Annotated in this window: 176 protein-coding genes, 3 tRNA genes and 1 pseudogene (1 of these 180 only partly in view); 110 read left to right on the top strand and 70 right to left on the bottom strand. The window is 36.5% G+C overall.

All coding sequences use genetic code 11. From position 1 onward, the window contains the following. Window positions 1-286: 286 nt before the first annotated feature. Both pruA and QM491_RS06360 read right to left on the bottom strand, forming a co-directional pair. Window positions 287-1,915, bottom strand: coding sequence for an L-glutamate gamma-semialdehyde dehydrogenase (gene pruA / locus QM491_RS06365; RefSeq protein ID WP_283326469.1), 1,629 nt, complete (start codon window positions 1,913-1,915; stop codon window positions 287-289). 93 nt (window positions 1,916-2,008) lie between these two features. Then, window positions 2,009-2,938 (bottom strand): ComEA family DNA-binding protein, encoded by a 930-nt coding sequence (locus QM491_RS06360; protein WP_283326468.1) that lies wholly within the window; start codon window positions 2,936-2,938, stop codon window positions 2,009-2,011. A 219-nt stretch (window positions 2,939-3,157) separates the two neighbouring features. Between QM491_RS06360 and thrC the strand changes: the two genes are divergently transcribed. Beyond that, on the top strand, window positions 3,158-4,465 hold the full coding sequence (thrC, locus tag QM491_RS06355) for a threonine synthase (protein ID WP_283326467.1): 1,308 nt from the start codon (window positions 3,158-3,160) through the stop codon (window positions 4,463-4,465). Window positions 4,466-4,497: 32 nt separating this feature from the next. On the opposite strand, the gene QM491_RS06350 is transcribed toward thrC, so the two are convergent. The 7 genes from QM491_RS06350 to ybeY all read right to left on the bottom strand — a co-directional run bounded on the left by QM491_RS06350 (window position 4,498) and on the right by ybeY (window position 15,530). Beyond that, a complete protein-coding gene (locus QM491_RS06350) occupies window positions 4,498-6,270 on the bottom strand; it encodes an AMP-dependent synthetase/ligase (RefSeq protein ID WP_283326465.1) in 1,773 nt (590 codons plus the stop codon). 218 nt (window positions 6,271-6,488) lie between these two features. Next, a complete protein-coding gene (locus QM491_RS06345; protein WP_283326464.1) occupies window positions 6,489-7,589 on the bottom strand; it encodes a M48 family metalloprotease in 1,101 nt (366 codons plus the stop codon). Between the two features lie 90 nt (window positions 7,590-7,679). Then, window positions 7,680-9,446 carry a tetratricopeptide repeat protein gene (locus tag QM491_RS06340; protein WP_283326462.1) on the bottom strand — a complete coding sequence of 589 codons (1,767 nt, stop codon included), beginning with the start codon at window positions 9,444-9,446 and terminating at the stop codon, window positions 7,680-7,682. Between the two features lie 555 nt (window positions 9,447-10,001). Beyond that, window positions 10,002-11,651 carry an Ig-like domain-containing domain gene (locus tag QM491_RS06335; protein WP_283326461.1) on the bottom strand — a complete coding sequence of 550 codons (1,650 nt, stop codon included), beginning with the start codon at window positions 11,649-11,651 and terminating at the stop codon, window positions 10,002-10,004. A 207-nt stretch (window positions 11,652-11,858) separates the two neighbouring features. After that, entirely contained in the window at window positions 11,859-12,749 is an 891-nt protein-coding gene (locus QM491_RS06330) for a methyltransferase domain-containing protein (protein WP_283326459.1), read from the bottom strand. Window positions 12,750-13,050: 301 nt separating this feature from the next. Then, window positions 13,051-14,913 carry a tRNA uridine-5-carboxymethylaminomethyl(34) synthesis enzyme MnmG gene (mnmG, locus tag QM491_RS06325; protein WP_283326458.1) on the bottom strand — a complete coding sequence of 621 codons (1,863 nt, stop codon included), beginning with the start codon at window positions 14,911-14,913 and terminating at the stop codon, window positions 13,051-13,053. A gap of 185 nt (window positions 14,914-15,098) precedes the next feature. Beyond that, the gene (gene ybeY, locus QM491_RS06320; protein ID WP_283326456.1) at window positions 15,099-15,530 is read right to left on the bottom strand and encodes an rRNA maturation RNase YbeY; all 432 of its coding nucleotides are present in this window, start codon (window positions 15,528-15,530) and stop codon (window positions 15,099-15,101) included. A gap of 190 nt (window positions 15,531-15,720) precedes the next feature. Between ybeY and QM491_RS06315 the strand changes: the two genes are divergently transcribed. Continuing rightward, the gene (locus QM491_RS06315; RefSeq protein WP_283326455.1) at window positions 15,721-16,971 is read left to right on the top strand and encodes an OmpA family protein; all 1,251 of its coding nucleotides are present in this window, start codon (window positions 15,721-15,723) and stop codon (window positions 16,969-16,971) included. A gap of 28 nt (window positions 16,972-16,999) precedes the next feature. Here QM491_RS06315 and QM491_RS06310 read toward each other — a convergent pair whose 3' ends face one another. From QM491_RS06310 to QM491_RS06295, 4 genes are all read right to left on the bottom strand, one after another. Continuing rightward, complete coding sequence (locus tag QM491_RS06310; RefSeq protein ID WP_283326454.1) at window positions 17,000-20,344, bottom strand: coiled-coil domain-containing protein; 3,345 nt, start codon at window positions 20,342-20,344, stop codon at window positions 17,000-17,002. Between the two features lie 133 nt (window positions 20,345-20,477). Continuing rightward, window positions 20,478-21,239, bottom strand: a complete 762-nt coding sequence (locus QM491_RS06305; protein WP_283326453.1) for an exodeoxyribonuclease III — start codon at window positions 21,237-21,239, stop codon at window positions 20,478-20,480. A gap of 458 nt (window positions 21,240-21,697) precedes the next feature. Next, window positions 21,698-22,054 (bottom strand): hypothetical protein, encoded by a 357-nt coding sequence (locus QM491_RS06300; protein ID WP_283326452.1) that lies wholly within the window; start codon window positions 22,052-22,054, stop codon window positions 21,698-21,700. A 47-nt stretch (window positions 22,055-22,101) separates the two neighbouring features. Then, window positions 22,102-22,446: a carboxymuconolactone decarboxylase family protein gene (locus tag QM491_RS06295; RefSeq protein ID WP_283326450.1), complete on the bottom strand. Its 345-nt coding sequence runs from the start codon at window positions 22,444-22,446 to the stop codon at window positions 22,102-22,104. A 114-nt stretch (window positions 22,447-22,560) separates the two neighbouring features. On the opposite strand from QM491_RS06295, the gene QM491_RS06290 reads away from it, so the two are divergent. Then, entirely contained in the window at window positions 22,561-23,244 is a 684-nt protein-coding gene (locus tag QM491_RS06290) for a ComF family protein (protein WP_283326449.1), read from the top strand. A gap of 50 nt (window positions 23,245-23,294) precedes the next feature. Here QM491_RS06290 and gldJ read toward each other — a convergent pair whose 3' ends face one another. From gldJ to QM491_RS06265, 5 genes are all read right to left on the bottom strand, one after another. Further along, window positions 23,295-24,539 (bottom strand): gliding motility lipoprotein GldJ, encoded by a 1,245-nt coding sequence (gldJ, locus tag QM491_RS06285; RefSeq protein WP_283326448.1) that lies wholly within the window; start codon window positions 24,537-24,539, stop codon window positions 23,295-23,297. A gap of 154 nt (window positions 24,540-24,693) precedes the next feature. Next, window positions 24,694-28,059 (bottom strand): transcription-repair coupling factor, encoded by a 3,366-nt coding sequence (gene mfd, locus QM491_RS06280; RefSeq protein WP_283326446.1) that lies wholly within the window; start codon window positions 28,057-28,059, stop codon window positions 24,694-24,696. A 150-nt stretch (window positions 28,060-28,209) separates the two neighbouring features. Next, window positions 28,210-29,853 (bottom strand): OmpA family protein, encoded by a 1,644-nt coding sequence (locus tag QM491_RS06275; protein ID WP_283326445.1) that lies wholly within the window; start codon window positions 29,851-29,853, stop codon window positions 28,210-28,212. 62 nt (window positions 29,854-29,915) lie between these two features. Beyond that, window positions 29,916-30,497: an LOG family protein gene (locus QM491_RS06270; protein WP_283326444.1), complete on the bottom strand. Its 582-nt coding sequence runs from the start codon at window positions 30,495-30,497 to the stop codon at window positions 29,916-29,918. Between the two features lie 75 nt (window positions 30,498-30,572). Further along, window positions 30,573-31,481, bottom strand: a complete 909-nt coding sequence (locus QM491_RS06265; protein ID WP_283326441.1) for a TIGR01777 family oxidoreductase — start codon at window positions 31,479-31,481, stop codon at window positions 30,573-30,575. Between the two features lie 562 nt (window positions 31,482-32,043). On the opposite strand from QM491_RS06265, the gene QM491_RS06260 reads away from it, so the two are divergent. Both QM491_RS06260 and recO read left to right on the top strand, forming a co-directional pair. Then, on the top strand, window positions 32,044-32,847 hold the full coding sequence (locus QM491_RS06260) for a lysophospholipid acyltransferase family protein (protein ID WP_283326440.1): 804 nt from the start codon (window positions 32,044-32,046) through the stop codon (window positions 32,845-32,847). Between the two features lie 4 nt (window positions 32,848-32,851). Continuing rightward, the gene (recO, locus tag QM491_RS06255; protein ID WP_283326438.1) at window positions 32,852-33,535 is read left to right on the top strand and encodes a DNA repair protein RecO; all 684 of its coding nucleotides are present in this window, start codon (window positions 32,852-32,854) and stop codon (window positions 33,533-33,535) included. On the opposite strand, the gene lptB is transcribed toward recO, so the two are convergent. Beyond that, window positions 33,532-34,263 (bottom strand): LPS export ABC transporter ATP-binding protein, encoded by a 732-nt coding sequence (gene lptB, locus QM491_RS06250; protein WP_095163549.1) that lies wholly within the window; start codon window positions 34,261-34,263, stop codon window positions 33,532-33,534. The genes recO and lptB overlap by 4 nt on opposite strands. A 105-nt stretch (window positions 34,264-34,368) precedes the next feature. After that, window positions 34,369-36,078 (bottom strand): single-stranded-DNA-specific exonuclease RecJ, encoded by a 1,710-nt coding sequence (recJ, locus tag QM491_RS06245; RefSeq protein ID WP_283326436.1) that lies wholly within the window; start codon window positions 36,076-36,078, stop codon window positions 34,369-34,371. Between the two features lie 168 nt (window positions 36,079-36,246). Here recJ and QM491_RS06240 point away from each other — a divergent pair, with 168 nt between their 5' ends. Further along, window positions 36,247-37,578, top strand: a complete 1,332-nt coding sequence (locus tag QM491_RS06240) for an alpha-L-fucosidase (protein WP_283326435.1) — start codon at window positions 36,247-36,249, stop codon at window positions 37,576-37,578. Window positions 37,579-37,867: 289 nt separating this feature from the next. On the opposite strand, the gene QM491_RS06235 is transcribed toward QM491_RS06240, so the two are convergent. Next, the gene (locus QM491_RS06235; protein ID WP_095163552.1) at window positions 37,868-38,461 is read right to left on the bottom strand and encodes a NifU family protein; all 594 of its coding nucleotides are present in this window, start codon (window positions 38,459-38,461) and stop codon (window positions 37,868-37,870) included. Between the two features lie 486 nt (window positions 38,462-38,947). On the opposite strand from QM491_RS06235, the gene mutL reads away from it, so the two are divergent. The 4 genes from mutL to QM491_RS06215 all read left to right on the top strand — a co-directional run bounded on the left by mutL (window position 38,948) and on the right by QM491_RS06215 (window position 44,014). Further along, window positions 38,948-40,867, top strand: coding sequence for a DNA mismatch repair endonuclease MutL (gene mutL, locus QM491_RS06230; protein WP_283326433.1), 1,920 nt, complete (start codon window positions 38,948-38,950; stop codon window positions 40,865-40,867). A 44-nt stretch (window positions 40,868-40,911) separates the two neighbouring features. Next, on the top strand, window positions 40,912-41,943 hold the full coding sequence (locus tag QM491_RS06225; protein WP_283326432.1) for a M28 family peptidase: 1,032 nt from the start codon (window positions 40,912-40,914) through the stop codon (window positions 41,941-41,943). A 150-nt stretch (window positions 41,944-42,093) separates the two neighbouring features. After that, complete coding sequence (gene gcvT / locus QM491_RS06220) at window positions 42,094-43,191, top strand: glycine cleavage system aminomethyltransferase GcvT (RefSeq protein ID WP_283326431.1); 1,098 nt, start codon at window positions 42,094-42,096, stop codon at window positions 43,189-43,191. Window positions 43,192-43,309: 118 nt separating this feature from the next. After that, window positions 43,310-44,014, top strand: a complete 705-nt coding sequence (locus QM491_RS06215; protein ID WP_283326429.1) for a 2-phosphosulfolactate phosphatase — start codon at window positions 43,310-43,312, stop codon at window positions 44,012-44,014. Window positions 44,015-44,181: 167 nt separating this feature from the next. Here QM491_RS06215 and QM491_RS06210 read toward each other — a convergent pair whose 3' ends face one another. From QM491_RS06210 to QM491_RS06200, 3 genes are all read right to left on the bottom strand, one after another. Further along, window positions 44,182-45,189 carry a S41 family peptidase gene (locus tag QM491_RS06210; protein ID WP_283326428.1) on the bottom strand — a complete coding sequence of 336 codons (1,008 nt, stop codon included), beginning with the start codon at window positions 45,187-45,189 and terminating at the stop codon, window positions 44,182-44,184. 5 nt (window positions 45,190-45,194) lie between these two features. Continuing rightward, the gene (locus tag QM491_RS06205) at window positions 45,195-45,968 is read right to left on the bottom strand and encodes a hypothetical protein (RefSeq protein ID WP_283326427.1); all 774 of its coding nucleotides are present in this window, start codon (window positions 45,966-45,968) and stop codon (window positions 45,195-45,197) included. A gap of 263 nt (window positions 45,969-46,231) precedes the next feature. Then, window positions 46,232-46,933, bottom strand: coding sequence for a DsbA family oxidoreductase (locus QM491_RS06200; RefSeq protein ID WP_283326426.1), 702 nt, complete (start codon window positions 46,931-46,933; stop codon window positions 46,232-46,234). A gap of 183 nt (window positions 46,934-47,116) precedes the next feature. Between QM491_RS06200 and QM491_RS06195 the strand changes: the two genes are divergently transcribed. Both QM491_RS06195 and QM491_RS06190 read left to right on the top strand, forming a co-directional pair. Continuing rightward, on the top strand, window positions 47,117-47,704 hold the full coding sequence (locus tag QM491_RS06195) for a DUF4136 domain-containing protein (RefSeq protein ID WP_283326425.1): 588 nt from the start codon (window positions 47,117-47,119) through the stop codon (window positions 47,702-47,704). A 331-nt stretch (window positions 47,705-48,035) separates the two neighbouring features. Beyond that, window positions 48,036-48,578: a DUF4136 domain-containing protein gene (locus QM491_RS06190; protein WP_283326424.1), complete on the top strand. Its 543-nt coding sequence runs from the start codon at window positions 48,036-48,038 to the stop codon at window positions 48,576-48,578. A 93-nt stretch (window positions 48,579-48,671) separates the two neighbouring features. Here the strand turns inward: QM491_RS06190 and QM491_RS06185 are convergent, their stop codons facing one another. After that, complete coding sequence (locus QM491_RS06185) at window positions 48,672-49,184, bottom strand: cupin domain-containing protein (RefSeq protein ID WP_283326423.1); 513 nt, start codon at window positions 49,182-49,184, stop codon at window positions 48,672-48,674. A 331-nt stretch (window positions 49,185-49,515) separates the two neighbouring features. On the opposite strand from QM491_RS06185, the gene QM491_RS06180 reads away from it, so the two are divergent. The 3 genes from QM491_RS06180 to QM491_RS06170 are packed head-to-tail and all read left to right on the top strand — an operon-like array spanning window position 49,516 to window position 51,919. Then, on the top strand, window positions 49,516-50,061 hold the full coding sequence (locus QM491_RS06180) for an RNA polymerase sigma factor (RefSeq protein ID WP_095160929.1): 546 nt from the start codon (window positions 49,516-49,518) through the stop codon (window positions 50,059-50,061). Between the two features lie 45 nt (window positions 50,062-50,106). Then, entirely contained in the window at window positions 50,107-50,706 is a 600-nt protein-coding gene (locus QM491_RS06175) for a hypothetical protein (RefSeq protein ID WP_283326422.1), read from the top strand. Then, a complete protein-coding gene (locus QM491_RS06170; protein ID WP_283326421.1) occupies window positions 50,681-51,919 on the top strand; it encodes a DUF4097 family beta strand repeat-containing protein in 1,239 nt (412 codons plus the stop codon). Before QM491_RS06175 ends, QM491_RS06170 begins: the two co-directional genes overlap by 26 nt. A 76-nt stretch (window positions 51,920-51,995) precedes the next feature. On the opposite strand, the gene recF is transcribed toward QM491_RS06170, so the two are convergent. Continuing rightward, the gene (gene recF / locus QM491_RS06165; RefSeq protein ID WP_283326420.1) at window positions 51,996-53,090 is read right to left on the bottom strand and encodes a DNA replication/repair protein RecF; all 1,095 of its coding nucleotides are present in this window, start codon (window positions 53,088-53,090) and stop codon (window positions 51,996-51,998) included. Window positions 53,091-53,500: 410 nt separating this feature from the next. Between recF and pdhA the strand changes: the two genes are divergently transcribed. Beyond that, window positions 53,501-54,508: a pyruvate dehydrogenase (acetyl-transferring) E1 component subunit alpha gene (pdhA, locus tag QM491_RS06160; protein WP_283326419.1), complete on the top strand. Its 1,008-nt coding sequence runs from the start codon at window positions 53,501-53,503 to the stop codon at window positions 54,506-54,508. A gap of 82 nt (window positions 54,509-54,590) precedes the next feature. On the opposite strand, the gene QM491_RS06155 is transcribed toward pdhA, so the two are convergent. Both QM491_RS06155 and uvrB read right to left on the bottom strand, forming a co-directional pair. After that, window positions 54,591-54,935 (bottom strand): arsenate reductase, encoded by a 345-nt coding sequence (locus QM491_RS06155; protein ID WP_283326418.1) that lies wholly within the window; start codon window positions 54,933-54,935, stop codon window positions 54,591-54,593. A 116-nt stretch (window positions 54,936-55,051) separates the two neighbouring features. After that, on the bottom strand, window positions 55,052-57,079 hold the full coding sequence (uvrB, locus tag QM491_RS06150; protein WP_283326417.1) for an excinuclease ABC subunit UvrB: 2,028 nt from the start codon (window positions 57,077-57,079) through the stop codon (window positions 55,052-55,054). 222 nt (window positions 57,080-57,301) lie between these two features. Here uvrB and QM491_RS06145 point away from each other — a divergent pair, with 222 nt between their 5' ends. After that, complete coding sequence (locus QM491_RS06145) at window positions 57,302-58,705, top strand: alpha-L-fucosidase (protein WP_283326416.1); 1,404 nt, start codon at window positions 57,302-57,304, stop codon at window positions 58,703-58,705. A 93-nt stretch (window positions 58,706-58,798) separates the two neighbouring features. On the opposite strand, the gene mazG is transcribed toward QM491_RS06145, so the two are convergent. Further along, entirely contained in the window at window positions 58,799-59,605 is an 807-nt protein-coding gene (gene mazG / locus QM491_RS06140) for a nucleoside triphosphate pyrophosphohydrolase (RefSeq protein ID WP_283326415.1), read from the bottom strand. A 194-nt stretch (window positions 59,606-59,799) separates the two neighbouring features. Then, window positions 59,800-60,447, bottom strand: coding sequence for a thioredoxin family protein (locus tag QM491_RS06135; protein ID WP_283326414.1), 648 nt, complete (start codon window positions 60,445-60,447; stop codon window positions 59,800-59,802). Window positions 60,448-60,968: 521 nt separating this feature from the next. Here QM491_RS06135 and rplU point away from each other — a divergent pair. Then, the gene (rplU, locus tag QM491_RS06130; RefSeq protein WP_095160938.1) at window positions 60,969-61,280 is read left to right on the top strand and encodes a 50S ribosomal protein L21; all 312 of its coding nucleotides are present in this window, start codon (window positions 60,969-60,971) and stop codon (window positions 61,278-61,280) included. Between the two features lie 80 nt (window positions 61,281-61,360). After that, window positions 61,361-61,621 carry a 50S ribosomal protein L27 gene (gene rpmA / locus QM491_RS06125; RefSeq protein ID WP_095160939.1) on the top strand — a complete coding sequence of 87 codons (261 nt, stop codon included), beginning with the start codon at window positions 61,361-61,363 and terminating at the stop codon, window positions 61,619-61,621. A 53-nt stretch (window positions 61,622-61,674) separates the two neighbouring features. On the opposite strand, the gene QM491_RS06120 is transcribed toward rpmA, so the two are convergent. Together QM491_RS06120 and QM491_RS06115 are read right to left on the bottom strand one after the other, a co-directional pair. Next, on the bottom strand, window positions 61,675-62,322 hold the full coding sequence (locus QM491_RS06120) for an NAD(P)H-binding protein (protein WP_283326412.1): 648 nt from the start codon (window positions 62,320-62,322) through the stop codon (window positions 61,675-61,677). Then, window positions 62,322-63,059 (bottom strand): glycosyltransferase family 2 protein, encoded by a 738-nt coding sequence (locus QM491_RS06115; RefSeq protein ID WP_283326411.1) that lies wholly within the window; start codon window positions 63,057-63,059, stop codon window positions 62,322-62,324. Before QM491_RS06115 ends, QM491_RS06120 begins: the two co-directional genes overlap by 1 nt. Window positions 63,060-63,480: 421 nt before the next feature. On the opposite strand from QM491_RS06115, the gene QM491_RS06110 reads away from it, so the two are divergent. The 6 genes from QM491_RS06110 to QM491_RS06085 all read left to right on the top strand — a co-directional run bounded on the left by QM491_RS06110 (window position 63,481) and on the right by QM491_RS06085 (window position 70,495). Beyond that, window positions 63,481-67,572: an AAA domain-containing protein gene (locus QM491_RS06110; RefSeq protein WP_283326410.1), complete on the top strand. Its 4,092-nt coding sequence runs from the start codon at window positions 63,481-63,483 to the stop codon at window positions 67,570-67,572. A gap of 86 nt (window positions 67,573-67,658) precedes the next feature. After that, on the top strand, window positions 67,659-68,531 hold the full coding sequence (locus tag QM491_RS06105; RefSeq protein ID WP_283326409.1) for a UbiA family prenyltransferase: 873 nt from the start codon (window positions 67,659-67,661) through the stop codon (window positions 68,529-68,531). Between the two features lie 172 nt (window positions 68,532-68,703). Further along, window positions 68,704-68,779 (top strand) — tRNA-Gly (locus QM491_RS06100). Between the two features lie 58 nt (window positions 68,780-68,837). Next, window positions 68,838-68,926, top strand: a tRNA-Leu gene (locus QM491_RS06095). Between the two features lie 262 nt (window positions 68,927-69,188). Then, entirely contained in the window at window positions 69,189-69,986 is a 798-nt protein-coding gene (locus tag QM491_RS06090) for a Rossmann-like and DUF2520 domain-containing protein (protein ID WP_283326408.1), read from the top strand. Beyond that, window positions 69,983-70,495 (top strand): KdsC family phosphatase, encoded by a 513-nt coding sequence (locus QM491_RS06085; protein ID WP_283326407.1) that lies wholly within the window; start codon window positions 69,983-69,985, stop codon window positions 70,493-70,495. The genes QM491_RS06090 and QM491_RS06085 overlap by 4 nt, the downstream gene beginning before the upstream one ends. Before the next feature lie 121 nt (window positions 70,496-70,616). Here QM491_RS06085 and QM491_RS06080 read toward each other — a convergent pair whose 3' ends face one another. The 3 genes from QM491_RS06080 to QM491_RS06070 form a co-directional block, all read right to left on the bottom strand. Further along, window positions 70,617-71,339, bottom strand: a complete 723-nt coding sequence (locus QM491_RS06080; protein WP_283326406.1) for a pirin family protein — start codon at window positions 71,337-71,339, stop codon at window positions 70,617-70,619. Window positions 71,340-71,498: 159 nt separating this feature from the next. After that, window positions 71,499-72,026, bottom strand: a complete 528-nt coding sequence (locus QM491_RS06075) for a YceI family protein (RefSeq protein ID WP_095160946.1) — start codon at window positions 72,024-72,026, stop codon at window positions 71,499-71,501. A 121-nt stretch (window positions 72,027-72,147) separates the two neighbouring features. Then, a complete protein-coding gene (locus tag QM491_RS06070; protein ID WP_283326405.1) occupies window positions 72,148-73,029 on the bottom strand; it encodes a helix-turn-helix domain-containing protein in 882 nt (293 codons plus the stop codon). Between the two features lie 149 nt (window positions 73,030-73,178). Here QM491_RS06070 and QM491_RS06065 point away from each other — a divergent pair, with 149 nt between their 5' ends. The 12 genes from QM491_RS06065 to serS all read left to right on the top strand — a co-directional run bounded on the left by QM491_RS06065 (window position 73,179) and on the right by serS (window position 87,501). Further along, window positions 73,179-74,450 carry a voltage-gated chloride channel family protein gene (locus QM491_RS06065; protein WP_283326404.1) on the top strand — a complete coding sequence of 424 codons (1,272 nt, stop codon included), beginning with the start codon at window positions 73,179-73,181 and terminating at the stop codon, window positions 74,448-74,450. A gap of 124 nt (window positions 74,451-74,574) precedes the next feature. Then, window positions 74,575-75,795: a M14 family zinc carboxypeptidase gene (locus QM491_RS06060; protein ID WP_283326403.1), complete on the top strand. Its 1,221-nt coding sequence runs from the start codon at window positions 74,575-74,577 to the stop codon at window positions 75,793-75,795. Between the two features lie 39 nt (window positions 75,796-75,834). Further along, window positions 75,835-76,467, top strand: coding sequence for an acetyltransferase (locus tag QM491_RS06055; protein WP_166550943.1), 633 nt, complete (start codon window positions 75,835-75,837; stop codon window positions 76,465-76,467). A gap of 294 nt (window positions 76,468-76,761) precedes the next feature. Continuing rightward, window positions 76,762-78,495 carry a tetratricopeptide repeat protein gene (locus QM491_RS06050; protein ID WP_283326402.1) on the top strand — a complete coding sequence of 578 codons (1,734 nt, stop codon included), beginning with the start codon at window positions 76,762-76,764 and terminating at the stop codon, window positions 78,493-78,495. Between the two features lie 58 nt (window positions 78,496-78,553). After that, entirely contained in the window at window positions 78,554-79,423 is an 870-nt protein-coding gene (gene lolB1 / locus QM491_RS06045) for a lipoprotein insertase outer membrane protein LolB1 (RefSeq protein ID WP_283326401.1), read from the top strand. Window positions 79,424-79,803: 380 nt separating this feature from the next. Further along, window positions 79,804-81,081 (top strand): murein hydrolase activator EnvC family protein, encoded by a 1,278-nt coding sequence (locus QM491_RS06040; RefSeq protein WP_283326399.1) that lies wholly within the window; start codon window positions 79,804-79,806, stop codon window positions 81,079-81,081. A 319-nt stretch (window positions 81,082-81,400) separates the two neighbouring features. Continuing rightward, entirely contained in the window at window positions 81,401-82,090 is a 690-nt protein-coding gene (locus QM491_RS06035) for a tetratricopeptide repeat protein (RefSeq protein ID WP_283326398.1), read from the top strand. 91 nt (window positions 82,091-82,181) lie between these two features. Beyond that, window positions 82,182-82,658 (top strand): 6,7-dimethyl-8-ribityllumazine synthase, encoded by a 477-nt coding sequence (gene ribH / locus QM491_RS06030; protein ID WP_283326396.1) that lies wholly within the window; start codon window positions 82,182-82,184, stop codon window positions 82,656-82,658. 89 nt (window positions 82,659-82,747) lie between these two features. Then, window positions 82,748-84,106: an aspartate kinase gene (locus tag QM491_RS06025; protein WP_283326395.1), complete on the top strand. Its 1,359-nt coding sequence runs from the start codon at window positions 82,748-82,750 to the stop codon at window positions 84,104-84,106. Between the two features lie 95 nt (window positions 84,107-84,201). Continuing rightward, window positions 84,202-85,362, top strand: a complete 1,161-nt coding sequence (locus QM491_RS06020; protein ID WP_283326393.1) for an AAA family ATPase — start codon at window positions 84,202-84,204, stop codon at window positions 85,360-85,362. An 8-nt stretch (window positions 85,363-85,370) separates the two neighbouring features. Beyond that, on the top strand, window positions 85,371-86,213 hold the full coding sequence (locus QM491_RS06015; RefSeq protein ID WP_283326392.1) for a DUF4435 domain-containing protein: 843 nt from the start codon (window positions 85,371-85,373) through the stop codon (window positions 86,211-86,213). 16 nt (window positions 86,214-86,229) lie between these two features. Next, window positions 86,230-87,501, top strand: a complete 1,272-nt coding sequence (gene serS / locus QM491_RS06010) for a serine--tRNA ligase (protein ID WP_283326390.1) — start codon at window positions 86,230-86,232, stop codon at window positions 87,499-87,501. A 163-nt stretch (window positions 87,502-87,664) separates the two neighbouring features. On the opposite strand, the gene hpt is transcribed toward serS, so the two are convergent. Continuing rightward, window positions 87,665-88,210: a hypoxanthine phosphoribosyltransferase gene (gene hpt, locus QM491_RS06005; protein WP_310589549.1), complete on the bottom strand. Its 546-nt coding sequence runs from the start codon at window positions 88,208-88,210 to the stop codon at window positions 87,665-87,667. A gap of 290 nt (window positions 88,211-88,500) precedes the next feature. Here hpt and QM491_RS06000 point away from each other — a divergent pair, with 290 nt between their 5' ends. Both QM491_RS06000 and QM491_RS05995 read left to right on the top strand, forming a co-directional pair. Beyond that, the gene (locus QM491_RS06000; protein ID WP_283326389.1) at window positions 88,501-89,712 is read left to right on the top strand and encodes a tetratricopeptide repeat protein; all 1,212 of its coding nucleotides are present in this window, start codon (window positions 88,501-88,503) and stop codon (window positions 89,710-89,712) included. A gap of 478 nt (window positions 89,713-90,190) precedes the next feature. Then, the gene (locus QM491_RS05995; RefSeq protein WP_283326387.1) at window positions 90,191-93,145 is read left to right on the top strand and encodes a DEAD/DEAH box helicase; all 2,955 of its coding nucleotides are present in this window, start codon (window positions 90,191-90,193) and stop codon (window positions 93,143-93,145) included. 12 nt (window positions 93,146-93,157) lie between these two features. On the opposite strand, the gene QM491_RS05990 is transcribed toward QM491_RS05995, so the two are convergent. Genes QM491_RS05990 through QM491_RS05980 form a run of 3 tightly spaced genes read right to left on the bottom strand, consistent with a single transcriptional unit; the run spans window position 93,158 to window position 96,018 of the window. Beyond that, window positions 93,158-94,150 carry a VWA domain-containing protein gene (locus QM491_RS05990; RefSeq protein WP_283326386.1) on the bottom strand — a complete coding sequence of 331 codons (993 nt, stop codon included), beginning with the start codon at window positions 94,148-94,150 and terminating at the stop codon, window positions 93,158-93,160. A gap of 53 nt (window positions 94,151-94,203) precedes the next feature. Beyond that, the gene (locus tag QM491_RS05985) at window positions 94,204-95,133 is read right to left on the bottom strand and encodes a hypothetical protein (RefSeq protein WP_283326384.1); all 930 of its coding nucleotides are present in this window, start codon (window positions 95,131-95,133) and stop codon (window positions 94,204-94,206) included. A gap of 15 nt (window positions 95,134-95,148) precedes the next feature. Further along, window positions 95,149-96,018, bottom strand: coding sequence for a DUF58 domain-containing protein (locus QM491_RS05980; RefSeq protein ID WP_283326382.1), 870 nt, complete (start codon window positions 96,016-96,018; stop codon window positions 95,149-95,151). 170 nt (window positions 96,019-96,188) lie between these two features. On the opposite strand from QM491_RS05980, the gene QM491_RS05975 reads away from it, so the two are divergent. The 3 genes from QM491_RS05975 to QM491_RS05965 all read left to right on the top strand — a co-directional run bounded on the left by QM491_RS05975 (window position 96,189) and on the right by QM491_RS05965 (window position 98,058). Continuing rightward, the gene (locus tag QM491_RS05975) at window positions 96,189-96,566 is read left to right on the top strand and encodes a DUF4296 domain-containing protein (RefSeq protein WP_283326381.1); all 378 of its coding nucleotides are present in this window, start codon (window positions 96,189-96,191) and stop codon (window positions 96,564-96,566) included. A gap of 208 nt (window positions 96,567-96,774) precedes the next feature. After that, entirely contained in the window at window positions 96,775-97,506 is a 732-nt protein-coding gene (locus QM491_RS05970; RefSeq protein ID WP_283326379.1) for a polyprenol monophosphomannose synthase, read from the top strand. 6 nt (window positions 97,507-97,512) lie between these two features. Beyond that, window positions 97,513-98,058, top strand: a complete 546-nt coding sequence (locus QM491_RS05965) for a CopD family protein (protein ID WP_166550926.1) — start codon at window positions 97,513-97,515, stop codon at window positions 98,056-98,058. A gap of 101 nt (window positions 98,059-98,159) precedes the next feature. Here QM491_RS05965 and QM491_RS05960 read toward each other — a convergent pair whose 3' ends face one another. The 3 genes from QM491_RS05960 to QM491_RS05950 form a co-directional block, all read right to left on the bottom strand. Beyond that, window positions 98,160-99,032, bottom strand: coding sequence for a 3-keto-disaccharide hydrolase (locus QM491_RS05960; protein ID WP_283326378.1), 873 nt, complete (start codon window positions 99,030-99,032; stop codon window positions 98,160-98,162). A gap of 203 nt (window positions 99,033-99,235) precedes the next feature. Continuing rightward, window positions 99,236-100,708 (bottom strand): aldehyde dehydrogenase (NADP(+)), encoded by a 1,473-nt coding sequence (locus tag QM491_RS05955; RefSeq protein ID WP_283326377.1) that lies wholly within the window; start codon window positions 100,706-100,708, stop codon window positions 99,236-99,238. A 462-nt stretch (window positions 100,709-101,170) separates the two neighbouring features. Further along, window positions 101,171-102,193, bottom strand: coding sequence for a toxin-antitoxin system YwqK family antitoxin (locus QM491_RS05950; protein ID WP_283326375.1), 1,023 nt, complete (start codon window positions 102,191-102,193; stop codon window positions 101,171-101,173). A gap of 238 nt (window positions 102,194-102,431) precedes the next feature. Between QM491_RS05950 and fcl the strand changes: the two genes are divergently transcribed. Both fcl and QM491_RS05940 read left to right on the top strand, forming a co-directional pair. After that, window positions 102,432-103,373: a GDP-L-fucose synthase gene (gene fcl, locus QM491_RS05945; protein WP_283326373.1), complete on the top strand. Its 942-nt coding sequence runs from the start codon at window positions 102,432-102,434 to the stop codon at window positions 103,371-103,373. Window positions 103,374-103,493: 120 nt separating this feature from the next. Beyond that, window positions 103,494-104,225, top strand: coding sequence for an SAM-dependent methyltransferase (locus QM491_RS05940; RefSeq protein ID WP_283326372.1), 732 nt, complete (start codon window positions 103,494-103,496; stop codon window positions 104,223-104,225). 65 nt (window positions 104,226-104,290) lie between these two features. Here the strand turns inward: QM491_RS05940 and QM491_RS05935 are convergent, their stop codons facing one another. Beyond that, the gene (locus QM491_RS05935) at window positions 104,291-104,713 is read right to left on the bottom strand and encodes a YraN family protein (protein ID WP_283326371.1); all 423 of its coding nucleotides are present in this window, start codon (window positions 104,711-104,713) and stop codon (window positions 104,291-104,293) included. Window positions 104,714-104,736: 23 nt separating this feature from the next. On the opposite strand from QM491_RS05935, the gene lipB reads away from it, so the two are divergent. The 7 genes from lipB to QM491_RS05900 all read left to right on the top strand — a co-directional run bounded on the left by lipB (window position 104,737) and on the right by QM491_RS05900 (window position 110,276). After that, complete coding sequence (lipB, locus tag QM491_RS05930) at window positions 104,737-105,450, top strand: lipoyl(octanoyl) transferase LipB (protein WP_283326370.1); 714 nt, start codon at window positions 104,737-104,739, stop codon at window positions 105,448-105,450. Window positions 105,451-105,544: 94 nt separating this feature from the next. After that, window positions 105,545-106,426 (top strand): adenine-specific DNA-methyltransferase, encoded by an 882-nt coding sequence (gene yhdJ / locus QM491_RS05925; protein ID WP_283326369.1) that lies wholly within the window; start codon window positions 105,545-105,547, stop codon window positions 106,424-106,426. Continuing rightward, window positions 106,404-106,904 carry a hypothetical protein gene (locus QM491_RS05920; protein WP_283326367.1) on the top strand — a complete coding sequence of 167 codons (501 nt, stop codon included), beginning with the start codon at window positions 106,404-106,406 and terminating at the stop codon, window positions 106,902-106,904. Before yhdJ ends, QM491_RS05920 begins: the two co-directional genes overlap by 23 nt. A 129-nt stretch (window positions 106,905-107,033) precedes the next feature. Then, window positions 107,034-107,534, top strand: coding sequence for a hypothetical protein (locus tag QM491_RS05915; RefSeq protein WP_283326365.1), 501 nt, complete (start codon window positions 107,034-107,036; stop codon window positions 107,532-107,534). A gap of 118 nt (window positions 107,535-107,652) precedes the next feature. Continuing rightward, on the top strand, window positions 107,653-108,060 hold the full coding sequence (locus QM491_RS05910) for a hypothetical protein (protein ID WP_283326364.1): 408 nt from the start codon (window positions 107,653-107,655) through the stop codon (window positions 108,058-108,060). 59 nt (window positions 108,061-108,119) lie between these two features. After that, complete coding sequence (locus QM491_RS05905; RefSeq protein ID WP_283326363.1) at window positions 108,120-108,848, top strand: 3'-5' exonuclease; 729 nt, start codon at window positions 108,120-108,122, stop codon at window positions 108,846-108,848. A 249-nt stretch (window positions 108,849-109,097) separates the two neighbouring features. Beyond that, a complete protein-coding gene (locus tag QM491_RS05900; RefSeq protein WP_283326361.1) occupies window positions 109,098-110,276 on the top strand; it encodes a hypothetical protein in 1,179 nt (392 codons plus the stop codon). A 148-nt stretch (window positions 110,277-110,424) separates the two neighbouring features. Here the strand turns inward: QM491_RS05900 and QM491_RS05895 are convergent, their stop codons facing one another. Beyond that, window positions 110,425-110,880: a sterol desaturase family protein gene (locus QM491_RS05895; RefSeq protein WP_283326360.1), complete on the bottom strand. Its 456-nt coding sequence runs from the start codon at window positions 110,878-110,880 to the stop codon at window positions 110,425-110,427. Between the two features lie 264 nt (window positions 110,881-111,144). Between QM491_RS05895 and QM491_RS05890 the strand changes: the two genes are divergently transcribed. The 5 genes from QM491_RS05890 to QM491_RS05870 all read left to right on the top strand — a co-directional run bounded on the left by QM491_RS05890 (window position 111,145) and on the right by QM491_RS05870 (window position 121,536). Continuing rightward, a complete protein-coding gene (locus tag QM491_RS05890) occupies window positions 111,145-113,778 on the top strand; it encodes a valine--tRNA ligase (protein ID WP_283326358.1) in 2,634 nt (877 codons plus the stop codon). A 418-nt stretch (window positions 113,779-114,196) separates the two neighbouring features. Next, window positions 114,197-114,589, top strand: coding sequence for a hypothetical protein (locus QM491_RS05885; protein WP_283326356.1), 393 nt, complete (start codon window positions 114,197-114,199; stop codon window positions 114,587-114,589). 318 nt (window positions 114,590-114,907) lie between these two features. After that, a complete protein-coding gene (locus tag QM491_RS05880) occupies window positions 114,908-119,236 on the top strand; it encodes a CusA/CzcA family heavy metal efflux RND transporter (RefSeq protein WP_283326355.1) in 4,329 nt (1,442 codons plus the stop codon). Beyond that, window positions 119,229-120,383: an efflux RND transporter periplasmic adaptor subunit gene (locus tag QM491_RS05875; RefSeq protein WP_283326354.1), complete on the top strand. Its 1,155-nt coding sequence runs from the start codon at window positions 119,229-119,231 to the stop codon at window positions 120,381-120,383. The genes QM491_RS05880 and QM491_RS05875 overlap by 8 nt, the downstream gene beginning before the upstream one ends. Before the next feature lie 379 nt (window positions 120,384-120,762). Continuing rightward, entirely contained in the window at window positions 120,763-121,536 is a 774-nt protein-coding gene (locus QM491_RS05870; protein ID WP_283326353.1) for a hypothetical protein, read from the top strand. Between the two features lie 237 nt (window positions 121,537-121,773). Here QM491_RS05870 and QM491_RS05865 read toward each other — a convergent pair whose 3' ends face one another. Then, window positions 121,774-124,380 (bottom strand): hypothetical protein, encoded by a 2,607-nt coding sequence (locus QM491_RS05865; RefSeq protein ID WP_283326351.1) that lies wholly within the window; start codon window positions 124,378-124,380, stop codon window positions 121,774-121,776. Window positions 124,381-124,396: 16 nt separating this feature from the next. After that, window positions 124,397-125,101, bottom strand: a complete 705-nt coding sequence (locus QM491_RS05860) for a GLPGLI family protein (RefSeq protein WP_283326350.1) — start codon at window positions 125,099-125,101, stop codon at window positions 124,397-124,399. 614 nt (window positions 125,102-125,715) lie between these two features. Here QM491_RS05860 and QM491_RS05855 point away from each other — a divergent pair. Continuing rightward, complete coding sequence (locus QM491_RS05855; protein WP_283326349.1) at window positions 125,716-126,054, top strand: helix-turn-helix domain-containing protein; 339 nt, start codon at window positions 125,716-125,718, stop codon at window positions 126,052-126,054. 96 nt (window positions 126,055-126,150) lie between these two features. Here QM491_RS05855 and QM491_RS05850 read toward each other — a convergent pair whose 3' ends face one another. The 3 genes from QM491_RS05850 to QM491_RS05840 form a co-directional block, all read right to left on the bottom strand. Continuing rightward, window positions 126,151-126,723, bottom strand: coding sequence for a cytochrome c oxidase subunit 3 (locus QM491_RS05850; protein ID WP_283326347.1), 573 nt, complete (start codon window positions 126,721-126,723; stop codon window positions 126,151-126,153). A gap of 34 nt (window positions 126,724-126,757) precedes the next feature. Then, complete coding sequence (gene ispE, locus QM491_RS05845; RefSeq protein WP_283326346.1) at window positions 126,758-127,570, bottom strand: 4-(cytidine 5'-diphospho)-2-C-methyl-D-erythritol kinase; 813 nt, start codon at window positions 127,568-127,570, stop codon at window positions 126,758-126,760. Window positions 127,571-127,686: 116 nt separating this feature from the next. Further along, complete coding sequence (locus QM491_RS05840; RefSeq protein ID WP_283326345.1) at window positions 127,687-128,520, bottom strand: glycerophosphodiester phosphodiesterase family protein; 834 nt, start codon at window positions 128,518-128,520, stop codon at window positions 127,687-127,689. Window positions 128,521-128,795: 275 nt separating this feature from the next. On the opposite strand from QM491_RS05840, the gene QM491_RS05835 reads away from it, so the two are divergent. From QM491_RS05835 to QM491_RS05805, 7 genes are all read left to right on the top strand, one after another. Next, window positions 128,796-131,237, top strand: a complete 2,442-nt coding sequence (locus tag QM491_RS05835) for a penicillin acylase family protein (RefSeq protein WP_283326344.1) — start codon at window positions 128,796-128,798, stop codon at window positions 131,235-131,237. 56 nt (window positions 131,238-131,293) lie between these two features. Then, a complete protein-coding gene (locus QM491_RS05830) occupies window positions 131,294-131,665 on the top strand; it encodes a hypothetical protein (RefSeq protein WP_283326343.1) in 372 nt (123 codons plus the stop codon). A 237-nt stretch (window positions 131,666-131,902) separates the two neighbouring features. Further along, window positions 131,903-132,505: an OmpH/Skp family outer membrane protein gene (locus QM491_RS05825; protein WP_283326342.1), complete on the top strand. Its 603-nt coding sequence runs from the start codon at window positions 131,903-131,905 to the stop codon at window positions 132,503-132,505. A gap of 161 nt (window positions 132,506-132,666) precedes the next feature. Next, window positions 132,667-133,122 (top strand): SsrA-binding protein SmpB, encoded by a 456-nt coding sequence (gene smpB / locus QM491_RS05820; RefSeq protein WP_283326341.1) that lies wholly within the window; start codon window positions 132,667-132,669, stop codon window positions 133,120-133,122. Between the two features lie 28 nt (window positions 133,123-133,150). After that, window positions 133,151-134,170, top strand: coding sequence for a CobW family GTP-binding protein (locus QM491_RS05815; protein ID WP_283326340.1), 1,020 nt, complete (start codon window positions 133,151-133,153; stop codon window positions 134,168-134,170). A gap of 129 nt (window positions 134,171-134,299) precedes the next feature. Next, window positions 134,300-134,539, top strand: a complete 240-nt coding sequence (gene yidD, locus QM491_RS05810; RefSeq protein WP_283326339.1) for a membrane protein insertion efficiency factor YidD — start codon at window positions 134,300-134,302, stop codon at window positions 134,537-134,539. Window positions 134,540-134,737: 198 nt separating this feature from the next. Further along, complete coding sequence (locus tag QM491_RS05805; RefSeq protein WP_283326338.1) at window positions 134,738-135,817, top strand: CobW family GTP-binding protein; 1,080 nt, start codon at window positions 134,738-134,740, stop codon at window positions 135,815-135,817. Between the two features lie 271 nt (window positions 135,818-136,088). Here QM491_RS05805 and QM491_RS05800 read toward each other — a convergent pair whose 3' ends face one another. After that, window positions 136,089-136,598 (bottom strand): HPP family protein, encoded by a 510-nt coding sequence (locus QM491_RS05800; protein WP_283326337.1) that lies wholly within the window; start codon window positions 136,596-136,598, stop codon window positions 136,089-136,091. Window positions 136,599-137,176: 578 nt separating this feature from the next. On the opposite strand from QM491_RS05800, the gene QM491_RS05795 reads away from it, so the two are divergent. The 3 genes from QM491_RS05795 (at window position 137,177) to QM491_RS05785 (ending at window position 141,454) form a co-directional block, all read left to right on the top strand. Beyond that, window positions 137,177-138,073 carry a glycerophosphodiester phosphodiesterase family protein gene (locus tag QM491_RS05795; RefSeq protein ID WP_283326335.1) on the top strand — a complete coding sequence of 299 codons (897 nt, stop codon included), beginning with the start codon at window positions 137,177-137,179 and terminating at the stop codon, window positions 138,071-138,073. 22 nt (window positions 138,074-138,095) lie between these two features. Further along, complete coding sequence (locus tag QM491_RS05790) at window positions 138,096-139,907, top strand: alkaline phosphatase (protein WP_283326334.1); 1,812 nt, start codon at window positions 138,096-138,098, stop codon at window positions 139,905-139,907. Window positions 139,908-140,167: 260 nt separating this feature from the next. Next, window positions 140,168-141,454: a sensor histidine kinase gene (locus QM491_RS05785; protein ID WP_283326333.1), complete on the top strand. Its 1,287-nt coding sequence runs from the start codon at window positions 140,168-140,170 to the stop codon at window positions 141,452-141,454. An 81-nt stretch (window positions 141,455-141,535) separates the two neighbouring features. Here QM491_RS05785 and QM491_RS05780 read toward each other — a convergent pair whose 3' ends face one another. Continuing rightward, complete coding sequence (locus tag QM491_RS05780) at window positions 141,536-142,678, bottom strand: acyl-CoA dehydrogenase family protein (protein WP_283326332.1); 1,143 nt, start codon at window positions 142,676-142,678, stop codon at window positions 141,536-141,538. A 172-nt stretch (window positions 142,679-142,850) separates the two neighbouring features. On the opposite strand from QM491_RS05780, the gene QM491_RS05775 reads away from it, so the two are divergent. The 5 genes from QM491_RS05775 to QM491_RS05755 all read left to right on the top strand — a co-directional run bounded on the left by QM491_RS05775 (window position 142,851) and on the right by QM491_RS05755 (window position 147,969). After that, the gene (locus QM491_RS05775; protein ID WP_283326331.1) at window positions 142,851-143,612 is read left to right on the top strand and encodes an enoyl-CoA hydratase/isomerase family protein; all 762 of its coding nucleotides are present in this window, start codon (window positions 142,851-142,853) and stop codon (window positions 143,610-143,612) included. A 154-nt stretch (window positions 143,613-143,766) separates the two neighbouring features. Next, window positions 143,767-144,204: a hypothetical protein gene (locus QM491_RS05770; protein WP_283326330.1), complete on the top strand. Its 438-nt coding sequence runs from the start codon at window positions 143,767-143,769 to the stop codon at window positions 144,202-144,204. 240 nt (window positions 144,205-144,444) lie between these two features. Beyond that, entirely contained in the window at window positions 144,445-146,562 is a 2,118-nt protein-coding gene (locus QM491_RS05765; RefSeq protein ID WP_283326329.1) for a tetratricopeptide repeat protein, read from the top strand. Between the two features lie 223 nt (window positions 146,563-146,785). After that, window positions 146,786-147,394 (top strand): nicotinamide riboside transporter PnuC, encoded by a 609-nt coding sequence (pnuC, locus tag QM491_RS05760; protein WP_283326328.1) that lies wholly within the window; start codon window positions 146,786-146,788, stop codon window positions 147,392-147,394. A 338-nt stretch (window positions 147,395-147,732) separates the two neighbouring features. Further along, on the top strand, window positions 147,733-147,969 hold the full coding sequence (locus QM491_RS05755) for a hypothetical protein (protein WP_283326327.1): 237 nt from the start codon (window positions 147,733-147,735) through the stop codon (window positions 147,967-147,969). A 146-nt stretch (window positions 147,970-148,115) separates the two neighbouring features. Here the strand turns inward: QM491_RS05755 and QM491_RS05750 are convergent, their stop codons facing one another. After that, window positions 148,116-148,445 carry a hypothetical protein gene (locus tag QM491_RS05750; RefSeq protein ID WP_283326326.1) on the bottom strand — a complete coding sequence of 110 codons (330 nt, stop codon included), beginning with the start codon at window positions 148,443-148,445 and terminating at the stop codon, window positions 148,116-148,118. Between the two features lie 145 nt (window positions 148,446-148,590). Between QM491_RS05750 and QM491_RS05745 the strand changes: the two genes are divergently transcribed. The 3 genes from QM491_RS05745 to QM491_RS05735 are packed head-to-tail and all read left to right on the top strand — an operon-like array spanning window position 148,591 to window position 150,406. Beyond that, a complete protein-coding gene (locus tag QM491_RS05745) occupies window positions 148,591-148,926 on the top strand; it encodes a hypothetical protein (protein ID WP_283326325.1) in 336 nt (111 codons plus the stop codon). 5 nt (window positions 148,927-148,931) lie between these two features. Next, the gene (locus tag QM491_RS05740) at window positions 148,932-149,240 is read left to right on the top strand and encodes a hypothetical protein (RefSeq protein WP_283326324.1); all 309 of its coding nucleotides are present in this window, start codon (window positions 148,932-148,934) and stop codon (window positions 149,238-149,240) included. Then, window positions 149,237-150,406, top strand: a complete 1,170-nt coding sequence (locus QM491_RS05735; RefSeq protein WP_283326323.1) for a P-loop NTPase family protein — start codon at window positions 149,237-149,239, stop codon at window positions 150,404-150,406. The genes QM491_RS05740 and QM491_RS05735 overlap by 4 nt, the downstream gene beginning before the upstream one ends. Window positions 150,407-150,573: 167 nt before the next feature. Here the strand turns inward: QM491_RS05735 and QM491_RS05730 are convergent, their stop codons facing one another. Further along, the gene (locus tag QM491_RS05730) at window positions 150,574-150,876 is read right to left on the bottom strand and encodes an HNH endonuclease signature motif containing protein (protein ID WP_283326322.1); all 303 of its coding nucleotides are present in this window, start codon (window positions 150,874-150,876) and stop codon (window positions 150,574-150,576) included. 479 nt (window positions 150,877-151,355) lie between these two features. Between QM491_RS05730 and QM491_RS05725 the strand changes: the two genes are divergently transcribed. After that, window positions 151,356-151,490: a hypothetical protein gene (locus tag QM491_RS05725; RefSeq protein ID WP_283326321.1), complete on the top strand. Its 135-nt coding sequence runs from the start codon at window positions 151,356-151,358 to the stop codon at window positions 151,488-151,490. 226 nt (window positions 151,491-151,716) lie between these two features. On the opposite strand, the gene QM491_RS05720 is transcribed toward QM491_RS05725, so the two are convergent. After that, window positions 151,717-151,959 (bottom strand): hypothetical protein, encoded by a 243-nt coding sequence (locus tag QM491_RS05720; protein ID WP_283326320.1) that lies wholly within the window; start codon window positions 151,957-151,959, stop codon window positions 151,717-151,719. 102 nt (window positions 151,960-152,061) lie between these two features. Between QM491_RS05720 and QM491_RS05715 the strand changes: the two genes are divergently transcribed. The 16 genes from QM491_RS05715 to QM491_RS05640 all read left to right on the top strand — a co-directional run bounded on the left by QM491_RS05715 (window position 152,062) and on the right by QM491_RS05640 (window position 160,738). Then, window positions 152,062-152,838 carry a hypothetical protein gene (locus QM491_RS05715; RefSeq protein WP_283326319.1) on the top strand — a complete coding sequence of 259 codons (777 nt, stop codon included), beginning with the start codon at window positions 152,062-152,064 and terminating at the stop codon, window positions 152,836-152,838. Then, complete coding sequence (locus tag QM491_RS05710) at window positions 152,831-153,592, top strand: hypothetical protein (protein WP_283326318.1); 762 nt, start codon at window positions 152,831-152,833, stop codon at window positions 153,590-153,592. The genes QM491_RS05715 and QM491_RS05710 overlap by 8 nt, the downstream gene beginning before the upstream one ends. Continuing rightward, window positions 153,579-154,076: an LEA/WHy family protein gene (locus QM491_RS05705; protein WP_283326317.1), complete on the top strand. Its 498-nt coding sequence runs from the start codon at window positions 153,579-153,581 to the stop codon at window positions 154,074-154,076. The genes QM491_RS05710 and QM491_RS05705 overlap by 14 nt, the downstream gene beginning before the upstream one ends. Beyond that, window positions 154,076-154,711 carry a hypothetical protein gene (locus QM491_RS05700; RefSeq protein ID WP_283326316.1) on the top strand — a complete coding sequence of 212 codons (636 nt, stop codon included), beginning with the start codon at window positions 154,076-154,078 and terminating at the stop codon, window positions 154,709-154,711. Before QM491_RS05705 ends, QM491_RS05700 begins: the two co-directional genes overlap by 1 nt. 27 nt (window positions 154,712-154,738) lie before the next feature. Further along, complete coding sequence (locus QM491_RS05695; RefSeq protein ID WP_283326314.1) at window positions 154,739-155,326, top strand: hypothetical protein; 588 nt, start codon at window positions 154,739-154,741, stop codon at window positions 155,324-155,326. Between the two features lie 30 nt (window positions 155,327-155,356). Next, entirely contained in the window at window positions 155,357-155,503 is a 147-nt protein-coding gene (locus QM491_RS05690) for a hypothetical protein (protein ID WP_283326313.1), read from the top strand. A gap of 84 nt (window positions 155,504-155,587) precedes the next feature. Then, window positions 155,588-156,067, top strand: a complete 480-nt coding sequence (locus QM491_RS05685) for a hypothetical protein (protein WP_283326312.1) — start codon at window positions 155,588-155,590, stop codon at window positions 156,065-156,067. A gap of 29 nt (window positions 156,068-156,096) precedes the next feature. Continuing rightward, complete coding sequence (locus QM491_RS05680; protein ID WP_283326311.1) at window positions 156,097-156,396, top strand: hypothetical protein; 300 nt, start codon at window positions 156,097-156,099, stop codon at window positions 156,394-156,396. Then, window positions 156,389-157,051, top strand: coding sequence for a hypothetical protein (locus QM491_RS05675; protein ID WP_283326310.1), 663 nt, complete (start codon window positions 156,389-156,391; stop codon window positions 157,049-157,051). The genes QM491_RS05680 and QM491_RS05675 overlap by 8 nt, the downstream gene beginning before the upstream one ends. A gap of 1 nt (window position 157,052) precedes the next feature. Continuing rightward, on the top strand, window positions 157,053-157,370 hold the full coding sequence (locus QM491_RS05670) for a hypothetical protein (RefSeq protein WP_283326308.1): 318 nt from the start codon (window positions 157,053-157,055) through the stop codon (window positions 157,368-157,370). Window positions 157,371-157,374: 4 nt separating this feature from the next. Then, window positions 157,375-159,039, top strand: a complete 1,665-nt coding sequence (locus QM491_RS05665) for a phage head spike fiber domain-containing protein (RefSeq protein WP_283326307.1) — start codon at window positions 157,375-157,377, stop codon at window positions 159,037-159,039. Between the two features lie 11 nt (window positions 159,040-159,050). Next, window positions 159,051-159,437, top strand: a complete 387-nt coding sequence (locus QM491_RS05660; protein WP_283326305.1) for a hypothetical protein — start codon at window positions 159,051-159,053, stop codon at window positions 159,435-159,437. A 12-nt stretch (window positions 159,438-159,449) separates the two neighbouring features. After that, on the top strand, window positions 159,450-159,935 hold the full coding sequence (locus QM491_RS05655) for a hypothetical protein (protein WP_283326303.1): 486 nt from the start codon (window positions 159,450-159,452) through the stop codon (window positions 159,933-159,935). Then, window positions 159,935-160,168, top strand: a complete 234-nt coding sequence (locus QM491_RS05650) for a hypothetical protein (RefSeq protein WP_283326302.1) — start codon at window positions 159,935-159,937, stop codon at window positions 160,166-160,168. Before QM491_RS05655 ends, QM491_RS05650 begins: the two co-directional genes overlap by 1 nt. Continuing rightward, window positions 160,165-160,425 (top strand): hypothetical protein, encoded by a 261-nt coding sequence (locus QM491_RS05645; RefSeq protein ID WP_283326301.1) that lies wholly within the window; start codon window positions 160,165-160,167, stop codon window positions 160,423-160,425. Before QM491_RS05650 ends, QM491_RS05645 begins: the two co-directional genes overlap by 4 nt. Next, window positions 160,400-160,738 carry a hypothetical protein gene (locus tag QM491_RS05640; protein ID WP_283326300.1) on the top strand — a complete coding sequence of 113 codons (339 nt, stop codon included), beginning with the start codon at window positions 160,400-160,402 and terminating at the stop codon, window positions 160,736-160,738. The genes QM491_RS05645 and QM491_RS05640 overlap by 26 nt, the downstream gene beginning before the upstream one ends. 53 nt (window positions 160,739-160,791) lie before the next feature. On the opposite strand, the gene QM491_RS05635 is transcribed toward QM491_RS05640, so the two are convergent. The 6 genes and pseudogenes from QM491_RS05635 to QM491_RS05615 all read right to left on the bottom strand — a co-directional run bounded on the left by QM491_RS05635 (window position 160,792) and on the right by QM491_RS05615 (window position 164,665). After that, window positions 160,792-161,250: a hypothetical protein gene (locus tag QM491_RS05635; RefSeq protein ID WP_283326299.1), complete on the bottom strand. Its 459-nt coding sequence runs from the start codon at window positions 161,248-161,250 to the stop codon at window positions 160,792-160,794. Beyond that, window positions 161,247-162,161 (bottom strand): tyrosine-type recombinase/integrase, encoded by a 915-nt coding sequence (locus QM491_RS05630; RefSeq protein WP_283326298.1) that lies wholly within the window; start codon window positions 162,159-162,161, stop codon window positions 161,247-161,249. The genes QM491_RS05635 and QM491_RS05630 overlap by 4 nt, the downstream gene beginning before the upstream one ends. Further along, window positions 162,162-162,407 (bottom strand): annotated as a pseudogene (locus QM491_RS25520) (Arm DNA-binding domain-containing protein); the annotation flags it as partial. Window positions 162,408-162,584: 177 nt separating this feature from the next. Next, window positions 162,585-162,658: transfer RNA gene (locus tag QM491_RS05625), tRNA-Asn, on the bottom strand. A 165-nt stretch (window positions 162,659-162,823) separates the two neighbouring features. After that, window positions 162,824-163,456, bottom strand: coding sequence for a 16S rRNA (guanine(527)-N(7))-methyltransferase RsmG (gene rsmG, locus QM491_RS05620; protein ID WP_283326296.1), 633 nt, complete (start codon window positions 163,454-163,456; stop codon window positions 162,824-162,826). Between the two features lie 36 nt (window positions 163,457-163,492). Beyond that, window positions 163,493-164,665 carry a glycosyltransferase gene (locus QM491_RS05615; protein ID WP_510186159.1) on the bottom strand — a complete coding sequence of 391 codons (1,173 nt, stop codon included), beginning with the start codon at window positions 164,663-164,665 and terminating at the stop codon, window positions 163,493-163,495. Window positions 164,666-164,780: 115 nt separating this feature from the next. Between QM491_RS05615 and tgt the strand changes: the two genes are divergently transcribed. From tgt to QM491_RS05545, 14 genes are all read left to right on the top strand, one after another. Beyond that, on the top strand, window positions 164,781-165,914 hold the full coding sequence (gene tgt, locus QM491_RS05610; RefSeq protein WP_283326294.1) for a tRNA guanosine(34) transglycosylase Tgt: 1,134 nt from the start codon (window positions 164,781-164,783) through the stop codon (window positions 165,912-165,914). Between the two features lie 485 nt (window positions 165,915-166,399). Then, entirely contained in the window at window positions 166,400-168,685 is a 2,286-nt protein-coding gene (locus QM491_RS05605; protein WP_283326293.1) for an SLBB domain-containing protein, read from the top strand. 40 nt (window positions 168,686-168,725) lie between these two features. Continuing rightward, complete coding sequence (locus tag QM491_RS05600) at window positions 168,726-169,868, top strand: Wzz/FepE/Etk N-terminal domain-containing protein (protein ID WP_310589548.1); 1,143 nt, start codon at window positions 168,726-168,728, stop codon at window positions 169,866-169,868. Between the two features lie 272 nt (window positions 169,869-170,140). After that, entirely contained in the window at window positions 170,141-171,085 is a 945-nt protein-coding gene (locus QM491_RS05595; RefSeq protein ID WP_283326291.1) for a glycosyltransferase, read from the top strand. A gap of 24 nt (window positions 171,086-171,109) precedes the next feature. Continuing rightward, a complete protein-coding gene (locus QM491_RS05590) occupies window positions 171,110-172,099 on the top strand; it encodes an NAD-dependent epimerase/dehydratase family protein (RefSeq protein WP_283326289.1) in 990 nt (329 codons plus the stop codon). Further along, entirely contained in the window at window positions 172,044-173,378 is a 1,335-nt protein-coding gene (locus tag QM491_RS05585; protein ID WP_283326287.1) for an MATE family efflux transporter, read from the top strand. The genes QM491_RS05590 and QM491_RS05585 overlap by 56 nt, the downstream gene beginning before the upstream one ends. Window positions 173,379-173,428: 50 nt before the next feature. Continuing rightward, window positions 173,429-174,622: a hypothetical protein gene (locus QM491_RS05580; protein ID WP_283326285.1), complete on the top strand. Its 1,194-nt coding sequence runs from the start codon at window positions 173,429-173,431 to the stop codon at window positions 174,620-174,622. A 3-nt stretch (window positions 174,623-174,625) separates the two neighbouring features. Then, the gene (gene asnB, locus QM491_RS05575; protein WP_283326283.1) at window positions 174,626-176,473 is read left to right on the top strand and encodes an asparagine synthase (glutamine-hydrolyzing); all 1,848 of its coding nucleotides are present in this window, start codon (window positions 174,626-174,628) and stop codon (window positions 176,471-176,473) included. A gap of 56 nt (window positions 176,474-176,529) precedes the next feature. Next, window positions 176,530-177,534 carry a glycosyltransferase gene (locus tag QM491_RS05570; RefSeq protein WP_283326282.1) on the top strand — a complete coding sequence of 335 codons (1,005 nt, stop codon included), beginning with the start codon at window positions 176,530-176,532 and terminating at the stop codon, window positions 177,532-177,534. Between the two features lie 53 nt (window positions 177,535-177,587). After that, a complete protein-coding gene (locus QM491_RS05565) occupies window positions 177,588-178,685 on the top strand; it encodes a glycosyltransferase (protein WP_283326281.1) in 1,098 nt (365 codons plus the stop codon). 6 nt (window positions 178,686-178,691) lie between these two features. Next, a complete protein-coding gene (gene asnB, locus QM491_RS05560; protein WP_283326280.1) occupies window positions 178,692-180,554 on the top strand; it encodes an asparagine synthase (glutamine-hydrolyzing) in 1,863 nt (620 codons plus the stop codon). Between the two features lie 83 nt (window positions 180,555-180,637). Continuing rightward, the gene (locus QM491_RS05555; protein WP_283326279.1) at window positions 180,638-181,774 is read left to right on the top strand and encodes a glycosyltransferase family 4 protein; all 1,137 of its coding nucleotides are present in this window, start codon (window positions 180,638-180,640) and stop codon (window positions 181,772-181,774) included. A gap of 104 nt (window positions 181,775-181,878) precedes the next feature. Beyond that, complete coding sequence (gene wecB / locus QM491_RS05550; RefSeq protein WP_310589547.1) at window positions 181,879-182,982, top strand: non-hydrolyzing UDP-N-acetylglucosamine 2-epimerase; 1,104 nt, start codon at window positions 181,879-181,881, stop codon at window positions 182,980-182,982. 160 nt (window positions 182,983-183,142) lie between these two features. Beyond that, the gene (locus QM491_RS05545) at window positions 183,143-183,349 is read left to right on the top strand and encodes a hypothetical protein (RefSeq protein ID WP_283326278.1); all 207 of its coding nucleotides are present in this window, start codon (window positions 183,143-183,145) and stop codon (window positions 183,347-183,349) included. 102 nt (window positions 183,350-183,451) lie between these two features. Here the strand turns inward: QM491_RS05545 and nth are convergent, their stop codons facing one another. From nth to QM491_RS05525, 4 genes are all read right to left on the bottom strand, one after another. Then, window positions 183,452-184,120 (bottom strand): endonuclease III, encoded by a 669-nt coding sequence (nth, locus tag QM491_RS05540; RefSeq protein ID WP_283326277.1) that lies wholly within the window; start codon window positions 184,118-184,120, stop codon window positions 183,452-183,454. 221 nt (window positions 184,121-184,341) lie between these two features. Next, window positions 184,342-184,584 carry a hypothetical protein gene (locus tag QM491_RS05535; protein ID WP_095161053.1) on the bottom strand — a complete coding sequence of 81 codons (243 nt, stop codon included), beginning with the start codon at window positions 184,582-184,584 and terminating at the stop codon, window positions 184,342-184,344. Further along, on the bottom strand, window positions 184,559-185,161 hold the full coding sequence (locus tag QM491_RS05530; protein WP_095161052.1) for an RNA polymerase sigma factor: 603 nt from the start codon (window positions 185,159-185,161) through the stop codon (window positions 184,559-184,561). The genes QM491_RS05535 and QM491_RS05530 overlap by 26 nt, the downstream gene beginning before the upstream one ends. Before the next feature lie 639 nt (window positions 185,162-185,800). Further along, window positions 185,801-186,214 (bottom strand): hypothetical protein, encoded by a 414-nt coding sequence (locus tag QM491_RS05525; RefSeq protein WP_166552601.1) that lies wholly within the window; start codon window positions 186,212-186,214, stop codon window positions 185,801-185,803. 334 nt (window positions 186,215-186,548) lie between these two features. On the opposite strand from QM491_RS05525, the gene QM491_RS05520 reads away from it, so the two are divergent. Continuing rightward, window positions 186,549-188,651 carry a ferredoxin-like domain-containing protein gene (locus QM491_RS05520; protein ID WP_283326276.1) on the top strand — a complete coding sequence of 701 codons (2,103 nt, stop codon included), beginning with the start codon at window positions 186,549-186,551 and terminating at the stop codon, window positions 188,649-188,651. 202 nt (window positions 188,652-188,853) lie between these two features. Next, window positions 188,854-189,642: a uroporphyrinogen-III C-methyltransferase gene (cobA, locus tag QM491_RS05515; protein WP_283326275.1), complete on the top strand. Its 789-nt coding sequence runs from the start codon at window positions 188,854-188,856 to the stop codon at window positions 189,640-189,642. 102 nt (window positions 189,643-189,744) lie between these two features. On the opposite strand, the gene QM491_RS05510 is transcribed toward cobA, so the two are convergent. Both QM491_RS05510 and QM491_RS05505 read right to left on the bottom strand, forming a co-directional pair. Next, window positions 189,745-190,596 (bottom strand): 5'-methylthioadenosine/adenosylhomocysteine nucleosidase, encoded by an 852-nt coding sequence (locus QM491_RS05510; RefSeq protein ID WP_283326274.1) that lies wholly within the window; start codon window positions 190,594-190,596, stop codon window positions 189,745-189,747. Window positions 190,597-190,766: 170 nt separating this feature from the next. Continuing rightward, complete coding sequence (locus QM491_RS05505; RefSeq protein WP_283326273.1) at window positions 190,767-192,077, bottom strand: NCS2 family permease; 1,311 nt, start codon at window positions 192,075-192,077, stop codon at window positions 190,767-190,769. A gap of 534 nt (window positions 192,078-192,611) precedes the next feature. Here QM491_RS05505 and lon point away from each other — a divergent pair. Both lon and QM491_RS05495 read left to right on the top strand, forming a co-directional pair. Then, window positions 192,612-195,098 carry an endopeptidase La gene (gene lon, locus QM491_RS05500; protein ID WP_283326272.1) on the top strand — a complete coding sequence of 829 codons (2,487 nt, stop codon included), beginning with the start codon at window positions 192,612-192,614 and terminating at the stop codon, window positions 195,096-195,098. Window positions 195,099-195,195: 97 nt separating this feature from the next. Further along, window positions 195,196-196,089 carry a phosphatase domain-containing protein gene (locus tag QM491_RS05495; RefSeq protein WP_283326271.1) on the top strand — a complete coding sequence of 298 codons (894 nt, stop codon included), beginning with the start codon at window positions 195,196-195,198 and terminating at the stop codon, window positions 196,087-196,089. 133 nt (window positions 196,090-196,222) lie between these two features. On the opposite strand, the gene QM491_RS05490 is transcribed toward QM491_RS05495, so the two are convergent. From QM491_RS05490 to QM491_RS05475, 4 genes are all read right to left on the bottom strand, one after another. Then, window positions 196,223-198,610, bottom strand: coding sequence for a glycoside hydrolase family 127 protein (locus QM491_RS05490; protein WP_283326270.1), 2,388 nt, complete (start codon window positions 198,608-198,610; stop codon window positions 196,223-196,225). Between the two features lie 81 nt (window positions 198,611-198,691). Then, window positions 198,692-200,101, bottom strand: a complete 1,410-nt coding sequence (locus QM491_RS05485; protein WP_283326269.1) for an APC family permease — start codon at window positions 200,099-200,101, stop codon at window positions 198,692-198,694. 285 nt (window positions 200,102-200,386) lie between these two features. Then, window positions 200,387-201,388, bottom strand: coding sequence for a 4-hydroxyproline epimerase (locus QM491_RS05480; protein ID WP_166550898.1), 1,002 nt, complete (start codon window positions 201,386-201,388; stop codon window positions 200,387-200,389). A gap of 315 nt (window positions 201,389-201,703) precedes the next feature. Then, window positions 201,704-203,027, bottom strand: partial view of an aldehyde dehydrogenase (NADP(+)) gene (locus QM491_RS05475; protein ID WP_283326268.1) — the 3' portion only. 143 nt of this gene lie beyond the right edge of the window; 1,324 of the gene's 1,467 nt are visible here — the last part of the coding sequence; its start codon lies beyond the right edge, outside the window; it ends in the stop codon at window positions 201,704-201,706.

Below are 203,027 nucleotides of genomic sequence, written 5' to 3'. Positions count from 1 at the left end.
ACTTCTTTTCTTCGCTACAATTCCTTTCCCGTCGTTTGGGAGTGCAAAATTCCCACTTTATTCCCAACCATCCAAATCTTTTTGACACTATTTTTAAAAGTTTTTTGTAAGTCGTTGATTAGTAGAATCATACTATTGAAAGTTTTTTACCTAGTATAAAACACTCAAATGAGTGCATTTGAATATGCCTTTTTTAGGTACAAAAAGAACCCTCAATAATACAAAATAAAAAATCCTCACCTTAATCAAAAGATGAGGATTTCAATTGAAATATTTCTCAATATCCTTATTCAGCTAAGAATGGATACTTATAATCTGTTGGAGATACAAAGTTTTCTTTGATTGTTCGTGGAGAAACCCAACGTAAAAGGTTTAATGATGAACCTGCTTTATCGTTTGTACCAGAAGCACGCCCACCACCAAATGGTTGTTGCCCTACCACTGCACCTGTTGGCTTATCATTAATATAGAAGTTACCAGCAGCGTTTGTCAGCTTTTGGGTAGCTAATTCTATTGCATAACGATCTTGAGAGAAGATAGCACCAGTTAAGGCATAAGGAGATGTTGTATCTACTAAATGCAATGTTTCCTCAAACTGATCGTCTTCATATAAGTAAATCGTGAGAACAGGTCCAAAGATTTCCTCTGTCATTGTGGTGAACTTAGGATCTTCAGTTAAGATAACTGTTGGTTGAATAAAATATCCCTTTGACTTATCATAGCTTCCACCAGCAATTACTTTAGCTGTATCACTATTTTTTGCCAAATCTATATAAGAAGCTATTTTATCAAAAGCTTTCTCATCTATGACAGCTGTTACAAAGTTTGAGAAATCCTCTACGCTACCCATTTTCAATTCTGCAAGATCTTTTGAGAAATACTCCCAAGTAGATTCCCACAGTGATTTTGGAATATAGGCACGAGATGCCGCAGAACATTTTTGTCCTTGGAATTCGAAAGCTCCTCTCAATAAACCAACCGCTAATGCTTTTGGATCAGCTGAAGCATGAGCTACAACAAAGTCCTTCCCACCTGTTTCTCCCACAATTCTTGGATATGATTTATATATATGGATATTCTCTCCGATTGTTTTCCAAATATGTTGGAATACTTTAGTTGAACCCGTAAAGTGAACACCCGCAAATTCAGGATGACGGAAAGCGATATCCCCTGTTAAAGGACCATCTGTATATATAAGGTTAATAACGCCATCTGGAAGACCTGCTTCTTTTAAGATTTTCATCAAAACATAAGCTGAATAAATCTGAGTTGGAGAAGGTTTCCATACTACAACGTTACCCATCAAGGCTGCTGAAGCTGGAAGATTCCCTGCAATAGCAGTAAAGTTGAATGGAGTTACGGCAAAAACAAAACCCTCAAGAGGTCTGTATTCAGATCTGTTCCAAACGTACTCAGAAGATTCTGGCTGTTGTGCATAAATTTGAGTAGCAAAATGAGCGTTAAATCTTAAGAAGTCGATCCACTCACATGCTGAGTCAATTTCTGCTTGAAAAGCATTTTTCGATTGTCCTAACATCGTAGCAGCATTTAACTCCATGCGATATTTTGAAGCAGACAAGTCAGCGGCCTTCAAGAAAATTGATACACGATGTTCCCAAGACATATTAGCCCATTTTTCACGAGCAGCCAAGGATGAGTCAATTGCTTTGTTGACATGAGACGCATCGCCCTCATAGTAATATCCCAGGATATGTTGGTGGTCATGTGGACTTGTTAAAGGAAGTCTTTTTCCTTCTTTAAGTTCTTCAGAACCGATAAACATAGGAACCTCGATTACTTGAGATTTCATTTCAGCAAGCTTTGCTTTCAATGAAACTCTTTCTTTACTATTAGGAGCATACCCTAAGATAGGTTCGTTCTTGGGAGTTGGTACATTAAAAAATCCTATGGACATTTGATGAAGTATTTAAATTACACAATTCAAAGTTACGGAGTTGTTTTGGTTCCTCCAACCCTACCATAACTAAGTATTTATAAAGGAATAATGCTAGAACGATAAATATGGTTCTAGTTTTTGGATTATATCTGGCGTTAGAAGTTTAATGGCTTTTAAATCTTGAATAGACTGAAATTTTCCGTGTTGATTTCGGAAGTTGATAATGGCTTTTGCAATGTATGGTTTTAAATAAGGATGTTTCATTTGTTCGAATGAAGATTCATTAATATTAATTTTCCGAACTTGAGGGTTACTTATATAACCATATTTGAGTATTTCATCTACCACTAAGGAATCTAAGCCATATACTTCTCGTATCTGAGTAGTGCTAACGAAGTTGCCAAGTATATCTCGGTATTTAACAATCCGAGCAGCCAATTTGCTTCCTATTCCCTTTAGTTGGATTAATCTTGTGGTATCTACCGCATTCAAATCAAATTTTGCAGGTGTTTTGGGCGTTTTTTCTTGCAGAATGAATGAACGTTTGGCAAACTTATCGTTTTGAGGAACGGATATAGTGATGTATGGTATCAATTTTTGATAAAGTGTTTCTGGAAAACCATAAACCTTGAGTAAATCATCTTTCTTATAAAACTTTCCTCCTTTGCTTTTGAAACGGTCTATTCTTTTAGCAAGCCACTGTGGCATACCTAATTCTTCCAATTCTTCAACACTTGCAATATTAGGGTCAAATGAATGAAGTCGAATTGGAGCAATTGAATGAGCCTCCTCTTCTTTTTTCTCAAAATTTTTAAAGCGACTAGGAGGATTTTCGGCAGTTTCAATCAATGACACTAATTCTGCATTTTGATTGAGTTGATTTTGTGTAAAAGCTATGGAAGGTTTGCTTGGGGATAACCATATATATAAGTGAATAGAAAGATAGGTGAATAATAACATCAATAGTAATATAAAACCTTTTGCTTCGGTACGATTGTAGCCAAAGGCATACTGAATCCACTGTATCCATTGTTTTTTCATAAGGCTGAACTTGTTTTTAGGTGAAGATTTAACTGAAAGTTATACAATTGAAGAGACATTTTGAAGTTTATTCGAGACTTTCTAGTGCCAATATGCTGAATTATATAATGTTTAAAATAATTTTGTACCACAAATTGTCCATCAATTTCAATTGCTAATATCTCGACGAGCACTCTGTAAGCAAAGAAGTTAGCAACGATTTAACCAAAAAACGAGAATATGATACTTTATAGTACCAAGCATGCAAGCCCAGATGTATCGTTGGAAGAGGCGGTATTTAGAGGACTTCCCCCTGATAATGGATTGTATATGCCTTATGAAATACCTACATTACCAAAAAGCTTCTTTGACACCATTGGTGATTTAAGTATTTCGGAAATAGCATTTGAAGTAGCAAAAGCTTTGTTGGGTAACGATGTACCTGAAAGTGATTTAAAAGGTATCATCGAACGTTCAATCAACTTTGAAGCTCCATTGGTTGGCATTGAGCCTAACAAATATGTACTTGAATTGTTCCATGGACCGTCTATGGCATTCAAGGATTTTGGTGCTAGATTTATGGCAGCATTGATGTCTTATTTCTTACAAAAATCTCATCAAGATATTCATATTCTTGTAGCAACTTCAGGCGACACAGGAGGAGCTGTAGCACAAGGATTTTATAATACACCTGGTATCAAGGTTACGATTTTGTATCCTACAGGAAAAGTATCAGATATTCAAGAAAAGCAATTGACCACTCTAGGAGGAAATGTTACCGCTTTGGAAGTTGATGGTACATTTGATGACTGTCAGAGCTTAGTGAAACAAGCCTTTTTGGATCAAGAGCTTTCGTCTAAATACAATTTGGCATCGGCAAACTCGATTAATATTAGCCGATTGATACCTCAATCGTTTTATTATTTCAATGCTTATGCACAGTTGAAAAAAGCGGGTGTGGATAAACCAGTAGTGTTCTGTGTACCAAGTGGTAATTTCGGTAATCTTTCAGCTGGACTTATTGCCCAAAAAATGGGGTTACCTGTGAAAATGTTTGTTGCGGCTACCAATATCAACAATATTGTTCCAAATTATCTTGCCAATGGCGTTTATGAGCCTCGCCCATCACAAGAAACGATTTCTAATGCTATGGATGTGGGCAACCCTTCTAACTTTATTCGTATGCAATTGTTGGCTGGTGATGCTTATGAAGAGGTAGTTAAACATATTGCTGGTGATTTTAGCAATGATGATGATACTAGAGTAACGATGAAAGAGGTATATGATAAAACAGGTTATATCATGTGTCCTCATACGGCTGTTGCTTACCGTGGGTTAAGCTCTTATATGACAGAATTAGGCGAAGATGTAACAGGAGTTTTATTATCTACGGCTCATTATGCTAAGTTTTTGGATGTGGTTGAGGGAACTCTGGGAACAACAGTACCTATTCCAGAACGCCTTTCGGCTTTGTTATCTAAAGAGAAAGTAGCGATTCCGATGAGTACCAAGTTTAGTGATTTTAAAAACTATTTATTACAATTATAATAAAAAAGGATGCCCAATTGGGCATCCTTTTTTTATTCGTACATAGATAATATTTCTTGTTGATATTTCGAATGAATAACCTTTCTTCTCAATTTTAAGGTTGGGGTAAGTTCGCCACTATCGATTGAGAATAATTTTGTTAGCAATACTACTTTTTTTACTTGTTCGTATTTGGCTACATTATTCATCAAATGTTTTACCTCTTCATCAAACTTCTCTAAAACTTTCGGTTGTTTCACCATTTCGTCGTTTGAACCACATGGAACCTCATGACGTACACACCATTCTTTCAAGGCATTAAATTCAGGAACGAGCAAAGCTGATGGAAACTTTTCGCCCTCGCCAACTACAATTGCCTGTTCTACAAAGATTGATTCCTTTAATTTATTCTCTAATAACTGTGGTGCTACATATTTTCCTCCAGAAGTTTTGAAGATTTCTTTCTTTCTATCTGTAATTTTCAAATATCTTCCTTCTGCAAACTCACCAATATCGCCTGTATGAAACCAGCCCTCTGAATCAATTACCTCATTGGTCAATTCTGGTTTGTTATAATAGCCTTTCATGATGCTTGGGCCTTTTACCAAAATTTCGCCATCTTCGGCAATTTTTACTTGAACATTTGGTAAAACAGTGCCCACACAACCAATTCTGAAGTCGGTAATAATACTAGATGAAATTACGGGAGAAGTTTCGGTAAGTCCATAACCTTCGACTATTGGTACGCCTGCTGCCCAAAATACCCTTGAAAGACGAGGTTGTAAGGCAGCAGAGCCTGAAGCTATAAATTTGATATTTCCTCCTAAAGCTTCTTGCCACTTACTGAAAATCAATTTTCTGGCTATTTTAAGCTGGATATCATATACCAAACCCATTTCTTTCATTGGGTCATATTTTAGTCCAAGATTTAATGCCCAGAAAAACAGTGATTTTTTGACTCCAGTCAACTCATATCCTTTTGCTACAATTTTATCATATACTTTTTCTAGTAATCTTGGAACTGTTGCAAAGACGTGTGGTTTTACTTCTTTAAGGTTATCTGCAATGGTATCCATGCTTTCGGCATAATAAACCGAAACGCCATAACGTAAAAAAACATAAACATCGGTACGCTCGTAGATGTGACATAATGGCAAAAAACTCAATGCTCTATCTCCAGCTTCTAATTCTAAATGTTTTCCTTTGATAAGTCCTTCAACATTGGCAATGATATTGTTGTGTGTCAGCATCACACCCTTAGGTTTTCCAGTTGTTCCAGAAGTATAGATTAGTGTCAATAAATCATCAGGATGAACTGCCGACTTATGCGCTTCAAGAGATGCCACGTCATCATTCTGGGCTATTTCTAGTACTTCTGTCCAATGTTTTGCCCCAGCAATTTTATCAAAAGTATAGATAGCTTCAACAGAATCGAGTCCTTTACTGGCTTCGGTTGACTTTTTCAATAAGTTTTCATCAGAGACAAAAATCATTTTAATATCCGCATCTGAGAAAATGTAATGATAGTCTTCAATTGTGATTGTTGGATACATAGGTACAGACACTGCACCTATTTGCTGGATTCCTAACTCAACAAAATTCCATTCTGGCCTGTTGTTTGAAATCAATGCAATTTTATCATTAGGTTTTACACCAAGTTTCAACAATCCTAGGCTTATCTTATTTACAGTATCTATTACCTCTTGAGCACCGTATTTTCTCCAATTGCCTTGGATTTTACAAGCAAAAACGTCCTCTTTATTCAGTGGTTTAACACAAGTTTCTAATAGGTCAAAAACTCGTGTTGCAGTTTGGTGATTTTTCATATTCGATAGCTTGCTTATTGACGAGACACCAATCTTTATTTAATACAATTTAAACAAGATTAAGCACAATTCATTTTCTCAAAGATAATAGGTTGTAGAAATTAAAAATAGTATGCGTGCATAATTTTTTTAATATTTTTTCACTTAATCTTATTATTTACAAAAGCTTATAAAAAATAAAAAGGATAGGTAAAAAAGCCCTATCCTTTTTGTATGCGTTATTTTGGTATTTTCATGGTACTAATTTCACCGTTTGATTGCACATAGTTTAGTTCGTACGGTTTAGTTCCAGACTGATTTATTAGACGCCCCTCTTTTGTTGGAAAGTCATTTTCGAATACCGCTTCTAAATAAATGTTATTAGAAAAGTAATATATCCCATTTCCGCTTCGCTTACCACTTTCATACATACCTTCAAATAGCTTATTTCCATCTGATTTGAATTGTACTCCAATTCCTTCTCTTATTCCATTTTTCCACATTCCTTTATAACTTCCTTGAGATTTGTGGATATAGTATCCATATCCATTGATGCAATCGCCTTCTACACAGCCATACTTTCCAACTTCTACATTTGAATCTATTTTTTTTGCCTCTGGCTGTGGATAAGTGTTCAAGTTCTCAGAAGAGACTATCTTATCATCATCTGAAGCAGTTTTATCAGAAATAATAACTTCGTTGTTTTGATACGCTACGACATTTTTTTCTTCCTTTCGTTTTTCTTCAAGCCATCCTTTTGCGATTGCTTTCATACGTTGCGAGCGTGGTGGGTGTGTAGTTGTCCACACTTCTTCTTGGAAATACTGCATGGCAAGTTGTGCTTCCTCAAGGGTTGCGCCCATCTTATAGAGCGTTGCACCCGAAAACTCGTCTGCTTCTAGTTCTTTTTGATGCTGACTTCCTTTTTGACTAGTTGGGTGATAATACACTAGGTGACCTACCTCATGGGCTAATATAGAAATGGCTGCCCAGTCCTTCTGCGTTACTTTATGAACTCTTTGCAAAAAACTTCTATCATATATAATATAAGGTACTCCTTCCACAAGTGTGGCATAGCAATTATCTGTATTAGGGCATTCCATCATTTGAAATGGATTTCTAGAAAGGTGCATCAATTCTGTAATCTTTTTAACTTCTCTTTCCGCTCGGCTACTTCCATATCCCATTACAGAGTTACATAAATCACTTTCATTGACTTTTTTACCATAATAGTGACAAATAAAAAGAGGGGACGATATAGTTCGGTTTTGTCCACAAACACCAGTGGATATCGTTATTCCGAGTAGGAATACACAACATTGTGTATAAAATGTCTTCATTGTGGATAAGATATAAATTAGGTTCTAGAAAGTTTTATAAAAAAGGAGGTTCGTATATACATACGAACCTCCTAATTACGTGATTTTCATTTAATTTATTGTATCACCTCTCAAATTTCTAAATCTCTTTCGAGCGTCAGCGCCATAAATACTTCCAGGATACTTTGTCAATAACTCTTGGTATAGTTTCATTGCTTTAGCAGGTTGGTTTTTCTTTTCCTGATACGTCTTCGCCAATATATACAAAGCATCATCTCCTAATATATCTGTTGGAAACTTTTCCACAATTTTTTCTAATTGTTCAATTGCTTCATCTAACTTTCCTTCCTTTAAATAAGTGGTTGCCATTAAGTACATAAATTCGTCTTCGAGTGGGTGTCCTTTATGTTTTTTGACCAAATTTTTCATTTCTGACATAGCTTCTTCATTTCTATGTTGAAAAAGCATCAATTCTATATTGGCATAGTCTTTTAGCGCTTGGTCTGTGGTATCGATACCTGTATTATCTTGAATCAGAAGGCTTAAATTCATGGCATCATTTGCAATTTCGCGAGTGGTAGCCTGTTTTAGAATATCCAACACATCCTTTGCTAATTCAAAATCGCCTTTGAAATAAGATAATTTAGCATTACGAAGTTTGGCTTCGTATCCCATCGGACTGTCTTTCTCTGATTTTTCTACTTGTGAATAAAGCAAGGTTGCTTCCCATGGCTCAGACTTCAGAACGTAAATATCACCAAGGTCTAGTTTACACTTATCCACGAACTCCTTATTGCCTGTGGATAACTTTATCGCACTTTCAAGTACTGCAATAGCTGTATCTTTTTCATTTAGGTAAAAACCGTATAAAAGACCTTTACTTCGTAATGCCTCTAGTGTTCTTTGGTTTATTCCTAATTCATTTAGAAGTTTAGTATATTCCTGAATCAAGATTCTAATATCACTCTGATTGACAGGATAGGTATTTTTGATAACTTCTTCTTTCGAGTTTATCAACACCCTTCTCCAAAGTGGATAATTTTGTTGCTTTGGATATTCTTTTACCAAATATTCAAAAACTTTGCCTGCACTACTGAAATCTTTGTTCTGATACGCTACAAAACCTAAGTCGGCTACCTGAGCACCTTCACGCTTATATCGCTTGTCTAATGCCCTTGCTTGAATGAAAGCGTTGAAAAATTCCTTCTTCTGAGTAAGGTGCCAAATCAACATTTCGCTGAAATAGGGATCTTCTGGAAATTTCTGAACTTTGGCATACAAAACCTTTTCTAAAAGCGCTTGATCATTTTCGTCTCTAAGCTCGTCTTGTAGCATTCCTTGAAGGATTTCTCGGTTTTCGATATCTCGCCCAAAATTCAGGTATTCCTCAAGCATTTCTTGAGGTTTTCCAGCGAGTTTGTACAATCTACCTACCTGAAGTGAAAACTTACTGATATCCTTAAAATAAAGCCTATTTTTCTCAATCAGATTAATAGCCAAATCATACTGTTGATAACTACTCAATTCATTCACCATTTTGAGCGTTAACTCATCAGTAACTTTACATTTTTCGAGTATTTGATTATAGAGTTTATCTGCTTCCTCTTTTTTCTTCTGTTCTTCCAACAAATGTGCATAATCGAGTATATAAAACGGATTTCCATCAGACCACTTGATTTGCTTTTTCAAAAACTTTTCAGCTTCATCCACCTGTTTCAATTTGTACAATGTCTGAAGATAAGGTTTATGAATACTCCCAGCGATGTCTTTGTTTTTAGCCAATTTTTGAAAAATGCTTTTTGCTTTTTCGTATTCTCCAGCTTTCACATATTCGATACCTAATTCCACATCTTGTCCACTTGCCTGGTATATTCCCATAAATAGGAAAAAAGCAAAGCACATAAATTTGAAAAAAGGACGATTTAACACACACACTTCACTTTTCATATTTTAGGCGTTAAAGATTAAAGATTCATTTCAGTTTTCAACACAACATAATATTTATAATATTTATTTTTTTAAATTTTTAAAAAGAAAGAATTTCTATTATGCTTATTATACTGTGGATTTGTGGAATACTTTTGTGAAAATATATTTTCACGTTACAATGTGAATAACCTTAATTTTATGCACACTTAATATTTAATTTATATACAATTAAATTATTGTTTATCAGATAATTAACAAAAAATGGCATTTATCCACAGGTTACTTGTGTGGATAAATAGGCCTTTTTAAGCGAAGTGTTTATTGGGGGATAAATGGTGTTTTTCTATTGTATAACTACTCAAGTTATACACCTTGCCATTTGGTGTTATTTTCTTTCCACAAACACTTTAATTCTTTCCACAATTTTTGTACCTAAAAAAGGGCTATTTATCCACAGAAATTATACAGTCTTACACCGAAAAAAGACACTTATCCACAATTTGCTTAATTATCATCTATTTTGAAGTCAAATCCTGACAGTTCGAAGTTCTGTTTGAGCTTAATCTTGTCTTTGATATGCAAAATTTCTTCTCCAGTGATATTTTTATCCACATTTGCCATGTCCCAACGCCCATTCTTGTTAGAATCTACTATTAATCGTATCGAGTAAATACCTGGTGTCAAAAAATCAAATGTGTACTTCCCTGTTTTTGTGTGGATAAGTTCTCTTATGACCTCTTTTTTATCATTTAATATCTGTACAATGCACTGTTTTCCTTTTGGATTGTTGATAAGTCCTTCTATTAAACCATAATTTTCAGGATCTCGTAGCGGATTAAGCTGCTTGACAATCTTGTTGGTATCACCTTCTATCGACTGAAATGTATTTATGGGAATCTCAAGGGACAAAAACTCCTTTGGTTTTGGCGCTTCAGGGATTTTCAACAATACTTCTGTTTTATCCACATTCCATGAAAAATGCTTTTCAAGAATATCTACCTTTTTGAGGGTATCATTCAGTATTTTAATTTTTTTCCAATCGAAGGTTCCTATTGGTTTACTGAATTTGATGGTATAACCAACTTCTTTCAAATCAACTTGTTGATTATTTTGTGGACTCACTTCATATTTAAACTCTTCTACAAATGAATCTTCTTTTTTACCTTTTGCTTTGAACTTGATTTTCTGCTTAAAATCAAACTTCCTATCCAGTGAATCCACAACGGTCATAGCGATCTTGATAGTATCTTGACTTACTTTCTTCAAATTATACACACGTACCATATTCTTTTCTACAAGTTGGTAAGGAATACTATCTTGAGGATTTTCAAATTTGATGTCGACTTTTTTGATACCCTTGTTCAACTCCACATAGTAATAGTTAGTGGTTGTGCGTGTTTTACTCACCTTTACTGGAGAGTTATCTGCCTTGGCCACCTTAATTTTTAGTCCACTGACACTTTTACTAAGTTGCAGTGTATCAGTTATAAAGCCAATTTTTTCCTTTGTTTCATCATATAGAAGGTTACTGTTAACATCGGTAATAGCATAAATTCTGTACTTCCCTTCCGCTACGTTCTCAATTCTGAAATTTCCTGTACTATCTGTTTTTGTAAAATAGTAAGGCTTCATCTTATTGATTTTTAGTGTATCCGAATATCTGTACACTCCGACGGTAGCGTCTAATAGCCCTTTATTCTCGATAATATCTTCGACATTTCCTTCTATAGATAGTGAGTCAATCACCCCGCCAGTACTAAATACAATTCTTACGTTTTTGGCTGGGTTTCTTTCAGTTATGTCCTTAATGGCCTCTCTAAAATTGAAACTATAGGTAGTATTTGGCTGAAAGGCATCTTCAAAAGTAATACGAACACCTCTGGACATTGTTTTAGTAGTAAAAAAAGGCTCCATACTCGGCGTTATTAATAGCTGTTGTTGAAGGTTATCCACATTGATATACTCATCAAACTGAATCTCGATACTTTTTCCTTTATAGTTTTTGGACTGATTAGCTGGGATACTCATTACTAATTTTGGTGCGAGGGTGTCTTTTTTACCTCCTGTTGGTGCTACAACCTGTGCACAACTAAATAACGCTTCAATGAATAAGAATCCAAGAAAAGTTATCAATACTATGTTAATTATTCTCATGTGAATATGTTGAAAACTTTGTTGATAATAGAATCGTATGTGTATAACTTTTGCTATTATTTCGAAATTGTTTATTAACTAAGGGTTTAATACTAATAATTATCAACAAAAATAATCCCTCGGCAATATATAATCACCGAGGGATGTTGATAAATATGTTAATAAGTATTAAATCTGCAGTAAAATTATTAAATGTACTATTGAATACTACTTTTTCTCGAAGATATAGATGATGCTTGAGTAATTATTGTTCTGCTTCGCTCCTACCCTATTTGATTTGAGTCCGCTCAAAAATGATTCTACGTAATTGGTTTTTCCTTGTTGGTATTTTGTTGAAAGCATACTTACATAGAATGAATCAAATTTCATAGGCAAATGCTCTTTCAGTTTGAATCCATGGTTTTCGAAAAGCTGTTGGATACAATTTCTTGAAAAATGATATAGGTGCCTTGGCACATCATAAGCTGCCCAATGCTCTTGATATATTTGGGCATCTTTAGATTCATGATTAGGAACTGCTATGATTACCTTTCCATTCTGAGTAGATTTGTTCTTTAAGAATTCTATAGTTTCGTTTAATAAATGAACATGCTCTAATACATGCCACATCGTAATGATGTCAAATTGTTGATCTTGATATGAGCCAAGAATTTCTGAAGGAATAGAAATCTGATTAATTTCTTCTGCCATTTTTCGAGCGCCATCACTGGGCTCTACTCCTGATACTTTCCAACCATTCGATTTTGCGGCATTCAAAAACATTCCTGTTCCACAACCAATATCGAGTAGGCTACCTTGTTTGCCTCCGTTGAGTTTATTGATTAAATCTACTTTTTGCTGAAGTGTTATTTTTCTTACTTGGTGGTAGATTTTTGAAATGATTCCCTTCGAGGTATTACTATGCGAAATGTAGTTTTCGGATTGATAGTATTTCCCTATGGTGTCCGCTGTGGGTCTTGGATTAGTAAATTTGAAGCCACATTTTTGACAAGATACAATATCAAACTTTTCATGACTTACTGTAAAGTCCTCACAGGTAATATATTTTTGGGTTTGGGTATGCTGGCAAACTGGACACTTCTCTAGTAATTCTTGCATCGTATTCTGGATTATGTTGATACAACAAATATACTAAATCTCTATTTATACTTTGGGTTGGAATATTTGATGAAAGTAAAATGTGTTGAACTTCTATTTTTTTACTTCGTAAATGGAAGAGTGTATTCAGATATTGATTCTTATTTTGATGTATATCTATATAGGATAGAAATCTCTATTTATTTGAACGACTCTAGTACTTTAATTAAACACAAAAGCCACTGTTGAAACAGTGGCCTTCTTTAAATGTATTATTCAATACAGAATCAAGTTGAACAAATTTTAAGCTAGTAATTATAACTTATCGTCCCATAAATACCATAAGTACAGAAATATCAGAAGCTGAAACACCACTAATTCTGGATGCTTGTCCGATAGTTGCTGGTCTGATTTTGCTTAACTTTTGTCTTCCTTCAATTGAAATGGCTGAAAGTCTACTATAGTCAAAATCTGTTGGAATTGCCAAATCTTCTAGCTTTTGCATTTTATCAACCATCTGTTGTTCCTTCTCAATATAGCTTTCGTATTTAATATTGATTTCGGCTTGCTCTAAAGTTTCTTCAGGATATTGTTCCAAATATTCAGAAATCTCTTCACTTAGATTTTTGATTTCTGCGAGTGTTACATTTGGACGTCTCAAAAGGTTTAATAACGAAGTACCTTCCTTGAGAGGAGCAGTTCCAATGGCTTCTAGTTTTTCGTTAACTTCAGCAGGTTTTACTTTTTTATGTTTTAATTCATTTACAAGTTGAGCAGTTGTTTCTTTTTTTGCTTTAACTTTTTGTAAACGTTCATCTGAAGCTAATCCAATATTATATCCTCTTTCTGTCAATCGAATATCAGCATTGTCTTGACGAAGCAAAGTTCTATATTCAGCTCTTGATGTAAACATGCGGTATGGCTCTTCGGTACCTTTGTTGATAAGATCATCGATTAGTACACCAATGTATGCTTCTGAACGGGATAATACAAAATCCTCTTTATCATGAGCTCTTTGGTGTGCATTGATACCCGCCATTAAACCTTGACATGCTGCTTCTTCATAGCCTGTAGTTCCATTAATTTGACCAGCAAAGAATAAATTACTAATCAATTTTGTCTCTAAAGTTTGTTTCAGCTGTGTTGGAGGGAAATAATCATATTCAATCGCATAGCCTGGACGGAACATTCTTACATTCTCAAAACCTGGAATTTTTTTCAAGGCTGCATATTGTACGTCTTCTGGCAATGAAGTTGAGAAACCATTCACATAAACCTCTACTGTATTCCAACCTTCTGGTTCCACAAAAATTTGATGACGTTCTTTTTCGGCAAAGCGGTTAATCTTATCCTCTACCGATGGGCAATATCTTGGACCAAGTCCTTTGATACGTCCTGCAAACATCGGAGATTTTTCAAAACCAGTTTTTAAGACATCATGAACTTCTTGATTAGTATAAGTAATCCAACAGCTTCTTTGCTCTTTTAGCGGTTCTGTGTCTAAATAGGAAAATTTAGCAGGATTTTCGTCTCCTTTTTGTTCTTCCATTTTAGAGTAATCCAAACTGCGAGCATCTACTCTTGGAGGAGTCCCTGTTTTCATTCTACCAGCTTCAAAGCCAAGTTCCACTAATTGCTCTGTGATTCCTGTTGCTTTTCCTTCGGCTGTTCTACCACCTCCAAAGTTTTTTTCACCAATATGAATCAATCCATTCAAGAATGTTCCATTTGTTAGTACGACAGATTTTGCTCGGAATTCTATCCCAAGTTGAGTCTTTACCCCAACTACTTGGTTATTTTCCACTATTAATCCTGAAACCATTTCTTGCCAGAAATCTACATTCAGATTTCTTTCAAGAGCTAATCTCCATTCTTCTGCAAATCGCATACGGTCAGACTGGCAACGTGGCGACCACATAGCAGGACCTTTTGAGCGATTCAACATTCTAAATTGAATCATGGTTTTATCAGAAATAATTCCTGACATACCACCAAGTGCATCTACCTCTCTTACGATTTGTCCTTTTGCCACGCCACCCATTGCAGGGTTGCATGACATTTGAGCAATCGTATTCATATTCATGGTAATTAGTAGCACTTTAGAACCCATAGTTGCGGCAGCGTGTGCAGCTTCGCATCCTGCGTGTCCAGCTCCAACTACTATTATGTCATAGTTACTGTGCATCTTATTTATGTTGTTTACTAATTGGTTTTCTTTTTTGTTGTTATAAATTTTCCTATTTGTGCTTTATTTGAACATGATTTGTTAAAATAAAATCAAAATGTGATTTATTGCAGTTTTGTGAAACGTGAAAATTCAGACATTGATTTTTTGTAAATGTTCCACGTGGAGACTTTTTTCAAAACTACTTATTTGGCAAAATCTGTACGGAATAGTTGAATATACTTTGATTCAATTACTCTCATTTCTGCCTCTTCTTCATCGGTATGGTCATCATAGCCACAGAGGTGAAGAAGACCATGTGCTAGAACTCTGAGTATTTCATCATCAAACTGCACGTTTAAATCTTTGGCGTTGTCTTGAACACGTTCCACACTTACAAAGATGTCCCCTTCAATGGTTTCTTCTTCTTCTGAATTATCAAAGGTGATAATGTCAGTTAAGGTGTCGTGGTCTAAGTACTCAACATTGATTTGATGAAGATAGTTGTCTGAGCAAAAGATATAGTTGAGATTACCCATCCTAAATCCCTCTAATTCAGCTACTTTTTTCAACCACGATTTGGTCTTTACTTTATGTTTCAAATTGAATGAGATGTCCTCATTAAAGAATGTAATCATATCGATAAATATTTACCTTGGATGTCTTAATAATAGAGAGTCAAAAGATTTGCTGTTTGTAAAAGCGGTTTGGTATGAGCTTTGATGCAAAAGCCTACAAAGATACTACATAAATTTGATGTAGTGAAAATCAAACAATTAGAACGATACTTTGTATCTTAGTTTTTTAGAAAAAGTAGTTTTTAAATTTATGAAACGCCATCTATCACTAATCGTTTTATTATTATTTACTCAAGTATGTGTTTCTGAAGCACAGAAAGATAATCTCAGAAGAGATGAGCAAGTATTGGGTATGCCACTGCCTAATAACTGTGATAAGATTATTTATGCTGTTACGCTTCCTGGTGTGATTTTGTCGTTGGGTACACAAGACCAAAATCAAGATCGAGTGGAAATGACTGCCCTCCTACCCTTTCGTTGCAATGCTATAGCAAAAACTTTTAACAATAAAATTCTTGCAGTTGAAGCAGATAAAAATATCGCTGTACCTGTGTATGAATTTAGTCCTTCTACTAAAACAGGCAAATACACTAAATGGAAATTACCATCTCATAACGATGGAGGCTGGATTTCAGGAGGAACTGATGTTTTAGGTCGTATTTATTTTGCTACAACCACGATGAAATATATGGTTAGAATAGATTTGAGACTGAACGATGTAGAAGTGATTTGGAGCTCAAAAGAAAAAATAGATGGAGGAAATAAAATTACTTGTGCAGAAGGATGTAATTTTTATGTGAATGAAAAATCTGAAATCCTTATCAAAGAAAATAAGAAAAACATCAGCTACAAGGTGATTGCAAATGAAAGCCCGTATTTGTATGAAACTAGAACGATGGAAGGCTTTTTTAATACAATTACCGTAAATGACTGGTATGAATATCATGGTGATAAACAACTGGGTAGTTCTATGTTTGTCTTAAGAGATGGCATAATGACCTTCAAAGATGGTGATTATCGACCTAAAACGATGAAGGTAGATACGCTCAGGTTTGGGATTGTAACGGATATTGCTGGTTGTGATGCTAAAGAAAATAAAAAGCCAAGAATTATCATTAATGAAAAAAGAGAAAAAGAAATCCTTGAAGCTGCCACTAAAAAAGAAAGTATAAGATTAGAAAAAATATTATTTAAGTTGGGACTATCAGAGTTACAAACTACCTCATATCAAGAATTGGATGAATTAGTAATGATTCTTTTGAAAAATAAACAGCTAAAAATCTTATTAGAAGGACACACTGATATATCAGGAGATGCAGATGATAATTTCAAACTATCCATTGAGCGTGTAAATACTTGTAGAGATTACTTAGTAAAATATGGAGTAAGTCCTACAAGAATCAACACAAAAGGATATGGAGGTACCAAGCCATTGGTGAAGGTAGGAAGTGAAAGTGAACGAGCCGTGAATCGAAGAGTTGAAATAAAGTTTGTAGAATAAAAAAAGGCCAGCGTTCGCTGGCCTTTTTTTATTGAATCTTTTTGAAGTAGTAATCTACTTGTTGCTTGTAATAAGGATTAAGGTTAGGAGGAACCGTTTTGAGCAATTCCGTTTGTTTTTGCTTATCCTTTACATATTGTTGAAATTGTGGAGGAACCTTTCTTTCGTAGTTTTTAGCAGTTTCTGCTTTACGTTTTTGATCTTCCTCTTGTTCTTTTAAGGCTTTTTCAGATTCTAGCAAACGAGTTAGAAGTTCTTGTTGACGTTTTATTAAATCAGGATTTAGACGTTTATTGACTAGATCAGTTTCAGTTTCTTCCATTTTCTTCAAAAGGTCTTTTACCTCATCACCTAGTTTTTTACCAATTTCAGTACCTTTTTGGTTATCCATCATATCCTGCAACATCTTTCTGATTTGAGCTTGTTCACGAGCTAGTTTAGCCAAATCCTCAGACATACCACCTTTACTTTGTGATCCTTTTTGAAGTGTCTGCTGCATTTTTTGATTCAAATCTTTCTGACTCTGCCCCATTCCTTTTTGATTTCCTTTGTTTTTACCTTTCCCACTTCCAGAACCAGCCATCATCATTTGCTGATTTTGTTGCATTTGTTTTTGAACGTCAGATAACAAAAGAGCTAGGTTATTCATAGAAGTCATGGCAAACTGTTGCTTGGAAGCAGTCATTGCCATTTTACGATCCTTAATGAGTTTAACAGCATCGCCCATATAAGTTTTCATATTGCCCATTTCTCTTGTTACAAATGTTTCAATTTGTAATACTCGTTTAGAAAGGGTGTACAAACTGTCTTCGATTACCTTGGCATCGTCCTGTAATTTGATTTGTTCTTGCGACAGTTTTACAAATCTTGGGTCGGATGGCATAATACCTCTAAAGTCTTTCATGAGTTGTTCTTGGTCAAAAGAGAGTTTTACGAGGTTTTCTAAGATTTCACGTAATGTTTCTATGTTTTCCTCATTCTCTTTCATCTCAGCTTGTTGTTTCATCTGTGCAAGCTTTTGAGCCATACTTTTCATGTTCTTGGCTGCTTTCTTTTGTTTTGCTGCCGCAGATTTATTATCACCCTTGTCCATTTTTTGCTGAGAATCTTTCTGATCTTCCGAAATATCTTCTTGCTGCTGTTTATCTAATTCAAGCGGATCTGAATTTTTAACTTCGTTGTTCAGCTTATCAGCATCTTTCAAGTCTTTTTTAACATCGTCAAACTCTTTACTAAGCTTTTCTTGCTCTTTTTTCAAATCTTCTGTTTGTTGCGATTTATCTTGACTTTGAGCTTTTTTGCTGAGCTCGTCGTTTTTCTCCGCTAGATTTTCCTGTTTCTCTGCTTGTTTTTCAAGTTCCTTAATGGCTTTGTCGAGCTTTTGCTCTACCTGAAGTTTTTTGAAAAGGTTTTGCATACGCTCTAGCTCTTTTTCTGTATTACGCTCTTTGTTTCGAAGTTTATCCATCTGATCATTGATATGATTGTCTTCTGGATTTTTTTCTAACATTTTTTTCAATTCTTCGTAAAGCTTTTGCGTTTCAGGATCCATCAATTGATTCATCATTTTCTGCAATGCTTCCATTTTTTGTTGCATTTCAGGTTTTTGCTCGTTGAATCTTTGTTGTTTATCTGTAAGGTTTTGATTTTGCTCTTGAAGCTTTTTGATTTCATTCATTAAATCTTCTTTTTTCTTGGCAATTTCTTCGATGAGCTTTTTATCTTGAAAATCTAGGTCTTTCTTATTTTTCAAGCGATTTTCGAGTGCTGCTAATTCTTTGCGAAGCTTTTGAGCTTTTTCGAGCGTTTTATCTAATTGAGCCTCAGTTTTATCAATAGAGTTATCAATTTCTTTATTAATATCATTTTTACTCGGAATGGTATAATTCAATAATTGCGAACGAGTCGATTTAGCGCCATTTACGCCATCATTATCCCATACCTGAACATAATATTCCACTTTGTCCGAAGGATTCAATTTAAGGCTATCCATAGCCCATTGTTGATAAAATCCTTGAATAGATTGTGTTTTGTTTACGGGAATATTGAAACTGCGGTAATTGCCATTATTAGGTTTTCCATCGCGCAAAATTTTATAGAATACCACCAAGCGACTTAAGCCATAGTCATCAGCTATACTTCCACCTAAAACCATGTAGTTGTAAAGGGTAGAATCTTTGTATTGTTCAAGACTGATTTGTGGATATTTATCAGGAATAACATTTAAGTTAAAATCAATCCCTTGATTTGAGATAGAATATTGATTTTTGAGTGAAACCTGATAGGCACTTGAGCGAGTAGCTTTTAATCTGAAGTCATATCCCCCACCGAGCATTTTCTTTTCAGCAAAATATCTCTTTTTATCCCCATCAAAAGTAAAAATAATTGAATCGGTATCGGTAACTGTAAAATTCCAATCGATAAGCGTGCCTTCAGGTACTGTGATATTACCCATATTTTGTAGTTGCTCATCAGGTTTGTTCAAATAAGCAGGATAATGAAGTGTTACATCGAAGAAGCCAAGGGTTGGTTTATTAACAACTTCTATTTCATAGTTACCTGATTTAAAGCCAGCCGCTTCGAACGTAAAATCTGTATTGTCTTGTAACTTAGAAAACGTAAATGAATAGTGACGACTATCTATAGCCTCCATTTTCATTTTTCTATCATTAACCAAAACATAAACTGCATCAGGAATTGTATTGCCACGAAGGGCAAGATTTACCGTAAAGTCTTCGTTTTTGAAAGCTTTTAATTTTTTGTTTCCTAACTCAAAGCTAAAAGGAGCTTCTTCTTGATACTCGTTTTTGAAGTTGACAATACGTTCGGTACTTTTTGAAAAAAAGGCAGGATAAATCAGTAATAACCCCAAAATTACAACAGCAGGTATTGCCATATATTTGAGGTATCTTTTGTTGTGGTCAATCTTAATGGCATCGGCAAAGCGAATAATAGCCAATTGCTGAGATTTCTGATCAATGGATGCCATTAACAATTCATTTTGCTCATGGCTCAGTGCTTTTGATAGCTGAAGTGTATTGAGCAATTTATCTGAAACTTCTGGAAAGAATTTTCCGATTTGGTTGGCAGCAATTTCATCACTTAGTGGAGTTCTTTTTCCATAAAGAAATAACAATGGCTTGATTACCCAGAAAAATGTGGATAAGCCAAATGCTAAAATAAAACCAAAGAAAAGAATCCCTCGAAAGAATGAACCGAAGTGTCCAAAATATTCTAAAGTGTTGAATACCAGATAGGCAGACAAAATAACAGCCAAAGAAAAGATAGAGCCTTTGACTAATCGGTTTAGATAAAACTTTCGCTTATATTCTTCAATGCGTGTCGAAAGTGCGGCAATAGGAGAATTTGTCATAGTAATAAAATCATTTTGCGGATTATATGACCATCACGAGTCCAATAATCATGCTGAAATGGAAACAGTCGCGAATTCAATAGGAAGTTATCCGCAAATTTATAAAATGTGAATAACATCCAGTGGAGAATTATTAATCTAATTCCACAACAGACGGACAGTGGTCTGAATGTTTGGCTTCGGGTAAAATATAGGCACGTGTTAGTCGGTCTTTCAATGGTAAAGTAGCGCAATTATAATCGATACGCCAGCCCAAGTTCTTGGCCCTCGCTCCTGCCCTAAAGCTCCACCAAGTGTAATGATGAGGCTCAGGATTGAAATGACGGAATGTATCAATAAACCCACTTTCCAAAAATTGTCCCATCCACTCACGCTCCTCAGGTAAAAAACCTGAACTATTGGCATTGGATTTAGGATTGTGGATATCTATAGGTTGATGACAAATATTATAATCTCCCGAAACAATAAGATTAGGAATTTGTACCTTCAAATCATTGATATACCCTTGGAAATCATCCATCCATTGGAACTTGAATCCTTGACGCTCGTCGCCACTCGAACCTGATGGCATATATACTGACATTAACGAAAAATCCTCAAAATCAGTACGAAGTACACGTCCCTCGTTGTCGTAGGCTTCTATTCCACAGCCATATTCTACATGCTTCGGTAAGACTTTAGTGAAGATTGCTACACCCGAATAGCCTTTTTTTTGTGCAGAATACCAATACAAATGATACCCCAAATCTGTTAAAAGTTGCTTTTCTATTTGATGCTCTTCTGCTTTTAATTCTTGTAAGCAAATCATATCTGGATTGGCAGTCTGAAGCCACTCAATAAAGCCTTTAGAAATAGCAGAACGAATACCGTTGACGTTGTAGGTAATGATTTTCATAAAACAAAAAGGATATTGTTGTTGAATATGCTGTTTTAACAAACATTTTATCTCAAAGATAACCTTAAATCATGGCAAAGTATCTATAATTAACAGAGGAAAGAGGATTGTTTTTACAGGTGAAATCTTATGAATTTAAGATATTGGATCAATGAAAAGAATTTTGTTGATTTGAGATGCGAGAAAGAATTCAATCTAGTATTACAAAAGAACATTTAACTTGTAAAAACGTACCTCTCATCTATTTTTGAAAATAAAAGGTGCAGAATGAGTCATCCCAAATTTTAAGATTGGGGCTATTCTCTAAGTTTTCATCAAAAAAGCGGTCAGAAAATATTTTCCGACCGCTTTTTTGATACTACTATGCTATGTCTGACTCGGCTTGAGAGTCTCTAAAACTAAAGTACAAGTTTTAGAATAATCACTTATGTTTGCTCCTTTTTGACTGATTAATTCTATTAACTATTAAAAACTTCTTTTTCGAAATACTCAATTACATGAGCCTTTAAGAGCTTTTCTTGCTCAAGAAGGTTAACGAAAGGTAAAGGTTGAATCAGTTTCCAATGTGGCCAGCCATCTTGGTCGGTACCTTCTAGCTCATATATCCCAGAAAAACTAAGCACCTTACAAATAGCAATGTGCATAAGATCTTGTTTTTCTTCTTTGGTAAAAAAACGATGTCCTTTTCCTAGCTCTTGTACACCAATCAGGAATAACACCGAATTGAGGTCAGAAGGACGCTTCTCCATCATTCTTTCGAGTTTATCCAGAAGAATATCCCATTCTTGAGATAGGTTTTCTAATTCTATATCCATGGTTTTGAGAAAATACGGTTTGATTTAAGTCAAAACCGTTTTCCTGTTTATTGTTCTTGTTGTAACGCTTCCCAATACTCAACAGCACGACGTAAGTGAGGTACAACGATTGTACCGCCAATTAAGGTAGCCACTGAGAAAATTTCTTGTATTTCGGCATCAGTTACGCCCAATTCGAAGCATTTGCCCAAGTGATATTTGACACAATCGTCGCAACGCAAAACCATAGAACAAGCCAAGCCCATCATCTCTTTGGTTTTTTCTGATAAAGCGCCCTCAGCGTAAGTATTAGTATCTAAATTGAAAATACGTTTGATTACTTTGTTATCGCCAGCTAAAATTTTTTCATTCATTTTAGCTCTGTAGTCGTTAAATTCTGTGACTAAGCTCATAATGCTATTGTTTGTTTCTGAAAAAAATCGTTAATTCATTTAAAAGAACGCTAATTTACTAATAAAAAGCGCAAAGTCTATTACACCTAATACTCAACACCGATGACACCTAACATGTTCAATGCATTTCTACAATTGCTCTTCCCAGATGTATGTGTTGCTTGCAACGAGCCACTAGTATCCCAAGAAAAATATCTTTGTACCAATTGTCTATTTGATTTACCCAAAACAGATTCACATAAAGGATTTTATCCTGTTTTAGAAAATCGTTTTGCAGGTAGAATCATACCTCAATTTCAATTTGCCTATCTCAAATTCAAAAAATCGAGTAATGTTCAGCATATCATGCACGCCATTAAATATGGAGGGAATCAAGAGTTAGGGCAAATGCTTGGGAGGTGGTTTGGGGCAGAACTCAAAGATGCAGGCTTGGAAAACACTTTTGATGTGTATATTCCAATTCCTCTCCATAAAAAACGGCAATTAGAACGTGGATATAATCAGGCTACCTGTATTGCGGATGGCTTGGCAGAAAGTTTGGGTGGTATTGTTTTGGAAAATGTTGTTCAACGAGTACGAGCTACAGAGTCACAAGTAAGAAAAAAACGCATGGAGCGATTCGAAAATGTGGAAAAGTTATTTGATGTAATAGCACCTGAAATGCTTGAAAATAAAAGAATTGTGATTGTTGACGATACGCTGACTACTGGAGCAACAATAGAATCTTGTTTTGAGGCCATAAAGGCAGTAAATCCGAAAGAAATCTCTATTATGGTACTTGCATGTGCCGAACAATAAAAAAAGGGCTTAAAATCGAAGTTTTAAGCCCTTTTCAAAAATAAAAAATCTTATTTGTTGGTACCAGCACGAATCATGGCACATCTAAATCCGATAGTCGATGTTGAAGAATCTTGGTCTAGGTATCTACGAGTACCTGGTGCTAACCAGTAAGCTACGTCAGCCCAAGAACCACCTTTGTACACACGAGAACGGTTATCGATTAACGAGTTGTTATTTTTTCTATCGTAGTTTTTCGCATTATCCATGAAATCATTTCTACGAATAGGGTTCAAGTCGTTCATATCTTCATAAGAAAGTGGACGATATAAGTCATAAACCCATTCGTTTACGTTACCTGCCATTTGGTACAAACCAAAGTCGTTTGCAGGATATTCATAAACTTCAGTCGTAATAATTGCTTTATCGTTACTTTTACCAGCAATACCAGCATAGTCACCACGACCACGTTTGAAGTTGGCCAACATATCACCTTTATGTTTACCTCTTGATAAACGCATTGAAGGACCATCCCAAGGGTAAATACGTTGATTTACTTGGTTTTCATCTTCATATTGAGTTCCAATCATGGCTTTAGCAGCGTACTCCCACTCCGCTTCTGTTGGAAGACGGTAAGCAGGCAATACAATTCCTGATTCGATTGGAAGGCGTTGACCAGCAGAGAATGCAGGTGCAGCTTTCACTTCAGCTCCAGCAGCTTTTCCTTTTCTCTTTGTTGTTGACTTCTTGCCTTTTTGGTTTTTCATGGCTAAGTCATTATTAACCGCCGCAGTACGCCAAGTACAATAGTCTGTTGCTTGAGTCCAAGAAACACCCACCAAAGGATACATACGGAAACCTGGATAACGAAGATATTGCTCAACATAAGAGTCGTTGAACGCTAACTCGTCTTTCCAAACCAATGTATCTGGAAGAGCAGACTCATAAAACTCTTGTGCTGAGTCTTTTTGAATAGCATTAAGATATTCGAGGTAGTGAACGTTGGCAATTTCTGTCTCATCCATGTAGAATGACTGAACAGAAACGGTTCTTTCCAAGTTATCACGTGTGTTGATAACATCTTCTTCTAAGGCTCCCATTGTAAAACGTCCACCTTCGATAAATACGAGGTTAGGACCAGTAGGCTGACCTTTGAATTTTTTATCAACTTGGAACCCTCCTTTTTTGTTGTAGGTAATACCAGTAGCAGTACTGTTTTTACCTAGCTTAACACTATTCGGCTTTTTGCTTTTGCAACTGCTTACAAGGGCTAAACCCATGAATAAAACAGCTACTGATTTGATAGACAACTTCATTTCTTAAATACTTGGATTGTCGTTGTATAAATATTTAATACTAAAATCTGTTTTTTGATTAAACACAAAATTAGTGTTTTTGGTATAAAAAGCGCTGAAGCGACCCAATTAGTTTGCGCTTTTGAACGATGTTTAGGAAAATACTTTCTAAAAACTATGCTCGAGAGTATATGTCGGTCAGAATTGTTTGAAGTTCGTCAATAGAAGTGACTTTATCAAAGCTAAGGATTAATCGCCCTTTCGCTTCTTTGAGCGAACATTTTTTCGGGTTGACTTTCACATAATCAAGAATCTTGCCAAAAACACTTGATTTATAATACCTTTCATTCTGTGAGGAAACGAAGAAACAACGCAGGTTATTATTTTTTAGCATAATTTTTTCAATTCCTAAAACTTCTGCTTTCCATCTAACTCGCACGATTTCTATCATATCCTTCACTTCTGGAGGAATTGGTCCAAAACGATCATTGATAGCCCTTTGAAAATTCTTTAAATCTTCTTCCGATTTCATATCATCGAGTTGGGTATAAAGTGATAATCTTTCAGAAATAGAGGTCACATAATTTTCTGGAATGAGCACGTGCATATCTGTCTCTATTTGACAATCTACTTTTAATTTGTTGGCAGATTCAGCCAAATCATTTTCAAATAAGGCTCTAAATTCATTTTCTTTCAGTTCTTGAACCGCTTCGTCGAGAATTTTATGATACATTTCATATCCTAAATCATTGATAAAGCCACTTTGTTCAGCACCGAGCAAATTACCCGCCCCACGAATATCCAAATCTCGCATAGCTACTTTGAATCCATCACCCAAATCAGAGAATTCCTCCAAAGAACTTAAGCGCTTACGAGCATCGGTAGTCAACAATGAAAGCGCTGGTGTTAGCAAATAACAAAATGCTTTTTTGTTCGAACGCCCTACCCTACCTCTCATTTGGTGCAAATCAGAAAGTCCAAAATGGTTGGCATGGTTAATAATGATGGTATTGGCATTTGGAATATCAATACCAGACTCGATAATATTGGTTGAAACTAGTACGTCATAATGACCTTCGATAAAGTTCATCATTACTTTTTCAAGTTTGTCACCATCCATTTGTCCGTGTGCAATTCCTATTTTGGCATCAGGAACCATGCGAAGAATTGTATTTCCAATACCTTCAAGCTCAGCAACACGATTATGTACAAAATAGACTTGTCCACCACGTTTTAACTCATAACTCACGGCATCGCGAATCAATTGGTCACTAAATACATGTAATTCTGTAGTTACAGGCTGGCGATTTGGTGGAGGAGTTGCAATTACCGACAAATCCCTTGCGCCCATCAATGAGAAGTGTAGCGTACGTGGAATAGGCGTTGCTGTAAGCGTTAGGACGTCGATATTGACACGCATTTCTTTGAGGCGATCTTTGACTTTTACCCCAAATTTTTGCTCCTCATCAATAATCATTAGACCTAAATTCTTGAACGAAACGTCTTTATTCACAATTCGGTGCGTACCAATCAAAATATCAGTTTCGCCGTTGGCTACACGTTTTAGTGTTTCTTTGATTTGTTGTGTTGACTTAAAACGGTTAATATATTCGACACGACAAGGGAAATTTTCTAAACGGTCACGGAAGGTACGGAAATGTTGCATGGCCAAAACCGTAGTCGGTACCAGAATAGCCACTTGTTTGGAGTCCGCAACAGCTTTGAATGCCGCACGAATAGCTACTTCGGTTTTTCCAAATCCCACATCACCACAAACTAACCTATCCATAGGGTTTGGTTTTTCCATATCAGCTTTTACATCAGCCGTGGCTTTTGCCTGATCTGGAGTGTCTTCATAAATAAACGAAGATTCCAATTCGGCTTGCAGGAAGCTATCTCTCGAAAAAGCATATCCTTGAGCCAAACGACGTTGGGCGTAAAGAGCAATAAGCTCCTTGGCAATATCCTGAACCTGTTTTTTGATACGGGATTTCTTATTTTCCCATTCAGGCGAACCTAATTTAGACATCGTTGGAGGTCCACCTTCTTTGCCCGAAAATTTTGAAATTTTGTGCAAAGAGTGGATAGATACCATCAATACGTCGTTATCTCTAAAAATCAAACGAATCGCTTCTTGTTCAGACTCCCCAACTGTTACTTTGTCAAGACCAGCAAAACGTCCTATCCCGTAATCGACATGGGTCACATAATCGCCCACTTGTAGGGTACGAAGCTCTTTGAGAGTAAGGGCTTTAGATTTTGAATACTTACTTTTTTCTTTGAAACGGTGAAACCTATCAAAAATCTGATGGTCGGTGTAACAAACAATTTTGTTTTGTTCATCAATAAATCCTTCTCGAAGCCCAATGGTTATAGGCTGAAAACGCACATTAGAGTCGATTTCTTCAAAAATAGTTGTCAGGCGCTCTAGTTGGCGTTGCGATTCGGAAGTGATGATATTGGTAAAATAAAAACCCTGATATTCACGAAGATTATCTGCCAATCGCTTGAAATCTTTGTTAAATGAAGGTTGAGATTTGGCTTGATAGGTCAGTTTTTCAGTTTTTTCTTTAAAATAAAACCTTCTTCCAAATTCAATAGAACCAAATCCTTTGGCTAACTGTAAAAAACTACGGCGACTTTCAAACAGTTGATTAGGGTCAGATACAACTTGAATTCCACCACTTTTTGCTAATATTTCTTGAAGACTTTGCTCCACTTTTTCAAAGCATTTTTCCACAATCTCTAAGGCATGTTCAACATCCTTAAACCAAAGGCGTGTATCGGGCGATAAAAATTGAAAAAATGGCTCGCGAGTTTCCTGAATTAGTTTAGTTTGAACATCAGGAATAATATTGATTTTAGAAACGGATTCAATCGAAAGTTGTGAATCAGGGTCGAAAGTACGAATGCTTTCCACTTCGTTACCAAATAAGTCAATACGATAAGGGAGTTCGTTGGAAAAACTAAAAACATCTACAATTCCACCACGAATAGAAAACTGCCCTGCTTCGTACACAAAATCAGTTTTTTCGAAGTCATAACTTAGTAAAATTTCTGCCAAAAAGTTTGTATCCAACTGTTCGTTCAAAGACACTGTAAGCGTATTTTTCATCAAGGAACGCTTGTTGATAACTTTCTCGAAAAGTGCTTCAGGATACGAAATAATGATTTGCCCTGTATTGGTATTATTGTTGATTTTACTCAATACTTCTGCTCTCATCAACACATTGGCATTGTCAATATCTTGGTATTGATAGGCCTTTTTGTAAGACATTGGAAAAAGCATAGGAACTTCTTCTCCCAACAGACTTTGGAGGTCGTTGAGAAAATATGCTGCTTCTTCACGGTCTTCAAGAATAAATAAATGGTCTTGTTTAGGGTTCAGTTGGTGTATTGCCGAAGCAATAACGGCATCAAGACTACCAGAAAGCCCTTTTAATTGAATATGAGGGTACTTTTCTCGGTTTTTAGTTTGCTCCGAAATAGTCTGCACAACGCCATCTTCACGGTAGAGCTTCAGGAAATCTTTAACAAGCATGGTTGAAAAAAGCTAGGGTATGTATTTGCTGTAAGGTAATGTTTTTTCAGTTCTGAAAAACACAATTAGCCACAAAGGCTCAAATACCGAATATTTGAGCCTTTGTGGCAATCATTTCACAAAAATAACTGTAAAAAAGAGTAAATAGTTTTAATTCTTCAAAATCTCAAACTCTACACGTCTATTGGTTGCCTGATTTTCGGGGGTATCGTTGGCTACCTTAGGGCGATTTTTGCCGTATCCTTTAGCGATGATTCGCTCGGGTGTTACGCCAAATGTGATAAGTTGATTACGAACTACATCCGCACGTTCTTGTGAAAGTCGGTTATTGACTTCGTCGCTACCCACGTTGTCAGTGTGCCCACTGATTTCGACATTGATTTTATTCTTTTTGATAAATTCTGCAATACGCTTTAACTCAGGAGTGGATTCTGGCTGTAAGGCAGCTTTACCAAATTCAAAGAAAATATTGTTCATCGTTATCTTTGTGCCAGCCTCGATTGGGGCAATGGTAATATCTTTTCCTTCTATTTCAAGGTATTTTCCTGAAATTTTACTCAAGTCAATATTCTGAGAAGTTCCTACAAAACCATCTATTTTGGTCGTAATACCGTAATTTTTACCATAAGGCAATACAATTTTGTAGATACCTGTTATTGGGTCTGGACTAGCTTGACCTAATTCTTTTCCAGTAGTCAAATCTTCGTAAATGACTTTGGCATTTTTAGGTACTTTGCCTGTTTTATTATCAATCACTTTACCAGCAACTAATACAACGGGTTCTGATTTGGTAACTTCAGTAGGAGTCTGATTTTTATTGGATTTTGATGATGTTTTGTTGTTTGCAACAACTGGGTCACTACCTGCTTGGATAGGCGAAGTAGCTGAAGCATCGAGTTTTAGGCGAAAAATGTCTTTTTTGCCAAGAGAGCTTTTACCAGAAATAAAATAAGCATAATCACCAGAGGCTGGAATCGTGTAATAGGCATCATATTCATCGGTATTGATAGGTTCTCCAATGTTCTGAGGCTCCGTCCAGTTGATCCAAGTATCGTCTTTGCGTTTACAAACATAAATGTCATTACTACCTTTTCCGCCTTCTCGGTTGCTAGAGAAATACAAAGTTTTACCATCTGCTGCCAAAAAAGGGGTAGTTTCAGTGAAGTTGGTATTGATATCATCACCCAAATTCATAGGTTCTGACCAAGTACCGTCGTCTTCTAAAAAGGAAGCATAAATATCATCTTCATCAGAGTTTTTCTTTTCTGAAAAAGCCATTAGTAAAACCTTTCCATCGGCAGACAAAAAGCCATGTTCGTTTTTGCCACGACTAAGGCGTTCATATTTGGGTATATCCAATTTTCTAGGAATACCCCATCCCCCTTCTAATTTTTTGGCAATAGAAAAACCACGAGTTTCATATTGACCATTGATATAAGCACCTTTAATCAAAATAGTTTGACCGTCAGGAGAGATACTTAAAATACTGTTGTATTGGTCTCGATTGAGGTTTTCGGACATACGTCTGGCAGGAGTCCAAGCCCCCATGGTATTTTCAGCAAACCATATATCTTGTGAGCCTGCGATTTGTTCAGAGCCATTGATTCCATATTTGTTCTGAGGGTGATTTTTGCGACCAAAATAGAGCGTTTTACCATCTGGAGACATAACTGGACCAAGTTCAGAGTATTCTGTATTAATAGCAGTTCCGAGGTTTTCAGGTTTGTTTTGTGCCATCAAGAATGCAGATGGCATACATAACAAAACGATAGCAAACGAAGTATAGGTTTTCATGAAAATAGCCAATATTAAAGGGTTTATATCATAGGCAAACGAACAAAGCTGTACTTGTATTGTTAGGCTTTATTCACCCATTTTCCAACGGGAAAGTCTGGGTACTCAGCTTGTTCCATACGATTGAGAAGGCTTTCAAGGTTATCGTCAATCATCAACATATCGAAATTACTTTGCTTTAGAAACCCTTCTTTCACCATTTTGTGAATCATTTCGATGAGTGGGTCATAAAAGCCATTGACATTGAGTAAGCCTATAGGCATTTGGTGTAAGCCTAATTGTTTCCAAGTAAGGATTTCGAAAAGCTCGTCGAGGGTTCCCCAGCCGCCAGGTAAGGCAACGACTGCATCTGAAATTTCAGCCATTAGTTGCTTTCTTTGGTGCATAGTTTCCACTACGTGAATTTGAGTAAGTCCTTTATGTTGTACCTCAAATTTTTCCATAAAAGACGGAATTACTCCTACTACTTCTCCCCCATTTTCCAATACTGCATCGGCAATAATTCCCATTATACCAACGCTACCTGCACCGTAAACAAGTGTCTTGTTCTTTTCTACTAAAAGCTTACCAGCAGCAATAGCCGTATTTTTATAAATCTCATCGAAGCCAACAGATGCTCCACAATACACAAGGATATTTTTCATATTCAGGGTGTTCAAAAAAATGTTTATTGTTGAATAAAGTCACACAAAATAACAGTTTTTGAACTTTCTTGACAGCTATTTTTTGAAAATATCACGTAGAGCTATTTCTAGGTCATCAAACAGAAATGTAAATGATGTCTCTTTTTTGAGTTTGTTATTTAGTACTTTATTCCCTCCAAGGACAATAGAAGCCATTTCTCCGAAAATAGTCTTTAGTACAAAAGAAGGTACATTTGGTAACCAAAGTGGTCGATTCAATACTTGTGCTAAAATCTGATTGAACGTTCGGTTGTTGACAGGGCTATCAGCAACTGCATTAAAAATGCCTTGTACTGTAGGTGTAAATAAGGCATGAATAAAGAGTTTGCAAAGATCATCGATATGTATCCACGATAGATACTGTTCTCCATTACCGAGTGGCGCACCAAAGCCAAGTTTGGTTGGCATTGCCATTTTAGGAAGCGCCCCACCTTTATCTGTAAGTACTATTCCGATACGGAGTTTGGTAGTTCTGATACCAAGATTTGCGATTTGGTCAGCGGCTTTTTCCCAAAGGATACAACACTCAGCCACGAAGTCATTGCCCGCTTGAGACGCTTCGGTAATGATAGCGCTCCCCGTATCTGCACCATAAAAACCAATACCTGAGGCCGAAACAAATCCTTGAATTTTGTGCGGAATCATTTGGAGTTTTTGCGCAATCAGAGCCATCGATTTTGTTCTAGAATCAATGATTTCTTTTTTACGTTCTGGTGTCCAGCGCTCATCTGCAATCCCTGCACCTGCAAGATGAATGATATAGTCTGCCCCAATGAGAGCTTCTTCATCAATGATACCTTTGTCTATATCCCAAACAAAAGTTTTTATGTTTCCTCTCTGTTGAGCCTTGCGACTCAGATGCCAAACCGAATGGCCTTGCTCTAGAAGTAGCTCAGTTAGTCGTGTGCCCACAAGGCCAGTTCCTCCAGTGATTAGTATGTTCATTAGTTTAGGTTTTTACAATAAAAATAGAAGGTTTTAAGACTGAATGAAGCTGAAAAATACCTCAGTAGGATAAACAAGAAAAAGGATAGAATGGTTATTTCGAAATTAACTAAAGTGTAATGTTTTGATTATTAGATATTTGTTTTTTGACTGAACGTTCGGTTATTAAGTGTAAAGATTAAACAAGACTTTAATTATCTTTTTAGTTAGTTTATTATCTTTTGAAACATATTTGATGTTTACTGAAAAAGGAAGAATAAAAGATCTGTGAATGTAGACTATAAATAGTCGCATGTTACGGCTGTTATTCGAGATAAAAATAAGGACTCAAGAGTATTGATTGAACGTTCGAATAATAGAATTTCGAGGAATTACTTCCTAAAATGAGACATGGTAAACTATTCAATAGTATTTGTTAGGCATGGATCAGCTCGAAATAGTGATTGAGATTATTTGTAAAAAAATGTATATCTTCGACCAATTAAGTAATGTCTAAAACGACTCAAAAAACAAACTATTTCTTAGACATAAATATAGTCTAAGACACTAAAACTGTAAGCCAATGAAATTACATATCCGAAATTTTTTATCCATGTTTGATGTCTTCGGAATTGTGGAGAGAGACCCTTTTGGTAATTCGATGCTTTTGAAGAGAATCATCATGTTTACCCTAGGATGGATAACTTATGGAAGATTGAGAGTTTATAATAAAACCAAAATTAGAGGAACGGAACATCTCGAAAATTTGCCACAAACGGGAGTATTATTTTTGTCAAATCACCAGACCTATTTCATGGATGTGATTTGTTTGTATCATGTTTTCTTTAGTATCAAATGGGGGTTCAAAAATTCGATAAACTTTCCCATTTATCTATTGGCTCCTAGGTCACGACTGTTTTATGTTGCAGCATCGGAGACGATGAAGGAAGGTGGATTACTACCAAAGATTTTTTCTCAAGCTGGAGCTATTTTGGTAAATCGTTCGTGGAGAGCCAAAGGACATGACGTAAAAAGGGAGCTAGACACAGCAGCAAATGATAAAGTTGGTTTGGGTTTAAAATACGGCTGGGTTGTAAGTTTTCCGCAAGGAACGACCACTCCTTATGCTCCTCTTCGTAAAGGAACAGCGCACTTGATAAAAGCACATAATCCCATTGTAGTGCCTGTCGTAATCAACGGTTTTAGAAGAGCTTTTGATAAGAAAGGGCTTTTGTTTAAAAAACGGAATACAACGCTTTCTGTTACATTCAAAGAGCCAATTCAATTTGATCCAGATATATCAGTTGAAGAGATGATGGATATTTTGCGTGAGCAGATAGAACAAAAAATACCTGTCGAAAAATTGAAGTGGAGAAGAGAAGAATAATGTCATGCTAAGTAAAACTCAAGGAATCGTCATCAACTACGTAAAGTATAAAGAAAGCTCGATTATTGCCAAAATCTACACCAAGGAGTTTGGCATACAGTCATACATTGAAAATGGCGTAAGAAGTGCAAGAGCTAAAAATAAAATAGCGCTTTTCCAACCGCTTACTTTACTCGATCTTGTGATATATCATAAAAAAGGAAAGGACATTCATCGTATTGCAGAAATCAAATGTAATCATCCTTTCGAGACGATTCCTTATGAGATTGCCAAATCGTCGGTAGCGATTTTTATCACAGAGATTTTAACCAAAACTTTACGAGAAGAAACCCCGAATGAACAACTGTTCGACTTTGTCGAGGAGTCTATATTGTGGCTAGATGGCGCTAATAAGCATTTTGAATGCTTTCATATTCAGTTTTTATTAGCAATGACAGCTTATTTAGGATTTTTGCCCGAGACAGTCGAAGAGATGGAGGAGGAATTGAGCTTGTACGGGTATCCTCTGACCAAAGGAGCAAAAGCTGGACTTCAACTCCTTTGGGGATTGGAATATGGAGATGTAGCAAGAATCGATCGTCATTCAAGAAATGAAATGGTAGAGATTCTATTACATTGGTACAAAATACATTTGGAGACCTTTGGAGAGATGAAATCTTTGGCTGTTCTCAAAGAGATTTTGCACTAGATTTTACGCTTCAACTCAAAGTGTTTACCCAAATATAAGCGACGTACTTGTTCGTCCGAAGCAAGGTCTTCAGGTGTACCTGATTTTAAAATTTTTCCTTCAAATAACAAATATGCACGGTCAGTAATCGATAACGTTTCGTCTACGTTGTGATCAGTAATTAGGATACCAATATTGCGGTATTTGAGCTTGGCAACAATCCCTTGGATTTCCTCTACAGCAATAGGGTCAACCCCTGCGAAAGGCTCATCTAACAAAATAAATTTAGGATCAACCGCCAAGGCACGGGCAATTTCGGTACGACGGCGCTCACCTCCAGATAATACTTGACCAAGGTTTTTACGAACATGAGTCAATGAAAACTCTTCCAGTAATTGCTCAGTTTTTTCTTTTTGTTCTTTTTTGGAAAGACTTGTTAATTCCAAAACCGCTAAAATGTTTTCTTCAACAGATAGCGTTCTGAAAACAGAAGCTTCCTGTGCCAAATAGCCGATTCCCAAACGAGCACGTTTGTACATGGGCAAATTGGTTACATCCAAATCATCGAGATATACTTTTCCAGAATTAGGTTTTACCAAGCCCGTTGCCATATAAAACGAAGTAGTTTTACCAGCACCATTGGGTCCTAATAAACCTACAATTTCGCCTTGTTCTACTTGGTAGCTTACATTGTTGTTGACCAAGCGCTGACCATATTTCTTTACAAGATTTTCTGTTCTTAGTAGCATAATTGCTTTGGCAAAATTCTTTGTAATAAACTTGCCGTTTTTATCTATGAATTAAAATAGAATACGATGTTCAAGAGCAAACACAAATTGAAAATACCTGTGCTTTTATTCAAACTTAATATCTTTCAACATCAGTTGAAAACTCTTTTTCCCTTGCCACTCATTGATTTCGATAGTATAACAAATAGAGCAAGTTTGAACTTCCAATAATTTATCGAAAAAGTCTTCAACCATACCAAAGCCTACGCAGGTAAATGCGGCTGACCCCTCTTGAAATGCCTGAAACTTTAGATGCTTTTCTTTCATTTTGATTGGCGCACCATACAGGTGTACCTTATGACTTACAAATACAGGTGTCATATTTTGAGGACCAAATGGCGACATTTGACTCATAATACGATGAAACTTGTCGGTAATAGCCGATAGAGGCAATGCCAAGTCTATTTCTATTAGTGGAGAAAGTTGTTCTTGTAAAATTTTTCGAGAAACAACTTCTTCAAATTTTCTTCTAAAGTTTTCAATTTGGTTAAGCTCTAACGTAAGACCAGCAGCGAAAGTGTGTCCACCAAATTGAATCAAATGCTCTGAGCATTCTTCAATGGCATCATACACATCAAATCCTGGTACTGAACGTGCCGAACCAGCGGCATTGCCATGAGATTCTGTCAAGATAATGGTAGGACGATGATACTTTTCGATACATCTACTCGCTACAATACCAATAACTCCTTTATGCCAAGCTTCATTGAATAACACTGTACTTTTGGCGGCAACCAAATCGCTATTTTGAGCAATCATTTCAAGTGCTTCGGCTGTAATAGATGAATCAAGCCCTTTGCGGTCGGTATTATGTTGACCAATCACGCGGGCAAATTCTTCAGCTTTTTGTTCGTCTTCAGATAACATTAAGTCAACAGCATCATAAGCATGGCGAATTCTTCCTGCTGCGTTGATTCGTGGACCTAATCCAAATACCACTTTGGTAATATCCATTTTGCCTTCGAGTGAAGCGGATTTAATCAACGCTTTTAGTCCAGTTCTTGGATTGGTATTGAGCTGTTGTAAACCATAAAATGCCAAAACTCGGTTTTCGCCTACAATCGGAACAATATCACAACTAATACTCGTCACAACCAAATCCAAATAGGGCAACAATAAATTGACATCAATATCTTTAACTTGACAGTAGGCTTGTAATAACTTGAATCCCACGCCACAACCTGTCAATTCCTTAAATGGATATAGACAGTCCTCACGTTTGGGGTCTAATACCGCTACTGCATCTGGTAACTCATCACCTGGGCGGTGGTGGTCGCATATAATAAAGTCTACACCATGTTCTTTTGCCCAAGCTACCTTATCAATAGATTTGATTCCGCAGTCGAGGCTAACTATGAGAGCAAAATCATTTTCGGCAGCGTATTCAATACCTTTTTGCGAAACACCATATCCTTCGGCATAGCGATCGGGAATATAAAATTCAATGTTCTGATGAATATACTTTTGTAAAAATCCATAAAACATAGCAACCGAAGTAGTACCGTCTACATCATAATCACCATATATTAGTATTTTCTCATTTTGCTCAACAGCTTTACTCAATCGTTCAACCGCAACGGTCATATCTGCCATCAAGAATGGGTCGTATAAATCTGATAAGCTAGGACGAAAAAAATGCTTGGCTTCATCAAATGTACCAACGCCTCGCTGACCCAGTAAGGTCGCAATTTCATAACTAACACCTAATGCTTTTGATAGGGTATCTACTATTTCTGAAGAGGGTAATTTTTTATAATTCCAACGTTTTTCGACCATGGATTGATGACTGTGGATAATAAGATGTTGATTATTAAATAGCAAAGTTATACTTAAATATAGGAGACTTGCAAAGAAGGACTGTGACTATAAGATTTTTTAAGAAATTCACCCTTCATTCTTTGCATTTGAACACTCAATTTTCAAACATTAACAAGTTTATTTTCTATGAAAAGATTATTAACATTTTTATCAACACTCTGTTGTTTGAGCTTTAATCTACAAGCTCAGAACAAAACATCACCCAGCTCCTTGCAAGAACGGATGCAATGGTTTCAGGACGGAAAGTTAGGTGTCTTCATCCATTGGGGTATTTATTCTGTAAAAGGAGTCGATGAAAGTTGGAGCTTTCACAACCACAAAATATCCTACAAAGACTATATGGCACAGCTCAATGGATTTACGGCAAGTAAGTATAATCCTGAAGAATGGGCTGCCTTAATTAAAGAAAGTGGCGCAAGATATGCTGTTATTACTACCAAGCATCATGATGGTGTGGCACTTTGGCCAACTAAAGAAAAACATTTTAGTGCTGTAAAAAACACTCCTGCCAAAAGAGATTTGATAAAGCCATTTTTTAATGCTCTTGAAAAACAAGGAATAAAAAAAGGCGCCTATTTTTCTTTAATTGATTGGAGTCATCCTGATTATCCAGCTATTTTGAGAGATAGTAATCGTTATAAAATGCAAGATGATTTGGCTCGCTGGGGACGTTTCAAAACTTTTGCTCATAACCAAATAGATGAACTATTGGCTAATTATAACCCTGACCTTTGGTGGTTTGACGGTGAGTGGGAACATAGTTCGAAGGAATGGGAGTCAGAAAAAATCAAAGATAAAATCTTGAAAGCTCAACCTTGGGCTATTGCCAACGACCGACTCTTGGATTTTGGACATTATGAAACTTACGAGCAAACAATCCCTCCTACCCGACCAAAGAAATTTCCTTACTGGGAGGCTTGTATGACGTCTAATCTCAATTGGGGATATCACCCTGACGATACCAATTACAAAACTCCATTTCAGGTTATCTCAATCTTTGCGGATGTGATTAGTAATGGTGGAGTTTATCTGTTTGATATTGGGCCTAAAGAAGATGGTTCGATTCCTGCCGAACAAGTTCATATTTTGAAAGAGTTAGGTAAATGGAATAAAAAACATGAGGAGGCTGTTTTTGGAACCATTGCAGGTATCGAAGCAGGGCATTTTTATGGACCAACTACGTTGTCTAAAGATTCAACAACTCTGTATTTGTTTCTACAACCACAATCCTCGGGGCAAGTCATGTTGAAAGGATTGAACAATAAAATCAATAAAATAAGGGTCGTAGGAACAAATCACGAACTAACTCATCAAGTACAAAGCAAAATGACTTGGGGTAATGTGCCAGGCATTGTATTCATTGATGTTCCAGCAAAAGTAAATGATACTTATATGACTGTATTAGCGCTAGAACTCGAAAAACCAATTAGTATTTATAAAAGTGATGGAGAGAAATAGGTATCTAATTTGAAGATGTGTCAATTTGAAGATTTGAAAATGTGTTAAATTTCACTTTAAGACGATTATCAAAATAGGCATGAGTCATCTCGAATTTAGTGATTATTGATTGAGTGGATGAGTGATTATTTTTAATTATATCAAAAAAGGCGTTCGAAAAACTTATCTCGAACGCCTTTTTTGATACTTGAATAACCTATCATTATGCGCAAAGCATTATTAAGTATTTGCAGATGAAATAAAATATTTTCTCCACATTCAAAACTCTGCACTCAAAACTCCACACTTACTAGACTCCTTCAGCTACTACTTCTTTTACGTCAGGAACCATTCTTGTCAAAAGGTTTTCGATACCAGCCTTCAAAGTCATCGTTGAAGAAGGGCAGCCTGAACAAGAACCTTGAAGTAATACCTTTACTGTGCCTTCGTTGAATGAGTGGAAACTAATAGCGCCACCGTCTGACTCAACGGCAGGACGCACGTATTGGTCAAGAACAGCTTTGATTTTGATAACAGTATCCGAATCTGGCTCGCCCGAAGGATTTGTTTCATGTGCTTTTATGGTTGATTGAGCAAAAACTTCTTTTTTATCCTCGAAGAATTTTTTCAAAAACTGCTTCAAGTTGAATAATTCATCTTCCCATTTAGTTTCTTCATCTTTCGTTACAGTCACAAAGTTGGAAGAAATGAATACTCTTTTTACAAAATCAAAACCAAATAACTCAACTGCTAAAGGAGAATTTTTTTCTTCCGAAATTGCTTCTGAAGGTGTTGCATAGTCGAAAGAAGCACCTTCTGGCGCCAATTCAAAGTTCAACACAAACTTCATTGAATTAGGGTTGGGAGTTGATTCTGTATAAATAAATATCTGAGATTTTAACATGATGCCTGTTTAGTTTGATTAGCTATTATGGTTGTTATAACAAAGGATGCCCAAAATTAGTTTGGAAAGTTTGATAATTGCGAATGCTTTCTTTCAAAATTTTGATTTTTGGTACAAATACCACTAAATAGCCTGATTATGAGAGAGTAGACAAATTTAAGGCTTTACTATTCATGAGTTAATAATTTATGGAATGAAAAACTAAAATTTAGGTTTGTAGAAGGTTTTTTCGGGGCTTTAATAAGATTTGGTCAAATGAGTTAATGTATTGTTAATGAGAATCTTTTCTGTCAAAAAATAAGATTTTATCGTATTTTTGTGAAGTTTTTTTTCTGAAAAAAGATACCCAAATCATAAGCACTCTGACTTCAAATGTCGTTTTTTTGTTGGGAATCCCTTCATTAATGCCGAACTTAGTAGAGTGATTGTAGAAAATGAATGTTTTGAATACATGAGTTTTCAAACCCTAAAATTTAGCTGATACAAATGTTAGATATAATTCAACTGCTTCCTGATTCGATTGCGAACCAGATTGCTGCTGGGGAGGTAGTTCAAAGACCTTCTTCTGTGGTGAAGGAGTTGTTAGAGAATTCTATAGATGCCGAAGCCACTCAGGTTCAATTAATTGTAAGAGAGGCTGGCAAAAACCTAATTCAGGTCATCGACAACGGTAAGGGTATGTCCGAAACCGATGCTCGCATGTGCTTTGAGCGTCATGCCACTTCCAAAATTCGTACTTCCGATGATTTGTTTAAAATCCGTACCATGGGATTTAGAGGCGAAGCTATGGCCTCAATTGCAGCGGTATCTCAGGTAGAACTAAAAACTCGACGCAGTACAGAAGAATTAGGAACAATGGTAAGAATTGAAGCTTCTGAGCTAAAAGCGCAAGAAGCTATTTCTACACCAGAAGGAGCTAACCTATTGGTCAAAAACCTTTTCTACAATGTTCCTGCTCGTCGTAATTTCTTGAAGTCCAATCCTGTAGAGATGCGTCATATCATCGACGAGTTTCAACGTGTTGCATTGTCAAATCCAGATATTGCTTTTTCATTGTATCACAACGATGCCGAAATTTATAACTTGCCATCAGGTAAATTAAGTCGTCGTATTGTGGATTTGTTTGGCAAAAGTTATCGTGAGCAGTTAGCTTCTTGCGAGGAGGAAACATCATTTGTAACAGTAAGGGGATTTGTGGGAAAACCTCAATTTGCCAAAAAGACTCGTGGCGAACAGTTTTTCTTTGCCAATAATCGTTTTATCAAAAATAGTTATCTCAATCATGCAGTTATGTCAGCTTTTGAGGGATTGATTCCTGATGGCTCGCATCCTTTTTATGTGTTATTTATTGAGATAGACCCCGTACATATTGATATCAATGTACATCCGACTAAGACCGAAATCAAATTTGATGATGAACGTACTGTGTATGCCATTGTGCAAGCAGCCGTTCGTAAATCGATGAGTCAGCATAATTTGGCGCCATCGCTCGATTTTGATACCAATATCAATTATTCCAATCAGTTTTTTAGCTTTAATAATGCTCCCATGCCAACGTCAACGGCTGTTCCGAGCAAAATGAACCAAGCTGATTTTGATAGTGAAAGACCTTTTGCGAAACAAGAGATGTCGCCTCGTGAAAAAAGTAATCTTTCGAATTGGAACAAACTGTACGAAGGGTTGGATAATACAGTTGAAAGTTTTGAGCAAAAAAGAGTTGAACAATCTTCTTTTAATTTTAGAAATGAGGAAGATTATCCAGAGTCTCAACCTTTCACGCTCAAAAGCAAAGCCAATGATTTGTTGGAGTCTCGTCCGCTTCGTAGTTCGCAGGATTCAGATGCAACAACTTTCCAGATTCACAACCGATATATTATTTCTCAGGTAAAATCAGGCATGTTGTTAATTGACCAACGTGCAGCTTATGAGCGTATTTTGTATGAGAAATTTGTACAATATCTTCAAAAAAATAATGGAACGTCTCAGCAATTACTTTTTCCATCAACCATTAAGTTAACTCCTGCGGATTTTCATTTATTAGTCGAAATACAAGATGAGGTTCGTAATCTTGGTTTTGATTTAAGCGTTATAGGTCACGATTCATTTATTGTCAATGGTATTCCAGCAGATTCACCCGACGAAAATGAACAGGCATTGATTGAAGGTTTGTTGGAGCAGTTCAAGCAAAATGAATCTGAGTTACATCTCGACAGGGTTGAAAACTTAGCAAGGTCTATGGCAAAACGTTCGGCAGGGCGATTTGGCATGACACGTTTGTCAAACCAAGAAATGAATACCTTAGTCGAACAACTTTTTGCATCATCTAATCCAAGTTATTCGCCAAGTGGTGAGCTTACTATGAAGATTTTGGGATTAGCAGAAATAGCCAATATATTTCAAAAATAAAATTTCCTCCAAGGCATCTGCAAAGGTGCCTTATTTGTATGTATATGAAAACGTCTAAAATAGCTCTTGTTTTGCTAGGAATATTTGTCTTTTCTGGTGTAGGTGTTTATCTCAAATCTTGCCAAGAAAAATCTAGTTCAACCACCGAGCAAGCCAGTACTGATGCTTCAGCACCAGAGCAAGGATTATTACCAGCCGCTACTTTTAATGCTGACTCTGCCTACAATTTTGTAGCAAAACAAGTAGAGTTTGGTCCGAGAGTACCTAATACAAAGTCTCATAAAGCTTGTGCAGCGTGGCTAGCCGACCAATTAAAAGCTTATGGATGTCAAGTTATCAACCAAAACTTTGTAGCAACTACTTACGATGGGAAAAAGCTCAATGCCGTAAATATCATTGGGACTTATAATCCAGGAGCAGCTAAAAGGATTTTATTGGCAGCACATTGGGATACTAGACCCATTGCAGATAAAGACACCAAAGATAAAGATAAGCCAATCGACGGAGCCAATGATGGTGCTAGTGGTGTAGGCGTATTGTTGGAAATTGCAAGAGCCATCAAAGAAGCTCAAAATAAACCTAATGTTGGAATTGACTTTATCTTATTTGATGCCGAAGACAATGGCGAACCCAACGAATATCGTGGAGATTCGGGCAATCAAGTGTGGTGGTGCCTAGGTTCACAGTATTGGGCTGCTAACAAACACGTGCCGAATTATCAAGCATATTATGGTATCTTGTTGGATATGGTAGGTGCAAAAGGTGCTGTTTTTCCACACGAAGGATTGTCAATGCAATATGCTCCTATCTTAACAAGAAGTATTTGGGATATAGCATCAAGACTTGGTTATGGCAATTTATTTATTGATGCCGATGGTGGTGCATTAACCGACGACCATGCCTTTGTGAACGATATTGGTAAAATTCAAATGATTGATATTGTGGAGCTTCGACCAAACGATCCTAAAACTTTTGGCTCGTATCATCATACTCATAATGACAATATGAATGTAATTGATAAAAATACTTTAAAAGCTGTTGGTCAAACAGTTTTGACAGCTTTGTATCAAGAATAGTGCTTTTCGAAGCATTTTGATTATCCCAAAAAATTCAGATTCGTGTTTTTTGGGATTTTTTTGTGGATAAATGCAAAAGCCTTGCTTTTGACACTCGATGGATATAGATACTTTCCGTACCTTTGTGCATCTTTTTCAACCAACTACCAAATGGAACAAACAGAACAATTAAAACTCGTATTTCTCAACGATGTACATGTCGCATTAGGAGCTAAAATGGTACCTTTTGCAGGATATTCAATGCCAGTTTTATATACCAACTTGATTCAAGAACACCTTGCTGTTCGTAATTCAGTTGGGGTATTTGATGTATCTCACATGGGGGAATTTGTGGTAAAGGGTGAGCGTGCGACTGAATTTTTACAGTATGTTACCTCAAATGACGTAGCTGCTTTGTACGATGGCAAAGTACAATATTCTTGCTTGCCAAACGATAAAGGTGGTATCGTAGACGATTTATTGATTTACCGCCGTTCGGAAAACGAATACTTTGTGGTAGTAAATGCTTCTAATATCGAAAAGGACTGGAACTGGATGCAGAGCCACAATACCTTTGATGTAGAGATGCAAAATATTAGCGATGGAATCAGTCTATTTGCTGTGCAAGGACCTAAAGGGGTAGCTACCATGCAAAAGTTGACTGACCTTGACCTTGGTTCTATGGAGTACTATACCTTCAAAGAAGGTACAGTAGCTGGTATCGAAAACGTACTCATTGCCACAACTGGTTATACTGGTGCTGGTGGTATGGAAGTATATGTAAAAAATGAGGACGCAAAAACTATGTGGGATGCTATTTTTGCAGCTGGTGCCGAATTTGGTATCGTACCAGTAGGTTTGGGTGCTCGTGATACTTTGCGTACTGAAATGGGATATTGCTTGTATGGTAACGATATTGATGATACAACCTCTCCTATCGAAGCTGGTTTGGGCTGGATTACAAAATTCAATAAAGAATTTGTGAACTCGGCTTTCCATAAGCAAATCAAAGAAAATGGACCAACCAAGAAGTTGGTAGCATTTGAAATGGTAGACCGTGGTATTCCTCGTCAGCATTATGAAATTATGGACGCTACTGGTAACATCATCGGTGAAGTTACTTCAGGAACACAGTCTCCATCATTAAATAAAGGTATTGGATTAGGATATGTTGCCAAAGAATTCAGCAAGTTAGGAACGGAGATTTATATCAATATCCGTAACAAATATTTGAAAGCACAAGTGGTAAAATTACCATTTCTTAAATAATTCTTTCCGAGCTAAGCTATTAGCTACAAGCTTAAAGCCTAATAATACCAATTCAAAAACTTAACCTTTTCGAGCAAAAAGCCATAGCGACTTTTTGCTCGAAAAATTTTGTCCAATCATGAAAACCATTGATGTCTGTTTAACGCCAGAATTATTACATCTTCATAATATCGAAAACTCAATCGTTGTGGTTGTTGATATTTTCAGAGCAACCTCTTGTATGACAACGGCTTTTGCCAATGGTGTAGGAGCTATCATCCCAGTTGCTACCATTGACGAATGTGTTGCTTATCAACGACAAGGCTATTTGGCTGCTGCTGAACGCGATGGAAAAACTCCAGAAGGTTTTGATTTCGATAACTCGCCATTTAGTTATATGGTCGATAAAGTGAAAGATGCAACAATTTGTGTAACAACCACCAATGGTACTTTGGCTATTACAAAATCAAAATCTGCGGTAAAAGTAATGGTTGGGTCATTCTTAAACCTTGGAGCTTTGGCAACTTACTTGAAAGACCAACAATATGATGTATTGATTTTGTGTGCTGGTTGGAAAGGTAAACCTAATTTGGAAGATACTCTTTTTGCAGGAGCATTAGTAGAGCGTTTGAAAGAGGAGTTTATGATTGAGGAAGATTCTGCTTTGATGGCATTGCGCCAATATCAGAATGCTAAGGATGATTTGTTATCTTATGTTGCTTCATCATCACACGTTCGTCGTTTGCAAAGATTAGGTATCCAAAAAGATATTGCTTACTGTTTACAACACGATTTATATGACGTTTTACCTGTGCTAAGAGGTAATGCTTTGGTAAATATGTAAGGTATTTGTTAACAGTGTATCAGGATATATTGTTGATAATATTGATGAAATATATTTAGTACTTGAGCGAATGAGTGATTGTTTTTTAAATAAATATCACCTGTCCAAACGCAATTTTTTGCGTCCAGGCAAGTGTGATAAATAACAATCACTCAATCTCAATCCACTCAATTCAAGAGCACCATTGCTTTTTCTAAGATTGTATCAATTTTAGCCGATTCGTCTTTTGTAGTAATGTTTACTCGATAATCTGGTACAATGCCATTTTCGATATCTTGTTTTTCAGTATTAGAGAAAGCTACTGCCGAAAATCGATAGAGCCAGCCATTAAGTAATTCGCCACCAATAGGACCAGCACCACCACCTCCTGTAATATCGCCTACTAAAGTTACCTGATTTTGTTCGGACATTGCCGAAGCAAACATATTGGCGGCACTAAATACTCGCCTATTTGTTAGCACAACGATTTTTTTCCCATAAAACGAACCACTTGGCTCAACGTACACAGGAGTGTAAGCCTTAAAATCATTTAGGGTTGCACTATTTTTACTTCTTGTATATCCAATGAGGGTTTTTTGAGAAACAAAATGTTGCATAAGGCGTTTGATATTTTCAACCGAACCCCCGTTATTATCTCTTATATCTATTATTAGTCCTTTGGTAATAACCATTTGATTAATGATACTATTCCAACCATCGTCGTCTAGTGTTGTAGAAAAGCTTCCATAATATATGTATCCTATATTTTCATTTAAAACTGTATTTCTTACTTTTTGTCCATAACCAAATTTGAGGTACTGATTGGTCAAAATACTATCATTGAAATTGTGTGCATAACCCCTCAATAAACCCAATGATGAATAATATGTATAACTATATCGAGTATTAGGAATTTGCAGATTGACATGACCATCATGAAGCTCATTCATCATTTGACTCACGATTGTGAAGAGTGCATCTTGCGTTAGTTGGTCGTTTACTTTGGGACGATACTTATTATAGATACTTTGCCAATCAATATTTTTTAGCTCAAAATAACAATACTTATCTCGTACAGTTTTCCATAATAAATCAAAGTTTTCAGTGGGAGTATTTGGTGGATTAGGAGAAATAAATAGCTTTTCACAACTCAAAAATGTGAATCCTAAAAGTATTAATAGAATGATTTTTTTCATAAAAACTAAAATATAATTACTTTTCCTATAGTCAAAGATGTATTTCCAAGAGATAATTCAGAAGGTGCTGTGTAGTGCCTAAAACTCCATTCAATGCCCACTCGCCACGATGATTTTCGGTTAGCATGTTTTGTATTAGTAATTGTTTTTTCTCCAAAATAAAACGTTGAGCGATTGGTATAAAAGAAATACCGATTAATACTCCCAACGTAAATATAGTCTCCTAGATACTTCCATAACTCTTCTTTGAAGTAAGCATCATGCGCATATCCTGAGCGACCTAATACACTTATGAAAGGCATCATAAAAAAGTTTCTGAATAGTACTTTTTTGTGAAAAATACGCATTGACTTCCAGTAACTTAATGCTACTCCAGCTCGTAAACCTGCATCTACTGATACTTCATTATTACCGTATCCTAGATTATAAATATCTGAAAATCTGGTAGCAATATTTAGTCCAATAAATCCTCCCAAATACAAATGGGCATTAGAAGAATGAAGTACATCATGCTGCTTAGCAAAATAGATATTGAGCTCTCCTGATGCTACTTTTAATGTATTTGGACGAGATGGTACGCCCAATGATATTGTGGATAACAATGTGGATAACTTCTGTTTTTTTTGATGTTGTTGTTGAAATTCTAACCCAATAGCGTATAAATCATACCTAAGTGGGCTAATAAAGTCATCTCTAAAGGACGTTGAGCCTATTTTACCTGTAAAGGTTCTATAGGTGGTAGATAACGCACTGTCAATTTTTGATTGTGCATAACTCATCGATGATACTAGTAATAAACAATAAAAGGTAAATGGTCTCATCCAATATTGTACGTAATAAGAAAGAATAGTTAAATCGGGTGATTAGCGTATTTAGGAAAGCAATTAAGATAGGTTTGTTATACAAATAAAAAAGGAATACTTCGGATTTGCTAATAATCTGACCTGATGATGTCAAACTTTGTATAACAAATCAAAAATATTCCTTTTATAAAGATTATTAAAGGCTTATGTCAAATTGAATATTACTAAGGTGGGATTAATTAGCATTCACCCGTTTCTATATCGCAGCTATTACTTTCAGCTTGAACTGAAATTCCTTCCTCTTGCATGATTTGTTGGAGTACTTGTTCAAATACTTCACTTGGCTGAGCACCCGAAAGCGCATACTTTTTATTAAAAATATAGAATGGAACCCCTCCTACGCCATGTTGTCTGAAATAGTGCATTTCTTCTTTAACACTATCAGTGGCCTCATCAGAATTTAAAAGTGCCAAAGTTTTATCTTCTGACCAACCTATTTGACTCAGTATTTTGATTAATTCTTCTTTTTTACTCAAGTCTACACGGTCTGTAAAATAAGCTTGTAGAAAAAGTTCTTTTAGCTCGGCTTGTTTGCCTTCCATAGCAGCAATCGTTAAAAAACGATGTAAATCGAAAGTATTGATCGCTTTTGGTAAGGCTTCAAACTCAAAATCTAGACCTACTGATTTGCCTGCATTTTCGACTTGTACAAATTTTTGTAAATAACCATCCCCAAAGCGATTTTCTGCGTATGTATTAAAGTCAACACCCTCGTTTGGAATAGAAGGGTCTAATTGAAAAGGATGATAGATAATTTGCACATTATCAGAAATTTGCGTATTTTCAATAGCCTGTTCTATTCTACGTTTTCCGATGTAACACCATGGGCACGCTACATCTGATACTACATCTATACGGATTTTCGATTTTTCTTGATTCATTTTCTTGAATTTTATTTATTATCAAAACACCTGTCGGCCTCATTAAATTCCTATTTCTGTTTTTTACAAATAATTCTTTTTTGAAACAATCTAATAGTCAAATAGTTATAAAAATTGTTTAGTCTGTTTGTTACATTTCAAACGTGATTATGCGTTCCATAATCACTCTAACTTTTGAGAATTATGAGGAAAATTTATTTCATTGCTATCTCAGCTATGTTTCTTTTGAGTGCGTGTAATCGCCACGATTTTCAGATTGGCACTGCCTGTCATCGAGAAATTGAAGACGAGGTTTTCAAACCAAATTATGAATCATTTACCTGTATCGAAAAACAGCTCACCATTGTAGATACTACCTACAGGTTTGATGCTGTAATTGATGAGATCGATACTCAAATGCGACTCAGAGGGTATCAAGATACCAAAGAGCGCCCTAACTTGATTGTATTTTATGCCCTTTTTCCAACAGAAGTCAATTTATCGGTTCTTCAACGCTCGTTTAGAGGTTTGGGAAAAGAAAATATGAGCGAAGAGCTCAAACGAATTAAACTCAGGAAAGGAACTTTGTTATTACAATTTGTCGAAAATGATTCTAATCGTCCGATTTGGATGGGCTATGCTGCGGGTATTGCAGAAGAGAAAACCAATGATATAGATGAAAAATCGCTTCGTTCGGCCACAAGACAAATTTTTGATAACTATAAGATTTTCGCAAAAAACTATTTGACCAATCAGCCTGTTACTGCAATGGTACTGGCACCTAGCAAATAATGGTCAAGCTTCAGCAAATGGATTTTAGTCTTCACTGGTGATTTATATATCGTTTTAAGTATAAGAATATTGGCGTCTTGGTTTTGGCAAAAAATCGTTTTGCACAGACTATGACGCCTTTTTATATTGTCCACAATACGATAATAGATAGATTATAGTGTAATAGCTTTTAGGAATTCATACTTCTAAAAATTTAATATTAAATAATTGTTAAATTTTTGTAATATTATCATTAAGTCATGGTGGTAAAAAGGTGTTTTAAGCACTGAAGCCGATACCTCCTTTGGTATATGACAGTAATGAAATGTTGGACCATTAACCCAATAGCAAAATGAAACAATTATTCTATTTATTACTACTTGCGACAGTAATCATGTCATGTAGCAATCAGAAATTTGCTGTTCGTGCTAATAATGATCATTTGATGGAAAATAATCTCAATCAGACTTATCAGATTGTTATTGGGCAAAGTGAAGCAAAATTGTCAGAAGAAACCGAACGTGCTATTCAAGATGAAGTCGAAAATCAAATGGAGGCTCGAGGTTTTGTACGTACCAGCAAATCTCCTGATATCGTAGTTGTATGCTCGGTTTTCGAAACCAAATTAAAAATTAAAGATAGCCGTAAGTTAGAGGAAGACAAATCGGAGTATACTACTCGTAGAATAACGCTCAATGGCGGAACTTTAATGATTCAAATGATTGACGAAAACTTGAATAAATCTGTTTGGCTCGGTATGGCATCGGGTTTTGTAAAACCTAACAAGTCAATCGAAGAGCGCCAATTGAAAGCAATTACTCGTAGTATATTTGATGAATATAAATTAGTCGCTTATGGATATATGCCTAAGCAAGAAATGACAGCTACTCGTTAGTCCTTTGACTATAAAGCCAAAAAAGCACCATAAGTAAGACAGACTTGCTCTATCTAGCCTATGGTGCTTTTTGGGCTAAAACAAAATATCTCTTTACCTCGTCAAGCTTTCAATTAAATGATGATGCTGAGGAAAAATTGCTTGCAAACTAGCACGCTCGGCTAGTTCGAACCCTTCAAAATCAAAACCTGGCGCTACCGTACAACCAACCAATGAATAAGCCGAATCTTTCTGTGGCTTTGACGCAAACCAATATCCTGCTGGAACTACCGCCTGAAATACTTGTCCTTCGTCGGGATTATTACCCAAATGAATAATGTCGAGTTGACCATCTGGACTAATCATAAATACATCGAGAGCACCACCTGCATAAAAATGCCACATTTCATCAGCTTCGATTTTGTGAAAAGCTGAAAAATGATGGTTTTCTAACAAAAAATAAATACCTGTCGAGAAAACTCTTTCTCCTTTAAATCTTTTAGGTAAAGCTTCGTGAGGAATACTTTCGGTTGAACGATAAGTTTCGGCAAAATATCCTCCTTCAGGGTGCTCTAACATCTTAAACTTCTCAACCCAATATTGAGCATCTTTGGTAGATAAATTCATTTATGTTTATGTTTTATAAAAATTAAATCATCGTATTTCCTTTGTATCATATTCATCACCTATCAATTGAATACATTTTAGTTATTGTATTCTCTTTAATGATGACCAAAGGCTTATTTTTACATAACTAAACTAGTTCTGCCATGTAATATAAATTTCCTTACTACAAAAAAAATCATATTTTTTTAATTCTTATGCAACATTGATTTAGCGAAATGTTTCATTAGCATGAAATTCAGTTAATTGTTATTCGCAAATAAGCCTCTAAGACTATCGAAGATTGACGATTAACCAACCAACTAAGTTTATTCACGAATAACAATTTAATACACTGGAACAAACGCTATACATAGACAGAAATGTACATTTGGTAGAGGCTTGTCGCAGGGGCGAACGCAAGGCTCAGTATGAGATTTATCGTCTCTACTCAAAGTCTATGTTCAATGTGGCTGTCCGAATACTGAATCATGTCGGCGAGGCCGAAGATGTACTGCAAGAGGCATTTTTGGACGCATTTATTAAAATTCATGAGTTTCGTCAAACAAGTACCTTTGGCGCTTGGCTCAAGCAAATTGTCATTAATCGAGCTCTAAATCAGCTCAGGCAACGTAAAGTAGCCTTTCAGGACATCGACGGTGTGCCTGATGATTTTGAGGATGAACAATTTGATGACGAGGAAATAGAATGGGAAGTAACTAAGGTGCAGCGCGCGATGCATCAACTTCCCGATGGCTTTAGAACTGTACTCAGTTTGTATCTTTTTGAAGGGTACGATCACGAAGAAATTGCGGAAATTTTGCAAGTAGCAGAATCTACCTCAAGAACTCAGTATATCAGAGCCAAAAAACGTTTATTAGAAATACTAAAAAAGGCATAATTGATTGTCGAATCAAATTTTCAACAAAAGATATGTCATAGTCTTATGAATCAGTCAAAAAAAGCATCAAATCGTTTAGAAAGGTTTGTTAGAGACCATCGAGATGAATTTGAAAATCTTGAACCATCGTTGGATTTGTGGGAAAAACTAGAAGCTAAATTACCTACCGATACCACTAGCGTTCAGCAAGTAGAGAAAAAGAATATCATTCCTTTCTTTCCTAAAATTCAGCACTATTGGCGTGTTGCTGCGGGTATTGCTGTGGTCATTGGAGCATTAGGGTTATGGTATGCCAATCAATCTTCGAGCAGTTCGGACATAATCGTGAGTCAAGTTGGCGATCAGTACAAACAACAAATGGTACATTACGCTAGCTTAATAGAAACAAAGAGAGATGAAATCCGACAAATTGCCGATAATGAACCTGCTTTGTATCAAGAATTTTCATCAGAAATCGAACGCCTTAATAAAGACTACCAAAGCTTGAGAGCGGAGCTGCCCCAAACGCCCAATCAAGAAGAGTTAGTGAAAGCCATGATTCAAAACTTACAACTACAGTTAGATATTTTGAATCAACAATTATCAATTATTCAACGTGTTAAAGAAGCAAAACAAGGCCATGGAAAAAGTATGCAAACTATTTAAGGTAGTGGTTGTCATGTACGGGGTGTTGATTATATCCCCGAGTATGGCACAGCAAATGCGAGTTACGGCCTCTGCTAATGGCAATGTATATGCCAGCAATAAAAATAGTAGAACTATTACCGTAACTGTTAATTCTAATAACAATACAACAACCAACGTTAGTTGTCAGGAGGCATCCTTAGTCGAAAAAGGAGAATCTGTAACCTTGGTCGAGAAAAAGAAGTTGATTACCAAGGTATATTCTGTTGAACCGAAGGATTTATTACAAATTAATAATCAGCACGGTCACGTAAACGTTGATCTATGGAATCGTAATGAAATAAAAATAGAAATCAATATCGTAGGGCACGGCAGTACCGAAGAAAAAGCGCAAGCGTATGTAGATGGAGTAGATATTGCAGAAGCTCGTGTAAGAAACAAAATTACCTTACGTACAAATATCACTTCTGAAAATGGTGGAGATTGGTGGGATAAGCTATCATTTAAGAGTAATAACTCTGATAATGAAAAGCAAGGCGTAGAAGTTAACTATCAAGTATATATGCCAAAGAATAACCCTCTTATGGTGTCGAATAGATACGGAAATACAAGCGTTCCTGAATTTTCAGCTCCTTTGTCAATCGTTACTTCTTATGGAAACTTTGTAAGTGACCGCCTTTCTGGCAATGAAAAAAGTATCAATGTTCAGTACGGTAAAGCCAATATCAAGCAATTAGACGAAGCAGAATTGAAAATATCTTACTCAAAATTGAATATTGATAAAGCTAATATTATCAAACTTGCCAATATGTTTGGTTCTATAATGGTTGATCAAGTCAATACCATTGAGGGAAATCTTCAGTATTCTAACGGAAAAATCGGTACGATTAAAGAAAATGGCAAAATTTACATTAGCTATTCAGATGGATTAGAGCTTCGTGAATTGCCACAATCATTGAAGTCCTTGGATTTGAAATGTAATTATACTACCGTAAAATTACCCGTAACGCCAGACTGTAATGCTGATTTTGATGTAACTGTAAACTATGCCAATTTCAAATATCCATTAGACAAGTGTACACTTACTGTAAATCCTGACGAGGAAAATGCCCAAAAAAGGATGGGATTTATTCCTCAAAAAAATTATAAAGGTAGAATAGGCAAAGGTACAGGAACCAAAATCGTCATTCACTCAAATTATGGTGGCGTGAAGTTTTTGGAGAAAGATAAATAGTAAATCTAAAGTCCTCATGTAAAAGCTGTATGAGATAAGATATGCTTTCGAGCTTATCTTATCTCATACAGCTTTTTTATTTTCCTTGAGTCACATCAAAATAACATACTTCTACAGTCAAATGACTCAATAACTGTTGCGTTCTTTCGGGGCGGGCATCTGTTAAAAAAACCTGCTGAAAAGTCCCATCTACCATCATATTTATCAACTGCTGAATACGTCTATCATCAAGCTTATCAAAGATATCATCGAGTAATAATATCGGTTGAAAACCCTTTTCAAGTGCTAAAATCTCAAATTGGGCTAATTTTAGCGCAATAACATAGGATTTTTGCTGACCTTGAGAACCGTATTTTTTGAGAGGAAAAGCACTAATTTCAAAGGTGAAATCATCTTTATGAATCCCGAAAGTTGTACGTTGTGCGGCTAAATCCCTAGGTCGATTTTTGGTAAAATCATGTCTAAAAGTATCGGCATTTACTTCTGTTTCGTAGATCAGCTTTACCTCTTCTCTACTTTCTGACAGATTTGCATAGTGTTTTTGGAAGATAGGGGTAAATTTTGACAAGAACTCCGTTCTTTTTTTCTGTAAAATTATCCCATATTCAATGATTGGGTCAGAATAAATATCTAGTAAGTCTGCATCAAAATAATTTTTTTCAGCAAACTGTTTTAAAAGAGCATTCCGCTGAAGTAATACTTTATTGTATTGAATTAAGGTTTCGAGATAATCACGGTCAATTTGTGAAATCACACCATCAAAAAACTTTCTACGTTCTTCGCTCCCATCTCTTACAATATCGGTATCATTAGGCGAAATCAATACCACAGGATAAAGTCCGATATGCTCTGAAATTTTCTCATAAGGCTTTTTATCATGTAGTACCGCTTTTTTTTGTCCTTTTTGAAAAGAACACGTAATTTGAGCATCCCCTTTGGGTCCCTCCACAAAAGTGCCATCAATCATCATAAAGTCAGCCTCATGTGTAACACACAGGGCATCTTGCGAGCTAATGGAGCTTTTGGTTAATGCCAAAAAGTAAATGGCATCCAGCAGGTTGGTTTTGCCACTACCGTTTTCTCCCACAATACAGTTTACACGATTAGTAAACTTAAAATCGCCAAAGTCATAGCTTTTAAAGTTTGTTAGACTGATACGTTGTAAATACATATTTGGATGAGTAAGAAAGCTTAGGTAATTGACTTTATAAAATGAGCAAAATGCCAAAGACATAATGCTTGAGGCGAAATGATATCCTGTCTAACGCTGAACAATATTCAATGCAAAGCTGTTTAGATTTGTACTTTAGTTCTGATACCTGTCAGGTAAATAGCTAATAAAGTTGTTTATAACTAATAATCAAGAGTCTATTGTGATATTTTTTTGGTCGGTTCTTGGTTTTGTACTAATTTCGCATTGCAAATTAACGCCTGTTTCGGGGGATTACAAAATCCTATGTGGCCCACAATGGGATAGCAGTTCCAGGTGAGCAAGAGCGAATAAGACGTTTATTTTATTCCCTCATTTACTTAATCGTAAGATTCAACGCAAGTTAATCACTCATTCACTCATTTTGAAAAATGGCAAAGAAAGCTGAAAACAAAGTAAAATACTCGAAAGAGACCTACATGGAATGGTACGAGTCAATGATGCTTCAACGTAAATTTGAAGAACGTACTGGTCAATTGTATGGTCAACAAAAGATTCGTGGTTTTTGCCACCTTTACATCGGACAAGAGGCTTGTTCTTCTGGAGCAGCGTCGGCACTTCGTAAAGGCGACAAATATATTACAGCTTACCGTGATCACGGTATTCCATTGGCTTTAGGTTCAGACCCTAACACTATCATGGCGGAAATGTTCGGAAAAGCTACTGGTATTTCGAAAGGTAAAGGTGGATCAATGCACATTTTCGATAAATCAGTGGGTTTTGTAGGTGGTCATGGTATCGTAGGTGCTCAAATTCCTCTTGGAGCGGGTTTGGCATTTGCTGAAAAATATAACAAAACTGGAAACGTTTGTATCTGTTACTTCGGTGACGGTGCGGTTCGTCAGGGTGCATTGCACGAAGCCTTCAACATGGCTATGACTTGGAAGTTGCCTGCAATTTTTGTTGTTGAAAACAACGGATATGCTATGGGTACTTCAGTAACTCGTACTTCAAACGTTACAGATCTTTACACAATTGGTGAGGCGTATGATATGCCATCTGAGCCAGTTGATGCGATGAGCGTAGAGGCAGTTCATGAGGCAGTTTCTCGTGCGGCTGAGCGTGCTCGTGCAGGTGAAGGTCCAACATTCTTAGAATTCAAAACTTACCGTTATAGAGGTCACTCTATGTCTGACCCTCAGAAGTACCGTACTAAAGAGGAAGTTGAGGCATACAAAATGCGTGACCCAATCGAGCAAGTTAGACAAGCAATCTTGGAAAACGAATTTGCTACAGAAGAAGATTTAGCAGCTATCGATGCTCAAATTAAAGTAAGAGTAGAAGCTTCAGTTAAATTTGCTGAAGAATCTCCTTGGCCAGATGCTTCTGAAGCATATAAAGATGTTTATGTAGACGAATATCCATTCCCAGTGGAATAATCATCTTACATGATAAAAGCCCCAATAGTTTTACGCAAGTAAAGCTATTGGGGCTTTTTTATTTTCTTCTCAACAAACCATTTTATGATTGAAATATACCTTCATATAATTCAGGCTTAAAACCTACCGAAATAATCTCCTCTTTTTCCAAAACAGGACGCTTGATTACCGAAGTTTGTTCCATCATCAATTGGATAGCCGATGCCATATCAGTAGCCTTTTGACTTTCGTCTAGTTTTTTCCAAGTTGTACCTGCTTTATTTACAAGGGTTTCCCAAGGATATTTTTCTAACCAAGCTTCCAATTTTTCTTGTGAGATTCCTTCTTTTTTGAAGTTATGAAATTCAAAAGGAATATCGTGTTCCTTGAGCCAAGTAAGGGCTTTTTTTACCGTATCACAATTCGGTATTCCGTAAACTTTGTACATGGGGGTGTTTTTTAGTATAAAAATTTTAGTACCAGATAATATAGTCAGAAAATAGAGTTTTTTAGGCAAGGACAAAGGACAACTCAAAACTCTACACTCCTAACCCAGCACTCAAATCACTTTCCTTCCAACAATTTCTTCAATCCAAACATTTCGTCTCTTAGGCGAGCGGCTGCAACAAAGTCAAGTTCTTTGGCGGCCTTATCCATTTCATTCTGTACTTTCTTGATTTGTGCTTCAATTTCTGGTTTAGACATATAAGCCAATACTGGATCAGCAGCCATCTGTACATCCTGCGGTTCGATGTAATAATTGGTCTTCGTAGTCTTACCCATTACATCGGCAATAGAGGTTTGATCGATAATGGCTTGTTTCGAGCGAAGAATCGTTTTTGGCGTGATACCATGCTCAATGTTGTACTCCATCTGAATAGCTCTACGTCGATTGGTCTCTTCGATAGCCTTTTGCATAGAGCCTGTGATGCGGTCGGCATACATGAGTACTTTCCCTTGGTCATTTCTAGCCGCACGTCCAATGGTTTGGATTAATGAGCGAATATCTCGCAAGAAACCTTCTTTGTCGGCGTCCATGATGGCAACCAACGAAACCTCTGGCAAATCCAAACCTTCACGTAAAAGGTTTACCCCAACCAAAACATCAAATACACCAAGTCGTAATTCTCTTAAAATTTCAACACGCTCTAAAGTTTTTACCTCCGAGTGAATATAGCGACATTTGACTCCCACACGTTCCATGTATTTCGAAAGTTCTTCGGCCATACGCTTGGTAAGTGTCGTAATCAGTACCCTTTCTTCTCGTTCTATTCTTATATGTACTTCTTCTAATAAATCATCTATTTGGTTCAGACTTGGTCGCACTTCTATTTCAGGATCGAGCAAGCCCGTAGGTCTAATGATTTGTTCTACGACAACTCCCTCCGAACGACGTAGCTCATAGTCGGCTGGTGTAGCACTTACAAAAATACTTTGTCCACTAATATCCTCAAATTCTTGAAAAGTCAAAGGACGGTTGTCCATCGCACTTGGCAAACGGAAGCCATAGTCTACCAAAGATTCTTTTCTTGAGCGGTCGCCACCCCACATCGCTCTGATTTGAGGAATAGTTACGTGGCTTTCATCTACTACCAATAAAAAATCGTCTGGGAAAAAGTCTAATAAACAGAATGGTCTTTGTCCCGCTTGTCTTCTGTCAAAATATCTTGAGTAATTTTCGATACCCGAACAGTAGCCCAATTCTCGCATCATTTCCATATCAAACTCCGTTCGCTGTTTGATGCGCTCAGCTTCTGCTGTTCTACCTTCTGCTTCAAAATACTTAATCTGCCCAACAAGATCATCCTGTATTTCATTGATGGCTCTCATCAATACATCTCTACCTGTGACAAACAAATTGGCGGGGAAGATTGCCACCATTTTTTCTTCAGATAATTTTTTTCCAGAAATTGGGTCTATGCGTTGAATAGCTTCAATTTCGTCGCCGAAGAAAATAATACGATAGCCAAAATCAGCGTAGGGGACATAGATATCCACAGTGTCTCCTTTTACTCGAAAATTGCCTCTTTGAAATTCGGCTTCAGTTCTGGAGTAAAGAATTTCGACAAGTCTAAATAAAAATTGATTTCGAGAAATAATTTCTCCTACCCCAATTCGTAAAATACTTTTTCGGTACTCTTCTGGGTTTCCCATACCATATATACAAGATACCGAGGCAATTACGATAATGTCTCGTCGCCCAGACATTAAGGACGAAGTTGTAGAAAGTCGTAACTTATCAATTTCTTCGTTGATGGCAAGGTCTTTTTCTATATACGTATTGGTGGTAGCGATATAGGCTTCGGGCTGATAATAGTCGTAGTAAGAAATGAAATATTCAACTGCATTATTAGGAAAAAACTGTTTGAACTCGCCATAAAGCTGAGCCGCTAAAGTTTTGTTATGACTCAATATCAGGGTAGGTCTATTGATTTGAGCAATAGTATTGGCTACGGTAAATGTTTTACCAGACCCCGTCACCCCTAATAGCGTTTGTGCTTGCTCTCCATTTTGTATTCCTTCTACCAACTGAGCGATGGCTTTGGGCTGGTCGCCAGTAGGCTTATATTCTGAACAAAGTTGAAATTCCATTCCGCTTGATTTTTTGTCTATAAAATTAAGTGTAATCCAATAATGAGCCAATCGAATAGATAAGTTTATATTGGTAAACAATCACTCTTTGATTAACGACAAAGAAAACACTTTGGTTTCGGACTTGGTGTATCAAATATTTGATATGCCCATCACTCAAAACCCAACAGAGTATTAATAGGTTTTTTGTACTTTTCTGAATAAAACCAATTTCCTCATTCTATGAAAAGAAAATTTTTAAAAACTTGTTTGACAGCACTTTGTGGAGGACTACTTGGGTTATCCATAATGAGTGCTCAACAATACCAAGCCAATTGGGCATCAATAGACTCTCGTCCTATTCCAAACTGGTTTGAAGATGCCAAATTTGGTATCTTTATTCACTGGGGATTATTCTCTGTACCCGCTTGGGGACCAACCGCCAAAAATAATGTAGGGATCTACGACCGTTATTCAGAATGGTATTGGCAAACCTTGACTAATGCTAAAAGACCTGGGTATCCTTCTACCCTAGCCTTTCATGAAAAAGCTTTTGGAAAAGATTTTAAGTATCAAGACTTTGCCAAAGGGTTTACTTGTGAAATGTACGACCCAAGCGACTGGGCAAATATTTTTGAAAATGCTGGAGCCAAATATGTCGTGCTGACTTCAAAGCATCATGAAGGATATACGCTTTGGCCTAGTGTGCAGGCTTGGAATTGGAATGCTGTTGATTTAAACCCTCATCGTGATATTTCTGGCGATTTGACAAAGGCAGTGAAAGACAAAGGTCTGCGTATGGGTTTTTATTATTCTTTGTACGAATGGTTTAATCCTTTGTACAAAAAAGACGTAGATACTTATGTGACTTCACACATGATTCCGCAAATGAAAGATTTGGTGACACGATATACGCCAGATATTCTGTGGACTGATGGCGAATGGGATCATCCTTCCGAAAAGTGGAAAAGTACGGAGTTTTTGGCATGGCTCTATAACGACTCTCCTTCAAAAGCAGAGGTGGTAGTAAATGACCGCTGGGGAAAAGAAACACGTAGCAAACACGGAGGAATTTATACTACTGAATATGACTTGGTACACGATGCTAATTCAAGCAGTATGGAAATAGCCCATCCTTGGGAAGAATGTCGAGGTATTGGTTCTTCTTTTGGCTATAATAGAAATGAAAATTTAGAAGATTATTCTTCGTCAAAGCAGCTGATAGATATTCTTATTGACAAAGTAGCTCGTGGAGGAAACTTGTTACTAAATGTTGGTCCAACAGCCGATGGACGAATTCCAGTAATTATGCAACAACGTTTGGCAGATATGGGAAAATGGTTGAAAATTAACGGAGATGCTATTTATGGTACTCGTAAATGGGAAAAATCACCAAAGGTTACTCCAGAAACTAAGGTTTTCTTTACCAAGAAAAATAAAGATTTATATGTGCTATTGACTCAATGGAAAAATACGCCTGTTACTATTGAAGGAATTTTGGGTGGTACAGTAAGTATGTTGGGATACAACGGAGCTATCAAAGTTCAGAAAAAAGGAAATGCTTTGACAATAACACCTCCTGCGCTTACGCCTGATGTCAATCCAAGTGAATATGCTTGGGTCTTTAAGATTTCGGGTGCATTATAAAAAATAAAAACCCGAAGGCTACAAGCTAACGGGTTTCTGGTTTCACTCTCAAAATTAAATTTTGAATCTTTGACTTGAACGTTGTTCGTTCAATTACAGCCTTTTCGCCTCTTCCCAATACACATCCATCTCGGCTAGGGTCATATCTTGTAAGGTTTTACCTTGTTCTTTTGCTCTTGATTCAATATGTTGGAATCTTTTGATGAACTTTTTATTAGTTCTTTCTAAAGCTGATTCAACATTGATATTGACAAATCTTGCGTAATTGACTAGAGAAAACAATAAATCTCCAAATTCTGCTTCGGCCTTTTCGGTATCGATGGCTGATTTTTCAACTACATTAAATTCAGCTTTGAATTCTTGCATTTCTTCTTCGACTTTCTCCCAAACCTGCTCTTTTTCTTCCCAATCGAAGCCAGCTCCACGAGCCTTTTCTTGAATACGCATAGCCTTTACTAAGGCTGGAAGCGATTTTGGTACACCAGCCAGTACAGACTTGTTACCTTCTTTCATCTTGAGTGCTTCCCAATTTTGCTTTACTTGCTCCTCGGTTTCAGCTTTTACATCACCATAAATATGTGGATGACGGAAAATCAGTTTTTCACAAAGACCATTCAATACGTCAGCAATATCAAAAGTGTTGGTTTCGGAAGCAATTTTTGAATAAAACACCATGTGAAGCATAATATCGCCGATTTCTTTTTTGATTTCTACCAAATCTCCTTCTATAATGGCATCCGAAAGTTCGTAGGTTTCTTCAATCGTCAAGTGACGCAGAGAATCAATGGTTTGTTTTTTGTCCCAAGGACATTGCTCTCTTAACTCATCCATAATTGTTAAGAGGCGGTTAAATGCCATCAACTGTTCTTTTCTTCTTTCGGGTAAAGCTTCAAATTCCATCCTTTCCTGTTCCCAATACGTTTGTTGTGCTTACAAAGTTAGTGAAAGTTATTTATAAAATCCCCAATGTATAATAGGACTTTTTGGGTTTTATGGGAATAAAACTCAAAAAAATATACATTTTCTCGTTGGTTAGATACAAAAAAGAGGGCATCGCTAAGCCATGCCCTCTTTTTTGTATCTAAATTGCTGTATTAGAACCCTTTCCATTTAATAGCACAACCAACAGCTTTAGTATTATTTACCATTACTGGGCGTCCACTCAATAGATTGTTGACGGCATCTTCTACAAACTTTTTGTTCACAGCACTTGCGTCTTGCGTATTGTCGTCTATCGCTCCAATATATTGTACCGTAAATCGATCTCCTTCTTTTTTGAGTACGAAGCACGAAGGTGTTCTGGTTGCACCAAAAGCCTTGGCTACTTCTTGGGTTTCATCTTGTAAATACGGAAATGTAAAACCTTTACTTGGTGCTGTCAGACGCATGTTAGCAAATGAATCTTCTTCGTAAGCATTTGGGTCGTTTGGATTAATAGCAATGACTGGATATCCTTTTGAAGCGAACTTGCTATGCAAATCCACAATTCTTGAATCGTATGCCTTCGAAAATGGACAGTGATTACAAGTAAATACCACGATATATCCTTTTACATTGCGATTGTCGCTCAAGGATAACATGCGACCATCAATATTTTTTAGTTGAAAATCGCTAACGGTTTGCCCAATGTTATAACCAGATTGGGCATTAATAGTGCCTATAGTAGCCAACAGAGTAATGATAATGAATAAAGATTTGGCGAAAAAGGCTTTTTTGATGATATGATGAATGACTGATTTCATTTTAGATAGTGTATTAAAGAGCGCACAAAATAGTACAAAATGCCAGACAAATAAATAATTACTACAAGATAATTACCAGAATTGAAAAAACTGACTGGTTGTGAATGGATATGAGAAGTGCTACATGTGTGAAAAAGAGTAGGTAAATTGTGCTTTAATTACAATGCAAATACGTAATAATAAAAGACTTAGTTCATTTTTGATTGAGGATTTTATTATTAAACGTAAGACTTTTTAAAAAGGTACTATTCTTGAAAAAATATTTACTAAACGGTCTATTTTTGAATGAATGCGTAAGTAAAATAACCAACAAAAGCCAAGTACTTATGCCTGAGAGTCTAAAGTTTTGATTGTTAGTTGATTATATTTCTAAAAAAGTCGTTACAAGATTTCGAAAATTCAAAATCTCTTGTTAAATTTGCATCCCTTTTAGGGGCAAATGGCATTTGTCAAACCCTCTAATTAGCTTCATTAAATCCATTTGCTTGAATTATAGCTAGTTAGTTTAAAAATACAATACAATGTACGCAATCGTAGAAATCGCTGGTCAGCAATTTAAAGTTGAGAAAGACCGTTACCTTTACACGCATCGTTTGGCGGGTGAGGAAGGCGCTGCACTAGTTTTCGACAAGGTTCTTCTTGTTGACAATGATGGAGATATTAAAGTAGGTGCTCCAATCGTTGAAGGTGCAACTGTATCAGGTAAAATTTTGGCTCACGTTCGTGGCGAAAAAGTTATCGTTTTCAAAAAGAAACGTCGTAAAGGCTATCAAAAACAAAACGGTCACCGTCAAGACTTGACTAAAGTTTTAATCGAAGGTATTACATTCTAATTTAGTCTTAAGTTATTAGTTGAAAGACTTCTGGTTTAGGTCGTATTATTCATAACTTAACGTAAAAACATTACAAAAAAATGGCACACAAGAAAGGTGCGGGTAGTTCGAAGAACGGCCGTGAGTCACATAGCAAACGCTTAGGCGTTAAAATCTACGGTGGTCAACCTGCTATTGCTGGTAATATCATCATCCGTCAGAGAGGTACTGCTCACAATCCTGGCAAAAACGTAGGTATCGGTAAAGACCATACTTTGTTTGCTTTGGTTAGTGGTACTGTACAATTCAAAAAAGGTTTCAAAGGTCGTTCTTTCGTAGAAGTTATTCCTGCTGAAGCTTAATAACGATTTTACCCATAAAAAAGGATGCTTGTCAAACAAGCATCCTTTTTGCTTTATAAAGCATATATCGCATCAGATTCGATAAATGTTGTTTTCTTAGGAAAGCTTTCTTTAGAAGCCTTTATCAACATTCTTACTATTTTGTCTACATGAACTCCTCGGTATTTCTTTAATGGACCAATCATAAGAGGACTCAAAATAGTATCTAACACTACTCCTAATTTCTCACCAAAACGAAATTCTTCACGATTTCCTAAAATCAATGACGGTCGAACACAAACGAGCTTGGCGAATCCTAATGCACTAAGTTTTTGTTCTAACTCACCTTTGGTTCTCAAATAAAAACCAGAAGAATTGGCATCCGCTCCTATCGACGATACAAGTATATAACTTTCGATTCCATTCGATTTGGCTATTTGACCAACTCTGTAAGGATATTCACAATCAATCAGATATTGAGCTTCTTTACTTCCTGCTTTTTTCAAAGTAGTACCCATGGCACAAAACAATACATCTCCTTTTACCACGCTGGTATCTGGATGCTCAAAATCAAAAATGACTTGTTCTAATTTGGAATGCGATATTGTCAGAGGCTTGCGGACTAGTAGGGTTACTTTTGAGAAGTAATCATCCTTGAGAAGTTGTTGAGCAAGTGTGCTACCGACTAGGCCAGTAGCACCAATAATGATAGCATGTTTCATTATCCTAGAATATTCCATTTGATACCCCACTTGGCTAAGCGGTACAATATAGAAACACGAAGTACGCCAAGTCCATATTTAGAACTTCTCATAAAATTGATAGAAGAAGCTTCCTCAAAGTATTTGGTTGGACAAGTTACTTCAGCAATCTCAAATCCATGCCAAAAGATTTGAGCAATCATTTCGTTATCAAATACAAAGTCGTCGTCGCAGCGCTCAAATGGTACTTTTTTAAGAACCTCTCTAGAGAATGCACGATAGCCTGTATGATATTCTGAGAGTTTTTGACCTAGCAAAACGTTTTGGAAAAACGTTAGAAATCTGTTGGCAATGTATTTGTACATAGGCATGCCTCCTTTGAGTGCTCCCATGCCCAAGATACGCGAGCCAAATACTACAGGATATAACTCATTACCGATGATAGAAATCATAGCAGTAAGCAACATTGGCGTATATTGATAATCTGGGTGCAACATAATAACAATGTCACCGCCCAATTCTAATGCTTTGTTGTAACAAGTTTTTTGATTCCCACCGTAGCCTTTGTTTTTATCGTGGCGAATCACATGTTTGATTCCCAGTGATTTAGCTACATCTACTGTATTGTCAGGGCTGTGGTCATCTACTAAAATTACCTCATCGACAAGGTCGAAGGGTATTTCACGATATGTTCGTTCAAGTGTCAACGAAGCCTTGTAGGCTGGCATTACAACGATAACTTTTTTGTTGTTATACATTTTAAATCAATTTTCTATGAATCAATAATTGAGTCAAATTTAAAGTAAAAATAGTCGCAAAAATACCTGAAAATCAATACAGTGAAAAGAAATAGAGCTATTAATATGCTCGAAGATTACAAGTGGTATATATTGGTATGACTAAATGTTTGGCAATTTAAGATTTTACTAAATTTTAAACAAAATCAAGGCCAAACTTATATTTATCCTTCGCTTGTTGTCAATTCCTTTATCTTTGTGTTTTTTTGCCCTTTTACGAATCTTTAAAAGTTATCAATATAGCGAGTAAATATTTGTAACAACTTGTAGCTTAGTTTATTGACAAAAATAGTACTTTGCGAAGTTTACCACTGCCTATCTTTTCTGTTAATTATTCATTTGAATTTTCGGAGTTGTACGACTCTTTAAAAATATTTTGTACGTGATAGATTATTCCTTACAAACCATACTCAAAGCTTATGCAAAACGCTTGACCAACCTAAGCGCCAAGAATAAGTCTTTGCTATTATTAAATCTCCCCACTGAGCAGTTTATAGACTTACACGAACTTGATTTTTTACATAATCAACCCTCGTTTATGTTGATTGAGCAACTTATAGCTCAGAAAAATGCTATTTCTCTTTGTGATACGCTCGATCCTCGAAATGTAAAAGTTAATGAGGTAAGCAAAAGACTAAAGAAAATTGCTCGTACCGAAAAATTTATTGAAGAAGAACGAGGAGCCAAAGATTTGTATGTTGGGTATCCAATGGTCAAAGGGAAGCTGATGGACGGTACTGTAGTGCGCTGTCCATTATTATTTTTCCCAGTTACTCTTACGCAAAAAGCACAGCGTTTGTCGCTCAATTCGAGTACCGATACTGGTTCTGGGATTAAGTGGCACTTACAGCGCCGAGAAGAACCTGTGACTTTTAATCGTAGTTTTTTGTTGGCATATTCGCACTTTAACGAGATTAAAATTTTTGATAATTTTTTAGAATATACCTTTGAAGATTTTTCTAAAACATCGCTTGAGTTTAGAACACAACTCTATGAATTATTGAAAGTTTCGCCTCTCAATGTAAATTTCAATCAGGAGCTTTTTACTAATCAATTACAGTACTTCGAAAAAAGTACAAAGGCTGATTTAGAGCAAATTGAAAAGAATGGAGAACTAAAATTATATCCTCAGGCAGTACTTGGGATATTTCCCCAAGCAGGCTCATTTTTAGTGCCTGATTATGATTTCTTGATAGAAGAATCCCAAAACAATATTACTGGATTATTCCGTGAAGGTGAGGCACAGTGGTTACACCCTGGCTTAAGCATGATTCAGCCGACTAAAATCCGAGAAGAGAAGCTATTAACACCATTGGCGATTGATGCTTCACAGGAAGAAATTATTCGGGAGGTAAAGATTGGTAAATCGCTTGTGGTGCAGGGCCCGCCAGGAACAGGCAAATCACAGTTGATATGCAACTTGGTTGCTGATTTTACCGCACGTGGCAAATCGGTTTTGGTTGTGTCGCAGAAGCGTGCTGCACTTGATGTGGTTCATGAGCGTTTGCGCCAAATCGGAATGGGACAGTTTGTGGGGAGTGTTCACGATTTTAAGAATGATAGAAAAGAACTTTATAGCCAAATTTTGCTTCAGTTAGAGCAAATAGATGCCTACAAAAAGCATAATTATAGTTTAGATAGCATCTTTTTGGAGCGAAGCTTTGATCAAGAGTCTCGTCGGATAGATAAAATTGTGGAAGAATTGGATTCTTTCAAAACGGCATTGTTTGATACCTCCTTGTGTGGCGTTTCGGTAAAGGAGTTATATCTTACCAGCTCACTTAATGCTTCTTATGTCGATTTGAGCAATTTTTATCAAGACTACCGTTTTGACCAGTTGGACGATTTTTTGACACGTTTTCAAAAATACTGCCAATATACCCGTCTATTTCGCCATGATTCGATTGGGAAGAATTTTTGGAATAAAAGAAAAAGATTTAGTAGCCTTACTTTTTCGGATGTAAAACACTGGCAAGAACTTTTCTCTAAAACTTTTAAAGCAACTCAAACTGTATTTCAAGAACTTGAAAGCTTATTAGAGTCAAAAATACAATATGATGATTTACAGAATCTTATTCAGGAGAAAGATGAACTGAAAAACATTAGTACTATTTTGACCTCAAATAGCTATTTTGAGGCACTAAAGTATCGAAAACAACAAAAACACACGCTGAGAGCCTTAGAGTTTTCACAACTTTTTGAGCAAATTAAAATAATCTTCGGTGCCGAAGGTCCTGAAACAACTTTAGATTCTTCGGCATTAAAACCATTTTTGCATAAGTTGATTGAGGCACTCGATGCCAAGTCTAATGCCATTGGTGGAATGGTTTGGTCGCTTTTTTCTAAACAAAAAAAGGATATACAAGACGTGGTTGTAGCCAATGGGCTAACTATGTCTGCCGATGATTTGAGGCGCTTACAAATGCGTATTCAAAATCGTATTCAACTTGAGCAGTGGTGGACAGAGTTTGGACATTTATTTTGGGTAAAATCTCAAAATAATAATTCCTCAGAACGTCCTATCTGGCTGGGAAAAGGCTTTCGATGGTTTGAACGCCATTTTGAGATGATGTATAAGGCGATTCAGGCAGATATGATTTGGCAAGAAACGCATTTAAGTTTGTTAGTAGATATTTCATCATTCGATTATGATTCAGTAAAAAACCTTTTGGAAGATATACACGCAGCACTTGAGGGTTACTCAGAGGCGTATGTATATTCACAACCTTATCTTGCAGAATCTCAGCTAGAAATGTTGGCAAATGTCAAATCATCCGAAGCAAGCGATATTATCGCGTATCTTGATGAACATTTTGATTTGATGCTCGAAGCAGATGAAATCCATCGCTCTTTTTCTACTAGAGAAATGGATTTAATTAGTTTGCTTGAAAAAGAATCTAGTCTTGAAGGTTCACCTATTGAATTGTTTATTAATAATTTAAAGTTAGCTTGGATAGATGCCATCGAGCAACGTTATCCTATTCTACGTGGTGCTAGTACACTCAAGTTGCAACAGCTAGAAGAAGATTTACAAAAAGCAATTGAGCAAAAACAACAACTTAGTAAAGAGATTTTGCAACTCAAACTGCGCGAGAAAACCTATCAATCTCTAGAAGTCAATAGGCTTCAAAATGTTACTACGTATCGTGATTTGAAACATCAAGTTTCTAAAAAACGTAAAATTTGGTCTATCCGAAAACTTATTGCAGAGCTTTCAGATGAAGTATTCAATCTGATTCCTTGTTGGTTGGCTTCGCCTGAAACAGTTTCGGCAATATTTCCTTTGACGACTCATAATTTGGCTATTTCGGAGAAAAACTCTATTGGATTTCATCCTGTTATATTTGATTTAGTCATTTTTGATGAAGCCTCCCAATGTTATGCTGAGCAAGGAATACCTTCAATTTTTAGAGGAAAACAAACTGTCATCGCTGGAGATTCTAAGCAATTACAGCCCTCGGATTTGTATCGTATTCGTTTTGATGATGAGCTCGAAGATATTCCTGCTTTAGAAGTCGATTCGTTCTTAGATTTAGGATGTCAATTTTTGCCTCAAATGCAGTTACGTGGGCATTACCGAAGCCGTTCGCTAGATTTGATAGATTTCTCTAATCAATATTTCTATCAAAACTCTCTACAGCTTTTGCCACGATTTGAGGATATGAATGATAGTGATGCCTCTATTGAGTATATTCAAGTATCAGATGGTATTTGGAATAATCACTGCAATGCCGTTGAAGCTGATGTTATTTTGACCTTGGTAAAAGAATTACGAGCAAATACACCTGATAAGTCCATCGGAATCGTAACTTTCAATTACCGACAGCAGGTTTATATTCAAGATTTGTTGGAGCAGCATTTACATGCCCAAGAGAAATCGACTAAAAATGGACAAGAGCCTATTTTTGTCAAGAATATAGAAAATGTTCAAGGAGACGAACGTGATATTATTATTTTCTCGGTAGGCTATGCTCCTGATGCTACAGGGCGCTTTACGATGAACTTTGGTGCCTTGAATATGTCTGGAGGTGAAAACCGTCTAAATGTCGCAATAACACGTGCAAGAGAGCGTGTATATGTAATCACGAGTATTGCCCCTGAGCAACTCAAAGTAGAGGACGCCACACACGAAGGTCCTAAAATATTAAAGCAATATTTAGAATATGCTCGTCGAGTTTCGGAAGGACTGTATTCTCCCCAACCTCATATTTCAAAAAGTTATTGGTCTGAATGGTTGTTAAAAGAACAATTAAGCAAAAAAGTAGTTTCTTTCGTAAAAGAGCTTCCTTTTGTAGATTTGACAATTAAGTCCTCGCAACAGTACCAAGGAGTCATTCTTACTGACGATGATATGTTTTATGATGCTCGTTCTGTGAAGGAATCTTTTGCATATCTACCTATGGAATTACATCGTAAAGGATGGTCCTTTACCCGTTATTATAGCCGTCAACTTTGGAAAAAGGTCATTCCTTGATTTTGAGTATGAAGGTTTTGAATCTCTAAGATTGAATCTGTCTCAACAAGACAGATTCAATATACAATTATTTAACCTTCAAACTCATGAAAAGTACTTTACTACATTTGAGGATTCCTTTCTCGTTTTTTTTGATGCCAGTGTATTGGTTTGCACTTAGCCAATCATCTATTTTACATACCGATAAAGCCGTTTTAGTCTTTGTTCTCTTACATTTATTGATATACCCTGCCTCCAACGCTTACAATAGTTTTTATGATAAAGACGAGTCCTCTATTGGTGGATTAGAAAATCCCCCGCCAGTAACCAAGGGCTTGTATTATACCGCTTGGAGCCTTGATATTGCAGCCATTATTTTAGCTTGGGTTTTCGATTCTTGGATTTTAGCACTGGGCTTATTGTTGTACAGCACAGTCTCCAAAGCTTATTCTTATGATAAAGTTCGTTTGAAAAAATATCCAATAATTAGTTGGTTGACAGTCGGTGTCTTTCAAGGAGGATTTACCTATTTATTAGTATTGCAATCCGTCGGGCAATTGACTTGGTCAGAATTATTTTCTTCAAATAACCTTTTGCCAGCAGTATTGAGTACTTGTAATCTTTTAGGGTTTTATCCGATGACACAAGTGTATCAGCATGAAGAAGACGCAAAACGCGGAGATTTGACGATAAGTAGACTTTTAGGAATTAGAGGAACATTTTTATTTACGGCAGGGATTTTTTCCTTAGTTACGATTGGCTTTTATTTCTTTTTTGCGGGAAAAATGATTTTTGGACTTCCTATTTTTCTTATTTATTTACTGATTTTGTCTCCAGTTTTACTTTTTTTCAACTTATGGTTCATGAAAGTTTTGAAAAATGAAGCATTTGCAAACTTCAAAAATACCATGATTTTGAATTTTTTGGGTGGAATTTGCTTAAATGCCTTTTTTATCTTGATTTTTTTGAAAAAAAGTTAACAAATTAGTGATTTTACAAGAAAATGATAATCAGTAAATTACGGAAACATTACCAAATAATTTAAAAAAAAGTTAAATTTTTTTTCATCAAACACTTGCATAGTAAAATTAAAGACCCTAATTTTGCATCACAATTCAGCGACAAAGTAACGCTGATAATAATAAAGAAAATGCGAAAGTAGCTCAGCTGGTAGAGCGCAACCTTGCCAAGGTTGAGGTCGCGGGTTCGAACCCCGTCTTTCGCTCCACTTTAAAGCACCAATCTGGTGCTTTTTAAGTTTAGTAGGTCGGTGTAAATTGACTGAAGCCAGGGTGGTGGAACTGGTAGACACGCAGGACTTAAAATCCTGTGAGCCGCAACGCTCGTACGGGTTCGATTCCCGTCCCCGGTACCACTTCTAAAGCGAGTAATCAGAAATGATTACTCGCTTTTCTCTTTTATAAGCTTTGCTTCTATTTTTGTTTGAGCTTTTCTAGTATGTCTTCTCTCCGATTTCTGTTAAAATATCAAAATTTGTTTCAATTAATACTTTCTCAATGTCCACTGAATAGTATTTACTTCGATAAAGTACCGTTCCATAACTTATTTATCATAAAATTCTATTGAATAGCCTTATCTTTGTTAGATACAGTTAATCATTTATTCTTTAAATGCAGGTGAAAATATCATTCATTGGAGCTGGCAATGTAGCTTGGCACCTTTCTCAAGCACTCGAAACAGCTAATTACGATATTGAGGCGGTGTATAGTCGAAACCCTTCTAACGCTCGTGCGCTTACGCAACAACTTTACAATGCTCAAGTACATAGAGGATTAGATTTTTTAGATTCTAATTCTGAAATATTCTTTCTTTGTGTATCTGATGATGCAATGGAGGAGGTTATTCGGAACTTATCACTTCCGTCTGGGGCTATTTTGGTACATACTTCTGGCTCAAAAACACTCAACGAATTGCAAGAGTTGGTAGACGTATATTTGGATGAGACTATACGTACAGGGGTGTTCTATCCTTTACAAACTTTTACAAAAATGTTCCACGTGAATTTTTCTGAAATTCCTATATGTTTGGAATCCAGCAATTTAGATGTGGAAAACTTGTTGATAACTCTCGCACAGTCCATTTCTGACGTTACTTATGCTGTAAATTCAGAGGAAAGAAAGAGGATACATTTAGCTGCCGTTTACGCTTGTAATTTTACGAATCACCTTTGGGGAATTGCGCAGGATTTGATGAAAAAGAATGATTTGGAGTTTAAATTATTAGAACCTCTTATCAAAGAAACCTTGAGAAAAGCTTTAGAATCGGAAGATATCTTTGCCGTGCAAACAGGTCCTGCAAGGCGAAACGATCAAAAGATTATACAGCGACACATAGGGGCATTAAAGAACAATGCAGGTTATAAAAAGATTTACGAAAGTATTACCGAAGATATTATTGATAAAAATGCGATATGATTGAAGCTCAAAAATTACAAAAAATTACCACGTTTGTATTCGATATTGATGGTGTGATGACTGATGGCTCTGTTCATGTTTTAGAAACAGGCGAACATTATCGTACTTTTTATATCCGTGATGGCTATGCTTTGGAAAGAGCCATTCAGGCAGGATATCATATCTGTGTGATTACAGGTGGAAAACACGAGGGTGTGCGTAAAAGATTACAAAATCTCAAAATCCAAGATGTATTCATGGGTTCGGGAGGAAAAAGTAAGTTAGAAATTTACACGCAATGGCTCGAAGATGCTGGTATTTCGGAGGATGAGATTTTATATATGGGCGATGATATTCCTGATTATCAGGTAATGTCTAGAGAAAATCTATATGCTACCTGCCCAGCAGATGCTTGTGAAGAGATTTTGGGTGTTTCTCAATATGTTTCACCTCATAATGGAGGTCGTGGAGCTGTGAGAGATATCATAGAACAAGTAATGCGAGCGCAAGAAAAATGGTTAGTATTTTAAGACAAAATAATAGTAAAACAAAAAAGCCTTAGTATATCAAAATACTAAGGCTTTTTACTTTATCACAAATCCATGAATGGATAAAAAATTTAACTAAAAGCTAACAGCTCAGAGCCGTAAGCTATTGTGGTACTTCCATCAACAACAGTTCTACACCGTTGGTGGTTTTGAAATGTGCTTCTTGGAGATTTTCCAATCCCAATCCATCTCTTGACTTCAAATTTTCCTCGGCAACTTGCACTTCTCCTTCTATCACAAATACATATAAGCCATTGCCTGGGCGTTTAATTTGATAAGAAAAATCCTGCCCTGCTTCAAAATTACCAATGCTAAAATAAGCATCTTGGTAAATCCAAAGAGCATCTTCCTGTTGGTCGTCGGCTGGTGTAACTACCGTTTGGAAACGATTGTGACGAGCCGCTACATCAAAAGATTGCTGAGCATATCGAGGTTTGACATTTTCTTCGTTTGGAAATAACCATATTTGAAATAAAGTCAAAGGCTCGTTTTGTTTATGGTTGAACTCTGAATGATAAATACCTGTTCCGGCACTCATTACTTGAATTTCGCCCGCCGTTATAGTTCCATAATTACCAAAGCTATCTTTGTGTGCCACTACCCCACTAGTCGGAATCGTAATGATTTCCATATTATCGTGTGGGTGCATTCCAAAGCCCATTCCTCCTGCGATATAGTCATCGTTTAGCACTCGCAAGGCACCAAAATGAATGCGAGAAGGGTCATGATAGTTTGAGAACGAAAAGGTATGTTTTGCTTTGAGCCAACCATGATCGGCTTTTCCTCTTGTTTCTGCAAGATGGAGTGTTTTTTTAAGCGGTTTCATAAGAAACTCCTTTCTGGGAATAGGCCCTCTACATTTAGTATGTCAAATACCACAAATGCTTTAATGAAAGCCTAATAAATAAAATTTAATTTGAGAGTGACAAAATAAGCAGGCTATAAACTTTGTGCTTTGTAGCCAGTTCCCTCCTTGCCTTTTATATTAAGCTTGTTTTACCAACTGAATGTTAGCTACTAGTTTAACTTCTTCACTTACCAATGCACTACCAGCTTCTGTGATGGCGTTCCAAGTCAAACCGAAATCTTTACGGTTGATTTTACCTGTTACTTCAAAACCAGCTTTTACATTACCCCAAGGGTCAGTAGCAACACCTTCGAAGTCAACGTCTAATGTAACTGGAAGTGTTACTCCTTTGATAGTTAAATCACCTTTCAATTCAAAATCGCTACCGTCTTTTACAAATGATGTAGATTTGAATGATAAGGTAGGAAATTGTTCAACGTCGAAAAAGTCAGCACTTTTCAAGTGACCGTCACGTTGTTCGCTTTTTGTATTGATAGAGGCCGTGTTAGCTTCGAATGAAATACTTGCATTTTCAAATCCTTCTTCTGCTTCTACTGCACCCGAAAACTCTTCGAAATGACCAGTTACGGTAGTGATTACCAAGTGTTTTACTTTGAATTGGATTTCTGAGTGTGAAGGATCGATTGCCCAAGTGTTAGTTGCCATGACTTTGTATGTTTAAATGTTGTTTGTTTTAATTTGACAATGCAAATATATGTATATACATTAAATGTTGTGATATATAATTTGCGGATAAACTTGTCGATTTTACGGATTATCAAAAAAATTAGCGTTTTGAGTGGCTGGCAAGCTGTTTTTTATACTCAGAAAAGGTTTGTCCTGTATAATTTTTGAAGTATTTAGAAAAGTGTGCTTCATCTTCGAAGCCTAAATCAAAGGCAATTTCTTTGGCTGATACCATTCCAAAATTGGCTTTGCGTTTAATTTCCAGAATCACACGTTGCTTGATGTGTTCGGAGGCTGGCTGTCCTGTTACTTTTTTGACAGTATCGTTCAAATGGCTTGGTGTGACACTCAATTGGTCGGCGTAATCAGCAACTTTGTTTTTTTGACTAAAACGAAGTTCTACCAAATCCTGAAATCGTCTGACCAAACAAACAGACTTTGAAGATTCATCATGTGTCGAAGCTAATTGGCTCGAAAATAGTCGTGCGCATTGTATCAAAAACATTTTGACCAAACTTCTCAGCATATCTTCTTGGTAAATACCATCACGATTTTGATATTCGGCTTGAATGTTTTGAAGGATATTCTCTAAACCAAAAGTAAGAGAGGTATCTAATGTAAAAGGCTTAAACTGAAAAGTATTATGGAAAAGTCCAGTGTCAATCAGGAGTTCTCTATTATTTTCATAAGTAAAGAAAAAATCACTATCGAACGAAATAACATACCCACTAGGAGGCGATTGAAAATGAAAAGCGTGCGCTTGACCTGGCGAAAGAAACCAAAAAGTTTGAGGATGTAATTCGAATTGTTGAAAATCAACCGTATGCGTACCTGTGCCTTCTTTTACCCAAATAATCACATAGTAATCATGCTTGTGTATTTCGTTGGACTGCTCAGAACGATGTTCCTCTAGCCATTGCATGGTATTGAGTTCAAAATGAAGTTTAGAAGGCGTCACCTCTTCAAGTCGAAGTGTTTTCATAGAAATTAAAAAATTAAAAATCAGACTAGCTTTTGCTTCTACGATCGGTGGTTGAATGGCATAGATATTCAAATATACTAAATCTTTGAAAGTGATAAGGCGATTTAAGGAAAATTGGCTGTTTTAAATCAACAACTTAACTTTGCAATATGAATTTACAACTTGTTTCACTTCAGTTTGTCATCAAGTGGCTATTGATATGTATTGTAGTCGGGTTTGTGGTAGGAAGTGCATCCGCTTTTTTTCTGGTTGCATTAGATTGGGCTACGCATTATCGTGAAAATCATAAATGGCTAATCCGGCTATTACCTTTGGCAGGTTTGGTGGTAGGTGGGCTTTATCATTATTGGGGGGCATCCATTGCCAAAGGAAATAATCAGCTAATAGAGGAATTACAAAAATCTACTCAAACGATTCCTTTGCTCATGATGCCTATGATACTTGTGACAACTGTCATAACCCATTTATTTGGTGGCTCCGCTGGTCGTGAAGGTACCGCTGTCCAAATGGGTGGAGCATTGGCGGATAACTTGTATCTCTGGGGCTCGAAACTTACTGGAAAACTAGGCTTTAAAAGAGATACCGCTCATTTTGATAGAAAAATCATACTCATTGTGGGCATCAGTGCAGGTTTTGCTTCGGTATTTGGAACGCCATTGGCAGGAACCGTCTTTGCCTTGGAAGTGGCCATTATTGGTAAAATGCGTTATGAGGCTATTTTGCCAAGTTTACTGGGTGCAATTGTAGCAGATTATGTTTGTCAGTCGGTTTGTCATGTAGGGCACACACATTATGTAGTGAGCGAACAAACAGCATTGATACCGACGTCACTCGTATGGGCAATGCTGGCTGGAGCTATCTTTGGACTGATGGGTTTGATATTTGCCAAAATGACACATGCTTGGGGCAATTTTTTCAAGCAAAAAGTATCCTATCCCCCTCTTCGTGCCGTAATTGGGGGCGTGCTTGTGGCAATTCTTTTGATTGGTTTCAAAGCCGAACGATATAGCGGATTGGGCGTGCCAGTAATTGTAGAAGCTTTTCAAAAGTCGGTTAATTGGTATGATTTTCTGGGAAAAACTTTTTTTACTTCTCTTACGCTCGGTTCAGGGTTTAAAGGTGGCGAAGTAACACCTTTGTTTTATATAGGAGCTACTTTAGGAAATACGCTTTCTACGATAATTCCTTTACCTTTGAGTTTATTAGCTGCGATGGGTTTTGTAGGGGTATTTTCGGGTGCTTCTAATACGCCGTTGGCGTGTACTCTCATGGGTATCGAACTTTTTGGAGCTGAATCGGCTGTATTTATTGCTATCTCATGTATTACAGCGTATTTATTTTCTGGGCATATTGGTATTTATGCTGCTCAGATTGTTGGAGGAAATAAGGCTCCCATGAAAGAAATCAATGAATTTTTTTAGAGAAATACTAAAGTGATTTTATCAGAGATGTTTTTGTTCAGAGAATAAATGGGTAAATTTAGGATACCCCCTTTTATTCCTCTATCGTCTCATGCGAAATTTTTTAATACTGGTAATTATTTTAATGACACAACTTACCCAGATAAATGCACAAGAATTGCAGAAAAATCTGTTTGATTCTTATGAGCAGTTTCAAGAAAAAGCGATTACCAAACGTCGTTTTGGGCATGCTACTTTGGTAAATTTACTAGAAAAACTAAAGGCAAATCCGTTGTTTGATGTCCAAATTGCAGAAAAATCGACTGAAGGACGAGCTATTTATCAAGTCAAAATAGGAAATGGACCAATCAAAGTACTTTTATGGTCGCAGATGCATGGCAATGAGGCCACTGCTACAATGACTTTGATGGATATTTTCAATTTTTTAGGAAAAGATACACCTGCATATTCGGATTTTAAAAAGACATTGCTCGAAAAATGTACTTTTTATTTTGTGCCAATGCTCAATCCTGACGGTGCAGAGGCATGGTCGAGATACACAGCTTTGGGCATAGATATGAACCGTGATGCTTTGGCTTTACAAACCCCTGAAGGACGTTTGTTGAAAAAATTGGTCAAAACCTTAAAACCTGATTTTGGTTTTAACTTGCACGATAAAGACCGCAGATATTCGGCTGGGCAAACGGGCAATCTGGCAACTATGTCATTTTTGGCAACAGCTTACAACGAGGCTCAAGAAGTAAACGAGGTGCGTAAAAAAGCAATGCAAGTAATTGTACAGATGAACCGTGGTTTGCAGCAATATTTACCTAATTGTGTGGGCAAGTGGCCATCAGATTTTGAACCAAGAGCTTTTGGTGATAATATCCAAAAATGGGGAACTTCGCTTATCCTTATCGAATCGGGTGGATTTAAAAACGACCCAGAGAAACAGTATATTCGTAAGCTAAATTATATTTCTATTTTATCGGCCTTGAATTCGGTCGCAACAAAGTCCTACGTCAACGAAACTACTGAGACTTATGATGCTTTGCCCGTAAATGGGAAGGCAATTTTTGATTTAATTATCAGAAATGTAACTATCCAAAAAGGTAAAGTAAGTTATGTTGCAGATATTGCCATCAATCGTGGCGAAGAACCCGTTAGTGGAGATGATGATTTTGTCAATACAAGTACAGTCGAAGAAATCGGAGATATGTCAGTATTTTTTGGAACAGATGAAATCGATGGGAAAGGATTGACAATACAAGCAAAAAAAGAAATTAGTTTAGGTATGAAAGCCGATTTTACTTTGTTGAAAAATGACGAAGTAAAATATGTGATAAAAAATGGAGTGATTCAATAAGCTCCGAAAGTCTAGAGACAGTCTAATTCAATCAAACAAATGGAAAATCCAGTGATTATTATTGGTGCAAGCGGTTTGGGCGCAGTGGCACTTGATATTTTTAAGAGAAACAATGTCGTAGTATATGCTTTTTTGGACGATAACGAAAAGCTACACAATACCGAAATAGATGATATTACTGTATTAGGCTCGCCTGACGATGAGGGATATACCAAATTGATTGGTAAAAAATGTGAAGCATTCGTCGCAATCGACGAAACAAAGGTGCGTAAAAACATTGTAGAAATGCTTCATGATGTGCGCAAAGTACAGCCTGTCAATGCTATTCATGACCAATCTATCATTGCATCAACGGCATCAATTGGCCATGGGAACTTGATTGCAGCAGGTGCAATTATCAACCCAAGAGCTGAAATCGGTAATCACAATATTTTACACAGTAGAGTATTGATAGATGTAGATGCGAAGGTGGGCGATTTTGTTCAAATCGGAGCTGGAACAGTCATTGGCGCAGGAGCTGTAATCGAAGACAATGCCTTTATTGGTACAGGAGTAACAATTGTAGGTGGCGTAAAAATTGGTAAAAGCGCTCGCATTGGTGCTGGTTCTGTCGTAATTGAAGATGTTAAAGCCAAGGAAACAGTATTTGGTAACCCTGCAAAAAAAGTATAAGAAACGCTTGGCTTTGAGTTGACGAGTCTTCAAAATTGAGAACCGATTGCTCAAAGCCAATCGTTTTTATACCAGATATTTATAATTCTACGTTATTGCCCTAAACTATCCTCAGATAATTTTAAAGTAAAAGAGCATTCAATAGCTAACAAGTCGAAAGCCATAAAATACCGAATGATTTAGCGAATTGCTTTGATTTCAAGGACTTGAAAATTATTTTAGTAACTTTGAAAAAGATTCCCTGTAGTGCTTCATTTGCCACCACAGAACCACCGAATGTACTACCCAAACAATATGCATATTACATTAAGAAATACTATCCTTGTGGGGGCTGTGTTTGTCATGAGCCATCAAATAGGATTTGCTCAAAAGAAAGATGCCTCTACCAAAAAGATTGAAATTACCCCTGCACAACAATTAGAAGCAGAGGGGCATTTTACTGATGGGATGAAGTACTTCATGATGGAAGATTACGACAAAGCGATTGCTCCTTTGGAAAAAGCACTGTCAATAACTCCCAAAAATAGTGGTATTCTTTATGCTTTGGGGAAAGTATATCGTAAGTTGGAGGCTGAAGATAAAGCCATAGGATATGTGCAAAAAGCAATAGAGCTAGACCCTAATAATGCTAATTATAATGAGCTTTTAGCAGATTTGTATGTCAAAAACAAACAATTTTCTGAAGCACAAACCGTGTATCAAAAATTGGTGAATCTGTTTCCAAACAATCCTGAATACTATCTGCAACAAGGGGCGTTGTATATCTTCGATAATCGTTTGGATGATGCCGTGAAGGCATTTGATAGAGCCGAAAAGGTATTAGGAATTAGCGAAGAACTTTCTCGCCAAAAACAAGCAGTATTATTAAAAATAGGAAAAGTAGATGATGCCATCAAGGAAGGAGAAAAACTTATTGCCTCCGACCCCGAAGAAATAGATTATATCATAGACCAAGCCGAGATATTGATTGCCAACAAAAGAAATGACCAAGCTATCCCCTATCTCGAAAAGATTCTAAAAATGAATCCTGGCAATGCGCAGGCGCACGTAATGTTGGCGCAATTGTATCAAGAGAAAGGCGATATGGATAAGTGCAACAAAGAGTTAGAGCTGGCTTTTGCTGACCCCAACTTAGATGTCAATGCCAAAGCCCGTATTCTTATGAGCTACGTGTCGATGATGAAGGATGAAAAGTCGAAACAAATGGCATTCAACTTGGTGAAGTCTTTGATTGTAGCTAACCCAAAAGATCCCAAATCTCATGCGATATATGGAGATTTGTTGTTTCAAAAAGGTGAAGTTGCCGAAGCCCGCAACGAATATGTAAAAGCTGCTCACCTAGACCCTTCTGTCAATGAAGTATGGGGACGAATCATTCAGTTAGACTTTGATTTGAATCAAATTGATAGTGCCATTGTGCATTCGGAGGAGGCGATCGAGGTTTTTCCCAATCAGTCTATCTTCTGGTATCTGAATGGCTCAGCACATTATCGTAAACGTAACAACGAAAAAGCTATCGAAGCGCTCGAAGAAGCTAAGCGATTGGCTCCAGAGGGATATGAGCTGGCACAACATATTTTTGCTCAATTAGGTGATACTTACAACAGTATTGGTAAGCATGAAAAGTCTGATGAAGCTTATGAAGCTGCCTTGAAAGAAGATCCTGATAATGACCATGTGCTTAATAATTACAGCTATTTCTTGTCTTTGAGAAAAGTAAAACTCGAAAAGGCTGCTCAAATGGCCAATAGATTGGTTGAACGTCATCCTAATAATGGGACATATTTGGATACTTACGCATGGGTATTGTATGAAATGAAAGATTTTGCCAAGGCGAAAATTTATCTAGAAAAAGCCGTCGAAAATAACGTCAATAAAAGTGGAACAGTCGTTGAGCATTATGGAGATGTACTTTTTCAATTAGGTGAAGTTTCCAAAGCCGTAGAGCAATGGAAAAAAGCAAAAGCTATTGGAGGAACAAGCCATAATCTCGATCAAAAAATTTCGCAACAAAAGCTAATAGAATAATTCACAACAAGCATAAATTAAAAACCACAGGTTTAATTGCTTTATTGATAACAGACAAATGAATAAACTAATCATTGGAGGTGTCGCATTGATGTTGGGTATTGCTTCTTGTAAAAAACCAGCAATTAATAAATCTCCTGAACTTGTTTCAACAACCACAGACTCGTTAAAAAAAGGAACTTCGAATGTTGTAGTAGCTCCTACCATAGACTCTTCGAAAGTAAGTGTGGATAATGCTCCGAAAACAGAAGATACGGAAATCGAAAAGGTAAGCGTCGATGAAGTTGATTTTAAGTATCTTAAAGGAAAAGCTAAAGTAGGAATCAAAAGTGCAGATGTAAACCAGACGGTGAATATGGACATTCGTGCCAAGAAAGATAGCGTGATTTGGTTAAACTTGTCTGTTCCGGGACTTCCTGTTTCAATTGCAACAGCCGTTTTTACGAAAGATTCTGTAAAAATTCATAACAAGTACGAAGGGTCCTATAATGAGTATAGATATGACCATTTTTCAGAAAAATTCAAGTTCAATTTGACCTTTGATATTCTTCAAGCTTTGATTGTAGGAAATCGTCCTTTCAAGAAAAATAAATCAAGAGTTATTCGTGAAAATGAATACTTTTTGCTCAAACAACACGAAGGCAAAGTACAGATTGATAATTACATTGGTCAGGATAAAAAGCTAAAAAAGCTTTTAGTAACACAAGATGTAACCAATACCAAACTTGAAATGGATTTTGCTGATTTTACAGCACTGAATAATACGCTTTTTCCGCTTTCAAACTTGATTACAGTTGAGTATAAATCGGAGAAAGACCAGAAAATTTATCAGACAGTAATCAATATCAAGCATACCAAAGTCGAGTTGTTAGACGAGCCATTACAGTTTCCTTTTAAAGTGCCAGAAAAGCTTTTGAAGAAAAATTAAAACTTAATAAGATAAGCTTTAAGCAATATTGTCTTTAAAGCTTATCTTGCATTTTTTAACGAATTCAACATATTGCTGATAATCCTAATTTGCCCATATCACTAACACTATTGAATCAAAACCTTAAGTAAGTAAATGAAGTTATTTATTTGAAGTCAGCACAGTGCTGATAAACTCATTTTTTACTTATTTAGGTAACAGAATAAACTCAATTAATAGCATATCTGTGTCATACTTCGATTCAAATAACGGATATACGATTAATGGATACCATCTTGTTACTTATCTACTAATAGTGTGAAATGGCCGTGGTGAATTTGGCTTTCAAAATTTCATAAATACCTAAAGCCATTATAGCACAAGTGCAACATATCTACCGAATGAAGGCAGCCCTGAGAGTATTCACAGGACTGTTTGTTGTTTTCTTGGGGTTATACCTCACTCCTACGTATGCGCAGCAAACCAAGCGCAAGAAAATAAATCGAGCTAAACTAGAAGCAGAAAAGCAGGCTAACATTCGTAAGATCAATGAGCTTAATGCAATCATTGCTAAAACCGAGCAAAAAAAGGAAGTGAGTGTTGGCAAACTCAATGCTTTGGGTGAGCGTATCAATAAACAAAGCAAGCAGATCAACCTTCTGACCGAAAATCAAGAGCTTTTGGATATGGAAGTAAGTGAATTAACCCGTGAAAGTGGTCAGCTTTCAGGAAATTTGGAAAAACTCAAGCAAGAGTATGCCAAAATGGTTTTTAATGCTGCTAAAGTAAGTAACAAGTATAATCAGTTAAGTTTTTTGTTTTCGGCTCCATCATTTAACAAGCTTGTCAAGCGATACAAATATCTTCGTCAATACTCCGAATCAAGAATACGGCAAGCTACATTGATTGAAAGTGTAAGAGAAGAATTGAGGTTGGAACAATTAAAGATTCTTCAGAAAAAGCAAGAACAAGCCAATGTTTTGAAAGAAAAAATTCAAGAAACTCAAAATCTTGAAGATTTGAAGGTCAAGCAAACTGGCGTAGTGGCAGAGCTGAACCAAAAAGAACAACAGTTAAAAGAACAACTTGATGCCAATAAGAGAGCTGTCGAAAAATTAGAAAACATGATAGCGCAGATGGTAGAAAGAGAAATAAAACGCTCTCAGCAACGAATCAAGAATAGAGCAAAAGATACCAATAATGCAAATTCTGAAAGTAAAATTAGTTCCAAAACTATTGAGCTAAGTCCAGAAGAACGCAAAGTAGCGACGTCATTTTCACAACTAAAAGGTCGAATGCCGTGGCCAGTACAAAGTGGTTTTATTTCTGACCGTTTTGGCGTACATAATCACCCTGTTTTAAGAGGCGTCAAGCTCAACAATGATGGAGTCGATATTCAGACCAATTCGGGTAACTCTGTTTATGCCGTTTACGATGGAATTGTGCGTTCGGTAGTAAATATTCAGGGCGTTAATACCATTGTAGCTATTCAGCACGGAGACTACTTTACGGTTTATGGCAAATTATCGAATGTTGTGGTGCGCGAAGGGCAAAGTGTATCATCAAGCCAAAAAATAGGACAAGTCGCAACCGATGGAGATGGAACCTCAGAAATCAAATTTCAGGTTTGGAAAAACAATGCAAAACAGAATCCAGAATCTTGGCTAAGAAATCGCTAAATGTGTTTTATAAGGTATTAAGATAGAAGGAGTTTTAACTATTTTTACGGAAATAAAGGACCTAAAAAGACGAAAAAAAAGCAGTTTTTGGTCTATACTCCAAAAGATTACAGAAAAACCTTTAAAATTCCAATAGAATTCATAATTTTGCAGTCCAAATTTTTACTAGCCTACAAAGGTCAATTTGATAGATAGAAGAAATACTTTGAAGAGGAAAAGGTTCATTTACCAACTAAATACAAAATTACATAGAAAGTTGTTTATTAATATATTTTACAAGTTTGGTAAACAACCCTAAACGAATAATTACAAAACCCCAATGGCAAAAAAAGAAGAACACAAAAACCTTGAATTTTTGGAGAGTCCAGAAGGATTAAAGCAAGAATTAGGACACGACATCGAAAAAGTACAACAAGCCGTAGAAAAAAATAAAGGTTTAGTTTCTGGTGTAGCTGGTGCGATTATCGTAGCAGTGATTGGCTATTTCGGTTATAAATATTATGTTTCAACTCAAGATGAAGCAGCACAAGCGAAAATGTTTAATGCTGTTTACAAATTTGAAGCTGATTCAAACAAAGTAGCGGCACAAGAGTTTTCTAAATTAGCGAATGAGTTCGGCGGACATGCTGGTAACTTAGCTAATTTTTATGCAGGTGTTGCAGAGTTGAAAGAAGGTAAATATGATGCTGCTATCGACCACCTTAAGTCATTCAGTAGCTCAGATTTATTGGTTCAAGCTCGTGCATACTCTTTAATTGGAGATGCTTACGCTGAGAAAAAATCTTTCGGCGATGCTATCGACTATTACAAAAAAGCTTCTGAGTACAAATCAAACAAATTCTTTACTCCATCCTATTTGATGAAGTTGGCTGCTGCTTACGAAGCAAACAAGCAAAACAAAGAAGCTTTGGATGTTTACAACGAAATCGTAGAGAAGTACGCAGAGTCAGCTGAATATATCAACGCCAAGAAATACAAGGCGGTGTTAGAAGGCTCTGTCTCTGAATAAGAAATAAATCAAAATATTGATTACATCAGAAGGGATAAGAGCTTAAGTTCTTGTCCCTTTTTTGTTATAACTTTTACAAAACAATCATAGAATGTCATCGGCCCACAAGAATCTTAGTATTTTTTCGACAGATAATTTACCAGATATTACAGAAAAAAGATTTGCTATCGTTGTAGCAGAATGGAACGAAGAAGTTACCAACGCATTGGCAGATGGTGCTCACAATACACTTTTGACTTATGGCGCAAAAGAAGATAACATCTTACGTGTTACAGTACCAGGAAGTTATGAACTAAGCTATGGAGCACAAAAAATGGCTCAACGTGACGACATCGATGCGGTTATTTGTATCGGCTGTGTAATCCAAGGCGAAACCAAACACAACGATTATATCAATCATGCCGTTGCACAAGGACTTACCAATGTAAGTTTGAAATATGACAAACCTGTTGTATTTGGTGTGTTAACGCCAAATACCGAGCAACAAGCCCTTGATCGTGCGGGAGGTATTCATGGCAATAAAGGTGACGAAGCAGCCATTACAGCAGTTAAAATGTTGAAGTTTTAAGCGTAAAATATAAATGGGAAAAGGTTCTGCCCATTACCACGACAATCTCAATCATATAATAACCAGAAAATCAATAATTCATAATAACAATGCAAGTTTGGAAATTTGGGGGAACTTCCGTAGGGAAGCCCGAGCGAATGCACTCGATTAGAAATTTGATTACCGAAGATAGCACACGTAAAATCGTGGTATTGTCAGCTCTTTCGGGAACCACAAACGCCTTGATTTCGATTGGTGAATCATTAAAGGCGAATAATGATGCAGAGGCAACTCAAAAAATCGAAGAGTTGTACGCACATTATGAAACATTTATCAAAGAACTTTACAAAACTCCTGCTGGATACGCAGAAGGTAAAGCAATCATTGATAAAGAATTTTCATTCATTCGCTCGTTGGTAAGCATCAAACCTTTTAGCGTAAAGCAAGAAAAAGAAATCGTTGCTGAAGGTGAATTGCTTTCAACTCAAATGTTCGAAGCATACTTGCGTGAAGAAGGCATCAATGCCGTATTGTTGCCAGCATTGGACTTTATGTTAATCGATGCAGATAATGAGCCTGTATTGAAGTTTACAGAAGAGAAATTGAGTTCTATCCTTTCACAATTAGAGGATAAACAAGTCTTTATTACACAAGGATTTATCTGCCGTAACCCACGTGGCGAAGTAGATAACCTTAAGCGTGGAGGCTCTGACTATACCGCTTCATTGATTGGGGGGGCTATTGTAGCTGATGAAGTTCAAATCTGGACAGATATCGACGGTATGCACAACAATGACCCACGAATTGTGAAAAAAACATTCCCAATTCGCGAGTTGACATTCGAAGAAGCTGCTGAATTAGCTTATTTTGGGGCTAAAATTTTGCACCCAAGCACGATTACTCCTGCAAAATTGAAAGGTGTGCCAGTACGTTTGAAAAATACAATGGAACCTTCTGCTTATGGTACTTTGATTGCGGACAAAACTTCTGACCGTGAAATCAAAGCTATTGCAGCGAAAGATAATCTTACGGCTATTTATATCCACTCTACTCGTATGTTAAATGCTTACGGCTTTTTGCGTAAAGTATTTGAAGTATTCGAGAAATACAAAACGCCAGTGGATATGATTACTACTTCTGAGGTATCGGTATCGGTAACAATCGACAGCGATGAACACTTGGAAGAAATCATGGCAGAATTAAGACAATTTGCTGACTTAGAAGAATGCGACAAAGATCAAACTATCGTTTGTATCGTGGGTAATTTCTCGGCAGACAAAGAAGGAATTGCCTTGAAAGTATTGGATGCCATGAAAAACATCCCTATTCGCATGATATCCTACGGTGCGTCCGAGCACAATATCTCCTTGTTGATTCACGGCAAGCACAAGGCAGAAGCGCTAAATGCACTTAACGAGCGTTGTTTTTTATATGAAGATGCTATGAAAAGCATTTTCTCAGCGCCCTAAGTGATAAAAAGCAATAAATACTAATAGCCGTGTCGTCAGAAGCTTACGCCACGGCTATTTTTTTTATCTTTGTTCTCACAAAAAAATAAAAGCAAATGAAACTATCAAAAATCGAAATAAAAGGCCTTTTCGACATATTTGATTATTCTATTCCTCTTCATAATGAAGAGAGCTTGTCTATTATTACAGGACCAAATGGTTTTGGAAAGACTATGATTTTGAATATCATTGATAGTTTGTTTAATAATAATCTTGCGTTTTTTCAAACTCTGGTTTTTGGGAGTATTTTGATAGAAACCGAAGATAAGACCAAACTTTCCCTAGTGAAAGATCAAGATTATGTATTACTACAATTAGAAAAACATGATATTGTTTTAGCTAATTATAAACTAGAACAAAATATTAATAAACTTTTTAGTGCTGAGGAACAAGACAATCAGTTATCAATTTTTTATCAAAAACTGAATGAAGTTTTAGAGTCGCCCAAAGTTCACCTTATTAAAGAGCAACGATTAATTAATAGAAGTTCACTCTTTGTAAGTGGCAATTTATTAGATCAAGATGAAGAAGAATTGACAATCGATACGATTCATAGATGTGCTATTGAATTAAAAGGATTACTAGATAGATATACACAGCAGTCTTATATTATCAATCAGCAAATAGATAGTACTTTTCCCAAAAGATTACTTACTGAAAACGAAAAAATATCAATTGAAGAGTTTAATAATCGTTTCAGAATACTTAGAATGAAACATGAAAAACTTCAATCTTTTGGGCTTATGGAAAGTATTCAAGAAATACCAATCTATGATGAAAGGAATGCTAATGTGCTGTTAGTTTATTTGAAAGATTCAGAAGATAAGATTAAAGTTTTTGAGGGATTGTTGGCAAGGTTAGAGCTTTTTACCAGTATCTTAAACAGTAGTCGATTTATTTATAAAACGATTAAGATAGACCGAAAAAAGGGATTTGTTTTTATTACCAATAAAGGTAAAGAATTAAAATTAACAGAACTTTCATCTGGCGAACAACATGAGGTTGTGATGTTATACGAGCTAATCTTTAAGACTACCCTAAATACGTTAGTACTAATAGACGAACCGGAGCTTTCGTTACATGTGACTTGGCAAAAAGGTTTTTTGAACGACATTTTGCAAATAATGAAGCTTCAGAAAATGCAAGTCATTATAGCGACACATTCGCCGCAAATTATCAATGATAGATGGGACTTAGTATTTAATTTAGAAACTTAATCATTGTGATGAAAAAAGAAGACATTACACCTGCCCAAAAAATAACAGAACTACGCCTCGATATGTCTCACCCTTTAAATAAAGAGAAAGTATTTATTTTACTGGAAGGGGAAAGTGATGTGAGATTTTATCGAAAATTCTTTTATCCTGATATTACAAAGGTAGAATACATTCCTGGCGGAAAAAACTCTTTAGAGCAAGGTATAAAACTACTAAGTAATAAATCAAAGCTGATGGGTATCAGAGATGCTGATTTTTTACATTTGGAAGGGATAAAAAGTACTTACAGTAATTTGTTTCTTTCGGATTACCACGATGAAGAAATGATGATTGTGGCAAATAAGGATGCAATTTATTCAGTAATTAGTGAATACAATGGAACTATTAGGTATAGTGAAATGAATGAGTTTGTAACAAAACTCCTGAATGCAATCCAATTTATTGGGTATTTGAGGTGGTATAATGAAAGAAATGAATGCGAGTTTAGATTTTCTCCTTTAAATATTAGCAACTTTGTTGATAAAGAATCTTTGATAGTTTATGGGGAAACGCAAATAATAGAAAAAATACTTGCATTTTCTCCCAATGCAAAGAATAGAAATATTGAAAGTATTATAAGTGGTGTAAAAGCCTTGTATCACGACTCTCATAATTTGCTTCAAGTATGCAACGGGCATGATTTTATGAAAGTTTTAGCATTTTTCTGTTCAGGAAATGGTAAAGATATAAGTGAAAAAAATATTGCTGCTCAATGTCGCATTAGCTACAGCCTTGAGCATTTCAAACAAACTCAGCTATTTCGGGATACCTCCAACTGGGCTTTGCAAAACAACTGTGTCATATATCGCTAGTATATAATTAGAATCCATGTTACAAATTCAACAAATCAAGGAAAACAAAGAAGCCACTATTGCTGGCTTGAAAAAGAAGCATTTTAAAAATGCTGAAGAAGCCGTTGAGCAAATCATCGCGTTGGATGATAAGCGTCGCGAAACCCAAAATGAGTTAGACTCCACTCTTGCTAAATCAAACGCTTTGGCCAAAGAGATTGGCGGTTTGATGAAAGCTGGTAAAAAAGAAGAAGCCGAAGCTGCTAAAGCTGAAACTTCTACCTTGAAAACTCGCTCTAAAGAATTGGATGAGACGCTAAAATCTATCGAATCTGAGCTTTATGAGGTATTGGTAACTTTGCCAAACTTACCACATAGCAGTGTTCCTGAAGGTAAAACGCCAGAAGAAAATGAGGTAATTCTTGAAAATGGTACTATCCCAACTCTTGCTGAAGACGCTTTGGCTCACTGGGACTTGATTAAGAAATACGATATTATTGATTTCGAATTAGGAAATAAAATCACAGGGGCTGGTTTCCCAGTGTATAAAGGAAAAGGTGCTCGTATCCAACGTGCGTTGATTAACTTTTTCTTGGACGAAGCTATTGCTGCGGGTTACGCCGAAGTACAACCTCCTATCTTGATTAACAAGGATTCTGGCTTTGGTACTGGTCAATTACCTGATAAGGATGGACAAATGTACCATGCAACTGTAGATGATTTGTATTTGATTCCAACGGCTGAGGTGCCTATTACCAACTTGTATCGTGATGTGATTTTGCAAGAAGCAGAATTGCCTGTTAAAAACGCAGGTTATACACCATGTTTCCGTCGTGAGGCGGGATCTTGGGGCGCTCATGTTCGTGGACTAAACCGCTTGCACCAATTCGATAAAGTAGAAATTGTACGTATCGAAAAGCCTGAAAATTCTTATGCTGCTTTGGAAGAAATGTCATTGCACGTACAAGGTTTGTTGCAAAAGTTAGAATTGCCATACCGTGTGCTTCGTCTTTGTGGTGGTGATATGAGCTTCACATCTGCTTTGACGTACGATATGGAAGTATTCTCTGGTGCACAAAAACGTTGGTTGGAGGTTAGTTCTGTATCTAACTTCGAAACATACCAAGCTAACCGTTTGAAACTTCGTATGAAAACAGAAGGAAAGTCTCAGTTGTTGCATACGCTTAATGGTTCGGCATTGGCTTTACCACGTATTTTGGCAGCTATTCTCGAAAATAACCAAACACCAGAAGGTATTCGTATTCCAAAAGCATTGGTACCATACTGTGGATTTGATATAATTGCGTAGGTAATGGTGAATGAGTGAATTGCGAATTAGTGAATATTTTTATTTGAATTTTACACATAGAGACTAATGATTTGTGTCTCTCATGCTAAAACACAAATTTTATAAAATCACTAATTCACAATTCACAACCCACTAAATATCTGTGGAAAATTACCTGACAAGCCTATTTTGTTTCATGTAAAACGTACAAATCTGGTAAATTTCTTCCTAAACCATCATAGTCTAGTCCGTAACCTAATACAAAACGATTTTCAAGCTCAAAGCCCAAATAGGCTATGTCAATCGGCGTTTTGAGTGCTTCTGGTTTTTGGAATAAAGATGCAACTTTTAGAGATTTAGGATTTTTACCTAATAGTTGTTCCTGTATTTTGTCCATTGTAAGCCCTGTATCGATAATATCTTCAAGAATAATTACATCACGATCAGTGATGTCCTCTTTTAAACCTAATACTTCTGTTATTTTTCCTGTCGAAGTGGTCGAGTGATAAGATGAAACACGTAAGAACGTGATTTCACAATCGATAGATACAGACTTCATGAGCTCGGCAGCAAATAGAAAAGATCCATTCAAAATCGCTAAGAAAATCGGGCATTTACCTTCATAATCTTTACTGATTTCTTGTGCCATTCGGCGTATTTTATCCTCAATGATTTCTTGCTTAATAAAAATTTCGAACTGCTTGTCGTGAAGTTGGATGATTGGTTTCATCGGATTGGTCTCGTTATAATAGAATAAATCAAAAAGTGAAATTACTGTCTATCAGGCAATATTCAAGATTTTGAAGAAATTTTTTAATTAGTTTTTAATATTTCAAATAAGATTTACGTTAACTACTTGAGTAGCTTGCAAGCCTCCCACTGATTGTTGTATGCCTAAGGAAGGGTTAATCCCAATATTCACCGACTAATTGTGGATAACAGGACGATATATCTTCAAAAGTGTGATAATTTTGAATCCGAAAAATAAACCAACTCAATCAACCAAGCCAAGTGAATACTATGAAGTCCCTAATTGCTTTTTTGTGTAGTGTATTATTGCTCATCAATACGAGCCAAGCTCAATGGTGGAAAGATACCGAAAAAGCCGAACAAGAGCGTTCGAAAGGAATGCTTTTGCTGACTACAGAGGTGCAGATTGAGGCTACCACGGCCATCAATCACATGTATAATTTTAAATTTTACGAAGCAGAAAGAGAATTTAATTATTTGAAAATCAAACATCCTAATCATCCCCTACCTGATTTTTTGTTGGGATTGATGGAATGGTGGAAAATTGTACCAAATACTGACAACGTACTTTATGACGAAAAGTGTTTGGAATATATGGACGAAAGTATCAGAAAAGCCGAATTGATTTGGGACGATACCGAAAACCCCGAAGCAGCCTTTTTTATGGCAGCAGCGTATGCATTTAAAGGACGTTTGCATTCAGAGCGTAAACATTGGACAAAGGCGACATTAGCAGCAAAAAATGCCTTAAAATACTTAGATAAGTCAAGAAGTTTCTCGGATTTTAGTCCAGAGCTGATGTTTGGCGATGGTTTGTACAATTATTACTTCCAGTATGTCAAAGATAATTACCCATTGCTCCGCCCTGTGCTTTGGCTATTTCCGAAAGGTGATAAACCCAAAGGTATTGGCCAACTCGAAAAGGTGAGCTATAATGCTTTTTATACTCGTACTGAAGCTCGCTATTTCTTACTTCAGATTTATGGGATGGAGAACATGAATGAGAAGGCCTATGAGTTGTCAAAATACACACATGAGACTTATCCTGACAATCCATTTTTTCATCGATTCCACGCGCGCTCGGCATTTGTAGCAGGTCGTGTGGCTGAGGCAGAGAAAGAAGCCAAAAGCATTTTACAAAAAATCGAGGAGCATTATCCTGGCTACGAAGGCGTAAGTGGACGCTATGCCAGTTATATTTTGGGTTATTATGCCTTCAATTATAACCGTGATTATACAGAGGCTAAGAAATATTACCAAAAAACCATCGATTTTGCCACATTAACCAACTCGACAAAATCTGGATATTACCTTTCGTCGAAACTAACTTTAGGTAAAATAGCCTCAATGGAGAAAGATTATGACAAGGCTATTGATTATTTTAAAGAAGTATTGGACGACTCCGAACGTAAATCTAGCCAGCATGATGAAGCTAAAAAGTTGATTTCTGAAACTAAAAAATTACGCCGTAAGAGTAGATAATCATTGCGTATAACTTAAGAAGGTGAGTGCCCAAATCCCTGTAAAAGAAATCCTTTTGCAGGGATTTATTCTTTATACCGATAGCTATTGATTTTTTAGAAATACAAAAACTGTTTCCATAAACTCAAATTAGTGCTATAATTCGTGCTATTTAATTGATTTTATTTATATTTACTATTCAGACAAATTCAGAATTTAATCGTTTTGAGTTTAATACACTACTTTTGAAAGCTTTCTAAATGTGAAGAAAACGATTATATGACTGTCAAATACCTTTTTAAATACCAATAAACCTAATAGCCAAAATTTTCATCAACTGCCAAAGATTTTAAGATTGATTGTAGCTATTCGCCTCCGAAGCTACTAAAATGAGTTTGATAGGTTTTATCTTCCTTACTGAGAACCAGTCAGCTTAAAGTTTATAACATTAACAGATGTCTTTGAGAGCCCTCAAAGACTTAAACAACTTGTAAATCGTATGAAAGTTTCTACAATACAGCCTTTTCAAATTATCTATACGATACTAAGCCATGAGTATCTTGGATATTTATTTGAGGCTTTTGTAGTACAATTGGACGCCAAAGGCGAACTTACTTTATTGAATCAAAATATTTCTACTAAAAATATCCGTGAATTTTGTGAAGGACTTAACGAATATCAACCCGATGAAAATGATTTTAAGTTGGTCAAACTAATCGACTCAATTCAGCAGGATGCTATCTTCAAAAAATTTGGTGGAACAAAAAAACGGACTATTGTAGATTTTTTTTTAAAAACATACGACCCTCAAAAAGGTGATAAAGCTTTACAAGAGCTTATCACTGACTATATCGAGCGCGTAAAAGCTGAAATCATGCCTTTGTTGCTCAACAAGCAGCTTTTCATTATGGGAAGCGATGGTAATCCTGTGTGGCAAAAAGTGGATGTATTGTCTGATAAGGCAACAGTTCTTTTTCATTTTATGCGAAATACTGATAATACACACTATTTTCCAACGATTAAATATGATGGACTGAAAGTGGATTTTCAGTACAAAAATGCTTTTATCGTTTGTGAAGAACCAGCATGGATGATTTTGGAGAATAAGTTATATCACTTTGAAAAAGATGTCGATGGAAAAAAACTGCGTCCTTTTCTCAAAAAGAAATTTATTATAATTCCTAAGAGTATAGAGGAGGATTATTATCGAAAGTTCGTGACGTCAATCATCACTATGTTCGATGTTTATGCTAAAGGATTTGATATACACTCCGAAAATTATCGTTGTGTGCCTGTTTTGAGTATTTCTGAACAGAAAGTTAAAAACCAATTGGTACTTGTTGATAGCGATTCCAATGCGACAGAAGAGGATACAAGCGAAACACAAGTTGTTTTGAGTCTGGCCTTTCAGTACGGAAAATATACTTTCCGATTTGATAGTTTCTCGGCGTCGTCCAATGTAAGTATGGAAAAGAAGGGCGATGACTATATTTTCCATAAAGTAAAAAGAGATTTACCATTAGAAAAAGAGAAGTTAAAAGTGTTGCAAAGTTTGGGAATGAGTCTCCAAAACGGTAAAATGCTTTTACCTAAAACGGAAGCTTTTTCTTGGCTACAGGCTAGTTATCCACAATTAATCGAAGCTGGATTTGAAATCTCACAACAAGTAGAATCTGACGGAAAGAAATACTTTTTGGGTTATTCTAAAATCGAGGTTACCATCACTGAAGGCAACGACTGGTTTGATATTCATACTTTGGTAAAATTTGGAGATTTTGAAATACCATTCCTAAAACTCCGCAATTTGATTCTTCAGCGAAAGAAAGAATTTGCTTTACCCAATGGCGAAATTGCGGTTATTCCAGAGGTATGGTTTACGCAATACTCAGAACTATTTGCCTTTGTTGAGCATCATCACAATGATGGTTTTATTCTAAAAAAACATCATTTGTCTTTGGTGCAAGATATGGAACGTGATTCGTTAGCAACAACAATCATGAGCCGAAAACTGCAAAAACTCCGTGATTTTGAAGAAATTCAAGAGTATAGCGTTCCCAAAGGTTTTGCTGGGAACCTTCGCCCCTACCAAAAAGCAGGCTATGATTGGATGCGCTTTTTGAATGATTACAACTTCGGTGGTTGCTTGGCGGATGATATGGGTTTGGGAAAAACGGTTCAAACTTTGGCACTTTTGCAGTCTCAAAAAGAAAGTGGTGTTGCCAGTCCATCGTTATTGGTCATGCCTACTTCCCTAATTTATAACTGGGAGGCCGAAGCACGTAAATTTGCTCCAGAACTTAAGGTTTTGACCTATACAGGTACTTATCGTGATAAAAATATCGAGCAATTTGACAATTATGATGTGGTTTTGACTTCGTATGGCATCGTACGAATTGATATAGATATTCTCAAAAATTATCGTTTTCATTACGCCATTTTAGATGAATCTCAGTCTATCAAAAACCCTTCGTCGTTTATTACCAAAGCTGTTATGCAATTGAATACTCGACATAGGCTGGTATTGACTGGCACTCCGCTCGAAAATAGTACAATGGATTTATGGTCACAAATGACCTTTGTTAATCCAGGGTTGTTGGGTACGCAACATTTTTTCAAAAACGAATTTCAAATTCCGATTGAAAAGAAAAGTGATGAACTCAAAATACAGCGCCTTTATTCGATTATCAAGCCCTTTATGCTGAGAAGGCATAAATCTCAAGTGGCAACCGAATTGCCTCCCAAAATCGAAAGTATCCATTATGCAAAAATGACCGAATTACAGGAAAAAGAATACGAAGAGGCAAAATCCTACTATCGTAATCTAATCTTGGAGCATATCGATACCGAAGGGATGGCAAAATCTCAAATGGTTGTTTTGCAAGGCTTGACTAAACTTCGCCAGATTGCTAATCACCCACGCCTTACCGATCACGAGTACGATGGCGATTCTGGCAAATTAGATGATGTATTAGAAAAACTCGAAACAGTCCTGGAAGAGGGACATAAAGTTTTGATTTTTAGCCAATTTGTAAAGCACTTGGATTTGTTTAGAGAGCGCCTCGACAAAGAAAATCGCCAATACGCTTATCTGGATGGAAGTACCTACGACCGCCAAGCACAAGTAGAGTTATTTCAACAAAATGATGATGTGAAAATCTTCCTCATTTCATTAAAAGCGGGAGGTTTAGGGCTCAATCTTACCGCAGCGGATTATGTGTTTATTTTAGATCCGTGGTGGAATCCCGCTATTGAAGCGCAAGCGGTAGATAGGGCTCACCGAATTGGGCAAGTAAAAACGGTATTTACCTATAAGTTTATTACCAAAAATACAGTAGAAGAAAAGATTTTATCATTACAACAAAACAAACAAAAATTAGCCTCAGAGCTTATTACAACTGAAGAGCATTTTGTGAAATCTTTGAGTAAAGATGATGTAATAGCTTTATTAGAGTAGTGATAGATAGAGTTAATCTTCCAGAATATTACCCATAAAAGTATTTTTGCAAGCAAAAGAGAGCAATAATAGCACAATTGCCCAACGAAGATAATTATGGTAGAAATCACGTAGATTTTTATAACGATTCTGCTTGATTTCTACTTTTTCTAAACGGTTAATTTCTTTAAAAATATTCTCCAAAGAACGTGCATCCGTCGCTCGGAAGAATTTGCCATTACCAATCGTAGCAATATTCCTGAGGGCACTTTCATCTACTTTTTCGGTATTGATTTTGTTTGAGCCCACAGCAATCGTGTATAATTTCATCCCAAAAGCACGAGCCATTTGTGCCGAAAGTACAGGGTCAAGGTTTCCCGCAGTATTGTCTCCATCTGAAAGCAAAATAATCACCTTAGATTTAGAGGTAATTTCTCTCATTCGATTGATACACATACCTAAGGCATTGCCAAGCGCTGTGCCAGAGGTGGCAATCAACGAAGGGTGAATTTCATCGATATAGTCCTTAAGCATATCATAATCATTGGTCAGTGGGCAAAGCGAAAAAGGTTCTCCTGCAAAAATGACCATCCCAATTCTATCCTGAAAACGTCCTTCGATAAACTTTTTGGCGACTTTTTTGGCAACTCCCAATCTACTGGGAGGAATATCTGTAGCCTCCATTGAAGCCGAAATATCCAATGCCAACATAATGTCGATGCCTTCCGAAACTTCTTCCTGCGTAGAAATAGCCCTCTGAGGACGAGCTAAGGCTACTAAAATTAGCATAATACTCAAAACAAGCAATAGTCCAGGAACAAACCGAAGAGCACTAATCCAGCTTGAGCGAAATTGCTGCGCTGGAAATGCAACGTTGAGTTTTTGTACATTGTTACCAACAATCCAGTTACGAATAATGAACAAAAAAGGTATGGCAGGAATACAGTACAGATAGAATGGTTGTGCCCATTCAAAGGATGAAAGAGTTTGAATACTAAACCAATATTTTGAATACCAAGCCTCCATGTGCTATTAATTGCTGAGAAATGAATGTTAAATTGATAGAAATCAAGTTAACATTAAACAGGACTATCGATAAGGTCTTGACGATGTTCGCGATAAAGACCTTCGGCTAGTTCTTGTAAAATTGCTAAAGATGAAACCGTTTTTCTAGAAAAGTTACCTCCATAAATTGTTGCGTCAATTTCTCGCAGTGCATCAGGCAAACGAGCATCTTTGATATTGTCAAGAATCTCTTTGGTGGTAAATGTGGTAAAAGGCTTTTCCTCAAGACGTTCAATATATTTTTTCCAAAGTACAAGCGCTTTTTCTACGTTTTCTAATCTCCTATTTAATTCATTGGTGTCTTTGCTAAGTCGCTGAAATACACGCTGATATTCGTCGAATCTTCTGCGAAACTGAAACAGTTTGATTTGCCGTTTGATGGGTTTTCCAAACAACCAAAAAATAATCATACCAAAAGCTCCTAAGCCCATAAAGACCATAATCATCAAAGGATAATTGGCTTGTTGAGTCAAATGAATCGGCAGAGTATCCATTTTGAGTTTTAAGGTGTCTATTTTTGTTTTAGCAGGAATCATCGATTGGAAGTAAATCGAGTCCTCAAGTGGCATCACTTTGGTACAATCATTTGTAGTACGAATATATACAGGTAATTGAAGCTTCTGAATAGGTACTACATCGAATGAAATTAAGGTATATATAACACTATCAAGACTAATACCTTTTTGTGTAGAAGTGGGAGTATATTCACGTTTGACTAGCTCGAATGGCGCAAAGTTGTAAGTAGAATCAGGAAAAAAAACATCAAATTTTTCAGGATGTTTAAAACTTAAAACATATTTGATAGGAATGCCTATTCCGATACTATCTTCGATAAATTTACCCTTTACTTGTGCCCAAGCTGATGTATGAGCTAGAAATAAAGCCCATACCAGACCAAAGACCTTGGTATAACGATAGATATTTTGAGAGGATAATAGCTTCATAACAGTTTTGCCTACTTATTTTTTGCGCACTTTAAATAATTTAATGAGCTTGTTGACGTAATCTTCGGAGGCATCAATGGATAAATAATTGGCTTTATTTTGTTTACAAAGCTGTTCAAGTGTTTTAGAGTTATCTTCAAAAAGATTTTTCATTCGATTTCTAAACCAGCTAGAGGATGCGTTGACCCAAATCGTTTTTTTACTCTCGGTATCAAATACAGGGATAATCCCTAAACGAGGTAAGTTGGTTTCGCGTTGATCGTACAAATGAATCACTACTAGGTCGTGTTTTCGAGCAAGTGCCTTTAGGTTTTCTTCGTATCCTGTATCTATAAAATCTGAAACTACAAAAATAAGACTACGGCGCTTGATAACTTCTAGGCCAAATAAAACCATTTTTTTAAGGTTAGTTCCAGCAGATTCAGGTTTGAGCTTGAAAAGCTCCAGAATCGTCCTGTAGCCATGTTTGAGTGTGTTGGCAGGTTTGATATATTTTTCTTTTTGGTCCGAAAAACACAGTAATCCTACGTGACTAGCCTCTTTGATAGCAGATAGCGTAAGAACGCCACAAATTTCTTTAGCAGTATCTAATTTTGAGCGATCAGAGCGTCCTACATCCTGTGAGGCGCTTACATCGACCATAAAAAAAACAGTTTGTTCTTTTTCTTCTTTGAAGATTTTGACAAAAGTACCATGCCCTTTGGCTGTGGTATTCCAGTCGATTAGGCGAACGTCGTCGCCATATTGATATAATCGTAAGTCGCTGAATTCTAGTCCAGAACCTTTAAACACAGAGTTGAAATTACCTCGCATTTGGGAGGTAACCGCTTTGCGAATACGAATTTCGAATTTATGTAATTTCGCTAAAAAAGCCTGTGGGTTCATAGCCTTCTGAGTAGATGGAGTTATTGCTGTTTAATGTAAATAACTCGAAACGCTGAAAGGAGTTCACACTTTTATAAAGTGAACCAAGTACTTGTAGATAAAAGTGTTAATAATTCCTAATTATCCAAGAATTGCTTTAAAACTACCTAAAATCCCTGTAATTTTGAAATGTGAGAGCAAGAATTCTTCTACTGATAGGGCTTTTGTCGGCATGTAGTACATCCGATAAACCCGATAATTTGATTCCAGAAGACAAGATGATACGTCTTCTGGAAGAGGTACATATCGCTGAAAACCAAGTGAATAATTTGCACTTGGGCAGTGCTGATTCGTCATTGATAGTCTATAAAGGACTTGAAAAAGAAATTTTCAAGAAATATGGTGTCGATACGGCTATTTACCGTGAAAGCTTTAAATATTATGTGGCTCAGCCAGAACAATTTAAAACGATGTACACTAAAGTAGTAAAAGACCTTGAAGTTCAAAATGAACGCTATTTAAAAAAACAACGTGCTTCTAAACCTGACACAACCAAGAAGCCAATCTGATATAAGGTAATATGATATTTTAGAATGACACCATGAGCATACCTAAGGGAGAATGTAAAAATTAGTTTTAGAATCATCTGACAAAACACTATGATTTTAAACTTATTTTAGGGATTTGTTCAAATATTGTGTCGTTATATCATTCTACTAATACAATAACATTGTGCTCTAAAGCTTTTGTAAAAGAGCCATTAAAATCGTTTTATCAATGAACAATCGTATCGTCATTATCCCAACGTACAACGAAATTGAAAATATTGAAGCTATCATTCACAAGGTAATGAGTCTTGAACCCAGTTTTGACTTGTTAATTGTAGATGATGGCTCTCCTGATGGGACTGGCCTCAAAGTAAAAGAATTACAAGTACAATACGGTGAAAGACTTCATTTGCAAGAACGAAAGGGAAAACTAGGACTAGGAACAGCCTATATCCATGGGTTCAAATATGCGTTGGCTCGTGGTTTTGAATATATTTTTGAAATGGATGCCGACTTTTCTCACAATCCTGATGATTTAGTTCGTCTTTATAACGCTTGTGCTGTTGGAGGTGCTGATTTAGCTATAGGTTCACGTTATATCAAGGGTGTTAACGTTGTAAACTGGCCAATGGGGCGTGTTTTGATGTCTTATTTTGCAGGATACTATGTACGCTTTATTACTCAGATGACGATCATGGATGTCACAGCAGGTTTTAAGTGCTACCGTGATACCGTTTTAAAAACAATAGATCTTGATAAAATTCGATTTGTAGGATATGCCTTTCAAGTAGAAATGAAGTTTACTACTTGGAAATACGGCTTCAAAATCGAAGAAGTTCCAATAATCTTTACCGACCGTACCAAAGGAGAATCCAAAATGTCAGCTAATATCTTTAAGGAAGCTGTATTTGGGGTTATTCAGATGAAATGGTTGAGTTTATTCAAATCATACAAACGCTAGTTATACATGGATTATAACCATATCAAGGCCATACATATTATTTTTGTGGTGAGCTGGTTCGCTGGATTATTCTATTTGCCACGCTTATTTGTTTATCATACCGAAGCTAACACTAAGCCTGAACTCGAACGAGATATTATCCAAGAGCAGTTCAAGAAGATGGAAAAGGTTTTGTTCAATGCCATCATGGTTCCCGCTATGTGGTTGACCCTTATTTCGGGTGCGACGTTGGTATATTGGTCTTGGTGGGATAGTTTTGCACAACATGGCTGGTTGCATCTTAAATTAAGCTTTGTGGTAGGACTTTTGATTTACCATTTTCTTTGTCGAAAAATTATTTTTGAGCTTCGCGAAGGTAAATTTCGATTTACAAGCTTTCAATTAAGGCTTTATAACGAAGTAGCAACGATATTCCTTTTTGCGATTGTTTTTCTAGTAATTCTAAAAAATACCATCGACTGGATTTGGGGTGTAGTAGGATTATTAGTCTTTGCAGTACTGATTATGACAGCAGTAAAAATTGCAAAATCACTCAGAGAGAAGAGGAAATAGCTTGAGAGTGACAAAGGTATTAAGACACAAAGGCACAAAGTGAAAACAAACTCTACACTTTGTGCCTTTGTTACTTTATGCCTTTGCCACTTTCCTAATACTTACTTTTTACCCTTTTTCTTGGCGTATTTGCAGGTATTAGGTAAAGATTTGATAAAATAAGACTTATAGTTCAAAGCTTTAGGATCCATACAACCTTCTAGCTGTAATACTTCAACTTTACGGAATTCAACAGGGTGGCTTTCACTTTGAAGAGAAATATAACCTTCATTCAATAGTTTTCCATCGGGTTTGAAGGCAGGGTTATAGGCATCAACATTACCCCCTCCTACTTGAGGTTTTTGATATTCCAACACCATTTCTCCATTTACATAATGTCTTACCAATGAATCACCCAAGACCATCACTTCGGCTCTTACCCATTGGTCACCGTCGTATGTTTTTGATTTGGAGTTGATACAGTGTGGCGTAAATAGCTTGCCATTCATTTCTACATTTGTTCCTGGTGTACAAAGGTTACAAGTAGTACGCTCGCCCTTGCCTGAGCCACCTAAAAGCTGTACTTCAATCGAAATTGGAAAATCTTGGTCTTTCCCCATTGAAGCTGCTGGCTGACAGTGAAGCATGATACCGCTGTTACGATATGCCCATCCTGGTCCTTCAGGCGCTTGCTCGCCTACAAAACGATATTCGGTAGCGATGATGTAGTTGGAGAATTTCTTTTTGTAGAAAATATGACCAAATTTTTCATCAAACTTATCGTAACCATCATACGACACAACCAATTTTCCGTCTTTTACACGAAACGTGTTGGCAAAGTTGTCATTCAAATCATAATGGCGGATTTTGATGTCCCAGCCATCTAAGTTTTTTCCATTAAATAGTTGCTCCCATTCTTTTGTATCACTCTTTTTTTGTCCAAAAGTCATACACGAAAGTCCTAAAAGCAGAGAGGTAATCAGACGTTTTTTCATTGTTATTGATAGTTGGTAATTAATTTCAGTAAATTCTGTGGGTAAAATAAATTTTATCGGCAATAGGCTTTAAGCGTTATGTTGTAAGCTAAAAGTTTAAAAGTGCTTCGAATGAAAATCTCTAATACATTTTGAAAAATGACCACAGCATAAAAATCAAACTTTACACTCCTAATTCACAACTCGTAATTCAGCACTAATATCTATCTAGTCCATTCATCGTTGACAATCCTCCAGATATTCAGCGGATTTTGACTTTGTAGTTCGGCAGGTAATAGTTTTTCTGGAAAATTTTGAAAACTGGCTGGTCGTACCCAGCGTTTAATAGCGTCGGGACCAACCGCACCAAAACGAGAATCAGTTGTAGCGGGAAATGGACCTCCATGTTGCATCGCATAACAAACCTCAACACCAGTAGGTACGCCATTAAAAATGAGGCGACCACATTTATTTCTAAGAGTTTCAAAAATGGCAGGATGACTTTGTAACTCCTCTTCTGTTGCCATCAAAGTAGAGGTAAGTTGACCTTCTAAATGTTCGATAACTTTCAACAAATCATCCAAATCGGTGCATTTTACAATCAATGAGTATGGCCCAAACACTTCTTGATGTAAAGTAGGATTTTCTAAAAATATACTACTCGATACCGAGGCTATAGTTGGAATAGCCTGAATAATACCAGTTTTTTCGGCTAACGATTCTACTTCTGTTTTGACACCTTCTTGCGATAATGCTACGGTTCTTTTTCCTTCAAAATTTTGATAAATTCCAGCATTGAGCATAGCCGCCGGTGCTACCTGTTCAACGGCTTTACTGAGCATTTTGATGAAAGTATCCAAATCCGGATTATCTGTTGCCAGAATTAGCCCAGGATTAGTGCAAAACTGTCCCATACCCAAAGTAATCGAATTGGCATAAGTAAGAGCAATTTGTGATGCCTCTTCTTTGAGTTTTTCAGGCATTAACACTACAGGATTGATACTACCCATTTCCGAAAATACAGGAATTGGTTCAGGGCGTTGATTTGCCAAATCAAAAAGCGCTTTTCCTCCGTTGAGTGACCCCGTAAAACCAACGGCTTTGGTTATAGGATGCAATACCAATGCTCGACCAACTTCAAAACTGTGTCCAGCCACGTGTGCAAATGTACCATCTGGTAAACCACAAGTTGATACAGCTTTTGAAACAGCTTCCGCTACCATTTCGGAGGTTTTGGCATGAGCAGGGTGACCTTTTACCACAACGGGACAACCAGCAGCTAAAGCCGAAGCGGTATCGCCTCCTGCCGTAGAATAAGCAAAAGGAAAATTGCTGGCACCAAAAACGACAACTGGGCCAATGGGAATCAACATTTTGCGAATATCTGGACGAGGCATCGGTTCTCGTTCAGGCAATGCGGTATCAATACGAGCCTCAACCCACGAGCCTTCCTCCAGCAAACGGGCATTGGTTTCAAGCTGAAAACAGGTACGTGTGCGCTCGCCTATGAGTCGAGCCTCTGGAATATTAGTTTCTTGATGTGCTGTTTGAATTAAACTATCACCTAAATCCAAGATATTTTGTGCAATTGTTCTGAGAAAAACAGCTTTCTCCTTTCCTGAAACTTTACGATATATCTTAAAAGCCTCAGAGGCTTTTTGCATGACTGAATCAATATGTTGCTGAAGGTTTTCCATGAGTTTGTTTTTTGTAAAGAACTATATAGAGAACTAAGACATGGAAGAAACCTATTTTCCACATTTAGTACCCAAAAATCATTTCATAAGCAATTTAACAGCCTATCTGTAATTTAGTGTTCTTGACTGAAGGTTATCTTTTATAAATGGAGATTACTCTCATATTTCAACTGCATATAATCAAGATAAAATACAAAAAGCCCAAGGGATACCCCTTAGGCTCAAAAAATATTTTAACGCTTTAGCCAGTAAGCCGTAGGCATTAGGCAAAAAAGCTTAAATTATTTCATGAGAAATTCATTTCAACTTTTAGCCTAGAGCTTAATGCGGGTAAAATTATTTTAATTTTGCCCACTAACTTAAGTAATCGTGCAGAATTAAATTTAAGAAATTGATGAGATAAAATATTAGTAATCATAAAATTACACCCAAAACTCATCACTCACAATTCAGCACTCATACTTAATTATCGTCATCCTCAACCTTTCGTTTTTGTTGTTTGGGTGCTTCATAAATCAATTTTCCTGTGTTATCTCTCTCTTGAAGAACAACCGCTTCGCCTTTTTCGAATTTATCTTTGGGATACATCGTTTCTTTTTTCAGACGACCCATAGCACCAAATTGATGATATTCTCTCCAACGACCCACCTTGATACTATCTTCAAATTTCCCTTCTTCTTTGAGCTGTCCACCATCGTAAAATGAACGATATTCACCAGTTACTTTCCCAAATTTTACAGGGATTACTTCTTTTAGTTTCTTTTGTTCTTTGTCATAATACGAAAAATGAGAGTCTGCTGGAAAGCCATTTTTGTATTTATCTTTTGTCAAAAGAATAAATTCTTGATTGTAAGTTTCCCAACGACCATCCTTTACACCAACATAAAAAAAGCCTTCTTCAACTAATTCATCGTTGACGTATTTCTTGTAAGGCCCATGACAAACTTCACCATACTCTAGATCTTTACGAGGGGTATTAGTAATACGACGTAGTTTTGGATCATACCACCAAATTTCTTTGGCATAAACACTTGGTGTAGCTTCATCAGGATTTCTCAATACGTTAATTTCTTCCACAGTAAAGCGGTTGCCCGTACCATATTCGCCGATACGGCGTTCAAACTTGATTCCCGAATATTCGTCTTTAGGCGCTTTTTTTACTTTTTTACCTTTCTTGGTATCTTTTTTTACTTTCAAACCAAGGTCACCGCTTAAGTCAGCTGAAAACTCTTCGGCTTTTTCTTTATTATTTTTTATATCGTCTTTTACGTCCGAAATAGTCTTCTTTGCATTTTTGATATTATCGAGCACATCAGTCTGGATAAGTCCTCCCAAAATCCCTTTTTTGCGAGCGGTAGTATCGGTTTTGGGCTTACTACTCGACTTAAATTCGTCTTTTTGTTGGGCAATACAAGTTACAGTACTATGAAGTAGTAAGATGGAAATCAACGAGATAAAAGTAGTGGGAAAGGATAAACTTCTCATGGGTAGCACGTAGTCAAAGGCTAATCTATTACTTTTGCAAACGAAAAATTTGCTTATTTATTTTTAAACAAAAGAAGGAAGAGAAATCTTGTTATCCAAATTTCAACAAAAAGCCTTCTGGCAAAACTCTTGAATTTAGGTGATATTTGTAAACTTTTGTTTTGCAAAAAAATGTTATTTAAGATATAAATCGCTGGAAATGATTCTGTTTTCCAGAACATCAATAATCAATTAACCCGTGGAAAAAGACGCAAAAATCTATGTAGCAGGACATCGTGGAATGGTGGGTTCTGCCATTTTACGAGCATTACAAAAAGCAGGATATACCAATTTTCTGCTTCGTACATCTAAGGAATTAGACTTACGCAACCAACAGGCAGTAGCAGATTTCTTTGCTGCCGAAAAACCTGACTATGTATTCCTTGCTGCTGCCAAAGTGGGTGGTATTGTAGCTAATAACACTTATCGTGCCGATTTCTTGTACGAAAACCTTTCGATACAGAACAATGTCATTCATAGTGCTTATGTAAATAAGGTGACGAAATTGATGTTTTTGGGTTCTTCTTGTATTTATCCAAAATTAGCGCCACAGCCTTTAAAAGAAGAATACTTGTTGAGTGGCTATTTGGAATATACCAATGAGCCTTATGCTATTGCCAAAATTGCAGGTATCAAAATGTGCGAAGAATATCGCAATCAGTATGGCTGTAATTTTATTTCGGCAATGCCTACCAATTTGTATGGTCCTAACGATAATTATGACTTACAAAACTCACACGTATTGCCAGCAATGATTCGTAAATTTCATGAGGCAAAAATCAACGGTGCTCCCAAAGTAACACTTTGGGGTACAGGCTCTCCTATGCGTGAGTTCTTACACGCTGACGATTTGGCAGAAGCATGCTTATATTTGATGGAAAATTACAACGAGCGTGAGTTGGTAAATATAGGAACAGGTACCGACGTAACCATCAAAGAATTAGCGAATACCGTAAAAAATGTAGTAGGTTTTGAAGGTGAACTAGTATGGGATACCTCTAAACCAGATGGGACACCACGCAAATTGATGGATGTTTCAAAACTACACAGTTATGGTTGGAAACATAAAATTGAATTAGAAGAGGGAATTGGTTTGGCTTATCAAGATTTCTTGACCAATCATGACGCTTTAAGATTGTAAAAAATAGCTTCAGGTTAATCACAACCAATAACCTGAAGTAAAATAGTAATAGAGTTATCATCAAAAGCTTACAAACCTTCCTGATAACATATCACTATTCACCAGTAACAAACATTTACAATGATGACGAAAGAATGGTTTAGCTCGTGGTTTGATTCGCCTTATTATCACATTCTTTACAAAGAACGTGATGACAAGGAGGCTCAGCTTTTTATGGACCAACTATCATCGTATTTACAAATTCAGCCAGAACATCATATTATGGATTTGGCCTGTGGTAAGGGGCGTCACGCTATTTATCTCAATCAAAAAGGGTTTGAGGTAACAGGTGTTGACTTATCGCCACAGAGTATTGCTTTTGCTAAAATTTACGAAAATGCACATCTTCATTTTTTTGTGCACGATATGCGTGAAGTTTTTGAAGAAAGATATTTCGATTTTATCCTAAACCTATTCACTAGCTTTGGCTATCTCGAAAATCACGACGAAAATATCAAGGCATTTCAGGCGGCAGCTCGCAACCTGCGCAAAGGAGGTATTTTTGTGATGGATTTTTTCAATACAGAATACGTGAAAAAACAACTATTACCTTTTCAGGTAAAAGAAATTGACGGTATTCGTTTTGAGATTACTAAAACCTTGCAAGAGGGCTTTATCATCAAAGATATAGATTTTACGGACGAGGGTCATGAATATCACTTTCATGAAAAAGTACAAGCTATTTCATTGACTGATTTCCAGCATTATTTCTCAGCGGCGGGTTTAAAACTCAAGCAAATTTTTGGAGATTATCATCTCAATACTTTTGATATTGAAACATCGCCACGAATGATTTTTATTTTAGAAAAATAGCGTAAGCTTAGCCAAAAGGGACAAAGCGAAGCTTTGTGAATACGCTTTGCCCCTTTTGCTAACATCTAATAAAAGGCATCTTCAAAATGCTTGATTTCGAAACCATCTGAGCGAAAAATAATCGATATGACATCAAATCGTATTTGTTTGTGCCAATTGGTTTTGTAAACGTAAAAATCAGCTGCACGTTTGACTAGCGAGACTTTGAGTTTGCTAACTGCGGCTTCGGGCATTCCGAATTTGATATTCTTGCGGGATTTTACCTCAACAAAGACTAAAAAAATGCCTTTTCGGATAATTAAATCCACTTCGGCATGACCATAACGGTAATTTCGGGCTACAATTTCGTAGCCTTTGTCGATTAAATAGGACGCAGCCAAGTCTTCTGCTTCGCGACCAGTGTCTAGGTGTTCGGCCATTGAATTATCTATTAGGGTTTGTTGTTTGATAAGAAAATAAATATTTTTTACTTTAAATTTCTTTGGCACTAGAAAGAACAGTGTTGTGAAAAATGGAACAGCATAAAAAGGTAAAGTTTCAGAGTTTAGGAGTAATAGATTACCAAGAAGCTTGGGATTATCAAGAAAAACTCCATGCTGAAATAGTAGAGATTAAACTACAAAACCGTAAAATTAGTCCTGAGGAAACCCCAAGGGCAACGCCTAACTATCTTTTGTTTTGTCAGCATCCGCATGTATATACGCTAGGAAAAAGTGGTAAACCAGAGCATTTATTGTTGGACGACGAAGGTTTGGAGAAGTATCATGCCCAGTATTTTAAAATCAACCGAGGAGGCGATATTACCTATCATGGTTACGGTCAGTTGGTGGGTTATCCGATTTTTGATTTAGAAAATTTCTTTACCGATATTCATCGATACATGCGTTTTATGGAAGAAGCCGTAATTCGTACTTGTGCAGATTACGGTATCGAAGCAGGTCGAATCGATGGGCTCACAGGTGTATGGATTGATTTTGTTGAACAAAAAAATCCTCGTAAAATCTGTGCTATGGGTGTAAAAGCTAGTCGTTGGGTCACTATGCACGGCTTTGCCTTGAATGTAAATACCGACTTGAGTTATTTTTCTCATATTGTACCCTGTGGAATCGACGATAAAGCTGTGACATCTATTTCGTTGGAAGTTGGTCGCGAGATAGAAATGACTGAAGTAGAAAGTCGCATGTTAGGGCATTTGAAAGAGATATTTGAATTTGAAATAGCGTAAGTGATTGAATACGATTTTTTCTAAAATGAGAAAATTAATAATTTCTAGTAAAAAGAAGGTATTATTCTAAACTCACGGACTTAGCAAAAAATGAATGATGGAAACATTTGGAAATGACATACATAAAATTATTCACGGAGATGCTTTGGATGCTCTAAAATCGCTACCAGACAGTTCTGTTGACCTCATATTTGCTGATCCACCTTACAATATTGGGAAGAATTTTAATGGACATATTGAAAAATGGAAAACTGAAGAAGCTTATTTAGATTGGTGTTATCAATGGCTTGACTTATGTATCCAAAAGCTCAAACCAAGAGGTAGTTTTTATGTAATGACTGCTACTCAATTTATGCCATATTTTGATATATTTCTTCGCAAAAAACTAGATATACTTTCAAGAGTAGTTTGGAGTTATGACAGTTCAGGAGTGCAGGCAAAAAAATATTTTGGTTCGATGTATGAACCAATATTGTTCTGTGTAAAAGACAAAAATAATTATACGTTCAATGCAAATGATATTTTGGTAGAAGCCAAAACTGGAGCTAAACGTAAACTTATTGATTATCGCAAGGCTGTCCCTTCTGTTTATAGCTCTGAGAAAGTACCAGGTAATGTATGGGATTTTCCACGCGTGCGGTACCGTATGGATGAATACGAGAACCATCCAACCCAAAAGCCTATTGCATTACTGGAGCGAATTATTAAGGCAAGTTCTAATGAAGGTGATTTGGTTTTAGACCCCTTTTCTGGAACTTTTACTACTTGTTTTGTTGCTAAAAAACTCAATAGAAACAGTATCGGAATAGAGTTACAAGATGAGTATATCAAAATAGGGTTAAGACGTTTACAATTGGCAGACGAGTACAAAGGTGAAAAACTTCACAGAGACGTTCGCACTTTTGAAACTGAAAAAACAGCGAATATTAACCAAACAACCCTATTTGAACCCAATGGAACATATATTCACGGCTAATATCAAAAAAGCCTTAACAAAATATTTTGGGAAACATAGCGAGGATATTTTTAATAATAGTCAGTTAATTCAATACTTAAATTTTAAAACACAGTCGGTAAATAAAGGCTCAAAAGCTCGGTCTAGTTTTGCTAATCTGTACGCTATTTATGTTATTATTGAAGATTACTTGGCTCATGGCTATGATAAACAAGGTGGCTACGCAGATTATGAAGGTGCGGCTTTTGTAAGCTTGTTTACTAGACAAAGAGAATTGCCATTTGGTAGTAAGTTGCAAAACCATACTTTAAATAACCGTATGAATGCGGAGTTTCAAAAGTATTTTCCAACTTCTGATTTTATTCCTATTCTAAGAAATCTTGAAACAAATCGATACTGGATAAACGAACATCTGCTTACTGTAAAAATTGGTGAAACTACGTACAATTTAGCCGATGTAATCATTGAAATTATTGATGAATATATAAGAACAAAGTAAGATGCTTTCCAACGTTTCATAAAAACTCTTGAAGAATTTAAAGAAATAGAGAAGTCAAATCCAGACGAAGTAATTGAATTTATCATTAATCTGCTTGCACCGAATGTTGACGCACGACTTTTTGAAATTGTGAGCTTTTCTATTCTTAAGTATTATTATCACGATCAACACATATATTGGGGCAATGAAGTAGATCAATTAACGAAAGAAAACCTACAGCTTTTCAAAACGGGAAGAACCAACGCAAATGATGGCGGAATTGACTTTGTTATGAAGCCCTTGGGGCGTTTTTTTCAAGTAACAGAAACGTTAGACTTTAAGAAGTACTTTCTGGATATAGACAAAATTCAAAAATTTCCCATCACGTTCGTTATCAAATCAGAGGAGTCAGTTGATAATATTTTGACGAAAATTAAGAATAATACAAGCAAAATTTATTTGATTACAGCTATTGTTGATAAGTATATGAGCTGTATTGAAGAAATAATTAATATTCCAGTACTTAACCAACGCTTTATGGATAGTATAAAATTAGGGTATCTCAAAAATATTTTAGAGGAGATAATTACACAAAGTAAGGTCGAGTTCAACTATACTGAGATGCCTGAAATAGATGAGTCTATAGAATAGCAAATTTGAATAATAGAGATTCTATTTTATCAACTTTATTATGAAGTAATGATAGAACACAATATAAAATGAATAGAGAGGTCTTCTCATATTTTACGAAGAATACAACAAAGCATTTATGAAAAAAGATATAATCCATCCTACCGTTGATGGCGTAAAAGTAGCTGTTGCACGTCGTCAGGATGAACTTGGAAATGTCCTTTGGGATGTATATTTAATTAATCGCTTGAAAAACCCTATTGATACGGTATTTGTAACATCAAGTGGTTATGGAATTGATTTGGAAGGAAATAAAATCAAAACGGCTTCTTTACGTCATTTTTTTAAAGAAATTCCTGCTGAAGAAATCGTCAAAATAGAGCCTATCTCACCAGATGTTTTTCATATCAATAATGAATATTGGGTGAGTTATTATATTGGGAATCAGATTTTTGATAAAAAGTTTATCTTTGTTCCTGATAGTATTCGTGAAGAAAACCTAATTCCAATAGCTCAATTGGAGCTTGAAGGGGTACTCCATGAATAACCATTTTGGCTGATAGTAATCTATCAGCCAGTTTTACTACACTTTAACCATTACCTTCTATGCTTGACTTAGCTAAAATCGCAAAAAATCTCTTATTTATTGATATCGAAACTGTTTCTGCTCACGGAAGTTGGGATGAAGTGCCTACACGTATGCAAGAATTTTGGTCAAAAAAAGCAAGTTATATGCAAAACCCTCACCAATACGATGAAGGAAAATTGTATTTTGAACGAGCGGGGATTTATGCTGAGTTTGGTAAAGTCGTAGCGATTGGCTTAGGCTTTTTTCATTGGGACGACGACAATCAACTTTGTTTCAAGGTAAAAACACTCACCGCCGATTCGGAAACAGAGCTTTTATCGCAATTCTCATCACTCATTGAATCCAAATATAAAGGTAATAGCCTCATGCTTTGTGCACACAACGGCAAGGAGTTTGATTATCCATATCTATGTAGACGAATGTTGATAAATGAAGTTAATATTCCCAAATCCTTGCAATTAGCAGGTAAAAAACCATGGGAAATACCTCATTTGGATACTTTAGAGTTGTGGAAGTTTGGTGATAAGAAAAATTATACCTCTTTAGATTTACTGGCAGCCATTTTCAATATACCAAGCAGTAAGGTTGAGTTGAGTGGCGATTTGGTAAATCACACCTATTATGTGGAAAAAGATCTTCCTAAAATTGCCAGATATTGCCAGGAAGATGTCGTCGTATTAGCGCAGCTCTATCTAAAATTTCATAATCTACCTTTAGTTCCTGAAGACAATATCGAAAGAATTTAAGTTAATAGTATATCAGTTATTGAATTGCAGAAGTATAACCCACTTTTGGGGAGTAGCAAAGGTGGGTTTTCATATTTCCGAAATCAAAAATCTCAAATCCGAAATAACACATTCACTAAATCATAACTCACACAATAGCAATAAGTATTAGTACTTATTCAACTGATGTACCTACAGGGAAAAATCGAGAATATAGAGTTCATATCCTTAAATTCTCTAAATTTGATGTTTTAATGCTATCAATAAGCCATGAAACATTATATACTCTTAATCACTAGCCTTCTGTATTTGCTTTTTGCTCAGACTAGCCATGCGCAGCTATATACACAACCTAAAGCTGAAAAGCTATTACAGTCTTATCGAGAAGAACTGACCAGCTTTAGAAAAGAACATCCTAAAAAGCGTAATCTCCCAGATGCGAAGTTTTTCTTTTTTGGAATGGGCAATCGTCCCAAAATGTTTTACAAAGATGGGCGAATTGTTGCACTAAGTGATAAGCGTGTGATTCGTCGTTGGAAAATAAAATCTGCCCTGATTGTACCTTCAGAATATTTGGTACATTTGGAATTGCAAGACGGACGTGCTGTCGATATTCAAGAAGACGAAACAGGCGTGTATGTGTATGAAAATAGCCTTCAGATTATTCTTGCCGAAAGTCCTATTACCTTACCAACCTTTAGTGATAAAAAATTCCCTACGGTATTAAGAACGCTACATCATGAACTATTGATGAACATTCAGGAAGGAAAACCATTGGCAAATGCCTTAGTTTATACCAAACCTTGGTTTAAAAGTGCTGCTATTATTACAATGGCGCTAAAAAAGACCAATAACTTATCTTTAATAGAAGCCTGGATTAAAGGCTTGAATACGCCTTTTGACCGTAATAATAATGCTGGCTATGCTGAGGCTGACAACCTAGGGCAAGTATTATATATGCTTTCGACAGTTGCTGATAAAAAGCATCCTTTGGTGAGTAAAATTTTGGATGAAGCAGATAATTTTGACAAAGAAGGTTTCATTGAAGGTCGTACTGCTGATATGCTTCCGCACCCTGTTTACCAGACAAAATGGTTGAAATTTGGCCTAAAAGAAATGCAGTTGCCCGATAAATACAAAATTCCCGCACAATATGATTCTTATTCTTCTCTGATTTGGTGGGATTTTCAAAAAGATTATGTGAAAGGAGATCAGGTAGATGATAACTTGGCTTTAAACTCGCCACAATATGTGTGGGCCGAAGATCATTTTTTCAAACAAAATAAAGGTCCAATCTCGGCTCGTGAATACCCTTTGACATGGGAAGCAGAAGTAATAGATTTGAACTACGAATCACTCGGTATTATTGACCAAACCTTGGTGGATTTACGCATTGCTCCAACCAACGCTTGGCAGGCTGCTGAAATGTTGTTGCTTTTGTTGGAGTAGAATATTGTAAGGCACAAAGTGGATTTATAGCGATAGGTATTAGGCTTTAGGCAATAGTTGAAAAGTAGATTTTCTCTTGCTTAAAGCCTAATCTTATAGAAAATACTCTTTTAAATTCCACACTCCCAACTCCGCAATCCGCACTCGATTAGATTCTTTCTTTTCCTCCTTCGTATTTTTTGGGAGCATACAAAAAACCAAATGCTTCTGCTCCATCGCGTGTATGTACTTTGTGGTGAATAAAGTGGGCACGCATAATCCTTTTCATATACTTGCTTTTGGCGACGTATTTAATTTTGAGACGACGATGAACAATAATATCATGGAAAATAAAGTAAAATGTGCCGTAAAGCGCCACACCTAGCCCTATCCAGAACAAAAACCATAACTCTGGCACTAAATCTCCTACTATAATTGTAACAGTAGAAATAAGACCGAATACCACCGAAAACAAATCGTTTTTTTCTAATACTTCATTATGGTGTACATGATGGGATTCGTGCCAATTCCACATGATACCGTGCATGATATATTTATGAGTAAACCACGCAAATCCCTCCATAAAGAAAAACGTGCCGAAGAACAGTCCAAGTTTGAGTAACATAATTTTGAGTAGATGTCTGGTTAAAATCTAAAGGTTTAACCAATAAATAAATACAATTGTTTGGTGAAGATACATGCAGATTTGTAAAAACCGTACTCTTGAAAATCACTTTATTAGCCTGCCATTGCGCCAAAATCCCTATCTTTGCAAACTAAAATTTGTTAGGCAAGCCAGCTTAAGCTTTAGGTATTCACAATTTTTATTCCAAATCAATAGTATCGAAAGCAAACAAGCTTTTGCCGACAGCAATAGATTCATACAAATATGATTTCAAAAACGTACACTCCACAAGAAATTGAAGCCAAATGGTATCAATATTGGCTTGACAACAAGCTATTTGCATCCAAGCCTAATCCTGATAAAGAACCTTATTCAATAGTCATTCCGCCACCAAATGTTACGGGCGTTTTGCACATGGGACACATGTTGAATAATACCATCCAAGACGTCCTTATTCGTAAGGCTCGAATGGAAGGTAAAGAGGCTTGTTGGGTGCCTGGTACAGACCACGCTTCGATTGCAACAGAAGCTAAAGTCGTGGCGATGTTGAAAGAGAGAGGTATCGAGAAAAAAGATATTACTCGTGAGGAGTTTTTGGAATATGCCCACGAATGGAAAGATAAATACGGCGGTATTATCCTAGAACAGTTGAAGAAATTAGGTGCTTCTTGTGACTGGGATAGAACTCGCTTTACCATGGAGCCATCTTTGTACGAAGCCGTAATTGATACGTTCGTTCGTTTGTACGGAAAAGGACAGATTTATCGTGGCGTTCGTATGGTTAACTGGGACCCACAAGGTAAAACAGCTCTTTCAGACGAAGAAGTAATTGAAAAGGATGTTCAGGCAAAACTTTTCCATATCCAATATCCAGTAGTTGGTGCTGAAGGTGAGTTTTTGACGATTGCAACTACGCGTCCTGAAACCATCATGGCCGATACTGCTATCTGTGTGAATCCAAACGATGAACGCTATGTAGCATATCATGGTAAATCAGTAGAGATTCCATTGTTGGGTCGTGCTATTCCTGTAATTACTGACGAATACGTAGCCATGGATTTTGGTACAGGTTGTTTGAAAGTAACACCTGCCCACGATTTGAATGACTACGAATTAGGCTTAAAGCATAAATTACCTGTTATCGATATTTTGGATGACGCTGGTTTCTTGAATGAAAAAGCCGTTTTATATGTTGGTCAAGATCGTTTTGCCGCTCGTCGCAATATCGTAAAAGATTTAGAAGAGGCAGGATTCTTAGTAAAAGTTGAAGAATACAAATCAATCGTTAAAACTTCAGAACGTACTGGTGCTGTAATCGAGCCAAAATTGTCGTTGCAATGGTTCTTGAAAATGGAAGACATTTCAAAACCTGCACTCGAAAACGTAATGAATGACAACGTTAAGTTGTATCCTTCAAAATTTAAAAATACCTACCGCTCATGGATGGAAAACGTACATGACTGGTGTATTAGCCGTCAGCTTTGGTGGGGACAACAAATCCCAGCGTTTTATTTGCAAGATGGTACTGTAATCGTGGCAAAGAACAAACGTGAAGCATTGCGTAAAGCTCAACACGAATTGCAATTGTTTGCCTTGACTGAGGAGGATTTGACACAAGACCCAGACGTATTGGATACTTGGTTCTCGTCTTGGTTGTGGCCAATTTCGGTATTTGATGGTATCGAAAACCCTGAAAACGAAGATATTAAATACTACTACCCTACCAATGATTTGGTAACTGGACCAGATATTTTGTTCTTCTGGGTAGCTCGTATGATTATCGCAGGTTACGAATGGCGTGACGAATTACCATTCCGCAATGTGTACCTGACAGGTATTGTACGTGATAAGCAAGGTCGCAAAATGTCCAAATCATTGGGTAACTCTCCAGACCCATTAGATTTGATTGCGCAGTACGGTGCCGATGGCGTTCGTACGGGCTTGTTGGTTTCAGCACCTGCGGGTAACGACTTACTTTTTGATGAAAAACTGTGTGAACAAGGACGTAACTTCTGTAATAAAGTTTGGAATGCGTTCCGTTTGGTAAAAGGCTGGGAAATTGCTGATGCAGAACAGCCAACAGGTAATACATTAGCGATTAAATGGTTTAACTCAAAAATCAGTCAGGTTGTAATTGAAGTTCAAGACCATTTTAGCAAATTCCGTATTTCGGATGCCTTGTTGTCGATTTATAACTTGATTTGGGATGATTTCTGTGGACAATATCTCGAAATTATCAAACCTACTTTTGGTTCACCAATTGACCAAGCTACGTATGATGCTACTATTGATATTTTTGAAAAATTAATGGCTTTGGCTCATCCATATATGCCATTTATTACCGAAGAAATCTGGCAAGCTATTGCAGAGCGTCAAGAAGGTGAAAGTATTTGCCGCGCCGCTTATCCAGTAGCTGGCAAAATCGATACACAAGTATTAGCAGATTTTGAAATCTTGTTTGGTATTGTTTCAAAAGTTCGTGAAACTCGTAATACTAAGCAAATTTCACCAAAGACAGAGTTGCCATTGGCGATTAAAACCGAAGATGTAGCCCGTTACAAACAATTAGAATCTATCATCGTGAAGCTAGCAAATACCTTTGCGATAGAGTACGTTTCTAGCAATGTCGAAAACGCTATTTCTTTTGTACTAAAAGCTGATGAATTCTTTATAAGTCTTGAAGGAGAACTAGACGTAGAAGCTGAATTAGCAAATGCTACCAAAGAGTTAGAATATAACTTAGGATTCAAAAAATCGGTTGAAGCAAAATTGTCAAACGAAAGATTTGTCAACAATGCAAAACCTGATGTAGTAGAAAAAGAACGCCAAAAGTTAGCCGATGCCGAGTCGAAGATTAAGGCATTGGAAGAGACTATCGCTCGTTTGAAAGCAATGTAAGATTATACATCTCATAAAAGCCCCTTGTAAGGTATTTTGCCTTACAAGGGGCTTATTTTTTATCATAATTTCAAAACAACTATTTCAAAGCTTCCTTAGAATCGTTATAAATAATTAGCCAAATTTAGGATGTTTGACATAAAATCGGCTAAAAAAGACTTATCCACAATTAGGGGCTTTTCCACAGTGGATAAGTTTGCAATGTGGATAACTTTTGTGGAAAATTGCTAGTTTTTCATTAAAAATGGATAGATACGGTTATAAAACTGTCTATTTTTCAACATTTTTGTAAAAATGAGCAATAAGATTAAACTTTTCTACATTACTTTACTCCAACCAGAAAATAAAAATAATCCAATCTATAAAAGTTTTTATTACTAAATACTTTTGGATTGGATTTAACAACTACCTTTGTTTCATGAAACAATTTATTGCCATATTTCTAAGTATTACACTCCTGTTGGGAAGTCTCTTCCCAAAGGTGGATGCTTTGCAATTGGCAAAAATAGGTGAGTTGGTGAAGCACTACCAGTGGCATTGTAAAACCGAAGAAAGCAATATGAGCTTTTTGAGTTTCTTAGCTATGCACTATTCGGCTGCCTCAAAGCATACCAAAACTGCTAAACACTCGCATTCACACTTACCTAGTCTGGACTCTCAGGCGGTTCATGCCTTTTTGCCATCTTTTTGTCAGCAAATTTCGCTGAAATTTAAGCCCATTATTAAGGTTTTTGTTGGTCCCAACTTTGCTTGGCAAAACCTTTATGACTTCTTATTAGCCTCGTCGCTACTCAATCCACCCCGATTCTAATCGAATACCTTCCTTTTATTTCAAATTAACATTCTTGGCTCTTTATTGAGAGAAAGTGAATGAGTGATTTACTATTGAGCATTTTGTGGTTAAATACGTAGATGAATTTTAATAATCTCATCAAAATTTCATGTATTTACCCTTTTCTCAATCATCAGCATGACTATAAGTTTGAGTGTAGTAATGAATTTAAACGATTCAAATCATTATTCAGCACTCCTACTTGGATTGATGTTTTGAGAGATTCATAAACGATTATAATCACTCAATTACTAATTCACTCAATAACCAGCCTCACTACCTTTATTTTAAAAACTAATGATAGATTCATTAATTCGATTCAGCATAAATCAAAAGCTGATTATTGGATTATTTGTCTTGAGCTTAATTGCTTGGGGTGGAATTTCCTTGACTCAGCTTACCGTAGACGCCCTGCCAGATATTACATCTAACCAAGTGCAGGTAATCACTCAATCTCCCGCTTTACCTGCTACTGAGGTTGAAAAATTCATTACTATTCCACTAGAAATCTCATTACGAACCGTTCCGAATACGAAAGAAATTCGCTCTTTTTCGAGAATGGGTTTGTCAATCATCACGGTCGTCTTTGAAGATGACGTTCCTATAGAAAAAGCTCGACAGCAAGTAACTGAAAAGCTTAAGGAAGCCGAACCAAATCTGATTGCAGGAGCTGGGCGTCCCGAATTAGCACCTATTACGACGGGACTTGGAGAGTTTTACCAATATACCCTGGCAGTTGATCCAAAATTTAAAAATAACTATTCTCTCACGGAGCTTCGTACGATTCAGGACTGGATTGTGAAAAGACAATTACTTGGTATCAAGGGAGTTGTAGAGGTGAGTTCTTTTGGAGGAAATCTGAAACAATACGAAGTAGCATTCAATCCAGAACGATTAAGTGCAGCCAATATAACCTTAAATGAGTTGTTTACTGCCTTGCAAGATAATAACTCGAACTCAGGCGGTAGCTATATCGAAAAAGGTACGGACGCCTATTTTATCCGCTCTGAAGGAATGGTAAAAAATGTCGAGGACATTGGCAATATCGTAGTGGCTAATCGCGGGGGGCTTCCTGTATTAGTTAAAGATGTGGCTAAGGTGCAGTTTGGACGCGCTGTTCGTTATGGGGCAATGACACGCAATGGCGAAGGCGAGGCAGTCGGAGCTGTGGTGTTGTTGCTCAAAGGTGCTTCGGCTCAGGTCGTAACTCAAGATGTAAAAGCTAGAATCAAAGAAATTCAAAAATCACTTCCAGAAGGCATTACAATTCAACCTTTTTTGGATCGTAGTAAGTTGATTGACAAAGCAATAGGTACGGTAGAGAAAAACTTGGTAGAAGGAGGCCTAATTGTGATTTTTGTTTTGGTTTTACTCTTAGGAAATCTTCGTGCTGGGCTTGTTGTAGCCTCTGTGATTCCACTATGTTTGTTGTTTTCATTTAGTATGATGAACCTCTTTGGAGTATCGGCCAATTTGATGTCATTGGGAGCTATTGACTTTGGGTTGATTGTGGACGGCGCCGTGATTATTGTCGAAGCTATCATTCATCATTTACACGAAAGAGCTCAAAAGTCAGGAACACATACCCTAACATTGACGCAACAAGAAATGAACGACGAAGTATATCATTCTGCCGTAACAATTCGTAAGTCAGCAGCCTTTGGAGAGATTATCATTTTGATTGTGTATTTCCCAATATTAGCCTTGACGGGTATCGAGGGAAAAATGTTTAAACCTATGGCACAAACGGTTGGTTTTGCTATAGTCGGAGCATTGATTTTATCGCTGACCTATGTTCCTATGATGTCGTCTTTGTTATTGAGCAAAAAAGTCAATTTGAAAGAGACAATTTCTGATAAAATTATCAACTTTTTATACAAATTCTACGCCCCTATTATTCGCTGGGTATTGCATCACAAGGCGGTGGTAGTTGGTGGAGCAGTGGCGATGTTTGCGGGTAGTTTATTGTTATTCAATTCATTGGGTGGTGAGTTTATTCCAGAGTTAAACGAAGGCGATTTTGCGGTTGAGACGCTTTTGCATAGCAATGCTTCTTTATCGCAAAGTATCAAAATGAACAACCAAGCTCAACAAATTATACTTCGTGAATTTCCAGATGAGGTAAGTCAAGTGGTATCTCGTATTGGAGCATCCGAAATTCCTACTGATCCTATGGGAATCAATTCATGCGATTTAATTATTGAATTAAAAGACATGAAGCACTGGAAAAAAGCAGAAACGATGGAAGAGCTTTCTGCCAAAATGGATGATGCCTTGTCGGAATTACCTGGAGTAAATTTTGAATTTACACAACCTATTCAAATGCGTTTTAATGAGCTAATAGCAGGAACTAAATCTGATGTTGCGATTAAAATTTTTGGAGAGGACTTGGATATTTTATACCAAAAAGCACAAGAAAGTGCCAAGCATATTGCCAAAATCGAAGGCGTTGGAGATTTGAAAGTTCAACAAATTGAAGGCGTTCCACAAATGGTAGTTGATTATAATCGTGAGAAAATAGCTCAGTATGGTCTCAAAATAAAAGAACTCAACGCTCTTGTTAAGACTGCCTTTGCTGGCGAAGAGGCTGGCGTAGTATATGAAGGAGAAAAACGCTTTGGGTTGGTTGTACGCCTCGATTCTGTGTATCGCAAAGATTTACAAAATATCAGTGATTTATATGTTGATTTGCCAAATGGTGGTAAAATTCCTTTGGCTCAAGTAGCAACAATTTCGTATCAGGATGCTCCAACCGAAATTGCTCGCGACAATGCACGTCGTCGTATTACGATTGGTATCAACGTTCGTAATCGTGATGTCGAAAGCTTGGTGCATGAAATACAACAGGTTTTAGACAAAAAAGTAGAACTTCCTGTAGGGTACAACTTTGTATATGGTGGGGCTTTTGAAAACCTCAATGCCGCCAAAAGTCGTTTGGCAATAGCAGTGCCTGTTGCGCTATTCCTCATTTTTGCTTTACTATTTTTTACCTTTAATTCTCTCAAAGAAGCACTTATCATTTTTGCAGCTATTCCATTGTCTGCTATTGGCGGCGTAATGGCGCTATGGCTTCGTGGAATGCCCTTTTCGGTGTCGGCTGGTATCGGATTTATTGCCTTGTTTGGGGTGGCGGTGCTCAATGGTATCGTGTTGATTGCCTACTTCAATAACCTCGAAAAACAAGGTATTAGCGATATTTACGAGCGCATAATCGAAGGTACCAAGACTCGTTTTCGTCCTGTTGTAATGACAGCTTCTGTGGCCTCTTTAGGCTTTTTACCAATGGCACTTTCTCATTCGCCAGGTGCTGAGGTGCAGCGTCCTTTGGCTACAGTAGTAATAGGAGGCTTGCTTTCTGCTACCCTTTTGACCTTGGTAGTTTTACCTGCTATTTATAGTTTGGCGGCATCAAGAGTCAAAATAAAACCCTCAACAGCAAGTATCATATTATTGTTTTTGGGACTAGGGTTTGCTTCTTTTTCACAGGCTCAAACATCAGTATTATCACTAGAAAATTGTATTGAAAAGGCTGTTCAACAAAATCAAAGCTTACAAGTAGGAAAGCTAGAGATTTCAGGCAGTAGGGCTTTGGAAAAAACGGCAAAGGACTTACCCAAAACCAGTTTTGATACTCAATTTGGTCGTACTCAGACCTATACCAATAATGATGTAACTTTTAGTTTGGGACAATCATTTGCCTTTCCGTCTTTGTATAAAGCACAAGAAAATTTGTTGAAAAGTCATACTGCCTCGTCCGAAAAGCGTTTGAATATGACAAAGAATCAAGTAGTAGCGGAGGTAAAAAGTTTGTATTATCAAATTTTGCTTAATACACAATTACTCAAAGTAGTTCAGCAACAAGATAGTTTGTATCAAAGTGCTTTCAAGGCGGCTTCGTTGCGCTATCAAACGGGCGAAACCAATTTATTAGAAAAGGTATCTACCGAAACACGTTTGCACGAAATCCAAAATAGGATCCAAAGTATTTTGGCAGATGAAAAAAGTCTATATCAAAGCCTCTCTTTTTTACTTAATATGCCTGCTGATTTTGTGATTGATGCCAATACCAATATGCAAAAAGTATTGCAGTTTCAGGCCATAGAGCTGAGCAATAATCCCTATTTGGATGTATTGAAACAACAAATCGAAATAAGTCAATTACAAACCAAGCTTGAAAAAGAGCGGTTGAAACCTGATTTTAAAGTGGGTATTACCAATCAAAGTATCGAGCGAAATTATAATCAAAATTTTGTTCAAGCAGGATTAAATTTTCCTTTGTTTGCCAAAGCTCAAAAAGCTCGTATCAACGCCGCAGGCATCAGTGAACAAATCGCCAAAGAAAACCTTTCCTTGGCCCAGCAACAAACGGCAAAACAATTACAGTCACTGATGATTCAGTTGAATAAACTGCAAAAATCGGCTCAGTATTACCAAAAATCAGCTATTCCACAGGCTAATTTGATGATTAGTACAGCACATAAAAGCTATCAGGCTGGTGAAATCGAATATGTGGAATTTGTTCAAAGCATTACTCAAGCTTGGCAAATAAAAGAAATGTATTTGAATGAAGTACACAATTTAAACCAAGTAATTATCAATATCGAAACTCTCGTAGGTCATGAATAAGAAAGCCCCAATATATATAGCCCTTTTGTCAAGTTTACTTTTATGGAACTGTTCAAAAGACCCCAAATCCGAAACTGCTACTGAAGTAGCTACCGAAAAAATAGTCGATATCGTTCATGTGAGCGAAGCCCAATCCAAAAATATTCAGTTGCCAGTAGGTGATTTTGAACAAACTATCGTAGGCGAGGAAATCACCGCCAACGGTAAAGTGGAAGTACCACCTCAACAAATGATTTCGGTGAGCGTACCAATCGCAGGTTTTGTCAAAAGCTTTAGCCTATTACCAGGCACGCCCGTTCGTAAAGGTCAGGTATTGGCAGTGGTACAAAGTATGGAATATGTTCAACTACAACAAGAATACTTGCAAGCGTTAAGCAAACAAAAATTCCAAGAACAGGATTTGAGCCGCCAAGAAACCCTGAATCAAGAAAATGTGGGTTCGAAAAAGAAATTGCAACAAATTGATGCTGAATACCAAACTGGTAAAGCAATTATCAATGGCTTAGAAGAAAAACTCAAACTAATAGGTTGTAATATTTCTAAATTAAAATCAGGTACGATTACTCCATCAATCAACGTGGTATCTCCTATCAATGGTGTTACCAAAATGGTTTATGTCAATATTGGAAAAAACATCGCCCCTACCGATGTCATGATGGAATTAGTGAGCCGTGAACACATGCACTTAGAGTTAAATGTATTTGAAAAGGATGCAAATAAAGTGCAGGTTGGTCAAACATTATTACTCGAAAACCCAAGATTAGCAGATAAGCCTTTAACAGGAAAAGTGATTTTGGTAGGACAAACCATCGAAGGCCCAACCAAAGCTATTCTGGTTCATGGACACTTGGATAATGAAGTTTTGGAGCAAAAACTCGTAGTAGGACAATACGTAAATACCAAGATTTTGACAGGTAAAAAAGCTGTTCAGACCTTGCCCGAAGATGCTATTGTTCGTCGTGGAGAAGGCGGTTTTATTTATGTGAGACTCAAAGCTAATACGTATCAACAAGTACCTGTAAAATTAGGTATCACCGAGAAAGGAATGGTAGAAGTAATTTTAGAAAAAACGCTTCCATCAAAAGAAATCGTGAGAGCTAATGCTTCGGTTCTACAAGCGATGTTAGCAGGTGGCGAAGGAGAATAGTAGGGTTACTTGTTTTATTAAGACATGAGGTATTCCTAATTTAGTGAATGGTGATTGAGCGATTTAGTGATTATTTTTAATAGGAATTTTATTAGTAGAGACGTAATGCTTTGCGTCTAAAGAGGTATCATCCTGCATATAACTTTCAAAAAAGGCGGTCGAAATTAGTTTTTCGACCGCCTTTTTGATATTTCCATTCTAGATATGACTCGGCTTTAGACGCAAAGTATTGCGTCTCTACAATTAATCACTCCTTTATGGTAAGTTGCTGAAAATCAAATGTGAATTTATCTTTCCACTTACTCAGAAAACCCCTGTTTTTTTGTAGAGCGCTTCATAATGAGCTATTTTAGTTTTGTATTAATCCTAAACTCTCAGTATGAAAACGCTTATATATCTATCTTTTTTCTTTATGTCTTTATCTGAAACGATCGCTCAAAATTTTATTGGTAACTGGCAAGGGCAAGTTCAAGGCAACGGAGGTGCTTTACAAGCCGAAATGTCCATCACAAATGCTGGGAATAAACAAATTGTTGGCAAACTACATTTGTACTCAGGTGCAACTCTTGAAAGCTACGAATTAAAATGTAACGTCAATCCCAATAACGCTTCTGGTACACTTTCATACAAAGATGGAACTGTATTTGGCCTCGAAATGATTTGGCAAAACAACACAATTCAACAACAAATTAGCTATAATAATCAGGTTATTCTACAAGGAAGTTTTTCTAAAAAAACAGAAGCAACAAAGCCTGCTGACACATCTACAAAACCTGATGGATTATTTCGTGACCCTAATCTTGTTGGTATATGGACGCACCATGAAAATTATTCTTCAAACGGAGGATTTTATGGCGGTAGTAGTACTTCTATTGTACTCCATGCCGATGGAACGATAGATGATGGTGGCTCAAGCACTCATGTAAGTGGACCCAATAGCTCAGGAAATTCCTCAGGCGGAGAAAACTCTGTGATTGCCCAAATCAAAGCTGTAGGGGCACGTTGGTTTACCAAAGGAAATATTTTGTACTGGCGTATTACCATCAATGGCAAAGTAACAGATGTACCCAATTCGAAATACTACATCGAAAAAGGAGCTTTACTGTTGACCGATTATAATACAGGGAAAAAAATGCTGTATTACAAGAAATAAGTATTACCGCAACATAAAATAGCTATAATGCGCTTTGGGCTGTAAGCCATAGGCATTAAACAAAACTTTGTTAATAATTTCGAAAGAAACACTTTTTGCTTACCTAAAATAGGTTGACAGATTTATTGAATAAAAGGGAATATTAAATTAACAATATATCTGTAGCATACGTTGACAGTATTCTTCTGATTATGAGTGTATTCCAATAACTTCTTTTTATTTATCCTTTTTAAAGTACTAAAAAATATAGGATACACTTGCTAAGAAGTACCTCGAAATCAAATTACTTTTGAATGTGTTGATTGAATAGTCTGAAGTATTAGTTTGAAAAAAATATTTCATATTAAAGAGGTTTTGTCCATCAAGTTTAAACTCATATTTTTTCTTAATTGGTCGATATTTCAAATAAGCATCACAAAACAACAAATAATCTTTTGAAGAGTTTTTGTTTGGGATAAGATACTCAAGGTTTGTTACAAAAAACCATTGTTTATTAGGTTTGAAGATTATCTTAAAAGTGTTTTGTAAAGCATTGTTTTGTATAGACTGTTGACTTTCGATGTTCTGGCTATGATTATTTACAAAAACTAAAGAGTTCTCAAAATTTACTTTGTAATCGAATGCAGTTTTAGCAAATAGTTCTAGCGTGACATAGTGATTGTTATTTAACCTCAAGTCAGAAGCATTCACAACATTGTAATAATTGGAAAATGCGTAGTTAGACTTTAGCCTAATTGTACTATTTAGTATGGGGAGATATTTCTCTACAAGAAAATCGGCAGTGATGTTTTCATTTGGTTTTGATGAGAAAAAATATTCTAGGTAACTATTTCTGCGATTGATAGAAATATTGGAGAAATAACTACCATGGTTTTTCAGATAATTGATACTTGCATTTAGTCGAAATTGCTGATATAGATTATTGATAGAGTAAACTACACTTATTACCAGCAGTTTTTGTAGAGAAAGTACAGGCTTACTGCTAGCAAACAATCTATTTGATAGCATAATTGGGTTAGAAAATAATGATTCTTCCGTGAAGTTCTTTTGACTAAGGCTACTATTTATCCCTAAAATAGATATGGGATTCAACTTTAATTTCAGTAAAAGAGATGGCTCAACTATGAAATTTTCTTGAAATAAATTCCCTAATTTTTGGGTAAAAAATCTTCCTTTCAATGAAGTCGAAATCCTCAACTTCCTTAAATTAATCTCGTATATTCCATGATTGTACAAATTACTTTTTGAATAAGTAAAATCATTGGTTGAAATGACCGTATCTGATGAGTTATAGAGATTCGAATATAGAGTTGTTTGTTCTACATAATTTCCAATTGAAAACGAATATTTAGACTTATTGGTACGACCCAAAAGAATTGCTTGAAGCTGAAAGGTGTTTTTTCTATTCCGACAGACTTGATTAAAGGTGGAATAAACGCTATTGCTACTGTCGGAGATAAGATTTAGTATAAAATTTTGATTAATATCATTAGAAGACTGGCTAGCTAGGAATTGTAGCGCATGCTTATCGGTTAATCTATTCGTAAAAAGTAATGATTGTTTAAAGTTATGGTTGTGTGTATTTAACTGAGCAGATTGGGTATTGAGAGTATTCTGTAAGATATTGGTGTGAGCATAGCTTTTTGTATTATCAAAAATGATTTTGTATTCTAACGAGCTTTGGTCTGATAGAATACTTTGGAGTTCTATATCGCCACGAGCTTGATGCGGTTCTTTTGCCGAAAGATAATAATCAGAAGTGGTAAGTATTCCTTGGGGAAGGAAATTCATATTTTCGATGGACTGAATAGAAGATACACGATCATTTAAGTAGTATAAATTTCCTTTTATACTTATTCTTTTATGGAGTTTTATAAGACCATTATAGTTACTAAATAATGCTTTGTTTATATTGGCTCTTTTATCATCTAAGTTATTCGAAATAATGATATCCGAAATAATAGGCTTTGCCAAGATGTTTTTATCTCGTAATTGTTCTACGTTTTGGTTTGTGGAAAAGTAATCGAAGGGAGAGTTGTTTTGCCCTATATTGTTATACGAAGCCGTACCAAAGGATTTATAATTTTGGGTAATACCTAATAAGTTTAAGGCATGATTTTGGGCTACGCCTCTGCCTTCTGATGCTCCCAGAGCTATATCTATACTCCCCGATACATCCAAATGAGCCTTTTTTAGTTTTAAATTCAACGCAACTTTATCATTGGAATCTATACTTTTTAGTAGTGGGTTTTCCGAAAAGTTCTCTATAACTTGCACCTCTTCAACCATATCCACATTGATGTTTTTAGTTCCAATAGCATAATTGAACCCAAATAAATTATCGCCTTCCAAGTTGACTGTTTCAATAGGTTTTCCTTTATAGGATATTTCTCCCGTTTTGTCGTTGACCTCTATGCCCGGCAGCACTTTGATGATATCAATGATTTTTCTTTCTGTACCATTGCTATACTTTGAAACATTAAATTTAGTAGTATCGCCATTTACTGTAAATGGCAAAGCCTTTGTCGATACAGTCACCTCCTGTAGCTCAACGACCGAGTCTTTTTCTAATATAAAGTTGTGAGTATAGATATTTGACTTTTTGATATCTTCAAGAGTCCAAGTATCCTTTTTATATTTATCTGCTGTTATTTCAATCAGTGCTTTTTTCAAATCGCTTGGTAATACCAAACGGTATTCTCCATTCTTTGTAGTACAAAAGGCTAGTATATATTGAGCATTGATAGAGTCTTTTACAACAATATTGGCATTATTGATTTTTTCTCCTTTATGGTTTTTTACGTTCCCGCTAATAATCTGCCCAACTACTGTATTTGATAACAAAAGAAATAGGAGTATATTAATATTCGAGACCGGTACCTTGCTGAGCTTTAGGATAAATAATTTCAGGAGCATCAATTTTGAGGTAACCGTTTGTTTCATTATCCGAATTTGCTTTTATCATTTTTACTGTGTTATTCACCGTCGAAATAAACTTGGTGGTAAAATCTAACCAGCTATAAAACTTGTACTTTTTTTGTATAGAAGTATCTATTTTCTCATTCAAATTTTTATTGATTTTTGATGCAGTAAACAGATAGGCATAATCATCACTATGAACTTCTAGAATCAGCCCTGTTAGTCCTCCAAATTTCCAAGGTCCGTTAGAATATGGATAATCAGCACTAAAGAATGCCACATATTTTCGCCCACGGAATGTTGTAATGGCACTATTGCATTTGTGACCAAGAATTGTTTTGGTATCTGGAGTTAAGCTCCACTTCATACAATGTAGAGAATCCTTTACATAAAACATTTTATTGAATAGCACATCACTTAAGTAGATAGTCTGTTCAGGAAAATTTTTTAACAAAATCAAACTGATACTCTCTGTATTGTTTGGCGTCCCATTAGGGATGTCTTTCCAAATACTCGTAGAGTCACTTAAAATAAGTAGATTTTTGTATGAGCTATCGTTGTATTTAACATTGTATTCAATGCTCATATTTTGAGCGAATGAAAGATATGAAATTAGCGTTACAATTGTTAAGAGTACTATTTTCATGAAATTTAGGGGTGGTTAATAGAGGAGTATTCAAAACTCCTCTATTATGGTTAATTACAATAAGAAACCTGCAACAGCATAAGCTTTATCACATGCCTGTCTTCTAGTGCATGTGCAAGAGATCGTTATTGAAACTTTATACTTGCCTGTTACAACGCTGACTGAGCAAGAAGTTTCTTCTAGCTTTTTTTTCAGTAGGTTTTTTGTTGTACTTTTCGATGATGCAAATCCTGTAGAGGTACCTATTAATAGGCAAGGGCTTGCAAGTAATACTTTTGCTTTTATGTGAGTAATTATTGAGCCAATGAAATATTGAAGGTTTAACAATTCATGCCTTTTATTCATGTTGGCATACTTCATTAGTTCTTTGATTTGTATAGGGAACGAACAAACCCTTAAAATCGTAGCTACATGATTTTTTGAGAGAAGCAATGGGTTTTTTAGGTGAGATCTCTAAACTTTTTACTATTACTTCTATGGCAAATCTAAAGGGTTTTCTATAGTTTTGTTATGCAGGTTTGAATAAAGTAAAGTAATACACTTGAATTTTTTACAATAAGTGCTATATTTATCCGATTGGTCTATATTTATACACGTTTTACTCTATTTTATTTATGAAAATTGGCTACAAACTACTTCTATTGAGAAAAAGAAATAATTACTCTCAAGAATTTATTGCAGAAAACGTCGGGGTTTCGCAATCTACTTATTCGCGCTTAGAAAGTGATAAATCAATACTGAAAGGGTATTTATTGAAACGATTTTGCGATTTTTATAATATCCCACCTTCGTACTTCTTATCTGATACCGAAAACATCATTCCTAAAGACCAGGAGGCTTTGAATAAAAAACTACAAGAAAAGGAGCGCTTGATTCACCAATTAGAGGAGGAAATAGGTGATTTAATGAACGAAGTCAATATTTTGAAGTCAAAGCTTTTTACTGAGACTTAAGTTGTATCGTGCTTATGCAATAATAGTTACTATTGACGAATTATAACACGGGTAAAAAAATGCTGTATTACAAAAAGTAATCAATGTTACGAGTTTTTAATTCTGCCACCATAGATACAAAAATAGGATTACCCAGAGAATATCTACAAAATGCCAGTAAAACACAATTAAGTTGACTTTGAGCTGATTGGGAGGGTTTACTGAATAGACAAAAGATTCAACATAAGAGAGTCTTTTGAGCGATTCAATAAAGATTTTTACCAAAAAAATCAATCCCACAACGATATGAAGAATGTGTAGTCCTGAAATCATCACAATAAATCCTCGGGAGGTTCGAATCGCTGAGTTGGCATTGAGCTCAAACAACTCCTTCCAACCGAATAACTGCATGACAATAAAGCAAATACCAAGGGCGAGCGTGCTACCCATATAGAATCGATAGCTTTTAAAATTGTGCTTATCAAAACTCCATTCGGCAAGATATAACGTAAGACTGCTGATGAGCATTAATAAAGTACTTGCCCAAAAAATTTCAGGCAAAATCAGGTTACCAAAACCAGCTTCGGGTCTGCTCAAAATGGTATAGAATACCAATAAGCCCAAAAACAATAAGCCACTTCCAAACATGGCTAACTGTAGCATAAACTTAAAAGGTTCTTTGCGTTGCATAATTTTAATTTGAAGGAAGGCAATACCTCTGTACTTATTCCAAAGGACCTTGCCAAACCATATATTCTTTAAATGCATGTTTTATTGCTGGGGTATTTTCAAAAATCCCAAATACCGTTGAGCCCGAACCTGTCATAGAAGCATATTCAGCCCCAAGGCTATAAAGCGTATCTTTGATTTCTTGAAGTACAGGATATTTGGGCGTAAGACTCGTCTCAAAATCATTTAAAATAGTACCTTTCCAAGTATCTAATGGCTGAGATAAAGCTATTTGTAAATCAACATTGGCTGGTTTAGGCTTAATAGAACCGTATGCTTCGGCTGTTGAAATATGAATATTGGGATTGACCAATACAATATATTTCCCTTTTAGTGAAACAGCTATTTCATCAAATTGGTCTCCTTTTCCGAAACAATATTTCGGTTTATTTTCGATAAAAAAGGAACAATCACTCCCCAACTGACTCGCATACGCCTGCATGGCTTTATCGTCAAGCCCTAAATCGAATAACGAGTTTAGTGATTTAATGGTAAATGCACAATCTGCTGAGCCTCCTCCCAAACCTGCTCCAATAGGTACAACCTTGTGTAAATGAATACGCACAGGAGGTATTTCTGGAAAATCCTTTTTGAGTAAATGATAGGCTTTCAAACAGAGATTTTGACTGGCGTCTCCAGGAATATCAATGCCTGTACTCTCAAAACTCAAATTTTCTGCTGGCAATATCTCTAGCGCATCGCTCCAACCCACAGGATAAAAACATGAACTTAAATTATGAAATCCATCAGCACGTTTCTCGGTGATATAAAGTCCTATGTTAATCTTAGCGTTGGGAAAAGTTAGCATTTTGAGTAATTCTAATATGTTTAATGTTTAGTAGTCACAAATATACTAGAGGCGTAGTGTAAGTCTATACACTCTAGTTTAAGTATCATACTTTGACTAATTTTTTGTAAAGTTTATCAACTTAAAATATCATCTATTCTATTCGGATAATCAGTGATAATTCCATCGACACCCATCATAATCAAACGACGCATATCTTCTATTTCATTAATCGTCCAAGGCACCACACGAATTCCTTTTTGGTGACAAATCTCTATTTTACCTTCCGTTAAACTTTTATAGTAAGGGCTAAAATAATCAGGTAAAAATCCCAACTTTTCTAAAGATGGACGAACTCCTTCATTAGTCACCAAAGCCGAAAGTTGTACTTTAGGATAAACTCCCAAATCCATTTGTTGTTTGCAGTATTTCAAAATATTAAAGTCAAAACTCTGAACAATAACATGCTCAGGATTAATATTTTTCAAGACTTCAAATACTTTGTCACAAAATACATTTACCTCTTGAGGCTGGCTAATACCATATTCTTTTTCCTCTGATTTGATTTCGATGTTATACCCAAAATCAGGATATTTTTTGCGTTGTGCTTCACAAGCCTTTAACATTTCAGCAAGCAAGGGTTTGTGAGCTGCCATTGGCTTTTGCTCTGGAAATAACTTATTTCCTCTTTGACCAACATCAAAACTGCGAATTTGTTCATAAGAAAGCTGAAACAAATTAAGGTCTTTCTCCTCTCTTTTAAGCACAGCCTTACCTGTTGGATGTGAACAAAAAAGTGAGTTGATATACGGCTCGTGTGAAACTACCACATCGAGATCTTTACTCAGACAGACATCTAATTCCAGATAGTCAATAGGGTACTTCAAAGCCTCCAAGAAGGCTGGGATAGTATTTTCTGGTAAAAGTCCTCTACAACCTCTATGTCCTTGAAAAATAATGGATTGTATCATGTTAAAACGTGTGATATTGTATGTTTTTACAAAAAAGAAAATATATTTAAGCTATTGTGAAAAAGGATGAGTCGAGAGTTTTGCAAATAGTTTATCAAAATTTTTCTCTTTCCCCAAAGCTTCCCTATTTAAAAAGCATTGCTAATTACTTAATGTAATCAAGCTAGTAATTGTTCTTCTATTTCTAATGTTTATATTTATAAAAAATATTGCAATTGTTCAATAATTGAACGCTGTAAACTTGCCGATTCACCAAACTAAAACGCAACCACCCAATGAAAGTTGTTAAAACTCTTGTTACTGTCGGTATTACTGTAGGTCTTTGCTATGCCCTAAATCGTGGCTGGGGGACTGTTCCTCCGATGGGAAATTTTCTAAGTCCATTTACAGGCTTCTGGACTAATGCCGAAGCTATTGCCCCAAAATCTGAGCCCCAAGTATTAAATATTTCAGGCTTACAAGACGAAGTTACGATAGAATATGACGAAACGGGCGTACCACATATTTTTGCCCAAAACGACCACGACTTGTATTTAGCACAAGGCTATATTACGGCAAAAGACCGCCTCTGGCAAATGGAGTTTCAGACTCATTTTGCAGCAGGTCGTTTAACTGAAATTGTGGGTGAAAAAGCCCTCGAACAAGACCGCTATCAACGAAGAATGGGGTCGGTTTTTGGTGCAGAAAAGTCTTTTGAAGGAATGATGGAAGATCCCAAAGGCAAAGTGGCACTTGAAGCTTATTCGGACGGTATCAACGCCTATATTTCTCAGCTTAAGCCAAGAGATTATCCTGTTGAATATAAATTGCTAGGCTATGCTCCAGAGCCGTGGACTCCTATCAAAAGTGCTTTGTTTCTCAAAAATATGTCATTTGTCCTTGCTTCTGGTACAGACGATTTGCGCATGACTAATATTTTAGGAAAATATGGTAAAGCAGTAGCCGAAGAGCTTTTTCCTAACTATCCTTTCAAAGAAAGCCCCATTATTCCAGAAGGAACGCCTTTAGATTTTAAACCTATTCCATTACCCAAAGCTCCTGTTGATTTTGTCGGAATTGGAAGTAATAAAGTAGCCGAAGAACGTGACAAAGGAATAGGTTCAAATAACTGGGCTGTAGGTGGCGAAAAGTCTGTAACAGGCTTGCCGATTTTATCCAACGACCCACACCTAACCTTGAGCTTACCATCTATTTGGTATCAAGTTCAGTTGACAGCGCCAGGGGTAAATGTTTATGGTTCCACTATGCCAGGAACGCCCAATGTAATCATCGGTTTCAACAATGATATTGCATGGGGGGTAACCAATGTGGGTGCTGATGTGGTAGACTGGTATCAAGTAAAATTTAAGGATGCTAAGAAAGAAGAATATTGGCACTACAACCAATGGAAAAAAATCCAAAAACGAATAGAAACCTACACCGTAAAAGGTGGAAAAACGGTAGTAGACACAGTTCTTTATACACATCATGGTCCCGTTGTATATTTGGACAACGAAAAACCTATTCGTGACAATATCCCGACTGGTCACGCCTTGCGTTGGATCGCTCACGAAAAATCACAAGAATTAAGTGCCTTCTATCATTTGAACCGTGCCAAAAATTATGATGAATATGTGAAAGCCTTAGGATATTATTCGGCACCTGCCCAAAACTTTATTTTTGCCAGTAATCAAAACGATATTGCCTTGTGGGTCAATGGGAAATTCCCACTAAAAGCTCGTGAGCAAGGCAAATACATTTTGGATGGCACTAACCCTGCGGCTGATTGGCAAGGTTTTATTCCTCAATTGCATAATCCCCATGTAAAAAATCCTAAACGTGGTTTTGTAAGCTCGGCAAACCAGTCGTCAACCGACCCTAAATATCCTTATTATATTAACTGGGAATTTGCCCCTGCCGAGCGTGGACGCCGTATCAATACTCGTCTACAAACCATGAACAAAGCAACGGTTGATAGCTTGAGAGAATTACAAAATGATAATTATAATCTCAAAGCCGAAGATTGGTTGCCAACTATGTTGAGTTTTGTGAAAAAACCTACGCAAAAACAAATGGAAGCATTGCGTGTCTTACAGCTTTGGAATAAATACAATAATCCTGATGAAATAGGCCCAACTTTATTTGCTGTTTGGGTAGATTTGTTGAACAATGCCATTTGGGAAGACGATTTTGGTTATGACAAAAATATTCCGATGAAATCGCCATCGCATGCACGTACGCTACAATTGATTTTGAAGCAACCGAACGCAGCATGGTTCGATGACCTAAGAACAAAAGATAAGAAAGAAACCATCGAAGAATTAGCCAATGTAACACTCAATGCAACGATTGACAGTTTGACAAAATGGCAAAATGCACCAATAGGAACAGCTTGGGCTTGGGAAAAATATAAATCAACAGACATCAAACACTTGATTCCGGGCTTAGATGCTTTGAGTAAAATGGATGTCAAAATTGGTGGAGGAAGCGGAATCGTCAATGCTACAACGGGTCGTACAGGACCATCGTGGCGTATGATTGTACAATTAGGCAAAGACAAATCGGTAAAAGGATATGGCGTATTCCCTGGTGGACAGTCAGGAAACCCCGGAAGCCCACATTATGACGATATGATCGAAACTTGGCGTAAGGGAGAATTAAATTCTTTACTTTTCTTACAAAACAAAGAAGAAAAAAGTGAAAGAATCAAACAAACCTTAGTCTTGAAAAAGAAATAGTAAGATTAGACAGTCATATCATTTTACGATGTTTTATTCAAAATAGTAGAAAGCAAATGAGCAAATCTTCAAATAACACCATATTGAGTCCCTTTGCAGGGCTATTATTGGCACTAGCCATCTTATTTCAGTATTTATTACCGTGGTGGTCTGTGGCTTTGGCTAGCGCTATTGCAGCGTTTTTATTGGCAGGTTCGGCAGGAAGTGCATTTCGCGTTGGTACAATAATCAATGTTCTCGTTTGGTTTATGATGGCTTTTTGGAGCCATTGGCGAAGCGAAGGCATATTAACTACCAAAATTGCAGGTGTTTTACCTTTAGGAGGAAGTGCCGTTGTATTATTCGTGGTGACGCTTGTAGTTGGAGGGTTAATTGGGGGCTTAGGGGCACTAAGTGGTTTTCAGGTAAGACAATTAGTCAAGAAATGAGGGTATTATTAAATGTACTACTTCCAAAATCTGCTATTCCCCAATCCCGATTTGCATTTTTGGGTCAAGAATGATTATCTTGTCAAAGATTAGCATCAGATAGATAGGCAGTCACCCACACCAATACCATGCTGAGTAACAGTGAGAAAACGATGGATAATTCCTAAAAAAAACTATCTTTGCGAACATTTTTTAACAAGTATCATCTGATTTATCAATACTATTAACAATTTAAAAATGAAAAAATTATCCCTAATTTTGTGTGGAGGTTTGGCAATTGCAACAACTTTATTCTCTTGTAACAAAGGCGAAGAAAAAGCAAGTACAGCTTCTTCATCTTCTGCTGCAATCTCAGTTGACGGAAAAAAAGTAGTTTTTGTAAATACAGATTCTTTGTTGACGAACTATCAATTTTACAAAGACGCTCAAAAAGAATTTGAAAACAAAGGTTACCGTTTACAAGTTGATTTAGGTCAACGTGAGCGTGCACTTCAAACTGAAGGCGCTGCTATCCAACAACGTGCGCAAGCAATGACTCAAGCAGAATTGCAAGCAGCAGATATGATGTTGAGAAAGAAAGCTGGCGAATTGCAACAATACAGTCAACAAAAACAAGCATCTTTGGCTCAAGAGCAAGCTAAAAAACAAGAAGAACTTTATACAAACATTCGTGAGTATATCAAAAAGCACAATGCTGAGAACAAATACGAGTTTGTTTTAGGTTATAGTTCAAATGGTGGTGGTATTCTATATGCTGACAACGCAGTAGATGTAACACAGCAAATTATTGACGGTCTTAACAAAGAATACGCTGAGAAAAAAGGGGCTGCTAAGAAATAATCTTATCTGCCCGACTTAGCTATAAGTCTTTTGCTCATAAAGCCATACAGCCATAAACTGTATGGCTTTTTTTGTCATCTTTTGAGCAAAAAACTATTTATGAAATTGAAATGAATGAGATAAATCACTCATTCACAATTCACACAATCACAATTAAAAAAATGGGAAAAGAAAAAATTGAAAAAAGTATTAACATCAAAAACAAAAGAGCCTCTTTTGAATACTTTTTCCTAGAAACCTATACAGCAGGAATTATGCTAATGGGAACCGAAATCAAATCTATTCGTCAAGGAAAAGTAAATCTTACAGATGCGTATTGCGTGTTTTTGGATGAAGAGCTTTTTATCCGTCAGATGAATATTTCAAAATATAGCGAAGGAACTCACTACAATCACGAACCTCTTCGTGATAGAAAGTTGTTGTTAACCAAACGTGAGTTAGGGAAGTTACAAAACAAACTAAAAGACCAAGGTTTAACCATGGTTCCCACACGTATGTATATTTCGGATAGAGGTTTTGCTAAGGTAGAAATCGCACTAGCGAAAGGTAAAAAGCTTTACGATAAGCGTGAAACCATCAAGGAAAAAGATGTAAAACGTAATATGGAACGAGAATAAACGCACGTTTCAGTAAAAATATAAAATTATGTTGGAGAGAATACCAGTCAATTTGATTACTGGCTATTTGGGAGTTGGAAAAACCACCGCTATTGTCAATCTGCTCAAGCAGAAGCCAGAAGACGAAAAATGGGCAGTATTAGTCAATGACTTTGGGGAAGTATCAATTGATCATCTTACGTTAGCATCCGAAGGCGACAAGGAATTGCAAGTCGTGGAAGTTGAAGGAGGCTGTATTTGTTGCTCAGCGGCACAAAATATGCACTTTTCGCTTCAAATGATGCTCACACGTTTGCGTCCTAATCGCATTTTGATTGAACCAACAGGGATGGGGCATCCAGCGAGTATTTTAGATTTGCTACGAAGCCGTGCCTTTTCCAACGATATCTATGTTGACACCACAATTTGTATCTTAAATCCAGCACAATTAAGTCGTGAGCGTTATCAAACCGATGGCACTTATCTCGACCAGATTTCTCTAGCAGATGTATTGGTTGCCAATAAAACTGATTTGTGTACCGAGGAGGAACTTGAGTTTTTTTGGGAATATGCCGATGAGATATATCCACCCAAATTAGTTGTAGATAGGATTGAGCAAGGACGTCTAAAGCCAGAATGGCTAAGTTTAGGAATTGATGAAAATCGTTTACCTCAATTCCCAAATGAGCATTTAGAGCACGAGTCGCCAGTAGAAAATCATACGACTCAATCTGTTTTGTTCCAACAAGTACCAAGAGTTGGAAAACCCCTCATGAAACCCAACAAAGGCTTGGGAAGTTATTCGTGTGGCTGGATTTTTTCGCATAAAGAAGTATTCGACCTCAATAAACTCAATATGTTGATAGTACGTTGGTATTTTGACAATAAAATCCATCGAGCTAAAGGAATCTTACGAACAGGCGAAGATTGGTATTTGTACAATTGCGTAGAAGGTATGCCAACGAGCCATTATTTGGCATACAGAAGAGATAGCCGTCTAGAGCTCATTTCGTCAGAGCCACTCGATTGGAAAGCACTACAGCTCCAAATTCAGGAATGTATTGTGTAAGGGCTGAGTTAAGAGTGAGAAATTTTGAATAAATAATTACATTAGTTTTTGGGGTTTCATTTTCTATCATTCACTTCCAATAGCAGATACACAACTAACTATTAACATTAGCTTACAACATAAAATCTCATGTATAAATTGTTTGCTCAGCTTTTGATTGCATTGGTACGCGTTTATCAGGCTATTATCTCTCCATATTTCCCTAATGCTTGTCGCTATAACCCAACGTGTTCACAATACATGATTGAGGCTATTCAAGAATGGGGGATTTGGAAAGGAACTCGTCTGGGGCTAAAACGTATTTCCTCTTGTCATCCTTGGGGTGGCAGTGGTCATGATCCAGTGCCTCGTAAAGGCGAGCAGCACTAAATATAGGCAAGTAAAAAGAAGTTATAAGTTAACAGTATATCAGTTATTATAATGAATCCGTAATCAAAAGAATGCAATCAATATGTTCCACAGATATGTTATTAATGTAATCTTTCCTATTACTTAGTTGGATGCTGAAATCAAAAATCCGCAGTCCACAATCCCTTAGGTGTTTCTTGCCTAATCCCTCTTTATCTCATGGAAAAAAAGATTCTTCATAAAATCCCTACCAATATCATTACAGGTTTTTTGGGTGTTGGCAAAACTACAACCATTTTACATATTCTTAAGCACAAACCTGCCGACGAGCGCTGGCTCGTGATTGTCAACGAATTTGGTGATGTTTCTATCGACCATATTCCTATGGAAGCACAAAGTCAAGGTCAAGAAATGGCTGTTCGCTATGTGGCTGGAGGATGTATTTGTTGTACTGCCAATTTGCCTTTGCAAACGACTCTTACACAGAGTATTCGTCAGGTAAAACCACATCGAATTTTGATAGAACCAACAGGAATTGCTCATCCCGAAGCTATTATTGATTTATTGCAAGGCGAGTTCTTGTCAAAAGTAATTGACTTGCGTGCGACTATTTGTTTAGTCAATCCTATTCAATTAATGGACGATAAGTACTTCGACGATGAAGTGTATCAAGATCAAATCACGCTGGCAGACGTTTTGGTCGCTAATAAGGCAGATTTAGCGAGCGATGAACTGCTTCAAAAATTTGCTAAATGGGCACAAGCGCTTTTCCCTCCAAAGGTTATGATTGCTGCTGTAGAAAAGGGAGAAATAGACCTCAATTGGCTTGATATAGAGCCCTATCCACATCGTAAAGCTGTGTATATGAATGCTCATTCAAATCAGCTAGAAAACATACAAATCCCTGAAAATCAGGAAGAAAATCTACAACCATTACCTAATAAGCCAATCAAACGAGAAGGACGCGCTTTGGGTACTTTTGGATGCGGTTGGGTGTTTCATCCAGATGAAATTTTCTCAAAAAATCAATTATTAGCTTGGATTGACTCATTAAAAGGCTTCGAAAGAATAAAAGGTGTATTTAGAATAGGAGAAAAAAACTGGATTTTTATCAATAAAACAACCGATGAGCCAGCGAATGAATGCTCGATAGCTTATCGTAAAGACAGTAGAATTGAGATAATTTCCTTAAAACCAGCCACTTGGTCATTAATAGAAAAACAGTTATTAGATTGTCGTAAAAGTGACCCAAATCAAGTCGATATCCCAAGTTTTAAAATGCCTTTCAATCTAAAATGATAAACATGAGTCATCTTAAATTGAGTGAATTGAGATTGAGTGAATGAGTGATTATTTTAAATAGGTATTTTATTAGTAGAGACGCAATGCTTGCGTCTTAAGCCTAGTAGAATCTAGCGAGATAGTATCAAAAAAAGGGGGCAGAAAACAATTTTCGACCCCTTTTTTTTGATGAAAACTTGGAGAATAATCCCAACCTTAAATTCGGGATGACTCCTATTTATAGCTCCATTTTCAAATCTTCAAATTCCCTAATTTTCAAATTTGAATCCTATCGCCAGTACTTTGGATACTTTCGAGTTTTGTGAGCATTATTAAACATCAATGCAACTAAAACCAATACGATTGCGCCTGTCAGCAAGGGAGTAAACAAGAAGCTCCATGAGGCATGAGTCAAAATAATCACCATTACGTCAGCTCCTGCTGGCGGATGTACCGTTTTGGTGAGTTGCATGATAGCTAATGAAATTCCTACGCCCAATGACATAGAAAAAATACTGTCTCCTACCCAATACAGACAACATAAGCCCACAATTCCTGCGATTAAGTGTCCTCCAATGATATTCCTCGGTTGTGCCAAAGGGCTATCTGGAACACCAAATGCCAAGATACAAGTAGCTCCAAAAGGAGCAATCAACATGGGTGTTTGAGTCCATTCAGCTATTAGACCAATACTCGCTATACCAATCAATCCTCCGATGGCCGAACTAAAGGCATGCGTCCATTTAGGACGAGCGGGGCTTCGCTCGTTTGTTTTAAACTTTGCTAAATAATTTTTCATGGTTTTGTTTCAGATGCTTAGCCTATAGGTTAAGTCATATAATCATAAGACAAAATTACACAAGAAGGTTTCATTTACAATCGGAAAAATACAAGCGTTTAACTGCCTAGTAATCAACCTAAAAGAGTGATGATGGAAAAAATACAAATTCAAATTATTTTGAAAGGATTTTAATGGTAGAATTTTAAGATGAGGTACTTTATTTTCTTAATAAAAAAATCTAGAAAAAATGCCAGAATAAGTATTAATGCAAAATAAAATTGCCTTAATACGCTCTAAGCTATAAGCCGTAGGCATTAGGCAAGCACAACTTTTTGCTTATGGCATATAGCTTAATGCCTATTGTGGGTAAAATTTATTTTGCCCTACAAATTACTTTAACATAACCATAAAATAGGATTAATACTCAAGCAAAAAGTAGAACCTACTTTTGTGGTTCTTTTATCGATAACAAATGATTCGTATAAACGAAAAGCCATAAGTTAGGGATATGAATTGTTAAAAAAGCTTGTATCTTTTGAACAACTCTGTGTAGTTTGATAATCAGCGATTTGTCCAAAAACAAAACATCCAATTTTATGAAAAAGCTTATTTTATCAGCATTACTGGCGTCTACCGCTTTTAATAGCTCCTTGTTGGCACAAACTTTTGAAATAGAAGGTCATCGGGGTGCACGGGGATTGATGCCTGAAAATACCATTGAAGCATTTAAGAAAGCAATCGATTTGGGTGTCAATACACTTGAACTGGATGTCTGTATCACCAAAGATAACAAAGTAGTGGTTTCGCATGAGCCTTATATGCTGGCTCAATATATGTCAAAACCCGATGGAACTCCTGTGAGTAAGCAAGAGGAAAAATCACTGAATTTGTATCAAATGACTTACAAAGAAATCAAGCAATATGATTCTGGGGTTCGTGGTAATTCGGGCTTTCCTGAGCAGCAAAAGGTTTCTACTTACAAGCCACTTTTGGTTGATATGATTAAAGCTTGTGAGGCATATATCAAGAAGAATGGTTTGCCACCTGTTAAGTATAATGTTGAAATCAAATCTGGCGAAAAAGAATATGGCATTTATCAGCCTTCAACAGTTGAGGAGTTTTCAGATTTGGTACACAAAGACTTAAAAAAACTTCTTCCTGCCGACCGTATTATCCTACAAAGTTTTGACTTTGCCATTTTGAAGCACTGGAAAAAACAAATTGATGCGGGCAAATATATGCCAGTACAATTGTCAGCACTTACAGGCGAACTAGGCCCAGAGGCAACATTCGATGCTTTAGGTTTTTTGCCAGTTTATTATAGCCCTTATTTTAAGCTAGTTACCCCAGAAAGAGTAAAAGCCTGCCATGACAAAAATGTAAAGCTAATGCCTTGGACAGTCAATGAAATTTCGGATATGAAAAAAATGAAAGAACTCGGTACCGACGGACTCATTACTGATTATCCAAATCGAGTAAAAAGTATTCAATAACCCCAATTTCTCATAAAAATCAATGAAAAAAAACCTTCTTTTTAGCATTTTATGCTGTTTAGGCAATGTTATTTTTGCCCAAACCCATACGCTCAAAAATGCTCATTCGCATAATGATTATGAACACCAACAGCCTTTTTACCAAGCTTTTGGCTTAGGCTTTGGCTCTATTGAAGCTGATGTATATTTACAAAAAGACGAAATTTTTGTCTCTCATGAAGAAAAAGACATTACGCCAACCCGTACATTTCGCAAACTATATTTAGAGCCCATATTGAGAGAGGCTTCGTTGAATCCTAATGGTATCCGACCATTTCAATTGTTGATTGATTTAAAAACGGAAGGAGTATCAACCCTTACAGCTTTACAAAAACAATTACAGCCATATCGTCAGTATTTCGACAAAAAAAATAACCCCAATGCAATTCAAATTGTGGTAAGTGGCGAGCGTCCCGCTCCTAGTACATGGTCACAATTTGATGAGATTTTTTACTTTGATGGAAGAGATAAAGAATCCTATCCTACCGATTTGCAGTGGCGTGTTCCGATGATTAGTGCCTCATTTAGAGATTTTTCTAAATGGAATGGCTTAGGACGCTTGCCTGCCAATGAATATAAGCGTTTGGAAACATTTGTAACTAAATGGCATTCTGCTCATAAAACAGTTCGTTTTTGGGGAGCACCAGACAATCGTACTGCCTATACCACATTTATCAAACTAGGAATGGATTGGATTGGTACCGACCATTTGGAACAATTGAGTGAATATCTGCAAAAATTACCAAACAATCTTTCGCTTGTCAAAACTACACATGAAGCCTACTATCCTACTTTCAAATCGGATGGTATTCAGAAAAAATCAAAAAATGTGATTTTGTTGATTGGTGACGGAATGGGTATTGCTCAGATATATGCAGGTTTTACAGGAAATAGAGGTGATTTGAATGTTTTTAGAATGAAACAAGTGGGTTTGTCAAAAACCAACTCTGTTGATAATTTCCATACTGACTCGGCTGCTGGTGCTACAGCGATGGCAACAGGACAAAAGACTAACAATCGCTATTTGTCAGTTGATACCAAAGGTGATAGCATTGCAACCTTACCAGAGGTGCTAAATCGTTATAAGATTCCATCGGGAGTAGTCGTTGCGGAAGAAATTACAGGAGCCACTCCAGCAGGATTTTATGCGCACCAGCCAGAACGCAGTTGGAGCAGTGAGATCATCAAAGATTTGTTGAAAAGCCCTATCAAATTGGCTATTGGTGGAGGAAGTACCCTCATTAGCGAGGCACAGAAAAAAGCAAATCCAACGACTTTGTTCTTAAATGATTTATCTCAATTGAATCCCGCAAATCCTAGCAAAGCCATTGTGTTGGTTCAGGATTCATTGGTAAAACCCAAGCAGAAAGGTCGTGGAGAGTATTTGTCACAAGCTTTTGATAAAGCTATTGCACAACTTTCGACCTCGAAAGACGGCTTTTTCTTGATGGTAGAAGGTTCTCAAATCGACCATGGTGGACATGCCAATCAATTGCCATTTGTGGTAGACGAAATGATTGATTTCGATAAAGTAATTGGTAAGGCCATGGCTTTTGCTGATAAAAATGGTGAAACAACGATTATCGTTACTGCCGATCACGAAACAGGTGGCTTGACACTTCATGATGGTAATTTTAATACAGGTCAATTAGAAGGTAATTTTGCCACACCTGACCATACAGGCATTCCCGTAATGGTATTTTCGTATGGACCAAACTCTACCTTATTTCAAGGTTTTTACGAAAACAATACTATTTTCAATAAAATCTTACAGTGCTTTGGTAAAGGAAAGTAGAGGGTGAAGTGAGTCATCCTGAATTAATGGTTGAATGATACTTTGCGTCTAAAGAGGTATTATCCCAAATGCAGTATCAAAAAAGGCGTTCGAAATTTTTTTTTCGAACGCCTTTTAAGTACCTGTCAAGATATTCCTAACATCTGAGCAAATTTTAGACCTCTTCAAGATTAAGAATGGTTTATGTTTATAACCCTCACTGCTGTTAATGAAATGTTAAAGGATACGAACTTGTAGGCGATAAACGTTAATTTTGAACTATGAATTCAAAGACCTTACGCATATTTGTTGCGCTGTCAATCTTGCTAATGGCTGGCGTTATTGTAATCCAATATTTTTGGTTTAAACAGGCTTATAATATCCAAGACCGAGATTTTGACCAGCGTGTGACTTCCGCTCTAAGAGTGGTAAGTCGCCGTATCCTTGACTTTAACCATAATCCCAATAATAAGCTTTTGCAGCCCGTCGAGCGTGTAACCTCGAACTATTACACCGTACAGACCAATGATACCATCAATGCAAAAGTATTGGAAGAATTCCTGAAGCAAGAATTTGCCAGAAGCGATATCCGTCTCAATTTTGAGTATGGGATATATGATTGTTTGAGCGACAGAATCAATTATAAATCATTTGTTTGTCATTCCGAAAATTGTGATAGAAGTGACTCTACAGCGCATTATCGTTTTCCAGACCTCAATATCCATAATTACTATTTTGGCGTATATTTTCCTGATAAAAAATTCTTCTTATTGGGCGATTTAGATAATTGGTTTATTTCTTCGACTATCCTTTTGGTAGTAATGGCTTTCTTCGTGTATGCCCTTATGGTGATTTTTAAGCAAAAACGCCTTTCTGAAATTCAGAATGATTTTATTAATAACATGACCCACGAGTTCAAAACGCCTATTTCTACTATTTCTATTTCGTCTGAGGTATTGATGAAACCCGAAATAGTGAATACGCCCGAGCGCCTACTCAGCTATGCTTCAATTATCAGAAAAGAAGCCTCACGACTCAAAAAAAATGTGGATACAGTACTTCAAACAGCCAATATCGACCAAAAAATAGATAAGCTCAATTTGGAGGAAATCGATATACACGAGCTTTTGGAGGATTTGAGTATTAATTGTGAACCGATTTTTAAAGAAAGAAAAGGTGAACTGATGCTTGATTTACGAGCAAGTTCAACATTAATCAAAGCTGATAAATTACATATTAGCAATGTTATCCACAACTTGATTGATAATGGACTAAAGTATTGTGAGATTATTCCTAAAGTGAAAATTAGTACTTACAATCAAGGGAATGATGTAGTTATTAGCATTCGTGACAATGGAATTGGTATTTCGGAACGTGACCAAAAGCATATCTTTAATAAATTCTTTAGAGTACATACTGGCGATGTTCACAATGTGAAAGGTTTTGGCTTAGGATTGTACTATGTCAAAGAAATGGTTGAAGGACATAAAGGAAAAGTGGAGCTCAAAAGTAAATTAGGCGAAGGCAGCGAGTTTCGCTTGTTTTTTCCACAGGTAAAGAATATTTAGTAATTGAGTGAGTTGTGAACGAGTGATTTAAAGATAGATTTATCGAAAAATCACTCAATCACAACCCACTCAATCACTAAATTACAAAGGATAGTCTTTCAAAAACTCTCTTGTGATAACGATTTTTTGGATTTCAGAAGTACCTTCACCGATGGTACAAAGTTTGGCATCACGATAGAATTTTTCTACTGGAAAATCTTTTGTATAGCCATATCCTCCAAAAATTTGTACAGCATCGGTTGCAACTTCTACCGCAATTTCCGAAGCATAATATTTAGCCATAGCGGCTTCTTTGGTCATACTTGTTCCTTCCATTTTGAGTTCGGCAGCATGACGAGTCATCAGCTCGGCAGCATGAACCTTGGTAGCCATATCAGCCAATTTGAAACTGATTCCTTGAAACTGTACAATTGCCTGTCCAAATTGCTGGCGTTCTTGTGCATATTTTGCGGCGGCGGCCAAAGCACCTTTAGCAATACCTAATGACAATGAAGCAATAGAAATACGTCCCCCATCCAAAATTTTCATGGCTTGTTTGAAACCATCGCCTTCTTCACCCAAACGAGCAGATACAGGAATTCGACAGTCTTCCAATATTACCTCGGCCGTTTCGGAGGCACGCATCCCAAGTTTATTTTCTTTTTTGCCAAACTTCAGGCCAGGGTTTCCTCTTTCTACGATAAAAGCAGTGGCATTATTTTTTGCACCTAATTCACCCGTACGAGCCATAATAACAACCACATTACCAGATTTTCCATGCGTAATCCAACATTTGGAGCCATTGAGTACATATTCGTCACCCTCACGACGTGCCACGCAGGTCATACGAGCCGAATCTGAACCCGTATTAGGTTCTGTCAAACCCCAAGCACCAATCCATTCGCCAGAAGCTAATTTGGGAAGATAGGTTCGTTTTTGTTCTTCGTTGCCAAACTGTAGAATATGATTGGTACAAAGAGAATTATGAGCAGCTACCGAAAGACCAATTGAGCCACACACTTGGGCAATTTCTTCAATAATGCTCACATACTCTTGATAGCCCAAACCAGAGCCACCGTATTGTTCAGGTACTAGAACTCCCAAAAATCCTTGTTGCCCTAATTGGTGCATCAAGTCGATAGGAAAGTGTTGTGCTTCGTCCCATTCCATCACATGTGGTCGAATATGGCGCTCTGCAAATTCTTTGGCCGCTAGGCGGACTAAATCATTTTTTGAATTGTACATTTTATAGTTAAAGGTTTGTTGATAAAGTGTAATTTTTAAGTAAATAGTCTATAAAAAGATTTTAGAGACTATTAGGTTTATAGATTTTTTGTCATCTTTATACTAACAAGATAACGTTCTATAGACGACAATTTGATGAAAAAGTCCTGAAATTTCTAAAAATATTTTAATTATGCAAAATTCTTCATCAGCAATTCTCGATGTTTCTATTGCACCATCAGGTGTTGCTACTATTACTTTTTCTCATCTACCAACCAATGCAATGCCAATTGTACTTTTGGGAGATTTAGAGAATGCCATAGAAAAATTGGCAGAAGATTCTAAAGTGCAAATCATTATTTTGCAAAGTGGCGGAGAGAGAACTTTTTGTTCGGGAGCAGATTTCAATCAGTTATTGACTATTGATAATTTGGAAGATGGTAAAATATTTTTTAGCGGTTTTGCCAAAGTGATTAATGCTTGTCGAAAATCTTCAAAAATTATTATTGGTCGTGTACAAGGTAAGGCTGTTGGCGGAGGGGTTGGCTTGGCGGCGGCTACTGATTATTGCTTCGCTACGCAGGCCGCAAGTATCAAATTAAGTGAATTAAGCATCGGAATAATTCCTGCAGTTATAGAGCCAGCTGTAAGTCGTAAAATTGGACTTTCCTCATTTTCGAAAATGTCGTTGAGACCTACCGAATTTTATTCGGCACAATGGGCTTTTGAGCAAGGATTGTTTTCAGATGTATTCGATACAATCGAGCAGATGGATGATGCAATTTTAAAGTTGGCCGAGCAATTAGCTAGTTATAATCCAGAAGCTTTGAAAGAGCTAAAAAAAGTTCTTTGGCAGGGTACAGATCATTGGGATACACTATTGTATGAAAGAGCCGAAGTGAGTGGAAAATTGGTTTTGAGCGAGTTTACGAAACTAGCCTTGCGCAAGATTTAACCAACACTTTTTTCATGTCTAGACATAAAGCAATCTAAATGAATTACTTCTTCGTATATATGTGGTATTTAAGTAGTTGATTAACAGTTGGTAATAAGGTTGTTACGTTTTTGTAAAACCTTGTTATTACATCATCCTTTAACCCATTATCAATATGAAGAAGTTTTTCGCTTTTGTAGTTTTGTTCACAGGTGCATCCTTTGGTCTAAAGGCACAAGTTTTACCACTTTCGCCCAATATTACAGCTTTGGCAACACCTGTTGTTTCGCCATCTGGTCTTAATGCTCCCGTTAATCTTTCAACAGTAAGTTACTCTCCATCACTTGGAGTAGCCAATAACCTTCGTAACCTAGTAAGTCTGAACAACAATGGAAACAACACCATTATTGTTCAGTCTATCACAAATGGGATTACTACTCAAGGAGCGGCTATTGCCAATCAGGGAACGACTGCAACGGTGCAAACTACTCCAAACTCAGCAACTGCAATTATTGCAGCTCCGACAGCGATAACCACAACACTTTTGAACAATACAGGTACAGGTGTATCTGCAACGCCGACAGCGGTTATTCATTTACAAAAAAACAATTAAAAATATTGCTTTTCGGAGGCATATTTCGAGAAACATAAACGATTGGAATTATTTCGAGCGAAGTACAGAAAAGCACCAGTTTTAATAACTGGTGCTTTTTTAATGGTCAAAATGAGGTAGAGTTCAAAGTTATTTACTATTCTTGAAATAAATAATGGCAATTTCTCGCACAATTTTTGATGAGTAGTTAATTTTACTAATACGCAATTAGCTAGTAGCAATTCAATTAATCTATAATTCATGGCAAAGAGTAAATCCTCAAGCACTGCAAAATCTCAGAGCGCCAAATCTGTAGAGTCGCAGTCAACAAAAACCGCCTCAACCGTCAATTTTATCGCTCCTCCTATCGAAAATACACCTCGTAATTTCAAAATCCTTCTAGGGGTAATTATTGGAGCTACTTTTATCGCATACCTTCCTGGTTTTCAGAATGGATTTGTATGGGATGATATGTTTTATATTGTCAATGATGAAGACCTCCGCAAGGTTTCTTTTGATAACTTTTATAAACTTATTAGCGATTTTTATTTGGGTAACTGGCACCCGCTAACCATGCTTACCTATTATCTGGAATATACGCTCGTAAAAGATACAGCTTGGGTATATCACCTCAACAATACCATTATTCATATCATCAATAGTCTTTTGGTGTTTAAAGTAATCGAAAAACTTAGTAAAAACTTTTTAGTAGGTGCTGTTACAGCGGTATTATTTGCAATTCATCCACTACACGTTGAGTCGGTGGTTTGGGCAGCAGAGCGAAAAGACGTACTTTATACTTTATTCTTGTTGCTTTCTTTTATACAGTATCTCAAATATAGTGATGTACTCGAAGAATCAGGAAAAACTCAGTGGAACAACAAGCATCTTTGGTTTGCTCTAATCTTGTTTGTTCTTTCATGTTTTTCAAAAGGTATGGCAGTAATTCTACCTGTAGTATTTTTATTAACGGATTACTTCTTGCTAAATCGCCGCAATCTGATTCAAATAGGAATTGAAAAGGCACCGTTTTTTCTTATTTCACTCATTTTTGGTTTGATTTCAATTAAGGCCCAAAGCGAAGCTGGTGCTAACGCTACCAAGGTGATTAGTTCGTCATACTCGCTTGGAGAACGCTTTGTTATGATAAACTATGGAATGCTGACCTATTGGCTCAAAATGATAGTTCCGACCAATATGTTAGCGTTTTATCCCTACCCTCAAAAACCAACAGGATCGATTCCTAGCTCTTATTATTCTTCTTTTGCAGGAATTATCGTAATCGCATTATTGGTGTACTTCTTTGGTCGTCGCAACAAATTGGTGTGGTGGGGAGGATTATATTTTCTTATCGTGATATTTCCTGTATCGCAGGTATTGCCTGTGGGTAGTGCGTTGATGGCCGACCGTTATTTTTATGTGTCATCTATTGGCCCGTTGATGTTGATAGGTTTATTTGCTAATTATCTTTACAACAAAGCTTCTACCAATAAATCCTTTTCAAGTATAGCAACCATTGTATTGTTGGCATTTACCTTTTTGTCATTCCGTCAGTCTACCAAATGGAAAGATACGCTTACGCTATTTACGCCTGTTTTCGAGAAATATCCCAACGACCCAATGGTTACTAGTAACTTAGGTTGGTATTGGTTTTTGAAAAAAGATAATGAAAAAGCAAAATTCTATTTTGAAGAAACCCATAAAACGAATTTCAAAACAGCAGATGTTCATACTGCTTTGGGGCAGATTTACTTTGACGAAAAGAAATACAAATTAACTGTAGAAAACTTTGAGGCTGCGTTGAAGTTGAAGCCAGAAGAAATGAAAAACCTGCATTGGATGCTTGGTGGAGCATATTTTTATACTGGAGAATACGACAAGGCGATTGTCGAAAGTCAGATTGCCTTAGACAAATCAGATAACAAAAATCAGTTTGCTAACAATATCATGGGATTGGCTTTATGTAAAAAAGGTAATGAAGTGGAGGGACGAAAATATTATGAGAAAGCTTTGTCGCTAGATTCAAAATTTGCAGACCCTTATGTCAACATTAGTACGATATATAATCATCAGGGGAACCATGAAAAGGAAATAGAGGTACTACAAAAAGCCTTAAAGGTTGATAAAAAAGCTATGACTGCCTATAAAAACTTGGGAGTAGCCTATAAAACACAAGGTAAATGGCAAGATGCAATTAAGATGTGGGAACAAGGAGCGCAAATGGATCTTAAAGATGGTAGTTTTTATTATAACATCGGTCTAGAATATGGTCAACATGGTGATATTCCGAATGGGATCAAAGCAATGCAAAAAGCCGTAGCCCGTGGCGACTCCAATGCAATTACTTTTTTGAACGTAAGAGGCATTCCTCTTAAATAATAGTTTAAATTAAGCTTGGTCGATTTTTATTGACTATCAACCATGCCCAAGCGGTCGAAGTTAATATTCGACCGCTTGGGCATGACTCTAAAACTCGAGAGGATTCATTTTTTATCTTACTCTCCATCACTTCAAGCTTATTACTGGCAAAATTAAAGTTAACTTTACACGATTACTCGGAAGAAAATACGCTATTTATTACTTATAATTCACTCAATAATACATGATTGACAACATTATTGATTATATCCAAACCAACTGGTTAGAAGTTTTTGGTATCGTGACTACATTGATATGTGTCTGGTTAAATATCCGACAAAATATATGGGGTTGGTTTTGGGCAGTAGTAAGTTCCTCGGTGTATGGTGTGGTATATTTCCAGTCTAAACTCTATTCGGACATGGAACTACAAATTGTTTTTATCGTATTGAGTATATATGGTTGGTATCAATGGCTTTTTGGTGGCGCCGATAAAACAGAACTACCTGCCAGCAAAATGCCTGTAAAGTATATTCCTATTTGTATTGTAGTTGGATTGGCCTTTACTGGTATTTCAGGATATTTACATTCACAAACAGATGCCAGTTTGCCTTATCTTGATGCTAGTCTTACAGCAGTCAGTTTGATAGCCCAATGGATGATGGCACGTAAATATCTTGAAAATTGGCTTTTGTGGATTGCCGCCAACTTAGTCTACATCGGTATGTATTACACCAAAGACTTATATGGCACCAGTATTTTATATGCTCTATTACTAATTATGGCTATTAAAGGCTATTTTGACTGGAAGAAGACTATATCTTCACCTGCTGAAAGTTCTTTGCACAACTGAGTTTTTAGAAATAAAATATTGGGTCAGATTATCTACAATTTGTTTTTCTGTCTTTTCTCCTTCAAAGACAAATAGTATTTCATTAGGCATTGAACGAACCAGCTTTATACATTTTTTCGATATTATGAGCCTCTCTTAGTTCTTTTGACGTGCTTTTGGCTAAGGAGCGAATAAATTGTTTGTACATCAAGAAATAACAATCTGGTCGCAACAAATCATTAGAAATATTAGCGGTATTATGTGTAGTTAGGATAAACTGAACTTGTAAAATTAGACTCGACTATGATAAAAACAAGTTTCCTCAAGTAAAGAACAACGATGATGTATTTGGGTTAAATGTGATTTATGCAGAGCATGGAGATATTGCGGCGGAAATAATTGCCAAGTTTTATAAAACAAGTGGGCGCTACTTAGAAGTATTGGCAACACAATTTAACGATTTGAATAAAGAGGAATTATACCGAATTGCCTTTGCCAACTATTTGAATAAAGAAGATTTTGAAAAACGTCCAATGGCAAAGCTTACAAAAGATATTTATGACCAGTTGGCATCAATTTATTCAGTAACAAATTAACAACAAAAAAGCCTTAAATCTTTCGACTTAAGGCTTTTAGCTCCCTCTCCTGTACTTAAACAATCAAGGTAATAGTCTGATTTGTAGCCCGTTGCAAGCCATCCTTGCATTCAGTACCTATTTCAGTACCTAAATTCAAAAAAAAATTAAGCACCGAGGGCAAAATAAGCACCGTCAAACTTTCCCAGTTCCTTCTTTAGAGTAAAGTTCTCAATAGTCAGTTCTTCAATTCTTTTTATCAATCTATCAAACATTCCTGTGTCTGGAATACTACGTTCCACTTGCGTATTGTTCGTATTCTTTGCGTCCTGCTCAATAAACTCAATTATCTTTTTTGCGTTCCTAGCTCTAATCTTACCACTTGAGTAAAATCTATGCAGTGATGGTTGCGAATAACCTACTGCATTACAGAGCTCTAACTCCGTGATTCCCTTGCGCTTAATCGCATCTTTAATCATTTCCTTAGTTAGTTCCATAAAATATATTGGCTTTTTTCTTGCGTAAATACTACGTTATTGCTACGTTTGTACTGTTAAAAATAACAGAACTATACTACAAATATAACAATAAACAGTATTAGTAATATCATTATAAATAAATTTAAGACCTATGGTAAAGACAATGAAAACCACAGCAACCCCCAAAAGATTAAACGGCAACTTTCTTTGGACTGTCTACATTAATGCACCTAGATACAAACAAGTTGAGTTTAAAGAAAAGCTTATCGAGCTTTCAGGAGGCAACGAGCAAACCCTATGGCAATCTTTTAATAGAGTACAGACTATCGAAACGAAGAACGATAATTTCAACTCTGAAATTGTTGGGCTAATGGTTCAGACGTTTTGTGAGGATACAATCAAAATGAAATACACTCTTACCGATGTGGAAAAGATAAGAGAGAAAGCAAAACAAATCGAAAGTACAAAATCTCAAATCAATCTATTCTCTACTCTCTAATCAGTATGGAAGAACATAGAACTCTAATTAAAAAGTTTTGGCGATGGCATAAAACTAGAGTAGGCAAAGCAAGTACTTCGTATGATTTGGATTATTTGGAAATGGTAGAAGATATGATTTTAATGTGTGAAAGATATTACAAGAACGAGTACATACGAAGAAAAGCACTAGAAAAAGAGAATCAAATTCTTCTACTACGAATTGAAAACTTAAAAGAGCAACTTTCATTTGAGCAACAGCAATCTGATTTATTTCTTCGAATAGCATTGCAACGACTTAAAGAATTACTCAGAATCAAAAAACAGCAACCATGACAAATATCACAGCAAAACAAAAGAAAGCATTGCTTAATGAGAATAAGGAGACACCCAAAATTATTCCATTAGAAAACCCAAAGGTTGCGCCAAAATCTTATAGTATTCCACAATCTAGCAGTTTATCAATAAATCAAATTCTATCGAAAAGAATAGATAGGAAAGTGGAGATTAAACCTATTATTCCAACAGTATTTATTTCTGGGTCACGATATGCCGTCAAGGGAGATATTTCAATGATTAGTGGCAAGCCCAAAGCTGGTAAATCTACTATTACAAAGATGGTATTAGCTACGGCACTCATGAAAGAAATTCCAACTGATTTTGACTCATTAGGTATAAAATCAAACTACTGTGAAGGACAGTATGTCATTTACATAGATACGGAACAAAACCCCGCAGATACTTACGAATTTTACAATGAAGTAATTAAACTTACTGGATTGAAAAAAGAGCCTGAAAACTTCCTTGTACTTAATTGGCGTGATTTTGATTATCTGCAATGCTTAGAACATTTAGTTGCAATATTCGACCAAATCCCGAACATCTACATGATTGTATTGGACGGTATTACGGATTTAATCCCTAGCTCAAATGATGAAACTAGCTCTGTGATGCTAATTAGATACCTAATGAAAGAAAGTACAGTTCGGAATACCTGTATTATTGCTTGTATCCATGAAAATGGCGAAAGTGGTAAAATGAGAGGGCATATTGGTGCAGAAGCCGCACGAAAATGTCAAGGTACAATTTCAGTACGATACGACGAAGCAAAGAAGGTGCGTGTTATCAAACCTCTTTTTCTTAGACGTGGGAAAATGTTTGATGAAATATACTGGGAATCTGATTCTGGTATCCCACGAAGTTGTTCGGCTGAACTTGTTGAGAAATTGAAAACAGAACAGGCAAATGAAGACAAAAGAAAACTTGAATGTGTTGATATTCTAAAACAAGTTTACGACAAAGCACAAGGTACTGGATTGAACAGTGCCGAACTTCTAAAATACGTAAAAATGTATCAGGTATCTAAAAAGAATGAATCCGCTGATGCTTGTCGTAAACGTGCAGGCAGATACATTGATAGTATGAAGAAATTAGAGCTAATTTTTGAAAAAGAAAATTTATGGTATCTAGCAAATAATTCTCAATTACAAATTTTCCCTTAACTAACAGGTGACAATATGACATTTTATTGACCCTCTTTCTCTCAAAATCATGACTATATGTCATTGAGAAAGAGGGCAATAAATTTTAACCTGTTATTTTATTGTATCTTTTTCTAACAAAGTTGATACGAATAATGTACAGTTGCACACCTTTTACATGTAATAATCTAACTGGTAACTCTGGTATTTATATTACCTTGGGATTTTATTACACATACTAGTCTACCATCTTGTCTGGATGCATTATTATTCCAGTGAAGTGGTCTAAGATTACTTAGTGCATCACTTCCTCCATTCGCTTTAGCAGTGATATGGTCGATTTCCCAACCATAATTGCTATTTCTATTTCCGTAAGCATTGCGTGATATCCACGCACTACACTGGTCTTTCCGCCATTCATTTGGATTAACTCCTTGAACAATTGATGCTTTTTCCCAAACTGCTTGAATTTGTAATTCATTAAAAGCCATATTATAAAATTGAGGGTAATGGTTTAACCTATAGCTTGCTACCCTTTTTATACAAGTTATAGGGATTTTACGCCTCTTCATTCAACAGGTGAAGATAAGTTAGAAGCCTGCTACTTTTTTCTAGAAAATTAGATAAGTAGTAACTAATTAGAACGTTCTGGCATATAGTCTACAATATTTATACCCTTAAATAGAAACCTGACAAAATTTCATAACATCCTTTAAACTACTGACTTAGTGGATATTTACAATTAAGTTAATACCACATATCCGCCCCTCCATATACAGATGGACGGACGGACGATTATATATCTACTGCTTTCGTCCGTCCGTCCATCCTGAAATTTCTCTCATAAAGTGACGTATATACTAAAAAACTATGCCCTTTGGGCACAAAAAAGGCATCTGATTTGGATAATCAGATGCCTTTTTGAACATTTGTAACTCGAGAATATCCTCGAAATTAAACATAGAATATTATGTCTAATAACAAAATCGCCAGCAGGCTGGCAAAATCGGAGAAAGACCATGACCTAGAAGAAAAAGGTCTTTCGTTTGTAGTAAAAATCTTACAGATTATTTACTACGGTGCTCACATATTGAAAGATTTGTAAGCACATCTTTTCACTTAAATAAATGGTCTTGTTCCCAGCAAGACCATTTTGTTTTAAGAGATATGCAAATTTATAATACTTTACAAGTTTTTGTAAAGTATCTAACATATTTTTTATCAAACAGGAAAAGGTTGGACGGACGGACGTTTTACTATATATGCAACAATGTCCGTCCATCCATCCGTCCGTCCTTATTTTTTATATTTTGCAGAAATTTAGCTTTCATTTAGCCTTCATTTTGCATTCCATTTGCCCTACATATCAAATCAATATATTTTCTCTCCTGTTCTGTTGCAAATGGAGGTACTCCAAATGCCTGTATAATGGACAAGATTTGACGTGGTGTAAATGTTTGTTTGGTTTTTTTTATTCCCACGTCCTTTGGTAATTCCTCACACCACAACCAAAAAATATTTCTAGCAACACCAAACATTCTTTGAAAATCTTTTTTTGTAAAGCCGTTTTGCATAGTTAAATCATTTTACTTGCGTTTTCGCAAAGTTACAAATCCTTTTGATTTTCGTTATACTTAACTTTCACTTAAGTTTGTATCAAATAAAACGCAGAATTAATGACGGTAACTTATGAAGTTGATGGCAAAATTTACAGTTATGAATTAGATGATAGCAAGATTTTAGAGTCGATTGACACAACTAAAATTGATTTTTCTAATATAAAATTCATCAACTGGAATACGTCCTTTGATATACCGATAACATTACCAACGGGTTTTGGAGATGGTGGTTTTGTTGGTTTTGATATTCATTATAACAATACCCTTAATGCTATTAGTTATTTGGGGAATATGTCAAAGTCTGAAACAAAAGAAGATTTCGACAGATGGTATGAAAAGTTTCATGAAACAATTAATAATGAATTGATTTATGAAACTAATGTCTTAACCAAACTAATAGAACAGTTCAAAAATGAATATGGTACTATTACGCCTAGCATCTCACAAAAAGTTGACGAAGTTGTAAACGTTGCTAACACTACCAAAAAGCTATTAGAAGGGTTTGCAAGTATGGCTACAGTTGTAGCAGTTCTTAGTAAAATTACTGTAGTATTGATTCCTATAGGAGTAATTCTGAGCACCTTCCAAATTCTTGATACTGTTATCTCTGATTCTTTTAAAGCTAAAAAAGAACAAGATATTTTGAAACAGGCTCAAAAGGTGCAAAATCTTATTGAAGCGTATCAATCAAACGCTCTATACGAATCACTAAACAGATTTGAAACGTATGTGCCAAAGAAAGCCACTAGCTCGCAACAAACAGTTACTTACGTCTGGATTATCATAATTGTGTTACTAGCTCTAATTGTTTACAAAAAGTATAAGAATGGCTAATGTTCCACTGGTCGCAATTGTAGCTACTACCAAAAGAATCAGTTTTAATGAGGTTCAAAAAGCTACGAAAGCAATTGACTTTCAAATTAAAAACCATGTGTCAAAGTACTGGGATAAGCAAATATACTTTGGGCTACAAGCTTCAATTGTTTGCTATGAAAGTATCCAGCAAGTACCATACGGTAGTTGGTTGGTGACAATAGATGAGCAGATTGATACAGATAGTTATGGGTATCATTATGTCACTGAACAAAACGAAACCTACGCACCCAAGGGCACACCATACGCAAGGATTAGATATGATAGGATTTGGAGTTTAATACTGTCACATGAAGTCACAGAATTGTTAATTAACCCATATCTACAAAACTTTAGATACGCCGATATAGGAGGGAAAAAAGTGCGCCTCGTTGTTGAGCCGTCAGACCCTGCACAATTTCGAGATTATGGCTATCTGATTGATGATGTATTGGTGTCCGATTTTACTACGCCAAATTATTATGATTTGGTATGGACACCAAACACTCAATACAGCTTTACAGGACAAATCAAAAAGCCTTTAGAGCTACTTGAAAACGGTTATTTCAGCTTCCAATACTTAGACAGATTAGACGTTTGGTGGCAAATGTGGAAGGTAAAAGGGCAAATTGTCACTAGGAATATAAGTGAAGTTGCTACACAAAATAAGAGCTATACGGTCGTGGCTATTATCCTAATTATCTTACTCTTATTTCTATACAATGGAAGAAAATAACAATCGAGGCAAAGCTATCATTGCAACCCTTTGCGTTTTGGCTTTTACGTTCGGTATTTGGCTTTGGACGAAAATAAATACAGCCTCTAAACTTACTTACAAAATCCTTAGCCCTGAATCTATAAAAGTAGATTTTTCAGCTTTGAAACTCACTTGGTCGCAACCTGTACAAATCACAAACCCCACTAACACAGGAATTTTATTGAGGTTGATTCAATTTGATGTACTTCTAAAAGGTGGTGTTTTAGGCTCTGGGTTTCTCAATCAAACTGTAGTCATAAAAAGTTTGGAACAGACAGTTTTAAAAGTTCCCTGCTCTGTGTCAATACTAGATTTAGTTTCCTTGATACCTGACCTAATAAGTCAAATCACAAAGCGTAGTATAAAGTTTGACCTCAAAGGCAATATAAACGCAGAAGGCTTTACAATCTCTGTTGAAAGCTCTGCAACAATCGAAATACCTGACCTAAAATTCTTAAAGTAATGGCTATAATTCAGCAACGTTTACCACTTTATTACGCTACACTGCAAAATGAGTATGGTTTAACATTAACTGACATACAACAACTGGACAAAGCAAATAGAGTGTATGTTTTAGAAATGGGTAAAGCCGATGCTATGAAGGAAAAAGGTTATAGTAATACTCAGATTCTGGACTACTTCAAAAAGCAAGGCTATAGTACTGTTCAAACTTCATCCGTGGAAACCTATTTGGTATCACGAAATAAAACAGATGCAAGTGGAAGTACAGAGAAAAACAAGCTAGATAAAACTATCTCTGATATTCAGAAAGTATCTAGTACAGTTTTACCCATCTGGGAAAGCCTCGCAAAATCCTTTGGTATTGGCGGTAATTCTTTGAGTACTCCAAATTATATCATACCCGACTTGACGAACCTAAAACAAGTCACTACGGACGGATTTAGCACCTTCACGATAGATACATCCAAAGGTCAAATTATGGATAGTAAGGATGTGGAGATTTCAGCCCCAAAGATTGGCGTATCTTCTTTACCGTTCGGTTTAACTACTGAAACTTTTTTTATCATTTTAATACTAACCCTAGCCGTTGTTTATCTATTCGCAAAGTCACCCAATGACCAGAAACGAAAAAAATAGACCTCTTTAAATTCAAAACTTCTCATTATGGCTTACTCTATTGACAAAAAAGTAAAAATCCTTGTAAACGTAGGTGCACAAAGTGGAATAAACGGTTATTCCAACTTATTTGTTGGTCAAGACGATACAGGTGCTAGATTCTTCTTACAAGTAGAAGTATCTGGAAATGACCGCAAATGGATGTACAAAACTCGTTCGTGGGCAAACCTTCACGCTTCAAGTGGTGATACCAAGATTGATTCAAAAGTGGATTATTCTGGATTCCTTGATATTGCACAACCTGACTTTGTTAGTGATGTAAATGGTCTAATCCCTGATGCAAACATTACCAACGATGCAGGCGGACGCTTAAAGGCTTTGACAAACCCAACAGGAAACACGCCAGTGTTTACTTTGTTTGGTGATGGCATTACTACAAACCCTTTTGATTCAGTGTCGACCACTTCAATTTATACCCCTACGACAGCAACAACATCGAGTGGTATTTTTACCTCAATTAGTGATTTCTTCACTCAAAATCCACTTACGGGGACTGTCATTGTTATTGCACTCATTGCCCTTATTCTTTGGCTATGGGATGAGTTTGGAGGCAAGAAAAAGAAGAAACGTAAGTAGTCGTAAAACCTAAAAAAACAACCAAATCACATGGCAAAAAGAATCAAAATTTCAAACAAAATGTCTGTCAGACAAGCTGAAAGAGCTTTGAAGTCGATTGAGGACGAAAAACGCAGAATGTCGCTCGTAAATAAGGCTAGAGCCGAAAAAGACAAGCTCGACAAAATGAAGCGATAGTATAAACATGGGTGCTAAATCCCATTAGCACCCATTAAAACAGGCTTTAAGATGGAATTTGAAAGATTAGCTAGGCTTATGCGTATGGCTAACGCAACCATTTGGAGAATTGAAACAAGAGGGGGAAGTAAAAGAGGTAGTTCAGAATCTGAAAGCGTTGATGAAGCAGTAGAAACGTTACAGAAACGATATGAAGAATTAAGCCCTGATACCTATGTTTTGAAATATCGTTCTGCAAAAACGAACGAAAAAGGGCAGGATTCAGAAGTTTTTACGATACCTAAAAGTCACTCTAATAATCAATCGACAACCCCGACGATGAATGACCAAAATCTAATGCTTCATTTGATGCAATTATCCCAAAGTCTGGGCAAGCTCGAAGCAGAACAAAACTACATTAGAAGGGATATTGACGATTTGAAGTCACAGCTAAAAGAAGTGTACACGATGCTAACGGATGATGATACATCAAACGACAAAACAGCAATTGAAAAGCTCGGTGATTTAGTAAAACAAGTACCTGATATAGCTAGTGGAATTAAATCATTTCGTGAATTATCCTAGTTTTTAACTCCTAAATTCTTATCAATACCATGAACACTACAAACCAAACACAGGAAACAAACCCGAAAGACGTATTATTTGATTTTGCTGATATGTTAGCTTCATCATTAGGCTCAAAAGAAGAACCAAATGTAAATAAAGCCTTATCAGTACTAATGACATTAACAGAAGTAGGAAATAAAAACCCCGCTATTGTTCGTAAAATGTTCTCCGAAAAATTGATGAATGATATTGCTGACATTATGCCACAAGTACAACGTGGCAATCTCGGAATGGTCGATATGATTGCGATTGCTACAAGGCTCAAACACACTTTTGAAAATGCTTGATAATCAAGAATCCCTAACCACTATAAAGCCCAATTATACACTAATTATCATAGTTGGGCTATTGCTTCTTTTCTTAATGATAAAAGATGAGTTACAAAAAAGCTCACAATTTAACGCCGAACAGAAAGTAGTTGATGACCCTAATTATAACCTAGCAAGTCAACTTTATTCAGCTTTTAATATATCCTTCATTTCTACTTGGATTACTACCTACGACGAAGAAAAAGTATTTGAAGTAGCAGGCAAAATAACTGATTGGTTAGGAGTTCAGAAAGCATATTATGACCTCTATAAAGAAACCTTGATTTCACGCCTACAAAAAGTATTTCAAGACTCCCCAAACAAACTCAATTTGTTCTATGCAAAAATCAACCAGAACAAAGGAGGTACAACTACACAAAATCCTGTAATTCCAAAAGCAGGCGTGTTGAAAGTTGGTGCTAAAACATTCGCTGTAAATAATACAACAGCATTTGATTTTACGGATAGTAGAATCGTTTTAAAAACTTACAATCCATCAGATGAGGTAGGTACTTACTTAGGTGATTTTTCCACAAAAATAAAGGGCATAACGTATGCTGTAGTTGAGATTCCTTGGTACTACTTCTTCACTAAAAAAGCACTCATTGTTAAAAGCAACTTAATCCAATATTGATATGGCTAGTTACAACGGTTTTGCAATACGACATACAAATGAAGTGATTACTCAAAACCCTAAAGATGTTTCATCTCATTGTATGAGTATTGACTTCGAAAATACAGGAGATAACACAGCTTTCATTGCAATCAAAGGGCAATCAGGAGACGTAAAATATACCCTTCAAAAAGGTGATTCTATTACATTTCCTAATGGTAGTGTAAATCCAATACTACAAGTTCAGGACACATTTACAGTTACTTTTCAAGTTGGTGCAGGTGTAAGTAAGCTTGCAGTAACAAAAGCAATTGCAGTTCCAACAGTAATAAATTATTAGTGATATGATTAAGCGAAGAATTAATATACAATCACAATTAGATGCAGTTAATCAAGCGGTTGCACAAGCTCAAGCATCTGCACAAAGTGCCGTTTCTGTTTCTCAAGGTCAAGCAACTTCACGACCTACCACAAGACCTTCATTTTCGGAGGACTTTGCAAATAGTAGATTCATGAATCCACGTTTAACCCTTGCCAGAAACTATTTGGCTACTTATGTAGATAAGTATGGTAAAATCAAAACTGCACCAGCTAATAAACCACGATTTCATCATGACCCACAGACAAAAGAATCGTTAGGGTTATTGTTAGAAGAATCAAGAACAAACTTACTGCTTTATTCTCAGGAGCTAACCAACCCATATTTTGGTAAAACAGGACTATCAATTATAGAAAGCACAAAGAAATTTTTAGATGGTTCTAACTCATTTCTAGTTACAGAGGATAATACTAATGTTGCTCGAAACTTCATTGCAACAATTCAAACATTCGATGCTGGCACACCTTTAACTGCATCCCTTTTTGTGTGTAGAGCTTCAGGTTCTAGACATATACGTGCGGAGTTAAATACTACGAATGGTGAGTCTAGTGTAAAAGTATATTTTGACTTAGACTCAAATAGTTTTACCACTAGCTCAGTAGTTGGTAACGGGCAACTAATTGGAACACCAAAAGTTACACAGTTTGATGAAGATTGGATTAGAATCGAATTTTCAGGTATACTTGATAATACCAGCACTACTGGTAGACTACAGGTTCTTATGCAACAAGTTCCTTCTGGGGTTGCTGCTTATCAAGGTGACGGCACAAGCTCATTGTATATTACTGCTGTTCAGGTTGAAAAAGGATTGGACGCAACAAGTGTAATAAAGACCAATAATCTACCTGTTACACGCCCCACAGATACTCTTACGATAAGCGGTTCTTTGTTTCAGGAATTATTCCCAAATGTTTCTTCTGGAACTTTGTTCCTATCTGCTCGAAAAGCAACGAAAAGATTTGCTCAGACTTACAGATTTTATGCTCGATTCACAGGCTTATCTTCTTCAATTTCGATTACTGACCATGCGACAATAGCGAGAGTATACGATGAGATTTACAAGGACAGTGTGAATAGCTATAACAATACCCTGTTCAATGTTGATTTTGACACTTACTTTAATCATGCTTTTGCATGGAAAACCAATAGTGCAAAATCCTTTATGAATAATATTGAAGGGAACTTTGATAATACTATTGATATTCCGACTACCCTAGACCAACTGGTAATTGGGAATGAAATCAATACGATTATTCGGCAAATTGCCTTTTGGCCCAAAAGAATGTCTGACATAGATTTATCAGCTTTGTGTGTTAATGGACTCACAGGAAAAAAAAGCAACCAACTTCCGAGTAATGGCGATTTAGGGGCAATGGCATACATGAGTCCTTATACAATTCTACGCAATAATGGTCGTCAACACTTCACAGTAGACGGAACAGGTGCAAGCATCACCAGAAACATTCGTTTCAATTTCGATTTTGATTTTGAAATTGTAGATTCTAGCGGTTGTTCTATTACCTCTCAACCATCTGCATCATGTCTATCAAATACTGATAACGCTTTAATTTTTAGTGCCCCACAGGGCAAAAGTTTAACCTACGCAATTATTCCAAAGTTTGAATACTAACCACTAGCAAAATGAAGACTGCACAAATTAACACTCAGCATCAAATTACCTTAATTCCTAATGTTCTTCGATTTGGTTTAGTCCGTGAAATGTATGAGGAAGAAGGGGAAAAGGTTTGTAAAATTGGCTTTGAAGTACTTTCGACAAAGTGGCTAAAAACTATCGAAGTTCCTGATGAAGTGGGTAACACGACAGAACAACAAGTCAATGACTTCCAGACTCCCGTTTTATTTCACAGCGATACGAAGGTTATTCCGTATGGTTTATATCTACTAATCGAGCAGTATAGAATGACAAAAGATCCTGATTTATTAGTGCAAATTAACCAATACCTAACAGCCTTTCAATTTGAAGGAAGCCTTGAAGCATTTACTTTACAGGTTACTGATATTGAGTAATCCAATAGGGTTATGAATCAAAAAATTATTGTGATAGTGATTGTAGTACTCATTTTGTACTACTCATTATCAAAAGCAAATACCATAAATCCTACCACTATGCAACCACTAGACAATAATGTACGAGGGCAAAGGAATAAAAACCCTCTCAACATAAAGAAAGGAGGCTCAAGTGATTGGCTCGGAACAGAAGGTTATGATGAACAAGGACACGCAATATTTAAAAGTGTCGAGTATGGAACAAGAGCCTCATTGAAAGACCTACAAACAAAAATCTCACGAGGAGTAAATACTATTTCAAAAATTGTCAATGTATGGGCAGAAGCTAATACAGGCAATTACGCAAATTATGTATCATCTCAAAGTGGTATTGATAAAAATAAGGTTCTCACTTTTGATAAAGAAACCATGCGTAAAATAGTCTATTACATGGCTATCTGGGAAAGCAAATACAAGCTTTCAAAAGAGCAATATGATACTGCATGGTCAATGCTATAATGGAAATAACACACCTCTCCCCATTAGTCAATCTTGCGGTATCTGTCGGTTCAATCGTTAGCTTATACATTGCTTTAAATAATAAAATAATCAAGGCAGAATCAAAGATTAACGAGCTCGAATCACGTCTAAACCGTAAAGACAAATACGATGATGATTTAAAGCGACAAGTCAACGATATACAACAGTTGTTGACAGAAGTAGCAACAATGGTAAAATCAAAATTGACATGAAAGCAGACAAAACCGAAATAGAGGAACTAAGAAAAGAAATTGAATTGCTCAAAAAGCAAAAAAGCGCATTTTCTGGTATAGGGGAAAGTTTAAGAAACAGTGTCAAAAGCCCTGTAAGCTCAATTGTAGCTGTGATTTTTGCTAGTCCAATTGTCTATAAAGGTGTAATGAACAATGATACTACATTGGTTACACTTGGTCTTTCTACTCTCTCAAATGGTTTGTTAACTAATGAAAAATCAACACTTAACCCCTAATAAAATGAAATGGCTAAAATCTTTATTATTTGTGCTACTGTTGTCAGCTTCACAACTATCTATGGCTTTCGTAAGTCAGAAAACAGTAAAAACAAACTCAACGAATCAGATTTATTTATCTGATACTATTCGGGTCCAGGACTGTAAGTTTGATACTCTTAGATTGACAGGTAAAGGAGTGAAATTTAAAGGGAAAAGGTACTACTACACAGATAGTGAATGTAAAGTTGTAGAAATGAACCCACCGAAAAATAATAAGGGAGTTTGGATTGGCTTTTTAAGCAAATTGATTCGCAAGGTTTTCCATATATAAATATTTTGGTTTGTAATAATAAACCCCTCTGACTTTGTCGGAGGGGTTTTTATTTACTTCCTATACTTCAATTCAAGAGCTTCCAATTCTTTGGCGAAATCTGGCAAAATATCCTGAATTGCTAACCATGCGTAATCATGGTAAACTTTATCTTTTATCATGTTACTGCTAGAATCAGAAAGAATGAAAATGTACTTATTCTTGAACCTATCACTATATGGTTTGTATTGATATGAAAGTGTAGCTTTAGGCTTCACCTCTTTAACTGCATTTTGTAATTGAATATCAAAATTTCTTGAACTTGATACATCAAAAGACCTACCAATTATATATAGGTCTGGAAACCTTCTTTGTAAACTTGCAACCCATTTGCTCGTTTTGTTTTCATTACTTTGTTTAGAATCCTCCGATTCCATACAAAAGAATAAAACCTTTGCATTTTCATTGATTACTGGTGCAGGTTTTGTTGAAACACAAGACGACAATAATAGACATAGTAAGATTTTTTTCATTGCATTAGATGTTTTGTACTTTTTAAAACCAACAAACTATCTAAAACGTCTGCATAGTGTTTTTGTGTGGTAACAATACTTTTATGTCCAAGTATTCGAGAGACTACAGCCAAGGGAACGTCATTAATTAAAAAGTACATTCCTGCTGTCTTTCTCCCTACTTTCGTTGATAGGTTAAAATTTAACTTTAGTATTGTCTCTATTACATCTAAGCAACGATTTATTCTATAAGTTGGATGTATAGGAATTTTATTATTATACTTCTCAAGTAGCAGTCTGGTTTTAGGTAGCAATGGGATTATTTGTAAACTCCTATGCTTTGTTTTCCCTCTCGTAATCTTTATACAGTTCCCTTCTAAATGCTGTTCAATATCCATTTTCTGTATCTCATTATTATCAAGACTTGTATAGCACATGAATAAAAAAATATCTCTGCATTCATTGAAATAAGGGTCAACAGATTGGATATTTTCAACTACAGATACTTGTTCTTCACTTAAATAAACTATTGGCTTTGGCTGGTCTCTAAGAAAGGTTTTTAAACTAATCGGGTTTTCTTCCATGAATCTTTCCATAACACAATAATCAAGTACTGAATTTAGATAGCTCACGTTTCTAATAGCATGATTATTACCCATTTTTCCACTCTGTAAAAGATGTACAAAATACTTTCTTTCGAAGCCTTTTTTAATATCTCTGAGTTTAAATTTATCCCCAATGAATGACTTTATATGGTCTCTCGAATAGTACCACTTTTGTATAGTCTTTTCATTTAGCTCTTTTTCTGTTCCTTTAAAACATTCTTTCTCATTCTTAATGAACATTTCAAATGCTTCTACTAAAGTTGGTTTGGGAAGATCCTTTTCTAGGTACTTTTTTCTGACAGCAAACACATCTTCTCCTTCTTCCAAATTGTTAATAATGGACTTCAAAGAAGCTCTTATGTTATCAAGTGTTCTATTATCCTCCAATACGTCATTAGAAGAACCAATTATTCTTTGTTCTTTATGATTCCATTTTATCGGATTGCATCTTACACCAGTAAAGAAATCAGGACAGGTAATTCCGTTGACAGTTAGTCGACAATAGAGAGGGGTTAAGTTTGTAGATTTGTTGTGGTTTTGCGAACGTAGTCGAAATTTGACGGTGAATAACATTCTTTTTTCATAGAACTTTTATTTTATGTTTTACCAGTACCCAAGTTTAATATGAGTACCCATAATAGTACATAAAATCCAAATCCTTGCGTTTAAGTATTTTATACTAATTTAAAGCGCAAAGGGCATAAAAAAAGCCACCGTATTGGTGGCTTTTAGACTACAAATCTTGTTGTGCTCCCTCTCCTGGGCTCGAACCAGGGACCCCATGATTAACAGTCATGTGCTCTAACCGACTGAGCTAAGAAGGAATCTCTTTACAATTTTGTGTTTCTTTGTTCCTGAATTGTGATGCAAAATTATGCGCTTTTTTGTTACTACGCAAGTGTTTTAAACAAAAAAATTACAAAAAAACGCATGCTTTTGTATTATTCCCTGATTTTCAAAAACTTATCTTGTAAATTTTTTTTAAATTTTTATACCATCGGAACGTGAATGACCTTTTTAGTCTCAAAAAACTCTTCTGTGAAGTATTCGTGTAGTTCGAATGTTCTCGTTTTTTTCCCTAATTCTTTTAATTCTTCACCCAAATCACCTCCTTTTAAATACAAAATCCCATTTTTGAGCTTATTGTAGCAGTTGATGTTCACTTTGCCTTTTACCCATCCGTAAAATGGAGTGATACGCGTTACGGCACGACTCACGATAAAATCGTATTCGCCATCTACCTGCTCTGCACGAATTTGTTCGGCACGTACGTTTTCTAAGCCTAAGGCGCTTGCTACTTCTGTTACGACCTTAATCTTTTTGCCAATGCTATCAATTAAATGAAACTGGCAATGTGGAAACATAATCGCCAAAGGAATACCAGGGAAACCTCCGCCTGTACCTACGTCCAAAATTTCTGAGAAATCTTTGAAGTTGACAACCTTGGCTATACCCAATGAATGAAGAATATGTTTTTCGTAGATATTCTCGATGTCTTGGCGAGATACCACGTTGATGCGCTCGTTCCACTCACGGTATAATTCGCCCAACTGGGCAAATTGTGCTTTCTGCTTCTCCGTGAGCTGTGGAAAGTATTTTTCTATTAATTTTGAATCGTTCATAATCGAAAAAATGGATAAATAAATTTGTAGGATAGACTAACGCCAACGCATTTTCTTGCGCTTTGGCAGGGTATTGACCACGCCCATCACTACATAGTAAACTGTCATTAAAAAATCCCAATAGGGAATACTGTAAGATGATATAGTTCGGTCGAGACGAGTATTGATTTTACTTACAACAGCCCATTGAACAATCAATCGGAGCAGCCAAAGCCCTATTAAACAATATACTAGCTGACTAAACATTGTCAAAGGTATCAATACCATAAAACTTAACCAAAATAATATCTGAGTGCTTGCAATAGCGCCAAGAGTAAGTTTGTGATTGATTTTATAATACTTACTTACCGATATATGTCGAGTTTTTTGACGATACCAATCTTGCCAGTTATGTTTTGGAATAGAATACATAAACGAGGCTTCATCCAAGCAAATAGCCGTATTCTGCTCATTGGCTACGTCATTCATAAATAGATCGTCGTCGCCACCCAAAATATTGGTATGTTTAGCAAACCCTCTATTTTTGAAGAATAAGGACTTACGATACATCAAATTACGTCCTACGCCCATGTATGGCATGCCATAAAGTGCCAAACCAAAATACTGAACCGCTGTCAGAAGGGTTTCGTAGCGAATAAACTTATTCAGCGTAGTCTTTTCTGGAAAATAGGGCGAAAATCCTAAAACAATTTCTTTGCCTTTAGTCAAGCATGAAGCCATCGATTGAATCCAAGTGTTTGACTGTGGGCGACAATCGGCATCTGTTAATAGAATTACATCATATTTAGCCGATTTGATTCCTAGTGTCAAAGCATATTTTTTGGGAGATAAATGCTCTGGTGTTTCTTCGATTCGAATAAAACGGAGATGCTTGAAATTGTGAGCTTCGGTCAATAAAAAATCGTAAGTGCCATCATACGAACGGTCGTCTACCACGATAATTTCAAATTTTGGATACTCTTGGGTAGCGAGCATGGGCAGTAGCTCTTCGAGATTACGTATTTCGTTCCAACTACATACTATCACCGATACAGGAGGCAATGCCACCAAATCACTGACAGGTGCTTCATATTGATTGATTTTATTGAAAACATTCAATATAAAATACAGTTGAATCCCAAGGGATAATAGGAACAAAATGAGTAAAAATGGAACCAAAGCGAACTGACTATTAAGTTTTAAAACGCAAAGATAGTGAATCCTTATCACTGCAATGCTGATAAGTGCGTAGATTTTGGTAACTTTGCAGGCTTTTCGAAAAAGTAGAGTTACTTAATTATGACCTACTTGTAAGATAGAGTTCATTTTATTTTAGTACGAAAATATGACTTTTGACATACATAGCACCGACCCCAACAGCAAGGCTAGAGCAGGGGTGATTCATACCGACCACGGAGATATTCAAACGCCTATCTTTATGCCTGTGGGTACAGCAGGCTCGGTAAAGGCAGTTCATCAACGTGAATTAAAAGAAGATATCAAAGCCCAAATTATTTTGGGAAATACCTACCATTTATACCTACGCCCAGGACTAGACGTGTTGGAACGTGCAGGTGGTTTGCATAAATTCAATGGTTGGGATAGACCCATTTTGACCGATTCGGGCGGGTATCAGGTATATTCATTGGCGGGTACAGGTCGCAAAATCAAGGAAGAGGGTGTTACTTTCAAATCACATATCGATGGCTCGATACATCATTTTACGCCTGAGCGTGTAATGGATATTCAGCGTAGTATTGGTGCAGATATTATCATGGCATTTGATGAGTGTACACCGTATCCATGCGATTACACGTATGCACGTGAGTCGATGGAAATGACCCATCGTTGGCTCAAGCGCTGTTGTGATCATTTTGATGCTACCGAACCAAAGTACGGTTACAGCCAAACGCTCTTTCCTATTGTTCAAGGTAGTGTGTACAAAGATTTACGTGTAAAATCAGCTGAGGTGATCGCTAGTTTTGAACGTGAAGGTAATGCAATTGGAGGCTTGTCGGTAGGAGAACCTGCCGAAATGATGTACGAAACGACAGACATCGTAACTGATATTTTGCCAAAAGACAAACCTCGTTATTTGATGGGTGTAGGTACGCCTGCCAATATTTTGGAAGGCATTGGATTAGGTATCGATATGTTCGACTGCGTTATGCCTACGCGTAATGCTCGTAACGGAATGTTGTTTACGACAGAAGGTATTATCAATATCAAAAACGAGAAGTGGAAAGATGATTACTCTCCTATCGATGCTGGTTTGGATAGCTACGTAAGTAACTCTTATACAAAAGCGTATTTGCGCCATTTGGTAAAAGCAGAAGAGATTTTAGGCGCAATGATTGCCAGTGTTCATAACCTTACGTTCTATCTATGGTTAGTAGGTCAGGCGCGTGAGCATATCTTGGCAGGGACTTTCCGTGCATGGAAAGACCAAATGGTCGTAAAATTGATGCAAAGACTTTAGGAGTGTAGAGTTTTGAGTTCTATTGAGTGAATGGTGATTGAGCGATTTAGTGATTATTTTTAATAGAAATTTTATTCGTAGAGACGCAATGCTTTGCGTCTAAAGAGGTATTATCCCATCCTGCATATAGCTTTCAAAAACGGTGGTCGAGATTATTTTCGACCACCGTTTTTGATGTTAAGGAGTATTCCTAGCTTCAATGTATAATAATTACACTAACCTATATCTTCAAACTTTCAAATTAATCCATTTCCAAATCATCAAATTTTCAAATTACCAAATTATCCTATAAAAATCAGGCATAAACTTTATGAATTTCAAGGGATATTTTTACATTTGTAAGGATAGAACTATATGTTAACCTCATATCCGTTATTTTGTAGTAAATGCGAATCTTACAAGTTTTTCTACCAATAGCTACGGCTTTTTGGCGAGGTTATTTTTCCATCAGTCGCCGAAGTTTGTTGCTTTGTACACCTATAATCTTGATCTGCTTTTCAATTTCTATCAATGGTTTTTCTCAAAAAAAATCTGTAGAAACGGTCTCAGACGAACAAATTCAGCTCTTTATCCAAAAAGCGCAAACTAGTGGTTTGTCTATTAGTCAAATCGAAAAAGTAGCGCAGCAACAGGGCTATAGCCCTGCCGAAATTGCTAGGATTAAAGAACGAGTAGAAAAAGTAAGAACCGAACAAAATAAGGTTTTGACCAATGTAACTCTTCCTGAAAATACTTCCAGAACTCAATTAGGGCAACTTTCCGAGCCTCAGTCATCCAATATTTCGTCTGCTGTTTTTGGCAAATCTCTTTTTACAAAAGAAGGATTAAGTTTTGAACCTAATCTACGTATTGCCACGCCTCAAAATTATCAATTAGGTCCCGACGACGAGCTGATTGTGGATATTTATGGTGCAGCGCTAGATAACTTTCATGTGAAAGTAAGTCCAGAAGGAACTGTCAAAATATTGAATCTTAGCCCGATTTATGTCAATGGGCTCAGTGTAGAAAATGCCTCTCAACGTATTGTATCACGTTTGCGACAGTTATACCAAGGGCTCAATGTGGCAGGAAGTGGCGTATCGGCACAAGTGACTTTGGGCAATGTACGAAGTATTAAGGTAACACTTACAGGCGAAGTTAGCCGACCAGGCACTTACACGGTTTCGTCATTGGCAACGATATTCAATGCTTTGTATGCGGCGGGTGGACCATCCGAAAATGGTTCTTTTCGAAATATCCGTTTGATTCGTAACAACAAGGTTTATCGCATATTAGACTTATATGACTTCTTGCTTCGTGCCGACCAAAAAGATAATGTGCATTTACAAGATCAAGATATTATCCGAATAGGAGATTATACAGCAAGAGTTGAGCTACAAGGAGAAGTGAAGCGTCCGATGATTTTTGAAGTAGAAAAAACAGAAACACTTCAAGATGTTTTACGCTTTGCGGGAGGTTTTACAGATAAAGCTTATACGTATTCGATTCAGTTGAAACGTAATACCGCAAAAGAGTTGAAACTGATAAATGTTGCGCAAGAAGAGGTAGCCAGTTTTATTCCTAAAAGTGGCGACAAATATACCATCGGAACGATTTTAGAGCGTTTTGAAAATCGAGTAAAAATAGCAGGAGCTGTATTTCGTCCAGGAGAATATGCCATCGAAAAAGGTACTTCTACCGTAAAGGATTTAATCCAAATAGCCGAAGGACTCAAGCCAGAGGCATTTATGAATCGAGCAAGTCTGCGTCGTTTGAAAAGTAATGACCAATATGAATTAGTCAATATTGATTTAGGAAAAATTTTGAGTGGACAAAATCCAGATATTCCTTTGAAGCGTGAAGATTTTCTGACCGTTTATTCTACACATGATTTACAAGAAAAACGTGTGGTAAAAATCGAAGGAGAAGTCAATCAGGCGGGCACTTATGAATATATCGACGGCATGACTTTGGGCGATTTGATTTTACAAGCCAAAGGATTTACCGAAGGGGCAAGTGCTTCGAAAGTAGAGTTGTCGAGAAGAATCAAAACAGAGCTATATTCATCAGACAACGACCATAGCGTAGAAATTCTATTTTTTGACCTAGATAAAAACTTAAGTCTTGAGTCCAAAGAAGCTTCTATGTTGTTGATGCCTTTTGACAAAGTGTATATTCGAACTGCTCCCAATTACGAAGCACAAAAATCAGTTTATATCGATGGAGAAATAGCCTATCCCGGTTCTTATACCATTAAGGATAAAGCACAACGTATTAGCGATTTGGTTCAATTGGCGGGAGGACTCAAAAAAGGCGCTTATCCACAAGGTGCCGTTTTTCAGCGAGATTCGTCAGTAGTGGCGATTGATTTATCTTTAATTTTGGCGAATCCACAGCAGTCTGAAAATTTGCTTTTGTTGGCAGGGGATAAAATAACCATTCCACGACTAGTGGAAACGGTCAAATTGACTGGCGGCTTGCTCAACCCAGTCGCAGTGGCTTATCGTGAAGGACAAAGTTTACAGACGTATTTGTCTCAAGCTGGTGGGCTTAGTCCTTTGGCACAACGAAATCGTATTTTTGTGAAATATGCCAATGGGATGTCTGATAAAACTAATCATTTTCTCTTTTTTAGAAAATATCCTAAAGTATTGCCAGGCTCGGAAGTAATTGTACCCGAACAAGATAAAGAAACGCAATCTAAACTTAGTGTGGGCGAACGTATCGCTATTATGAGCGGCATTAGCTCCTTGGTTTATGTGATTATTAGTATCACAAATGCCGTTAAGTAATCACTGATACGCTCTAGGCAATAAGCAGTAGGCTAAATGTTTGTATTATTTCATTCAAAAACACTTCTATATTTTTAGCTTATGGCTTATTGCCAAAAGCTTTAGGTATAGAATTCATTTTTTTCTTCATTTGGACACGAATAAAAACCATATAACTATTTCAATCAAAGACCTCATTTCGGGTTTGGTTCAGGGCAAGCGTTTTATCTTGCTCATGAGCCTTTCGTTTGGTATTTTGGGAGCGCTATATGCGATTTCGTTGCCCAATCTATATACTTCTGAAGTCAAAATTTTACCAGAAATAGATACCAAAAATATCGAAAGCCTCGATAAGTTTAAATCCTTGGCAGGATTAGCAGGAATTGATTTAGATAATTTGAACAGCACCGAGGCTATCCGACCCGATTTATACCCTCCTATTTTGCAAAGCACACCTTTTTTACTGAGTACATTTAGAGCGCCAGTGGTAGTTGCCAAAACTCAAGTAAAGACAACCTTGTTTGAGTATCTTAATGGTCTTCGTAAACAAAAATTATCATATCGGATTTTTGGAGAGAGTACCTCGGATGCAATACAGATTTCAGCAACACAAACTCCCGAAAACTCTTTGTTGCTGAGCAAACAGGAAGCGGTTATCCTGAAAGATTTAAGAGAAAATATTACAGCCTCCTTAGATAAAAAATCAGGTGTAATAAGCATTAATGCCAAAATGCCCGATCCTTTGGTAGCGACTATTGTTGTAAAATATGCTCAAGACTATTTGAATCAATATGTAAAGAAATATCGTTTAGAGAAGATACAAAAAGAGGTGGTTTTCTTGGAAAAGAGAGTTGATGAAGCCCAACAGCGCTATCAAATTGCCTTACAACGATACTCTGCTTTTCAGGATAGTCACCGAGGATTGTTTTTGAATACTTCAAGACAGCAGGAACAAAAGCTTCAACAAGAATCAGAACTAGCTTTTTCTTTATTTTCAGAATTGAGTAAAAAGTTAGAAGAATCGAGGGTGAAAGTTCAGCATGATACACCTGTTTTTCAGATTCTTGAGCCTGCGCAAGTGCCTCTCAAAAAAAGCGAGCCTAAACGTACAGTTATGGTTTTTGCTTTTATGATTTTGGGAGGAATGATTGCCTGTTTAACTTTAATGATTAGGTATTTTAGGGTTTCGAAATTATTTTTCTAAGTAATTTCAATTTGACTTTTTCAGAATAAAGTCTTAATATTGAGGTTATCGGTTAATAGTAGATTAGTTATTAGAATATGCTCATAATCAGAATAGTACTGCCAAAGGTCATGATTATAGTACTAATTCAATCTTCCACAGAAACTTTTTACCGAATGCTCATGGCTGAAAGCCGAAAGCCCAATAATTAGATAACACACCTACAGCTATTCTATCGAACCTTATTTACTGCGAAAACTCCATTGCTATTTATTTGAAAACTGGAGAACCGCATGAATACTACATCTAATGAATTTCCCCTTGTATCTATCATTTGTACTTGCCACAATCAAGCATCATTTGTAGAACAAACCTTATCGTCGATTTTGACGCAAGACTATCCCAATCTTCAAGTTTTTGTATCAGACAATGGTAGTACTGATGATAGCGCTAGCTGTATTCAGCGCTTTTGTCAACAAAATAAACATCATTTTCAGGTTACTTATCATCCCCAAAATTTGGGTATCTGTAAAGCTTTTAACCAAGCCTTTACTAAGGCTACAGGTCAATATATTATAGATCTTTCGGCTGATGATATATTGTTGCCTTACTGTGTGAGTCAGCAGGTAGCTTTTTTCGAAAAACAGACGAATGAGGTTGGTGTAATTTATTCAAATATTGAATGGATTAATCAAGAAGATAAAAGCAAGGGTAAAGCCTTCGGAGATTTGCCTCCTCCAAGTGGAGATATTTGGTTGAAACTCTTGTCCAAATCATTTATTCCTGCCCCAGCTATGATGATACGAAGGAGTTTACTTTTGCAAATGGGCGGATACAACGAGCAGTTAGCTTACGAAGATTTGGATTTTTGGATGCGCTCTTCCCTGTTATGTTATTATGCTTATTTGCCAAAGGTATTACTAAAGGTACGAAAGCTACCTAATTCAGCATCTTCAGGGTTTAACTGTTCTGAAAAAGGTTTATTGGAGACAGCCTATAAAGTTTGTTTAAGAACACAGCTAACACTTAGTCATAGTAACGAGTATAGGGCTTTGGATAAACGGATTTTAAATTATTGTTTAAAAGCGTTTGTTTCTAGGCAATTTGAGATTGCTTTACGGTTTGCCCATTTATTATCTCGTCCAGTCAGTAAAAAAGTAATTGTCTATCTAGTAAAACGAAAAATAGGCTTTAGTGTGTTAAAGCTACTTTATCACCTTTTCAAATACGTAAACTAGTCTACTACTTAACAAAATTATTCTATGACTATATCACAACCCCTTTCTACACTGATTCAGCAAAGTAGCTTTCTAGTTACGGGTGGCGCTGGATTTATTGGTTCTCATTTGGTTGATTTTTTACTGAAACATCATGCCCAACAAGTTGTCATTGTGGATAACTTCTCAACAGGTTCATTCGAAAATATTCAATCGGCGCTAGGTTATACCAATTGTCATTTAATCGAAGGGGACTTACAAAATCGTCTTGTTTGTGAAAAAGCCTGCGAAGATATTGATTATGTATTTCATCAGGCGGCACTTGGGTCTGTACCTCGTTCTATTCATGACCCTATTAGTACGCATCAGGCCAATGTCAATAGTTTTGTCAATCTGTTGGTAGCTATGCAAAAAGCACAGGTAAAAAAGATGATTTTTGCCTCTTCCTCCTCTGTTTATGGAAGCTTATTAGATGATGTCAAACAAGAAATTACTATTGGCGAACCACTTTCTCCTTATGCAGCAACTAAGCGTATCAATGAGATATACGCCGATATTTTTGCACATACATATCAACAGGATTTGGTTGGTTTGCGCTATTTCAATGTATTTGGACCACGTCAAAATCCAGATGGCCCCTATGCTGCGGTTATTCCGAAATTTATTCAATCCGTGTTAGAGGAAAAAGCGGGTATTATTTTCGGAGATGGCGAGCAAAGTAGAGACTTTACTTATATCGACAATGTGGTATATGCCAATATCTTAGCTCTATTAAAACATTCTCAAGAGTATCGTTTTTTTAATATTGCATGTGGGCAATCTATTTCTTTAAATCAGGTTTGGAATACGATTAATATTTTTTGCGAAGCCGAACTCCCCATCTTTTATCAGCATCCTCGTCAAGGTGATATTTTGCATAGTAAAGCTGATATAAGTCGTGCCAAACAATATCTTAATTATCAGCCATTTGTATATTTTAATGAAGGTATTCGTAGAACGATTTCTTGGTATCAATCACAAAGAACTCATGATTAGTTTAGCAACCAAACTGAAGAATTTACTCAATGAGCAACTGAAAGGATTGTCGAGCCAGCTTAGCTGGTATGTAATACAACTAGGTGTAACTTTTGCGAGTAGCCTTTGGCTTATACGACATTTGGATAGTTTACATTGGGGAAGTATCAGTTTGTTGGGTGCCTATCATGGAATGTTCAGTGTATTTTCGGGGATATGGCTCAAAGACTGGGTGATTAAAGCCATTGTAGAAGGACGCAAAGTAGAGCCTATTTTGGGAAGTGTTGCCTTGATAGCAATACTTTTATCAGTCTTGGGCTTTATTATTTGTGGACTAAGTTTTACGCTATTTTTTCCACAATATTCATTCTTGAAAAATCTCATTTGGATACAAGCAGGAAGTCTGCTGACAACTCCTTTTCATGTTATTTACTTTTATTTTGATGCTATCAAAAAGCCTCAATTAATCAACCAAGTGAATGCCTATTATGCAATTTGTGCAGGAATTTGTAAATTAATTTGTGCTGAGATAAAGCCATTTTCATTTTCTACTTTTTTATGGTTTCAATTAGGTTGTAGCTTGGCTTTGGCAATAGGCTATTATTGGTTGATAAAAAACGAAGGGCTAGAATTTCGTAAATGGCAAATTCAATGGCAATTAGTAAAAGAAATGTGTAAAGGAGCATGGTCTGTTTTTGTGAGTAAAATCATTGGCTTAGCCCAATCAAAAATGGATGTGTTGTTGTTAGCAAGCTTGTTGAATCTGAGTGATACAGGTAAATACAGTTCGGCTATTCGATTGATTGAAGCCTGCTATTTTGTACCAGTGTTGTTATTTACACACCAATATCCACGCATAATTGAAGCAAAACAATTTTCAGAAAAGCATTTTCTGAAAAAACTGCAACAATATTTTAACATCAGTTTGGATTGTGCCATAGGCTTAATTACCCTATTGTGGATAAGCGCACCATTGTTTGAAAGAATTTTGGGTGTACAAGAATTAACATGGTTTATTTGGGGCTTATCTATCAACATATTGTTCTACATGCTCGATATAGCTCGCTCTAGTTTTTTGTTTGTAAATAACTTTGTCCATTTGATGATACCTATCCAGTTGGTTTCATGCATATTAGGTATTTGTCTTAGCTACTTGCTAGTACCATATTGGGGTATTTATGGTACAGTCATCAGCACTTGGATGATGGGATTGTGGCAATGTTGGCTGAGTAATTATCTATTTCGACAAACACGGTTTATACCTAGAATACTATGTTCGAAAACTTATTCTACATCTTAAGTCTCATAGGGTTTTGTTATTATATTTTTAGTAAACGCTTATTTGATTTTTTGGGCTTATCATTTTTTAGTTCCTTGGTTTATTTTATTCCTGGATTTTCTGGACTGATTATTAACCCTTACAATACAGACGAAACTACCGCTATTTATCCACCTTGTTATTGGGTTTATGACTTGGTATTGGGCATTAATTTACTTACAGTATTATTCAACGATACCTTTTTACAAGAGAAGTCTATTTGCATTACAGGAGACTTTAAGCCCAATTTAGCTTTAGGAGCATTTTTTATGGGTATGTTGGGTTTGATAGGCTCTTTGATTCAGTTTCCTGATTTGTATCTGAATCGTGCTGAAATAAGTAAAGGCGAACTTCAGTCCATACTCAGTCAACAAGCAGACCGATGGAGTGTTATCTGGGCAATGGGCGCTAGTTTATTGGCAATGATTGCTTTTAAAGCAGATTATCGATTTTACCAAATCGTTGCGGTTTTGCTATTGGGTTTAGATTTGTTTTGGGGAGGTAATCGGTCCTCTTCGGCTTTTGTAGTTTTGGCATTATTAGTCTTATCAACACAGCACGAGCCAAAACGTTTGGCAAACTATTTTATTCATTGGAAATACTTAGGGAAAGTGTTGTTAATCATTAGTTTAGGGGCAGTTTTCTTTATTTCAAAGCTCATTTTGCCTTTGTTACAAGCCAATCGAATGGATTTGTTTAACGAGATTTACCCTTCGTGGCAAGACGTATTGTTTCATGCTTTTATTGTGAGTGAGCCAGCCGCTATTCAGGCCAATTTATCAGAAACCTTACGCAAGGGTATCGAGGTAGATTGGTATCATCCTATAGACATTGTTAGTCAATTGATTATTGGTGGTGATTGGCTCGGAATGCAGTCTAACAGTCATTATTTGACTCAAAAAGATTTATTTCCTCAACTTGAATACGGGTTGGCATATAATATTTGGGGTGATATTTGGGCAAGTGGAGGTTGGATTACACTCATTATTTTTATCTTTTTTTACCATATCGTTTTGGTGATTGGTAATCTCCTCATCAAACGCTCAACGGGATATTCTTTGGTAGTAATTGCCTTGTTTTTCTCGATATGGGCATTTTATATTCATCGAAATAATCTATTATTTCAATTATACTTACAAAAACGGGTTTTGGTTTTTGCGATAGTGCCATGGCTTTTTTCGCTTATCAAAATTCGATGGAATAGTTCGCATACTAAATCAAGCTAAAATATGTGTGGAATTACTGGACTTGTAGACTTCCGTTATAAAAGTTCTCTACAAACCCTTCGACAGATGTATTCGTCTCTGGGGCATCGTGGCCCAGATGCTTATGGGGAATATTGGAAATCGATGCCTTTGTATCAAATAGGACTAGGACATACTCGTTTGTCGTTATTAGACAATAGTACTCTGGCCTCTCAACCCTACCGATGGAAGCATTGGGTACTAGTTTTTAATGGAGAAATATACAATTTCAGGGAAATCAGACATACCCTTCAGCAGAAAGGGTACTATTTTGAAAGTGAGTCAGATACCGAGGTGTTAGTCAAAGCTTTTGATTATTGGGGTGAAATGGCTATTCAACAATTGACAGGAATGTTTGCTTTTGGGCTATTTAATCAGGAAAATCAGCAATTGATATTAGCAAGAGATAGAGCTGGAACGAAGCCTTTGTATTTATTTCAATCCAGAAATCTTATTTTATTTGGCTCTGAATTAAAGGCGTTAATCGCTCATTCAGATTTTCCGAGACAGATACAAATACAAAGTATTGGGCTATTTTTTCAATATGGTTATATTCCTAGCTCACATTGTATTTTTGAACATACTCATAAAATACAGGCAGGACAGATTTTAGTGATAGACTTGCAACAAAATACTACACGCTATCAAACTTATTGGTCGATTTTGGACTCTCTTAGCCAACCAATTGCTAAGCAAAATTATGCTGAATCATTTTTGCTTCAAGAATTAGATCAGCGACTCGATACCGCCTGCCAAACCCGTATGATAGCCGACCACCCCATTGGTTTGTATTTGAGTGGAGGTTATGACAGTTCGTTGGTAGCATATTACGCTCGCAAGCACAGCAATTTTTATAAAGCCTATTGCTTGGGTTTTGAGGAAAACGAATTCAGCGAGATTCCTTTTGCCCGAAATATAGCTCAGCATTTAGCAATTCCTTTTGAGGGGTTTATTCTAGAAAATCATGAGTCTTTACCCCTTACAATGCACTTGCCTGAAGTATTCGATGAACCATTTGGCGATAGTTCGGCAGTAGCGTGTTTGGCACTGAGTCAACGAGTGCGGCCGTCTGTCAAAGCCGTTGTGTCGGCCGAAGGTGGCGATGAGCTTTGGGCTGGTTATCCTCGTTATTTGCAAAGTTTGAGGCTTTATCAAGGTTTGAAATATACTCCTAATCAAATAATTAGATTGTTGTTAAAACCTTTTCATCACCGAAAAGTCGTAAAACTTAGGCATATTCTTGAGTACCCTCAAAATCCAATTTGGGTATTCGATGCTGTAAGTCAAACACTTAGTAACAATTTGATATCAGATCTAGTACAAGACTTTATTCCAAATTCTAAAAAAACGCTTAAGAAAGTTTTTCCTCACGACCCAATCCATGCTATGTTGTATTGGGATTATACACAGTATTTGGTCGATGATTTGATGGTAAAAGCTGACCGTACTGGCATGGCAGTTGGCCTCGAAATTCGAGAGCCTATGTTACATCATCCTTGGGTAGAGTGGGTATCTAGTTTGCCAAGTCAGTACAAAATCAAAGATTCGGAACAAAAATATTTACTGAAAAAGCTGGCTCATCAAAAACTTTCTCAAGCACTCTTGGACCGACCTAAAAAAGGGTTTGGTGTTCCACTAGGAAAATGGTTGAGAGGGCCTCTAAAAGAGCTTATCCTAGACACGTTATCTACCTCCTCATTAGCAAAACATGGTCTGCTAAATACAACAACTGTCAATCTTTATCTCAAACATTTTTATCAAGGCTCCGATATTTACGCTACTACACTTTGGCACCTATTACAATTTCAACTTTGGTATAATCGATGGATATAAAACCCAAAATATTGTTTCTAATGCCAAGTTTGGCATGTGGAGGAACCGAAAAGGTCATGAGCACTCTCATTAATCATTGGGATTGTCATCAGTTTGATGTCGTATTAGGACTCAATTCGACAGAAAAACCTTTTTATTTAATTACCAACTCAGCAGTATCCATTAAGTATTTTGGCAAATCGAGGGTTCGATATACATGGCGAAAACTACTCTTGTTGATTTGGCAAGAACGCCCCGACTATATCTTTAGTGTCTTGGATTTTACAAGACTCATGATTTTGTTAAAACCCCTTATCCCAAAGTCCTGCAAGCTTATTGCTCGTGAATCAAATTATTTATTCGAATGGCTAAATACCTCTCAAAAGGTTTTATCTCGATACTTATATCGTAATATTGATTTGCTGGTGGTACAATCAGCTTTAATGAAACAACACGTAATCAATAATTTACCTGAAATTGCTTCTAGTACCTTGGTTATTCAGAATCCTATTGATTTGTCTTTGGTACGACAACTTGCACAAATGCCTTTGGAGTATGATATTCCTAATTGTCCTATTTTTATTACTATAGCTAGACTAGATACTATTAAAGGGCATCTAAGAATATTGGATGCATTGGCTTTACTAGATAGCCCATTTTGTTACTATATAGTAGGCGAAGGGCAAGAGAGAAATGCAATTGAAAAATATCTTGAAAAGCATCAACTACAATCAAAAGTAATTTTGACAGGAGAATTGAAAAACCCTTTTCCATTACTAAAAAAAGCTCATCTATATCTGCAAGGCTCTTATTCGGAGGCCTTTCCAAATGTTATTTTAGAAGCGCTATGTTTGGAGGTAACACCTATTGCCTTTACAATTTCGGGTGGAACTTCCGAAATTATCCGTTCGGGTGAAAATGGCTTTTTAGTAAATAATACAACCGATTTTGCAAAGTCGATTTCTATAGCTTTAAAAGAACCTTTTCTTCCTCAAAAACTTTCGAGAGACCTATATCCATTTGAATTAAAAGCTATTATGTCGATTTATGAAAAACTATTTGTAGAAAGATTAATGATTTGAAAATGAGATATCCTAAATGATGAACACAAAACCGATAGTCTTAAAAGAAATATATGCCAATCAAAATCACCTATATCATTACTAGCCTTGGAATGGGCGGTGCTGAAATGATGCTTTATAAATTACTGAAATACACTGACCTAAAAACAATTCGTCCAACAGTGATTTGTTTAACCGCCGAAGCAGATTTGATAAAGCCTATTCAATCATTGGGAATAGAAGTATTTGTTTTACCTTATCAAAATCGTTGGTATAATCTTCCTCTTATCGCTTTTCGTTGTCATTTGATTCTTCGTAAGCTTTGCCCTGACATTGTTCACACTTGGTTGTATCATGCCAATGTCCTAGGTGGGTTAGGTGCATATTTGTTGAGGAGGCGACCCATCATCGTGTGGAATATTCGAAATACCCTGAGTGGAGTTACTTCATGGTCACAAAAGGCGTTTTTTCTTATCGTAAAAATTTGTTCCCACTTTATCCCCAATCATATTTTGAGTTGCTCACAGCGAGGAGCTCAAGAGCATCATTTGGCTGGATTTCGTCAGAAAATCAAAGTGATTCATAATGGGTTTTTAGATAAGCCTCAGGTTATGCTCAATAATCGTTCTATTAAGCGTATTGGAATGATTGCAAGATTTACACCCGAAAAAGACCATTATACCTTTCTGAAAGCGGTTAATCTTTTTTTACAAAAAAATACCCAATGCCGATTTGTATTAATCGGGAAAGGCTGTAGTACAGACAACCATCAACTTCAAAAATGGATTAAACAATTTCATCTAAGCGAATATATCGAACTGCATGAGGCACAAATTTCTCTTGATGATATACTGACTACGTTGGACATTGTCACACTTAGCTCCTACTCAGAAGGCTTTCCGAATGTTATTGGAGAAGCTATGATGAAAGGTATTCCCTGTGTTTGCACCAACGCTGGTGATGCTTCAATCCTTGTGGACAAATCAGAATTGATTGTGCCAATCCGCCATCCTGAGGCATTGGCAGAAGCTTGGCTATCTGTTCTATCAATGCCTCAGGATAAGCACCTTGAGCTTATGCTATGCTTAAGGGCAAGAGTTTTGGAATATTTTCATATTTCCAAAATTGCACATCAATACAATGAATGGCATTTGTCTTTACTTTATCCTTAATAAAATATGTGCGGAATAAATGGAATTATAGGGCTGAAATCTATAAAATTGATGCCTTCGTTATTACAAAAAATGAATTTGGAGCTCCAACAACGTGGTCCTGATGATGATAGTATTTGGATAAATGACGACTTGACTATGGGGATGGGAATGCGCCGATTGGCGATTGTAGATGCAGATTTTGCTAAACAGCCTTGGCATGAACAAAATGTTTGTTTGTGTTTTAATGGCGAAATTTATAACTATCAATCTCTTAGACTAACGCTAATTGGCTTGGGGTATCAGTTCAAAACCGAATCTGATACTGAAGTGTTAGCCAAAGCTTACTTACATTGGGGGATATCCTGTGTCGAGCACCTCGATGGTATGTTTGCGATAGCAATTATTGATTTTAGACTCAACAAACTTTTTTTAGTTAGGGATATTAATGGCGAAAAGCCTTTGTATTATTATATCAATCATCAATGCGTGATTTGGTCGAGCGAACTCAAAGGCCTTTCAACTAGCTATGAAGCGCTTAATGAAAAACAAGCTTCAATTAATCCCGAAGCACTTAATTGGTATTTTAGATTAGGCTTTATACCTGCTCCATTGAGTATTTATCAATCTATTTTGAAAGTCAAGCCAGCACAATATTTGAGTATAGACTTGACTAGCCTTCAGGCAAGTACATCCGATTTTTGGAAAATGCCATCTTATTCTCCGTCTTTCAATCAACAAAATGCCTTAGGCACTCTAGATATATTAGTTCAACAAAGTGTACAACAAAAAATATGTACCAAGCATGCTACAGGGTTGTTACTTAGTGGAGGAATAGATTCGAGTATTTTGGCCTATTGGTTCAAGCAAATGAATACCAATATTCACTGTTTTTCCTTACAAACTCAGCATAATGCACAAGATGAAAGTTTTTTGGCACAAAAAATTGCTCGATTTTTAGGTCTAAAACACGAGATTATTCCACTTGATTTTATACAAGTACAAAAGCAGCTTGACGAAACGCTAAGTTATTTTGATGAGCCCTACGCCGATTCGTCAGCGATTGCTAGCAATTCGATTCATCAATGGGTAAAAAATGACATAAAAATCATGTACGGAGGCGATGGTGCAGATGAGGTTTTTGGGGGATATCAGCGCTATCTGATGTCAAGCTTTGCCGATAAAATTCGATATTATGCACCTTTTCTAACAAGTGCAAAACAGCTTCCTTTACATCAACTCTCAGATAATTCTCAGATAAATGCGTGCATTAAGTTTTTTGAAAAAATAGGAACTAATCCATCCGAAGATATATGGAATATTAGTCAAATGGGTGTTTCTGAGTCAATAATAAATACATTACTATTACCAGAATGGCAACATTGTGATACTTTGAAACCCCTATTTATGTCTTTGCCTTCACACAATTCGTTGTCCTTGGCAAGACATTGGGATAAGCTCATTGCATTGGAAGGAGATATGCTTGTAAAAACCGACCGTATGAGTATGCGTGCTTCCATAGAATACCGAACCCCATTTCTGTCTAAAAATCTTTGGGAGTTTTCACAAAAACTACCCAGTTCATTGCTTATCCAAAAAGGTATTACTAAATATTTGCTGAAGTCATATCATTCCAGTTTGTTTCCACAACGTTTTCAACAAAGTAAAAAGAAAGGCTTTGAAGTTCCGATTGATATTTGGTTTAGTACCAATTTAAAGAAGGAACTTTTAATGCTAATAAGTACGGATTTTCTTATAAAACAAGGTGTTTTTAATGTCTCAAAAATACAAAAGCAGGTTGCTTTGTTTCTTCAAAAACCACATCGATATAAAGTCCAACTTTGGATAATTTATTGTTTTCAAAAATGGTATAAGCACCATATACAATGACCTAATGTATAGGTAATGTTTAACAGATAGTTTTCCATTTTTTAGTATTTCAATCAACCTAGTCTAATATATACTACTGGCGAATGTATAAAACAGCTCCACATCTCTTACTGGTTATCAATTCGGATGCCTTTTTTATTTCGCATCGCATAGCAATGGCTCAAGCTTGCTTACAAAATAAATTTAAGGTCAGTATTGTTACCAAAGACACAGGACATCGTGCCTATATCGAATCTCTTGGTTTTGAATTTTATGACTTTTCTATAAATCGAGGAAGTAAATCCCTTATCCAGAATTTTAAAGAATTATATTTTCTTCGAAAACTATACTTTAAGATAAAGCCTGATATTATTCATCATGTTGGTATCAAACTTATTTTATTAGGAAGTATCGCTCGTTTGGGAATAGGCAATAGTATTGTGCTCAATGCTGTTGCTGGGTTGGGTTCAGCTTTGTCTGCAAATAGATGGAACATTTTAAAAAAGATATTCAGCCTATCGAGTTTTATTTTTAGAAAAAACTATCAACATTTTCTTTTTCAGAATGAACAAAATGCTCATTTTTTTCAAACACTTCTAAAGCTAACACATTCACAAATCAACCTTATTAAAGGTACTGGGATTGATATTAATTATTTTGTTTATACTCCCGAATCCAATTCATCTATTTATGTGGTTCGCCTAATTGCCAGAATGTTGAAAGACAAAGGTGTCTTAGATTTTATAGAAGCCGCCAAGCTTCTACGGAGTAAATGGGAAGGTAAAGTTGCTTTTGAACTTATTGGTCCTATCGATGAGGCAAACCCAAGCGCATTGACTCGACAAGAACTTGAAGCTAGTGTGGATAACTTTTATCTAATGTGGCAAGGAGCGCAGTATCCAATATTACCATTTTTACAAACAGCACATATTATTGTTTTACCCTCATATCATGAAGGTTTTCCACGAATACTTTTGGAAGCATCGGCTGTTGGACGAGCGATTATAGGTAGTGATTGTGATGGATGTAAAGCATTGATAAAGCATCAAGAAAATGGTCTGATTGTGCCTATTGGACATATTGAGGCTTTAGCGCACCAAATTGACGATTTGTTGGAAAATACACTTGTTAGGCAAACTTTAGGACACAACGCTAGGCAAGTCGTTGTGGAAAACTATACTGAGCAACAAGTCAATCAAGCTTTTATTGAACTATATCATCGTTTGCTATGTGGGAAATAAGACAATTTTAACCAACTTTGTAGTAGATTTCCCATAAAGTTATCCACACTTGATTGTGGATAACTTTATGGGAAATAGAATCAAACATTTTTTGTACATACTTTATGTTGAAAATACTTAACATCGTTGGCGCTCGCCCCAACTTCATGAAAGTAGCGCCATTGCATCGTGCTTTTGAAAATCACCCAGCTATCGAATCTAAGATTGTTCATACAGGACAACATTTTGATGCCAAGATGAGTGATGTGTTTTTTGAACAGCTTCAAATGCCTAAACCTCATTATTTCTTAGGTGTAGGAGGAGGTTCACATACCGAAGTAACAGCACGTACGATGTTGGAGTTTGAAAAAGTAGTGCTTCAAGAAAAGCCTGATTTGGTATTGGTTGTGGGCGATGTAAATGCTACTTTAGCTTGTACTTTGGTAGCTATCAAATTACACATCCCCGTGGCACATGTAGAGGCTGGTCTACGTAGTGGTGACCGTAAAATGCCCGAAGAACTCAACCGTATTTTGACTGATAGCGTTTCGGATTATTTATTTATTACCGAACAATCTGGTATTGACAATCTTAAAAGGGAGGGTGTACCAGACGAAAAGGTGTTTTTTGTTGGAAATGTCATGATTGACTCATTGGCGCATTATCTCAAAAAAGCACAACAAACATCTGTTTTAGAAGAACTCACATTAGCTAAGAACGAGTTTGTTGTAATGACTATGCACCGCCCCGCTAATGTAGATACAGCCGATGGACTTGCCTCAATTTTGACTATTATTGAAAATACTGTTCCTTACAAAAAAGTGGTATTCCCAATTCATCCAAGAACGTCAAATAACTTGAAAAATTTTGGACTATGGGATAGGCTTCAGCATATTGAAGGCTTAGTGCTAACCGAGCCACAAGGATATTTGGAGTTCTTACAATTAATGCAAAATGCTAGTTTGATAATCACAGATTCGGGGGGTATTCAGGAAGAAACGACATATTTACAAGTACCTTGTTTAACCTTTAGAGACACAACCGAACGTCCTGTTACTGTTGAGTTAGGAACCAATCAATTGCTGTCAGATCTGAATCCAGTTACAGTACATGAAAAATTTATAGAAATTTTAGAAGGTAAAGCCAAACAAGGTATAGTTCCCCCGCTTTGGGACGGACATACTTCAGAAAGAATTGCAGATATATTAGTAGAGAAAATAGGAAAGTAAGGTGACCTCTTATTGCTTCAAAAGTCAAAACCCTCAGATGCTAAAATCTTAGGGTTTTGTTTTTTAAAATATAGATTAAACCTTGTTCTATAAGAACAATCCAAAGCATCAAATTTATCCTTTCCCATTATCTAACAATTTAACTCGAGCACTTTTAGTCATGAAAAAGCTATTAATCATTGCAGCTATGTTTAGCGTTACGTTAAGTACTACTTTAGCTCAGGAAACTCCTTCTAAAAAAGGAAAAAGAGAATGGAAAGCAGATTCAACAGGTCGTCAAAGAGGTCATCGTGGTGATGGACAAGGACGCCCCAAACGTGATTCTTTGATTCGTAAAGAAGGTAAAAGACCTGCTAGAGCCAATTAGATAATGCTGAGTTCGTAAGTGGAGTGAGTAATTTTAAAAATATGTTTATCAGCTTTTGTCTTGATAATTGTATTGTTCTAATTATACATATCTGCTTAAATATTAAAGCTTAGGACTATCTTTTCGCAAATGAGGAGGCTTACTAAAGTATTTACACAGATGCGTTAGTTGGCACTCCTCACATTTTGGTGAACGTGCAATACAAACATAACGCCCGTGCAAAATTAACCAATGGTGTGCTTTAGGAACTAGCTCTTCAGGAATATGTTTGATGAGTTCTTTTTCTACTGCCAAAGGAGTTGTAGCGGTTTTAGCTACCAAACCCAAACGATGGGATACCCTGAATACGTGTGTATCTACAGCCATAGCAGGTTGATTAAAAATCACAGAAACAATCACATTGGCTGTTTTACGACCTACTCCAGGAAGTGTTTGTAGCTCTTCTATAGTGCTTGGTACTTCCGACTTGAAGTTGTCAACGAGCTTTTGTCCTAAACCAATAAGATGTTTGGCTTTGTTATTGGGATATGAAATTGAGCGGATATAGAAAAAAACTTCTTCAAAAGTAGCACTTGCTAAAGATTCGGGTGTGGGGAAGCGTTCAAATAAAGCAGGTGTTACTATATTAACTCTTTTGTCGGTACATTGAGCAGATAGTACTACAGCCACCAATAATTCAAAAGGAGTTGTATAATGTAGTTCGGTTTCAGCTACTGGGAAATTATTGAGAAAGTAGTCTATCAACAAACGATAACGTTCTTTTTTTAGCATAACAAAATCTGGATTAACAAAATTGTATGAGAGGGATACTTGTCTGGTAAGTATCAAAAGTCAAAAATAAGGATAAATAGTCAGATTTTTTAGTAGCAGAAATACAATAAGAGACAGATAGAAGTCTGTAGATGACTTCTAAAAAATAAAGCAAATAAAAATTTACTCAAGTCTTAATAAGACTTGAGTAAAACAAAAAAACATCAAACCTGAGCCTAAAACTAGGCGGAGGTTTGATGTTTTGAGTCAAAATTACGAGAATACGCTAATATATTGTCGACCGTTCTAGAGGATGGTTCACGATAGCTGGCATCTAAACCAATTTTAAGATCTACTAAATCCAAATAAAACTCCAGCATTTCGGTATCATGTACCAATGCATCTTGTATTAGTAGGTTTTCTTCTTCTGAAGTTTCCTCATAAACGTAACGAATTACGTCATTCTGCGTAAAGGTTTGTATCATAGCTCGGAGAATTTTTACTCATCATTTTGCGCAGATTTATCAACGCATAACGCATTCTCCCCAATGCCGTATTGATACTGACGCCAGTGGCGTCGGCAATTTCTTGAAAACTCATATCTTCATAATGACGCATCACGAGTACCTCACGTTGCGAATCTGGAAGACGTTTAATCAAATCTCTTAGATGATTGTGTGTTTCATTCTTAATTTGCATTTCCTCGATAGAGTCTTCTGCAAAATCAAGTGTATTGAATACACTACTACCATCTTCGAATACGATATTGGGATAGCGTTTTTCTCGACGGAAATTGTCTATAGCCATGTTATGGGCAATTCTAAGTACCCACGGCAAAAATTTACCTTCGTCATTGTACTTTCCAGAACGAAGTACATCCACCGCTTTTACAAAAGTATCTTGTAATAAGTCTTCTGCAACGTAAGTGTCTTTCACGATTAGATAAATCGTTGTATAAACTTTTGATTTGTATCGGCGAACAAGTGTTTCGAAGGCATGTTCGTCACCATTTTGAATATAGCGTGATACTAGCTCACTGTCGTTAACATGGATTCTTTCCATCTTGATAAATCTATTTGGTTAACGTAAAGCTTTATATCATATTGCTTCTCCTATATTGTTTTTTTAGTGACTACTCTAGTAAAAAATGAAGTATGCTTGATTGGTTGATTCAAAGATAGTAGTTGTTATATTAATTCCAAAAAAATTACAAGCAATTTTAACTTTCGTTAACAAATATTAACAGCCATTTTTTCGTTCTAATGAAATGTACCTACTCAAAATGACGACTAATACCTAATAAATACCTAGTGTTTTCCTGAAATCTCCAAATATGTTGTTAATCTTCTTTATATACGGATAACAATATGATTTGGACTTTTACTGTCTTTGTCTCAAAAATACTCAAAACTCAGGCAAATGCAAGAAATATGTACACAGAATTGATTAAATGGTCTCAAAATGAGAAAATATATAGCAACAAATGCAATAAATAGACCAAACTTGAAAAGTACGATTGATTATATGGTAAATAGATACTGTTGCTTTCAAAAAACAACTTTAGGGGTTATACAAAAATCTTTTGCGGGATAGGTTTTAATCAAATAAAATTAATTGCAGAGTCAATGAATAAGAATAGTACAGTAATAAAAAAAGAACTGCCTTTTATAAAGCAGTTCTCTTAAAAATACTGTTAGAAAATTATCTACGACGTCTTTTCACTTTGCCTGTTTTGCTATTGCGAACACGTTCTTCCAGTTCGGCGATAACTTTAGATGAATTTTCTTTATTTAATTCGTAAGTTTCGTTCAATGACTTGTAAGAAGCTTGAATCTTGTTATAGTCGTCCAACAAACGATTATATTTAATAGTAAGGGTTTCGAAGGTATCCTTACTATCTTCTTGGCATTTCATGTAGTCTTCATTCTTTTTCTTGAACTGACTTTCAAGGCTAAAACGGAAGCTACTTAACTCTGCGTTTTCTTGACGCTCTTTCAAAATTTGACTTTCAAGTCTTCTTACTTGGTCTTGATACTCAGCAATTTTCTTGCTATCTGTACAACTTGATAATAATAATGCTAATAAAGCAACAAATAAAGATAGATTTCTCTTCATGGGTATAATGGGATTTATTGGTCGATTTGATTGACTAAACAATTTTTGTAATGTTCGACTTTTAATAACTACTTGTATGACGAATGAATATAATTGATTATTACTCAGCCACTAGACCATCTGGGCAAACTTACTTGGATTTTTTGAATGTTTAAAATATATATCAAACTTTTTTTAGAAAAAGCCTTGATAGATAGAATTTCTTCCTTAGTTTTGCATAAAAATCTACTTATTTTATAGAGTAAATAATGTAGGTGGATTACTCATTACACAAGAACCTTGTGCTACTTTGACCAGCTTAGGGTGTTTTGTTTGATTTTTAAACAGAAAAGCAATGCAAAGTTTCAGAACTGAACTCGAAAATCCACTTGTTGAAAAAGACATATTAGATTTAGCTCGTAAAATTGAATTATTTAGAGATGGTAAAATCCACGAAGAAAAATTCCGTAGCTTACGTCTAGCTCGTGGTGTATATGGCCAGCGTCAACAAGGGGTACAAATGGTACGTATCAAATTGCCTTATGGTAAAATGACCTTTAAGCAGTGGAAACGTATCGCTGATATTTCGGATGAGTATTCGATAGGAAATTTACACTTGACTACTCGTCAAGATGTTCAAATTCACTTTGTTTCTTTGGATCGCACTCCTGAATTGTGGGCACAATTGGAACAAGATGATATTACACTTCGTGAGGCTTGTGGTAATACCGTTCGTAACGTTACGGCTTCTATCACTTCGGGTATCGATACTCAAGAGCCTTTTGATGTAACTCCTTATGCTGATGCTATTTTCCGCTATTTCTTGAGAAATCCTATTTGTCAAGAAATGGGTCGTAAAATCAAAATAGCTATTTCAAACTCCGACGCTGATACTGCATTAACTTATATGCACGACTTTGGTTTGATTCCAAAAGTGTTGGATGGCAAACGAGGCTTTAAAGTAGTTGTTGGTGGAGGCTTGGGCGCTCAGCCTATGTTGGCCTATACAGCATTTGAATTTTTGGAAGCAAATCAAGTAATTCCATATTTTGAGGCAGCTTTGCGAGTGTTCGACCGTCATGGTGAGCGTAATTCTCGTCACAAAGCTCGTTTGAAGTTTTTGATTCAAAAAATTGGTTTCGATAAGTTTGTAGAATTGGTAAATGCAGAAACGATTGCTATCAAAAACAAAACATTTGAGATTCCAACTATTGGGTTCAGCGAAACAGAAATCGAAGGATATTTGCCAACTCAAACGGCATCTACAGTTGCCCCTGAGACTGATGAGTATAAAACTTGGTTGCAATCTAACGTTTTTGCTCAAAAGCAAGAAGGATATTTTGGTGTGTATGTTCGTATCTTAAATGGTAACATTTCTTCTAATACGTCTCGTTCTTTAATCGAACAGTTGGATGGATATGTAGCAAATGATGTACGAGTGAGTATCAACCAAGGTTTGATGTTGCGTTTTGTACCAGAAGCTAATATTCCATATATCTATGAGTTGCTAAAAGCGCATGATTTGGCTTCGCCTGGGGCTAACTCAATTGCCAACATTACGGCTTGTCCAGGTACTGATACTTGTAACTTGGCGATTTCGGATAGTACGAATATTACTTCCAAATTAGAAGCAGTTATTTCTGAAGACTTCCCTGATTTGATTTATAATAACGATATTAAAATCAAAATTTCAGGTTGTATGAACTCTTGTGGTCAGCATGGTATGGCAAATATCGGCTTCCACGGTTCGTCTTTAAAGTCAGCAGATAAGCGTGTATTGCCTGCGCTCCAAGTATTGTTAGGCGGCGGAACAGTTGGTAATGGTGTAGGTCGTGTGGCTGATAAGGTGATTAAAGTGCCTTCAAAACGTGGACCTGAGGTATTGAGAGTATTGTTGAATAATTATGAAGAAAACGCAACAGAAGGCGAATACTTCAATGATTATTATGACCGTCAGGGCGAAAAATATTTTTATAGCTTGTTAAAACCAGTAGCAGACCTTACCACTTTGAAAGATGATGATTTCATTGACTGGGGTGCTTCAGAACAATTTGCTACCGAAATCGGGGTAGGCGAATGTGCTGGTGTAATGATTGACTTAGTTGCAACTTTGTTGTTTGAATCAGAAGAAAAATTAGAGTGGACTTTGAATGCCTTTAACGAAAACCGCGTAGCTGATTCTATCTATCATGCCTACAGTGTATTTGTAAGTGCTGCTAAAGCCTTGCTTTTGGATAAGAGTGTTAACGTTTCTACTCAAAATGCCGTTATCGAGAAATTTGACGAGCATTTTGTTGCAAAAGGCGAAATCACAATTGCTCAAAGCTCTTTCAAAGAATTAGTACTTCAAATCAACCAAAACGAGCCTAGCGTTGACTTCGCTACTTCATATATCGCCGAAGCAAAAGCTTTCTTAGCATTGGCTAAAGCATATCGTGAGCAAACAGTAGAGGCGTAAGCGTACCGAGTTTTGTTTGATTATTTAGTATAGTCATATACAACATTTGAAGGGGTGTAATTCAAAAGGCTTGTCCAATTGGGTACACCTCTTTTTTATTAGATTGAGTGATTTGTGAGTAAGAGATTGAGCGATTTTTTAAAATAGTTTTGTCTCAGATTGATTCGCTTACCATTACTCGATGACCAACTACTTTTCGATTATGAATAATTTAGAAGCTTTTCATACATTGGAACCTAAACCACGCTTGACTGTAGTTGGCGCTGGCCCAGGTGACCCAGATTTAATTACCCTAAAAGCCACCAAGGCATTAGCCTCGGCTGATGTCGTACTTTATGATGCGCTTATTGCTCCTGAATTATTAGATTATTGTAAACCCGAAGCCGAAAAAATTTATGTAGGCAAACGCCCAGGAGAAAGCCATTCTCAAGATGCTATTAATTTTTTGATAGTCGAAAAAGCCTATATGTATGGGCATGTGGTACGTTTGAAAGGTGGTGACCCATTTATTTTTGGACGAGGTATGGAAGAAATTGAATATGCTCAACAATTTGGTTTAGAAACAGCCTATATTCCTGGTATATCTTCTTCGGTAGCAGCTGCTGGGTATGCAGGTATTCCGTTGACAACGAGAGGGGTTAGCGAAAGTTTTTGGGTGATTACTGGTACTAAATCAGATGGTTCTTTATCCAAAGATTTGGCACTAGCTTTACAATCATCAGCAACTATTGTTGTTTTGATGGGAATGAGTAAAATAGAACAAATCGCAGAACTATGTATTCAACAGGGAAAAGCAGATTTGCCTATTGCCGTTGTACAGCAAGGTACAACCGTTCATCAAAAAGTTGGAATTGGTACTGCTAAAAATATTAAATTCGTCGTTGAGCACAATAAGCTATCAAACCCTGCCGTTATTGTGCTTGGAGAAGTAGTAAAGTTTGCTTCAACGTCCACATTACAGTCTATTGCACAAAAGAAGTTTAGTGTCTAGTACACATTCGACATATTAACAAGCCCCAAGGCATGTTTAAAGATTATTAGTGGTTAGGTATTTAGAAAAGCTCAGTAGTTATTACTATGAGCTTTTTTTGTTTTATAATACTTTTAGTAAACTCAATACCAAACTAGCTGAATTATAAGCAGCAATTTTTTCAAAATTAGGCATATCTTGATGTGCATCTCCATTGGCATTGTCGCTTATACTTCTGAGTACCAAACAGGGTAATTGCATCTGATAACACACCTGTGCTACAGCGGCTCCTTCCATCTCTATGGCATCTGCCTTAAGATTTTTTCGTAGCTCATCGACTTTTGATTGAGAATTGACAAAAACATCTCCTGTTGCTATAATTCCAGTTAAAATCTGAGGCATTCTATTATTTTTCCCAACAGCTTGATAAGTACATTTAGGAGCTGTCTGCTGAGCAATACCCACCAAAATACTGTCAGAAGGAATGTATATTGGATTGAGTTGTAGCGTTGCTGGATTGCGAGTAGCACGAAGCGTAATACCTTCGTTTTGTAATCTACCAAAATCATGATGAACACATGATTTGGCAATAACAATATCCCCAGGAGCAATACCGTTGGCAATACCACCTGCAATACCTGTGAAAATGAGTCTTTCGGGTTGCCAATTCATCAATAATAAAGTGGTAGTCATAGCGGCATTGACTTTACCCACACCAGTTAGGGCTATTACAACAGATTTTCCTGAAAGTTCCCCCGTCAAAAAACGAACTCCTTTTACTCGATGTTCTTCTTTGTTTTTGAGTGAATCTTCCAATAATTGTATCTCTGCATTGAATGCCCCTACGATTGCTGTAATCGTTTTGGTTTTTTGAGAAAAAACCTTTGGGCTAAAGAAGCAAAGTAATATGAGTGTATTGATGAAAGTTGTGCGAATAGATACACAAAAAGATGGCTTTAAGCTAAAATTGGACATGTTTGTGAGATATGAAGTAATGCTTTTTGCTTTAGGAGGTTATTAACATTCAGTAATACAAAGCTGATAACCTAAGCCTAAAACATTACTCTGCATTTGAATTAATAAATAGTCTAACTTGAAATCGTAAAAATTTATAAATAGCACAGAAATTCGATAAATACGTTTATCTAATGTCCCCAGAAAAGCGCTACTAATGCAAAGGCGTCAATAATCCATAAGGCAAGAGAAACCTCCTTAGATTTTCCTACTGATACTTTGATAATCGTCCAACTCAGAAACCCCCAAATAATACCTTGGGTAATAGAATATGAAAATGGGATAAGTACAAGAGATAAAAATGCAGGAACGGCATCGTCAAGTTCTGACCAATTGATTTTTGCAATTGGTTTCATCATAAAAACCCCTACAATGATTAAGGCTGGTGCTGTTGCAATGGCAGGTACAATGCTCAAAAGTGGAGACAAAAACATAAAGGGCAAAAACAAAAGCCCTGCCGTAATGGCAGTGAGCCCTCTTCGACCTCCTTGCTCGATACCAACAGCAGACTCAATATAGGCAGTGCCTGGACTTGTACCTAAAATGCCTCCTAAAAGCGTTGCTACGGCATCGGTCATTAATGATTTTTTAACGTTTTGTGGTTCGCCATTTTCATCGTACAAATCTGCTGCCTCAGCAATGCCAACAAAGGTTGAAATACTGTCGAACATATCAGTGAAAACAAATGCAAAAATTACAGGAAATAAGGAGACTTTCAGGGAGTTGACCAAGTCTAATTGAAACAATAAGCTAAAATCAGGAGAAGAAAAAATTCCTTGCCAAGTAACTAGTTGAGCATTCCCAAAGTTAATGGCTGAGGCATCGCCCCACAATCGCCCAATCGGGATAGCCAATAGGGTTGTTAGTACTATCCCTATGATAATTCCGCCTGTAGTTTGTCGAACAATTAGAATCGCCGTTATAAATAAGCCTATGAGAAACGTTATAACTATGGGGTCTTTGAATGAGGCGATACCGACTAGAGTTGCTGGGTTATCCACAATGAATTTGGCATTCTCAAAACCTATTAAACTAATAAAAAGCCCAATTCCTGCTGATATGGCAAATCTAAGTTGAGTCGGAATGGCTTTTACAATATAAGTTCTAACATTGAATACAGAAAGAATGACAAATAGAACACCTGCCCAAAACACAGCGCCTAGGGCTATTTGATAACTAATGCCCATACCCTTGACAGCAGTAAAAGTAAAGAAGGCATTCATCCCCATACCAGGAGCAACAACAATTGGATTTTTGGCATAAAGTCCCATCATTAAGCTACAAAAAAAGCTTAAAATAACGGTAGCTGTAAGTACGGCATTGAAGGGCATTCCTGTTTGACTTAGGATAGAAGGGTTGACTACAATGATGTACATAGTGGCCAAAAAGGAACTGACACCAGCGAGAATTTCAGTGCGATTGGAAGTAATTTTAGTTGTCATGAAAAAGGGATTTCTTTAAAAATACAGCCCAAATAAGACATTCCCAAATTAGGGGTCTTTTCTCATGACTTTAATACTATTTCTTATTAAATTAGTTTCAATACATATATGACACTTTTTTTTGGATGAAACCGTTATACAAATTTAAACCTGACGATTATGAAAGCTATTTTGAGTCAGTCACTTACAAGAATACTGACAACTTGTTCATTGGCACAGCTTTTGACCATTTAATAATTCACTTTAAAAGTATTCAGATTTTACTATAACTTTATTACCATTCTGACACTTTGTCAGTTGAGCTACTTACTAATTTGGAATTAAGCGCAGAATAAAAACTTTTTTTTAAAACATTATTTTTTCTACAACTTCTTCAAATTATAAGTGAAAATTTATCAACAGCAACTTGCTTACGGAAAAATTGTTCAACTATTGCTTCTAATTTGCTTGTAAGCTCATAGCCAAAAGCACATTGCTGAATGTTAATTAATTATAATACCTTACCGCTTATCCAAATTTTTTTAGAGGGAGATTATGAGCTACAATAAAAAATTCTTTGATACACTCAGACTTGCAGAAATTTCGGATTTCGATGGGATTGAGTTGATACCTTTAGGTACAGAACAAGTTGATGACGAGAAGTTAGGCAAACTCTCAAATGAATTACCCATACTTCCCATCCGCAATATCATATTATTTCCAGGGATGGTGATTCCTATTACGGTAGGAAGACAAAAATCTGTACGCCTTGTCAAAAAAGCCTACAAAGGCGACCGTACAATAGGCGTAATCGCACAAGCTAATCCTAGTAAAGAAGAACCTGTAGGCGACGATTTATATAAAATAGGCACAGTAGCACATATTTTAAAAATGATAGTGCTGCCAGGAGGAAATATTACTATTATTGTTCAAGGACGCAAACGTTTTGAAGTAACCGAATACGTAAAAACTGAGCCACATTTACTAGCTAAAGTAAGTTATATCGAAGATACTTTTCCAACGAAGCTAAATCGTGAGAACAAAGCTTTGGTTCAGTCTCTGCGTGATGCGGCTGGAAAAATCCTGTTGTTAAACCCTGACATTCCTCGTGAGGCACAAATTGCACTGGATAATATCGAGTCGCCAAATTTCTTGGTACATTTTCTTTCTGCTAATATCAATGCAGAATTGGCCGAAAAACAGCAATTGCTTGAAACTTTCAGTGGAATTGAACAAGCTCAAAATTTGTTGCAGTATATGATGAAAGATATTGACTTGCTCGAACTCAAACGAGAGATTCAGAGTAAAGCCAGTAGCGATATAGATCAGCAACAAAGAGATTATTATTTGCGCCAACAAATTAAGGTTCTTCAAGAGGAGTTAGGCGTGGATAGCCCAGAGGCTGAAATTGATAAATTACGTGCTAAAGGAGCAAATAAAAAGTGGTCGAAAGAAATTTCTGACCATTTCCAAAAAGAATTAGGAAAGTTACAGCGTACTAATTCTATGTCGGCTGAGTATCCTATGCTCATGAACTACGTAGAGCTATTGGCTGACTTGCCATGGAACGAATACTCGAAAGATAATTTTGATCTAAAGAAAGCGCAAAAAGTCTTAGATGCAGATCATTTTGGACTCGAAAAAGTAAAAGAACGTATTATCGAGTATTTAGCCGTTCTTAAAATGAAGGGCAACATGAAAGCGCCAATTCTTTGTCTTTATGGACCTCCAGGAGTAGGTAAAACCTCTTTGGGACGTTCGATTGCTAAAGCCCTAGGTCGTAAGTACGTACGTATGGCATTGGGTGGCTTGCATGATGAATCAGAAATTCGTGGGCACCGCAAAACTTATATTGGTGCCATGCCAGGCAAATTGATTCAGAATATTAAAAAGGCAGGTTCTTCAAATCCTGTATTTATCCTCGACGAAATCGATAAAGTTGGTGCCGATCATCGTGGTGACCCGTCATCGGCATTGTTGGAAGTACTTGACCCCGAACAAAATAGTGCCTTCTTTGATAATTATTTGGAAGTAGAATTCGATTTATCGAAGGTTTTATTTATAGCTACCGCTAATTCACTAGATACAATTCATCCTGCCTTACGTGATCGTATGGAGATTATTGATATTAGTGGTTATACGATGGAAGAAAAAGTTCAAATCGGTAGAAAACACTTACTTCCAAAACAAAAAGAAGAACATGGTCTCGAAAATAAAACAATTAATGTGACCGATGGAGCACTTCAAAAAATAGTTGAAGGATATACACGTGAGTCGGGTGTGCGTAAATTGGAACAAGAAATCGGTAAACTGATTCGTAAAATTACCAAAGCCATTGCAATGGGCGACGAATATCCAAAGATTATCAAGCCTGAAGATGTCGTGAAATTATTAGGTACAGAGGTTTTTGATAAAGATTTATATGAAACCAACGATTTAGCGGGCGTGGTTACAGGCTTAGCTTGGACACCTGTAGGTGGAGATATTCTCTTTATTGAATCATTATTGAGCCGTGGAAAAGGTGGCGTTACCTTGTCTGGACAACTGGGTGATGTAATGAAAGAATCCGCTTTAACAGCGCTTTCGTATTTGCGTGCTCATTCGGATGAATATGGTATTGATTATCGCATTTTTGATAACTATCATTTGCATATTCACGTACCAGCTGGAGCAGTGCCAAAAGATGGACCTTCAGCAGGTATTACGATGACTACTTCTATTGCTTCGGCTTTGACTCAACGCAAAGTAAAACCACATTTGGCTATGACTGGTGAGGTAACTTTACGTGGGAAAGTATTACCTGTAGGCGGTATCAAAGAAAAGATTTTGGCAGCTAAGCGTGCAGGAATTAAAGAAATAATTCTTTGTAATAAAAATAAAAAGGACATTGAAGAAATCACACCTGCTTATATCTCAGACCTTACCTTCCACTATGTAGATCATGTGGATGAGGTGTTGAAAATAGCTTTATTACCTGAAAAAGTTAGTAAGCCAATTGATTTTATTTTTCCAGAAGAGAAAAAAGAAAATGCATTAGTGTAAGTAATTGAGAATCGTTTTTGGGTCCAATAGCTTCATATTTATAGGATTTAAAATTATCCAACTTGGGCACAGAGCTTTTATACTCTGTGCCTTTTTTATGCTCGAACAAATGCCTCAAAAAGTACTTATTCTACAAGGAATTCCTGCTAGTGGGAAATCTACATTTGCCAAATCCTTGGTAGCTGATAGCCGAGGTTTATGGAAACGCCTTAATAAGGATGATATGCGTGCTATGCTCGATGATAGTGTGCATTCAAAAGAAAATGAAAGCTTTATCGAACAACTTCGTGATATGATGTTGTTTGAAGCACTCAAGTCTGGAAAGAATGTAGTTATCGATGATACTAATCTTTGGGAAAGACCTATCGAGCGAGTGAAAAAGGTCGTGGAGCAATTTCAGAAAATACATCGTACTAAGGTAGAAATAGAAATAAAACCTTTTGAAGTAGACTTAGGCACTTGTATTGAGCGTGATAGTCAGCGAGAAAGTAGTGTAGGAGCTACAGTGGTTTCGAAGTTGTATCGCCAGCATATTTTATCCAAAGAAAAGCTATATAACTATGCTGAAAAAGATGAATCTCTCCCTCCTGCCCTTATTTGCGAGTTAGATAATGTAATTGCTATGCCTACGCAACGAAGCTTGCAGGATATTTTTTTAAGTGAAAATGATTTGGTGCATCAACCCATCAAAGAGTTACTAGATATTTACAGGGCTAAGGGTTATAAAATCATTTTACTAACTCAGCGACCAGAAACCTACCGCCGACAAACACAAAATTGGCTTTATTATAATCGAGTTGAGTTTGATAAATTATTAATGTATCCTTCAGGTATTAAAGGAGTTAGACATAAAAAGGAGATTTATGAGCAGGAAATAGCTTCCAAATACCAAGTTAAGTTAACCTTAGAAACACAACAAGAGGCTGTCGATCTTTGGAGATTAGAACTTCAGATTCCGTGTTTGCAAGTGGGTTATGGAGATTTGTATTGATAAGATTTCCTAAAAATAAAAGACCTTCGGATACGTCCGAAGATCTTTGCTAGATTATCTAAAAAGCTAATTTCCCTTTTACTACTAAAGAAAATTAGGATTCAATTGATATTTCTAAAAATATTTTACATTCCTACTTCACAGCCCACTCTATAACCCCAGCAGCATTATCAACAGGTAGTTGCACTTCCATTTTGATTGCTTTGGTTGTTACGGGCTCAAATTGTATACTATTGAGCTGGTCTTTGGCAATAGGGCTTTGATTAATGACTTTTACAGGAATCCATTCTCCATTTTTTTGATAGTAAATCTTGTAAGAAGCAGGAATACGACAGCCTCCCCAAGGACTATCATCTAACCAATAAATGCTTGACGAGGATACTGTATAAGTTTGGTCAAAGTCATATTGAAGATATTCTGTAGTATTCTTTTTAGGCCACCAGTGCAAGAAATTGGCACTTTTGTCATTAGAGTTTTCTACTTCATATTGGTCATTTAGCGCTTTTAGCATCAATGGATTACTTACAGAACCTGACACCTTACTTTTGCTGGCAATAGTTGGTGCAGGGGTTGGGCGTGCTGCCGTTTCTTCATACGGAATCCAAACTGTCATTTCTGTAGCCCCACGATTTGCCCATGAGTAGTACGGAATCGCCTTGATGTCTGTCGTTTTCTTTACCAATTCTTCAGAACCTACTTGTCTTTGTGTGGTAAATCCTTTCATGTTCAAAGTCATGACACCATTCAACAAATCTTGTTGATAAGAGGCTGTAACAGGAGCGCTTTTATCCACAACCAAACTCATGACTGATGCTGAGGTATTATCATTTCCTTCCAAACAATATACCATTGGCCCTCTCTGTAAGGCAAATTTTGATTTGTCAGCTTTTACATTGCTGTTAGCCAAAATTTTTCTTACATCCATAGGAAGTGTGAAGCTTACTTTATCGCCTTTTTTCCAAATTCTATCAACTACAGCATAGCCTTTTTCCATTTTATAAGAAAATACTTTACCATTTACCAAAAGCTGGATTGGGCTTTCTGGTGTTTCATCTTTGTACAAATCACCTGATGATGGTTTACTTAATGCCCAACCCGGAATACGAATGCGTAAAGCAAACTGTGCTGTTTTGGCAGGAGCAATCGTAATGTCATTTTTCCCTTCCCAAGGATATGCCGTTTGTTGGGTAATCATCACAGCTGTATTGGGTAATTGAATAGTGGCAGTCCCTCCTACAAAAAGGTTTACGTAAAGATTTTTTTGATTTTGAGCATACGTATATCCCGGTACTGAAGGTAAGAAGCGAGTCATATTTGAAACACAGCAAGCACAATCCCACCAAGCACGACGCTGATGTTGCCCCATAGACGCCAGTGGATTTGGGTAAAAAAACTTATCCCCACTCAATGAAATTCCTGAAAGCAAACCGTTGTAAAGTGTTCTTTCAAGAACATCAACATATTGTGCATCGCCGTGTAATAAAAACATACGCTGATTCCAATAGACATTCGCAATAGCAGCACAGGTTTCTGCGTAAGCACTCATGTTTGGCAAATCATAATCGTCGCCAAAAGCCTCGCCATTGCCTGTCGCACCGATTCCTCCTGTGATGTAAAGTTTTTTATCAACTACGTCATGCCAAATATCATCAATCGCAGACAAGTAAGCTTTGTCGCCAGTAAGCGCTGCCACGTCAGCCATTCCTGTGTACATATAGGTGGCACGTACCGCATGACCAACAGCAGTATGTTGATCTACAACTTTTTTGTGCGATTGGCTATATTCTTGATTGAGGTGTCCTTCTTTTCCTCTTAAATCTAAAAAGAACTTAGCTAAATCAAGATAGGCTTTTTTGCCAGTGACTCTATACAATTTTGTCAAACCTGTTTCTACGATTTGGTGTCCAGGAAAGCGTTCTTCTTTTCCCCAACCAAAGGTTTTTACCAATAAATCAGCGTTTCTGATGGCAATATTCAAAAGGTTCTTTTTGCCTGTTGCCTGATAATGTGCAACTGCTGACTCGAACAAGTGACCAGCATTATAGAGTTCATGACTCAAATCTTCTTCTTTTTCCCAACGTTTAGCGCCAAGCCATTCATGAGGTTTTTGGATAGGCATGGTTCTAAAAGTATATAAATAGCCATCTGCCTCTTGCGCTGAGCCAATAATCGTAATCAAGGAATCAAGATAGGTTTCTAGCTGAGGATTTTTCTGTGTTTGTAGACTGTAAGAAGCCCCTTCAATGACTTTATAAAGGTCGGTATCATCAAACGTAAAAGAAGTGCTTTTATCGGCAGGGATTTGCTTTGCTGCTTTACGGAAATTGTCAATACGTCCTGTGATTTTACACTGATTAAGCGTGTAAGGAATAGTCACATTGGCATTTACCTGCATTTTGGGCGTCCAAAAATTATCTTTAAAATGAACTTGTGTAAATGCCACAGGCTGAATAGGATAATCGCCTTTTTGGGCAAAAACTCCTAAACAAAAAAAGCAGAAAAGTATTGTTTTGTGTATCATATTCTATGGCGCGAATGCTTGAATGAAGATCCAGTTTGAGCAAATATCATTTTAAATAATATTTACTCTCCAGACACTCATTTATAATTCACTATTAGTTTTTTTCAATATATAAAAAACAGGAATTCCTAATAACACTAAGCCTAAGCCTGGCCAAGTATAATTTGGTTTATAAATAAGTAATAAAATACAAATGCAAGTTGCTGTAAAAATATACAGTAATGGCACAAACGGATATCCAAATGCTTTGTAAGGTCTTTCAAGTTCTGGTTTTTTGATTCGTAAACGAATAATTCCTAGAATGGTAAGTGCATAAAAAATGAGTACTGCAAAAATCACATAGTCGAGGAGTTCGCCGTATTTACCACTCAAGCATAAAACCGAAGCCCAAGCACATTGAATCCATAGCGCTTTTTCGGGAACACCATTTTTGTTCAGTTCTCCTACTTTTTTGAAGAATAGACCATCGTTTGCCATCGTGTAATACACACGGGCGCCAGCCAAGATAAGTCCATTATCACAACCAAAAGTTGAAATCATTAAGAAGACTGCCACAATCATAGTACCTCCTTCTCCAAAAATATGTTGCGAAGCTACTACCCCCACTCGATCATTTTCTGCAAAAGCAATAGCTGGTAAGTCTAGTACCGAAACGTACATGATATTGGCGAGTAAGTAAATGCTTGTTACAATGAGTGTTCCGAGGAAAAGACTTAGACCAATATTGCGTTGTGGATTTTGGATTTCGCCAGCGATAAATGTCACATTATTCCAAGAATCACTACTAAACAAACTTCCGACCATACTAGCGGCGATTGCTCCGAAGGCAGCCCAACCTGTGTATGGTAAAAATCCTGAAGAGGTAAGTTGTTGAATAGAAAAGCCTGTTTGCCAGTTATGATGCCAAGTTTCGGTATTAGCCGTAAGGATGAATCCAAAAATAACTAATCCGAATAAGGCAAGCAGTTTGGTCACTGTAAAAATTGACTGGACATATTTGCCGTATTGAACACCACGTGTGTTGATAAACGAAAGAAAAATGATAAGGGCTATAGAGGTAAGTTGTGCTGCTGAAATATTGAGTCCTAGGACTGAAAATAGAATATTTTTTTCGCTTAAAACAGGAAAAAGATAGGCCGAAAACTTGCTAAAGGCAACCCCAACGGCGGCGATAGAGCCTGTTTGGATTACGGTAAAAAAGCTCCAACCATACAAGAAACCAACCAGAGGATTGAAGGCCTCTTTGAGATAAATATATTGTCCTCCTGCTTTGGGAAACATACCACTTAGCTCGCCATAACTAACGGCCGCCGCTACAGTGAGTAATCCAGTAATAATCCAAACCAAAAGAAGTCCTCCTGTCGAACCCACATTTCGGACAATATCAGAACTTACAATAAAAATCCCAGACCCAATCATTGAGCCTGCCACAATCATAGTGGCATCGAAGAGGCGAAAGGAGCGTTTGAAGGATGGTTGTTCTTGAGACATAGTTGAGTGATTGATGAATGAGCGATTGAATAAGTGTAAATCTTCATACTCACTCAACCGCTCCACCACTCAATCACTCAATAAAGTCAGGTATTAATGTAAAATAAAATCATATTGCTTTAGGCTGTAAGCCTTAGGCATTAGGTAAAATATCAGATATACCTTGCACACTTATGAGGGTAATCCTACAAATTAAAATTTTGAGTGATTATGGGTGCAAGGTGCTGATAATTAAAATATTACATTTTAAATTCACAACTCACAATTCACAACTCAGCATTGATGCTACAGTACTTGAAACCCATAAGCATAAGGATCATCCTCTGGATCGATATTGATGGTATTGTAGCCATAGATTCTTGCCCAGCCTTCTATACTTGGTTTCATGGCGGGCTTTCCTCCTACGGTAGTTTCTTCTTCTATTCTTCCAATAAATTTTGAACCAATGATACTTTCATGTATAAACTCATCCCCTTTCTTTAATTTACCTTTGGCGTACCATTGTGCCATACGTGCCGAAGTACCCGTACCACATGGTGAACGGTCAATGGCTTTGTCTCCGTAAAATACTGCATTACGAGCTGTAGAAGTTGGGTCTAATACGTCGCCAGTCCACAAGATATGCGAGCAACCTTTGATAGTATCATTTTCGGGATGCACAAAAGAATATTGCTCGTTGATGCGGTTACGTAAGGTTCTACTCCAACTAATAAGCTGGTCAGCACTGTAATGTTGCAAGCCTTTGAAATTCTCTTGAACATCTACAATGGCATAAAAGTTACCACCATACGAAACATCTACTTTGATAGGACCTAAATCAGGACATTCTACACTTAAATCAGTAGCTGCTAAGAAAGAAGATACGTTGGTGAGTTTTACGCTTTTTACCTTTTTACCTTCTTGTTTATAGTCAATTAACACCAAACCAGCAGGAGCTTCCATACGAATTTTTCCTTCTACTTTTGGCGTGATTAATCCTTCTTCTACTGCAATCGTGATTGTTCCGATGGTACCATGTCCACACATGGGCAGACAGCCACTTGTTTCGATAAACAATACCGCTACGTCATTTTCTGGGTCATGAGGAGGATACAAAATACTTCCGCTCATCATGTCATGACCACGAGGCTCGAACATCAGTCCTTTTCGAATCCAATCATAATTTTGGAGGAAATATTGGCGTTTTTCGCTCATATTACTTCCTTCAAGCACAGGCCCACCTCCTGCCACTAGTCTCACGGGATTACCACAAGTATGGGCGTCGACACAAAAAAATGTTTTTTTCATAGTTTTCTCAGGGGTAAGTATGAGTGATGAATTGTGAGTGATGAGTTTTGAGTGTAATTTTTTTGATTACTAATATTTTATCTCATTAGTCCATTCAGCTTAATTCAGCTCGATTACTTAATGCTTTACGTTTTAAACTGCCTACAAATGTTAAAAATTACGGCAAAGGCACCGAAAGGATTATATTGAACAGTGAGTAGTCGACAGTAAAAGGTTTTCCACATACAAACACCTAATAGTCAAAAGCTCATAGTCGCTAATTTCGAGTGCCTAAGCAGTAATAACTAATCACGTAATCATTCATTAACTTACTAACTAAATCGCTTCGTTGGTAAATGTCTCATTGACCAAACGCCAAATTTTTAATGGATTACCATCTTTTAATTCTTCTGGTAACATCCAATCTTTGAATCCTTGTAAACAAATTGGTCTAACCCAACGCTTAATCGCACCTGTACCCACTGAAGTATAACGAGCGTCAAAAGTTGAAGGATAGCCTCCTCCATGAACCATGCTACCCGCAACCTCTACACCTGTTGGGGCAGCGTTCAAAATCACACGACCAGCCAGAGAACATTGGAGCGACAGAATTTCAGGATAGTTTTCAACATCCTGTTCTGTTGCCATTAAGGTTGTGGTAAGTTGTCCACCAAGTGCTTTGAGGGCTTGTGAAAGTTCTTGTACATCTTGACAAATCACAAGTAAAGCAAAAGGCCCAAATGCCTCCTCATGTAAAAGTGGATTTTCGATGAAATCCTTTGCTGAGACCTTCGCAAGACTAGGAGTAGGTTTTTCTAAATCCTCAACCACAGCCAGAGAAGCTTCAGAAGCTACTCCTGCTTGCGATGTAATAGTGTAGCGTGCTTTATCAAAGGCTTTTGCAATACCAGAGTGCAACATAGGATGCAAGGCAACCTGTGTAAGCTCTTGTTCTAAGGTCTCTGAAAAAGTACTTAATGCAGGACTATCGATTGCCAAAAGCAAGCCCGGTTTGGTACAAAACTGTCCCATCCCTAGCGAAATAGAACCTGCAAGGGTTTTTGCTAACGTTGTATTAGTTTGGTTTAAGGATTCAGGAAATAAAACTACAGGATTGATACTACTCATTTCGGCAAAGACAGGAATAGGAACCTCTCTTTGGTCTGCGTATGCTTTGAGAGCTTTTCCGCCTGCTTGCGAGCCTGTAAAACCAACCGCTGTAGTAAGTGGGTGCATCACCAACGCTTTACCTGTTTCGTTACTAGCATCGTTGAGATGTTGTATCGTAAAAGGGTGCATTTGGCAACGTGAAATGGCTTTTTCCATCGCTGAGAACATCAATACTGAAGTTTCAGGATGGGCAGGATGCGCTTTAATGACTACCGAAACACCAGCAGCCAAAGCACTTGCGGTATCACCGCCTGCGGTAGAAAAAGCAAACGGAAAATTGCTAGCACCAAAAATAGCCACAGGGCCAATCGGAACAAGCATTTTGCGAGTATCTGGCTTAGGAGGCACTCGGTCAGGATTGGCTGTATCGATACAGGCTTCAACCCAAGAACCTTCGGCAACAAGACGAGCAAACATGCGTAATTGACCTGTTGTTCGTCCAATTTCTCCTTGAAGCCTTGGCAATGGAAGATTGGTTTCTTGATGAGCA

This window comes from Flectobacillus longus, from assembly GCF_030056705.1.
Lineage (GTDB): Bacteria > Bacteroidota > Bacteroidia > Cytophagales > Spirosomataceae > Flectobacillus > Flectobacillus longus.
Note: the sequence above shows the minus strand (reverse complement) of the source record. Positions and strands in the feature narration are given on the sequence as shown.

Coding starts and splice junctions, on each gene's coding strand:
- QM491_RS06020 (WP_283326393.1), top strand. CDS start 84,202: ATGAAACTATCAAAAATCGAAATAAAAGGCCTTTTCGACATATTTGAT.
- QM491_RS06260 (WP_283326440.1), top strand. CDS start 32,044: ATGAAATTACATATCCGAAATTTTTTATCCATGTTTGATGTCTTCGGA.
- QM491_RS05495 (WP_283326271.1), top strand. CDS start 195,196: ATGCTCGAACAAATGCCTCAAAAAGTACTTATTCTACAAGGAATTCCT.
- QM491_RS05990 (WP_283326386.1), bottom strand. CDS start 94,150: ATGGAGGCTTGGTATTCAAAATATTGGTTTAGTATTCAAACTCTTTCA.
- QM491_RS05720 (WP_283326320.1), bottom strand. CDS start 151,959: ATGCAAAACGGCTTTACAAAAAAAGATTTTCAAAGAATGTTTGGTGTT.
- pdhA (WP_283326419.1), top strand. CDS start 53,501: ATGGCAAAGAAAGCTGAAAACAAAGTAAAATACTCGAAAGAGACCTAC.
- QM491_RS06190 (WP_283326424.1), top strand. CDS start 48,036: ATGAAACAATTATTCTATTTATTACTACTTGCGACAGTAATCATGTCA.
- QM491_RS05780 (WP_283326332.1), bottom strand. CDS start 142,678: ATGTACAATTCAAAAAATGATTTAGTCCGCCTAGCGGCCAAAGAATTT.
- QM491_RS05585 (WP_283326287.1), top strand. CDS start 172,044: ATGAAGGTATTCGTAGAACGATTTCTTGGTATCAATCACAAAGAACTC.
- mazG (WP_283326415.1), bottom strand. CDS start 59,605: ATGGAATTTGAAGCTTTACCCGAAAGAAGAAAAGAACAGTTGATGGCA.
- QM491_RS05895 (WP_283326360.1), bottom strand. CDS start 110,880: ATGTTACTCAAACTTGGACTGTTCTTCGGCACGTTTTTCTTTATGGAG.
- QM491_RS05960 (WP_283326378.1), bottom strand. CDS start 99,032: ATGAAAAAACGTCTGATTACCTCTCTGCTTTTAGGACTTTCGTGTATG.
- QM491_RS05690 (WP_283326313.1), top strand. CDS start 155,357: ATGGCAAAAAGAATCAAAATTTCAAACAAAATGTCTGTCAGACAAGCT.
- QM491_RS06040 (WP_283326399.1), top strand. CDS start 79,804: ATGAAGGCAGCCCTGAGAGTATTCACAGGACTGTTTGTTGTTTTCTTG.
- QM491_RS06000 (WP_283326389.1), top strand. CDS start 88,501: ATGAAGTCCCTAATTGCTTTTTTGTGTAGTGTATTATTGCTCATCAAT.
- QM491_RS06290 (WP_283326449.1), top strand. CDS start 22,561: ATGTTCAATGCATTTCTACAATTGCTCTTCCCAGATGTATGTGTTGCT.
- QM491_RS05700 (WP_283326316.1), top strand. CDS start 154,076: ATGGCTATAATTCAGCAACGTTTACCACTTTATTACGCTACACTGCAA.
- QM491_RS06225 (WP_283326432.1), top strand. CDS start 40,912: ATGAAAACGTCTAAAATAGCTCTTGTTTTGCTAGGAATATTTGTCTTT.
- QM491_RS06360 (WP_283326468.1), bottom strand. CDS start 2,938: ATGAAAAAACAATGGATACAGTGGATTCAGTATGCCTTTGGCTACAAT.
- QM491_RS05490 (WP_283326270.1), bottom strand. CDS start 198,610: ATGATACACAAAACAATACTTTTCTGCTTTTTTTGTTTAGGAGTTTTT.
- mutL (WP_283326433.1), top strand. CDS start 38,948: ATGTTAGATATAATTCAACTGCTTCCTGATTCGATTGCGAACCAGATT.
- QM491_RS05750 (WP_283326326.1), bottom strand. CDS start 148,445: ATGGAACTAACTAAGGAAATGATTAAAGATGCGATTAAGCGCAAGGGA.
- QM491_RS06070 (WP_283326405.1), bottom strand. CDS start 73,029: ATGAAAACACTTCGACTTGAAGAGGTGACGCCTTCTAAACTTCATTTT.
- tgt (WP_283326294.1), top strand. CDS start 164,781: ATGACTTTTGACATACATAGCACCGACCCCAACAGCAAGGCTAGAGCA.
- QM491_RS05555 (WP_283326279.1), top strand. CDS start 180,638: ATGTATAAAACAGCTCCACATCTCTTACTGGTTATCAATTCGGATGCC.
- QM491_RS05535 (WP_095161053.1), bottom strand. CDS start 184,584: ATGATACAAACCTTTACGCAGAATGACGTAATTCGTTACGTTTATGAG.
- QM491_RS06120 (WP_283326412.1), bottom strand. CDS start 62,322: ATGAAACATGCTATCATTATTGGTGCTACTGGCCTAGTCGGTAGCACA.
- QM491_RS06270 (WP_283326444.1), bottom strand. CDS start 30,497: ATGAAAAATATCCTTGTGTATTGTGGAGCATCTGTTGGCTTCGATGAG.
- QM491_RS05885 (WP_283326356.1), top strand. CDS start 114,197: ATGAAACAATTTATTGCCATATTTCTAAGTATTACACTCCTGTTGGGA.
- QM491_RS05640 (WP_283326300.1), top strand. CDS start 160,400: ATGAAAAATCAACACTTAACCCCTAATAAAATGAAATGGCTAAAATCT.
- QM491_RS06025 (WP_283326395.1), top strand. CDS start 82,748: ATGCAAGTTTGGAAATTTGGGGGAACTTCCGTAGGGAAGCCCGAGCGA.
- QM491_RS06235 (WP_095163552.1), bottom strand. CDS start 38,461: ATGTTAAAATCTCAGATATTTATTTATACAGAATCAACTCCCAACCCT.
- lon (WP_283326272.1), top strand. CDS start 192,612: ATGAGCTACAATAAAAAATTCTTTGATACACTCAGACTTGCAGAAATT.
- QM491_RS05805 (WP_283326338.1), top strand. CDS start 134,738: ATGGAAAAAAAGATTCTTCATAAAATCCCTACCAATATCATTACAGGT.
- QM491_RS06170 (WP_283326421.1), top strand. CDS start 50,681: ATGGAAAAAGTATGCAAACTATTTAAGGTAGTGGTTGTCATGTACGGG.
- gcvT (WP_283326431.1), top strand. CDS start 42,094: ATGGAACAAACAGAACAATTAAAACTCGTATTTCTCAACGATGTACAT.
- QM491_RS06105 (WP_283326409.1), top strand. CDS start 67,659: ATGAAAAGTACTTTACTACATTTGAGGATTCCTTTCTCGTTTTTTTTG.
- QM491_RS06210 (WP_283326428.1), bottom strand. CDS start 45,189: ATGAAAAAAATCATTCTATTAATACTTTTAGGATTCACATTTTTGAGT.
- QM491_RS05800 (WP_283326337.1), bottom strand. CDS start 136,598: ATGAAAAATTATTTAGCAAAGTTTAAAACAAACGAGCGAAGCCCCGCT.
- QM491_RS05725 (WP_283326321.1), top strand. CDS start 151,356: ATGTCTAATAACAAAATCGCCAGCAGGCTGGCAAAATCGGAGAAAGAC.
- QM491_RS05840 (WP_283326345.1), bottom strand. CDS start 128,520: ATGATACAATCCATTATTTTTCAAGGACATAGAGGTTGTAGAGGACTT.
- QM491_RS06015 (WP_283326392.1), top strand. CDS start 85,371: ATGAAAAAAGAAGACATTACACCTGCCCAAAAAATAACAGAACTACGC.
- QM491_RS06080 (WP_283326406.1), bottom strand. CDS start 71,339: ATGAAACCGCTTAAAAAAACACTCCATCTTGCAGAAACAAGAGGAAAA.
- recO (WP_283326438.1), top strand. CDS start 32,852: ATGCTAAGTAAAACTCAAGGAATCGTCATCAACTACGTAAAGTATAAA.
- smpB (WP_283326341.1), top strand. CDS start 132,667: ATGGGAAAAGAAAAAATTGAAAAAAGTATTAACATCAAAAACAAAAGA.
- QM491_RS06200 (WP_283326426.1), bottom strand. CDS start 46,933: ATGAATCAAGAAAAATCGAAAATCCGTATAGATGTAGTATCAGATGTA.
- QM491_RS05545 (WP_283326278.1), top strand. CDS start 183,143: ATGAAAAAGCTATTAATCATTGCAGCTATGTTTAGCGTTACGTTAAGT.
- ribH (WP_283326396.1), top strand. CDS start 82,182: ATGTCATCGGCCCACAAGAATCTTAGTATTTTTTCGACAGATAATTTA.
- QM491_RS05590 (WP_283326289.1), top strand. CDS start 171,110: ATGACTATATCACAACCCCTTTCTACACTGATTCAGCAAAGTAGCTTT.
- mnmG (WP_283326458.1), bottom strand. CDS start 14,913: ATGCACAGTAACTATGACATAATAGTAGTTGGAGCTGGACACGCAGGA.
- QM491_RS05835 (WP_283326344.1), top strand. CDS start 128,796: ATGAAAGTTGTTAAAACTCTTGTTACTGTCGGTATTACTGTAGGTCTT.
- QM491_RS06035 (WP_283326398.1), top strand. CDS start 81,401: ATGGCAAAAAAAGAAGAACACAAAAACCTTGAATTTTTGGAGAGTCCA.
- QM491_RS06275 (WP_283326445.1), bottom strand. CDS start 29,853: ATGAAAACCTATACTTCGTTTGCTATCGTTTTGTTATGTATGCCATCT.
- gldJ (WP_283326448.1), bottom strand. CDS start 24,539: ATGAAGTTGTCTATCAAATCAGTAGCTGTTTTATTCATGGGTTTAGCC.
- QM491_RS06315 (WP_283326455.1), top strand. CDS start 15,721: ATGAAACGCCATCTATCACTAATCGTTTTATTATTATTTACTCAAGTA.
- QM491_RS05595 (WP_283326291.1), top strand. CDS start 170,141: ATGAATACTACATCTAATGAATTTCCCCTTGTATCTATCATTTGTACT.
- QM491_RS06305 (WP_283326453.1), bottom strand. CDS start 21,239: ATGAAAATCATTACCTACAACGTCAACGGTATTCGTTCTGCTATTTCT.
- QM491_RS05825 (WP_283326342.1), top strand. CDS start 131,903: ATGAAAAAATTATCCCTAATTTTGTGTGGAGGTTTGGCAATTGCAACA.
- QM491_RS05795 (WP_283326335.1), top strand. CDS start 137,177: ATGAAAAAGCTTATTTTATCAGCATTACTGGCGTCTACCGCTTTTAAT.
- QM491_RS05995 (WP_283326387.1), top strand. CDS start 90,191: ATGAAAGTTTCTACAATACAGCCTTTTCAAATTATCTATACGATACTA.
- QM491_RS06085 (WP_283326407.1), top strand. CDS start 69,983: ATGATTGAAGCTCAAAAATTACAAAAAATTACCACGTTTGTATTCGAT.
- QM491_RS05675 (WP_283326310.1), top strand. CDS start 156,389: ATGCTTGATAATCAAGAATCCCTAACCACTATAAAGCCCAATTATACA.
- QM491_RS05735 (WP_283326323.1), top strand. CDS start 149,237: ATGACAAATATCACAGCAAAACAAAAGAAAGCATTGCTTAATGAGAAT.
- QM491_RS06240 (WP_283326435.1), top strand. CDS start 36,247: ATGAAAAGATTATTAACATTTTTATCAACACTCTGTTGTTTGAGCTTT.
- QM491_RS05485 (WP_283326269.1), bottom strand. CDS start 200,101: ATGTCTCAAGAACAACCATCCTTCAAACGCTCCTTTCGCCTCTTCGAT.
- QM491_RS05940 (WP_283326372.1), top strand. CDS start 103,494: ATGATGACGAAAGAATGGTTTAGCTCGTGGTTTGATTCGCCTTATTAT.
- QM491_RS05510 (WP_283326274.1), bottom strand. CDS start 190,596: ATGTCCAATTTTAGCTTAAAGCCATCTTTTTGTGTATCTATTCGCACA.
- QM491_RS06215 (WP_283326429.1), top strand. CDS start 43,310: ATGAAAACCATTGATGTCTGTTTAACGCCAGAATTATTACATCTTCAT.
- QM491_RS05660 (WP_283326305.1), top strand. CDS start 159,051: ATGAAGACTGCACAAATTAACACTCAGCATCAAATTACCTTAATTCCT.
- QM491_RS06205 (WP_283326427.1), bottom strand. CDS start 45,968: ATGAGTTATGCACAATCAAAAATTGACAGTGCGTTATCTACCACCTAT.
- QM491_RS05505 (WP_283326273.1), bottom strand. CDS start 192,077: ATGACAACTAAAATTACTTCCAATCGCACTGAAATTCTCGCTGGTGTC.
- QM491_RS05525 (WP_166552601.1), bottom strand. CDS start 186,214: ATGAAGAGAAATCTATCTTTATTTGTTGCTTTATTAGCATTATTATTA.
- QM491_RS05875 (WP_283326354.1), top strand. CDS start 119,229: ATGAATAAGAAAGCCCCAATATATATAGCCCTTTTGTCAAGTTTACTT.
- serS (WP_283326390.1), top strand. CDS start 86,230: ATGTTACAAATTCAACAAATCAAGGAAAACAAAGAAGCCACTATTGCT.
- rpmA (WP_095160939.1), top strand. CDS start 61,361: ATGGCACACAAGAAAGGTGCGGGTAGTTCGAAGAACGGCCGTGAGTCA.
- QM491_RS05785 (WP_283326333.1), top strand. CDS start 140,168: ATGAATTCAAAGACCTTACGCATATTTGTTGCGCTGTCAATCTTGCTA.
- yidD (WP_283326339.1), top strand. CDS start 134,300: ATGTATAAATTGTTTGCTCAGCTTTTGATTGCATTGGTACGCGTTTAT.
- asnB (WP_283326283.1), top strand. CDS start 174,626: ATGTGTGGAATTACTGGACTTGTAGACTTCCGTTATAAAAGTTCTCTA.
- QM491_RS05570 (WP_283326282.1), top strand. CDS start 176,530: ATGAGCACTCTCATTAATCATTGGGATTGTCATCAGTTTGATGTCGTA.
- wecB (WP_310589547.1), top strand. CDS start 181,879: ATGTTGAAAATACTTAACATCGTTGGCGCTCGCCCCAACTTCATGAAA.
- QM491_RS06060 (WP_283326403.1), top strand. CDS start 74,575: ATGACACAACTTACCCAGATAAATGCACAAGAATTGCAGAAAAATCTG.
- QM491_RS05985 (WP_283326384.1), bottom strand. CDS start 95,133: ATGAAGCTATTATCCTCTCAAAATATCTATCGTTATACCAAGGTCTTT.
- QM491_RS05815 (WP_283326340.1), top strand. CDS start 133,151: ATGTTGGAGAGAATACCAGTCAATTTGATTACTGGCTATTTGGGAGTT.
- asnB (WP_283326280.1), top strand. CDS start 178,692: ATGTGCGGAATAAATGGAATTATAGGGCTGAAATCTATAAAATTGATG.
- QM491_RS05775 (WP_283326331.1), top strand. CDS start 142,851: ATGCAAAATTCTTCATCAGCAATTCTCGATGTTTCTATTGCACCATCA.
- QM491_RS05710 (WP_283326318.1), top strand. CDS start 152,831: ATGGCTAATGTTCCACTGGTCGCAATTGTAGCTACTACCAAAAGAATC.
- QM491_RS06185 (WP_283326423.1), bottom strand. CDS start 49,184: ATGAATTTATCTACCAAAGATGCTCAATATTGGGTTGAGAAGTTTAAG.
- recF (WP_283326420.1), bottom strand. CDS start 53,090: ATGTATTTACAACGTATCAGTCTAACAAACTTTAAAAGCTATGACTTT.
- QM491_RS06340 (WP_283326462.1), bottom strand. CDS start 9,446: ATGGGAATATACCAGGCAAGTGGACAAGATGTGGAATTAGGTATCGAA.
- QM491_RS06295 (WP_283326450.1), bottom strand. CDS start 22,446: ATGAGCTTAGTCACAGAATTTAACGACTACAGAGCTAAAATGAATGAA.
- cobA (WP_283326275.1), top strand. CDS start 188,854: ATGAATAATTTAGAAGCTTTTCATACATTGGAACCTAAACCACGCTTG.
- QM491_RS05565 (WP_283326281.1), top strand. CDS start 177,588: ATGCCAATCAAAATCACCTATATCATTACTAGCCTTGGAATGGGCGGT.
- QM491_RS05950 (WP_283326375.1), bottom strand. CDS start 102,193: ATGAGAAGTTTATCCTTTCCCACTACTTTTATCTCGTTGATTTCCATC.
- rsmG (WP_283326296.1), bottom strand. CDS start 163,456: ATGAACGATTCAAAATTAATAGAAAAATACTTTCCACAGCTCACGGAG.
- QM491_RS05790 (WP_283326334.1), top strand. CDS start 138,096: ATGAAAAAAAACCTTCTTTTTAGCATTTTATGCTGTTTAGGCAATGTT.
- QM491_RS06175 (WP_283326422.1), top strand. CDS start 50,107: ATGAATCAGTCAAAAAAAGCATCAAATCGTTTAGAAAGGTTTGTTAGA.
- QM491_RS05880 (WP_283326355.1), top strand. CDS start 114,908: ATGATAGATTCATTAATTCGATTCAGCATAAATCAAAAGCTGATTATT.
- QM491_RS05715 (WP_283326319.1), top strand. CDS start 152,062: ATGACGGTAACTTATGAAGTTGATGGCAAAATTTACAGTTATGAATTA.
- nth (WP_283326277.1), bottom strand. CDS start 184,120: ATGCTAAAAAAAGAACGTTATCGTTTGTTGATAGACTACTTTCTCAAT.
- thrC (WP_283326467.1), top strand. CDS start 3,158: ATGATACTTTATAGTACCAAGCATGCAAGCCCAGATGTATCGTTGGAA.
- QM491_RS06065 (WP_283326404.1), top strand. CDS start 73,179: ATGAATTTACAACTTGTTTCACTTCAGTTTGTCATCAAGTGGCTATTG.
- pnuC (WP_283326328.1), top strand. CDS start 146,786: ATGATTGACAACATTATTGATTATATCCAAACCAACTGGTTAGAAGTT.
- QM491_RS06300 (WP_283326452.1), bottom strand. CDS start 22,054: ATGGATATAGAATTAGAAAACCTATCTCAAGAATGGGATATTCTTCTG.
- QM491_RS05980 (WP_283326382.1), bottom strand. CDS start 96,018: ATGAACCCACAGGCTTTTTTAGCGAAATTACATAAATTCGAAATTCGT.
- QM491_RS05520 (WP_283326276.1), top strand. CDS start 186,549: ATGCAAAGTTTCAGAACTGAACTCGAAAATCCACTTGTTGAAAAAGAC.
- QM491_RS05685 (WP_283326312.1), top strand. CDS start 155,588: ATGGCTAACGCAACCATTTGGAGAATTGAAACAAGAGGGGGAAGTAAA.
- QM491_RS05860 (WP_283326350.1), bottom strand. CDS start 125,101: ATGAAAATAGTACTCTTAACAATTGTAACGCTAATTTCATATCTTTCA.
- QM491_RS05480 (WP_166550898.1), bottom strand. CDS start 201,388: ATGAAAAAAACATTTTTTTGTGTCGACGCCCATACTTGTGGTAATCCC.
- QM491_RS05705 (WP_283326317.1), top strand. CDS start 153,579: ATGGAAGAAAATAACAATCGAGGCAAAGCTATCATTGCAACCCTTTGC.
- QM491_RS05745 (WP_283326325.1), top strand. CDS start 148,591: ATGAAAACCACAGCAACCCCCAAAAGATTAAACGGCAACTTTCTTTGG.
- uvrB (WP_283326417.1), bottom strand. CDS start 57,079: ATGGAATTTCAACTTTGTTCAGAATATAAGCCTACTGGCGACCAGCCC.
- QM491_RS05765 (WP_283326329.1), top strand. CDS start 144,445: ATGGCAAAGAGTAAATCCTCAAGCACTGCAAAATCTCAGAGCGCCAAA.
- QM491_RS05920 (WP_283326367.1), top strand. CDS start 106,404: ATGGAACATATATTCACGGCTAATATCAAAAAAGCCTTAACAAAATAT.
- hpt (WP_310589549.1), bottom strand. CDS start 88,210: ATGAAACCAATCATCCAACTTCACGACAAGCAGTTCGAAATTTTTATT.
- QM491_RS05830 (WP_283326343.1), top strand. CDS start 131,294: ATGAGCAAATCTTCAAATAACACCATATTGAGTCCCTTTGCAGGGCTA.
- QM491_RS05695 (WP_283326314.1), top strand. CDS start 154,739: ATGGCTTACTCTATTGACAAAAAAGTAAAAATCCTTGTAAACGTAGGT.
- QM491_RS06075 (WP_095160946.1), bottom strand. CDS start 72,026: ATGGCAACTAACACTTGGGCAATCGATCCTTCACACTCAGAAATCCAA.
- QM491_RS06195 (WP_283326425.1), top strand. CDS start 47,117: ATGAGGAAAATTTATTTCATTGCTATCTCAGCTATGTTTCTTTTGAGT.
- QM491_RS05730 (WP_283326322.1), bottom strand. CDS start 150,876: ATGGCTTTTAATGAATTACAAATTCAAGCAGTTTGGGAAAAAGCATCA.
- QM491_RS06145 (WP_283326416.1), top strand. CDS start 57,302: ATGAAAAGAAAATTTTTAAAAACTTGTTTGACAGCACTTTGTGGAGGA.
- QM491_RS05870 (WP_283326353.1), top strand. CDS start 120,763: ATGAAAACGCTTATATATCTATCTTTTTTCTTTATGTCTTTATCTGAA.
- ispE (WP_283326346.1), bottom strand. CDS start 127,570: ATGCTAACTTTTCCCAACGCTAAGATTAACATAGGACTTTATATCACC.
- QM491_RS05680 (WP_283326311.1), top strand. CDS start 156,097: ATGAACACTACAAACCAAACACAGGAAACAAACCCGAAAGACGTATTA.
- QM491_RS05890 (WP_283326358.1), top strand. CDS start 111,145: ATGATTTCAAAAACGTACACTCCACAAGAAATTGAAGCCAAATGGTAT.
- ybeY (WP_283326456.1), bottom strand. CDS start 15,530: ATGATTACATTCTTTAATGAGGACATCTCATTCAATTTGAAACATAAA.
- mfd (WP_283326446.1), bottom strand. CDS start 28,059: ATGCTTGTTAAAGATTTCCTGAAGCTCTACCGTGAAGATGGCGTTGTG.
- QM491_RS05900 (WP_283326361.1), top strand. CDS start 109,098: ATGAAACATTATATACTCTTAATCACTAGCCTTCTGTATTTGCTTTTT.
- QM491_RS05645 (WP_283326301.1), top strand. CDS start 160,165: ATGAAAGCAGACAAAACCGAAATAGAGGAACTAAGAAAAGAAATTGAA.
- QM491_RS05530 (WP_095161052.1), bottom strand. CDS start 185,161: ATGGAAAGAATCCATGTTAACGACAGTGAGCTAGTATCACGCTATATT.
- QM491_RS05655 (WP_283326303.1), top strand. CDS start 159,450: ATGAATCAAAAAATTATTGTGATAGTGATTGTAGTACTCATTTTGTAC.
- QM491_RS05965 (WP_166550926.1), top strand. CDS start 97,513: ATGGATTATAACCATATCAAGGCCATACATATTATTTTTGTGGTGAGC.
- QM491_RS05955 (WP_283326377.1), bottom strand. CDS start 100,708: ATGGAAAACCTTCAGCAACATATTGATTCAGTCATGCAAAAAGCCTCT.
- QM491_RS05850 (WP_283326347.1), bottom strand. CDS start 126,723: ATGCAACGCAAAGAACCTTTTAAGTTTATGCTACAGTTAGCCATGTTT.
- lptB (WP_095163549.1), bottom strand. CDS start 34,263: ATGCTACTAAGAACAGAAAATCTTGTAAAGAAATATGGTCAGCGCTTG.
- pruA (WP_283326469.1), bottom strand. CDS start 1,915: ATGTCCATAGGATTTTTTAATGTACCAACTCCCAAGAACGAACCTATC.
- rplU (WP_095160938.1), top strand. CDS start 60,969: ATGTACGCAATCGTAGAAATCGCTGGTCAGCAATTTAAAGTTGAGAAA.
- QM491_RS06350 (WP_283326465.1), bottom strand. CDS start 6,270: ATGAAAAATCACCAAACTGCAACACGAGTTTTTGACCTATTAGAAACT.
- QM491_RS06115 (WP_283326411.1), bottom strand. CDS start 63,059: ATGTATAACAACAAAAAAGTTATCGTTGTAATGCCAGCCTACAAGGCT.
- QM491_RS06345 (WP_283326464.1), bottom strand. CDS start 7,589: ATGAAGACATTTTATACACAATGTTGTGTATTCCTACTCGGAATAACG.
- QM491_RS05910 (WP_283326364.1), top strand. CDS start 107,653: ATGAAAAAAGATATAATCCATCCTACCGTTGATGGCGTAAAAGTAGCT.
- QM491_RS05635 (WP_283326299.1), bottom strand. CDS start 161,250: ATGAAAAAAATCTTACTATGTCTATTATTGTCGTCTTGTGTTTCAACA.
- QM491_RS06050 (WP_283326402.1), top strand. CDS start 76,762: ATGCATATTACATTAAGAAATACTATCCTTGTGGGGGCTGTGTTTGTC.
- QM491_RS05905 (WP_283326363.1), top strand. CDS start 108,120: ATGCTTGACTTAGCTAAAATCGCAAAAAATCTCTTATTTATTGATATC.
- recJ (WP_283326436.1), bottom strand. CDS start 36,078: ATGGTCGAAAAACGTTGGAATTATAAAAAATTACCCTCTTCAGAAATA.
- QM491_RS05650 (WP_283326302.1), top strand. CDS start 159,935: ATGGAAATAACACACCTCTCCCCATTAGTCAATCTTGCGGTATCTGTC.
- QM491_RS06135 (WP_283326414.1), bottom strand. CDS start 60,447: ATGAAATCAGTCATTCATCATATCATCAAAAAAGCCTTTTTCGCCAAA.
- QM491_RS05665 (WP_283326307.1), top strand. CDS start 157,375: ATGATTAAGCGAAGAATTAATATACAATCACAATTAGATGCAGTTAAT.
- QM491_RS05855 (WP_283326349.1), top strand. CDS start 125,716: ATGAAAATTGGCTACAAACTACTTCTATTGAGAAAAAGAAATAATTAC.
- QM491_RS05670 (WP_283326308.1), top strand. CDS start 157,053: ATGGCTAGTTACAACGGTTTTGCAATACGACATACAAATGAAGTGATT.
- QM491_RS06310 (WP_283326454.1), bottom strand. CDS start 20,344: ATGACAAATTCTCCTATTGCCGCACTTTCGACACGCATTGAAGAATAT.
- QM491_RS06335 (WP_283326461.1), bottom strand. CDS start 11,651: ATGAGAATAATTAACATAGTATTGATAACTTTTCTTGGATTCTTATTC.
- QM491_RS05970 (WP_283326379.1), top strand. CDS start 96,775: ATGAACAATCGTATCGTCATTATCCCAACGTACAACGAAATTGAAAAT.
- QM491_RS06155 (WP_283326418.1), bottom strand. CDS start 54,935: ATGTACAAAGTTTACGGAATACCGAATTGTGATACGGTAAAAAAAGCC.
- lipB (WP_283326370.1), top strand. CDS start 104,737: ATGGAACAGCATAAAAAGGTAAAGTTTCAGAGTTTAGGAGTAATAGAT.
- QM491_RS06265 (WP_283326441.1), bottom strand. CDS start 31,481: ATGAACATACTAATCACTGGAGGAACTGGCCTTGTGGGCACACGACTA.
- QM491_RS05740 (WP_283326324.1), top strand. CDS start 148,932: ATGGAAGAACATAGAACTCTAATTAAAAAGTTTTGGCGATGGCATAAA.
- QM491_RS06330 (WP_283326459.1), bottom strand. CDS start 12,749: ATGCAAGAATTACTAGAGAAGTGTCCAGTTTGCCAGCATACCCAAACC.
- yhdJ (WP_283326369.1), top strand. CDS start 105,545: ATGATGGAAACATTTGGAAATGACATACATAAAATTATTCACGGAGAT.
- QM491_RS05770 (WP_283326330.1), top strand. CDS start 143,767: ATGAAGAAGTTTTTCGCTTTTGTAGTTTTGTTCACAGGTGCATCCTTT.
- QM491_RS06055 (WP_166550943.1), top strand. CDS start 75,835: ATGGAAAATCCAGTGATTATTATTGGTGCAAGCGGTTTGGGCGCAGTG.
- lolB1 (WP_283326401.1), top strand. CDS start 78,554: ATGAATAAACTAATCATTGGAGGTGTCGCATTGATGTTGGGTATTGCT.